This window comes from Asticcacaulis excentricus CB 48, assembly GCF_000175215.2.
GTDB classification, from domain to species: domain Bacteria; phylum Pseudomonadota; class Alphaproteobacteria; order Caulobacterales; family Caulobacteraceae; genus Asticcacaulis; species Asticcacaulis excentricus.
Genome location: NC_014817.1, coordinates 152501 through 383186, shown reverse-complemented (window position 1 = coordinate 383186; position 230686 = coordinate 152501). Strand labels below are relative to the sequence as shown.

Below are 230686 nucleotides of genomic sequence, written 5' to 3'. Positions count from 1 at the left end.
TCATCCAGCGTAACCGACGTTTCGTATTCCCAGTCCGACAGGCCGACCCATTGCGCGGTCGCCTCGTTCAGGCCGACATAGGGGTCTTTGAGCTTGCCCGACGCGATCAGGTCGCTCTGTACCGTGCCCGGCACCGTGGCCGTCATCCAGTTCGCGACTTCGGGATGCGCTGAGCGATTGGGGTCGCCCTCAGCGAGTCGGAAGCGCCAGCCCTCCGTCAGGGTCCGCGTCTCAGGCCCCTTCTGGGTTTCCGCCTGTGCCGGCACGCTAATCAGAGAAAAGGCCACAATCAGGCAGAGACATAAAGCGATCAGCCCGTCTATTCCGGCGGCCACACGCCCCTTCGAAATTACTGTCCGATGCACGAATGCTTCTCCCTTGCTCTGCACAGCCCTCAGGCCACCCGCCGCAACAGGCGTGCAAAATTAATAGCAATTCAAAAAATCAGATCAACTAAAATAAGTTTTTGCAAACGATTTTTATTTTAAAATTCAATTTTGTGACAATAAAAAATGGCCCGCACCTCAATTGAGGGCGGGCCAGTTTGCACCACTAATACATTCAGGATAGTTTAAATACTAATACTAAAATGTGAATACTGAAAATTACATTTTCAGATTCACGCCAACGAAGAAGCGGCGGCCGTTCTTATAGAAAGCGGTCGGCGCGTCTGCGAACGAGCTGAACGAGTAGTACATCTCGTCGAGCAAATTCTGACCGTTGGCATAGACCGACACATTGTCATTGACCTTGTAGCTGGCCGACAGATCGACCTGCTTGTAGGAGTCGGTGAAGTCCTTCGAGTTACGACGACCGATGCCCGTGAAGTATTGCGAGCGGTAGTTGTAGCTCAGGCGTACCTGCCAGGGGCCTTCTTCGTAGTAGGGGATGACGCTGATGGTATCACGCGACAGGTACGGCATGTTGTAGGCCGTCGTGCCGGTGTCGGCATCGGCGAAGGTGTAGTTCGCGATGATACCGAAGCCGTAAGCGATATCCTTTTGCCCTTGCAGCGCGAAGCCGGTGACGGTGGCGTTCTGGGCATTGAAGGGCGAAGAGAAGGAGTAAGTCGCGTTGGCGTTGGTCAGCTTGTTGAAGAAGACCTTCTCCTGCGTGTCGCTGACGACGTAGGAGCTGATCTTGCGGTGGAAGAGTTCCGCCGCCAGAAGGCCCGTCTTATCGAAGTACCATTCGACCGACGCTTCAAAGTTGGTCGATTCATAGGGCTTCAGGTTGGCGTTGCCGCCCCCACCAGTCAGCTGACGGTCGTTCAGTTCTACCGTACCGGCCAGTTGGCTGTAGCGCGGACGGGCGATCACCTGCGCCGCACCGACCTTAATCAGGACATCATCAGCCGCTTCATAAACGACGTTGATGCTCGGCAGCAGCTTGCTTTCCTTCTGGGTCACGCTCTTGGGCGTGTAGGTCGTACCGCCGTCCGTGGTTTCCCAGTAGTTCGACTGATCTTCGGTCGAAACCAGACGCGCACCGACGTTACCGCGCCACTTGTCGTGACGGAAGTTGCCTTGCAGGTAAGCGGCCGCGATGTTTTCCTTCACCGTGAATTCCATGCCGTACTTCGGCCCGTTGTAACGGGTGATGCTGGCATTGATGACGCCGAAGATGCCGTCACGCGTCAGGCCCAGATACTGCATGGCGTTGCCGCTGCCGCCCATGTCGGCCCACAGGCCGTTCGGCGTCAACTCAGAGGCGAAGTCACTGAGGTACAGGGTCTTGTTGGCGTAGTAATCCCAGCCCTCGGCATCCAGCGAGTTCTCGTGCTTGGTCAGCTTGGCGCCGAACAGCACGGTCTCAAAGAAGCCGTCCAGATTGCGACGGAAGTCGATCTGGCCATAGGTTTCCTTGTCCGTAGTGCGGCTGCGCTCCATGCCGCCCATCTGGACGTAGTTGCCGGTCACGCCGTTGATCGTGCTGGTCGAAGACGACGGCGAACGGAAGAACGACTTGGGTGTCGTGGGCGAGGTATCGTAGTTGATGTAGGTGCTGTTGGCCGTGAAACCGAACTGGAAGCCCGAATTCAGGTCGAAGCTGATCATGCGCTCTGGCTCTTTACCGCCGGTCGCCTGCGTCCAGCCGACATTACCGGATACCTTCCAGTCACCGGCATTCCACTTACCAGCCAGATTAACACTGTCCGTCTTGACGACCGTGGTGCGCAGGATGGCGTCATACTGCGTCAGGGTGCCGGTGCCGGCGGCCTTTGCCGGGATATAGGCTCCGGTGATCAGGCCGTTAGCAACGGTGAAATCACGCGCGTTCGAGCTGTTCCATACCGGAACGGCGTACATCGACTGGTTATAGTTGGTGTAGTCGCCTTCGATGTGCAGAGCGGTCAGGTCAAACTGAGTGTCGTCATTGGGCTTCCACTGGATGGCCGTGCTGAGACCAGTGCGCTGACGGGTCTGGTCAAAATAGGCCCAGTTGAAGCAACAAGGCACGTTGGCAGCGGCAAGAGTGTTGTACGACGCCAGGGTCGGCGCGGCGCCATTGATCTTCGGCCCAGTGACCGTGTTACCAGACACCGTGAAGGCGCTGTTGAAGGCACCCGCACCCATATAGCCGAAATATTCGATACCGGCGCGGTGCAGTTGCTGCTTGTCATAGGTGGCCGCAACGAGGATACCAAAGGTCTTGGCTTCGTTATGCCAGCTATACAGAGCCGAACCGCGGACATCGCCCTTTTCTGAGCGGTCATTATAGCTATAGCCGAGCGAGCCGGTGATGGTGCCGGGCTTCAGGTCCAGCGGCTTGCGGGTTTCGAGGATAACCGTACCCCCCAGCGAGCCTTCGTCGATCCATGCTTCAGGGTTCTTGTAGACCTTAAGCTGACCAACGATTTCCGGTGCCATCAGCGAATAGTTGAAGGTACGGCTGGTCGGGTCGTTCGGGTTGCCGCCCCAGTCAGCCGAGGCAATCGAGTGGCCATCGACCAGAATACGGTTCAGCGCCGGGTCCGTGCCGTGGATCGAGACCTTTTCGCCTTCGCCGAAGTTACGGTCAACGCTTACACCCGGAAGATGCGACAGCGATTCCGCGATATTGGTGTCCGGGAACTTGCTGACGTCTTCGGCAGAGATGACATCGACGATGGCGTCGGTCTTCTTCTTGATCGCGGCGGCCTTTTGCAGACTGCCCTTGATACCGACGACGACAACTTCCTGTACGTCACCGCTTTCCTGCGCGTAGGTGGCGCCCGAAAGCATCACCCCGACAAGCGCTGTGCTCATCAAAACAGAGCGTTTCAAACTCATCACTTCGTCCCCTTTAATGGTCCTAAATCCATGGTGGCTCGCACGCCGTTCGCGTCGCTTGTGTGACACGAAAATGGCGTTCGTATAACGAGCGTATGACAACTTTGAACTCTGTCAACGAGAATTCATATATTTGATTTAATTATTGTACGTTTTAGGGACCAAATTTGCCATATAAATAGACCCTTTGGTCCTAAATATCGGACTTTAAAGTTTTTTATTCCATTATTTCAATATTATAAATTATTCTCAATGCCGTAACCATATAGGACCAATAATAGACCTTGATGCAAATTGGCAACATGACCACTAAAATACCAAATTGGCATTGCGCCGTTCCGCAAACTTTGTGACCCTGCCTTTTCATCTTTGAAATACCCCCTCTTCGATCAGGCTCCCCATGCAGGATTTACCACGGAAGCAACCGGGTTTTCGTAAAATTGTCATTGTTGGCGGCGGAACAGCCGGCTGGATGACAGCGGCCCTTCTGGCGAGACTCACCGAAGGCAAGCTAGGGCAAATCCACCTGATCGAGTCGGAAGACATCGGCACCATCGGCGTGGGCGAAGCGACGATCCCGCCGATTCAGGACTTCAACAGGCTTCTGGGGATCGACGAAACGACGTTTCTGCGCGAGACCAAGGCCACCTTCAAGCTGGGGATCGAGTTTCGCAACTGGCACCAGAGGGATGACAGTTATATCCATCCTTTCGGTGTCATCGGAGCGCAGATCGGGCGGGCGGCCTTCCACCACTATTATACAAGGGCAGCTCTGTCCGGCGACACGACGCCCTTCGAAGCCTATTCCCTGGCCAGTGTCGCCGCACGACAAGGGCGTTTCGCCCCTGCGCCGCGCCATGACACCGGTGTACATTCCACACTGGGCTATGCTTATCACTTTGATGCGGGCCTGTTTGCGCAGTTCCTGCGTCGTTATGCCGAAGCGCGCGGCGTCGTGCGTCACGAAGGCCGCATTGCGCAGGTGAATCAGCGCGCCGAAGACGGCTTTATTACCGGTGTGCAGACCGAAATGGGGGACATCCTCGATGGAGACCTTTTCCTTGACTGTTCCGGTATGCACGCGCTTCTGCTGCAAAAGACGCTGGATACGGGCTTTGAGGAGTGGAGCCACTGGCTGCCCGCCAACCGGGCCTGGGCGGTGCCCTGCGCCAATGTCTCAGCCCCCCTGCCCTATACGCGGGCCACGGCCCACAGCGCGGGCTGGCAATGGCGTATCCCATTGCAACACCGCACCGGTAATGGCCATGTTTTCAGCGCCGACTTTATGAGCGAGGACGAGGCGCGACGCATACTTCTCGACAATCTCGATGCCCCGACCCTGGCTGAACCCCGCCTGATTCGTTTCCGCACGGGCCGCGCCAGACAGTTCTGGCACAAGAATGTGGTCGCTATCGGCCTGTCCGGCGGCTTTCTGGAGCCGCTGGAGTCCACCTCCATCCACCTGATCCATTCGGGTCTGATCAAGTTCATGGACCTCTTCCCGGACCCGGACTTCAATCCACTTCTGGCCCAGCAATATAATCAGGCGGTCGGCATGGATTATGACACCATCCGCGATTTCCTGATTGCCCATTACAAGCTGACCAAGCGCGACGATTCCGAATTCTGGCGATACTGCCGCGAGATGAGCATTCCCGCTTCGCTCCAGTACAAGTTGGATCAGTTCAGCGAAAGCGGGCGTGTCATCATGTCCCGCGGAGACTTGTTTCAGATCCCAAGCTGGCTGGCCGTCCTGTTCGGTCAGGGCCTGAGGCCGAAGCGGTATGACCCCTTAGCCGACCTTATCGAACCGCAGGACCTGTCCGCCATACTGCGTCAGATGCAGGGCACCATTACCGATTACGCGAACACCATGCCGCCGCAGGCCCGCTACATTGAAAAGCTGGGTCTTACGATCGTGGCCGGAGAATAAACTTAGATGCCGCTTTCCAAATACCCCACCCTGCTGGCCGAGCCCGCGCTGCGACCCATCCCCACGCCACCCTGCCAACTGGAAGTCTGCGTGGACAGTCCACGCTCGCTATATGCTGCCGTCGAAGGCGGGGCGGCGCGCATTGAACTGTGCAGCGCGCTTAGTCTGGGCGGCCTGACGCCGGGCCCCGGACTGGTCCGCACGGCGCAGGCGCTGGGCCATTCCACCCGCGCCATGATCCGCCCCACCGAAGGCGGCTTTGTCTATGGGCCGGACGATCTCGATGTCATGCGTCGCGATATCGACGCCATGGCCGACCACGGTCTGGAAGGCGTGGTGATGGGCGCGCTCACCGAAGACGGCTATCTGGATGAGGTCTTTCTGGCCCGGCTGTGTGCCCACGCCAAGGGGCTGAAAATGACGCTGCACCGCGCCATCGACCTGACGCCTGATCCGCTTGACGCGCTGGAAACAGCCATCGGGCTGGGCTTCGATACGGTCCTCACCTCCGGCACACAGATGCGCGCTATCGAAGGGCTTGAGACTGTGCGTGCGATGGTTGAGACCTCAGCCGGACGCATCGAGATCATGGCCGGCGGCGGTGTCAACGCCGCGCAGATCGGGCAGATCATCAGTGCCACCGGCGTGCCCTGGGTGCATGGGTCCTGCTCGCGCCTGCAAGAGGTCGGTCCCGCGGAACTGGAACTAGGCCTGTCGAGCGACTCCTACCGCCTCACCGAGGCTTCGCTGGTCCGGGCGATCTGCGACGCCCTGATGACGCAAATCTGAGGCAAGGTTCATGTCAGGATACTTCATCGGAATTGACGGCGGCGGCACGCGCTGCCGCGCGCGGCTGACGACCTCAGATGGCCGCATGCTTGGGCAGGGCCTGTCAGGACCGGCCAATATTCAACTGGGCCTCGACTATAGCTGGGGCAATATCCGCGAAGCCATCGACCGCGCGCTGGATCAGGCGGGGCTTGAGGCGCGTATCTTCCCTGAGTGCCGGCTGGGGCTGGGGCTGGCCGGCGTGGTCACCGAAGCGGATCGGCAGCGGGTCGCCGCCAAAGCCGCAATATTTCATAGCGTCAAGGTCGCCACCGATGCCCATACGGCCTGCCTTGGGGCCTTTGGTGGCCGTGACGGAGCCATCTTTATCGGCGGCACGGGGTCGGTCGGCTATGCCTGGTTGTCGGGTCAGAGCCATCAGGTCGGCGGTTGGGGCTTCGCGCTGGGCGACGAAGGATCGGGGGCCACTCTGGGGCGTCAGGCCCTGCGTCACGCTCTGATGGCCCGCGATGGTCTGATCCAAGGCTCAGCCCTGACCGAGCGCGTTAATCGCTTTTTCTCCAGTGCCGGTATCGACCTGCATGCCTGGTTGGCTGACTCGCGACCGACCAATTTCGGCACCTTTGCGCCAGATGTCGTAGAACTGGCCAAGGCCGGAGACCCTCTGGCGACCGGGATCATCAAGACCGCTGTGCGCTGGCTGGAAACCTATGTGCAGCGTCTGAAGGCACTAGGGGCCCCGCAGGTGTGTCTGCTGGGTGGCGTGGCACCGCATTACATCCCCTACCTGTCGGACTCTGTGATGCCCTTTATTGCCACCGCGCAGGGCGATGCGCTGGACGGCGCGCTTCTGATGTGCGCCGGCGCCAGCAAGGGACAACTCAACCCCTGTAACGACAGCGCCGTTTCGGCATGAGGCTTTACAACAAGCCAGAGCCAGACGGCGGCTTGACTGAGGCGCACAGACTCAAAATTAGCCGAGACTTCCACGGGTATGCCGTTGATCATGGTCAGAAGGTGAATGTCGTTACCAAGGCCGCAGGCGCGCTGTGATCAAAAATGGTACAAAAGATGGCCTTCAGTTACACCTGCCGCAAGCCTTTGCTGAGGCGCTTGAAGTCGATATTCGCCATAGAGGTTTCTACGGCTTTCAGGATGTTTGCGGTGACGCCGTTGCCCGTTGGGGCCTTTGCCTTCAGAGGTTGCAGACGCAACATTGTGGGCAATATATTGCCGTTGAAATTTTAAATGAACTCACTTCCATTTAACCGTTCAGTTCACGCGCAAAATGCCCACTGGTTCTTTTTGAGCAAAAAAAAACGCGACCTCGTTTCCGACGCCGCGTTTAATATCTTAGATTAACAACCGTTGTGAGACGTTCCTAAGCCCTCTTTCAGAAGACTCAGGCGGCGCCGCCACCACGCTTTTCAGCATAGATCAGCAGCGGCTGAGCGCGTTCTTCGACGACCTCAGCATTGATCACCACCTCTTCGACGCCTTGCATGTTGGGCAGTTCGTACATGGTGTCGAGCAGGATGCCTTCGAGGATCGAACGCAGGCCGCGCGCGCCGGTCTTACGGACGATGGCCTTCTTGGCGACGGCAAACAGGGCCTCGTCCGTGAAGGTCAGGGTGACGTTTTCCATCTCGAACAGGCGGGCATACTGCTTGACCAGCGCGTTCTTCGGCTCGGTCAGAATCTTGACCAGCGTCGCCTCGTCGAGGTCTTCCAGCGTCGCCAGAACCGGCAGACGACCGATAAATTCCGGGATCAGACCGAACTTCATCAGGTCATCCGGTTCGACCTGGTGCAGCACTTCGCCCAGACGGCGTTCTTCCGGGTCCTTAACCGTGGCGCCAAAGCCGATGGAGGTGCCCTTGCCACGGCCGGAAATAATCTTTTCCAGACCGGCGAAGGCGCCGCCGCAGATAAACAGGATGTTGGTCGTATCAACTTGCAGGAATTCCTGCTGCGGATGCTTGCGCCCGCCCTGCGGCGGCACGGAGGCGACAGTGCCTTCCATGATCTTGAGCAGGGCCTGCTGCACGCCTTCGCCCGACACGTCGCGGGTGATGGAGGGGTTATCAGACTTGCGCGAAATCTTATCGACTTCGTCGATATATACGATGCCGCGCTGAGCGCGTTCGACATTGTAATCGGCGGCCTGAAGCAGTTTCAGGATGATGTTTTCGACGTCTTCACCCACATAACCGGCTTCGGTCAGGGTGGTGGCGTCGGCCATGGTGAACGGCACGTCGATAATGCGAGCCAGAGTCTGCGCCAGCAGCGTCTTACCCGAACCGGTCGGCCCGATCAGCATGATGTTCGACTTGGCCAGTTCCACGTCATTGCCCTTGGCAGCGTGGTTCAGGCGCTTGTAGTGATTGTGCACGGCGACCGACAGGACCTTCTTGGCCTGCGCCTGACCGATGACATAATCGTCGAGGACTTCGCGAATTTCCTTCGGCGTAGGCACGCCGTCCTTGGACTTCACGAAGGCGATCTTGTGCTCTTCACGAATGATGTCCATGCACAGTTCGACGCATTCATCACAGATGAAAACGGTCGGACCGGCAATGAGTTTGCGCACCTCGTGCTGGCTCTTTCCGCAGAAGGAGCAGTAGAGGGTGCTCTTGCTGTCGCCACTGGCGGCTTTCGTCATAAGCGCTTCTCACCTTCGTTTGCGCCGGCCTTTTTCCCTGTGCGGAGAAAACGCCGAGGCACTATTCAACCGATACTATGCACCTTTGACCCTTAAGAAAAGGTCATTCCGGTACGATTTTGGGCCAGACCCACACCGCTTGGGCCATCTATGCACAGATTAGACCAGCCCTCAACCACCCCCGCACCGCAAGCTATGGTTAAGGGGCTTTTTTGCGAACCCTGTTGCCTATATGGGGAGAGGGAACCGGATTGTCAGCCATGCCCCTCCCCATCCACGCCTTCGATTTTGATGGCACCCTGACCTATAAAGACAGCTTTACCGCCTTTCTAGCGTGGCAATGCGGCCATGCCCAACTGGCGCTCGCCTTTGCACGCCATCCCTACATGCTGACGGACTATCTGCGCACCCGCGACCGGGGGGCGTTGAAATCGCATCTGCTGTACCATCTGATGGGGCCGATGCGCCGGGACGAACTGCAAGCGCGCTTTAGCGCCTTTGCCGAAGCGACGGGGGATCGCCTGTTCCGCCCGGATGCGCTGCATACCTGGGCCAAGGTGGGTCAACACGCCGAAAGAGTTATTGTGACCGCCTCCCCGGAAATGCTGGTGGGGGAATTTGGCAAAAAGCTGGGGGCTGAGCGCACGATCGGCACGCGACTGGGGTTTGACGCTGATGACCGGCTGACGCCGCATCTGGACGGCCCCAACTGCCGCAGCGAAGAAAAGATGCGCCGTCTGCGTGAGGTTTATGGCGAGGCGCTGGGCCTCGAAGCGGCCTATGGAGACACATCGGGCGACCTTGAAATGCTCAAGGCCGCCCGGAGTGGTCACTACAGACTGTTTGTCAAAAAGCCTGTTTAGGCGTTGCTGACCGGATCGGTCCGCTTTTCATAAACGTGGTCGATCAGGCCGAACTCCTTGGCTTCGGCAGCCGTCATATAGCGGTCGCGGTCGAGCGTGCGCTCGATCACGTCATAGGGCTGACCCGTGTGCTTGACGTAGATTTCGTTGAGGAGTTTCTTGGTCTTGCGGATGTCTTCGGCCTGAATTTCGATATCCGAAGCCATACCGCGCGCGCCGCCTGACGGCTGGTGCACCATGATCTTGGAATTGGGCAGCGAGATACGCTGACCGGCTTCACCGGCTTGTAGGATCAGCGAGCCCGCCGAAGCGGCCATGCCCATACACACGGTGGTGACCGGCGACTTGATGTACTGCATGGTGTCATAGATCGCCAGCGCCGAGGTCACCTGACCACCGGGGCTGTTGATATACATCGAGATTTCCTTCTTCGGGTTTTCCGATTCAAGGAACAGCAGCTGGGCGCAGATCGAGGTGGCCATGCCGTCTTCGAACGGGCCGGTGAGGAAGATGATGCGTTCCTTCAGCATCCGCGAATAGATGTCATAGGCGCGCTCACCGCGGCTCGATTGCTCGATGACCGTGGGGATCAGGTAGCTGGTCAGGTTTTCGACTGGATCGCGCATGGAAGTCCCTAAAGCGTTATGGGTTATGAGACCGCATCTAAGGCTGATTTGATTAACCGAAGGTGTGCGCAGTCCCCGTCGCGTTTAAATTGGCAATTTGCCCGCGCGTTTTCAAGTGGAGAAACGCCTAGATCAGGCCTTGGGCTTTTTAGCCGTCTTACAATCGATAACCGCACATACGCGCTTTTTCATATCTTCCTGAAACTCTGGCAGCAAGTCCATGGCAATTTTCGTGGCTTTAGGCATTACCAGAGGCATCTTCTCTAGGATTTTCTTGCCACGCGGGTCTTCATAGAAAGACACCATATATTCCAGCTCTTCCAATGTGTAGACCTCCGCGTATATTTCCGCGGAACGATCCATCATTTTCACCATATAGGCAGAAGTCGCGTCCATTGAGGCCTGCATAAGCTTCTGGGCTTTTTCCTCATCCAATTCAGGATTGTCACGCTTCATTTGCTCGACCATAGCAGGCCCCATAGAGCCAGTGACCTGAGACATCATCTTCTCAAAATCTATCGCCTTGAAATAACGCTTCACCAGCGCGATCTTCTCCGGTGTTGCGGCTTCTTGAGCCATGGCCGAAGGGGCCAGCCCGGCAGCGGCGAAAAACAGTGTGACAGCAATCAGAAAACGGCGCATGGCCTCCCCCCAGAAAAAATGACAGCTCTGCATAACAGATGCGAGCGGCGCGCCCACAAAAAAAGCGCAGGAGAGGCTTCTCCTGCGCTTTTCTTATTCCGGCAATACCGTCGAAACGGGATCAGTCCTCTTCGTCGGCCAGCAGGTCTTCCTTGCTGATCGGCTCCTCGCTCACCTTGGCGATGGCGAAGATGTGATCGACGACCTTTTCTTCATAGATCGGGGCGCGGATCTGAGCAGCGGCGGCGGGGTTCTGACGATAGAACTCGAACACCTGACGCTCCTGACCGGGGAAGTTGCGGGCTTCGCGGGCGATGGCCTGCGCCACTTCCTGCTCAGAGACCTGCACATTGTTCTTCGTACCGATTTCGGCGAGGACCAGACCGAGGCGCACGCGGCGCTCAGCGATCTTCATATATTCGCCCTTCAGTTCGTCTTCCGACTTGGCGGCGTCTTCTTCGGACAGTTGGCCAGCGGCCTTGTCCTGCTCGACCTGCTGCCAGATGCCGGCAAATTCGGCGTCCAGCATCTTCTTCGGCAGTTCGAACGAGTGCTTTTCGTCGAGGATGTCCAGCAGGGCGCGCTTCATCTTGAAGCGGGCGGCCTGAGCGTATTGCTGTTGCAGTTGGCCCTTGAGCAGGTCCTTCAGCGCGTCGAGACCTTCGAGGCCGAGGCCCTTCGCCCACTCATCGTCGGCCACGGCGTCCTTGGGGGCCGAGATTTCGTGCACAGTGGTTTCAAAGGTGGCTGCCTTGCCGGCCAGATTGGCCGCGCCGTAATCGGCCGGGAAGGTCACGTTCAGCACGCGCTCCTCGCCCTTCTTGGCGCCGATCAGTTGCTCTTCGAAGCCCGGAATGAACTGGCCCGAACCGATGACCAGCTCAGCGCCTTCCATCGAGCCGCCTTCGAAGACTTCGCCGTCGATCTTGCCCACGAAGTCGATCTTCAGCTTGTCGCCGTCCGCCGCCTTGGGGGCCTTGCCGCCCTTGGACTCATACGACTTCGTTTGCTTGAGGATGTTTTCGAGTTGCTCGTTCACTTCCTCTTCGGTCGGCTCATAGACCGGACGCTTCAGTTCGAGGGTCGAAGGATCGACCGGCTCGAATTCCGGCATCTGCTCAACCGAGATTTCATAGGCCAGATCGGCCTCACCCTTGATCACGGCGTCGATGTCACCGATCGGGTTCAGTTCCGGCTGGCTGGCCGGTCGCACCTTGTGCTGCTCCAGCGTGGCCTGCGAGGTTTCGTTGAGCTGCTCCTGAAGGACTTCGCTCATCAGTTCCTTGCCATACAGCTTGCGAACGTGCGCCGCGGGCACCTTGCCCGGACGGAAGCCCTTGATTTGCATCTTGGGCGCGATGTCCTTGATCTTGGCGTCCAGCTTGGCGGCCAGGATGTCCTTGGCCACGGTCACTTCATAGACGCGCGACAGACCTTCATTCAGTTTTTCAACGACTTGCATCGATCTATTTTACCTGTTGCGAAGGGCAGCTACCGAACATCGCGTTCGTTCCGCGGTTCGCCGTTAGAGACAAACAACCGCCCGCGCAGACCGCGGGCGGCAAATTCAAAGATGCGCTCTTATGGCATGAGCGGGGATAAGGTCAACGATAAAAGCATTAGAAAGGCGGTCTTTCCCGGCAATCAGACCCGTCAGGCAAAAAGAGCCACCGCGGACGTCAGGAGCTTTAGAAGATACGGAGACAGCACGGACAACAAGCCTAATGTCGCAATTTGTGCAAGCGCGTACACCGATGCCGTTTTCCACGATACGGAAAATACATTCACCGCCAACACGATGATCATGACCGCTGAGGTGAAAAGAAAATGTCTCCAGATCGTCTCAACATCAGACGACCTGTCAAAAAGCCACCAGACAAACGTTATGGGTAGGGCCGCGAGGAACGGAGACATCCACACCAATGACCACGTTCCTACACTCTGCCACCCGTACTCCCTATCTAGAACTGATTGGGAAATAAACCGCCGCATAGCTTATGCCCTGTAGCTTAGGTTTTGGGGGTCTCCGGCTCCGGGTCGCCCAGTTGGCCTTCCCATTTGGCTACCACCGCCGAGGCGACGGTATTGCCCACCACATTGGTTGCTGAGCGGCCCATGTCGAGCAGGTGATCGACCCCCAGCACGATAGCGATCCACGCATCCGGCAGGCCGAAATAGCTGAGCGTCGCCATGATGACGACCAGCGAGGCGCGCGGCACCCCGGCAATGCCCTTTGAGGTGACCAGCAGCAGGAACAGCATCATCACCAGTTGCCCGGTGGTGAAATCGACACCGTGCGCCTGCGCGATAAACAGGGTGGCGAAGGTACAATAAATCATCGAGCCGTCGAGGTTGAACGAATAGCCCAGCGGCAGAACGAAGGAGACAATTTTGCGCGATACGCCGACCTTGGGCAGACCTTCGAGCAGCTTGGGATAGGCGGCTTCGGACGAGGCCGTCGAAAAGGCCAGAAGCGCCGGCTCACGCGACGCCGCCAGAATCTTGAAGATGCGCCCGCCGACGAAGATGAGACCGGCCAGAAGCAGCACAATCCACAACACGCCCAGCGCCGAATAGAAGCCGCCGATAAACTTGGCATAGGTGACCAGGATAGGCAGGCCCTGCTTGGCCACCGTCGCGGCCAGCGAACCGAAGATCGCAAACGGGGCGAACTTCATCACCAGTTCGGTCACCTTGAGCATGATCGACGCGCCCTGCTCAGCCAGACGCATGATGTCGGGCGACTTATCGTCCAGCATGGCGATGGCGGTGCCAACAAACACCGAGAAGACGACGATCTGAAGGATTTCGTTCTTTGCCATGGCGTCGATAATCGACGACGGAATCATGTGGGTGATGAAGGATTCCAGCGTGAAGTTTGAGGTGTTGGGGGCGTTGATGGCGTCCGCTGCGGTCTGCAGGTTCATGCCCGCGCCCGGCTGCAACCATTCGACCATCACAATGCCCAGCAGCAGCGACACGATGGAAGCGGCGATAAACCAGCCCAGCGCCTTCCCGCCGATACGGCCGACGGCGGCCGCATCCTCCATATGGCCGATCCCCGCCACCAGGGTGAACAGGACCAGGGGCGCGATGATCATCTTGATCAGCAGCAGAAAGACCTTGGTTAGCAGGCTATAGATCGAAATGGCCTGTTCGAGTTGCGCCGCATCGAGATATTGGTTGCTGGCCCATCCGGTGGCCACACCCAGCACCATGGCCGCGATAATAAAGAGGGCAAACTTGTTTTTCACGGAGGGCTCCGGTTAAATCAGAACATGGCTTCGTTCAGAATGGATCGAAACCGCGCTCTCAATTTTTTGGTTTAACGCGCTTTTTTATCCGAAAAGTACGTCATACCTTTTTTAAAGCACTTAATTGCACCTGACACTACCCATGTGCGGCGTATTAGCAAGGGGTCCGCTCAACGAATCCTATAACCGCCCAAGAAGCCGGTCCTAAAATCAGGCGCATGAGAACATCGTCAGGATAGCCGCAGGCTTGCTCTCCGATCAGAATCGGCGGCGGATTCGGGCGATGTCAGATGCCGCCCACGCCCTGAAAAGCCGCTATTTCGACCGGCGCAACGCCCTGCTGCGTCAGACGGCCGGGCCTGATCGCACCGCGCAGGGCGAACGGGAATGGCGCACGCTGGAAACCCTCAGCCGCCTCAGCGGCTATGCTGAGGTGATGCAGCCTTTCACCGGGCGTGTCGTCGATGCCGGATGCGGCGACCGCTATCTGGAAAGCGGTGCCGCCGCGCGGGGCTTCGCTTATCAGGGTTACGATATCGACACGCTGAATTTCGAAAGTGACGCGTTTCCGCTGGAGGCGCAAAGCCTTGACCTGTTTTTGTCTCTTGCGGTGATCGAACATTTGCGCGACCCCGGCCTGTTCCTTTCGGAGGCCTTGCGCCTTCTGCGCCCCGGTGGCGCGGTGGTCATTTCCACACCCAATTTCCAGCAGGATTTTCGGAATTTCTATAACGACCCGACCCACGTCAAACCCTATACCCCGCTCAGTCTCGCCTCTGTTCTGAAGCTGGCCGGTTTTGTAGACGTTCAGGTCTATCCGGGATTAAGGTGCAAGCCGGACTGGTACTACCGCGGGAAAAGCCGCTTTTGGAAGGCGCGTTATCTGTTGCCGTTTCGCGGCGATAATCGTCTGGCGCCAGACTGGCTCAGAGGCCGCGCGACCTCCATGTTCGCCATAGGACGAAAGCCGCTGTGAAGATCACCCACCTGAACAATTCGTTCATGATGATCGAAGCGGGCGGCACGCGCCTGCTGTGCGACCCGTGGGCGGGGGTCGCCAATGAAGGCGGCTGGCACAGTTTCCCGGAATATGACCCCGATGCCCTCTATGCTTTCATGCGCACGGCAGACGCCGTCTACATTTCGCACATCCACGCCGATCACTTCGACCCGGCCCTGCTCCGGGCCTCAGGTGTGCTCGATAAGCCCTTTATTATAAAAGATTTCATAAGCAAGACGCTGAAAAATCGCCTTCTCAGGCTGGGGGCCGCACGGGTGATCGAACTGGCCGGTCAGACGCGGTTTGACTTCAACGGTCTGTCGCTGAGCATCGTGCCTCAGATGACCAGCAATAGCGGGGGCCTTGAGGATCAGATTGACTACGATCTCGATACGTCGATTATCGTTCACGGCGACGGCCTGACCCTATTCAATCAGGTTGATAACCCGCTCTCGCTCGATAACTACCGCACGGTGCGCGACTACATAGACCACACCTACGGCACGCTGGACGTCGCGTGCCTGATGACCGGGGCCGCCAGCGGCTATCCACAGCATTTTGTCAATCTTGATCGTCCTTCCGAACAGGCTGCCGTGATCGCCCGTTCCCTCGACAAGTTTTCAGCCATTATCGACGTACTTCAACCGCGCGTTTATATACCAGCTGGCGGCACCTACATCCTGCCGGGACGCTTTGCGCCCCTCAACCGCTGGGTGGCTCAGCCGGACTTTCAGGCCCTGCGCGAGCGGCTTAAGGAGCGCGCACAAGCCTTTGACATCGAGGGCGGTTTTTGTCTGAACCTCAGCGATCTGACGCTCAGTCAGCCCCTTAGCCCCCTGCCCCGAAGCAAGGCCGAAGCCGTTACGGCTCATGCCTCCGATACCTATCCGCACGACGATTTCGACGACCGTGACGTGGATGCGGATGCGCTCGACGCCCTGTTTGCGGAGGCCTATGCCCGCTACAGCGCCCGCATGTCGCAAGGCGGCGTGGTCATCGGTCAGACCGTCACCTTCATCCTGCACGAACGCCTGAGCGTGGATGCCGATGGGTTACCATCGGATGACATTATCGGACGTTTCACCCTGCGCGACCACCGGGCCGAAGGCCATGCCCTGAACATTCATTTGGATCGCAAGCTGTTTATCAAGGGCCTGTCGGGGCGGTCGAACTGGAACCAGCTCCTCAGTCTGGCCCTGTTCGAACGCACACCCAACCTCCACATGCCGACGGTGGATTTCAGCCTGAACTATCTGGTCTGCGCCCCGCCGCCTACCGGATAATCAGCCGAGCGCCAGTTCGATCAACGAATCGACGGTCCTCAGATTGCGGGCCGTCATCTCGGCCTTGAGGAAGCGCGGCAGCTTCTCGGCCACCACCGACTTGCCAAAGCCTTGCGGCGTATAGAGATAAAAGACACCCTTACCCATGTGGAACTGCTCGCCCTGCGTGGCCAGCGCTGCGAGCCCATCTGGGTCATAGGCCTTTATCCCGCCCTTGAGAAACATCAGATGCACTTGTTTGTGGGCACCCTCCCCCTCTGGAACGAAGGTGCAAGCCTGACGCGCGGCGCGGACCTGATCTAGGCTAAGCACGTGGCAGACGGGCGTAAACCCAAAGCGCGCCCCTATGTCAGCGGTGATAAGGTCGGGGAGACTTTCGGCGGCCTTATCGCTTTCAAACACGGCATTACCGCTCTGGATATAGGTGCGTACCTTCGCAAAGCCCTGCGTCTCAAGACTTTCGCGCCAGTTTTTCATTGGCAACCTGTTGGTGCCGCCGACATTCACCCCGCGCAGCAACGCCACATAGATCGTCAAGCCCGGCTCCTTTTGCCTTAAGCCCATGATAAGACGCGGATGGGCGATTAGCCACAGGTTTTTCCGCACACAGATAGCAATTGCATCGCGCCCCCTAGCCAAAGCGAGCAGATATGTCTAAAGGAGACCCAGCGCGGCTATGGCGGAATTGGTAGACGCACCAGGTTTAGGTTCTGGCGCCAAAAGCGTGGGGGTTCGAGTCCCTCTAGCCGCACCACCCTCTCTTTAGACGCAATGTCTGACATTTAAACGCGTACCCATGGAGCGCGTCAGGCCTTAGCGGCGTCGCATATTTGCCACTATATTCCTACTTATTTTATTTTAAATTTGAACACAAACCCTCATTCCGTTTATTAATCTTCACACAAACTCAAATTAAATTACTGATTTATATAACTTAATTTATAACCATAACCGTCATAAATTAGGAAAACTAATCGTCGCCCTTAGAACATATGCCGCTGTTGATCCCTTTAAACGGGTCTATGCCGCACCAAGATATGGCGCAGTTCAAGCCATGATCTGTTCAGGAGTATTCCCAATGTCCATCCGTGCCTCGCATCGCACACTCGCCGCCGCACTGACAGCGACGACGGCCCTTACCTTCGTCTCCGTGCCCGCATTCGCTCAGGACGCCTCGGCGGAAAGCGATGTCACCGAAGTGGTCGTAACCGGCAGCCGCACACAGCCCCGTTCGCGCCTTGACACACTCGCCCCCGTCGATGTGATCCGTAAGGATGCGCTGGATGCGCAAGGCTCGACCGAACTGGCGCAGGCCCTGTCGCGCGTCGCCCCATCCCTCACCTTCCCGCGCCCGGCCGCGGTAGACGGCACCGACAGTGTGCGCCCGGCCTCTCTGCGTGGCCTCAGCCCGGACCAGACGCTGGTCCTGTTGAACGGCAAGCGCCGCCACACCTCGGCGCAGGTCAACACCAATGGCTCTGCCGGTCGCGGCTCGGCCCCGGCTGACCTGAACGCCATCCCGACCTCGGCGCTCAGCACGGTCGAAATTCTGCGCGATGGTGCCTCGGCGCAATACGGCTCGGACGCCATTGCTGGCGTCGTCAATCTGCGTCTGCGCGAAGCCCGTTCGGGCGGCAGCGTGTCGGCCAGTTACGGCCAGTACAATACCGAGGTCGAGGCCGCCCGCTCATCGCGCAAGGAAAACGACGGCCGTACCTATAATGTCGCCGGCTGGGTCGGCCTGCCGCTCGGCGAAGACGGCTTCCTGACCGTATCGGGCGAATACCGTAACCGCGAGGCGACCAACCGCGCCGATACCGATCCGCGCGTCACGCCCAACCGCGTCACCGGTCGCTACGGCGATCCGGAACAGGAAAGCCTCGCCCTGTTCGCCAATGCCGCCAAGCCGCTGCAAAACGGCTGGAAGCTTTATGGCTTCGGCGGGGTTCAGAGCCTCGAGTCCGAAAGCGCGGCCTTCTTCCGTCAAACGGGCAACAGCGGCAATGTCGCGGCCATCTATCCCAACGGCTTCCTACCGCTGATCAATGTCAAGTCGAACAACTATTCCGCGACCTTTGGCACGCGCGGTCAGTGGGGCGACTGGACGTCCGACTATTCGGTCAACTGGGGCCGCAATGAGCTGGAATACAACACGCTCAATTCGGTTAACGCCTCTTACGGCACCGCCTCCAAGACCAGCTTCTATGACGGCAAGGTCATCTATGACCAACTGGTGCTCAATGCAGACATCAGCCGTCAGTTCCCGATTGGCTTCTATAGCCCCCTGACCTTCGCGTTGGGCGTTGAAGGCCGTCACGAAAACTATGAAATCAAGGCTGGGGAACAGCAGTCCTGGGCATTGGGCCCCATCACGTCGGCCACCGCCGGGGCGCAAGGCTTTATTGGGTTCCAGCCGTCGAATGCGGTCGATGTCAACCGCGACAATTTCGGCCTCTATGCCGAACTGAGCGCCACGGTTGTGCCGCAGCTGAGCTTCGACTTTGCCGCCCGCGCCGAAAAATATTCTGACTTTGGCGACAACCTGTCGGGCAAGCTGTCGCTGCGTTATGAACTTACCGATAATCTGGCCCTGCGCGGCTCGGTGTCCACGGGCTTCCGTGCGCCGTCCCTGCAACAGCAGTATTTCACCTCGACGGCGTCGGTCGTGTCGGGCGGCGTAGTGGTTGAAACCGGCACCTTCCCGGCCTCGTCTGCGGTGGCCAAAGCGCTCGGCGCCCCGGCGCTGGAGGCAGAAGAGTCCACCAACTATGCGGCCGGCTTCGTCTATCGCAAGGGCCCGTTCGAGCTGACGCTTGATGCCTACCGCATCAATATTGATAACCGCATCGTCCTGACGGAAAACCTGTCGGGAACGTCGGAAATCACCGCCTTACTGAAGCCCTATGGCGTGACGGCAGCCCGCTTCTTCACCAATGGCGTGGACAGCGAAACGACCGGTATTGATGTGGTGGTCAATTATCGCCTGCCAACCGATCATTATGGGCGCTTCAACTTCAACCTCGCCTGGAACACCGGCAATACCGAAATTACTCGCCTGCCGGGCGCCAATACGGTGTCGAGCCTGCAAAACCCGCCGGTGCTGTTCGCCCGCATCCGTCAGTACATCCTCACCAACTCGACGCCTGAGAACAAGGGCAGCGCCACGGTGGACTGGAAGGGCGGCAAGTGGAGCGTCAATGGCCGCGCCACCTATTATGGCGATGTGATCGACGCGGCGGCGACCTTCCCCAGCGATATCCACACTGGCGAAAAGACCCTGCTCGACCTGTCGGCCAGCTACAAGCTGACCGACAAGACCTCGGTCACCTTCGGCGCGGACAATGTCCTCGACGTCTATCCGGACAAGACCCTCGCTTCGCTGCAAGGATCGCAGGGCGCGCTGGCCTTTACGCGCTTCTCGCCTTTCGGCTTCAACGGGCGCTACCTCTATGCGCGCGTAACGCACAACTGGTAAGCGAAAACCGTCGCCTCTCCAAACCCCGCAGAGCGATCTGCGGGGTTTTTTTCGTGCCTTCCTGCCTAAAAAGAGGGACTTGCGGTCTGATAAGTTCGTGGCATCATCGCGCCATGACCAAACGCCTGATGACCTTCACCCGTATGTTTGTACTGACAGTTGCCGCGGCAGCCCTCACGTCCTGTGGCGGCGGAGGTGGCGGAGGCAGTTCGACGGCGACGGGATCAACCGGCGGCGGAGGCACCGGCGGGGGTGTCACGGGCTGGGTCAGCGGCGTGTTTCAGGCCGCCAGTACCTTCAAAGACAAGTGCGAAACCGTGCGCACTGGTGTCGATATCGAAGGCAACCGCTTCCCGGACAAGGCCGGTACATCGCTGGATGAAAAGAACTGGCTGCGCTCCTGGACACGCGAAACCTATCTTTGGAATACCGAAGTCATTGACACCGATCCCGCGACGGGCGGCACGCGAACGCAGTATTTTGCGGGCCTCAAGACCTTTAACAAAACGACGTCGGGTAAGGATAAGGACAACTTCCATTTCAGCGAGCCGACAACAGAGTACCTGGCGCGCCGCAATGCCGCCGCGACCGCCAGCTACGGCATGGAACTGACGGCCTACTCGACCACGACGCCACGCGATTTCCGTGTTGTCTATACTGAACCGGGCTCGCCCGCCGCGAGTGTGGTGCCGCGCGGCGCGCGCATCCTGACGGTCAACGGCATCGACCTCGTCAATGACAATACGCAGGCCGGCGTCAATGCGCTGAATGCGGGGCTTTTTCCAAGCGCAACGGGCACCTCCACGACCTTCGGGCTGCGCCTGGTCGATGGTTCGACAAAGACCGTCACTCTGACATCGGCCAATGTTAGCCCCAAGCCGGTCAATAAAACGAGCGTGCTGACGGATGGCACGTCGAAGATCGGCTATATCCTGTTCAACACCTTCAGCCCCTATTCCAGCGAAACCGAAATCGTTTCGGCCATGCGCGACATGCAGACCGCCGGGGTCAATGACCTGATCCTCGATCTGCGCTATAATGGCGGTGGTCTGCTGGCCGTGGCGTCGCAGCTCAGCTACATGATAGCCGGCAATGCGCGCACAGCTAACCGCACCTTTGAAACCCTGAAATTCAACGCGGCCGCCGGCAACACCAATCCCGTAACGGGTCAGGCCAATAACCCCATCCCCTTCTATAATCAGGGTCTGGGGTTCACCGTCATGGCGGGGACATCTTTGCCGACGCTTAACCTGTCGCGGGTCTATGTGCTGGCCACCGAAGACACGTGCAGCGCCTCAGAAGCGGTGATCAACGGCCTGCGCGGCGTCGGCGTCGAAGTCGTCCTGATCGGCGGCAAGACCTGCGGCAAACCCTATGGCTTCTACCCACAGGACAATTGCGGAGAGACCTACTACACTATTCAGTTTCAAGGCGTGAACGATCTGGGCTTCGGAGACTATGCCGACGGTTTCGTGCCGAACAACACCTCTTCCACAACGGGAGTCAAACTGCCCGGCTGCGTCGCTAGCGATGATCTGAGCAAGGACCTGGGACTTGCGACCGAAGGGCTGGTCAGCACGGCGCTCAGTTATCGTCGTACCAGTTCGTGTCCGGCCTCGGCCACCGCTTTCGCAGCCGCTAGTTCGGCGGTGCAATCAGCGGGCCCTGTCGGCGGCGGCTCAGGCCCGGCCATCGTACCGCCCAAATGGATTATGGACGTAAACCGCGACATGACCCTGCCGGGGGGGCGCTGATGCGCCGCCTTGTACCTGCCGGTCTGCTGTGCGCGCTGGGGCTGGTGGGCTGTCAGACGATGGCCGCCGGAAAAGCCGTACCGGCCAGTGTCGATTTAAGCGATCCGCAAACCGTCAGCCGCCTCAAGTCTGCCCTGGCCCCGGTCATTGGCCGGGCCCACATCGAGTTCGGCCCCTCTGCCGCCAGTCAACCGACCATGCTAAGCGTCCTGCCGCCGCCTCTGGGGCCGCTGGAAACCCATTCCACCGCCCTGCCCGCGATCTTTGACGTGGTGATAAAGGACGGTAAGTGTCTGGCCGTGCGGCACGACACAGGCGCCGAAACCGAGCTAAAAGATGTCACCTGCCGCCCGGTGCAACATTAATTTATCCCCGTTATTCACAGGCTGTGAATCGGAGTTAAGTGGACAGTCGGCGTTGCGCCGCATAGGGCCAGCGACAGCCCGTCCCCGACCTGCTTAAACAGCCCTATGAACACGAACCTGCTCGACGCCTCCCTGCCCGTTTCGGCCGACACGCCACAGGCCTTGCCCCACAATCTCGAAGCCGAACAGGCGCTGCTCGGAACGCTGATGTTCGACAATGGGGCCTATGAGCGCCTGTATGATGGCCTGAGCGCCCGGCATTTTTACGAGCCATTCCACCAGAAGCTATTTGCCACCATCGAAGAGCAGATCCGCATCGGGCATCTTGCTGAGCCCATCGTGCTGCTCGACAAGTTCAAGACCGATCAGGCCTTCAATGATCTGGGGGGTATTCGCTACCTGGCCGATCTGGTCGATCGTGCCCCGCCTTCGGCAAATGCCTCGGACTATGCGCGCGTCATCTATGATCTGGCGCTGCGCCGCGACCTAATCCGTCTCGGCGGCGAAATCGCCCGCTCGGCTACGCAGGAAGGCAATGGCCGCGAGCAGATCGAGCGCGCTGAAGCTCAACTTTATGAGATGGCCGAAAAGGGCACTTCTTCGACCGGCTTCAAGACCTTCTCCGAAGCCGTGACGGGGGCCATTTCCAATGCCGAAGAAGCCTTCCACCGCGACGGCGGCTTGTCCGGGCTGGCCACCCGCCTGGACGACCTCGACCGGCAAATCGGTGGCCTGCACAAGTCGGACCTGCTGATCCTAGCCGGGCGCCCCTCGATGGGGAAGACGGCCCTGGCCACCAATATCGCCATGAACGTGGCCAAGAAATTCCGCTTCGAGATTCAACCCGACGGCACGCGCAAGACAGTCGATGGCGGCGTGGTCGCGTTCTACTCGCTCGAAATGTCGGCAGATCAGCTCGCGACCCGTCTTCTGGCCGATGCCTCCGGCGTTTCCTCCGACCGTCTCCGCAAGGGGGAAATTGACGCTGTGGAATTCGGACGGCTCAAGGACGCGGCCATGGAGATCGCCTCCTATCCGCTGTATATTGACGATACCGGCGGTCTCAGCCTTGCCAAGTTGACCGCCCGCGCCCGTCGCCTGAAACGCACGGCCGGCCTCGACCTTATCGTGGTTGACTACCTGCAACTGGTCACCACGGGCGACAGCAATATGAACCGCGTGCAGGAAATTTCGACCATCACTATGGGTTTGAAGTCGCTGGCCAAGGAGCTTCAGGTGCCGGTCATCGCCCTGTCGCAGCTCTCGCGTCAAGTCGAAAGCCGCGACGACAAGCGCCCGCAACTGTCGGACCTGCGCGAATCCGGCTCGATCGAACAGGACGCCGACATCGTCATGTTCGTCTATCGCGAAAGCTATTATCTGGGCCGCGCCGAACCCAAGGAAGGTACGCCTGAGCACCTGCAATGGCAGGAAGATATGGACAAGCTGCGCGGCACGGCCGAAGTCATCATCGGCAAGCAGCGTCACGGTCCCATCGGAACGGTACGCCTGTCGTTCGACGAAAACGTAACGCGGTTTGGCAATCTGGCGCGGCAGGACCGGTACAGCACCTACGAGTAGAGTGGGGTAACTAGCCAGCCAATCTGCCGATTTTCTTGCTCTATCGCTTCGCTATCTGAGAGCGGGGCAAAGCTGGCGCGTCAGGGCCGGTGAAGTAGCAAGGCGTAGCGGAGTGTTGATTTTGTCCATAGATGGTCACACAGGTATTTAGGAATCACAGATTTCACAGATTGACGCTTCGGGCCATCTAGCCTTCACCGCTTTGGGCGCCCGATTGAAACGACGCAAACTGTGTAATCTATATAATCTGTGGGTTGAAATTCATGTTACCAGCCACACGCTGAGGCGATCTGTGTGCCTCTGTGGCGAATATTTCCCAGCACGCAAGTTCACAATTTGTTCTGGATTTTTGCAACCGCTCAAGCTATCGGTTGCGCAGCATAAAACCCTTTACGCGAGCGAATCATGTCCAAGGCTCAGGCCGTCTTTGTCTGTCAGTCCTGCGGGATGACCCACACCAAATGGGCGGGTCAGTGTTCGGGGTGCCTGAGCTGGAACACGCTCGTGCAAGAGACCTCTTCCGCACCGCCTGGCAGTCTGAGACCTGAAACCTCGCCTTCGAAAATCTCAAGGCTTTCAAAGCTCAACTTTGAAACTCTTGATGCGCCCGACGAGGCGCCGCAGCGCATGGTGACCGGTATCGAGGAATTCGACCGTGTGTGCGGCGGCGGCATTGTCCCGGGCTCGGCCATCCTGCTGGCTGGCGATCCGGGCGTCGGCAAATCGACCCTGTTGTTGCAGGTCACTGCCCATGCGGCGCTGCGCGGGCTCAAGGTCGCCTATATTTCGGGCGAAGAAGCCGTTGAGCAGGTTCGCGGGCGCGCCTCACGCATGGGGGTCAGCAAGGCCCGTGTCGATCTGGCCGCTGAAACCTCGCTGCGCACCATTCTCGATGCGTTGAAACGCGATACCTACGACCTCGTCATCATCGATTCCATCCAGACCCTGTGGTCGGACGCCATCGACGCCGCACAGGGCTCGGTATCGCAGGTACGGGCCTGCGCCGGGGAACTGGTGAGACTGGCCAAAAAGAACCGCATCGCCATGATCCTTGTCGGGCACGTCACTAAGGAAGGCCAGATCGCCGGGCCGCGCGTCGTCGAACACATGGTCGATGCCGTGTTATCGTTTGAGGGTGAGCGCGGCTATCCGTTCCGCATCCTACGCGGCTCCAAAAACCGTTTCGGGGCCACCGATGAGATCGGCGTGTTTGAAATGGGCGACGGCGGTTTGCGCGAAGTGCCCAACCCCTCGGCCCTGTTTCTCGGCGACAATGACGAGCGCTCATCGGGGTCGGCGGTGTTCGCAGGGATCGAAGGTTCGCGTCCGGTGCTGGTCGAAATTCAGGCGCTCGTGGCCCCGTCGGCATTAGGCACGCCGCGCCGCGCCGTGGTGGGGTGGGACTCCGGACGTCTGGCCATGATACTGGCCGTGCTCGAATCACGCTGCGGCTTGGGCTTCGGCGGCAAGGACGTCTATCTCAATGTCGCCGGCGGGCTGAAGATAAACGAACCCGCCGCCGATCTTGCGGCAGCTATGGCGCTGGTCTCCGCCCTGCTCGATCAACCCCTGCCCAAGGCGTCGGTTATCTTCGGAGAAATCAGCCTGTCGGGCGAGCTGCGCGGCGTATCGCGCATGGAAGCGCGCATGAAGGAGGCCCTTAAACTAGGCTTTTCCAACGCCATTGCCCCCGTCGCGGCTCAGGAAAATGCGCCGTTCGAGGTAAAAACCTACTCGCATCTGGTCAATGCGATGAGCGCCTTCGACCTCAACAGTTAGAGCCTTCGTCGGCTCAGTCGAGGCGACGCATGACTCTAATTTTTTGTAAGGCCTCATGTATTTCCAAAAGGTGGCATCCACTTTTCGGCATGAGGGTTAAAACAGGACTATCGCTTTTTTATAAAAAAGGCCAGAATGGGTAATAATCTCCGGTAACGCCGGTACGGGTTTAAAGCCATTGTGAGGGGACGCACATGCAAGGCTACGATCTGATCTTTCTGGGCATATTACTGTTTTCCTGCCTGTCCGGTTTTACACGCGGCGCGACGCGCGAAATCGTCGGCACAGCGTCCTTCATTCTCGCCATACTGATCGCCATCTGGTTGGCGCCGTGGTTGCAATCGACCTTCCATCTGGGTGAGATGTTCGCGCTGGCGGTGATCATTGTGGTGTTTATCTCTGCTTATTTTGGCATCCGGGCGCTCGGCAATTCACTGTCGGAGAAGGTTAACAAGCAGCAGATGATGGGCTATGCCGACCGCACCCTTGGAGTGGCCTTTGGCGTATTGCGGGCCCTGGCTATTCTGGGCTTTATCCATTTGCTTTTTTCAGTCGTACTGCCTAAAGGAAAGCCCGACTGGTTCACCGAAGCCAAGGTCTATCCTTTGAGCGTACAGTGCGCCAAGGCCATTGTGTCGGTCGCGCCGTCCTGGGCGAAATATGCCGACAGCGTGGCGTCGCCCAACCAATAGGGTGATATGGGACTGCGGGACGTCACCGGGGCTTCCATTTCTCCTTATACCGACTATATGGAGGCAGCTCCTCCCCTGTCTCGCGTCAGGCCGTAACCGGCCACAAAGGTATCGCCATGCTGACCTCGCCCTCGGAACTGTCGGATAGCTTCGTCTCACGCGATCCCGACGACGACAGCCTGCGCCTTGAATGCGGCGTGTTCGGCATCTACGGCATGGAGGACGCTTCGGCAGTCACCGCGCTGGGGTTGCACGCCCTGCAACACCGCGGACAGGAGGCCTGCGGTATCGCCTCGTGCGACGGCCGCCGCTTTTACACCGAACGCTCGCACGGTCTGGTCAGCGACGTATTCACCGATGCCGACCTGATCAAGCGCCTACAAGGCCACGCCTCCATCGGGCATACGCGCTACTCCACCGCCGGCGGATCGCATCTGCGGAACGTGCAGCCCATGTTCGCCGATCTCGATTCGGGCGGCATCGCCATTGCGCACAATGGTAACCTGACCAACTTCATGTTCCTGCGCACGAAGCTGGTTGCTGAAGGCGCGATCTTCCAGTCCACCTCGGACTCAGAAGTCATTTTGCACCTGATCGCGCGCTCGCGCAGCATCAAGATCATCGACCGCTTCATCGACACCCTGCGCGATATCGAAGGCGGCTATGCGCTGGTCGCTATTACGCGCAAGGGCATGATCGGGGCGCGCGACCCGCTGGGCATCCGCCCGCTGGTGATCGGCAAACTGGGCCACGCCTATGTTCTGGCTTCGGAGACCTGCGCGCTGGACATGATCGGCGCGGTTTTCGTGCGCGATGTCGAACACGGCGAAGTGGTGCAAATCGACGAGGACGGTCTAAAATCGTTCAAGCCGTTTGAGCGCAAGGCCGCCCGTCCCTGTCTCTTCGAATACGTCTATTTCGCCCGACCAGATTCTGTAGTGAATGGCAAGTCAATCTACGAAGTGCGCAAGGCGATGGGGCGCCAGCTAGCCATTGAGCACCCCGCCGATGCCGATATCGTCGTGCCGGTACCGGATTCCGGTGTGCCGGCGTCGCTGGGCTTTTCCGAGGAATCAGGCTTGCCGTTCGAACTGGGTATCATCCGCAACCACTATGTCGGACGCACCTTCATCCAGCCGACCCAGAACATCCGTGATCTGGGGGTGCGCAAGAAGCATTCCCCCAACCGCGTCGTACTGGAAGGCAAGAAAGTCATCCTGATTGACGATTCCATTGTGCGCGGCACCACTTCGGTGAAGATTGTTCGGATGGTGCGCGCTGCCGGCGCCAAGGAGGTTCATCTGCGTTCGGCCTCTCCACCCATCCTGTGGCCCGACTATTACGGCATCGACATGCCCGACCGCGCCAAACTATTGGCGGCACAACATTCCATCGAGGAAATGCGTCAGATGCTGGAATGTGATAGCCTCGGCTTCCTCTCGGTCGATGGGCTGTACAAGGCGATGGGCCACGACGGTCGCAACAACGATCAGCCGCAATATACCGACCACTATTTCACCGGCGACTACCCCACCCGTCTGACGGACAAGGAGATCGCCGCCGAAGCCGAAGCCAGCGGTCAGCAATTATCGCTTCTGGCCAATACACACTAAAAAATAAGAAGGACGGGGCGATGACGGATACCCTTTTTCAGGGGCGTATCGCCCTGATCACCGGCGCGTCGCGCGGCATAGGCCGGGCGACCGCGCTGGGCCTGGCGCGATCCGGCGCGCACGTTATCGCCTGTGCCCGCACAACAGGCGCGCTCGAAGATCTGGATGATCAAATCTTTGCCGAAACCGGTCGTCACGCCACCCTGATTCCCTTCGATCTCGCCGACGGGGCGGCACTAGAGCGCATTGGCGGGGCTATCTATGAGCGGTTCAAGAAGCTTGACATCTTCGTCCATGCGGCGGCGACGTTAGGGTCGCTCACCCCCGTTTCCCATTATGAGCCCAAGGACTTCAATCGCGTTATCACTCTGAATCTCAACGCCACCTACCGCTTGATCCGTCAGCTTGAGCCGGTGATGAAGCTGTCGGATGCAGCGCGCGCCATCTTCGTTTCGTCGGGGGCCGCCTCAAACGCTCGCGCCTTCTGGGGAGCCTATGCCGCCTCGAAAGCCGGGATGGAGGCGCTGGTGCGCACCTGGGCCGACGAAATGGAAGTAACCTCTATCCGCTGCGCACTTGTCAATCCGGGGGCTATGCGCACGCGGATGCGCGCCGAGGCGTTTCCAGGTGAAGACCCTGAAACCCTGCCGCGGCCCGAAGAGATCATCCCGCTGATGGTCGAACTGGCGAGCGCCGATCGCGTGCCGGCGCTGGAGACGATCCACTTCCGGGAATGGGCTCATTCCAAAGACGCATAACCCACCAAGATTTTTCTAGAAAAACAAAGGTTTCAGGTTCACTTTTTGCGGGATTTGGGTCAAATAAACTCATGACCCAGGCCTCGCTCACTCCCGACCTCACCTTCCCAAAACCCGGCAGCGGCGCACTTCTCGACGAACTTTCCCAGTACGTCATCGCCGAGCCCTATCCGTTCGTCGTCGATCTGGAAGCGTCGCGCGGTCTTGAGCTGGCAACCGTAGATGGTGACCGCATCACCGACTGGTGCGGTCTCTATGGGTCGCGCCTGATCGGCTATAACCACCCGCGCCTCTATGAGCCCGACTACGTGCGCCGGCTAGTGGTGGCGGCCAATACCAAGATGGCTAATCCGGACTTCCTGACGCGCGAATGTCTCGACTATTACCGCCTGCTGCACGCGCTGCGCCCCAAGTGCATGAGGGGGGAGCGCGTCGAAGTCTATGCGGTCAATTCCGGCGCCGAAGCGGTTGAGAATATGATGAAATATCTTATCAATCTCCACCACAAAAAGATGCAGGCGCAGGGCAAGTCGGTCCTCAACCACCGCTTCATCTATTTTGAACAGGCCTTCCACGGTCGCACCGTCTATGCGCTCAATATCACCAAGCTGTCGAACGACCCCATCGCCACGCGCGACTATCAGGGCTTGATTCAGGGCAATCTTCAGGTTCCCTTCCCCGAATATGACAGCCGTCGCCGTGAAGCCGACAACCAGCGCGAAGTCGATAAGTGCCTGGCGACGCTCGACTATTTGATGTCCACCTATCGCGATGAAATCGCCGGCGTCATTCTTGAGCCGCTTCAGGGGGCGGGCGGCCATCGTCTGGCCCTACCGCGCTTCTATCAGGAGCTCTCGCGCCTGTGCCACCACCACGGCATTGCCTGGGGGCTGGATGAGGTCCAAACCTCCGGCGGACAGACGGGTGAGGTCTTTTCCATCGACCTGTTTGACGTCCCCCACCCGCCGCAGGCCGTGGCCACGGCCAAAAAGTTCGGCAATGGCGTCGTCTACATGCTCAATTCGATGGAAGATATTGGCGTCCTTGACTCGACCTGGGGCGGCACCTTGTCCGATATGGTGCGCTTTTGCGAAGAATGGCAGATCGTCGAGGACGAAGGCCTGCTGCAAAGCGTCGAAAGCAAAGGCGCGCGCCTCTTTGGCGGGCTGAACACACTCGTTGAAAAATATCCCGACACGATAGGCAATGTGCGTGGACTTGGCCTCTATCAGGGGTTCAGCCTACTCTACGCACCGAACAAGGGGCGTCTGATCGACATGGCACTGGAACAGGAGAAGCTGTTGCTGCTTGGGGCGGGCACCGACTCGATCCGCTTCCGCCCGCCGCTGGACGTAACGGAAGCCGAGATCGACGAGCTGATCCGCAAACTGGGTAGATTGTTGGGGCAATTATGAGCGCGCGCCGTTTCCAGTTGGTCGATGTCTTCCATTCCGGGCCGTTCAGCGGCAATCCGGTGGCCGTGGTGCTCGACTCAAAGGGCCTGACGACCGAAGATATGCAACGCATCACGCGCTGGTTCAACCTGTCGGAAACGACCTTCCTGCTACCGCCAGATACGCCCGGCGCCGATTACCGCGTGCGTATCTTTACGCTGGACCGTGAACTGCCATTCGCTGGTCATCCGACGCTGGGCTCAGCCCATGCGTGGCGTCTGGCTGCCGGTTCGGACAAGACCGAGGTGGTTCAGCAATGCGCAGTCGGTCTGGTCCACGTGCGCTTTGACGGCGACCGACCGGCTTTTGCCGCGCCGCCACTGGTACGCAAGGGCCCGGTCGATGCGGCCAAACGGTCCGAAATTATCGAGGTGCTGCGCATCGAACCGAACGACATCGTCAGCGTCGAATGGGCCGACAACGGCCCCGGCTGGGTGCTGGTGGAACTGGCCTCGGCCGACGCCGTGCTCGCCGTCGATCCGTTGCGTTATCTGGATCGCCGCGTTGAAATCGGTCTGGTCGGCGCGCATCCGACGGGTCACGAAACGGCCTTTGAAATCCGTGCCCTGTTCAGCGACGCCACGGGCGGCATTATCGAAGACCCGGTGACGGGCTCTCTCAATGCCTCGGTCGCCCAGTGCCTGCTAGCCGATGGTCGTGCCACCGCGCCCTATGTGGCGGCTCAGGGGACGAGGCTGGGCCGCGCCGGGCGCATCCACGTGTCGCAAGGCGAAAACAATATCTGGATAGGCGGCGAAACCCGCACCCTGTTCAGCGGCACCGGAAGCTTTTGAGGACGCCAGGTTTCAGAGCAAGGCTGACAGCCTGAAAATGCCTATCACTGAAACTTCTGCGATAAAGCCTATGGGCGGAGTAAGAGCTTCTCCCGGCTGACCTGAGTTGGGAAAGCTAACCAGAAACAGGTCATTGTATCCAGATAGTTTTCTGCAACCCAATTCCTGCCGCATGCACAAGTCTAGCGCAGGCACCGGGGGGGGCATTGCGGCAGAGGTTCGATTTGCGTTTGTTAGACACTTAACAGGTCCGTACCCGGGTCAACACTTAGAGATAGGCCTACATCGTCACAAGCGAAGACTATGCGCTCAGGCCGACCATTAGGCACGGACGGATCCTCAAAGTACCCATGAATGGTCGGAAGCCGTCGCCCCTGAAAGGCCTCCCACTTAGCGCTTACCCTTGCCTGCGGGCTTGCTGCGACCACCGGGGGCGGCAGCACCGGGCTTGGTTGAAGGCCCAAGGCTGCGCGAGGTGCGCGCCTTCACCACCACCTTGGGCGTCGCGGGCATGCCCTTGGGCTTTTGCTTGACGCGGTTGGGGTGGGCTGGCTTTTCGCCCGGCTTGACCTTTGGCTTGGCACGGACGCGCGGCGGACCGCTGGTGTCCTTGCTGCCGCCTTCATCGAAGGGATTGACCCCGGCATTGGCCTTGACGCTCAGTCGAATGGGCACGCCCGGCATATCAAAAGATTCACGCAAGCTGTTGATTAGATAGCGTTGATAGTGAGCCGGCATGGCATAGGCGCGGCTGGCGAACAGCACGAAGGTGGGCGGACGCCCCTTGGTCTGCGCCATGTATTTCGGCTTTATGCGCTTACCATCTACAGCGGGGGGTGGGTGACGCTGAATGGCCAGTTTCAGCCAATCATTGAGGTCGCGCGTCTTCACCTTGGCCGACCAGTTGCGATAGGCCTTGAGCACCGCGGGCATCAGGCGATCGAGACCACGCCCGTTCAGCGCCGACAAGGCCACGAACGGGGCCCCGCGCAGTTGCGGCAACATGCGCTCGGCGATCTCGCTCAGTTCGTGCAGGCGCGCCTGCGGCTCTTCGACCGTATCCCATTTGGAGATGACGTAGATCAGAGCCCGGCCTTCACGTTCGACAAGATCGGCGATCTGAAGGTCCTGTGTTTCAAAGGCATTTTCCTGATCCATGACCAGGATCACCACCTCGGCAAAGGTGATGGCGCGGATGGTGTCAGCGGTCGAAAGCTTTTCCAGCTTTTCCTGCACGCGCGCCTTGCGCCGCAGACCCGCCGTATCGACGAGGCGGATCTTTCGCCCTTCATACTCCCAATCGACCGAGATCGAGTCGCGGGTAATACCCGCCTCTGGCCCGGTCAGCAGGCGGTCTTCGCCCAGCAGCCGGTTGATCAGAGTCGATTTACCGGCATTGGGACGCCCGATGATGGCGATGCGGACGGGCTTGGTGTCCTCATCCTCGTCTTCGTCCTCATCGGCAATGAAATCGCCCTCGATCAGTTGGCGGTACTTTTCCAGCGCCTCATAGAGCTCGGAAATCCCCTCACCATGTTCCGCCGACAGGTGCAGCGGCGCGCCGAAGCCCAAAACGTGCGCCTCTTCGGCGCCGGCAAAACCGGCGTGGCCCTCGGCCTTGTTGGCGATCAGGATGACCGGCTTATCCTTGAAGCGCAGGATGTCAGCAAAGATGCGATCGAGTGGCACAACGCCTTCGCGGGCGTCCATGACGAACAGGGCGACGTCGCATTCCTCGATGGCTTTCTCAGTCTGCTGGCGCATCCGCGCTTCCAGCGAGGTGTCAGCGACGTCCTCAAAACCGGCGGTGTCGATGAGGTCGAGATCAATGTCGCCGATGTGGCCCGAAGCGTAGCGGCGGTCGCGCGTCACGCCGGGCTGGTCATCGACAATGGCCAGTTTCTTGCCAGCGAGGCGGTTGAACAGGGTGGATTTGCCGACGTTCGGACGGCCGACAATGGCGATTTTTAAGGTCATGCAGAGGTTATTACAGGAGATACTGTGTAAAAAAAAGAAAAGATGCAGGAGGCTGGCCTCCTGCATCCGAATGTTCCTAGCTTTGGGTTAAATTACTGAACGGCGATCAGCTGCGCCTTGTCGGTCAGGACAAACAGCTTGTCCCCCACCACGATTGGAGCCAGATAGGCCGCATCACCCAGTTTCAGCGTCTCCTTGCGCGTCCCGGTCTTGGGGTCGAAAGCGACCATCTCGCCTTCGGAATTGACCATAATCAGGCGGTTGGAGGCCAGAATCGGGCCAGTCCACACCGGCAGGTTCTTGACCTTCTTTTCACCGCCCATTCCGAAGAAGCTTTTCTTGGTCTTGGCGCGACCCTGATTGAGATCGACTAGCCAGTAGACCTGACCCGAAGCGGCATTGGCGGCCATCAGCTCACTTTGAAGCGTCGACAGATAGACGGCATCGCCGGCCACCCATGGAGCATTGGTGGAGTCGGCGCTGACTGACCAGCGACGCTGACCCGACTTGGCATCCAGCGCCGAGAAGACGCCCGAATGGCTGGCAGCATAGACGAGATTGTTGGCGACCAGTGGGCGACCGGAAATGTCGCGAATTTCCGACAGGGCGTTGGTGCGCGTTGATTGGGCCAGAGTCTGGTTCCACACCTGCTGACCGCTATTGGCATCAATACCGACCAGTTCGCCCGACGAAAACGGCGCGATAAACAGGTTCTCATAGATCGCCGGAGAGGTTGTACGCAGGATGCGTGCCGGTTCGACCAGTGCCTGATAGGTCCAAGCGGGTTCCCCCGTTTCCTTGTTCAGCGCGATCATCTGGTTATCGACGTCACTGAAGACCACCACATTGCCGTTGACGGCCGGCGCGGCGCGCAGCGGGCTGTCGAAGGTTTTGGTCCACAACACCTCACCCGAGGCGGCATCAAGCGCGGCGGCCAGACGGAAGCCGGAGGTCACAAATAGTTTGCCAGCCGAAACGGCCAGACCACCGCCAAAGGCATCCTTGTCGCGGCGGATGTCCGGATTGAGGTTACGCGTCCACACTTCGTTGCCCGAATTCACGTCAAACGCGCGGATACGCGCTTCGCCGTCCATGGCGTAGATCAGCTTGCCATCCGATACTGGCGAGGCGACGACCTGAGCAGTACGTGACGAACCCGCCCCGACGGATTTCGACCAGGCAATTTTGAACTGCTCAGCTGCGGCGGCGTGCTCGACCGTCGTTGTCGGGCCGCTGGCGAAGGGCCAGTCGGCGACCGGTTGCGGCGACGGCAGGTAGAAGTCCTGCCCCGCCAGACGGTCGGACGGCTGCACCTTCTGTTCAAAAGCGACGATAGAGATGCGCTCGCCCTGCGTGGCGACCTCTTTCGGCTCTTCTTTTTTGAGCGGATTGAGGTTTTGGATGGTCGAGCAGCCCGAAAGCCCCGCGCCCAGCACCAGCGCCATAGCCGTGGCGGTCAGGATACGACCGGTATGGTGGGAAGTCTTTGCCGTCATCAGGGCTTTCTCATCAAGGCGAAGTTAGTCGGGTGTGTAGGTTACTGTTGCGGCAGGCTGAGCGGCGCGGCCATCTGCGGCTGCGCCTTCACTTCTGGCAGCTTGATCGCCTGACGCGCCACTTCGGCCCCGCCGGAGTCGATCAGGGCCACCGCCATCTGGGCGCGTTGCTTGAGCGGATCAGAGGCATCCAGCGAGAAGGCCAGCGCCTGAAGGTCGCCGCGCGCCCCCTGAATGTCGCCCTTCTGGATCTTGGCCATCGCCAGCGCTTCCTTGGCCAGAGGCGCGTAGGGACGGCCTTCCTTGGTCAGCGGCGTCAGGCGCTTCTCGACGTCCTCGAACGACGCCTTGTCCATGATGAGGAAGGTGGCCTTTAGCGTGGCCAGATCGGCAATCAGCGGATCAGAAGAGGTCTTCGACGCCTCTTCCAGAAGCTTAACGGCTTCATCGGTCTTGTTGTCCTCGACGGCCAGCCCGGCCAGTTGCGACAAGGCCAGTGCCTTATAGCCCGGCGCACCCGCGTCCACGACCTTCTGGAAATCGGCCTTTGCCGCCGCCTTATCATTCTTGGTCAGGGCTTCCTGAGCGGCCACATAGGCCTCAGACGCCTTGCTCACGCGTGAAGCGTCCCACGACGTATAGCCCCAGAAGCCCAGCGCCCCGATCAGCGCAACAGCCAGTGCACCTCCTACGAAAGGGGCGCTCTTTTTTGCGATGGCGGCCCAACGGTCCTGACGCAGACCTTCTTCGGCTTCCTCGAAAATATCGCTCACGTTTATTCCTTGTCTCAGAACACACTGACGGGACCGCAGCGCGGCGGTCACCGGTAAATCTGGCGCGAACCTAGCCGCAACAGGCCGGATGCGCAATGATCATTAATGACGCCCCATCAGGGTTGTCATTCTACTTCGCAAAATATGTCTCTTGTGGGGCCGGAAAGTCGCGGCTTTTGACATCTTTGGCGTAAGCCGCGGCGGCCTCACTGATGGTTTCGCGCAAGGCCGCATAGCGGCGCACAAATTTGGGGGACCAGTCGAACTGCCCCAGCATGTCATCCACCACCAGTATCTGCCCGTCACAGGCCGCCGAGGCCCCGATGCCAATGGTCGGCGCCTTGACCGCCGCCGTAATCTCTCCGGCCAGATCAGCCGCCACGCCCTCGATCACGATGGCAAAAGCCCCGGCCGCGTCGGTATCGCGGGCTTCCTGAAGGACTTTTTCGCGTTCTTCGGGGGTGCGGCCCTTGGCGCGGAACCCCCCATCGACATTGACCGCCTGCGGGCGCAAGCCAATATGCCCCATGACCGGGATACCGCGCTGCGTCAGATAGGCGATGGTGCGGGCAACGGTCGGCCCGCTTTCGACCTTTACCGCCTGTGCACCGGTTTCTTTCAGCAGGCGAGCCGCATTGGCAAAGGCCACTTCCGGTTCGCCCTCATAGGAACCGAACGGCATATCGACGACAACGAAGGCGCGTCTGGCCCCCCGCATCACCGCCTGACCATGCAAAATCATCATCTCCATCGTCACGCCGATCGTATTGGGCAGTCCATGCACCACCATGCCGACGCTGTCGCCGACCAGCAGGATGTCACAATGATCGTCAAGAATTTCCGCCATCGGCGCGTCATAGGCCGTTAGGCTGACCAGAGGCGTCCCGCCCTTGCGCGCATAGATTTCCGGCGCGGTCAGACGCTTGACGGGGGATGGGGTATGGCTGCTCACCTTGAAGGCACCTTTCGCTCAGCCGGGAGGACCGGCAGGGAGTGGGCCTATATCCCCTCTTCACGCATGTTGACGAGGTACAGGCCGACAATGCTCATACATAGCGAAAAGCTGATCCAAAAAAAGAGGGGCGACTGAGCGAAGGCCAAATAATCGGTGGACTTGCTTAAGGCTAGCGCCACTGCATTGGCGACGTTTTCCAGCAGTTCGCGCCCGAAGCCAAGGCTGGCTTCAAAGGTGGCGTCCGGGGTAGCGGCCGGGCGTGTGGCAGCCTGTGCCGTAGACGACAGGCCGGGCAGACGCACCAGTTGGGTCAGGGCATAGAGGCCACCCAGTAAACCGGCCAGCGCGATAAGGCCCTGCCGCAGCCAGTTTTTGGCACCCAGACGGCGCATTACCCGATCCTGAAACACCGGTTCGTCATCGAAGCGCATCGGCGTCTGGAACAGATGGTAAAGGTCTTCATCCTTCATGACATCACCTCTCGATAACAGCGGGCACGGCCTCAGCCATGTCCATCATCGCCCTCAGTTGCGTCAGTCCGCGCTTTATATGGCTCTTAACCGTCCCCAGCGGCAGGCCTGTCTCGTTAGACACGTCCTGATGGCTGAGCCCGCCGGAAATATTCAGCGTGACGCACAGGCGCTCCGCCGGTTTCAGCCGCGACAAGGCCCCGTCCAGATCACGCGCCGCGCCCTCGTTCTGGCCGGCCTGATGCAGGTCCGGCGCGGACTCATAAGGGGCTACATCATCGACCAGCAGGTATTTCTGTGTTGCCTTAACCTTGCGTAGATAGCGGCGGGCGGCGATCATTTTGAGCCAGTTGAGAAACGGACCATCGGCCCTGTACTCTGTCAGTCGCTCATAGGCCGTGATAAAGGCCTCCTGCGCCATGTCGTCGGCATCGGCGCCTTGCGCCCCCATGCGCCGCAGGTGCGTGCGCAGGGCCGCCGAGTGGCGTCGTACCAGCTCACCGAACGCGTCGGACACGCCCAGCACCGCCTGAGCGATCAGGTCATGATCGCTCAGATGTCGGTAACCGGCAGCGGTGGAAGGGGCGGACATGGCGGGTCGATTCTGAAAGCGTTACGGCTCAGGACTTCTTCTGATTGTTCAGACCGACAATGCCCATGATCAGCAGGGCGACGCCGATAAAGCCCGGAATGGCCGCAATGCCGGACAAGGTCTCAAACGTGTAGTCATTGCCGACATAGTCCATGACCACCAGACCCAGGGCCACGGCCATCAGGATCAGACCGGAGCGAATGTCGTTGACCGGCGTTTTCATCTTGCCAATCGACGCGCCGGACTTTTGCAGGCTGTCCAGATATTCCGGCGGCAGGGGCTGACCCTTTTCAATGGCCATACGGATGGTCTTCTGCACCTCGGCCCGGTCCTTGGCGCGGAAGTACATCACGATGCCGACGATAAAAATAGGCATCAGGATAGAGATGATGGGGATGAGAAGTGCCGCTTCGAAACCGTGCATGTAACGATCTCCCTTGAGAAAGTGTCAGGCGAAAATCCGCCTCTGTAGGATAAGAGGCACGGACAGGGCCATTTGGATGCACAGATAAGTATTAAATAAAATTCATTCGACCGAGAGGCACGCGCTCCTCTGAACTCACGCAAACAAGGCCGCATAGAGCTCAGGCTTGAAGCCGACGGTGATTATACCGTCCTTGTCCAGCACTGGGCGTTTGATCATCGACGGGTTGGATAGAATCAGGCGGATGGCCTTGGCCTCATCAATGTCGGCCTTGTCGGCCTCGGGCAAAGCCTTAAAGGTCGTGCCCGCCTTGTTGAGCAGAACCTGCCAGCCAACCTTCGAAGACCAGTCCTTCAGATGCGCCTCATCTATTCCCGCGACCTTATAGTCGTGAAAGGCATAGGCCTGCCCCTGCCCTTCCAGCCATACCCGCGCCTTCTTCATCGTATCGCAGTTTTTGATGCCGTAGAGGGTCAAGGCCATGAGGGGGACTCCTGTATCTAAGAGATGAGCCCCCTCCCTAAACGGCTTACACTACGTCCTCAAGGCTGAAACGATCGACCTTTTCGTCATAGTCGAAGGCTTCCGCATAGCGGCCCCACTGCACGACCGAACGCAGGGTTTGCTGCGCGAAGGTTTCGGACATGAGGGTTTCCAATTGGTCGCGTACGCGCTGCGCACTCAACGCCGCCTCGCCGCCGGTTTCCAATGCATGGCGGATATAGGTGGCCAGCGGCACATGGGTCAAAAGCTGCTGGCGGAACAGGTGTTTGCGGCCGTCAACATCGGCCTCGACAAAGGCCTGAGCGGCAGGCAGCAGTAAAAGGTCGCCGCCTTCTAGTTCGGCAAAGCGCAGCAGTTGCAGCACTTCGGCGATAGGGAAGAGTTCATCAGCCTCGTACTGAAGCTCAGCCGCCAGGGCCGGCAGGTCCGCCTTGCCGGCATAGGCCGACCCGGCCAGCGCCTCCGTCAAACCGGCCAGAATTGCGGTCGAAACGCGCGGCAGGACCATGGCCATGCCCATGCCCGCAAACAGGCCTTCCTGCACCGGAGCCTTGGGCGTGCGTGTGGTCATGCGGCGGTAGATGTCTTCGATCACCGCACGAAAGGCCGGGTCCAGACGGTCGCGCGGCTGCGGCAGATCGACGGTGATTCCGGCTACCGCCCGCCCCGGATTGGACGAAAAGACAAGGATGCGGTCACACTTCCGCACAGCTTCTTCGATATTGTGCGTCACAATCAGGATCGACTTGAGCGGCGTGCACCCTTCGAACCACAGGTCGAGCAGATCGGTGCGCAGGGTTTCTGCCGTCAGGACCTCCAGCGCCGAAAAGGGCTCATCCATCAGCAGGATATCCGGATCGACGACCAGAGCTCGCGCCAGACCGACGCGCTGACGCATCCCGCCCGACAGCTCCTTCGGGTAGCGCGACACCGACAAGCATGCGTGGTTTTCGGGCAAGGATACTCGCGCGGTCTGTTTTTGGGCTTAGGGAGTTGGGCTGACTTGGGGCGCGGCTATGAGCCAGACGGTAGCCTTCGCCATTCATCTCAAGGATGCTGAAGTGGTGGGTCATGCGGTCTAGGTCATTGGGCCCAAGGGGCAACGTCGGCAGCCGTCTGTTCGTTGTTATCAGAATTGGCAGTGCAAAAGCCGATAAATGAATTAGTGTACGAAATCGGCGCTCGCGTCGTCATTATAGTTATCGCCTTTCAGACCGCCGCATTCGAGGTCGAGCTTCGATCCGCCACTGCCTAGACACGAAAAATGAGTAAAAATAATATATTAGTTGTTGAAGACGATGATGAGTTACGCCAGCAAATGGCTCTCTATCTCGAAGATAATGGGTATAGCGTTATTCGGGCCCCCGACGCTCAAGCGCTTGATCAGATCCTCGCGGAGCAAAATGTGGACGTCATCGTACTCGACCTCGGCCTACCCGGCGAAGGCGGACTTTCGGTCTGCAGGCGTTTAGATGCCCGATTAAGACCCGGCATCCTCGTTGTGAGTGCCGCGGGTGAGGAAACAGATCGCATTATTGGACTTGAACTCGGGGCAGATGACTACCTTCCTAAGCCCTTTAGCCCCCGCGAATTGCTGGCACGGATCAAAGCGATGATCCGGCGGCATAGCGCCCTTAGGCAAGGATCTTCACGAGATGACGGCATCTATCGTTTCGCTGGGTTCACTTATGAAGCGGGGAAAAGGCGGCTGCTAAGCCCCTCCGGCGTGGTTATTGCCCTTACCATGGGAGAATGTCATCTACTGAGCGCACTTCTTGTCTCTGCAGACGGAACCGTGTCTCGTGAACGGCTGCAGGTGGCTGACGACGGAATGGGACGTGCGACAGATATCGTGGTCAGCCGATTACGCAAGAAGTTCGAAAACCACGGCGCTAGCGGGATTATCTTGACCAGTCGCGGAAAGGGCTACCGGCTCGGGTGTCAGGTTACGATCCCATGAAAATTTACCAGTTAAGGCGCTTTCCGCTTCGCGTACAAGTATTAGGCCTGACGCTTCTATCGATCGTTGTGGCGCAAGGTTTAACGCTTCTAGCCGTGTCATTTGCCCCGGTTCTTCCTCCCCCGGAATATCACCAGCAGGAAGTCATAGATGCGCTTTTGGGAAAGCAGGTTGAAACCAACGAGCGGCGCCCTCTCATCAAACGCATTGAACAGAAACTACCCTCTAAGCTCTCTGATCCTTCGCCCCTCGACACAGAATTGGCGCAACGCATAGCCGAAACGGCGGGAATGGCACCCAGTCATTTCAAACTCAAGGTCTATATGGCGCCCCCGGCCATGATCTCTGCGACAACTCCTATGACTGGCCTTCGCGGGCTTCCACCTGGCCCGCCTCCACCCGTGTCTGGCGGGCCGCCGCCCAACGGACCCTTAGAACGGTCAAGGGCGGGTATTTTCACCGAGTTCATCGCTGCGCGAGCGTTGCCGGATGGTCGCTGGGTGATTGTGGAACCGGCGCCGGAAAGAGAGTGGGTCCGGCGTTTGCTCTTCTGGATTTTAGGCGGTTTGATTATCATGGCGCCTCTTGCCTGGGTCTTTTCAAACCGCATAACCGCTCCTATCCAGAAATTTGCAGAAGCCGCAGAGACCTTAGGCAAAAATCCGGCAGCGCCACAGATGACCCTTCAAGGCCCAGCCGAAATTGGTCAGGCTGCTGAGGCATTTAACAGGATGCAGACCCGACTAAATCGATATGTTGGGGATCGTACATCCATGTTTGGAGCCATATCTCATGATTTAAGGACGCCATTGACCAGGATGAGGTTCAAACTCGATAGGCTTGAACCCTCGGCCAGAGACAGCTTGCTCAATGATGTCCGGCATATGGAGCTCATGATATCAGGTGTTTTGTCCTACCTGAAAGATGCCGAAAGTACAGGTCTGCGAGAGCCTCTGGACATGACCTCAGTGATAATGTGCGCGGTCGATGACATCGCGGAGACCGGAGGTAAGATAACCGTCCTAGGGACACCGCCCGTTTGGTCCGTAGAGGGCAATAGCGTTGCACTGAGATCTATGGTGGACAATGTCGTCGAAAACGCCATCAAATATGGTGAGGAAGCCTTCATTAGCATCGAAGTCAGTCAACAAGTTGGGCGTCTGATTGTTGAAGACGCGGGACCAGGCCTGCACGTGGAAGACCTAGAGCGCGTGTTCGACCCATTCTACCGCTGTCACAAAGAGACGGAAGGAACCGGCTTGGGATTGACTGGTGCCCGCACAACCGCCCGAGCACACGGAGGAGACATTAAGCTTTCGGCTGGTCCCAAAGGGCTAAGAGCGGAAGTTACTATCCCATGTATTTAAGATAAGCGATTCTCGCGTTTCACCCCGACTTTGTATCTCCAGAACGCGAAGCCCGATCCAAGGGTTAGGGCCGCCAGCCAAAGCGGCGCCAGACTGAAAACGCCATCAATTGCCGATGCAGTCGCATTTGGAGCTTCCATAAGCCGCTCGGCAACCCAAGCCACCGAGGCAACCGCTGCAAGGGAGGCACCTGTTAGGCGAAACAATCGATATGACCCTGCTTTGGCTAAAAAGATAAAACAGGGTGCGATAAGGCAGATTATAAAAAGCTGCATCGCTTCGATGCCTAAATTGAAAGTTAGAACAGCCGCAGTCTTCTGAACGACGTCGAGACCGATGGAGGCGATTGCGGTTGAAAAAGCCATGCCATGAACCAGGCCAAATATGCCTGCAATCCAAGCATCCTGCCCCTTGAACACAGGGCGCCAGGCATGGGCCGCAGACAGGAGTATTGAGAAGGCGACCAACACCTCAACCGCCTTTTGAGGTGCTGTTAAGACAGAAAATGATCCGAGTATAAGGGTCAACGAGTGGCCAATAGTGAATGCGCTTATGACACGCAAAAGCTTTATAAAACTTGCCTTTGCACCAACATACCCAGCCCACCGCCCCCCCTGCGCCAGAAGAGGTGAAGGGAGAATCAATGCGAGGAGGAAAAGAAGGTGGTCAGTACCCTCAGCGATGTGCCGCAAACCCATCGTGAACACATCTGTAATGCCCGCAAAGCGACTACCCTCGGATCTGTCGAGCCGTATCTTATAAAGCTGCCCCCCCAAGCTTCCAATGATGCGCGGTGACTGAGGTTGGAGCCCCTTAAACCAATCTGCCTCGAGTGAGACGATAGCGGAGTGTGTTGCGATCTCTTTGACAATCACCTCGTACTCGAGGTTCAACGCTTTTGGCGTCTCTCCCGCAGGCGGTATCAGGTCCACCTCTACCACCCAGTCATTTTGTTCCAGAGTGGGGGGCCTGGTCTCTGCTATGTGCAGGGACCAAATGTTACCATCATCGGAATTGGCCTTAATCCGCTCTTCGACATACCTGCGGACTATTGCCGATGTTAAGCCGTTCAAACCATTCCCGATAGGTTCGGGATCTGAAATTTGGCCTGCCTGAACCAATGCAACCGCCAAGCGGTCGCTGGGCAGGAGAAGCCTCAGCCGCCAAGACTTAGGATAAACTCTAACTTCCAGTGAAGACTGCGGCATTGGGTGGGCGTGTGCGGCACCAAACCCCACCCCCCAACACAGGAAAAGGCAGATAAAAGCTCTAGCAATCCAGGATTTCATGGGAATTAGAATGTAAAGTTACCGCCGTAATCGGTGGATCTGTCGCGCCAAATGCTGTGATAATGGTTGGCGCTGAGAACAATTCCGTTTTGCACACTGAGTTCTATCCAAACCCTCGGGCCATCGATCCGAACATAGGACCCTTTGGTGGAAAGGTCAGAATAGGACGCCCAGGCGATGTAAGTACTCGCTAGGGCCGTTTCTGTCGTGTAGGCATCTGACTGCCCAGTACCGTTTGCATCGTCTGAATAGGTCTTGATCGCCGCTTTAACGAGCTCCTTTTGAGCGCTTGTCAGGGAGGAGACCGCAATGCCTTGTTTGGTCGAAGGATAATTGCCATCCTTTTGAGGGCCTACCAAAACGTCATCATAGGCTTGGCTCAGCTTGGCCGTGGCCAATTCCGTACTGCTTAGGCCCGTCAGCATGGCAAGAAGGGCATTGCGCCGTGTCGCCATTGGCGTATGGGTGGTTGTACCACTGGTCCAAGTCACCGGCTCCACGGCTACAAAGTTAGGTGTCAAGCTGACATAGCTGCCATTCACACTGGCTAGAAATGTGTAATGGTGTCCGGTAAACTCCAAAATCCAGGGGCTGGAGTCTGACGGAGTGCCGAGGAAGGACACGTAGTAAAGACCAGAACCATATCCAGAAGCGTAGTTCGCCAAGTAGTCATCCGCAGCCAGAAGCTCGCTCATGGTTGTTTGGCCTGAGCTCGACAATGCGGCATTTAGCATCGCCATTGCGGCGGTCTTTTGAGCAGTGGTCAGGCTTCCTAAAGTGACCCCGTGGCGTGTAGCAAGAGTGGTTGGCAAATTCGACCAATAACCTGTCGCATTCGAAGATGTGAGACTATAACTCACCGATGTAACCTGGCTTGAGCTTAAGGTTGCGAGAAAGTTGTTAGCTAGGCACGTTAGCATTGCCCCCTGCCCCGAGACCGTAGAGCAGTCAGATGTTGTCGCGGTGCTTGATGAAGACGAAGCGCTTGAGCTCGATGAGGAACTCGAAGAGCTCGATGATGTTGTCGCAGTCGCCGTAGTAGTTGAAGAAGAATCCCCGTCACTACCGCAGGCTGATAACAGTGAAATTATAGTGGCTGCGCCGAGCGCAAGAGATTTTCTAGGAAAATACATGTGCAGGTCCGTATGTGGGCTTCACATGTTGGGATATCCAGAATATTTGACCATTTTGTGTGCAAATTCAATGATTTCGTTTCATTTTGAAACATTTGCTCGGCCTCCGCTGTGGTGAAGAGTCTCGACAGCTGGACATCCGCAAAAACCACTGGGGTTGGCGGGATAGGATGATTCACTGGTTGTGTAGCGTCAGTGGAAGAACATCATGGACCCAAAGCAAGGGACCGACGCCGTTGAAAGGCCCACCATCGATCGCCTTGAATTGACTTAACCAGCGGCGAACCCTATCACTAGGAAAAAATCAGACAATTAGGGTGAGGTTTTCCATTCTTCTCGTGCGTCGATGCGATCATCCCCCACTTGATCGCGGTTGAGAGGTCTTAAGAATCTGAAACCAAGGTTTTCCTGGAGTTTATATGTCCGCTTTTTCCAAGACGTTTATGATGGGCACCACTTGTCTGTTTCTGGCGTGTGCATCGGTTGCCACGGCTCAAAACCCGACACCGGCCAAGCCCAAATGGCCGATGAAGACCTGGCTGTTCACGTCCTTTCAAGGCAGCGGCGACGGCCTTCATCTGTCGTCGAGCGACGACGGCAAGGTTTGGGCGGATATGGGTAAAGTCTTCCTGAAGCCCACTGTGGGCAGCAAGCTCATGCGCGATCCACATATTCTGCGTGGTCCGGACGGTATCTTCCGCATGGTCTGGACCACAGGCTGGAAGGACAAGGGCATCGGCTATGCATCTTCCACGGACCTCGTGCACTGGTCAGAACAAAAATTTCTGCCGTTCTTTGAGACGGTTGCGGGAACCAACAATGCGTGGGCACCCGAAACCTTCTATGACGAAGCCACGCGGCAATATGTTATCACCTGGTCCTCGGATGTCGAGGGTCGCTTCCCGGAGACTAAATCCAGCGAGCGGATGAACAACCGCACCTACTACGTCACTACGACCGATTTCGAGACGTTCAGCCAACCCAAGCTGCTGATTGACGCGGGTTTCGATCACATCGACACGACGATCGTCAAAAGCGGACAGCGGTATATTGCCGTCTTCAAAGAAGGCGACAAGCAAGCGACCAAGGCATGGGGGGCGATCCGCTGGGCGGTCGCCGACTCTGCAACTGGTCCGTACAGACTAATGCGCAATGCCTTGGTGTCCGGTCAGCGCGCCGAAGGCCCCACACTAAGCGTGGAAGGCGAAAAAGTCCGGCTCTATGTCGACTACTATGCCGACAAACGTTACGGCGCGTTCGAGACCACGGACTGGGTGAACTGGCGCGACATTTCCGGCGACGTCGCCGTGGCTCAGGGCCAGCGGCACGGAACGGTTTTCAGCGCACCAGCGTGGCTGGCCGAAGATCTGGCAAAGGCCCCCCCCTCCGCGTCGCTGGTCACGCCCGTTCCCGCGCCGCCAGCGATCCTCGAAGGCTACACGGCCGATCCCTCTATCCGCGTATTTGGCGATACCTACTATATCTATCCGACCTCGGACAAACCGAACTGGCAAACAACTGATTTCTCGGTATGGTCGTCGAAAAATCTGTTGGAGTGGAAGAAAGAAGGCCTCATCCTCGACGTGGCCAACGACCTGAAGTGGGGCAAGGTTCAGGCCTGGGCACCCGACGCCATCGAGCGGAACGGCACCTATTATTTCTACTTCTGCGCCGAAGGCAGCATCGGGGTGGCCACGTCCAAATCGCCGAAAGGCCCCTTTGTCGATGCGCTGGGCAAACCGCTTCTGGCCAAAGGTACAGGCATAGAAACCAATACGATCGATCCCTATCCGTTCATCGATGACGACGGTCAGGCCTATCTTTACTATGGCAATGGCCGCCTCGGGAACGTCGTGAAACTGAAACCGGACATGATTACGGTCGACGGGCCGGTCCATACGATCGAACTGAAGGATCACCGCGAAGCGCCGGTCGTCTTCAAGCGCGACGGCAAGTACTATTTCATGTGGTCGATCGACGATGCGCGCAGCCCGAACTATCGCGTCGGATGGGGCGTGGCGGATTCCCCGCTCGGGCCGGTAAAAACGCCAAACGACGGCTTTATCGTCCTTCAGAAAAACGGCCCGGCAGTCGGCACCGCCCATCACAGCGTGGTCAATGTCCCTGGCACGGACCGTTGGTATGTCGCCTATCATCGCCATGCCCTGCCTGAAGGGGGCGGCTATCAACGCCAGACGGTGCTGGCGCGCATGGAGTTTACGTCTGACGGCGCGATTAAGCCGATGGACCCGCTGGTGGTGCCGTTCAAGCCGGGTGACGCAGGTGAACCGGTACGCCCCTTTAATGCCGCCCGCTCGAAATAGAGATCCGTCCATGAAACGCTCAATCGGTCTGGCCACCCTCCTGCTAGTCACCGGCTTTGGCCTTACGACGCCAGTCCTCGCGATCACGAACGGCACCGGCCCGACGGCCACCGGCGTATCGGCTACGGCCACAACCCCGGCCGATCTCGCCCGGACGGTGGCAGAAGCCCTCCGTAATGATCCCGCCTTCGCATCGCCCATCCGGGGCAGCCTGACGCTCTTCGGGTCGGGTGAAGACATCGACGCTCTCAAGGGAGTTGCGGGCGCTCAAGCCGTTTCGATCACCTGGCGCTCGTCCGATCGGACAACGATTTCGGACACAGACAAAACGGTTGGCCGGGACGTCATCCGCAAAGGGGCGGTAAAGCGCGCCAATGTCGACAAAACGGTCCGTTTGACCGCGACCGTCACCGTTGCGGGCGTCAAATCCCTGACCGTGCCCATCGACGTCACGGTTCTCGCCAAGCCCAAAACCCCTCAACTTGACACCGAGGCCTACGTCTTCGCCTACTTCGTGGCCGATAATATCAAAGGCGAGCAGATCTATTTCGCCGTTTCAGATGGCAATAACGCTCTTAAGTGGAAGGATCTGAACAACGCACAGCCGGTTCTGGAATCGACATTCGGCACCAGAGGCCTGCGCGATCCGTTCATCATGCGCTCCGCAGAAGGCGATCGCTTCTTCCTTCTGGCCACCGACCTGTCGGTGGGGCGCTCTGGCTGGAGCAAGGCCACCGATGAAGGCAGCCTCTATCTGGAAATCTGGGAATCCACGGACCTCGTCAACTGGGGCAAACAGCGCCATGTGAAGGTCAGCGCGCCCAATGCCGGCATGACCTGGGCACCCGAAGCCACCTATGATCCTACGATTGATGCCTATGTGGTCTATTGGACCTCTCACATGTTCGAGGACGCGGCACGCACGCGCAAGGACACTAACGGCCCGCAAATTCTGACCTCCATCACCCGCGATTTCCGCACCTTCACCGCGCCGCAACCGTGGTTCAAGGCAGCCGATCTCCCCGATCTCGTGAAGACACAAGGCATGATCGATTCCACCGTCTTAAAAGATGGCGATCACTACTACCGCTTTACCAAGGTGACCGATGCTCAGGGCTGTCCTTCGGCGGATATCATGGCCCAGCGCTCCACATCCCTGAGGGCGACGACCGAATCCGGTGCTTGGGAAGTCGTGGACCGCTGCATCGGACGCAAGGCTGGTACACCTGAGGTCGAAGGACCGAGCGCCTTCATCGCCAATAAGGGCGACACGAGCGGCTTCAAATACTACGTCTGGGTCGATCACTACCGGGGCATCGGCTACATCCCGCTCGGCACCAACTCGCTAGAGACGCCGATCAAATGGGCCTACCCGTCCGATTTCCGTCTGCCGGCGCGCCCCCGTCATGGCTCGGTGCTGGCCATCACCGCCAAAGAGCGGGACGCACTGGTCGCCAAGTGGGGTTCCACCCCCCAAGCGACCGCACCGCAGAACGCCGTGAAGGAGGCCGCCGCGAAGATATCCGACGGCTGGGTCGTGCCACCCGTCGTCGTATCGGGCACGCGCCTTCCCAATCCACTGGGTCACAACGCGCGCTGGCGCATTGACGGCACGGTTCTGGAAGACGGGGTTCCCACCAACACCCAATCAGCGTCGAAGACCGTGGAACTGACCGGGACGGTGTCGCTACCGGACGGCGCATCTTTGGAAAAACGCTTTACTGTGAGGTTGTTGGGCAAAGAGGCGCGCCGTCTCATCTCCTACGCCCGCACGCCGACAGACGCCCGCGACGCCAATCAGCCACTGATCGCACGCAGTGTTCATCTGGCGCTGGGCCATTCTACCGCTGACGCCAAACCGCTAAATGGCAACTATGGCGTCCTGTTCGCTACGGGCGATTACATTGGCGTCGATCGCGTCGAGAACCGCGGCATAGCGAACCCGTCCCTGTTCTATTTCGCCGACGGCAGTCTGGGTGTTATCGGCACCCGTGTCGATATGACCGGCACCGCAGTGCGGCCTTCGACCGCTTTTGTCTTCAAAGCTGATACCAAGTCGCCCGCGGATTTCGCCGAACTGGGGACGATCGACCTTTGCGCCGAAGATGGCGTCATCTCGCCGCGCGCCATGTGGGACTCTGCCTCAAAGCACTATATCGTGTCCTGGAAGACCATGTCGGGTGCGGCGCGGTGGACAACGGTTGAGGATCTGGCCCGCACCGAACTTAGAGGCGCGCCGTTCTTCCCGGAAAATCGAGGTCGCCGCACCCGGATCGTGTCCGACGGCAATGTCGGCGTGATACGGACCGGTGAGGTAGCGACCGGTGACGCTATCCTGACGGCCGATCTCCAGGCTCGCCTTCCTGGTTCTGAGGCTCCGGCCACCTTGCCGGTTGACGCCGAACTGGCACAGGCACTCGAAAATCGCTTCGGCCGGATCGTGAACACTGGGGCACGCGTAGAGGCAAAAACCATCACCGCTGGCGATATTGCCTCTGTCCAATCGACGCGTGTGACCCTAGACTATTCGGATGGTTCCACCGCAACGCGCGCTGTCGAATGGAACCTGGCAGACCTTGAGCGGCTAAAACGCGCACGCTCTGGCACCTATAGGATCCGGGGGACGATCCGGCAGGAGGCTTACCCTCAGATTTTCGCTTATAATCGCGCCGATCCGACGATTTATAAGTACGATCGTGGGGACAAGTCCCAATATCTGTTCATCGCCACCGACGATACCGACAATAAAAACGTCAATTCACCACATCTGCCTTTGCGCGTAGCTGAGACTATTGCGGACCTTGCCGACGCCAATGGCGGGCGAAAACGCGAGGTCGACCTCCTGAATCGGCTTACGCGGGCCGAGCGCACAAAGGAAGGGCGTGTTATTGCCGGTTGCTATTGGGCGCCGGAAATTCATGAGATCGGCGGGCGCCTGAGCATCCTGTTCGCACCATGTTTCAACCCCTATAACGATCAGTCGAACGAAAAAGGGGCGTGGTCCACCGTTGAAGCTCATATCATGCAACTGCGTGAAGGCGGTGATCCCGCCAATCCGGCCGATTGGTCTCAGCCGGCGGCCGTGCGCAAACCAGACGGCACCCCGCTGGGACGGGCGGAATACACTAAGAACATAAGCCTCGATATGTCCTATTTCGAAAGCGGTGGACAAGCCTATTACATCTGGTCACAGCGCTATATCCCTGAGCAGGGAAAACCCGGCGATCCGCTCACATGGATCGCCAAGGTCGATCCGTCCAACCCAACCCGTGTCACTTCGCAACCGCAACCTATCATTGCTCCGAACCTGTCGTTCGAAGAGAACCTGTCCGAAGGGGCCTTTGCCCTCTTCCGAGAGGGCAAGATCCACCTCATTTACTCCAGTTCGGGTGTGAGTCCGACCTATGTGGTCGGTGGGGTCTGGGCAGAGGAAGGGAGCGACCTGACGAATATCGACTCCTGGCACAAATGGAAGGCTCCCCTTCAGAAGAGTCTGCCCATGCCTGCGGGCGTCACGGATTACCTCACCTATGAACAAGGCCCCGGTCACGGCGCTTTTACGCGGGATTCCGACGGCAACCTGCTGTACGTGTATCATAGCTGGGGCAATGGTGTCGGCGGCAACGGTCGTGACACGCGCATGCGTCGTGTTCAGTGGACATCAGATTCACGCCCCGTACTCGATATGAGGTTTGATGAGGAAGTTGCGCCTCAAAACCGCTCTGTAACCCTGCATGTAACGGTTCGTAAGCCATGAAGTGAAGCAGATCCTGTTTCCGACTATGTGGCCGCGCATGGACTATGAACTGACAGATGTAGGGGACACACTTCTGACCCCTGTCACGTCGCTCGTGAGATCGGCGAAGGGCAATCAGGAGACTCTGATCCGGAATAGTGCAAGCCAGGACGATTGAGATTTTAGACTTAGGTCTACTGTGGACCATTAAGCACGAAGCCGCCCGTTTTCGGGCGGCTTCGCTTTACACGACAGGCGGCACTGCGCCATCGCTATGTCGACGCCACAAGGGCTTGGCCGGACTCTTTGACCGGGCTCTTTATTCAGGCAGAACAAGAAGTCGAATATCGAAGTCACCGGTTTCGGTTAGTTGCTTAGGAAAGCGCGTCCTCACCGTTCAAGCTTCGGAGGAGCCCTTTAACCGCATAGTGATCGAGATGCTTAGGTTGGCCTCAGCAGGGTTTCTGCCGCCGTAGCTGCCGGTCACGGGCGAAAGAGCGCCCATATCGTGCCCAACAGCGACCGCAATAAGGCCGTAGTGGCCCATCTGTTCGTTTGTCGGATCGAAAGCCACCCACCCTGCACCGGGCAGATAGATCTCACCCCAGGCGTGTGTAGTGCCCCCCTCCCCCGAGCCCAGCAGACCGAGATCTTCCGGAACCAGATAGCCTGATACGAGCCGGGTTCCAAAACCCAGTGCGGCGGCGGCTTTTGTGAACAACACCGCGAAGTCACGGCAGGACCCCAATCCCAGGGCCAGTGTCTCTTCAGCTGACTGGGTACCCTCCGCGTCGCGCGCCTCATAGGTGACCTGGTTGTGAATGCCAGAGTTTATCGCCTGAAGAAGGGTAAGTGTGTCCACGGACTGACCGTTCAGAAAGCTTCGGGCCCATCGCGTTAGGGAGTCGGAGACACTGTCTGAGCTTATGTGAGTGTCAAGGGCGGCCTTTTCAAAATCGGTGTACTCAAACGGATAGCGTGTTGCCGGGAGGTCAATACGATAGACCGGCCAAGGTACGGCACTGAGTTCCACTTCTGTGGTTGCCTCAACTCGTAGGCTCCTGGCTTTTTTTGATAGAGTGGCAATCGCAACGTCATTGCCAAAGACGTCCTCCGCAAAGAAAAGCTCAGCCTCCGGGGTTACTTTGACGGAATGTGAAATCAATTTGACCTGTCGCCCTTCCCTGGGCCTCAGAAGCAGGCGGTGCTCGTTCAGGTGGACCGCCTCACTATATCGATAGTCAGTCACATGGCTGATTGTGATCCGTTTGGCAGAGACCGGCATCATGGCAAAGGATGTCACGCTAGCGGATCCACCATCCGCGCTTCGGCAGCAAAGGAACAGAACCTCTCGTGGTTTTCGGGGGGGCCTTAACGGGATTGTCCCCGCTGACGTCGTCATCCAGCTCGATCAAACGGCTGACACAGGCGGATACTTCGGCGCCAAGCGCAATCCGCTCGCGCATGGATATCACGGCCGTAAGTTTGTTTTTGGAGATGCGGAGTTGGCGACGGGTCTTATCCAGAATAGCAAGTCGGTCTTTGCGCGGGTCCATGACCGTAGGCCTTTCATCTTGGAAAAAAGAAGCGATAGCGGTGAAGGCACGCGGTATCAGGGACGAGCCAGATGACGACGAAACTCTGTGAGCCCTCGCCGGGAGGCCATAACCGCCCCCATCAGGGCAAGCCCGGTAATCTGGCATTCCGCACCGGTCCACTTTAGCATCGCCAATCGGCCGGCGACGTAATCTGCCGCCAACCTCAGATCCCTTGCGTTACCGGTGGTTTCGACCGGGCCGAATACCATATTGATGATCTGCCGGTGGATTTCGGGCCTGAAGTCCGCTGTGGCGGAGTAAAGCTGGACCAGATACCCCAGAAGCTTCCTGGTCCCATCGAGATCGGCAACGACAGGCGGACGAATGAGAAAGCGCCTGAACTCTTGTGGTTCAGTCCGGGCAAGCGCGCCGGCGACCACAAACAGTGTCGCGGTCAGAGCCCGATTGTCGCTGTGTTTGAGTAAAGGCAGGTGCCGGTCGATAAGCCTGCGAAACGCCAGAACCTCCCCTTTCTCAAGGATCATCCCATTGAGAATGAGAGGTTCAAGCGTGTGAGCCAGGGCCTCTCGGTGCGCCTCTGTGCGGCCGGGCACACACGGCTGGATAAGCACCATATCCACCAGGTCGGCGATCGTGGTCAGATCGTCGTGAAAGGCGAGTGGCATGGAGGTCATTCGTGGTGAACCTGGTGCGATTTAAAGGGACTTGGGCGATCGCTGAGGTCAAAACACTGCGTTTGACCAACAGGGCTCGCCTGAAGGTCTCGAAGTGACTGGTGAACCAGCCATACCCACCAGTCGGCCTCGCTCAACAAGATCGGTTCCTGCTCTGGATTTGCGGCCAGACTGTGGGGAACGGACCGGGTCAGAATGGTGAAGCTGGTCACTTCATGTCCGCCCTGGCGATATTGTCGCCATAGGCCGGCCGCCGCCATCGGCGCACTTGTCGACGAGCGCGCCCGGAGAAGGTGCCGCCCGTCAAATGACGGCAAGGTAAATCCAATGATGGGGACGAGACAATGGTAGTGACGCCACAAGGTCTCGGAGGGGTCTCCACCTGTCACATCGTCGATTGGCGTCCAGCGCCGATTGCTCGTCCAGGTCTTCAACGCCCCATCATGCCATCGGGGCACCAGCCCCCATTGGGCGTCGACGGCCTCAAACCGCTGGAGATCATCGGACATGATAACAATAGGGATGGTTTGCGGGAGCCCCCCTGTACAATAGGCCTGGCGAGGGGGAATTTCAAAATTAAGCGCTTCGGCAAACGTGCTTAGATCGTGATCAGGTTCAAAAAGCACTTCCCCGGTGGCCTGGTCCGGCGCAGATCTTACAGTTCTGTTTTGGGGAACCATCTCTATGCCTCCCGCAACAGACGCCAACTGGCAGCCGCGCCACGCTCGAAGATGACCTGCATTGCGTCCCGCACGCTCAAAACCGCAGCGGCCCGGTTACTATGGCGTTCAATCGGCGCCGAGTCCTTGGAAACCGTCCACACACCAGCGATGTTCGAGACTTCAAAGTATGACGGTGTATTTGCGTTCACCAGCATCTCGCCGACCGTGGGCCAGATCGCGTGCCAGGTCTGTATGCAGGTTGAAATGGGAGCGAGGGGCGGTGCCTGGGGCATGGGGGTCTCCAAAAAAAAACGGGCCCGGCGCTTTGACCGGGCGAAGGTATCGTCAGATGATTTGCAGGTTACTCGCCGAAGATCGGCCACGATCCAGCTGGACCTCATAACTCACCTTCTGCCCGTCAGAGAGTGACCGCAGGCCCGCACTTTCGACTGCCGAGGCATGCACAAACACGTCGATCCCTCCCTCATCAGGCTGAATAAATCCGAAGCCCTTGATAGAGTTGAACCATTTAACTGTCCCGAGAGCCATGGAGGCCTCCTGTCGCATAAAGACGCGCGCCGTCCGACCCAGGCTGGGTCACTCGAAATCAACAATTTTTAGGAAAAGAGGCCGAATGCGGCACAGGTCCGAGCATTATTGCCCTTCAGACAGTCAGTAACACATTCTCTATGTATTTCCTAATTATTTTTTGCGATAATTCGATACGAGATGATATTTTTATTTAAATATTATTTCACTTTTACTTTACATTCTTTCATAAATTGGAATCAATTATTCCGATTAATGCGCCATAATTCATTTTTTATTTTTGCTAATTTCCGGGATTTATTTGAGCTGTGGAGCTGAGGGCGACACAGGCGTTGACGCTGACGGCTTTGACGCCGTCACTCTATACCGCCTGCAAGACGATTACTGTTAAAGGAGAGATCAGTTACCTCAACCCTTAAGCCCGCCCTTCGTCAAAAGCCATTCGAGCTAGATCCGCACGACAATCAGATCGACAAGGTTGGCGCCTAAGGCGGACGGGTGGGCGCGCGACCGGTAGCCGCGGCCTTGCGCGAACTGGTCGAGTTCGCGCGCCTGACGGCTCCAGGTCAAGAGATCGCTATGGCCATCAAACGGACAGCTGTAATCGCCGGGATCCCCCGATCCGATCGCTTCACGTAACGCCTGAAGCGTCACTTCCTTGACACGGGTCAGCATAGTCATGGAGGCCGCCTTTCGGTTTACACTGTGCCACATGTGCAAGGGCGCGGCCACCAGCTTCACCATGAGATAGTCAGGTATTTTAATGGAAATTCGAAGCCACCGGAAAGGCTCAATCCCCTACCCCTTATGACCTCGCACGGACTTGCGGTCTGAGGCGAGGAAGGCCTCCAAGATGTATGGTATGAGTTCCACAACGGGTTCCACGGTTCCGTAGGCTTCCGCGTAACGGTCTGCGTAGGCTTTCAACGCCTCATTGAGCTCAGACCCTAAAACGATGGTGAGTTTCACCGGTGTGCGATCCGGCAGCTTGGGCAGCTTTAAGTCAGCCATTCCGGGTTTCCTTTCAGTGCGTGTTTTCGACGGTCAAGATGTCGGTGAGAATGATCCGAACGGGCCAGCCCGGACGAACCGTGATGGTCGCAGGCGCATCGACCGCCTGTTGAATGATCTTTTGGCCGGCCTCATTGAAGGTTCGTCCCGCGGCCTCCTGAAGGGCGCGGGTCAGGTCGCTCTCGTCCCCGCCCCTGCGGCTATCGGCAAGTGCGAGAATCGTTGATAGGCCGAGGCCCTTCGCCAAGGCACCGGGATGGTAGTCCACGCGGTCTTTCAACCCGACAAACCCCGACTCGTCAGCCGCCAGAGCGTCCTTTAGAGTCGCTACCCGGCCATCGGGCAGCACCAACTTATCCCAACTGACATTGATGCGCTGCTGGCGCGCACCTGTGGCGCGCTCGTATCGACCGATCAGGCGGCTACCCAGGGGAATGACAATGATGCGTCCACTGCGGCTGTCGAAAACCGGTTCTGTGATCTGGGCCAGCACGACACCTGGCAGGTCAGAATTCAGACCCGTGATCAGGGTGGCCGCAATGATCGTACCGGCGGCGACTTTGAGATCAGACCCTTTGCGGACGGTCGCAGTGGGCTTTCCAACCTCAATCGTTGATAATGGAGGGTATGGCTGAGAAACCGAGACGAAGAGACCACCCGTAGGTGTCTCCGCGGCCGCTCCGCCTGCTGCCACCTGCTGAGGGCCCTGAATGCCCGGGACCTCGGCCCCGGGCGGCAGCTCCGCACGTTGCGCTTCCAGCATCGGGCCCCCTAAATCACCGGGCAAGGGCGGCCCGAGTTGGGGCACATCCGCATAGGTCTTCGGCAAACCGCTCAGACTTTCCGTGGGAGGTCGGACCCGCTTTTCGAGGTCGGCGGCTTTCTCCTGCGTTGCACCGGCTCTGATCAGGGGCGGTGACAGACCGATCCAGGCAATAGCGGCCAAAGCCAGCGACCCGGCGGCTCCGACACCGATCATCAGATTGCGCCTGAACCGCACGACGCGCCGAGGCTTAGCCCGAAGCACGAGGGTCTCAGGATGCACCTTTTCCGGGGTTTTGGTATTAGTCATGGCGGCGCCCCTTGGAACGAAGCGCTGGCACATCTGCCCGGCGTAGCCGCACGACGGTTTGGGGCGCTTTCCCGAGTCGCAGCTCAGCCACATCGATCAGGCGGTCCACCACGTAGTATCCAGCCTCAACCCGGAAATTCACGAGTTGGGCCTCGCCGGTCGCAGAAATGAGAAACAGAGGTGGCGCGACCGAGGTGCTCAGTTGCGAGGGAAAAACGATATAGGTCCGTGCCCCATCGTCAAATACCTGGCGGGGTCGCCACGGCGGCTTTGCCCCTTCAATCACATAGTCGAAATTCAGTTTCGCAACATCGAGACCTTGCGGATTTGGATCGACCAGAGGCTTCGGGGTCTTCTCCTCCCTGACGATCGGCGGTGTGGGGTAGCGCCAGGAGACGCCGGCCATATAGGTCGAGGGCGTGCTCTCCAAGTGGATATGATAGGTGCGAACAGAGGTCAGGACGACGAGATTGGTCTTCAAGCCGGAGACATGCGGTTTGATCAGGATATGGCTTCGCTGAGAGGCCCCTTCACCGCTTTTGGTGTCGCCAATGATCCAGCGCACCGTGTCCCCTGCCGAAATCGCCTGTATGGCTTCCCCCGGCTCCAGCATCAGATCCGTCACCCGATCCGGCGCAGCGTACACCCGATAGAGCGCCCCTTCCATGTAGGGATAGGTCTGGATCGCATTGAGGTAGCTTTCAGTCGAGGGCTCACGAAGCGCCGCCTTGTTTGCCGCATCGACACGACCTGCGGGCGGCAGCGTCTCGACGCGAGCCGACGCTTCTGAGGGGGCGACGGTCAATTTGAGCGGCGGCTTTTTAGGCGGGGCCGCTACAGCTATCGTGGCGACAAGGGACAGGGGCGCAAGGCCCCATAGGACAAGCGGCTTCATTGGTTTCTCCTTCAGGGATTGGCTTTGGGGGTGTCGGGGGCGTAATCGCTCGACCAGGCGATACTGGTGACGTACAGGCCGAGCGGGTTCTTGCGCAGAACCTCCTCGCGAGTCGGCGTCTGGACCTTCATGCCGACGATGGCGGTCCACCGACTTGTTCCAATAAGCTGCCCGTTTTCAAAGGCCTGTTCGGTCCACTTCACCTGAAACGAGGACGTTGAGGCTCTGACGACGCTGTTGATGGCAACCGTGACGGATCGCCGCCCCACATGGGCGAACGGATCGTTCAGGCGGGCGTACTCGCTGAGGAAGGTCGCAGCCTCGCCCGTTGCCATATCGTAGGCGTCCAGCCACTGACCCCGCACCAGTACCGGGTCGGTTGGCAGGGATCGGACGAGCGTGATGAAGCGGCCCAGATGCCAGGCGAGTTGCGCATCCGTCGGGTTATAGGTCTTTGTCACCGGCGCCACCGCCCTCACCGCGCCTAGACCATCGACCTCGACGACATAGGGCACGACGCGGCTTTGGGTGGTGCTCCAGATCAGCCCGGCACCGAGACTGAAACTCAAGCCCAGCGCGCCTAAAGCGACGAGGCGCCAGTTGGCGGCTTGCGCCACGGCCGACCCGATGCGGCTATCCCACACCTGTGCGGCCTTTTGATAGGGCGTGACGGGCTCCGGCGTTGTGCCGTAACGCTGAACGGGGCGTTTGAACATGACTTAGTCCTTTTGCGAGAGATTGGGTGAAGCCGACCCGGAGGCCTGATCGCCGGCGAGAATGGCGGCCTGAACCATCTGAATGCGCGCGCGGGTGCGTTGCTCGGCCTGCATCTTTTTGGCCCAAGCGGGCGGAGTCGCCCCATCAGAGGCCGATGCGCCCGTTGCAGAGCCCTGCGCTGTCGAAGATGAGGGCGGCGGCGGCGGTGGCGACGAGGCACCCGCCCCACCCGAACCGCCACCTAGCCTTGAGGCGGCCGAAGACACGGCTTGGAGGCTTCCACCCGCGCCGGCGAGGGCACGTGCCGCCCCACCGATCGCCCCACCCGCCAGCATCCCGGCTCCGGCTGCGGCACCCAGCGTGCCAGCGACCGATCCCGCGCCAAGCTGAGGTGCGCCTGTGACAAGACCGGAGGCTACGGTCGGGCCGAACAGACCGAGGCCCAGAAGGGTCAGCGAGGCCAGCACGAGCGTCATGGCCTGCATGAGGTCAGGCTCTGCACCGTCGAGCGCCGTGATGAAGGTGTCGAAAAAGCCAGAGCCGATGCCGACGATCACGGCCATGACCATGACCTTGATGCCCGACGTCACGACATTACCGAGGACGCGTTCGGCCAGAAAAGCGGTTTTGTTCCACAGGGCGAACGGCACCAGCACAAAGCCCGCTAGTGTCGTGAGTTTGAACTCCAGCACGCAGATGAAGAGTTGGACGGCCAGCAGGAAAAAGGACAGGATGACCAGAAGCCAGGCGACCAGCAGGACGACGATCGTCAGGAGGTTGCCGAAAACCGTATCGAGGCCCAGCAGGTCGGCGATCTGCTCCAGGAGCGGGTGCGCGGCCTCGAAGCCGGTCGCCGCCAGTTTACCCGGCCGCAGGAGGTCGTGGGCGGAAACACCCCCGCCGCCGGCCCTCAGGCCCAGACCGGCAAACGAGTCGTAGATGACCTCGGCCAGAAAACTGAAATGGGTGATGATGAAAGCAAAGGCGCCGACATAGAGGACCTTGCGGATCAGACGGGCGAACAGGTGCGCCTCTTCGTCCATCACCCAGAACAGGGCCGCCAGGGTGACGTCAATAGCGATGAGAGTGGCGGCCAGATGACCGACGTCGCCCTTCAGAAGGCCAAACCCGGAGTCCAGATAGGCGACGAAGGTTTCGAGGAAGGTGTCGATGATATTGAGGTCGGTCATGGTCGTCCCCTTAAGTCCCGCTACTGCCCGGCCTTGCCGGAGCCAAGAAACCGACGGGTGGCGGTCTTGGCTGCAGCTTCGGCCTCCGCCTTTCGCGCGGCGTCCAGCGCTTCCGCGCGGCCCTGGGCGGCCAGCAACGTCTGGATTTGCATCTGCTGCTTGGCGGTCAGGGCGAGAAGCTGGTTCGTGGCTTGCTGCGCCTCGAGAGACCCTTCGGCCCCTTCAGCCACTGAGACGATGCGGTTCAGGGCGGCGGCATCATCGGCTAAGGTCTCAGAGATCTGCGCCTGCACGTTCAGAGTCTGGCTGTAGGCCGCCATGGCGGATTTCCACCGCGTCTCCGCACCGGACAGAAGATCGCTGAACTTCAGGTGACTGCCATAAGCTCCGGGAAACTGACGGGAAAATGCCTGACGGGTTGCGTTAAGATTAAAGGCGATACCCCTGGCCTCCTTCATCAGCGCGTCAATGGCGGCGATGTTCTTATTGAGACCGGCCAGGGCACTGACGTCGAACCGTTTGAGGTTCTTCGCCATATTCTGGAGCATCACCGCTTCGTTTTGCAGGCTGAGGATCTGGTTGTTGATCTGCTGCAGGGCGCGGGTCGCCTGAAGGACGCTCTGGACGTAGTTGCTGGGATCATAGACCACCACCTGCGCCTGCACGGCCGGCACCAGAACCGTCATCGATCCGATCGAAAGTAAGCTCAGAGAAAGAACCAACAAAGCACTCTTTTTCATGATGAATATCTCCCTTATCTGATGTTTAGGAATGGGCCCGACCAGCCCCGACTGACGGGGGATCAGTGACCAACAGTAGGTCCGCTACCCAAGGCAGACCGCGCGCGGCGAGGTAGCGAGCGGCGAAGGTGTCTGACGGTCCTTTGGCCAGGACGGCCTCGATCAGGCGCTGGTCGTCCGGACTTGAGGCGGCGCAGACGGCGAGCGCCAGCGGCCCCAGACGCAGTTCAAACAGGCGGTTGCCGCGCCGGGACTGGAGATAGTAGTGGCGCTTCGGCGTTGCCTGCGCGATGAGGCTGATCTGCCGGTCGTTCAGACCGAGCCGCTGATAGGCGGCGCGGCTCTGGGGCTCGACCGCCCGCTCATTGGGCAGGAACAGACGTTGCGGGCAGGACTCGATCAGCACCGGTGCTATGGGGCTATCCACCACATCCGCCAGGCTCTGGGTGGCGAACAGGACGCTGACATTCTTCTTACGCAGCACCTTAAGCCACTCCCGGATGCGGTCGGCGAACAGGGGGTGGTCAAGGAAGACCCAGGCTTCATCAAGAATCATCAGGGTCGGTCGCCCGTCGAACCGGGCTTCAAGACGGTGGAAGAGATAGGTCAGGACGGGCGCGACCAACTGGCGGTCGTTCATCAGCCCTTCCATTTCAAACCCATGTACCGCTGTCAGTGCCAGGGTTTCGCGGTCGGCATCGAGGATGTGCCCAAAGGGGCCCTCGAGCGTGAAAGGCCGTAACGCCACCTTGATATCGTTGAAGGACAAAACCGCGCACAGACCCGTCAGTGTGCGCTGTTCGATGGGTGCGCCGGCGAGCGCTTCCAGTGCCGCCCAAAGCGCATCGCGCCCATCGAGGGAGAGATCGAACCCTTGCTGGTCGAGCAAGGCCGACAGCCAATCCAGCGCCCAGGTTCGTTCGGACAGATCATCGATATGGCGCAGGGGCTGAAAGGCCACCTCCCCTTCCCGGCCTATGGCGTGATGGCCGCCATTCAGCGCAAGGATGGCCGCCCGGGCTGAGCCGCCCTTGTCGAAGACGAAAACCTGCGCGTCGGCGTAGCGCGGGAAAGAAAGGGCCATAAAGGCGAGCAAAACGGACTTGCCAGCGCCGGTTGGTCCAAGGACGAGCATATGGCCGACATCGCCGACGTGGGTCGAAAACCGGAACGGTGTCGATCCCGTACTGACCGCATGAAACAGCGGCGGCCCGTTGAGATGGGCATTGCGCTCCGGCCCCGCCCAGAGGGTTGAGATGGGGGCCAGATGGCTGAGGTTCAGCGTGTGGACGAGTGGCTGGCGCACATTCGCGTAGAGATGCCCCGGCAGGCTGCCGAGCCAGGCTTCCACGGCATTGGGGCTTTCGGCGATGGCGGTGAAGCCCAGCCCATTGATGACACGCTCAATCTGGCGCAGGCGTTCATCGGCGCTCGCCCGATCCGGCCCCGTCACCGTCAGCGTGGTGGTGAGATAGCCGAAGCCCACATGATCGCCGCCTATGGCCTGCAAGGCCAGATCGACATCGGTCACTTTCGTGTCGGCATCGGTGTCTGTCAGCGGGGAGGCTTCTTTGTAGAGCACTTCGCGCATGAGGGACGCGACCGATTTGCGCTTGGCAAACCACTGCTTGCGCAGTTTCGTCAGGGTTTTGACGGCTTCGGGCTTATCGAGCGCGATAAATCGCGTACACCAGCGATACTCGAGATCAAGCGCATTGAGCGCGTCCAGCAAAGCCGGGCGCGTATGGTTGGGGAAGCCGAGGATCGTCAGGGTCCGCAGATTCTGATCCCCCAATCTGGGCTCCAGACCGCCCGACAAGGGCGTGTCGGCCAGTATGGCATCGAGATAGACGGGCACGTCGGGCACAGCGACACGATGATCTTTTGTGGAGACGCAGCCGTGCAGATAGGTCAGCGTCTCTGCGTCATCGAGCGCCCGGATGTGGGGGAGTACCGAGCCGAGCAGATCAAAGAGCGCGTCTGTGCGGTCGATGAACCTGCGCAAGGCGTCGTGCCAGTCGCGAGCGGACCCCTTATCTTCGCGCTCGACAAAGGCTTCGCCCATACTCTCGACCTGATCCGCCGGGGGCATAAAGACGACCGTCAGATGGTAGCGCGACTCGAAGTGTCGCCCGTCTTCGCCCGCAAAGGTCGCCCGGCGCTCCTCATCGATGAGGCGGGCCAGACCGGTTTCGGCACCCACATCCGGATAGGCGTGGGCGCGACCGCGCCGGGCCTCGAAGACAACCGCCCAGCCCGAGCCCAATCGCCGCAAGACGTTGTTGAGGCGCGCGGATAGCGCCACCAGTTCTGCAGGCGTGGCGCTCTCAACGTCAGGCCCCTCATAGCGGGCGGTGCGCTGGAAGCTGCCATCCTTGTTGAGGACGACGCCCGGGGCCACAAGGACAGCCCACGGGAGATGGTCGGCCAGCCGGTCGGCGGTCTGGCGATACTGGCGCAGGTTCAGCATGAAAAATAGCCCTTCAGGCGCAGATGGCGCAGGGTAACGGTGACGCAGTGCGGATCGTGTTTGGCGGCGAAGACCGCGAGAGTGTGGCCTGTTACCCAAAGGACAAGGGCTGGAAGCCACATGTGAAGGCCCAGGCCCAGCGCCGCGGCGAGTGTGCCGTTGAGCAGGGCCAGACCCCGCGGCGCCCCACCCAGAAGCAGGGGCTGGGTGAGCGCCTGATGCAGAGGCACCTCGTAGCCTTCGACCGCCGTGTCCATCAGATCAGCGCCCCGCCGCCAAAGGAAAAGAACGTCAGGAAGAAGCTCGACGCCGCAAAGGCGATCGAGAGGCCAAACACGATCTGGATCAGTTTACGCAGGCCCCCACTCGTCTCACCGAAGGCGAGCGCCAGACCCGTGACGACAATCGCCAGAACGGCGATGATCTTAGCCACCGGCCCCTGCACGCTCTCGAGGATCTGCTGGAGCGGTTCCTCCCACGGCATGCCGGAACCGGCCGCCAGTGCGCCTGAGGTCGAGACGGCGAGCGCCAGTCCCAATGCCAGAGGGAGGGCATACCGCGCACGCTCCACATTCAAAAAAGGCATATGCATCAGATATCTCCATGTTGAGGTTGAAGTCACATCTTCGCCGCTTCGAGCGGTCGAAGTCGGTAATCGCCCTCGGCGGTCAGGCCATCGACGGCCATCACGGCCTCGACCCGACGCGGCGTCCGGGTGAATGGGTTGTGGTTCTGGATGAAGACGACGACATCGACGGCGTCGGCGATCAGGCGGCGGGGCACGTAGACGACCGCTTCCTGAATGAGTTGTTCCAGCCGATAGAGCGCGCCGATGGCCGAATTGGCATGAAGGGTGGCGATGCCACCGGGATGACCGGTGTTCCAGGCTTTGAGAAGTTCCAGCGCTTCGCCGCCGCGCACTTCGCCGACGATGATACGGTCAGGTCGCAGCCGGAGCGTCGAACGTACCAGATCGCTTAAGGCGGCCACGCCGGCGCGAGTGCGAAGGGCGACAACATCGCGCGCGGCGCATTGCAGTTCACGAGTGTCTTCAATCAGGACGACGCGGTCATTCAGCGCCGCCACCTCGGCCAGTAAGGCGTTGGCGAAGGTGGTCTTGCCCGATGAGGTGCCACCCGCAATGAGGATGTTGCGGCGATCCTGAACGGCTGACCGCAAAAGCCGCGCCTGCACAGCGGACAGCATGCCGTCGCTGAGATAGTCGCCCAGCGTAAATACGCGCGACGCAGGCTTGCGAATGGCGAAACAGGCGCTTTCTACGACGGGCGGCAAGAGACCTTCGAAACGTTCGCCGCGGCGGTCGGGCAACACAGTCGGGAGTTCTGCCGAGACGATCGGCGCCTCGGCGTGCACCTCCAGCGCCACATGACTGGCGACGAGGCGCACGATACGCTCACGGTCAGATGGTGGCACCACGACATCGGTGGCCATCCGCCCCTCGCCTGCCCGATCAAGCCAGAGCGAGCCGTCCGGATTGACGAGGATTTCGATCACGGCGGGATCAGCGAGGGCCGCGTTGATCGCGTCCCCGAAGGCGGTACGCAGCATATCGCGCAGACGGCGCGCCGAGACGGACGATGTCATGACGGGGTCTCCTGTGAGGGCGTGATGTCCGAGCGGCCTTGCGCCAGCTTGCGCCCGACCTGTTCGACGAAGGCGTCGAAGCGTTCGCGGCCCCGCGCCCGCGCGGCGGGATCGGGATCGGGGAGATGGCCGTCACGCTGGAAGCTCAGGCGCACAAACAAGGCGAGGCTTTCCAGGATGATCTTCTGGTCGCGCTCCAGGCGGTCGAGTTGACGGCTCAGCCGATTGAGGCGCGCCGAAAAACGCTCATCAAGTTCATTGACGCCTCTGTGTTCGACCCAGGCGAGGGTGGCCGCCTCCAGCACGGCCGACTTGGTCCGACCGGGCGCATTGGCCAGGGTGTCGAGTTTGCGGCTTGCCTCAACATTGAGATAGAACTGGTGACGGATGCGGCGCGCCTTCATGGGTCCACTCCGAACTCGCGGTCCACACCGATACCGGCGGCCTGCTGTATGGGGGTCAGGGCCTGGAGACGGTTTAGGGAGCGCGTGTCGGCCGCCAGATCGCTTTCGTCTTCTGTCGCAGGCTCAGGCCCCTCGTCGCGGCTCGGGTTGGCCGTATTGGCTTCATCGCCGAGGCCTGGACTGTGTTGGCGCTGCAACCCGCCCTCGTCATCGGTCTCTTCGGTCTTTGTTTCCAATGCGGCGGCGAGTTGTCGGCAGGTCGCCCGTATGCGACCCTCCCAGTCATCGGGGCGCGCGGCCGGACGATCGACATAACCGCCCTCCCTCAACGCCGGCGGTGGCAGGCGACGGCGCAGGAAATTCGCGTCCTCGAAATAGCGCAGTTTTCTGGCGCGGATGGGGGACAGGCCTGACACCAGCACCAGTTCGTCCTGCGCCGGCAGTTGCATCACCTCGCCCGGCGTCAGGAGCTGTCGGGCGGTCTCCTGCCGGGACACCATGACGTGGGCGAGCCAGGGCGACAGCCGATGGCCAGCGTAGTTGCGCTGCGCCCGCAACTCTGTGGCCGTGCCCAGAGCGTCAGATATCCGCTTGGCTGTGCGCTCATCATTGGTCGAAAACGCGACACGCACGTGGCAGTTATCGAGGATCGAATTGCTTTCGCCGTAGGCCTTGCTCCTTCCTGCTGGACTATAAGGGACCGGTAGATACCGATCTCGCCGGTTTCATTCAGTGGGTCGATGGAGAGATCGCCAAACTGAAAGGCGTTCCGCCTCTCCCTCCCGGCGATCCAAATACGCCCTATTTCCCCGACGACACCGATCTGGCGACCTTACCTCTAGCCGCCCTGGAAGCCGAGATGTCGCGCCTCGAAAAGCTCGTTAGCGCCGACAAGGAAACGCAGCGGCAATATAGTGCCCTGTCCACTCGCATCGCGACCGAAACCGCTGCATGGCAGACACTGACCGAAAAGCTCACCGACGCCAAGGGCGCACGCGAGCGTGCCGTAGCGCTTCAGACCGAGCGGGAAGCTGCCTACGGCCGAGCTATTGATGCTCTGGTAGCCGAGCAACAGGTGCTCGGTGCCCTTTATCAGCCCCTCATGCATCGCCTGGCCGCTGCCTCCGGAACCCTGAAGAAGCTTTCCTTCTCGGTCGCCCGCGTGGCCAATGTGGGGCAATGGGCCTCGGAAGCCGAAGATGGGCTGATCGACCTGAGGAAGGCCGGCGTCTTCAAAGGCAAGGGAACTTTGCTGCAAAAGGCCAACGAAACGCTGAAACGCGCTTGGGAGACCGGCGGGTCCACTGAAGTCGTTACCGCAATGGCGGAGTTTCGGCGGCTTTATCAAAAAGAGCTATTGGACCATTCTCCGGTCCCACATACGGATCAGGCGGAGTTTCGCGCATGGTCGAAGCGCTTCGCCCAGTGGCTTTTCAGCACGGACCACATCACCATTCGATACGGCATCGAATATGATGGCGTAGACATCCGCAAGCTGTCTCCAGGCACGCGGGGGATCGTCCTCCTCCTGCTCTATCTAGCCCTCGACGATCATGACAATCGTCCGCTGATAATCGATCAGCCGGAGGAAAATCTCGATCCAAAATCCGTGTTCGAGGAGTTGGTCAGCCTGTTCATCGCGGCCAAGGCACATCGGCAGGTCATCATGGTGACCCACAACGCAAACCTCGTGATCAACACCGACGCCGATCAGATCATCGTCGCGGAATCCGGGCCGCATCCTCATGGTGCTTTGCCCCCGATCACCTATCACTTTGGTGGCCTCGAGAATGGTGGCATCAGAAAGACGGTGTGCGATATACTCGAAGGCGGCGAAGGTGCCTTCCAAGAGCGCGCCCGCAGACTGCGGGTCAGGCTGGAACGATGACTTCGACAGATTCCACCGTCAAAAAATGGCTCAAGCTTCAGGCGGGAGGATATCCGAGCTTTCCCGTTCAAATTAAATCTACACTCCACGGTCCGGCGAACCATAGCAATGTCCGCTTTTGCACGCTTAGGGATGAGGTCAATGTCGCATTAGGGCCAGCGGCATCAAGCAATCCGCCACTGTTCTTACAGAGCGTCAGTCGGTGGACCTGACCGGCCTGGCTTTGCGCAACCTGACATCAGGCGTGACCACTTTCATCTTCTTTGACCGGCTCATTTCTTTGCGAGTCTCAAGCCAGGTTTCCACCTCGCTTAAATCCCAGACCGGTGATCGGGAGGTCAGGTAGAAGCGTTGCGGAAACTCGCCCTTACGCTCCATGTCATAAATCGTGCTGTCACTAAGCGGGACGATCTGTTTCAGTTCGTCCCGCCGGATTGCCCTTCGAATAGATCGCTGTTCCAAATAAGTCACCATTAAGCCCTTTCGTTTATGTATTTTTTCTATTCCCCAACTCGCTGCAACCCCTGAGGGGTTCAATGAGTGCGCACGGGTAATTAACGGCATCTCACGACTACAGACTGGGGTCAGGCACGTCCCATTCGACGGCGGGCGGCACGAGGACAGGCATGTATTTACGCCCCTCGATCCACGCATCGATCGTGTTCGCCCACTCCTGAAGCATATGACGGCGCTGCCGTTCGTACTCGGCTTTATTATAGGTGCCGCGTGAGGTACGGTTGTCCTCATGTGTGAGAGCCTTTTCGATCCAGTCCTTATTGAAGCCCAGTTCATTCAGCAGGGTGGATCCCGTTCGTCGTAGATCGTGGACGGTAAAAGGCTCCAGTGGTAGCCCCTCCCCTTTCGCCCGCTCGACGACGGCAGCGGTTATTCGGTTGAAGGTGGCATTCGACATCGGTTGATCAGCCTCGTACCGAGACGGAAGCAGGTAGGGCGAATTACCGGCACAGGTTTTCAGGGCAACCAAGATGTCCAGGGACTGTTGCGACAGATAGACATTGTGGTCGCGGTTCTTTTTCATTCGCTCCTTGGGAATGCTCCATACCGCATTCTCGAAATCCACCTCATCCCAGGTCGCAAAGCGTAACTCACTCTTGCGCACCATTGTGAGCAGTAGAAACTTCATCCCAAGACGGATAGTTGGCAAGGTAGCGATATGCTCAAGCTGGCCGAACAGAACCCGTATCTCTTTTGGTGATAAGGCCCGATCTCTGGGAACGAAGGTTGCAATTGTGGATGCACTGACTTCATCGGCGGGGTTAGCGACTTTTTCGCCGCGCGCGATTGCAAACATGTAGACCAGCCGAACAATCTCCCGTGCGTGAATGGCAGTTGCCGGCGCGCCCCGCGCCTTGACCTTTTCCAGCATCACGCGCAGGTCGGGGGGAAGGATTTCGGACATAAGGCGCCGATCAAAGACCGGTAGGATGTCGCGCTCATACACTGAACGACGCATGGCCCTCGTGCTATCGGCCATCCGATGTTCCGCGAACCATTTTTCGGCCCACTCGGAAAAGCTCTTCGCGGCCTTTCCGCGCTGTTTCTCCCGTTGCTTTTCGAGCGCTGGCGACAGCCCCTCTGCGATAGCACGCTTAGCGTCTATCAGCTTCTCACGAGCCCGTGCCAGTGAAAGGCCTGCGCCCCCGTAGCGCCCCAGGGTCAGGGTCTCTCTTCGCCCATTCAAACGGTAGTCCAGCCGGAACGTGATCGACCCCGTCGGCTGGACGATAACGTACATACTGCAGATTCCGGGATGATCGCGCCCAGCATTCCGATTTGATCCCGCCCATGATTCCGAGATGATGCCGCCCACCATTCCGAGATTATCCCGCCCAGTTGCGCGGTGATCTCGGGGCTCTCTTTCAGTGTTTAGATCGCTCCTTTTCAGGAGGGATCGATGCCGACGAAGAGGTTAGCCATGCGCCGGGTGCGCGAGATTTTGAGACTGACATTTGACGCAGGATTGGGCGGCCGCGAAGTGGCGCGTCGTATCGGCATAGCGCCATCGACGCTCCGGGAGATGTTGAAGCGCTATGCCAAGTCCGGAATGCCGTGGCCTCTGCCCATGGACCTGTCCGATCCGGGGCTGGAGCGTCGGCTTTACGGTGAAGGTGGCAGGAAGCAGGGTCATCGGCGTCTGCCTGAACCAGACTGGGCAACGCTGAACCGGGAGCTGAAGAAGAAGCACGTCACGCTTCAGATCCTCTGGGACGAATATATCGCCGCCAACCCCGACGGCTATGGTTATAGCCGGTTCTGCGACCTTTACCGGCACTGGGAAAGCCGTCTTCCGGTGACAATGCGGCAGACGCATCGAGGCGGCGACAAGCTATTCGTCGACTATGCCGGTGACAAGGTGCCGGTGATCATCGACCGCCGCACGGGCAAGACGCAGGACGCACATCTCTTTGTCGCCGTCATCGGCGGCTCGAGCTTGAGTTTTGCACTGGCGACCTGGACGGAGAAGCTTCCGGACTGGATCGAGGGCCACGTCCAAGCCCTGGCCTTCTTAGGCGGCGTGCCGGCCCTGATCGTGCCGGACAATCCCAAGGTCGCCGTCATCAAGGCTTGTTTCTACGATCCGCAAATCAACCGCACCTACGCCGATCTGGCCGCCCACTACGGCGCGGCGATCTTGCCGGCCCGACCGCGCCGGCCGCGCGACAAGGCCAAGGTCGAAGCCCTGGTGCGGATCGTTGAGCGTTGGTTGTTGGGCAAGCTGCGGAACCAACGGTTCTATAGCCTGGCCGACGTTAATGCTGCGATCGGCGACATGCTGACCGGGCTGAATGAAAAACGGATCTTGCGCCACCAGAACCGGACACGGCGTCAGTTGTTCGACGAGATCGATGCACCGCGGCTAAAGCCGTTGCCCGCAGAAGCCTATGTCTTGGCGGAATGGAAAGTGCGCAAGGTCGGTCTCGACTATCACGTCGACTTCGATGGCCACTTTTACTCCGTCCCGTACCGCCATGCCCGCGCGGACGTTGAGCTACGCGCCACAGCGCGTACGATCGAGATATTCTTGAAAGGCGAGCGGATCGCCGCGCACATGCGCGGATCCGCCAACGGCAAACACACTACCTTGCCTGAACACATGCCCTCCAGTCACCGTCGATACGCCGGCTGGACCATCGAGCGGATCCAGAAGGAGGCCGCCGGGATCGGTCCCGGTACTGAGGTCTTCTGCACGAGGGTGCTTGAGAGCCGCACCCACCCCGAACAGGGCTTCAGGACCTGCCTCGGCGTCATCAGGATGGCGAAGCGCTACGGCGCCGACCGCCTGGAAAACGCTTGTCTGCGCGCGCTTGAGATCGGCGCCATGAACTACGGCTCAGTCAAATCTATCCTCGACAACCATCTCGACGGGCAGCCGGCACCGCGGCGCCGGCGTAGCGATGATGATCAAACCCTTGATCTGCTGCACACCAATATCCGCGGTTCAACCTACTACCACTGAAAGGAGATACCGACTTGCTGACGCATCCTACCTTCGACCAGCTCAATGCGATGGGGCTCTACGGCATGGCCAAGGCATTCCACGATATGGCCGCCAATCCCGACGCCGACAGTCTTGGCCACGCCGAATGGCTGGCCATGCTGCTCGACCGCGAACTGGCTTTACGACATGACAGGCGCCTCAGCGCGCGACTGCGCTACGCCAAGCTTCGCCACCAGGCCGCGCCGGAAGACATCGACTACCGCGCCGAGCGCGGCCTGGACCGCCGCCAGATCAACGAACTGCTGACCGGCAAATGGATCGACAACTTCGAAAACCTGATCCTTGAAGGACCGACTGGCGTCGGCAAGAGTTGGCTCGCCTGCGCCCTCGGACACAAGGCCTGCAGGGACAACCGCTCCGTTCTCTACGTACGCGCGCCCAAGCTCTTCGACGAACTGGCGTTAGCCCATGGCGATGGATCCTTCGCCAGGCGCCTGAAATCCCTGGGCGCCGTCGAACTGCTTATCCTGGACGACTGGGGGCTCGAACCTCTGGATGCCCAAGCCCGGCACGATCTGCTCGAAATCCTCGAAGATCGATACGGCCGCCGGTCAACCCTAGTCACCAGCCAACTGCCTGTCGCTGAATGGCATAACCTTATCAGCCACGCCACCTACGCCGACGCCATACTCGATAGGCTGGTCCATAACGCCCATCGCATCGACATCAAAGGCGACTCGATGCGCCGCATCAAGACTACCAAACCTACTTGACCAAGACGGCAACTCATAGCCATTACTGAATGACTGAAAGTGCGCCCAAGGTGGGCGCCATCAGATCAGAATGCTGGGCGCCATCATCCTGGAATGAGTGGGCGGCATCATCGGAATCCGCAGTACATACCGTCACGGTCGGCAACTTTATAGATTTTATCCCTTGGTTTCAAACTCTTAAGCGCAGCGTCTGTTAGCATACCCTCGCCTCCAAAGCGGTAATATTTTAACAAACGAGACAAAAAATACCGTCACCCCGAAATCGCACTTTCGGAAGTCGTTTTCTCTCGTTCTTTCAGTGAGTTAGGGCAAAAAAAATACCGTCAGAGCCCTTAGCACCCTGACGGTATATTCAATTCTCGGCGGTATCAAGCTGACGGTATACCCTCGCCTACGCCGTCATACTATTCGCGTGCGCCTCAAAGGCTATCGATAGCTCCAGACATTTTATTATTTAAATACAAGAGATTACAGCGTATTTAAGGGTATGGCAGGGTGCGAAAAAGGGATCGTTTTTATTCCCACTCGATCGTGCCGGGGGGCTTTGACGTCACGTCGTAAACGACGCGATTCACCCCCCTCACCTCATTGACGATGCGGGTGGCGCAGCGGCCCAGCACCGGCCACGGGAACTCATAGAAGTCCGCCGTCATGCCGTCCGAAGAGGTCACCGCGCGCAGGGCCAGCACGTCCTCATAGGTGCGCGCATCGCCCATTACGCCTACGGTTTTCACCGGCAGCAGCACGGCAAAGGCCTGCCAGATATCGTTGTAGAGGCCGGCCTTGCGGATTTCATCGAGATAGATGGCGTCGGCGTCCTGAAGCGTCCTGACCTTTTCCGGCGTCACTTCGCCGGGGATGCGGATAGCCAGACCCGGTCCGGGGAACGGGTGGCGGCCAACAAAGGCTTCGCTGAGGCCCAGTTCGCGGCCCAGAGCGCGCACCTCGTCCTTGAACAGTTCGCGTAAGGGTTCGACCAGCTTCAGCTTCATATAGTCGGGCAGACCGCCGACATTGTGGTGGCTCTTGATGACGGTCGAAGGCCCGCCGTGCGGCGAGACGCTTTCGACCACGTCGGGATAAAGCGTGCCCTGAGCGAGGAATTCCGCGCCGTCGATTTTGGCGGCCTCTTCGTCGAAGACCTCGATAAACAGGCGGCCGATGGTCTTGCGCTTCTGTTCCGGGTCGGACAGGCCCTTGAGCGCGCCCAGAAACTTGTCCTGTGCCTGCACATGGATCAGCGGGATGTTGTAGTGATCGCGGAACAGCGACACCACCTGCTCGCCTTCGTTCTTGCGCAGCAGGCCCGTATCGACAAACACACAAGTCAGTTGCTCGCCGATGGCTTCGTGGATCAGCACGGCGGCGACCGACGAGTCCACCCCACCCGACAGACCGCAGATGACGCGACCTGACCCGACCTGAGCCCGGATCTTTTCGATCATCTCCTGACGGAAGGCGGCCATGGTCCAGTCGCCCTTAAGTCCCGCGACCTCAAACAGGAAGTTGCGGATCATCTGAGTGCCGCGCACCGTGTGCACCACTTCGGGGTGGAACTGCACGGCGTAAAAACGGCGGGCCTCATCGGCAATGGCCGCGAAGGGCGCGCCTTCGGAGACGGCAATGACCTTGAAGCGTTCGGGGATGGCGGTAACGCGGTCGCCGTGGCTCATCCACACGATCTCCTTGTCGCCCGGCTTGCCCAGTCCGCGGAACAGCGGCGTGTCGGCGGCGATTTCGATTTCGGCGCGGCCAAATTCGCGGTCATGCCCGCTTTCGACCTTCCCCCCCAGAAGGTCGCACATCAGTTGCTCGCCATAGCAAATGCCGAATACCGGGAGGCCCATATCAAACAGGGCTTTATCAACGGTCGGACCGGCTTCGACGACGCTGTGCGGCGACCCGGACAGGATGACCGCATTGGGGGCCACACTTTTGATCGCCTCAGCGGCCTTGGTGAAGGGGTGGATTTCGCAATAGACGCCGCATTCGCGCACGCGCCGCGCGATGAGCTGGGTCACTTGCGATCCGAAATCAATAATCAGGACTTTTTCGTGATGCGACATGCGTCGGTCTTTCTTTGGGTTTTGGAACCACAGATTACACGGACTACACAGATTAAGAGTCGGACGAAAATTCTTTGCATTCTCGGCGCGAAGCGTCCAATCTGTGTGATCTGTGTAATCTGTGGTTACCGACCTTTCTTACGGCTTGCGCCGGTATAGCGAAACAAAGAACCCGTCCGTGTGACTGGTTCCGGGGCTGAGGCGCAGGCGATGTCCCTGCGCAATATTTTTCAATGTCTCTGCGCCTTCGGGCGTAACTGCGGCGCTGTCCAGCGCTTCGGCGACCGGCCGTGGTGTAAACCACGGGTGGTCGGCTTCGAAGCGGTCGGCGGTCATCTCGTTTTCGTCCGGCAGGATCGAGCAGGTGGCATAGGCCAAAAGCCCGCCCGGCTTCACCAGACGCGAGGCGCGGTGCAGGATGGCGCTTTGCAATTCATGCAGGCGCGCCACCTCTTGCTCTTGCAGCTTGTGCGCGGTTTCGGGCCGGCGACGCCAAACGCCTGAACCAGAACACGGCGCATCGACCAGCACCAGATCCGCCTGTGCCTCAAGGTCTTCCATACCCTCGCCGTCCGGGCCGAGCTGGCGCAATTCCGCCTCCAGACCGGCGCGGGTCAGGCGCGGCTTTATATTGTTGAGGCGCGTCTTTTCGACGTCCGAGGCGATCAAACGGCCCTCACCCTGCATGGCTTGCAACAGAGCCAAAGTCTTGCCGCCGCCCCCGGCGCAATAATCGACCACCGTCATGCCGGGCATAGCCCCGGCGAGAAAACCCGCCAGTTGAGAGCCTTCATCCTGAATTTCGATCGTACCCTGCCGGAAGGCTGGCAGCGCGCGCACATTCGGCGGCGGATCGGCGGGCAGACGCACGCCAAAAGCGGAAAACGGCGTCGGTTCAGGCCTATAGCCCAGCATTTCCAGCCCGGCGATCAGCGGCGCGCGGTCGCCATTGACGCGCAGGTCGATGGGCGCTCGCGGCAGCATCAGGGCCTCGGCCTCTTTTAGCCAGTCGTCGCCATAGACGCTTTTAAGACGCTCAACGACGAAAGCCGGCAAACCGGATTCCAGCCATTCGGGCGCTTCACCATCCCCAGCCTCCAGTCGCTTGCGTTCCGCAACTGACAGTTTTGGCGGGGCATAGCCTTCGCCGGTATAGAGGTCGTCGATCTCGGAAAGGCTTACGCCGTCAAGGAAGTGCAGCGCCCCCAGCACCAGCGCACGGCCCGCCGAAGAATCCATTGCAAAAGACAAGCGTTCGCGCGCACGCAGACACTGATAGACCTTATCGGCAATGGCGCGGCGGTCCTTTGACCCGGCATAGCGGTTATTGCGGCCCCAGTCCTTCAGCACCTCTTCGGCCGGACGGCGCGTCTTGCTCAGAAGGTCGAGAATATCGGAAGCGGCTTGCAGACGGGCGGCGGGGGTCACTCTTTATCCTTACGCAAAACAGGTCCAGACGCACATGCCGATACCCACCAGCGAGAGCAGGTAAAAGGCACTGCGCAGCTTGGTGCCCAGGGCATAGGCCGGAAAATAGGCGACACGCGCCAGCAGATAGATATGGGCCCCCAGCCGCGAAATGTCGTTCGACTTACCCGCAAAAGCCAAGGCAATAACGATTACCGCGAAAAACGGGAAGGTCTCCAGATAGTTCTGATAGGCGCGACGCATCCGCCCAGCGGCGGGACCAATATCAAACGCTTCGTCGCGCGGACTGGCGTTCCATTGGAAATAACCCGGTTTGAAGGCGGGCGCGACGGCAGCGATAAGGGTCTGAGCCACGCCCCACAGGGCGGCAAAGACCAGAACCTGTAATTCCACCGTCATGCCCGCACTCCCTTACTGGCGATAGTTGGGGGCTTCGCGCGTGATCATCACGTCGTGGACGTGGCTTTCGCGCAGGCCCGCATTCGTGATGCGCACAAACTTCGCCCGCTTCTGGAACTCTTCGATGGTCGGGGCGCCGACATAGCCCATCGAGGCGCGCAGGCCGCCCACCAACTGATGGATGACCGGCGCGATAGGGCCCTTGTACGGCACCTGACCCTCGATGCCTTCCGGCACCAGCTTCATCGAATCCTGCACGTCCTTCTGGAAATAGCGGTCGGCCGAGCCGCGGGCCATGGCCCCGACACTGCCCATGCCGCGATAGGACTTATAGGAGCGGCCCTGATATAGGATGATCTCGCCCGGCGCTTCTTCGGTGCCCGCGAACATCGACCCCAGCATGGCCGTCGAAGCCCCGGCGGCAATGGCCTTGGCCAGATCGCCCGACAGCTTGATACCACCATCGGCGATGATGGGCACGCCCGTGTCTCTGGCGGCGCGCACGCAGTCGGCCACAGCGGTCAATTGCGGCACGCCGACACCGGCAACCATGCGCGTGGTGCAGATCGAGCCCGGCCCGATCCCCACCTTTACGCCATCGGCCCCGGCATCGATCAGGGCGCGCGTCGCCTCATAGGTGGCGACGTTACCCGCAACGATCTGAACGTGGTTGTATTCGCGCTTAAGGCGCTCAACCGCCTGCCCGACCAGCGACGAGTGGCCATGCGCCGTGTCGATGACCAGCACGTCCACCCCGGCGTCGATCAGGAATTGCGAGCGCTCATAGCCCGCATCGCCGACGGTTGAGGCGGCCCCGACCAGCAGGCGACCGGACTCGTCCTTGGCCGCTGTGGGATAGGCCTGCGCCTTTTCCATATCCTTGACGGTGATCAGGCCGACGGCGCGATAGGCGTCATCGACGACGATGATGCGCTCAATGCGGTGCAGCGCCATCAACTCACGCGCCTTGTTCTGATTGACGCCCTCGGTCACAGTGATCAGGGCGTCGCGCGTCATCAGATCGGCTGCGGTCTTTGAGCCGTCGGTTTCGAAGCGGATGTCGCGGTTGGTCAGTATGCCGACCAGCTTATTGGTGTCACGCTCGACCACCGGGAAGCCCGAAATATGGCGCCGCGCGATGATGTCACGCACTTCGCTGAGCGTCGTTTCGGGATGGATAGTCACCGGATTGATGACCATGCCCGACTCGTAACGCTTCACTTCGCGGATTTCCTCGGCCTGACGCTCATTCGACAGGTTGCGGTGGATGATCCCCAGACCCCCGGCCTGCGCCATAGCCACAGCCAGACGTGCCTCAGTCACGGTGTCCATCGCCGATGAGACCAGCGGGATGTTGAGTTTGATGGTGCGGGTGAAGCGGGTCTTCGTATCGACCTGAGTGGGCACCACGTCCGAGGGACCGGGCTCCAGCAAAACGTCGTCGAAGGTTAGGCCTTCGCGTATATCCATAAGGGACTCTCCATTTTGCGGGTTGGGCTTAAGCGAAACGCCGCGCCGCGTAAAGAGGGGGCGCGTCACTTTTGGGGAAATATTGTTTCAGACGCGCGTATCAACACGGCAAACCTTTGCTTAACCGTGTTTGTTGGCGGCCTGTTCAGCCTTTACGGTTAAGCTATCCACAGCGGTCCACTTGTCTGCCCGCCCCTATCTGTCTGCCTCGTCTGAAAGACACCCCCATGAGCCAGTTGAAAATCCGCACCGAGTATTGCATCGCCTGCTGGCTGGTGGAACTGTCCTATGGGCTGACCGCTTTCTTCCGTCAGGCGCGATTTAAGACGATGATGCGAGCCCACCGCCTGAAGCTGAAGCTGGCGGTTTAATTCCTGTTTCTTGTATCTGTCACAGAGGCGGATTAGCCTGCGGAGACTTCCGGAGGTACTGATGAAGCGTCTGTCGATCATTGCGGCCCTTGCCCTGTCCGCCAGTTTGAGCGGCTGCGCCCTGCTCCCCGCCGCCTCACCGGCGCGGGTCGATTTCGTCGTCATCAATGACACGCCCTATGACGATACAGACCGCGCCATGCTGGCTCAGGCGATACCGGCAGTGAAAGCGCAAACGCCTCCCTTTATCCTGCACGTCGGCGATACGCAGTCGGGCGGCGAAGTCTGCGGCCCGCCGGATGCGGCCTTTGCCCGCCTGCTGTCTGATCTCAAGCCCATTCCGGTCTTTTACACGCCCGGCGATAACGAATGGACCGACTGCGACCGTAAGGATGATCCGGCGACAGGGCACAAATTCTCCGAATTGCAAAGGCTGGAGGGCCTGCGTCAGCGCTTCTTTGCCACGCCGCCGGTCAGCGACGGTAAGTGGCACTATGCGCAACAGGCGGACATGCCGGAAAATGCCCGCTTCGATTACGGGCGTTTCGTTGTGGTGACGTTGAATGTGGTCGGTACCAATAATGGCCGTGATCTGGTCATGGGCGACGATTTAAGTGTGGCGGCCAGCGCTGCCGATGCGCGCGACACTCGCAATATCATTTGGCTGAAAGCCGCCTTTACCCATGCCCGCAAACGCGGTGCCGCCGCGGTCATCGTCGCCACGCAGGCCGATATGTTCAATCAAAAGGCTGAGGCGCGCTTTGTCCCCTGTCACGACGTGGTCGCCGACGACAAGCGCCTGTGCGACGGCTTCCTGCCGGTGCGGGTGGCCCTGATCCGTGAAAGCCGCGCCTTCGGCAAGCCGGTCTTTCTGATCCACGGTGACACCTCGCCCTTTACCCTGACGCAGGGCGACCTGCCCGGCGACAGCCCGTCGGACAAGGCCGGCAATCTGTGGCGGCTGAACGCGGCGGGCGATGCCGGATCGGACAAGGACAAAAGCTGGGGCGTGCGCGATGTGACCACGGTTAGCATCGACCTATCTAGGGCGCAGCCCCTCACCTCACGCGGCCTGCTGACCGGCGAAGTACCGGGCCGTGCGACGCCGGGCCCGGACGCGGATTGAGTTATTTGCGTTTTTTCAGACGCTTGGCATTGGCCACGGCACGGCTATGCACCGGTTTCAGGCCATGCTCGGTAAGCGCCGCCGCCTTGCCGGACAGATCGGCAGCGTGATTAACGCCGCGCATCACGCTGTCGGCCAGCCGCGCCTGATGCGTCAGGGCCTCTGCCGCTGAACGGCTGGTGGCCAGCGCGGTCAGGCTGTGGCCCATGTCCATCATGTTGTGAAAGGCCTGTGTGCTGACCTCTTGGTTGAGGCGCATCCAGTACTGGCTCATCGCCATCAGCGATTCGGTTCCGGCTTCGAGCTTTTCCTGCCCCATCAGGGTGAATTCGCGCTGATCCTCCGCACTGGGGATAGCGTCGGCATTGGCCATGCGGTTGACGCGGTGGGTGATGACCTCCGCCGAAGCCATCAGCATTTCCGAACTTTTGAGCGCCAGAGACGTCCAGGCAAAGAACGGATTAAGCGGTAATCTGGTCATTCGTTTCCTTGTGGTACGCTTACTGATCAGCCGGTTCGGCCGTGGTTATATTTCGGTACAGAGATAACACAGGAACACGAAAACCATAATAGTTTATGCGGTAGCGAGCGGGCCGGTTCAGCTTGCCCTGAAGATCGGAAGAGTCGAACTTCAGATAGTGGAGACTGTCCGTATTGCGAAAGGTGCCGGAGGAAGTGAAGACCAGATAGACGTCTCTGCCGCCTTCACGTTTCGTAGTCGTGCCGGTGACTTCGACCACCGCTTGCCCGTGGCTCCAGTACGGTATCGTCGCCCAGCCCAGCACCGCCACGGTCAGAACCGCCAGAACGGTCAGAGCTATCGTCTTCAATCGTCTCATCGTGCGCCCTCTTCTGCCCGGCATTTCGGGCGGGGCGGGCTAAAGAGGCAATATGGTTCCTACCCTTTGAACCCCTACCCTTTGAACCCTTGCGCCACGATGTAGATTTCTGACGAATCCGCCCGGCTCGACTTCGGCTTGAAGTGCTTCACATCGCGGAAGGCGAGTTTCAGCTTGAGCAGCAGATGCTCCGTCTCACCGCCCTGAAAGGCCTTGGCGACGAACGCTCCGCCGGGCTTGAGATTGTCCAGCGCGAAATCCGACGCCAGTTCCAGAAGCCCCATGATCTTGAGGTGGTCGGTCTGACGGTGGCCGACCGTATTGTGCGCCAGATCGGACAGCACCACGTCCGGCTTATCGCCCATCATCTCCATCAGCCGCGCCGGAATGGCTGGATCGGTGAAGTCGGCTTCGATCATGTCGGCGCCGGGAATGGGATCGACGGGCAGCAGGTCCACCCCCACCACGTGCGCCGCGCCGCGCGACTGGGCCATCTGCACCCAGCCGCCCGGTGCGCAGCCGAGATCGACCACGCGCGCACCGCGCTTGAGGATGTGAAAGCGGTCGTCGATTTCCTGTAGCTTAAAGGCGGCGCGCGAGCGCCAGCCCTCGGCCTTGGCCTTCTGCACAAAGGGGTCGTTCAGTTGCCGCTCCAGCCATTTGGCAGAAGACTGCGTGCGCTGCTTTGCGGTTTTGACCGCCGTGTGGCCCTTGGCGCGACCGGACAGGTTGCCGCCTGCGGGCGGCTTGACCATGCGGCGGCGCGGTTCTTCGGGGGTGTCGTTACTCATGGGGTGTCTATAACGGGTTTTGTCGCACACGGAAAATCATTTTGCCTTTATGGCCGGGCCTGTACGGTCGGCCGCAAAAGGAGCCCCTCATGCGCCTGACGCCCCTGCTCGTCCCTGTTCTGATCGCCGCGGCCTTAGGGGCCTGCAAGCCCGTGGCCGTCAGCGAAGAGGATCAGTCCTACGCCACCGCCGAATCCGTGGCCGCTGTCGATGCCTCCGAAGCGCCTCTGGCCTATGCCGAACCGACGCTGAACCCCAAAAGCGCCTCAACCGCCACCTGTCTGGAAGAAAAAGGCCAACTCGAAGCCGAGAAGCTGGTGCAGCGCTGCCGCGCCGTCAGCCCGGCCACGCACCCGCCCTGCAACGTCCAGAACCCTTGCCCGATGATCGAAGATGAGATCAAACGATCCTGCGCACTTTACGGGCCGGACGAGCAAAAGCCGGCGGAATGCACCGGATAGGATTTGTCAAAGCCCGACGAATAGCCTATTTCAGCCGCAAACCTCAATTGGAGCCCCCATGTCCGAAGATCTGGAAAACACCCTCATCCTGACGCTGGAAAGCGGTGACGTGCGTATCAAGCTGCGCCCCGACCTCGCCCCCAATCACGTCGCCCGCATCAAGGAACTGTGCCGTCAGGGTTTCTATGACGGTATCGTCTTCCACCGCGTCATTCCGGGCTTCATGGCTCAGGGCGGCGACCCGGAAGGTCAGGGCTATGGCGGTTCGGGCAAGAAGCTGAAGGCCGAGTTTTCGCGTGAGCCGCACGTGCGCGGCGTCTGCTCGATGGCGCGTTCGCAAAACCCCGACTCGGCCGACAGCCAGTTCTTCATCTGCTTTGCCGATGCCCGCTTCCTCGATGGCCAATACACCGTCTGGGGTGAAGTGACAGAAGGCATGGAACACGTCGATGCCCTGCCCAAGGGAGAGCCGCCGCGCGCGCCGGGCAAGATCGTCAGCTTCAAGGTCGCCGCTGACGCCGCCTGAGGCGTGTCGGTTACCCTGTAAAGCCCACCGGTCGGACACCTGTCCGGCCGGTTTTTTGTTTACGAACAAGGTGACGCTAAGTTAACACAGGACATAACAACCACGGAGCCATCTCCCATGCCCCCGCGCTCCCGCCTGAATTTCTCACAGAACGACGAACAGAAACGCATCACTATTCGCTATATCGGTGATCTGGACGGTCAGGAGATCGTCAACGGCATCGCGCGTTATCTCGAAACCGTGGGCGAGGTCTGGCTTTACGACATCATTATCGACATGCGCCGCTTTGAGGGTTTCGTGCCGTTTGAGGAACTGGGGCGGCTGGCGCGCGAATGGGCCACCATTGCACACGGTCGAGATATGGGGCGTAAGGTGGCCATCATCAGTCAGGACCCGCTGGTTCTGGCGCGTGCCAAGGCCTATCCCGCCACCTTCCCCACCCGCGTCATCCGTATCTTTGCCGAGATGATCGACGGTGAAAACTGGATCGAAGGCAAGGAGACCCCCGCCGCTGCCCAAGACACGCCGCGCGCGTCTTGATTTGAGCGCTCTTGCTTTTTGGGTCGCAATCGCCTTTTAAGCAGGCATGAAGGTTTCCGATTTCGATTTTGACCTACCTGAGGATCGCATCGCACTTCGTCCTGTCACCCCGCGCGAGGCCGCCCGCCTGCTGCGCGTCGATGGTGTTGTGCGCGAAGACTGGCGCGTCGGTGATCTGCCGTCGCTTCTGAAGGCCGGTGACCTGCTGGTTATCAATAATACGCGCGTCCTGCCGACCCAACTCAAAGGCACCCGTGTGCGCGAGGGCCAGACGGTGGCGTTCGAGGCCACCCTGATCAAGTCGCTGGATGGCCAGCGTTGGCAAGCCTTTCTGAAACCCGGCCGCCGCATCCGCGAAGGCGACACCCTGCGTTTCGACGACCTCAGCGCCCGTGTCCTGTCAAAAGACGAAGACGGCGTCTATGTCTTGCGCTTCGAGCAGGCGGCGTCTGAGGTATTGAACGGTCTGCACCGACTGGGTGGGATGCCGCTGCCGCCCTATATCCGCTCCAAACGTCCGGAGGATGAGCAGGACAAAAGCGACTATCAGACGGTCTTTGCCCGTGACGAAGGCTCCGTCGCCGCCCCGACCGCCGGGCTGCATTTCACGCCGGAACTGCTGCAAGCGTTGCGGGACAAGGGGGTGCTGTTCGAAGAAGTCACCCTGCACGTTGGTGCCGGGACCTTCCTGCCGGTTAAGGTGGAAGACACCAAAGACCACAGGATGCACGCCGAATTCGGCGTCGTGTCAGCCGACTCGGCTGCCCGCATCAATGCTGCCCGCGTTGCCGGAGGCCGCATCATCGCCATCGGCACCACCGCCCTGCGCCTGATCGAAAGCGCCTGCGACGCCGATGGCCGCATCCATCCGTTCAGCGGCGACACCGACATCTTCATCACGCCGGGCGTGCCGGTGCGCTCCGCCGATATGCTGTGGACCAATTTCCATCTGCCGAAATCGACCCTGTTCATGCTGGTCTGTGCCTTCGCCGGCACCGAAGCTATGAAGGCGGCCTATGCACACGCCATCAACAGCGGGTATCGCTTCTTTTCGTATGGCGATGCGAGCTTGTTGACGAATAAATCAAGATAAGATGACGCAGGGGCCGCAGGCCCCTGCACCCCAATACTTGGAGCAAGCAGACTATCCGTTGTGCTCGGAATATGTGATGGGGTGCAGGGGTCTGCGACTCCTGCATCTTTAAGGACTTTTCGCCTTAAACCACGGCACCAGGCGCGTGATCGCGTCCTCGACCTCATCCGCCGAAACGGCAAAGCTGAAGCGGATAAAGCGGTGCCCTTCGACCGGATCGAAGTCGATGCCGGGCGCGGTGCAGACGCCTGTATCATTAAGCAGCGCCTTGCAGAAGGACAGGCTGTCATCGGTCAGATGCCCAATATCGGCATAGATATAGAAGGCCCCGTCGGGCGGTGCGATGCGGCTCAGACCCAGTTGCGGCAAGGCATCGAGCAGCAGACGGCGATTGCGACGATAGGTTTGGACATGCCCATCCAGTTCCGCGCGGCTGTCGAGCGCGATTAGCCCGGCGTGCTGGCTGAGCGAGGGCGCGGTCAGAAACAGGTTGCCGACATAGGCGCGTGCAGCGGCGACATGGCTTTCGGGGGCTAAGCACCAGCCAAGCCGCCAGCCGACCATGCTGAAATATTTGGAAAAACTGCTGACCACCCAGGCGTCTGGCGCGTGTTCGAGCAACGACCGCGCCGGGGCTTCATAGGTCAGGCCGTGATAGATTTCGTCCGACAGGATGCGGATACCGCGCGATCGGCACACCTCCGCTATGGCCTTGAGTTCGTCAGGCGCTATGACCGTGCCGGTGGGGTTGGCCGGGCTGGCGATAATCACGCCATCCGGAGCCGGATCGAGCGTGCTCAGCGCCTCGGCGGTCAGTTGAAAGCGCACTTCCGGCCCACAAGGGATTTCGATCGGCACCATGTTCAGCGCCTTCAGCACATTGCGATAGGCCACATAGCCGGGCCGCGCGAGCGCGATACGCGCCCCCGGTTTAAAGCCCGCACTGAGCGCCAGCACCAGAGCGGGGGACGCCCCGCAGGTCAGAATAAAGCGCTCCGGATCGACACTGACGCCGTAGCTGCCGAGATAATGCTTCGCCAGCCGCGCCTTCAAGGGCGTGCTTTCCCAATAGCCCATGCCGTCGCTGTCGAGAATACGATGCGCGGCCTCAATCGCGGCTTTCGGCGCGCCGGTTGAGGGCTGTCCGAACTCCATATGGATGATGGAGCGCCCCTGATCCTTGAGGGCGTGGGCCAGCCGGCTGATCTCTATGGCGTAGAAGGGGGCGATATCTGCGGTCATACCCGCTTATAACGCAGGATACGGTGTGCGCCAGATTGCCGCTTCAAGAAAAGCAAGATACCCCTTTGACTATGATCGAAACCCCTCGCCTGATCCTCCGTCCGCACGTCCTTGACGACTATAACGGCCTGTGTGCCATGTTCGGCGACCCGGACTTTTACCGCCTCTCAGGCCTCACGCCGCAGTCGCCGGAAGAGGTGTGGCACCGCCTGCTGCGCTACATGGGGCACTGGACGGCCTTTGGCTGGGGCCTGTTCGCCGCCATCGAAAAGGATACAGGGCGGTTTGTAGGGGATACGGGTCTGGCCGACTTCCACCGCGGTCTGGGGCCCAATTTCGACCTGTCGCCCGAAGCCGCTTGGGCCATTACGCCCGCCTGTCAGGGCCGGGGCTATGCTCTGGAGGCCGTGCGGGCCGCCCACGACTGGTTTGACGCCACACACCCGCAACGCACCGTGTGCATTATCGACCCGTCCAATACGCCGTCGCAAAAGGTGGCAGCCGCATTGGGGTACCAAGCCTTTGGCGACGCAACCTATAAGGGTCACAAAGTCACCCAATTCGAGCGACATCCGTGACCTCAAACAGATAGGGATGTCATGACGATTGGCATGGGGATTTTGTGGGGCGGGTTGATCGGTGCGCCTCCGCTTGCTTATCTGATCCATCGCTTCTGGCGGCATAAACGCCACAAACTCCTGCCAGTCTCCTTCGCTGTTTTGCCCGTGGTCGCCCTAGCTTGGGCCGTGGGTTTGCGCTTCACCTCTCCCCTCGTCAATATGACCGCCTTGGCGCTGGCCTACGCAGCCTACGCCTTTCTTGCGTGGGAAGGCTGGGGCATAGGCGACAGTCGCATCGGATTTCGTATGATCATAAAATTCGTGACCGCCCTGCCGATTGTATTCGGATATTTTATGGCCACGTTTGGCTTTCCTTTGCTCTTATTCATATCGTTCGGTTTGGATGACGGTAATAAGCACACTGAAATTTTGGAACCGGGTATTGGGTGTGAAATTCGCACACAGTCAGGTGGACCCTCATGGGGTACTACGGTCGTCTCCGTGCACCGCGAACTGACGCCGTTTTTGCGTTGGGAACGCGCTCATCAGCGCCTTTCTGAGGAAGAGGCTGTATACAGACGCGCGTCTGATCTGTGCAGAGACGCCTACACCAAATGGCGCAACAGTTGAGTTTTCAATATCGTGCTGTTGGGGGAATCCGCTTTGCACAATATTGGCGAAAAGGTCCGGATTTCGTGTAGTCGGGCGGGGAATATAGCCTGCTGTAGTCACCCCGCTCCAGCGGGCGTGACGTCACCGGATTTCGATTGACAGCACGCACTACCAAAAATGCGCCCCTGAGCCCCTCTACCAACATACCGGACTTAGGGAACCGTGCCTGCGCCCATCCTAAATACTCAGAGGTCACCTTTTGTAATGGGGCTTCAATACGGAACATATCCGTTTCAATCGCTAAACTCTGAAGATCATCGGGATCAATAACAGGCCCGTTTACGTCACTCCATAAGCGGATCCCTCTCGCTTCGACACTCAAATCGCCATTGTCCTCACAGGTCAAAGACAGCTCCTCATAAGGGTAACTGCCGCTATCAACGTCATAGAGAACCAAAACACCTTCATTTGCACGGTCGTAGCGCCATTCCAGTTTTTCTTTGGCGTGGGCAATGGGGGCGAGAAGAACAAAGCTCACGCCTGCGACCCATAGATGTATCTTCATCACTCCCTCCCTTGTCGTATCAGAAGGTGTAACTTCGACAGCCAACTTGCAACCGCTTTGACTTAGAGATTGAGGGCGTCTAATACCCCGCCCATGTCCGCATTCCCTTTTGAAATCTCCGCTTCCGATGGTCAGGCCCGCACCGGCGTGCTGAAAACGCCGCGTGGCGACATCCCGACCCCTATCTTCATGCCCGTAGGCACCGCCGCTACGGTCAAGGCCCTGACGCTCGACATGGTGCGTCAGAGCCACGCCAAAATCATCCTCGGCAACACCTATCACCTGATGCTACGCCCGTCGGCCGAGCGTGTTAAGCGGCTGGGCGGCCTGCACAAATTCATGGGCTGGGACGGCCCCATCCTCACCGATTCCGGCGGCTTTCAGGTGATGAGCCTGTCGCAAATCTCCAAAGTCACCGAAGAGGCCGTGACCTTTCAGAGCCATATCGATGGCTCAAAGCACGTCCTGTCCCCGGAACGCTCGATGGAGATTCAGGCCGACCTGCTGGGCTCTGACATCGTCATGCAACTCGATGAGTGCGTTTCATGGCCCGCCGACGAAGCGCGCGCGCAAAACGCGCTGCAACTGTCGGCGCGCTGGGGCCTGCGATCGAAACAGGCGTTTGGGCAGCGCGACACGCAGGCCCTGTTCGGCATTCAGCAGGGCTCGACCTTTGAGAGCCTACGCCGCGAATCGACCGACCGTCTGCTGGAGATCGGCTTTGACGGCTATGCCATCGGCGGTCTGGCTGTTGGTGAAGGTCATGAGGCCATGTGCGACACGCTGGAATACTGCGCGCCGCTCCTGCCGTGGAACCGTCCGCGCTACCTCATGGGAGTAGGCAAGCCGATTGATCTGGTCGAAGGCGTGGCGCGTGGCGTCGATATGTTCGACTGCGTCCTGCCAACGCGCTCTGGTCGCCACGGTCAGGTGTGGACATGGGAAGGTCCGATCAACATCAAAAACGCTCGCTTTGCCGAGGACGACACTCCGCTGGATGCCGCCAGCGACTGTCCGGCCAGCCGCGACTATTCCAAGGCCTATCTGCACCACCTGTTCAAGGCGGAGGAAATCCTGGGGCAGGTGCTATTAAGCTGGCACAACATTGCCTTCTTTCAGGCCCTGATGATCCGCATGCGCGACGCTATCGCGGCAGGTGAGTTTCAGGCCTTCCGTACGTGGTTCCACGAAACGCATCTGAAAACGTCCGCCTAAACCATTGTGTTAACATTATGATTTCGTATTCGCCTCACCTCGCGCTGGGGACGTGCTACGCCACCTTGGCCGCCGCCTCAATGGCGGCGGTCGAAATCATCCCGCTTTAACGCTAATGGGCGCTTTAAGATCGCAGTGTAATTATTTGCGCTTGTTAATTTTTCGCAATGTCGGTGCCGCGGCCGGGTTCGGATCGACCACTTCTTCCACCGTCACACGGGCCTGCTTAGGGACAAACCACGACGGCGCTGCCGGCGGGGAACAGTTCTTGTTCATGCCGACACCTTTCAGATAGGCCCGGCGGACATTACCCGCGGCAATGGCGCGGTCCATCGACTTCTGGTGTTTTTCGGCACCCGTCATCTTGCGGATCAGGCCGCGCATAGGCAACACGTCGGTGGCCGCTGAACGCACAGCCGTCAGGGTCGCATCCGACGCCATCTTGCCACCGCGTGAAGTCATGGTGCCTTCCGGGGGCGGAGGCTCATCAAAATCCGGCCCCAGCGCCTGATCCAATAGGGCCACCTCGCCCGCGATGGATTCGCAATTCTCCAAATTGGCGAGATCGTACGTATTTTTAGACGCCCGCATCAAAACCGGGGGGATTTCCTTGCGTTTCAGGTTGAGATCGACCAACGGCGCGGTGATGGCGTCTCCGAAACCGTCACCCACATCCGAAGCGCTCTTGCGCATGGTTTGACTAAAAGTCGGATCATTTTTCGTCTTGGGATCGTTGGCCTCAACAGGATGAGATGCGACGATCTGCACCTTGTCAGGCTTGCTCGCGCAGGCGCTAAGGGGGCCGAAGAGGCACGCGATTCCGCCAAAAGCCGAAGCGATACGCCACATCTTCATTCTGAATGTCCCTCCGCGCACCCTGCTGTACGCCATTTATCTACAACACAACACATAAAACTTGAACCTTGCGCTTGCGCAAACAAAAACTCCCCACTATGAAGACCGCACCCAAACGACTTCGGTCGTAAGGTACGTCTTGATGAGCCCGTAGCTCAGCCGGCTAGAGCATCTGACTTTTAATCAGAGGGTCCTGGGTTCGAGTCCCAGCGGGCTCACCAATTCTTCCAGAATTGGTGAGCTTTTTTTATGTCAGTTTCATTCGCCATCATAAAGAAACCATCATGAACGCGGGCTAAACGCGGTTTTCAGCCGTGCGAACAACGCCACCCTATCCATAACGAAACGATTTCAGCACGGCAAAATTACGGCAGTCCCTTACAGGTCTGGGCATGACGCCTTACTGACCAGTGCAGCTTAATTGGCGAGACGCGATTTCAGGAGATAGCGGCCGTTTTCGAAACGTTCAAAAATAAGGTCCGTCTGCGGGTGGCGTAGCGGCATTCCCGTTTCATCCGGGCAAAGGTTGCCCTCGGACGCATAGGCAACATAGCAGATGTCGCCATTTTCAGCGAGCAGGTGATAAAAGGGCTGATCCTTCTCCGGACGCACCGCTTCGGGGATGGCCATAAGCCATTCTTCGGTATCAGAAAACTGTGGATCAATATCGAAGACCACGCCGCGAAAGTCGAACAGGACGTGGCGGACCAGCTGACCGATGCCGAAACGCGCTGCACGATCCCCGCCGCCCGTTACATAAGCGCCGTTAACGGAACCAGAGACAGAATCGGTAATCATCAGCGCCTCCCCTCGGTTGCGGTATTGTCCACCCGTCTGGTGTACCGCGACTCGACACCTGCGCCTCCCCCCTTCCCCCTTTGGTTGTCGGAATCGCAGGCAATTCATGCGGCGCGTGGGTCGTTGCAGAATTACCCGTCCGCGACGTGACGAAATTAACACAAAAGCGCTTTGCACGGAGGAAAATGCGGTCTAGGCTCAGAGCAACTTGACGCGGCCAAAGGCCCAAGCGTCCCACATACTGATCAAGCGGGGTATGAGCCACCATGAGTGAGGCTCCCTCAAAAAGCGGTACGCCCCGCAGGCGTGGACCGCGCCGCGCCCGCAGAGGCAGCGGCCAAAGCGCGGCCTCGACCGTTAAGGCGGCGCCCACGTCACCCGCGCGAGCCCAACCGCAACAAGATAGGCCGCCCCAGCGTCTGGTGGCGATGGACCCATCTCCGCTCTATGCCGCGCTTGATCTCGGAACCAATAATTGCCGCTTGATGATCGCCGCTTGGCACAACGGTCAGTTCCGCATCGTTGAGGCCTTTTCTCGCATCGTGCGACTGGGCGAAGGCCTGAGCCAGACGGGCAATCTGTCCGATCGCGCCATGGAACGTGCGCTAGCGGCGCTTAAGCTGTGCGCCGAAAAGATCGGGCGGCGGCCTGTGGTACGCACGCGCGCCGTCGCCACACAGGCCTGCCGCATTGCGCAAAACGGTCCCGACTTCATACGCCGCGTTGAAAGGGAAACAGGTCTCAAGCTGACGATCATCACGCCGGAAGAAGAAGCGCGTCTGTCGGTTGTCGGCTGCGCCTCGTTGCTGGAAGGCGACGCCAGAGCCGCTATTGTGATGGATGTCGGCGGTGGATCGACCGAGATTTCTTGGCTGCCTCTGGGGGAAGCAACGGAGCCAACCGGCACGAACGCGGCGCGAGGCCTGACGGCGCGGGGGAAAACACCGCGGCCGCAATACTGGATCTCCATTCCTAAAGGCGTGGTCAACTTAGCCGAACGCTTCCCAGAGCCGGCCAATGGTGACAAACAGGTATGGTTTGCGCAGATGGTCGAGGATGTGCGTCAATCCCTGATCGACTTCAAAGCCCCGGAACCCCTGCGCCCCTGGTTTGAGGCGCAGCAGGCGTATATTGTCGGTACTTCCGGGGCCATTACCTCCCTTGCCGGGATGCATCTTAAGCTGGACCGTTATGACCGCTCAAAGGTCGATGGTCTGTGGATGACGCATGATCAGTGCCGCACAGTCATCGACCGTCTGCTGGGGCTGGGACAAAGAGGACGCGAGCAGGAACCCTGTATCGGTAAGGATCGCGCAGATCTGGTGCTGGCCGGGGCCGCCATTTTGGAAGCCGTGCAAAGCCTTTGGCCGTGTGACCGTCTGCGCGTCGCCGATCGTGGCCTGCGCGAAGGTCTGCTGCTTTCGATGGTCAGAAAGCGGCCGCGTCGTCGCCGGACGCGCCGAGATAAATCTACCTGACACCTACGACCTTGTGCGTTTGAACGCTCATGCGCCATTGAGGATGGGCCAGACAGTAGTCGATCACCGCCTGCGTATGAGCGGCGCGCATGGCCGGATTCTGATCCAGCGGGTCTTTCGGTTGCAGATAGAAGCGCTCAAAGTCCATACGGGCAAACTCCGCCGGATCGACGCGATCCTGCGGCCAGACCAGTTTCAACTCTTGCCCGGACGTCTGATGCAGACGGTTTTCGCCCTTGGGCGAGATGCACAACCAGTCGATGCCAATGGGTGCGCGCAGCGTACCGTTCGATTCTACCGCGATGAAATAGCCCGCGGACTTCACCGCCGCGATCAGAGGTGCATCCAGTTGCAGCAGCGGTTCCCCGCCGGTGAAGACGACCGATTTGTGCGCGGGGTCAATCTGACCCCAATGCGCATCCAGCGCAGCCACCGCCGCTTCGGGCGTGTCGAACTTGCCGCCACCCTCGCCATCGGTGCCGACAAAATCCGTGTCGCAGAAGGTGCAGGCTGCCGTCGCCCGGTCCTGTTCGCGCCCACTCCATAGGTTGCAACCGGCAAAGCGCGCAAACACCGCTACGCGACCCGCCTGCCCGCCCTCGCCCTGAAGAGTCAGAAATATCTCTTTGAAACTATAAACCATCAGCGGTTCCGCCACTGCTCGAAACCGCGCGCCCGTAGTTCGCACGCCGGGCAGGTGCCGCAGCCATAGCCCCATTCATGGCGTTGACCGCGCTCCCCCATATAGCAGGTGTGGGTGTCTTCGAGCACCAGATCAACCAGCGCATCTCCGCCTAACTGATGCGTCAAAGCCCAGGTCTCGGCCTTGGTCAGAAACATCAGTGGCGCGTCGATCCTGTAGGGCCGTTCTATGCCGAGATTGAGGACAGTTTGCATGGCCTCCAGCGTGTCCTTACGGCAGTCGGGATAGCCGGAAAAATCTGTCTCGCACATTCCGCCGACCAGATGGTCTATGCCGCGACGGTCGGCTACGGCCGCAGCATAGACAAAGAAAACCAGGTTGCGCCCCGGAACAAAAGAGTTGGGCAGGCCGCGTTCACCCATGCGGATTTCCTGCTCGCGCGTCAGCGACGATTCCGCCACGCGCCCAAAGCCTTTGAGATCAACCACATGGTCGTCACCCAGACGCGTGCGCGCCAGTTCAAACACCTCGGGAAAGCGTTCCAGCACGCGGGCGCGCGTCGTCATTTCAATGGCGTGGCGCTGGCCATAGTCGAAGCCGATGGTTTCCACCCGCTCGAAATGGGTCAGAGCCCAAGCGAGGCAGGCGGTCGAATCCTGCCCGCCGGAAAACAGCACCAGAGCCGAACATTCGGCGGGTACGGTTTCAAGATCGGACGGGGTCATGGGTACTCTCTGGGTAATGGAAACAAAGGTTTCTCCTGTAAAGAAACCGTTTCAGCGAATTTGCAAGTGGAAACTATCGCCTTTAAGGCGCGCAATAGTTTTGACGCAAAGGTCAAAATGCGTCACAATGTAACCAAAGGGCCCATGCCTCAGATAATAAGGCCATCTTGTAGCGTACTTATAGGTGGCAAGTCGGATCGGAACTTCCCAGCAACCCATTGAATAATAAAATATAGAGAGGCGAAGCAATGCCAATTGCGCCTTTTCGTGAAGGTTTCGATCTTCTGGTGGACAATATCCCCTATATGAAGGCGCTGGGCGCCCGCTACGCCGGACGCAGCGAAGAAGGCATCCGCTTACGCCTGCCCTATGCGCAGTCCCTGATCGGTGATCCGGAAACGGGGGTCATCGCCGGCGGTGCCGTAACGGCACTGCTTGACCACGCCTGCGGGATGGCGGTCTGGGATGAGCTGAATGAATACAAACCTATAGCCACGATGGATTTGCGCATCGACTATATGCGCCCGGCGCAGCCCAGCCGTGATCTGTTTATCCTGGCCAAATGCTACAAGCTGACGCGCAGCGTAGGTTTTGTGCGTGGCTTTGCCTATGACGACAGCCTGAACGACCCAGTTGCCGCGGCGCAAGCCGCCTTCATCATCTCGCACCCCTGCCTCAAAAACCGCGAGGCCCATGCATGATTGCCGACCTTATGCTCAGCGGTCCGGAAGAGTTGTTCAACCGCATACCTTTCGCGCAATTTCTCAACCTGCGCATGGAAATGGCAGGCAATGAACTGACCACCATCCTGCCGTTCGCGCCGCACCTGATCGGCAATCCGCTGCTACCCGCTCTGCATGGCGGCACGATCGGGGCGTTTCTGGAACTGACCGCCACGGCGCAGTTGTCGGTGTTTGAAACGTTCGAGCAGATCCCCAAGCCGGTCAATGTCAGCGTGCAGTATCTGCGCTCCGGCAAGCCCATCGACACCTTTGCCCGAGCGCGCATAAACCGGGTCGGTCGCACCATAGCCAACGTCGAGGCCTGGGCGTGGCAGGAACTGCGCGAACAGCCCATCGCCACGCTTCAGGCGCACTTTCTGATTTGCTAAATCCTGCTTGCCACAATCAATAGATGTTTCCACTCCTCCCACCCTATTCAGGTGTTTCGGTGGGGAGCCCGTTGCCGGAGGAAACAAGACGCCCATAAGAGCCACGACGCGTGGCTCGTCAGCGAATCGACAGCATTTTCCGCGATGACGGGCGCCGGCATGTGTGGATCGCCAGGCTCTTGCTGTTTACCGCTGCTGATGCTGTGGGGCAGTGTCTATGATCACGTCATCAGCGCTTTGATGGCGAACGGCTTTTTTGGGTGTGCTGATTATCCTGAGATGGAAATCCTCACATCCGGGGCCAGTGATCGCCGGGGCTGTCAAAGGCTATTGGTGATGTTTTGGGTCGCGCTCGCAACATCGCGCAATAAATAGGACTATATTCACAAAATAAGTTGATTTTCCTGCCTGTGGATTTATTTCCTTCCATCTCACAGGAAGCCCGGCATGTCCCTCTCGCACGCACAAATCTGGAACGCCATAGACCGTTTGGCGCGAAACCTCGGCACGTCACCGTCTGGACTGGCGCGACTGGCCGGTCTTGACCCTACGGCGTTTAACAAGTCGAAACGTCAATCGACCGAAGACCCGCCGCGGCCGCGCTGGCCTTCGACCGAAAGTCTGGCTAAAGTGCTGGACGCGACGGGCCAAAGCTTTCCCGACTTTGCCGCTTTGACTGAGCCGCGTCCGGTCCCGAAGGGTGTGCCTTTGATCGGGTTTGCGCAGGCCGGCAATGACGGCCTGTTTGACGATGCAGGATTTCCGGTTGGTCAGGGCTGGGACGAGATCGGCCTGCCGGCGGGCGAAGGTCTCTATGCGCTTGAGATTTCAGGTGATTCTATGCTGCCGCTTTACCGCGACGGCGACCGAATTATTGTTGATCCGCTGCGTCAGAACCTGCGGCGCGGCGACCGAGTGGTGGTGAAGACGAGCGAAGGCGAAGTCATGGCCAAGGAACTGGTGCGGCTGACTGAGAAGCAGGTTGAGCTGCGTTCGCTTAATCCGGACTTTTCCAATCGGGTGCTGGAGCGGTCGCAGGTGACGTGGCTGGCGCGGATTGTGTGGGCCAGTCAGTGACGGGAAGTTTTGGGGTTTGGGGCCTGCGGCCCCAAGTCTTCTACGCTCAAAGAAAAGGCCTATCGGCAAACCGATAGGCCTTTTCTTTGAGTATAAAGGTTTGTGGGGTCACGGACCCCACGCCCCATAACCCTCCTTGTCACGACTTCCCTGCGTGATCCCCATACTCCCATTCATAGGGCACGCCCGTCTCGCCCAGCACGAACTTTACCAGTGCCGCAAATCGCGCTTCCGCCCGCACATCGTTCGACAGGATAACCACGCAGCGCTTTGATTTTTCAACACAAACCCACGTATTAGCCGTAATGTCATTATGCCCGCCCTTGTAAAAGCCGTGCCCCTGCGGTCCGTCAAACACCACCACGCCCAGCCCCGCATAGAGGTCGGCCCGCTGCTGATCCGCCGGTAATTCGGGCTGAAAGGGCGGAAACTGCGTCCGCGTCGTGATCTTCAACTGCCGTTTGGTGATTTCCGCCCGCGCCGCCGGGCTCAGCCCCTCGCCACGCACAAAGGCCGCCGCAAATCGGGCAAAGTCACTGATCGTCGTATCCATAGACCCGGCTACCCGCACCTTTGACCGCTCATCGTGCACCTCGACCTCGCCCTTGTCGTTCCAGCCATCGGCCAGATTGCCCGCAAAGTCCGACCGCCAGATCAGGCTACTACGCGTCATGCCCAACCCTTTGAAGATACGGTCGGTTTCGTCGCGCAGACTGAGGCCCAACCCCATTTCCATAGCAAATTGCAGCGTCAGCAGACCATCTCCCGAATAGGCGTAACGCGCCCCCGGATCGAAATGGAATTTCAGCTTCTCATCCGGTTCCAGAAAATAGAAGTTGGCAAAGCCGCTCGAATGGGTCAGCACAATCCGCGGCGTCAGCTTGCGCCAGCGCTCATCCAGCGCCGACCAGTCGCTGTAACGATTAATAATGTCAGGCGACGCATAGCTCGGCAAAGGCTGCGGCAGCATGTCTGCCAAAGGCGTATCCAGCGTCAGGCGCCCCTGATCGACCTGCTGCATGACCGTATAGGCAAACACGGCCTTAGTCAGCGAGGCGCCATACATCACGGTTTGCGGGGTCAGCGGCTCGCCTTTGGGGTTGCGCACACCATAGGCCTGCACATAGCCCACCTTCCCGTTGTCGATCACCGCGATGGCCAGGCCTTTGGCTCCGGTGTCCTTCAGGACCCGCTGCACCTCGGCATCAATGGCCACGGGCTTGGGCAGGCCCTGCGCCACGGCCAGAGAGGGAAACACCGCCAACGCCGCACCGATAAGCCACGCACGCATGAACACCTCCCGTTGGTTGATGACAGGGAGAGTGACACGCATGGGGCAAAAGGAAAGCCCCTCCGTTTCCGAAGAGGCTGTCTTTTATACCAGTTCGCCCCTGATACCCTGATCGAGCAGGTCCAGCGTGCGGGCAATGCCGAAAATAGCGACAAACGAGCCGAAGCGCGGGCCCTGGGATTGCCCCAGCAGCACCTCATAGAGCGCCTGAAACCACGCGCGTAAGGGCTCGAATTCATGCGTCTTTCCGACTTCGAAGACGATGTTCTGGATCGCCTCGGCATCGCGCGTTTCGGGATCGAGCGCCGCCAGACGGTCACGCAGGTCGATCAGCGCCGCCTTTTCCTTGGCATCGGGCAGACGGAAGGTTTTGGAGGGTTTGACGAAGTCCTCAAAATAGTTGAGCGCATAGCCGGCCAGACGGTCGAGCACCGGCTCCGTTTCGGGCGTCGCCCCCGGAATATAGCCGCGCAGGAAGCCCCACAGGGTTTCCTTATCCGAGGCATTGGCCGCAGAAACGAGATTGAGCATCAGGCCAAAGGTCACCGGCGGCGACTTCGTGCCCGTTTCGCCGCGCAGGACGAACCAGACGGGGTTCTCGATCTGCCTGGCCTCTTCCTGCTTTGGGAAGGCGTCAAGTTGCTGGAAGAACTCATCCGTGGCGCGCGGAATGACATCGAAGTAAAGCTTCTTGGCCGATTTCGGCGACTGGAACATGTAATAGGCCAGCGATTCCGGCGCGCCATAGCGCAGCCAGTCTTCCATGGTCAGGCCGTTGCCCTTCGACTTCGATATCTTCTGGCCCTGCTCATCGAGGAAGAGTTCGTAGTTGAAACCTTCCGGCGGCGTGCCGCCCAGCACCTTACACACCTGTGACGACACCTTGACCGAGTCAATCAGATCCTTACCGGCCATTTCGTAATCAACGCCCAAAGCGGCCCAGCGCATGGCCCAGTCCGGCTTCCACTGCATCTTGACGTGGCCACCGGTAACCGGCACCTCAAACTTTTGGCCGTTTTCTTCAAACACGATCGTGCCCTTGGCCACGTTGCGCTCAAGCGTCGCCACCTGAAGCACATGGCCGGTGACCGGCGAAATCGGCAGAAACGGCGAATAGGTGATACGACGATCCGGCCCCAGCGTCGGAAGCATAATCTTCTGAATATCGTCAAAGCGCTCCAGCGCCGTCAGAAGCGTGACGTCAAACTCGCCCGCCTTATAGGCATCCGTGGCTGACTTGAATTCATAGTCAAACCCAAACGAATCGAGAAAGGCCCGCAGACGCGCATTGTTGTGCGCGCCGAACGAGTCGTGCGTCCCGAACGGGTCACGTACCACGGTCAGCGGCTTGTACAGGTCTTCGCGCAGGATATCCGGATTGGGGATGCCCTCCGGCACCTTACGTAGGCCGTCCATGTCGTCCGAAAACGAGATCAGACGCGACGCCCAGTGCCCGCCGGTTAGGGCCGTAAAGGCCTGACGCACCATGGTGGTGCGCGCGACTTCGCCGAAGGTGCCGATATGCGGCAGACCCGACGGCCCGTAGCCGGTTTCAAAGATCACCGGACGATGAAGCGCCTCAAAGGTCTTCAGCGCCTCATCGGTCTTACCCGCCGTGATTAGCTCGTGCGCCCGTTTCTGCTCCGACTGATCCTTCAGACGCACTTTCAGCACGCGCGCAATCAGGGCGCGGGCTTGCTCGAAGGGCCAAGCACGGCCCTGTTGCGCGAGGAGGGTCAGTTCGGAAGACACGTTGAAAAACACCTTTCGGGGCAAACAAAAGCAGAGCCGTGGCTTTAAAGCGCGGGACGGCAGGCGTCAAATGAAACCGCTGCGCGGCCCATTGGCACGAAGATGTGAAACAGGCACCTCTTGACGTTTGGGGCAAGTTAGATGTACGTTTACGTAAACGTCAATTATAACGACCTTACACAGGGGGTCACCATGGACATGCGTACCTACACCATTCGCCAGCTTTCCAAAGAATTCGGCGTCACCGCCCGCGCCTTGCGCTTTTATGAGGATAAGGGCCTCATCAGCCCGGAACGCAAGGGCCAGACACGCATCTATTCGGCGCGCGACCGGGCGCGGTTGAAGATCATCCTGCGCGGCAAGCGCATGGGCTTTTCGCTGATCGAAATCCACGAAGTGCTTGATCTGTATAACCGCGAAGACCGTGGCGTGAAGCAGATGCGCGCCACCGTGGCTAAATACCACGATCAGATTGAGAACCTGAAACGCCAGCGCGAAGACATCGATCAGGCCATAAAGGACATGGTGGAAGGCTGCGCGTGGATGGAAGGCGAGATCGCCAAACATGAAGCGGTACAGGCCTCTCACGTCGAGGACGACCGAAAAAGCGCCTGATAATCAGAGCGCTGACGCCGACATTTAAGACACCTGAACAAAGCTTATCACAACGCCAAGGAGTACCTCCATGCCGTATAAGGCCCCCGTGCGCGACTATCAGTTCCTGCTCAACGACGTGCTGAACATTGCCCAGTATTCAAATTTGAAGGGTTTTCAGGACGCCTCACCCGACGTCGTTCAGGCTATTCTGGAAGAAGGTGCAAAGTTCACGGAAGAGGTGGTCGCGCCGCTGAACGCGCCGGGTGACAAGGAGGGCTGCGTCCTTCATCCGGACCATAGCGTTACGGCGCCGAAGGGGTATAAGGAAGCCTATCTTCAGATGGTTGAGGCCGGTTGGCCGGCTCTGGGGGGCGACCCCGAATACGGCGGCCAGGGCCTGCCGCACGTCGTGGCCACGGCCTATTCGGAAATGCTCACCGGTGCCTCCTCTGCGTTTGCCATGTACCCCGGCCTAACTGACGGCGCAGTGGCCGCTCTCAGCGTAGGCGGCACGGACGAATTGAAGGCCCTGTACCTGCCCAAGCTGATTGCCGGGGAATGGTCGGGGACGATGAACCTGACCGAGCCACATTGCGGAACGGACCTTGGACTGCTGCGCAGCAAGGCGGTGCCGGACAGCGACGGCACCTATAAGATTTCCGGTCAGAAGATCTGGATTTCGGCGGGTGAGCACGACTTTACGGGCAATATCTGTCACCTCGTTCTGGCGCGTATCGAAGGGGCCCCGGCGGGCGTCAAGGGTATTTCGCTGTTCCTCGTGCCCAAATTCATTCCGGATGCGAACGGAAATCCGGGAGAACGCAACAGCCTCCACTGCGCCGGCCTTGAGCACAAGATGGGGATTCACGGCAATTCCACCTGCGTCATGATCTATGAAGACGCCAAGGGCTGGCTGCTCGGCAACGCCCACGAAGGGCTGAAGATCATGTTCTACATGATGAACAATGCCCGCCTCGGCGTCGGTCTTCAGGGCCTCGCCATCGGTCACGCCAGCCATGTGGCCGCCGTCGAATTCGCCAAGGACCGCCTGCAAGGGCGCGCCCTCACCGGCCCCAAATCGCCGGACAAGCCCGCCGACTCTATCCTCGTCCACCCCGATGTGCGCCGTATGCTGCTCGAAAGCCGCGCCCTGCTCGAAGGCGGCCGGGGCTTCCTCACCTGGGTCGCGCTTCAGGCCGATCTGGCCAAATATGCCGAAGACGAGGCCACCCGCGAAAAGGCCAATGATTTCCTCAGCCTGCTGACGCCGGTTGTGAAGGCCTATCTGACCGAAAAGGGCCTCAAGGTCACGCAGGACTCGATGCAGGTGCACGGGGGTTCGGGCTTCACCGAACACTTCCCGGCCTCGCAATATATGCGCGATATCCGCATCACGCTGATCTACGAAGGCACTAACGGCGTGCAGGCGCTCGACCTCGTCGGTCGCAAGCTGCCGTCCAAGGGCGGTCGCGCCGTGATGGCCTATTTCGCCGAAATCGACGCCTATGTCGCCGAACACGAAGCTGGCAGCGCCGCCACCTTCGTCAAGGGCCTGAAAGACACCAAGGCGCGCCTGATGGACGGCACCATGTGGCTGATGCAAAACGGCATGGGCAATCCGGACGCCGCCGCCGCGGGTTCACTTGACTATCTGTGCCTGTTCGGTCTGACCGCGCTGGCCTATAGCTGGGCCCAGCAGGCCGCCGCCGCTCAGGCCGCCATCGACGCGGGTTCGACCGATCCCTTCTATACTGACAAGCTGAAGGTCGGACGCGTCTTCCTTGAGCGCATCCTGCCCGAAGCCGAAGCGCATCTGCAAAAGATGAAGGCTGGATCGGAAGCCCTGTTCGCACTGGAAGACGACAGCTTCTAAGATGCGGGGTCGCAGACCCCGCACCCCATCACTTAGAGCATTCGTCGGCTAAGTTGAGCCGCCGAATGGCTCTAAGTTTTTGTTTGGTCGCGCAATTTTTCCGAAAAGTGGTGTCCACTTTATCGGATTTCGCTCTAGCGCAAAAGAAAAGGCCGGAGTTTTACGCTCCGGCCCTTAAACGTGTTCCCAGCTAGGGGTTTGGGGCCTGCGGCCCCAAAACCTTAAAGCCAATGGGCTTTACAGCTGTTCCAGAACATAGTCCGCCGACGAGACCTTGAACTCGCCCGGCGCTTCGATGAACAGCTTTTCGACCACGCCGTCATTGACGATCATGGCGTAGCGTTGCGAGCGCTTGCCCATGCCGAAACCTTCGGCGTCAAGAACCAGACCGACCTTTTCGGCGAACTCGCCATTGCCGTCGCCCAGCATCAGCACTTCGCCGGCAAGGCCCTGATCCTTGGCCCAGGCCTTCATCACGAATCCATCATTGACGCTGGTGCAGGCAACCACGTCGATATTCTTAAACGCGAAGGCCTTGGCCTGATCGCGGAAGCCCGGCAGGTGGCGCGCCGAGCAGGTGGGGGTAAAGGCGCCCGGCACGGCAAACAGCACGACGCGTTTACCGGCAAACACTTCGGAGGTGGTCAGCGGCTTGAGGCCGTCTTCGGCCGGGGAAGAGAATTTCACTTCGGGCAGCTTGTCACCGGGTTGAATCGTCATGGCTAAATCTCCGTTGAATGGCCCGCCGCTTATAGGCCCGTCCCAGACCATAGACCAGAGCACCCGGACGGTCTTTATAAGGTTTTTTCTTGCCAGAGACGGCTTGCGTGCCCATCTTTGCGGCATGAGCAAAACCAGCCCGGCCTCTTCAAATCCCCCTGCCCCGCCTGAGCCCACATCGCTTGAGCCTACGTCACTACAGGGTCGCCTGCTGGTGGCCATGCCCAGCCTTGATGACCCCAATTTCGACCACAGCGTCATCTATATGTGTCAGCACGATCCGGAATCGGCGATGGGGATTGTGCTGAATCAGCCCATAGGTGGCCTGACCTTCCCGCGCATGATGGAGGAACTGGGTATCGACATTACCGACAACCGCCACGTCGCCACCCCCATCTATAATGGTGGCCCGGTGCAGAACGAGCGCGGCTTCGTGTTGCATAGCCTCGACTACTTTATTGATGAGGTAACCCTGCCGCTCGATATCGATCCAGAAGCGCTGGAACTGCGCGACGGGATCGGCCTGACCGTTTCGCGCGACATTCTGGTCGATCTGGCGCGCGGAGCGGGTCCGTCACGGGTGCTGATCGCGCTGGGCTATGCCGGATGGGGGCCGGGGCAATTAGAGGCCGAAATTCGTGACAATGCGTGGCTGGTCGCCCCGTGTCAGGCCGATCTGCTGTTCTCACATGATGCCTCAGCTTTGTGGAGCAAAACCTTAAAGTTACTGGGCATTTCACCGGAACACCTCAGCCTCAATGCCGGACGGGCCTGACAACCTCAGCAGCTCAACTTTCATAGGCCCGACTTTCACAGGCCTGTCATCGAGACACTCTATGGACATGAACGCCCTTTCCGGATGAGTGTGCCATGCCCCTGCCCGTCGATACCGCCCGCCGCCGCTTCGCCTTCGGAGCCATTGCCGGCACCGGGGCCGTTCTGGGCGGAGTCATCGGGCTCAGGCCCTCTTTGGCCGCCACCAAGCCGACGGAGCACAAGATGCCCCTGATCATCGCCCACCGCGGCGCCAGCGGCTATCGCCCCGAACACACGCTCGAAGCCTATAATCTCGCCATCCACATGGGCGCTGACTATATCGAACCCGATGTGGTGGCGACCAAGGACGGCGTGCTGATCTGCCGTCATGAGCCTATGCTGTCCGGCACGACCGATGTGGCGCAACGCCCGGAATTTGCGGCCCGCAAGCGGACCCTTACCGTGGACGGGATGAGCATCACCGACTTTTTCGCCAGCGACTTTACCCTCGCCGAGATCAAGACCCTGCGCGCCCGTCAGGCCTTTGCCGATCGCGACCAGAGCTATAACGGCCGCTTTGAGGTGCCGACGCTGCAAGAGGTAATCGGTCTGGTGAGAAATCACTTCAAGACGACGGGTAAGAGCGTGGGTTTATATATCGAAACCAAGCATCCGACCCTGCACCGCGTCGCCGGTCTGCCGCTGGAAGAGCGACTCATCGAGGCCCTGAGCCGGGGCGATATGAACAAAGCCCACTCCGCCGTCTTCCTGCAATCCTTCGAAGCCGACAGCCTCAAGCGCCTAAAGGCCCTGTCGCCCCTGCCGCGCGTGCAACTGGTCGATGGCGGGGATGTCAATTTCGCCACGGGTGACGTCGGCGCATCGGTGCCCTTCGACTGGGCCGCCGCCGGGCGCAAGGGCGTCTATGCCGACATGCTGACGCCCGAAGGTCTGGCCGACGTGCGCACCTATGCCGATGTCATTGCGCCGTGGAAGCGTTACCTGCTCAGGGCCGTGGCCACGGGGCCGGTGACGGAAAAGACCAGCGAGGCCGACTGCCGCATCGACGAAAACCGCGTTCTGATCGACGCCGCGCACAAGGCGGGACTTAAGGTTCACACTTGGACCCTGCGCAATGACCGCCTGCCCACCGCCTATAAGTGCGATGCGCAGGCCGAATTCAAACAACTGTTTGCCATGGGTATCGACGGACTGTTTACAGACTTCGCCGATACGGGCGTCGCCGCCCGCAAGGCGTTTCTCGATCATTATAATGAATGATCCAGATTTTTTTGTTTAGCCCCTCGCCGGGCGATAGCTCCGACACCCTGGCCATCGCCTCAATGGCGGCTTGAGCGGAATGATTAGAAATCATTCCGCTGGGTTAAGCCAAAGTCGCTTCAAGACGTTTTTGCAGATCACTTTTCAACGCTGGTCCCAGAATGGCCGTCGCCACGCCCGCGTGCAGCGTGCGTTCGCCGACGCGGCGCAGGTCATCCAGCGTCACCGCCTCCAGCCGCGTAACCTGCTCGCTGAGCGTAAAGGCGCGGTCATAGGTCAGGACCTGCCCGCCTAGTGTGTTGGCGCGTTGCGCGGCATTTTCGTCGTTCAGATAAAGCGAGGTGGTGTATTGCGCTTTGGCGCGCTCCAGCTCGGACTCCAGCGGTTTGTCGATCAGGCCGCGCATGACGCTGACGATCAGCTCGCTGAGGTCCGCCGCATCTTTGGGCGCGCAGCCAGCATAGATGCCAAGCATCCCGGTATCGCGGAACTGCGTCGTCCAGGCGTCGATGGAATAGGCCAGACCGCGGTCTTCGCGCGCTTCCTGAAACAGGCGGGACGCCATGCCGCCGCCCAGAATTTCGCCGAACAGCTTGAGCGCAAACAGGTCGTCGTTAAAGCGGTTGACGCCTTCAAAGGCCAGCGTCAGATGCGTCTGCTCGACCTTGCGCACATGGCGGATGTGGCGCGGCACAAAACGCGCCGCTGTGTCCGCCTCGCGCGCCGGTCGAGCCGGCACTTCCATATGGGCCTCGACGGCAGCCTGTACGCCCGCCGCTTCGACGCCACCCGACACACACAGGACGATATCTGCCGGATTATACAGGCCCTCGATATAGGCGCGCAGCGTGTCCGACCGCGCCGGGGCGAGACTTTGTGGCGTGCCGAGGATGGGGCGCGACAGACTATGATCGCCGAAGCAGGCCTCTTGCAGCAGGTCAAACACGTGGTCGTCGGGCGCATCGAAGGCCTCGGAGATCTCCTGTTCGATGACCTTTTTTTCGCGCTCCAGTTCTTCGGCCTCCAGCGCCGGACGGAACATCAGGTCGCCGACCACCTCGACAGCCAGAGGCAGCAGTTCGGCCATGCCGCGCACCTCAAAACGGGTGTGCTCATAGCCCGTGGAGGCGTTGATGGTGCCGCCGCGATGTTCGATGACTTCGGCCAGTTCGCGCGCGCTGCGCCCGCCAGCACCCTTGAAGACCATATGCTCGCTGAGGTGGGCCCAGCCCGACTGATGCGGCGCTTCGTAGCGCGCTCCGCCGTGGATAATGGCCGTCAGGGCGAAGGTGTGCAGGCCGGGGATAGGGTCGTGGACCACCCGCAGGCCGTTGCTCAGGGTGGCGACTGAGGCGTTACCCACGCCAAGAGGGGTGAAACTCATGATCTGCCTTTACGCATTTCGGCCCTTCGGCGCGAATACAGAAGCGCTATATAGACACCGATCAGCGCCACCGCCAGCCCATACCAAGTGAGCGCGTATTCCAGATGGCGATTGGACAGATTGGCGGCGGCATCTACGGGCGTCAGGTCGGGGGCTACGGGCTGGGTCGCCGCTACGAAATAGTCCCGGCGCAGGGTGACGCTCCAGCGCTTCGAGAGGTCCGGCACCGAGCGCGAGTACCAATCATCGGCCTTGGGATTGTTCGGCGGTACAAAAGCGTTGGGCGTTTCAAAGCGCCGCAACCGCCCGGTCAGGGTGATGGTAGCGACGGCGTCGGCGAGCGGTTTTTGCGCCGTAAAGCCGAGATCTGCGAGAATGACGCCCTGCCCGGTTGGGCAATGGGTCAGGACGTGGAACCCCGCTACGCCATCGGATACGCCGTACATATAGACAAGATCGCGCGAATCACTGCGGCAATCGAGCGTCACCTGCCGCCAGACGTGATCGCCGGGTTGAGATAGGAGGCCGTCCAGCGCCACCGGGGCTATGGCCCGCGTCCGCGCCAGATCGGTCAGCAACTGCGTCTTCCAGTGCAGGCGCTGCATCTGCCAGGTGCCAAGCCCCAACAGGATCAGCAGGGCCACACCCACGGCTATGCTCAAACCGACGGGCAGTCGCTTCATTTAAAGCGGTCCTTGTCACTGACGCGGTTTTTGAGCTGCGACGCCACCATCAGGCCCTTAAGCGGCGGCATCAGGCCCAGACTGAGGAAAAGCGCCATAGGCAGCCAGATGATCATATGTAGCCACAGGGGCCAATCTTGGCTCAGAGCCGTGATCATAAATCCGAAACAGACGATGAAGCCGACGATCAGAATGACAAAGACGACGGGACCGTCTCCGGTATCCGCCGCCTGAAAGTCCATGTGACACTGACTGCATTCCGGGGCGATCTTGAGGAAACCCTTAAAGAGTTTCCCCTGACCGCAGACGGGGCAGTGGCCCCGCGCCGCCGCGAGGAAATTGACCTCGCGGCTATCGGAACCGGCCATGCTTACGCTCCGAAGATGACGTAGATGAAGGCGAACAGGAACAGCCACACCACGTCAACGAAGTGCCAGTACCAGGCCGCCGCTTCGAAGCCGAAGTGCTTTTGCGGCGTGAAACCACCGCGCATCAGGCGGATCAGGCAGATTAGCAGGAAGATGGTGCCGATCAGGACGTGGAACCCGTGGAAACCCGTGGCCATAAAGAAGGCCGAACCGTAAAGACCGGCATTGGCGGCTTCTTCGTTGAAGAACAGGTGATGGTGGACAATGTGATAATATTCGAAGGCCTGCACGCTGGTGAAGATGGCCCCCAGAATGACGGTCAGGAACAGCCCCCACTTGGCGCCTTTACGATCGCCTTCCTGAAGCGCGTGGTGCGCCCAGGTGACGGTCGTGCCAGACAGGAGCAGAAGAAGCGTGTTGAGCAGCGGCAATTGCCAGGCCGAAACGGCCTCAACGCCGGCCGGCATCCAGCCATTCGGATCGGTGCTGCCCGCCGAAGCCCACGCCGTGCGGACCTCTTCGATGGCCGAGGCCACACCAGCGCGGTGTTCGTGGAACAGGGCCATTTCGAAGAAGACCCAGAACCACGCCACGAAGAACATCACTTCCGAGGCAATGAACATGATCATGCCGTAACGCAGGCCGATCTGCACAACCGGTGTATGGTCACCAGCGCGCGATTCCTTGATCACATCGGCCCACCAGCCCCACATGACGTAAAGGACGCCCAGCAGGCCACCGGCAAAGACCACCGGGGTCTTTTCGATGCCGAACAACCCCTTCATCCAGATCACCAGACCGATGAACATGACCACGGCGAACAGCGAGCCGAGCAGCGGCCACGGGCTGGGGTTGATAATGTGATAATCGTGTTTGACGGCGTCGTTAGACATAGTCGGCAACTCACCTCGATGCGCCGTGTCCCCCTGTATCGGACACTGACGGTTCCGTTATATGATTAGACCTTGAGTCTTAGGGCAAATCGGCTGTGAACACAATCCGGCCACTCTGTTTTTATGAGCCTGTGTCCCCGCAGCAAAGAAACTCAAATACGCTTTACAAGATATTGAACCGTTTTATTTTTTCGTCTCTTTAGACGGAAAGAAGGTATAGGACAGGGTGACGTCCTTGGTGTTCTTTGCGTCAATGTCTTCCAGCATCTTCGGATCGACATAATAGACGACCGGGAAGGTGCGCTCCTCACCCGGCTGTAAGGTCTGATCCGTAAAGCAGAAGCACTGCAATTTCATGAAGTAGCCGCCCATGGCTTCGGGGAGCACATTATAGCTGGCGCGACCGGTGAGCGGGACATCGGCATCATTGCGCACGGTGAAATAGATCATGTTGGTCTTGCCAAGCAGCGTGTTCTGCACTGGGTGCTCGACCTTGAAGCTCCACGGGATGTTGTTGGCATTGGTGTCGAAATAGACGCGAATCTTGCGGTCCAGAACCACCGAAGATTCGGCCTCTGCGCGCTGCGTCGTGCCATCAAAGCCCGTCACCTGACAAAACAGGCGATAAAGGGGCACCGAGGCATAGGCCAGACCGAACATACCGATCAGCCCGGCTAGACACCACGCGGCAACCTTCTGATTGCGGGTCAGTTTTTTCATCCGCCGTGCGCCGCCTGTACGCCTTGCGTCATACGGATGATCGAAACCAGAAACACCAGCACCACAAAGGCCAGGAGGCCCAGCCCAATGGCGATATTGCGCCGCTTCTGGGCGGCCAGATAGGCCCTCTTGTCATCTTCGGGGGTGGTCAGAACGTCCTTGTCAACCATTGGCTCAGGCTCCCATGAAGGCGTGATGGATCAACAGGGCGGCGAAAAGCGCCGTCAGGTAGAGGATGGAAAAGGCAAACAGGTTCCGCGCCGCCAGCGCTTCCTTCTTGACGTCATAGAGCGAATTTTCGCCGCCTTCGGGGTGGTCCCCCGCCCGGGACAGGAACAGACGCACGGCCAGAAAGATGAAAAAGGCACCGCCAAGAACCGACACAGCGGCGTAGATCATCCCGCCCATGCTGAACGCAACGGGCAAGCAGGCCATCGGAGCCATGATCAGGCTGTAGATCAGGATTTGCAGGCGGGTCGATTTGGCGCCTTTGGCCACAGGCATCATCGGGATACCGGCCTTGGCATAGTCCTCGGCGGTATAGAGAGCCAGCGCCCAGCTATGAGGCGGTGTCCACAGGAAGATGATGGCGAACAGCAGCCACGCTTCAAGCGGCGCGTGACCCGTGGCGGCGGCCCAACCGATCACCGGCGGAAAGGCCCCGGCTGCGCCCCCGATAACGATATTCTGCGGCGTGCGGCGCTTCAAAACAATCGTATAAAAAACAACGTAGTAAAGGATCGTGAGGGCCAGAAGACCGGCGGCCACCACATTGATGGCAAGCCACATCATGGCCACGGACAGGAAGGCCAGCACCCCACCAAAGGCCATGGCGTCGGATTTGCTGACGCGGCCTGACGCCACGGGGCGCCCGCGGGTGCGGCGCATCAGGGCATCGGTTTCGCCTTCAATGGCCATGTTCAGCGCGCCCGCTGCCCCAGCCCCCAGCGCAATACAAAGCACTGCGATAAAGGCCAGAAACGGGTCTATCTTTTGCGGCGCAACGACCAGCCCCGTCAGACCGGTGAACACCACCAGGGACATCACGCGCGGTTTCAGCAACTGAAAATAGTCCGCCGGCAAGCCGCGTAGAGCCTTCTCCCCGTAGGCAGGATGGCTCAGTTCGGGTGTCGGCGTTTCGCTTGTCACAGGCTTAGGGGTCACGGGCTCTGGGATCACGGGCTCAGGGGTCACTGTGGGTACTCGTAAAATAAAGGGGATGACGACCTACGGCCCTCATCCCCCCATACTGTAAGCCTACCGCCCATTCGGGCGAAGCACTTAATGATGGCCGTCTTCGTCCTTGATCACCGGCAGTTCAGAGAACTGGTGGTAGGGCGGCGGAGACGACAGGGTCCATTCGAGCGTGGTCGCGCCCTCACCCCACGGATTGGCCTCGGCCTTACGGCGACGGATGACCGATTCGAGGATCATGATCAGGAAGACCACAACGCCAATGGCAGTGATGATATAACCGATCGTTGAAATCTTATTCCAGTAGGCGAAGCCTTCCGGATAATCGACGTAACGACGCGGCATGCCCTGAAGGCCTAGGAAGTGCTGCGGGAAGAAGATGACATTCACGCCGACGAACATCAGCCAGAAGTGAATCTGACCAAGAAGCTCGTTGTACTTTATGCCAAACATCTTCTCATACCAGTAGTAGAAACCGCAAAAGATGGCAAACACAGCCCCCAGCGACAGCGCGTAATGGAAGTGCGCCACGACGTAGTAGGTGTCGTGCAGGCTATAGTCGATACCTGCGTTGGAGAGAACCACACCTGTCACGCCACCGACGGTGAACAGGAAGATGAAGCCGATGGCCCACAGCATGGGCACCTTAAAGTCCAGCGAACCGCCCCACATGGTGGCAATCCACGAGAAGATTTTCACGCCTGTCGGAACGGCGATGACCATGGTCGCCATCACGAAGTAGGCGCGCAGGTTGAAGCCCATGCCGACCGTGTACATGTGGTGGGCCCACACGATAAAGCCGACGAAGCCGATGGCCACCATGGCGTAGGCCATGGCGAGATAGCCGAACACGGGCTTTTTCGAGAAGGTCGAAACCACGTGGCTGATGATACCGAAGCCCGGCAGGATGAGGATGTACACTTCTGGGTGGCCGAAGAACCAGAACAGGTGCTGGTACATAACCGGATCACCACCGCCCGCCGGATCGAAGAAGGCGGTGCCGAAGTTACGGTCGGTCAGCAGCATTGTGATGGCACCGGCGAAGACCGGCAGCGACAGCAGCAGCAGGAAGGCGGTGACCAGCACCGACCAAGCAAACAGCGGCATACGGTGCAGCGTCATGCCCGGCGCGCGCATGTTAAAGATGGTGGTGATGAAGTTGATCGCCCCCAGGATCGACGACGCACCCGACAGGTGGAAGGAGAAGATGATCAGGTCGAAGGCCGCACCGGGGCTGCCCTTATTGGCCGACATTGGCGGATACATGGTCCAGCCACCGCCGAAGCCGTGCTCCGACGCGCCGCCCGGTCCGCCCGGCACGAAGATCGACACCATCAGCAGAATGAAGGAGGCCACCAATAGCCAGAAGGAGATGTTGTTGAGGCGCGGGAAAGCCATATCCGGCGCACCGATCATAATCGGCACAAACCAGTTGCCAAAGCCGCCAATCATGGCCGGCATGACCATGAAGAAGATCATCAGAACGGCGTGGGCGGTCACGACCGAGTTATAGCCGTGCTTGCCTTCGAAGACATTGAGCTGATCAAGCAGCGAACCCTGAACGAAGACCTGAAGGCCAGGTTCATAAAGCTCCCAGCGTATCAGGCCCGACAGTGCGCCGCCCAGAAGACCGGCGAAAATAGCGAAGATCAGGTAGAGCGTGCCGATGTCCTTGTGGTTGGTGGACAGGAACCAGCGCGCGAAGAAGCCGGGTTTGTGGTCGTGATCATCGTGATGATGATCGTGAACGACAGAAGCATTCGATGCCATGACGAGCGTCTCTCTTACCTGAATTATTGAACGGCGGGAGCTGCGGCCGAGGCCGCTGCGTCCGCTTCTGCCGGGGCTGCAGCCGAAGCCGTCGCCGATGCGTCTGCCGAAGCGGCAGCGTTGGCCGCCGCCTGTTGGGCTGCCGCTGCGGCCGCCGCTTCTTCGGCGGCAATCATGGCCTTGGTCTTGCCACCCGCCTTGATGATGTAGGCGTCAAATTCCTTTTCGCTGACCACGCGGATAGCGATCGGCATGTAGGCGTGATCGACGCCGCAAAGTTCTGAACACTGGCCATAATAAATGCCGGGCTTTTCGGCCTTGAACCAGGTCGAGTTCAGACGACCGGGAATGGCGTCGGTCTTCAGACCGAAGGCCGGCAGAGCGAAGGAGTGGATGACGTCATAGCCGGTGACCTGCACCTGAACGACCTTGTTGACCGGCACGATCAGCTCATTATCGACGCCGAGCAGGAAGGGTACCTTGGCAGCGTGCGCAGTCTTCAGTTCGCGGGCTTCAGGCAGCAAGCGCGATTCGACGCCTTCGACCCCCAGCTCCGGATAGTCATAAGCCCAGTACCACTGATAGCCCGTAGCCTTCACCACGACATCCGGGGTCGGCATGTCGTTGTATTTGCGCAGCAGCGAGAAGGAGAAGAAGGCGATAAAGACGAGGATGAGGACCGGGATCACCGTCCAAAGAATCTCAATGGCCGTATTGTGCGAAAAGCTGGCCGGCTTCGGGTTGGCGCGCTTGTTGTAGCGCAGCACGATCCAGATCAGCAGTGCCAGCACAAACACGACAATCACCGTGATGATCGGCAGCAAGATGACGTCGTGGAACCATATGGCGTCGTGTTTCAGCGGGGCGGCGCCCGGCTGAAGACCGAGCGACTTGTCGGTCGGTTGCCCCAGTTTTTCCTGAGCCCAGACGGCTCCGGCCCCCAATGCTCCTGCAAGGGCAGTCATCACGGCGGCGGTCCCTGCCATCAGCCTTCGGATGCGCATTCCTTCAATCCCTAACTGTGGGTGCCCGGCGCGCCTGCCTTCTCGTGAGCAGGAGTTTCCGCGCAGTCCCGTTTAATCCTCGGTCTTCGGGCGTGACAATGGGTCCCAATGGGACACATGGTCTCACCCCGTTCTTCCCCATTAATGCCATATTTGCAAAATGCAAAGGCCTAAAAGCAAGGCAAGACCACTGTCTTCAAAGACAGTTGCGTTCTGGTACGGCTCAGGGGCGAATATGGCTTTTGCACAGGCCGCACCTGCGCGCTTTTGTCGCGCCCCGGTATCGTTCGAGGCGGGTCCGCGCGAATCTCTGGTTCAGACTCTCTGTTCAAGCGCCACGCGGCGGCCTACATAGGGGGCAGTGTTTCATTTGGTATATGCTTATGTCAGCCTCCCCCCTCGCCGTCTCCTTGCCCGACTCGCTGCGTGATCTCGACCTTTCCACCTGTCAGACCATTCTGGAAGACGCCCTGAACGGGGCCGACGATGGGGAAATCTATTTCGAAACGCGGGAAAGCGAATCACTGGTCTTTGACGACGGGCGGCTGAAACATTCGACCTATGGTGCCGATCAGGGCTTCGGCCTGCGCGTCGTGGCCGGAGAAACGGTCGGTTTTGCCAATGCGGCCGAACTGTCGGTCGCGGCCGTGCGGCGCGCCGCCTCCGCCGCCGTGCTGGCCAAGCAGGGTCGGGCTGTCAGTCTGAGCCTATCCACGCCCCCGGCACGCTCAAACAGCCATCATTATGGTGAGCACGACCCCATCGGATCTATGCCGTTCGCCGACAAGATCGCTCTGCTCGAAGCCATTAATGACTACGCACGCAGCCGGCATTCGGGCGTGGTGCAGGTCTCAGCCTCGGTTGCCGCCGATCAGCGCCATATCACCATCCTGCGCGCAGGCGGTGAGGTTTATCACGACTACCGCCCGCTGGTGCGCCTGTCGGTGGGTATCTCGGTTGAAAAGGACGGACACCGCGAAAGCGCCTCAGCCGGCGGCGGCGGGCGTATCGCGCTCGATCTGCTCAGCGATCCGAAATACTGGCGGGCGCAGGTTGATGAAGCCCTGCGACAGGCCCTTATCAGCCTTGAGGCCAAACCGGCCCCGACAGGGGAGATGGATATTGTGCTTGGGCCCGGCTGGCCCGGCGTACTGTTGCATGAGGCGGTGGGCCACGGCCTTGAGGGCGATTTCAACCGCAAGGGCACCTCGGCCTTTTCCGGCAAGATGTGCCAACAGGTCGCCGCCAAGCGCGTCACCGTGGTCGATGACGGCACGATCGTCGACGCGCGCGGCTCACTGAATATGGATGACGAAGGCACACCGACCCACGCCACGACCCTGATCGAAGACGGCATTCTGGTCGGTTACATGCACGACCGGCTGTCGGCGCGTCAGATGGGCGTGGCCCCGACCGGCAATGGCCGGCGTCAGTCCTATGCCCATCCGCCCCTTCCCCGTATGACCAACACCTTCATGAAGGGCGGTCAGGACACACTGTCCGACATGATCGCCTCGACCAAACGCGGCCTTTATGCGGTCAATTTCGGCGGCGGCCAAGTCGATATCACCAACGGCAAGTTTGTGTTTCAATGCACCGAAGCCTATTTGATCGAAGATGGTAAGGTGACCGCGCCCGTCAAGGGCGCGTCGCTGATCGGTGACGGCCCGGCGGTGATGCGTCAGGTCGAGATGATCGGCGACGACTTCAAGTTCGACCCCGGTGTCGGCACCTGCGGCAAGGCGGGCCAGAGCCTACCCGTCGGGATAGGCCAGCCCAGCCTGAAGATCGGCGGCCTGACAGTGGGCGGGACCTCCGCGTAACCGAAGTTTATAAGCTTTTGTTAAGGCTAGTTTATCCGTCTTTTCGCACTCGCGAACTTGTCATTTCGACCGTATGGCGTCATATTGCCAAACGAAGGTGCTGGTGTGGCACTGTTCAGTTGCTCCAGACAGAGGTGATCGGGCGTTATGCGGCTGTTGTGGCTGACATCGGTATGTGCACTTGCCTTACTGCCCGGACAAGCCCTGGCGGGAGGCGAAACCATTGCCCCATCAGCCCGTTACACAGCTTCGGACTTTGTGGGTAAGCCGGTGCAATCGGCCGCAGACGCCCTGAAATACATCCCCAACTTCATCGTAACGGGCTCAGGCGGCTCGTCCAATGTACTGATCGACGGTCAGCGCCCGTCTGACACTAACGACGCCCTGGCCCGCCTGCCGTTCAATCAGATCGAACGCTTCGAACGCATTGCCCCCGGCAGTGCAAGTTATGACATGCAGGGCCACAGCGAGCTGATCAACATCGTGCGCAAGTCGATGTCGAAGCCCGTCGTGACCCTTCAGTCTTCGGCAAACATCTATCCGGACGGTAAGGTAAAGCCACAGGTTGGCGTAACATGGCAGAAGAACCAGAACGGCCGCAATCTGGAGGCTGGGGTAAATCTGTATCAGAACCACGACGAGGGCACCGGCCACGGCGACAAGTACACCACCTATGCAGACGGCACGATCCGGCATCAGGCACTTAATTCGAAAGGTCAAAGCGAAGGCGCAGAGGTGCGCGGCAGCTGGGCGGGTCCGGCCAGCGGGGGGCGACTCGACGTCAACGGGACGGTCCGTTACAACCGGTCTGGCTTTGACGCCATCTATGAGAACGGCGTTACTGAATACGAGCAGCGCAAGAACGAAAACCTGACGCAGGAAGTGGCCGGGCGCTACGAAAGGAGCGTCAGCAAGAAGTTCAAGTTAAACCTCAACCTGTGGGGCAAGCGGAACGTCAGCGACAGCCGCACCGACCATCAGAAGCCCGATCAGCTCTCCACCTATACTGAGGACAAAGAAACCAGCGAAGGTTCGCTGTCGGCGCAGGCGACCTGGCACTATTCCAAAGCCCTGATGCTTCAGGCTGGTGGGGAGCGCCGCTTCAACACATTCGACGCGCAGGGCCTGTCGATCGGCTCGTGGCTGAGCGACGAAGAGCGCCCCGATCCAAGTCGCACCCGCGGTGAGGAACAGCGCGGATCGCTCTATATTTCAAGCAACTGGCGGCCCAACGAGACCCTGACTATCGACAGCGGGCTAGCGATCGAAAGCATGACCTTCCGCCATCGCGGCGTATATGCGGCCGAGCGGAGCTACGAATACCCCAAACCGCGCCTTAGCCTGCAGTGGAAGCCCGATCAGGTGCTTCAGGTGCGCCTTAGCCGCGCGCGCGAAGTCGGCTATATGGGCTACTGGGACTTTGTGTCGATTGCCAACTGGCAGTATGAGCGCCCGGATCAGTTGCTCTATCCGCTCAACCTCGTCCCCTATCGCCAATGGTCGAACGAGCTCAGCGTCGATTACCGCTTCTGGGAAAAAGGACAATTGGCGCTAAGCTATGAGCTGAACGACATCGACGATGCGGTCGAGCGCGTTCCCCTCTACACCCAGAATGGCGGGATCGAGGACATTGTCGGCAATGTCGGCGACGGGGCCAATCAGCAGATTTCAACGCGCCTCAGCGTGCCAGTGGATAATTATCTCGAAAACGGCATGATCCGGCTGAACGCCACCTGGTACGACTCCGAGATCACCGACCCCGTGACGGGCCGCAAGCGGCGAATCTCCGGTCAAACGCCGCGCTCCCTGTCCCTGAGCTTCAATCAGGACCGTCCGGGCATGTCCTGGGGCTGGTCGGTGGATAGCGGCTGGGACAACACCAGTTGGCGCGCAAAGGAAGTCAGCCACTCCGAAGGCTCCCACTGGGTCAGCCTCTATGCCGAATTCAAGCCCTCGCCCAAGCTGTCGGTACGCACGGAATTGCAGAATCTTGGCGCACGCACCACGCGCTATGACGTGACGCGCTATGAGGGCCTGCGTTCGGGTAATGTGTTGTCCTATGAGGAATCGACGCAGCGAAACTCGGAACCAAAGCTCTATTTGCGCATCAGGAACGAACTTTAACCCCGGCGAAATTCAAAACATAAAACCACGGCGGTGCGCACCGCCGGGGTTTTTCTTGTCTGGAACGGGAGGATCACCCCGCGCCTGGGCTCAGGTCTAGTGACCCGCCTTCGGCGCGTCATCCGTAGTGTCGGACGCCCCGTGCGCCCAGCCCTTCAGCACGAAGGACAGACCAAACAGAATGCCGCCAAGGATAATACCCGCCCAGCCGATGGTGTTGAAGGTTTTGAGCGACGCCTGAAGCGCGGCGCTGGGATCGAGGACCTGACCGCCGACTGTCTCGGTCGAGGCATAGGTGGCAACAAAGGCGGCCAGATATTGCGCGCCCGACGTACCGAGGAACCAGATGGCCATCATGGTCGAAACCAGCACGGTCGGCGACAGCTTGGTCTGTTGCGACAGGCCGACCGGCGACACGGCCAACTCCCCCCAGGTGTGGAACATATAGGTCAGGAACAGGCAGAAGAGCGGCACGCGGAAATCCGCCCCGGCCAGAGGCGTTGACCACACAAGCACGAAGAAGCCCAGACCCGCCATGACCAGACCGAAAGCGAACTTCTTGACCGGATCGGGGTCCTTGCCGCGCTTGGCGAGGAAGGTGAAAATGCCGGCAAAGATCGGCGCGAACACCAAAATGAAGAAGGGGTTGAAGCTCTGGGTATTCGACGCATTGAAACCCATGTCGATCCAGAAGGCCCCTTCGGGCACGCCGCCCATGGTCTTCACCTGCCCCGGCGTCGCCAGCAACAGGGTCCCCAAACGGATGGGCTCGGCGATCAGGTCTAGCGTCGTGTTGCGCTCGGCAAACAGGCTGAGCGACGAACCGGCCTGCTCAAACAGGGTCCAGAAGACGACCGACGACAGGGTCAGGACCATGGCTAGCCCCAGACGGAAGTTTTCAACCCGGCTGAACTTAGTGGCCATCTGGGTAAAGACATAGCCGAGGATCAGTACCGTCGCCACGCCCAGCGCGTAACCGACAATATTGTTGCGCTGAATAACGAAATAGATCAGGGGCACGGCGGCAAAGCCCAGCAGATAGACCAGATTTTCCTTCGAGATAACGCCCGCGACCTTCTGTTTTAGGGCGGCCGGGTTCGGGGCTTCGCCTTTGCCCTCCAGCAGTTTCTTGCCGAAGATGAAGCACAAAAGGCCTATCAGCATACCGACGCCTGCCAGACCGAAACCGGCCCACCAGCCGACACGCTCGCCCAGATAGCCGCACAGGATGGCGGCCCAGAACGAGCCCATATTGATGCCGAAATAGTAGAGCTGGAAGCCCGAATCCCGACGCGGGTCCTTTTCACGGTACAGTTGCCCAACCAGAGAGGAGATGTTCGGCTTGAGGAAGCCGACGCCCATGGCGATCAGAGCAATCGACAGGAAGAAAGCGTGTTCGGCCCACGGAGTCTCCGTGGCCTTACTCTTGGTGAAGCTGCCCTTTGCGAGGGTTTCCGGCAGGGGGGCACCCGCCGGCAGGCCTTTGATCTGATAACCGCCATCGGGGGTGGCCCCGACCTCATAACTGGCATTCCCTACCTCCAGACGGGGCGCGTCGCCCGAATTGGTGGTGCGCACCTCAAAGCCATAGGTCTGGCCCTGATAGTGGAGGAATTCCTGTGTGGGCTTACCCTCAAAGGCCATGCCGAAGTGGCCAAGCACCAACAATATGCCCCCGAAAACGATCGCCTTGCGCGTACCGATCAGCCGATCCGCCACCAGACCGCCGATGAGCGGCAGGAGATAGACTAGGGTCGTATATGAGCCGTACTGCGAACTGGCCTTGTCGTCCGGAAACAGGAAATGGCGCGTCAGATAATAAATAAGCAGCGCCCGCATCCCGTAATAGGAAAAGCGCTCCCACATCTCCGCGAAGAAACAAACGATCAGCCCACGCGGATGGTGGCGCATCTGCACAATGACCGGAATGGCCGTCAGCAGGGTGACCAGAATCCCTGCGGCAATAACGATATTGATCATGTCAACTTGCCCCGTAAGGCCTGCGCCGGGGCACCATTCGGGCCGCAATCGGACAGCAGACAGTGAATTTGCGGCGATAGGAGCAGCAAATGCACCGGTTGGCAAGCGCACTTCCGTTTCAGGAGAAACGGTATACGGTTTTAGTAGGCTTCTTCTGTGTACAATTTACGAAGGTCGCCCGCCCATATCCCGTGATATTTTTCGATGAGGCGTTCGGCCGGGGTGATGCCGCTTTCCGCAATCTCGAACAGTTCGCTGAGATAGCCGGTTTCATCGACCAGACCGCCAGACAGGCGCTGACGCCGCTTCAGCCCTTCACGCGCAATTTTCAGGGTATCAAACGCCCAGTCCTTCACCGGACGCCCGGCGATCTCGCCCTTTAAGCCGGTTTTGGCCGCCATACCGCGTAGGGTGTCGTGGTCTTCGATGCGCCAGCCCTTGACCAGATCCCAGGCGGCCTCCAGCGCCACCTGATCATAGAGGAGCCCCGCCCAAAGGGCCGGCAGGGCGCAGATGCGGGACCACGGGCCACCATCGGCCCCGCGCATTTCGAGGTACTTTTTGAGGCGCACTTCCGGGAACAGCGTCGTCAGGTGGTCGGCCCAGTCGTCGATCGTCGGACGTTCGCCCGGCAGGGCAGGCAGCTTACCGTCCATAAAGTCACGGAACGACTGCCCCGACGCGTCGATATAGCCGCCATTGAGCGCGCCTTTACGCTTGACGAAATACATAGGCACATCAAGGGCGTATTGGGCATATTTTTCATAGCCGAAGCCGTCGTCGAAGACGAAACCGAGCATCCCTGTGCGGTCGGCATCGGTATCGGTCCACACATTGGCGCGCGCCGACAAAAAGCCGTTGAGCTTGCCTTCCGTGAAGGGAGAATTGGCGAACAAAGCCGTCGCAATGGGTTGCAGGGCCAGAGAGGTGCGGAATTTCAGTACCATGTCGTCTTCAGACGAAAAATCGAGATTGGCCTGAATGGTCGAGGTGCGCAGCATCATATCGAGGCCGAGCGTGCCGACCTTCGGCATATAAGCGCGCATGATATTATAGCGGCCCTTGGGCATGACCGGCGTTTCGGCCCGCGTCCACAGAGGCGAAAAACCGACGCCCAGGAAGCCCAGCCTCAATTCGGAGGCCACGGCCTTGACTTCTTCGAGGTGCTGGCCCGTTTCGCTGCAAATCTCGTGGATAGTCGAAAGCGGCGCGCCCGACAGTTCAAATTGCCCGCCGGGTTCTAAGGACACAGATGCGCCATCGCGTTCCAGTGCGATCAGGTGTTCGCCCTCATAGACGCCGCTCCAGCCAAATCGCATCAGGCCTTTCAGCAGGGCCTCAATGCCATCCGGGCCCGCATATTCCGGACGACGCAAGTCACTCAGGTGGAAGACGAACTTCTCGTGCTCGGCTCCAATGCGCCAGCGCTCAGACGGCTTTTCGCCCGACGCAAAATATTCGGTAAGCTGCGAAAACGATTGAATGGGTTCCGAAATCTTGACCACGCGCCCCATCCCTAAAGTAACAGGCTCAATTGCAATTCACGGCTATATGGGCGTTAGGGCCCAGCGGCACAAGCGAATAAGTCTAAACTATTTCCAGTCGCCCCTTACGGCCTGATACAGGGTCAGGGCGGAGATGGCCGCCGTGTCAGCGCGCAGGATGCGTGGCCCCAGATTGACGGCCACAGTGTTCGGCTGGACGCTCAGCGTCTGACGCTCCACCGCATCGAACCCGCCTTCCGGCCCGATCAGGATAGATACCGCCCCCTCGCCCAGCCCACTCAGTGCCTCCAGCATGGGCGAGATGGTGCGTTCCCCCGTTTCGTGGGTGGAGTCCTCATCGCCATAGATGAGGGTTTCCGATGCGGCTTTCAGATACACCTCCAGCTTTACGGGGGCCAGAACCTGCGGCACGTCGAGGCGCTCGGTCTGTTCCGCCGCCTCTTGCGCTATCAGTTGCAACCGCGCGAGATTGGTGTGGTCGGCATTGGTGCGGCGGGTGATCAATAGTTGAATTTCACCTACACCCAGCTCGGTCGCTTTCTCGATGATGGTTTCTAGCCGCCCACGTTTCACGAGCGCAATCAACAGCTTCGGGGCGTTACCTGCGGCTGGTTGCGGGCGCGCCTGCGCGATCAGCTCGACATGGACGTGCTTTTTGCTCACGGCCTGCAAACGGCCGCGCCATTCGCCGTCGCGGCCATTGAAAACGCTGATCTCATCGCCGTCACCCAGCCGCATCACGGCAGCGACATAGCGCGCTTGATCGGGATTGAGCGGGAAGATCAGCCCTTCGGCAAAGGGCGGCGTGGTTTCGGCGATAAACAGTCGGATCATGAGGCTGTCATACTGCCTCAGGTCCCCGCCGCCAAGCGACGAATAATCTTGTCCTTCGGCATTCCTCAGGGCAGGATGGTGAATGACCGGGGGTTTGGGCATGGATGTCATCGTCAATTTTATCGCGGCCTATATCGACGCCGCCTGGCTCGATTACGTGCTGATTATCGGCGGGCTGGGCCTGCTGTTTGTCGGCGGTGAAAGCCTGATCCGGGGCGCGGTCAGCCTCGCTCTGAACCTGCGACTGTCGCGTCTGGTGATCGGCCTGACCGTTGTCGGCATGGGCACATCGGCCCCGGAACTGATGGTGTCGGTGCAGTCGGCACTCAAAGGCTCGCCAGATCTGGCGGTGGGCAATGTGGTCGGCTCCAACATCGCCAATATCTTGCTGATTATGGGCGTTGGCGCCCTGCTTTCGCCGATGGCTGCGAACGGGTTAGGCTTGAAACGTGACGCCCTGATCATGTTTGCTGTCACGGTGGGTCTTCTGTGGCTGGGTCTTCAGGGGAGCATCACACGCGACCACGGCTGGATAATGCTGGCCCTGCTCGCCGCCTATCTGGTGGGCGTCTATATCTGGGAAAAGGTCATAACAGGCAAGGATACGGCTCCAGCGGAGACTTCGACCGAAAGGGCGGGTTCGCCCCTTGTGGCGCTTGTCTGGGTAGCCTTGGGGTTGCTGATGCTGGTCAGCGGTGCCGATGCGCTGGTGCGCGGGGCCGAAAACGTCGCCCGCGGATTCGGCATTTCGGAGGCCGTGATCGGCCTGACTCTGGTGGCGGTCGGCACGTCACTCCCCGAACTGACCGTGACGATTATCGCCGCTTTTCGTCGTCAGGGTGAGGTCAGCCTCGGCAATCTGATCGGCAGCAACATCTTTAATATACTGGGCATTTTAGGTGTAACGGCCTGCATTACCCCCTTGCGCATAGCGCCTCAGATGGCACAGATAGACATGCCGGTCGCCTTGGGCGTCGCCGCTCTGGTCCTGCTGATCATCCTGCTCGCCCAAAAGGTCGGGCGACTGAGCGGCCTTTTGTTCCTCGGCCTCTATGCCGCCTATATGACGTGGCTATTTGTGGGCCCCCAGAGCCTGACCTAAGCGCGCCGCGATAAAGGCGTCGATGGCGTCGGTATAAGGACCGGGGACGCCGACCATCTTGTTGATTTCGCCGTGGCTCTTGTCTTCCTTCTGCACCGGGGCCGGCTTGCCCAGTTTGCGCAGAGCCCGGCCGAAGGTGTCGGCCTGATCGCAGGGCCGGTCCTTGCGCTGGGTCGAACAGACCATCATCAGGGGTACGGCCTGCGGCGTCAGACGCTCCAGCGGCGAGGCCTGCGCCCAGCGCTTCGGATCGCTGCCAAAGGCGTTGGTATAGAGCGGCAGCACGCGCTTTTGCGTCATCGTGGCCCGCAGGTCGAGCGTCGCCGAGTCCAGCACCACTGTCCCGGCCCACAGTCGCCCGCCCCTGCTCGTTACCACCGAGGGATCGGCAGACGTCAGGGCCACCAGTTGCGCCCCGGCGCTGTGCCCCATCAGGATCAGACGCGAGGCATCCCCGCCCCAGGTGGCGGCATTCTTTTGAACATAGGCCAACGCCGCCGCCACGTCCTCGGCCTGCGCATAGGCATCTGCCTGCGGCAACAGGCGATAGTTGACGCTGACGACGATGTAACCCTGGGGCAGCCAGTGCTTGACCTTGTTCTCGACCACGCCGCTATTGGCCTTATCGCCCGTCCGCCAGCCACCTCCATGCACCATGACGATCATCGGCGCGTTGCGGGCATTGACTGGACTGTAGACATCCATCGCCTGCAAAGGGTCCGCCCCGTAACTGACGGTCTGCTTTTGGGTTCCGGGCAGGACGGCCTTATACACACGCGCCCCCTCTTCCGCTGACTCACCGTCCTGAAGCCGCTCCATATAGCGCGCTTTCAAACGCTCGCGTAGCGGCCCCTCCGCATGGGCCGGCACAGACGCCAGCATCAGAAGGCTCAGCAGGACAGGGGTCAGGCGCATGGCAAATCTCCGTTATCTCAGGGCTGATACGCCCGGTGCGCGCCGGACCCTGCGGCAGTAGCGAAATTTCCGCTTCGTGTTAGGCTGGCAAAAAAAGGAAACACCATGAAGACAATGCCCGCCCTTATCGCCGCCCTCACCTTGTCCGCCTGCGCCACACCGCCGCCAGCATCTGCGCCGTCGCTGGACGGGTTTTACGACGCGGTTCACCATTGGCAGAACAAGAACGGCAAGTCCTATGCCCGCTATGCTGAGGACAATGTAACGGCCATCGCCGACAATCTGCTCCTGCTGCAACGGGATAATGGCGGCTGGATCGAGAACCGCGACCCGGCACGCATCCTGTCCGAAGTGGAAAAGGCGGCGGCGCTGAAGGAAAAGAGCGACCCGGCCTTTAGCTTCGACAATCGCAACATCTATACGCAGGTCGAGTATCTGATGGCGGCCTATGAACGGACACGGAGATCAGACTACCGTACCGCCGCCTTGCGCGGTCTTGACCTGATCCTGTCTCAGCAGATCAAAAGCTGCGGCGGCTGGCCCCACACCGTGCCAGCCAGGAGCAGCTTTCATGACAAGATCACCATGGCCGATGAGGTGACATCGGGCAATCTGCGCCTGCTGCGTCGCATCAGCACAGGTGAATATCCCTTTGACTCTGTGAGCAAAGATATACGCAGGAAGGCCGCATCGGCGGTAGCCGCTGGCGACGCCTGCCTGCTCAGGCTGCAAATCCGTCAGAACGGGCAGCTCACCGGCTGGGCCGGTCAGTACGATCCCGTGAGCTTGCAGCCTGTCAAAGGGCGCAGCTTTGAACTGGTGTCGATTGTCTCTCAGGAAAGCGTGGAAAATACCCGCTATCTGATGTCCATTCCAAACCCCTCGCCTGAGGTGATTGCTGCGGTCGATGGGGCCGTGGCATGGATGAAGCGTTCGGCCATTACCGGCAAGCGGCTGGAGACCTTTGCCCTGCCCGCCCCGGTCAAGTACGACTATCACACGGCGACCACCGATAACCGGCTGGTGGATGATCCCTCGGCGCCGCCTCTGTGGGCGCGATTCTATGATATCAGCGACAATTCGGTGATCCTGGCCAACCGCGACGGCGTGCGGGTCGCCACCTATGCCGACATCCACCCGGAACGCCGCTCAGGCTATGGCTGGTATGGTCAGTGGCCAAACGAATTGATCACCGAATTGTATCCGATGTGGTCAAAGTGCCATTGCCGTATCGAGACTATCCCACTTACGCCGGAACAGAAGAAAACGTTGGAGAAAATTGCCAAGGACATGAAGTCGAGAAACCCAAACTAACGGGTGCAGGGGCCGTGCCCCTGCCTACTTCTTTTCGGCCAAAATATCGTCCAGATAGGCCTTCTTGCCGTCGATGCGCTCAAGGCGCGGATAACGCAGGCCGCCCTTGTAGTCTATCGTCACCGTCTTATAGGTCTTGCCCCGCTTGATCAGCAGCTCGACCGGCTTGCCGTTTGGCTTGGCGGCGTCGGCAATGGCGGTTTTGATACCATCGGCTTCATAGGCGGTGCCGTTGACGGCGACCACGCTCATCCCCTGCCCCAGTCCGGCCTTGAACGCCGGGCTGTCCCAGAAGACGCTGCCGATATCGCCCGTCGCCGTCAGTGACAGCCCCAGCGAATAGCTGAGGTCCGTGGTCTTCAGCTTCTTTTCGCGCGCCTTGAACCAGTCGGTCGGCGTGGCGCTATAGGTCAGCTTGTACCCCCCGCGCTCCAGCCCGTCGAGGAAGGTGCCCTTTGAGGTTTCGTTGACGCGCGTTTTGAGGAAGGTGTCCCAGTCATAGGCATAGACGCTGTTTAGCGCGGCCACCACATCCTTGAACTCATAGGTTTCCGGCGTCCACGACCCGTCCTTGATGCCGAAGAACAGACCCGCAAAATCATCCAGCGACTTCTTGTTGTTGGTCTTTTCGCGGATCAGCGTATCGGCGTCCAGCCAGATCAGCAGTCCCACGCTGTAATAGTCTTCGTTGCGCTGCTGGCTCAGCCAGTTCTTGGGCTGACGCGCAGACAGGATCGGGTCATTGGTGGTATCGAGCACCGGACGCCACTGTGAACCGGAGAAGTTGTCGTACTGCGCGGCGATCAACGCGATGGCCTGCTTCGCCTGCTCCGGCGTGTAGAGGCCCGACCGCGCCGACAGAATATAGCCCCAGAACTGCGTCTGACCTTCATACACCCACAGCAGGCTGTTGCGCATGGGGGTGTGGAAATCCGGATTATAGAGGTCGGCGCCGCGGCGGAACTTGCCGTCCCACGAATGGGTAAATTCGTGCGGCAGCAGGTCACGCCCGACATAGTTGCCGGCCCATCCAGTGAAATAGTCTGAGTCATGGCCGTTTTCCGACGACCGATGATGTTCAAGGCCAATATCGCCCAGTTCGTCCGACAGATGGACCAAGAAGTCATAATGGTCGTAATGCTGCGATTTAAAGACCTTGACCGCCTGCGCCACCATCTTCTTATGGATGGCGATCTGCTCATCCGTGGCGGCCAGATCCCCCGGCTTATCGGCAAAGACATTCAGGCGTACCGGCACCTTGGGATCGACGCTGAGGTCGATGGTCTTCTTGTATTTCCCGGCAAACATCGGTGAGTCGATGAAATGCTCATAAGGCAGGGGCTTAAAGGTGACCGTACCGTCGGCGTTTTTCGAAGCGGTATCCAGCGCCACGGCATAGTCCCAGCCTTCGGGCAGTTTCAGCGTCAGTTCAACGGGAATGCGGCTCACGGCATAACCCGCCGGATACATGGACAGGTTTTCCCATTGAAGGTTGGCCATCACGTCGGTGACCACCACGCGCCCCGCCGCCGTGGTCATAGGCGTCAGAAAGTCGAACTCGGCCACGACCTCCTTCGCACCGGCTGGCACGGTCAGGTGAAAGGCCGTTACTTCGACCGGATCACGCAGCCAGCTCAGGCTCTTACCACCCGCCGAAAACCGCACATTGGCGATCTTGTCCGCTTGCGGGCGCGGGGCGTGCTTGCCAGGCAGCCAGCGCGGCATGACCAGGATCAGCTCACCGGCCTTTGACACAGGGATGACCTGACGCACGCGCATGACCCGCTGCTGCGTATCGGTGGCATCGACATAGACCTTCAGCGTGCCGGGATAATCGACCTGCGCCGACACCGGCAAAGGCGGCGGCAGGGGCGCAGACACCTGAGCCGAAACCGGAACCGAAAACAGAGCCGCTGCCAAAACCGCCGCGCTGACCATCATGCCTTTTTTCATTGACGCCACCTTTTTCATGTCGTGGTGACATTAAAGAGGCCCGACGCGCCCTGTAAAGTCATAATTGTTTCAAACGAAAGCTTGCCTGAGTAAGAGACGTTTGCGACAAAGATAACAGGTACAGGGAAGCCGGTATGGGGGGTATTGGATATGTGGCCATTCGGCAATAACACTCTGCTCGATGCCGACACAACCGCCTGGCAGTTAGGCAATTTCGAATGGCTGCTGAAGGTCCTGCCCGCCAACAATGACTTCGCCGCTACAAGACTAATTCTGCCGCGTCCCGGCTTTTTTGACAGTCACGGTCTAAAAGGGGATGACCTTGCCCAAAGCCTTTTCGATCAAGTCAAAGCCTATTGCGGCATGGTTGATTGGCCTGTCGAACTCATAAGCGAAGGGACAGCCCCTAAGCGCAGCCGTGATCTGATTCAGGTTCCAGACCGCAATCTTGGCTTTTCAGGCACCTTTGCTACCGATGGCAATGCCGCGATTATCACCTACGATCCCACCTTACTCGACACGCCACACGACTTCATCACGACCATGGCGCACGAGTTGGCGCACTACCTTCTTGCCGCCGTGCCGGATGAACGGGTCTGCGACGATGCGCATGAAGAACATCTTACCGATCTGACGGCGGTATTTCTGGGCTTCGGTGTCTTTCTGGCCAATAGCGCCTTTAACTTTGAGCAATGGCGAGATGAAGGACTCGGTGCATCACAAGGCTGGAGCTACAAACGTAGCGGCTACCTGTCGGAGACCGAATTGGTTTTCGCCACGGCCTTGTTTCTGACCCTACACGGTAAAGACACTGCGGAAGCTGAGGCCTCTCTCAAACCCCATCTGGCAAAACAATTGCGTCAGGCCATGAAAGAACTCGGTAGATCTGACCTTAATAATCTGCGGGTTCTGACAAGGTTTCAATAAACGCGCCACCCGTCAGGGTTTTGTGCACCGGGCATTTGGCGGCGATGTCGTGCAGTCTTTGCCGCTGCTCGTCGCTGAGCTGCTCGCCAAGAATCGTCACCGACTTACGGAAGATGTCGGCCTTGCCCGACACGTGACCGGCAACCCTTTCATGGGTCAGTTCAACGCGCACGTCCTGTAAGGGCCAGTTCTTCTGTCTGGCGTACCAGCGCACCGTCATGGCCGTGCATTCGCCCAGCGCTGCCGTCAGATAGTCATAGGGCGATGGGGCGAGGTTCAGCCCGCCTTGTGATTCAGGTTCGTCACCGCTGAGGCGATGGCCGCTGACCTCAATAGAGACGCTGAAATCGGAGATATGGGTCTCTTCAACCCGTGCAGAAATCAGCTCAGACATCATTCGACCGGCAGCGGAATGAATTCGATCTCGTCGCCTGGCACCTTGGGGAAACGTCCTTCGCGCCAGTCGGCCTTGGCCTGCTCGATGCGCTCTTTGCGCGATGAGACAAAATTCCAGTAGATGTGACGCTCGGTAAAGGGCTCCCCGCCGATCAGGGCCAGTTGCGCCTCCGTGTCGGTCGTGACGCTGACCGTCGCGCCGCTGTTGAGGATGACCATGTGCGAAGCCTCAACCGGCGTGCCATTGACCGTCGCGCGGCCCGACACGACGTAAAGGCCCCGCTCAGCGACATGATCGGGCAAGACCAGCGCCTGCCCGGCGCTTAGGCGCGCCTCCAGGTACAGCGTCTCGGCATAGGTCTTGACCGGCGACGTCACACCATAGGCCGTGCCCATCATCACCCGCACCGGCACGCCTTCGACCGTCACGGACGGAATCTCTTCGGCGTCATAGTGGAAAAAGGCCGCCTCGATCTCTTCGTCGGCTTCCGGCAGGGCGTGCCACAGCTGCAGACCGTGCAACTGCCGCGTGGTGTCTATGCCTTCCAATGGCTCGCGTTCGGAATGGACGATGCCCCTGCCCGCCACCATCAGATTGATGGCCCCCGGCGTGATGACCTGATCCGAGCCCAGCGAGTCGCGGTGATGGATATGGCCCTCGAACAGATAGGTTACGGTGGCCAGATTGATGTGCGGGTGCGGCCGGACATTGGTGCCCTTTCCCGGCTCGAACACCGCCGGCCCCATATGATCAAAGAAGATCCACGGCCCGACCATGCGGTGTTTGGCGAACGGCAGGATGCGCTTGACGGTAAAGCCGCCAAGATCCTTTTCGCGCGGCGGAATAAGAAGTGCGATGGCGTCGGTCATAAAGGCCCCCGGTTGCAGCGGATATGGCCAAGGGTCTACGCCGTTTCCCCGCACGGGTCATGCAAAATCGTGTTGCCGCCTACTCCGCCTGAAAATCGACTGTGGTCGCTGTCAGGCCCGATGACACGAGCCTCAGATGCCCGCGACCCGGCTCCCCTGTGGATTGCACGATCACCTGCGCCCAGCCGTTGAACAGGCGGCGCTGCCACGGGGCTGCTGGGGTCGTGACCCGCAGACTGCCCCAGCGCGAGCCGCCCACCGACTGATCATACAGGGCCTGCACGCCACCGGCGGGCATCGTCATGACGTAGCTCAGGCTATTTCGGTCCTTGAGTTGTGAAGCGTCAAGCCGGATGACCTGTGCGCCATCAACCGTCTGCGCCGTTACCGCCTGACCGTTGACATAGAGGTGCTGATCCGGGGCCAGTTGACCGACAAAGAGCACGGCCTGTTCGCCCGTGTTTATCGCGGGGCGGGCAAATTCACCCCTCAGCACAAGGCCCTTGGTCAGAGGCGGCTGAGCCTCCGGGGGCAACCACTGCGAGGGATCACGCCAGTTGGCGGTGTCGGCCGTCTCGGCGACCGGCCGCGATGTGTCGGTCAGATCGTCTATGGCCAGACTGCGCCAGTTCGACAGGCTTACATAGCGATGGCGCTCAGCCGGACGGTCCACTTCGTGAGACCCCGGATCGCCGTTGCCCATGCCGATCAGGCGAAACGGCCCCGACACCTCAAAATCTATGCGGTTATCCGCCGTGGGCACAGGACGCCCCTTTTTGTCGCTCACCTGAACCCAGACTACCGAAATATCGCTGCCGTCGGCTTTCAGCGCCGTCTTATAGGGCCGCGCGACCACCGCCGCCGGTGCGGCCGTGGTGCTGACGTTTTGTACGGCGACCTGTCGACCCTTCTGATAAGCCCTGGCCGTCAGGATGCCAGGCGCATAGGGCACGCGCCATTTGAGGTGCGAATAGCGCGGCATCGGCTGGCGCCCCAGCGACTTGCCATTTAGGAACAGCTCGACCGCATCGCCATTGCTATAGACGCGGACATCGATCGGCTGACCTTCGTGCCCGGCCCAGTTCCAGTGCGGCAGGATGTGTACCATCGGCTGATCCGTCCACACTGATTTCAGATAATAGGCCGTGTCCTTAAGCACACCCGTCGTATCCACCATGCCGAATTGCGACGAAATGGCGGGCCAGCCAAACGGTGTGGTCTCCCCGCGATAATCGAAGCCCGTCCACACAAACATGCCCGACATCCACGGACGCGCCATGACCCGGTTCCAGCCTTCTTCGATACTGAGGCTACTGCCCGGCCGGCCCTGACGGTCATAGGCATTGAGGTGCACCCTTGCCGGGTCGTCGAAATAGATGCCGCGCGTGGTCAGGGTCGAGCCTTCCTCGGTCATAATGGCTGGCTTTTCCGGATGTTGCGCGTGGAAGCCATCGACATCGTGCTGAGCGCCATAGTTGAACCCTATGACATCTGCGCCGACCGAAGTGCCCTTGCCCGAACCGCTGGTGGCCACCGTGGTGCGCCGCGTCGGATCGAGCCGCTTGACGAAATCCTGCATTTCGAGCGCCAGATGCGTGCCGATGTCCTTCCATTCCAACGCCCACTCCTCATTGCCCACCGACCACAGAATGACGCTGGGGTGGTTGCGGTCGCGACGGATCAGGCGTTCGAGCTGGTGCGTGATTTCCGGGCTGGTCCCCATCATGCGGTGTTCGTCGATGACCAGCATCCCCAGACGGTCGGCTTCATCGAGAAGCTCCGGCGTCGGCGGGTGGTGCGAGGCGCGGTAGGCATTGACGCCAAAGGATTTGAGCTGCTTCAGCCGCCAGGTTTGCAGGCCGTCTGGCAAGGCAACACCGACGCCGGCATGGTCCTGATGGTTATTGGTGCCCTGAAGTTTGACGGCCTTGCCATTGAGAAAAAAGCCCTTGTCCGGATCAAAAGTGACGGTGCGCACCCCAAATCGGGTGTCGTAGCGGTCCACGACCTGCCCGTCGCGCAACAGGCTTGTGCGCAGGGTATAGAGATACGGGTCTTCCAGCGACCACAGATGCGCCGCGCCCAGCGTCAGGTTGGCGGCAAACACACCCTCCGATACGGCGTTCAGCGACCGGTCGGCCTGCGTCGTTTCGGCCACGACCTGCCCGCGGGCGTCCACCACCTCATGACGGATCGCAAACCCCTGTGCGGTTTTGAAGGCATTCTGCACCGTGAGGTCGATGTCGAGGCGGGCATTCGATCCCTCCACGGTCGATCGGACGAAGGTGCCCCACTGCGCCACGTGCAGCGGATCGGTTTTGGTCAGCCAGACATGGCGGTAAATGCCCGCCCCTTCGTAGTACCAGCCCTCTTCGACCGTCGCGTCAGCCCGTACCGCGATCAGGTTTTCGCCGCCGAAATTGACGTAATCGGTGATGTCGTAACGAAACCCTGAATAGCCGCTGGGTTCGGTGCCGAGGTAATGCCCGTTGATCCACACCACGCTGTTGCGATAAACGCCGTCGAATTCCAGCGAAATGCGGCGCCCCTTGTCCGAAGCCGGAATCGTGAGGGTTTTACGATACCAGCCGACGCTGTTTTCCGGAAACGGGTGTCCGATGGCCTTGGAGCCGTGGTTGGCATTGCCGCGTTGGTCAAAGGGCAGTTCGACCGCCCAGTCGTGCGGCAGATCGACCTTGCGCCAACTGACATCACTGAATTCCGGATTGGCCGGGCCGTCGCCATAACCCGCCTTGGCGAAGAAAAAAGGCCGCAGACCATAGCCAAAGTCGCGCTGTGCCTCATCGGCATGGCCGTAGGCAAAACGCCAGTCCTTATCGATATTAAGACGCTCGCGCGGAGTCTGGGCCATTGCGGGCAGGACCAGCCCCCAGACGAACAAAAGGGCCGCAACCCACGCCCCAATACGAATGCTGCCCTCTGCCGCCTTGCGCATGTCCCATCCCTGAGTGTGTTATATCGGTTAGGGTGTGCTATTATATTATAATAGGCTGCGCTTCAATAGGGGCTACATGGCTGCCCTCGCGGCGCAGCAAGCATTGTTTCAGCTCGCCCTTGCACGAGCCGCAGGCGGTGCCGGCACGCGTCGCTTCACCGATCGCTTCGACCGTCGCCGCGCCATCGTCTATGCAGGCCATGATGGCGTTTTCGCCCACACTGTTGCAGGCGCAGATAGTGCGGCCCTTGTCCGAAACGCCCGGCATCCGGCCGATCAGCAGCGCCGCCCGCTGTGGCGCGCTCAGTTCCGCCTCCCCGAAACAATCGAGCAGCCAGTCGCGGGGCGGCAGATTCTTATGGATGGGCGCTATGAACAACACCCGCGTCAGGCGGCCATTTTCGATACGCACCTGACGCCGGATGCCGGTGGCCGGATCCTCAAGCGTCGCCGTGGCGTCAAAGTCCGCGCTGTCCGGCGTGCCCGTACCCGCGATTTCATAGCCCTCTGCATGGGCATAGGCGGTACGCCGCCAGACCGTATCAGGCGCGAATACCGGCGGCGCGCCGTCGAAATCACGCGGCACCATCAGAAAACCGTGCCAGAGCTCCCCGAAAGCGCGGACCTGCGCCGGGGTGTGTTTGAACTCCGGCTGCCCGGATAAGGGATCGACAGCCGGATTGATCAGCCCGTTAGAGCGACCATAGGGCGCAAACTGCTGTGTCCAGTGCATCGGGGCGTGCAGATTGCCGACGCGCACATCGTCGGTCACCCGCGCTTTATAAATGGCCTCGCCCTGCACCGTCGTCACGACCACCAATCGTCCGTCGCGTATCCCCAACCGCCGCGCATCCTTCGGGTGGATGTCCAGCGTCGGCTCGGTGATATGGCGGTTCAGTTCCGGCGCCAGCGCCGTGCGCGTCATCGTATGCCAGTGGTCACGCACACGGCAAGAATTGAAACTGAACGGAAAGTCAGGCGTCGGTTGCTGCGCCGGGCCGCGCACCACCGGCGGCACCAGCCGCGCCCGACCGTTCGGCGTGTTGAAGCACCCATCGGCAAACAGGCGCGTCGCCGGCAGACCATCGGCCGGAAACGGCCAGCGCACCGGCATCAGCGCGTTGTATTGCGCCCTAGTCATCCCGACCAACCCGCCCAAATCGAGAAAACGCTGCCCGTTATTCTCAAACGCCGTCAGCCCGGCGTGCTCGGCAAACACCTCATGCGGCCCGGCCCAGTCAAAGGCCTGCGCCCAGTCCGGGTTCATCCGCCGCGCGACCTCGGCAATGATGGCCCAGTCCGCACGCACGTCGCCCGGCAGCCGGGTCAGATTGCGCTGCCGGGAGATGACGCGCTCGGAATTGGTCACCGTGCCGTCCTTTTCGCCCCAGGCCGCTGCCGGGAGCTGGATATGGGCCATATCCATCGTATCGGTGCGCGCCATAACGTCAGACACGACCACCAGTTCGCACTTCGACAGGGCTTCGTGGATGCGGTTGGCGTCCGGCATCGACACCATAGGGTTGGTGGCCATGATCCAGATGGCCTTGATTTTGCCCGTGCGGACGGCCTCAAACATATCGACGGCTTTCAGGCCGGGTTTGGGCGCAAGGGTCGGTGAGCCCCAGTAGCGTTGCACCAGGGCCTTCGACGCGTCATCGAAATCCATATGCGCCGCCAGCATATTGGCCAGCCCGCCCACTTCGCGCCCACCCATGGCATTGGGTTGCCCCGTTATCGAAAACGGCGCGGCCCCCGACTTGCCGATCTTGCCCGACAGCAGGTGGGCATTGATCAGGCTAAGCCCCTTGTGCACGCCCTGCGACGACTGGTTGGAGCCCATGGAAAACAGGCTCACCACCTTGTCCGTTTGCAGAAAGGCGTCATAAAAGGTCTTCAGATCGACAGACGAGATACCGCAATCTGCGGCCACGGCTTCTAGGCTCTGGTCGTCGGTACTGAGCGCGGCCATCAGGCGCGAAAAGCCGTGCGTATGCTGATCCACAAAGTCATGATCAAGCGCATCGCGCGCGATCAGATGCGCGCACAAACCGTTCCAAAGGCGTACATCCGTCTGTGGCCGGATCATCAGGTGCAGGTTGGCCGCCTTTGCCGTGTCGGTGCGGCGCGGGTCAATACAGACGCGGAACTGATCCGGACGCGCTTCGATGCGACGATAGAGGACCGGGTGCGTCCAGGCCGCATTGTGGCCGCTGAAGACCAGCAGGTCGGCCTCGCTCAGGTCGTCATAGACCCCCGGCACCAGATCGGCCCCGAAGGCCAGCTTGTGGGCGGCCACCGCCGAACTCATGCACAGGCGCGAATTGGTGTCGATATTGGCCGTGCCGATATAGCCCTTGGCCAGCTTGTTGACCGCGTAATAGTCCTCGGTCAACAACTGGCCGGAGACGTAAAAGGCCACGGCATCCGGCCCGTGTTCGGCGATGATGTCACGGAAACGCCCGGCCACCTCGGTAAGCGCCGCCTCCCACGTCGTCTCGGCAAAGCCCTGTGGCGTGCGACGGCGCGGGCTGAGCAGACGCCCCTCCAGCCCGAAGGTGTTGCCCAGTGCCGTGCCCTTGGAACAGAGCCGCCCCTGATTGGCCGGATGCGCCCCATCGCCCCGGACGGTCATCTGACGGCCATCGAGCGTCGCTTCAACGCCGCAACCGACGCCGCAATAGGGACAGGTGGAAGATTGGGTGGTGGTCATAAGGAACGTTTCTAAAGAGCCCCCCTCCGGCGCTGCGCGCCACCTCCCCCAGCAAGCTGGGGGCGTATAAAGATGAGCGTTCTTTTATGCCTCCCCGCTCGCGGGGAAAGGGGTTCAGAGCGTATTTCGTTCAGTCTAAATCGAACTAACACTCTATGTTTTTGGTTCAACGCGCTTTTTATCTAACGCAGTCCCAGAAAAATCCGGGCGTTTTCGATCTTCAGCGGCACGGTGGGCGTGCAAGCCTTCCCCGCATCGGCTCCGACGGCCTCGCCCGTTTCGAGGCTGAACGACCAGTTGTGCAGCGGACAGGCGATATGACGTCCATGCACGATGCCTTCGGACAGAGGACCGCCCTTGTGCGGGCATTTGTCCATCACGGCGTAGTAGTCATTATCTACGGTACGAAAGACGGCGATGGCCCCCTTGTCCGTCTCGACCCGCCGGGCCCCCTGATACGGCACATCCGCCGCCGCCCCGACATCCAGCCACGTCAGAGGTGGGGTTTGCAAAGCCAGATCGCCGCTCATCGCGCCATCTCCTTCTTTTCACTGCGCAGGTCCGCCAGCGGTGAAAACACCTTGGCCGGTTCGGACTGAGGGGCGTGCTCCGCCCACGGATCAACCTGAAACACGGCCTGAGACTCCAGAAAACGCGCCATCAGAGCCTTACGGGCCTCCTCATCGAACAGTTTCGTCTTGATCGCCTCAAGGCCGACACGCTCGATCCACGGCGCGGTGCGCTCCAGATACCAGGCGTCCTCACGGTAGAACTGCACAAAGGCCATGGAATACTCGCGGGCCTCGGCCTCGGTCGCCACCTTGCACAACAGGTCCGTGCCGCGCAGGTGGATGCCGCCATTGCCACCCACGTGCAGCTCATAGCCGGAATCGACGCAGATAACGCCAAAGTCCTTGATCGTCGCTTCGGCGCAGTTGCGCGGGCAGCCTGAGACCGCCATCTTGAACTTGTGCGGCATCCAGGAGCCCCAGGTGTCCTGCTCCAGCCGGATGCCCAGACCCGTCGAATCCTGCGTCCCGAAGCGGCACCATTCCGACCCCACACAGGTTTTCACCGTGCGCAGCGCCTTGGCATAGGCGTGGCCCGAGACCATACCGGCGGCATTGAGATCGGCCCAGACGGCGGGCAGGTCCTCTTTTTTGACGCCGAAAATATCGAGGCGCTGACCGCCCGTTACCTTCACCATGGGCAGGTTGAACTTATCGACGACATCGGCAATGGCGCGCAGCTCTTTGGCCGAGGTGACGCCCCCCCACATGCGCGGCACGACGGAATAGGTGCCATCCTTCTGAATATTGGCGTGGTTGCGCTCATTGACGAAGCGCGAGCGCGGATCGTCCTGATACTCACGCGGCCAAGCGCACAGGAGGTAGTAGTTGAGCGCGGGCCGACACGAGGAACAGCCATCCGGCGTCTCCCATTTCAGGGCCTGCATGACGTCTGGGATGGTCTTCAGCGCCCGCTCGACAATCGCCTGACGCACGAACGCGTGGCCATGAGACGTGCATTTACACATCGGCTTGGGGCCGGTCTGCGCCTTGAAGGCATCGCCCAGAGTGACCTTGAGCAACTGCTCAACAATGCCGGTGCACGAGCCGCACGAGGCCGACGCCTTGGTGCAGCCGCGCACCTTATCCAGCGTGTCCGCGCCGCCACTGATGGCCGCTGCCACTGTACCCTTGCTCACGCCGTTGCAGCCGCACACTTCCGTGTCGTCGGGCCATGCCGCAACGGCGGCGTTAGGGTCCACGCCGGCCAGCGCCTCCGTCACCGCCTGACCGAAGATCAGGGTGTCGCGTATCTCACCGATGCTTTCGCCCTTTTTGATCAGGTCGAAATACCAGGCGCCATCGGCCGCCTCACCAAACAGCACCGCACCCACAAGCTGGTCATTCTTGATGACGATGCGCTTATAGACGCCACGCGCCGGGTCACGGAACACGATGTCTTCGCAGCCGTCGCCGCCGTTGAACTGCCCGGCCGAATAGAGATCGACGCCGGAGACCTTCAGCCGCGTCGCCAGTTCCGAACCCAGATAGGCCGCCTGCGGGTTCTTACCGGTCAGCACATCGGCCAGCGTGCGGCACATGTCCCAGATTGGCGCCACAAGGCCGTAACACTGCCCGCGGTGCTGTACGCATTCGCCAACCGCAAAGATGAAGGGGTCACTGGTGCGCATCTGGTCATCGACCACGATGCCGCGCTCGACCGCCAGACCGGCCGATTTGGCGGGTTCCACGTGCGGGCGGATACCCACCGCCATGACCAGCAGCGAAGCCGGAATCACCCGCCCGTCCTTGAGTTTCAGCCCTTCCACGTGGGTTTCGCCCAGTATCGCCTCGGACTGCGCATTCAGCACGGCCGACACGCCGCGTTCGGCCAGCGCCTTTTCCAGCAACCGCCCGGCCGCCTCATCGAGCTGACGCTCCATCAGCACATCGACCAGATGGATCACCGTAGCCTTCATGCCGCGTTTGGCGAGACCATAGGCGGCCTCTAACCCCAGAAGCCCGCCGCCGATTACCACCGCCTCGCCGCCTGCCTCCGCCGCCTTCTGCATCAGATCGACGTCGTGCAGGTCGCGGAAACCCACGACGCCCGATAAATCCGCGCCCGGCAGAGGCAGACGGATCGGGTCGGAACCGGTCGCCAGGATCAGATAGTCGTAACCGATCGTCTGACCATCGTGCAGCACCACCTGCTTCGCGTCGCGGTCAATGCCCTGCACCCAGCAACCAAAGTGCGTCTTCACGCCATTCAGGTCGTACCAGTCCTGCGAATGGGTGACGATCTGTTCGAACGTCTTTTCGCCCGCCAGCACCGGCGAGAGCTGGATGCGGTCATAGGTGGCGCAGGCTTCGGCACCGATGATCGAAATGTCGAACATACGCCCAGAATCAGTAGAATTGGCGCGTTTGAGGATTTCTTCGACGATACGGCTGCCGGCCATGCCCGCGCCGATGACGACGATCCGGGGTTTGGCCACAGGCTCAGAATGAAAGGCCATGGGGTTGCTCCAATGCGAGCGCGTGGGAATTGAGCCAAAAAAAATCCCGCACCCCTTTGACGCCAAAGCGTTTCAGGAGTGCGGGACATCTTTGTCCGATGAAGGCTCAGACGCGCCGTCGTTGGCGCTTCTGAGCAAATGTCGTGGATCGACCTTGATCCGTAGGTTTATTGGGCCACAGGACGCGCGCCCTGTCAATTGGCGATTTTTGCGCCTGCGAGATTGGGATTTTCGCTACGAAAAGCCTACGCGCGTCTGACCCTGAACACGCCCCCGTCAAACAGGGTATTGGGTGGCATCAGGACCGGATCGGGCGCGGCAGGCAGCATCCAGGGCGCATCGGCCCCGCCCTCGTCCTTCTCATCTTCGAACGGCAGGGACAGGCCCAGCGGGGCCGCCGCCTGCCGCCACAGGTCCGGTCGATAGACGCGCCGCGCGATGGCGTCGAAATCGTGGATCCCCTCCGTCAGACCCCAGCGCACAAACTGTCCGATGAACCATTTGGCGTGGCTGATCCACGGGAAGGTCGCCGTCTGCGGATCAAGAATCAAACCCGCTCCGCCGGGGGCCAGAGCCGCCTGAATGGCCTCTAGCGGTGCGCGCACATAGGCCTCACGACTGAGGATCAGGGCCAGTTCATCGGCATGAGACGGGTCCATCGCCCACTGCCCGGCCCGCAACAGGGCGCGGGTCAGGGCCACGGCCGCCTCAGGATGCTCTTCGGCCCAGACGCCGCGCAGAGCCAGCACCTTTTCGGGCTTCAGCGTCCAGAAGGCGGGGTCCGAGAACAGCACCACGCCGTTTCCGTTCAGCTCCGCCATCTGTGGCCACGGGGAGCCGGAGCAAAAGCCGTCAATCACCCCGTCGCGCAGGTGATCGGCCATGCGTGACGGCGGCAGCACCACCCACTGCACCTGCCGGTCGGGGTCAATCCCCCCCGCCGCCAGCCAATGGCGCAGCACGAAATGGTGCGGCGAATAGTTGAACGGAATGGCCAGTGTCACCTTGCCTTCGCTGACGGCGCGCCGGTGCTGGATCACCAGCCGCAGAGCGCGCGCCGACTCCAGAAGGGTTGAGGCGCCCAGCCCTTCGAACACCTCTTTCAGCTTAGAGGAGATGACCACCGAATTGCCATTGGCCCCTAGGGCCATGGGTGCGATGATGTGCCCGATTGCAGGCCCGAGCCACAGCCCGCGCGCCAGCGGCAACGTCGCCAGCACATGTGCGGCATCCAGCAACCCATAGGACAGCTTGTCCCGAATATTCGACCAGTTGGCTTCGCGGCTGAGCGAAACATCCAGCCCTTCGGCGCTGTAAAAGCCCAGCGCTTCGGCCAGAACGACCAGAGCGGCGTCGTTGAGCGGGCTGAAACCGATACGTACACTCAGCATCCGTCGTCCCTCTTCTTGAGCAGGTCAGAAATGGCGAGGATGTCCTCGGCGATGGCCGCGATGGGGCGGCCTGAGTCCATGGCGTGCTTGCGCATCAGGCGATAGGCCTCCTCTTCGCCGATCCCGCGTGAGGTCATCAGCACCCCCTTGGCGCGGTCAATGGTCTTGCGCGCCGCCAGATCGGCCCGCGCTTTCGACAGGTCATGGCGCAGGGTCTGCATCAGGTTAAATCGATGCGCCGCCACCGACAGGATGGAGGCGACGCGATTGGGCGCATAGCCGTCCACCACGTAGGCCGCCACGCCGGCCTCCAGCGCCTGCGCCGTCGTATTGGCATCCGAGCGATCAACAAACATGGCCACAGGGCGCGGCGCGTGTTCATGGGCGATCTGAAGCGCATCCAACGTGTCGCGATCTGGGCTTTCGCAGGCGATAATGACCATGTCCGGATTGATTTCGCTGAGGCGCGCCAGCTCAAAGCGCGGCCAGATGTGCAGGGTCGCACCGTGCAGGCTGTCGTCCAGCCGCAAGCCCTCGGCCACAAGGGCCGCACGCGCGTCGTCGGGATCGATGATCAGCACATTCACGGGGAGTTATCCGGCAGGGAGAGGGTATCGCGTACGCCCCACCGCGCTGCGGGGCGTCGACTCTGCTCTTACGGCTAATGCCAACCTGCCGCCGGGCGCAAGCAAAAAATTTTGACCTTTCCCGCAACGCAAAATCGCGCCTTGACAGGGTCTGCCCGAGTGACTTAGCCTTTGGGTTGCGATTGGGGAACTGGCCAACGGCGGTCAGCCTCCGGAACGAACCGGACCGTCGTCTTCACCCGAAAAAGTCTCCCCATTGCCGCGGCGGTCGTCGATCTGCCCGGATCGACGCTGCAGGTTTATCCATGATTTCCAAAGACTTCCTCAAAGCCGGACATGCGCCTACGCTGGTCTCGGCCTTTCTCTATTTCGACATGAGCTTCATGGTCTGGGTGCTGCTGGGCGCACTTGGCGTGCAGATCGCCAGCGATCTGGGCCTCACCCCAGGGCAAAAGGGCTTCATGGTCGCCGTGCCCATCCTGACCGGGGCTTTGCTGCGGCTGGTGGCGGGCGTGATGGTCGATCGTATCGGCCCTAAGACCACGGGCGCGATCGCTCAGGCCATTGTCATTGGCGGGCTGCTGGCGGCCTATCTGCTGAAAATCGATTCCTATGCCGGTGTGCTGATGCTGGCCGGCGTGCTGGGCGTCGCCGGTGCGTCGTTTGCGGTCGCCCTGCCTCTGGCATCGCGCTGGTATCCGCCGCAGTATCAGGGCGTGGCACTGGGCATTGCCGGTGCAGGCAATTCCGGCACGGTGTTCGCCTCGCTGTTTGCGCCGTCGCTGGCCAAGGCCTTTGGCTGGAGCACCGTCTTCGGTCTGGCGGCCCTCCCCCTGATTGCGGCTTTTATTTTCTACCTGCTGTTTGCAAAAGACGCCCCCAATCCGCCCGCGCCCAAGCGTCTGGATCAGTATTTTGGCGTCCTCAAACAACAGGACGCCTGGTGGTTCCTGTTGTTCTACGGCGTGTCCTTTGGCGGCTTTGTGGGCCTCAGTTCCTCGCTCAACATCTATTTCAACACGGAATACGGCCTCGATCCGGTCAAGGCCGGCTTTTTCACCGCGGCCTGCGTCTTTGCCGGTTCGCTGTTCCGTCCAGTGGGAGGCAGCGTTGCCGACCGCATCGGCGGCATCCGTACGCTGTCGATAATGTACGTGGTCGCGGCCATCGCTCTCATCATCATCAGCTTCCGCCTGCCGACCGAATTCACCGCGCTGTTGTTCCTGATCGTCGGTATGGGCGCGCTGGGCATGGCCAATGGCGCGGTCTTTCAGTTGGTGCCGCAGCGCTTTCGCGCTGAAATCGGCGTGATGACCGGCCTTGTCGGCATGTTTGGCGGGATCGGCGGCTTCTATCTGGCCACCAGTCTGGGCCTGTCTAAACAGACGCTGGGCTCTTACCAGCCCGGCCTGATCGGCTTTGCGGCGCTGGCCCTGATCGCGTTTAGCGGCCTGACCCTGATCAAGCGCCGCTGGCGCACAACCTGGGGCGGGGCGCTGGAGAATGTGCGGATATAGAGTGGGATGATTCCAGTAGAAATCATTCCGTTCTAAGGGCACGCGCCTGGCATAAAATCAACACTGTCGAGGATAAGATCCGGGCGTGGTGACCGAAGCTGCACGTCGTGAGACCCGGCACCGAATGTGAGGGGCACAGAGGCCGCCAGGCGATTATTCAGCACACCCTGCTGCCACGCCTTGTCCTGCGGTCCGCGGGCGTAGGTCAAAGGCGTGGTTACTCCCTCGGTTGTGAGATCAAGCGACCATGCCGACGCCCCATCGGTCGGGAAGATCGGCAGGATATGGGTACTGACGCACCACGTCCCGGCCGTGGGTATATCGGCGCGGAGGCTGACGACCGCATCCGCCCTCAACGCGCGCAGGCTCCCCTCACCGCGCCCAAGGCCTTCGATCCGACGCCAGCCCTTGGCCACACCGCCTTCGGCCTCAAGGCGGATCACCCCGTCATCGGCCAGCCGATAGACGGGAAGCTCCCCCGACTGCCCCAAGGTTGCCGCCGGCATAACGGGCGGCGACAGACGGAATGAGGTCCACAGGTTATCCGCAGGCTCCTCAGCAATAATGCCCCTCCATTTACCGCTGTTATAGCGGGCCGACAGCGCCTTAATCTGCGCGTCGAAATCCCGTGCACGGCCGGCATAGAGCCCGCCCAGACGCGGATTGCGCTCATATTCCGCCGCATAGGCTTCCAGTGCGAAAAACCGCCGGTTGGCTAGAGCCGAAGCCTTCAGCGGATATTCAACCAGTTGAAACAGACCCGGATCGTCCACTTTCAGCGCCTCGACATCATTCATCAGGTTTTCAAAGGCACTGACGCGCTCAAACACCTGCCGCGGCGACAGACCGGAGCGGCGCACCTTTTCACCCGGTAGATTATATTGCAGGTGTTCCGGGCGGCGCTCGAAATTGAGCCGGTAATAGCGATCCCACAAGTCACCGATCGCTTCGGCCTTTTGCGGGCCAAAGGTTTCACCCGCCAGTCGCGTCAGATACTGCTTCTGGCTAAGAGCGCGCACACCCTTCACATCCCAGGCCAGATCGAAAAAGTGGGTCAGATTGACCTCTGCCGGTTTGATGTCGCCGGCATTGACGACCCACAGACGGTCCGCGCCGTTGTCGTAGGCCCGCGTCATCTCTTCGGTCACCAGCGCCGGTGGCGTGGTCGAAAGCCACAGATAGGAGAGCGGGGCCCCCAGATAAGACAGGTGATAATAGACGCCCGATCGCCCCGATCGCTTTTGTTCTGACGAATTGGGGAAGTAGCGGATATAGCCGAAATTGTCGTCGGGCCAGACCAGCGTTACGTCCTCCGGCAGAGCAATCCCGGCGCGATAGATTTCCAGAACTTCCTTATAGGGCACAAAGACTTGCGGCACCGTTTTCGGATCACCGACTGTATCTTTCAACAGTTGACGCTGATCAGACAGGATGCGGTTAAGCAGTGCCTGCTTCTGCGCGGTGGTCGAAGCCCCGACAATGCCTGAGTCGTGGATGCCCCGCATCCCCAGTGTGTAGAGATTCTCGTAGCGGCCATTGGTTTTAAGACGCGCTTCCCAGTAGGCACGAACCCCCTGCGGATTGATCGCGTAGTTGAACCGCTCCCCCGGCTCCTTCCATTCGCCGACATTGTTACGCAGCATGGGCTCGGCGTGGGAGGAACCCATAACGATGCCATACCGTTCTGCCAGCGCGGCGTTTTGCGGGTCGGCATTGAACGGGGCCGACACCTTGTGCATGGCGGGCCACAGGGTGTTGGCCTTCAGGCGCAGCAAAAGCTGAAAGACTTTTTCGTAGGATTTTGCGCCGATATTGCCGGTTTCCGGATCAAAGGTCTGCGCCGCCCATGGGAAGAGGCCCCAGTCTTCATCATTGATGAAAAGACCGCGATAAGCCACAGAAGGTTTTGAGAAATACGGCTTAGGTACGGAGACTAACAGGCCTTTTTTAACCGACTTAATATCGGCCCACCATACCCATGGCGACACCCCCAGAGTACGCGACAAGTCATAGACGCCGAAGGCTGCACCTCTCCTGTCGGACCCCACAATGATCAGGGCGCGCTCGACGCCCGACGCGGGCTTTGGCACCACTGCCGTCAGTGAGCATTCCCAGCAGTCTTTCAGCCGTCTGACATCCAGTTTGCCAGCCTTGATCAGCGCATCAATACCGGCATGGTGGCCGGGCGTCCCGACCCAGACCTGCGTTCGGCCCGAGGGCGCCACCGTGACCGCCTGCGCATCCCCCCCCAACCGTGCGATATCGTCGGCCAGATCACGTGCGGCGATGCCCACCAACTCAGCATCGCGGGCGTCATAAACAATGGCGGCACCGTTCAGGTCCAGCGACTGCGATGTGGCGGCGGGTGATACGACCACCTGTGCCCCAACCGGGGAGGCCACACAGGCCATCAGCCCTATCACCCAACCCCTCACGGCTGCTTGTCCTGATAGTAGGTGGCTAAGACATCAAAGGCCTCTTTACGCACACCGGTTTCCGAGAGCAGTCCTTTACGATTCCAGCCGTCCTGATAGATCGGGTGCTCGCGGCGGGGCGATTGAAAGTCCTTTAAAATCCACGGCGACATACCGTTGAGGGTCGGCATTCTGTCGGCCATTTTCAGGGTCTGGCGATAGTATTCCGCCTGATAATCCTCGGAAAACTTATGCGTCGCGGTCGGATCGCGATAGCCCGCCAGTGCATCAGCCCCAAATTCCGACAGGATCAGCGGGCGGTCAGCCGGTACATTCCATTGCAGACCCGGCACGGCCGAGAGCGGATCATCGCCATACCAACCGGCATAGGTATTGACCGCCAGCACATCCAGCTTATCGACCAGCGGGTCAGCCAGATAGATTTCATTACCCTTACGCTCGACCAGCAAAGCGGCGCTGATCAGGCGCGTCGGGTCAAGCGCGCGCGCATTATCGGCCATGGCGGCGTGGAATTGGGTGCGCGGCGCTGACACCGGGGTTTCGTTCCCTACGCTCCACAAGATGACCGATGCCCGGTTGCGATCGCGGAATACCGTCTCCGCCTGCATTCTCAGCGCCTTTTGCAACACCGCCGGATTTTCCCAATCGACCGTCCAGTACACCGGGATTTCGCTCCATACCAAAAGCCCCATTTCATCTGCCAGCCGCAGGGTTATCTCCGAATGCGGATAGTGTGACAGGCGTACATAATTACCATGCAGACCGTATTTGATCTCGGACAACAGGGCGCGTGAAGCCGCTTCAGTCATGTTGCGTGCCGGATGGCTGCCGAATTCTTCCTCGTGCAGCGAAACACCTTTGAGAAAAACAGGCTTACCATTCAACAGTATCTGGCAGCCTTTAACTGCAACTGTGCGAAAGCCAATTCGGTCCCTCAGCCTGTCATCAACGGTTGAGAAAGTCACCTCATAGAGGGCGGGTGTATCCGGTGACCACAGTTTCAGGCCACGCGGCGCTTTCAGATCAAAAACCGCCAGCCCTTTGGCATCAGTGGTCGCAGACATCGTAGTTTTAAGACCTGCAATGCTCACCGTAACGACTTGCCCAGCGGCGCGGGGACCGTTCAGTTGCGCCACACCTTTCAAACGCCTCTCCGGCGTCAAGGTAAGGGTGGCGTCATCAATGAAGGTTTCAGGTGTATAGATCAGCTTTACCGGTCGCGTAATGCCTCCAAAAAGGTCCCAGTCCGTAATCGCCGTCGGGATGGACTGAGCGTCATGGGTAGAATCCACACCCACGCTCAGGCGGTTTTCACCGGCGCGCAATGCGTGCGTGACCTCGATAACGAACGGCGTGAATCCGCCTTCGTGGCGGCCCATTTCTTTGCCGTTGAGATAGATATTGGCCTTGTAGTTGACCGCCTCGAACCGCAGAAAAACGCGTTTGCCATCAAAGACTTTGGGCGTAAACTTGCGTTGGAACCAGATAAGCCCATTATAATAACGCAGTTCGGGTTCGGCGGCGTTCCACGCGCCGGGTATCGCCATCTGCGGACCACGATCAAGATCAAACTCAAAAAAGGTCGCCCCACCCCTTGCCTCTTCGGCAGCCACATCCACATCGCGGTAACGCTGCATACGCGACTTGGCCACCCAACCATTGATGTCAGTCAGCCCCGTGCGATAGAGGTCCTTGGAATAGGTCCATGTGCCTGACAGATCCTGAACCTCGCGATTCGCCGCCCCTGTCAAAAGGTAGGCCGGCCGCAGCTCCTGCGCTGCCGCCGGTAGGGCTAACACGGCCAAAAACGCCACAATGGTGAAAACCCAGCGCATGACTACTCTCCCTCCTGCAATCCTTATCAGACCTAACGATTTTATTGGTAAGACCTTTTAGCGCTCCAAGCGCTCAGTTTCAATCAGATTCAATCCCGATCAAGCTGCGATTTTGCCAACCGGCACGGCTGATCATGCTATGGCGGCGGTCACCGTGATTTCTCCAGCTTAAGTGGTTCATAGAACATCGCATCGCCAGACCGGATCGGCACATCATCAAGGGACGTTACTCGACCGATACTCAGACCTGAGGTTGTTAAAGAATAAAGGCTGGACGGCTTCGAGCCTAAAGCTAGAAACTTCGGGACTGCGAGTTTCACCGGGCCGGAAGAATCGCCTTTGTACCCAAGCGATTTCAGTCCTGTCGTGTTCGACAGTTTGTTCTTCGGGGCGCCCTGCCCGCTAGGACCGATCCCGTCCCGCAATCTGGCCCCTACCGGAACCTTGGCGGCTGGAAGCTGACTGACTGAAACCCCGCCGGTAGCGCAGATTCGGTTTTTCCTGCCACCGTGGTCATTACTGGCGGACCGCCGCCGCAACTACGCATGCGCGCAACGGTGATACTCTCTACGATATGGGCACAGAAAACGAGAGTGACAATGTTTCCTATTGAGGTCAGAGCACCTTGGCAGGACTCAGATTAGAAGGGCTGACACTTCTCCGCTCCCGTTTGCATTTAGACGCACCCTGAAAAGCGAGACCGTTACCGAACCAAAATTAGAAGATCTCGCCGTAGACTTGGCCACCGCTAAGTATCACCACCTCATGACCACTCTTGCGGATGGCATTGCCCGGTGCTCCACCTACACGGGCCTGGCTTTGCCCAGGCATTGCGGCATTGCCGCCCGTACCGCCTGCAATGCCGCGATTTCCGCCGCCACCGCCGCCACCCGGCGAACCAGCGCGGCCTAGAGCGCCCGCTTCAAAATAACCGGTGTCCGATGCTCGCGCGCTACCACCAAGGCCCGGATCTCCGTTGGGAAAACCACCGCCTCCACCGCTACCGCCTAGCCCTGCTGCCGCCTCGGCTCCTGCACCGCCACCCCCGCCGCCTTTGATCGCTCCCCCTTTCAAGACCACGACCGTCATTGGAGAGTCGGCTACGACAGCGTCACCTCCACGCCCCCCATCCGTAGGGACCGGGTCGCCGCCGTCACCACCCCGTCCACCACCGCCATAGACGTGACCGCGCACAAGTAACCATATCTCAGCCGTTTCAGGCCACAGTCCACTAACCAAAGCAGGGCCTCCATCGCGGCGCCCTTTATTGCCACCCGCAGCTCCCATGATCACCGTTCCGGCAGGCACTTCGAAAATGAAATCTGCCCTCGACCCACCATCATAACCCGCCTTATTGGCCATTTCCCTCAGGCTACCTGTAGTGGTCACGGTGATGACCTTCGGATTGAAGTCAGCCTTGGTGTCAGGCACCTCATCCTGTGACTTTACCTGCGCCAACGTAGGGCCACCAGGCACACCAAGTGCGAGTAAAAGCGCCATCAGCGCAAACTTCAAAACGCGAGATTTCACCGTTTTCTCTTCCCATAAACCCCTCTGTCGCACGCCAGAAAAGCACAAACCCTAACTGCGTGACAGATTCAGGCGTTGATGACCCAACGTCTCTCGTACCCTTGGTCCTATTCCAGCGGCACGCAGATCGGCGAGGCCGGAACCTTTGTATCTGCCGCCTCAACCAGAACCGCCTTTGGATACAGAGCTTCCCATTCCTGAACAGCTACGGCGGCATTGGTCTTGCCGTCCGTAGACGCATCGAACACTGCCTTCAGACAACGCGTACTGACGGTGTCGAAAGACGCCTCGGTCCATGCGCCTGTCACGGCCTGCGGATAGCTGGCGGTGATCACTTTCCAGTCCTTATCGGCATCTGACCAGTATTCGAGGTGCCACGCCTTGGGCGGGGCTACGCCTATACCAGAACCGGCAGGCTGATCGGCCCAGAAATAAAGCCGTGTCCCGTTGACCTTTAGCGGCTGCTCCCACTGATAGACCACCCACTGCTGTTTTGGATTGTTCGGCGACCATGTCCCCCAGGTGTCCGGTGGCAGCGGCGCTTGGCGTACCTTGCCGTCATTAAGTGCGCGAATCCAGTATTGCACGGGCACCGGCGAATTGGACGCGACAACGCGTGCCGCCGGGGCCAGATTACGCTGAGGCTGAGGGACGGGTGCCGCCGCACGGGTCTGTTCGACCTTTTCAATAAGTGGCGGGTTTACGCTGTCGTCCCACGACAATTCATCGACGGCGACCGAGCGACGGAAATGCCCGCCACCTTTGGCATCCGCCGTATGATAGGCGACGTACCACTTGCCCTTGAACTCGGAAATGCCCGGATGGGAGGTCGTCGAAGACACCGGATCGAGCAAAACCCCGCGATAGGTCCAGGGCCCCAAAGGCGAGGTCGCTGTGCCATAGGCGATACAGGCATAATAGACCGCCTCAGTACATTCTGAGTCCGGGCCCGCCGTGTTCCCGGCATAGGCCATGTAATAGACGCCCTTGCGCTTGAAAATCCACGGCGCTTCAAAAAAGCCTTTCAGGCCGGTGACATCCACAGGCGTCCCCTTGAATGTCACCATATCACGTTCCAGTTCGACCCCTTTCAAGCGGCCAAACGTCCCCCAATACATATAAATTCGACCATCGTCGTCGATCAGCACCGTCGGATCGATATTCTGGATATCGTTTTTCACCGGATAAGACTGCGACACGACCGGCCCGGATGGGTGGGCATCGACCCAAGGCCCGGTGGGACTGTCGGACACGGCCACACCTATGGCAAAACCATCCTTGTTGGTTGAGCCTTCCTGCATCACCGGCGCATAGAAATAGAAGCGCTTATCCGGCCCCTGCACGATCTGCGCGGCATAGGCGCGGCCGGGTGTCGCCCATTTGAACACCTCATCCGGTTTTAGGAAATGTGGATAGTGGGTCCATCGGCCTGACTTGGGATCATCGGTGACCAGCATCTGCCATTCGGGCATGACGAAGTCATTCACCCCCGACTCCGCCGTGTCGCGCCCGGTGAGTATGTAGAACTTACCATTGGCCACCAGAGTCGCCGGATCGGTCGTGTAGTCCTGACCATCCGACAGTATGGGGTTGCTGGCGGAGGTCACTTGGCGTGCTTCAAGCGCTGAATTGGCCATTACCGGGCCACCAAGACCCAGTAAAGTTCCCAGGAGACTGGCCCTAGAGAACCAAGCCTTCGACAGGGTCGTTATGCGAACAAGGTGCACAGGGGCCTCGCTTAATTGTCAGACATAACATCAATTTATACAGTATACCAAATTTGTTGCAAGCGATGTTTATGCTCCGAGAGGACTTGCTGCCTGATGCCGTATAGAGCCCATCCCGTTCCTTCTTGCGCCGCATCATTGCATATTGTATACGGTATATATTCTTACGCAAGCAGTTGGAGTAAACAATGAAAGTCGATTGGCGCGGCGTATTCCCGGCGGTCACCACACAATTCAAAGAAGACCTATCCATTGACGTGGCCGAAAGCCAGCGCGTAATCGATGATCTGATCAAGGACGGCGTGACCGGTATCATCGCGCTCGGCACCTGCGGCGAGAACAATTCGCTGGAGCCGGATGAAAAGCGCACGCTGCTCTCCGCTATCGTCGAAGTCGTCAACGGCCGCGTGCCCGTCGTCGTCGGCACCTCCGAACTCACCACGCCGCGCGCCGTCGCCTTTGCCCGTGACGCCGAAAAAATCGGCGCCAACGGCCTGATGCTGCTGCCGGCAATGGTCTATGTGCCGAAGACGAATGAGCTGGTTGAGCACTTCACGCAAGTGGCCAATGCCACCGGCTTGCCGATCATGCTCTACAACAACCCAACCGCCTACCGCGTCAATATCGGCAATGATGCGCTCGAAGCCCTGCGTCCGGTGAAAAACATCGTGGCGATCAAGGAATCCGCCGCCGATACACGCCGCTTCACCGACGTCTTTAACGCCTTCGGCAGCCGATATTCCATCTTCGCCGGCCTCGACGATGTGGCCTATGAAGGCCTGCTGCTGGGCGCTCAGGGCTGGGTGTCAGGCCTGACCTCGGCCTTCCCGCATGAATCCGTCATGCTGGTCAAGGCGCTCGAAGCCGGTGACACCAAGACAGCGCTGGAAATCTACCGCTGGTTCCTGCCGCTGCTGCACCTCGATGCCGAACACGACCTGGTTCAGTCGATCAAACTCGCCGAACAGATCATGGGCCGCGGCTCCGAGCGCGTGCGGATGCCGCGTATGCCGCTGATCGGGGAGCGTCGCGCACAGATCATCAAAATGGTCGAAGAGGCCGCCGCATCCCGCCCATCGCTGAGCATCAACAAGGCGGCGTAAGCCCCCATCTCCAGACAACTCACTGCCCTCTTTACCCCTACTCCCTTCAACAAGGCGTGGGGGTTTTGGCTTGTGTGGCTCCTGACAGAGCGCAAAAGAAAAAGCGCCCACCGCGGATTGATACGCGGTGGACGCTTAAAGGTGGGCGGTTCTGAACGCGGGAGGGGGGGTACAAACGTGCCAAACCGCCGTTGGTAAGCCGGGCCCGGAGCCATGACCGCCGGAGAACGTCATCATTCCGATCCCGGATCATCCAAACCACTCTCCCGCGGAAGTGTCAAGTATATATTATACGATTTAACCTTTATTTGTCCGTTTTATTTGATTTGCCACGTTTTACCGGACTTAAGATAACCGCCGCCCCGCCTGACGGGGCCAGAGTCAACGACAGAGCTTGGGTGCGGTCGGTTTTGGCCTCAGACGTCACCAGTTGCGTCGGCGTAGCGCCATCCTGCCACAGGCGCGCCTGATGGGTCCCCTCTTTGAGGAAATCGAGCGGCAGGCGGACCGTGCGCCCCTCTTCATTGGTCATGGCCCCGATGTACCAGTTCTCCCCCTTGCGACGAGCCGTGACGATGAATTGACCGATATCGCCCTGAAGAACGCGGGTTTCGTCCCAGCTCACCGGCACTTTCTGGATAAAATCCACCCCGTCTTCCCAGCTTCCGTCAGTCTTTTTATAAGCCTGGGGCGCATCCGACACCATGACCAGAGGGCTGTCATAGACGACATACATCGCCACGCCATGACCACGGGTCGTTTGGGTCTGAGGGCGGTTTTCGTGGATCACAAAGGTCTGCGGCGTGCGGTTGGCAAAGCCGCCCGGCGTATAGTCAATCGGGCCCAAAATCATGCGGGTGAACGGCAGGGTGACATTGTGGGTGGCCGTAATGCGAGTTGTCCACTTGTTGTATTCCGCGCCCAAAACGCCTTCCTGGGTGATATAGTTTGGATAGGTCCTCACGAGCCCGTTAGGGGCATAGGCCCCGTGCAGATCGACCAAAAGCTTGTGCTGAGCGGCCTTGGACAAAACGCGGTGGAAGTAATCGACAATCTGCTGATCCGAACGGTCCATAAAGTCGATCTTGACGCCTGCAATACCCCATCGCTCATAGGTGCTAAAGGCTTCATCCAACTGCCAGTCGAGTTGCTGCCACTGCAACCAGATCATCACGCCGATCCCGTTCGCCTTGGCGTATTTGAGGATGGCGGGCATATCGACGGCCGCAATCGGCTTGGTGACATCCGATCCCGGTTTCGGACGGGTCGAAGACCCCGTGTACCACCCTTCGTCGATCAGGATGTAGCCAAGACCCATGCTTTTGGCAAAGTCGATATAGGCCTTATAGGTTTCGGTATTGATGCCGGGATTGGCGACTGGCGCATTAAAACCGTTCCACCAGTCCCACGCACTTTTGCCGCCCTTAATCCAGCTTGTGTCCGCAATCTTCGACGATGCCCCCAGCATGGCCACAAGGTTTGAGGCCACCAGATCACGCGGGCTGTCGCCCAGCATAACCACGCGCCAGGGCGTCTTAAACTCCTCAGAGGCGGCTGAAATCCTGGCCACATAGGGCTTGATCATATCGGCATCAAGGCGCGGAGGCAGTTGCACCGCCACCCCCAGACCACTGTCGCCCTTGCGCGTATAATAACTGGCCGGATAGTGGGTTACGTCCGACTCGGCCAGAGCAAAGGTCGTCTCGCCAGAGCCCGTCTTACAGACCAGCGGCGAATCGAACAGATTATGCTCACGAATCACTGACGCCTTGACCGGGTCGAACTCGCCTTCGTGGGCGTTGTGATACTTACCGAGGTTCAGTCCCCAGCAGTCGTAATCTGCCGGAAAGGCAAACTCGGTGCGCTCCCCATAGATACCCACCTCGCCATATTCGGCCTGTGTAGGCAGGACATAGCGTACCGCCGCTCCGGTATCATAAGCGCGCACCACCACATCCAGTCGGCGCGGACCATTGGCCTCACGCAGGCTAAGCGTCAGTTCACGGTAGTGGTCGGAGGCCGTCGCGGCCTTACCGGCAACGATCGAATAGACCTGATTGACTTCACGGGTGCGACTTTCGACGACAACAAAGCCCTGACTGCCGAACCCCTGAAGGTCGGTGCGCAGCCCCAACGCCGACGGAGCAATTATGGTCTCGCCCTTGAAGGCCAGGCTCCAGCTAGGCAGCCCGTTTGTCGATTTGTCGAGGGTAATCTTCACCTGCTCATCGGGAGAGACCGCCTCGTAGGTTTCGGCCCCGGCAGAGATCGCGAAAGCCGTTGCCGTCGAAGAGAGCAGAAGAAGCAGAGAACGACGCACGTGAGACCCCTAACCGTGTGGACGAAATGAGAGAAAGAATATACCGTATACGAAAAAGCCTTGTAAAGCCACGAACGGAGTCTTGTTATGCGCAAACTATTTTTAGGTCTATCTGTGGTGTTCACCCTGTTACTGCCCGTGTCTCAGGCTCTGGCGAAACCGCCAGAGGGCGGCTGGGTTTTCGACAGCTCACCCAACTATCCGGATTTTACGCGTGTCATCATCAAAGAGACAGGCGGTAAGCTGACGGGGGTGATCACCTCCCGCTGGTATGGCGACCTGCCTATGCAGGATCTGCGTGCCGAAGGCGATACGCTCGTCTTCAAAATCAACAACGGTAATCCGCGCGTGACCCCGACCGGCATCGTCATCAAGGCCGAGGGCATCTCGATCCGCATGACCGGCAACCTGTGGTATCAGAGCTTCAACCTCACCGCACACAAGGGCTCAAAGCGTGAACTAAAGGCCCTTGATTTCCAGGTCTATCCCCTGCCCCCTTACCGCGTCGTTCCTCAGAAGGCGCTGGCCCCTACCCCGCCCATGGGATGGAATTCGTGGAACCGGTTCAATACGGAGATCGACGATAAGACCGTGCGCGAAATCGCTGACGCACTGGTCAGCAGCGGCCTGAGGGATGCCGGTTATGTCTACGTTAATATTGATGACGGCTGGCAGGGGATGCGCGATGCCGATGGCGTGCTAATGCCCAATGCCAAGTTCCCCGACATGAAAGCTCTTGCCGACTACGTCCATTCCAGGGGGCTGAAGATCGGCATCTATTCCTCACAGGGACCGAAGACCTGCGGGGGCTATGAGGGATCGTACGGCCATGTCGAACAGGACGCGCGCACCTTTGCCAACTGGGGTATGGATTATCTAAAATACGATCTCTGCTCTGGCGAGGCCTTTTACTATACCAAAGAAGCCGTCTACGCCTCCTATCAGCAGATGGGCGAGGCGCTGGCGGCGACCGGCCGCGATATTGTCTTCAGCCTGTGCCAGTACGGGCGTTTCGATGTCGGATCATGGGGGCGTGACGTCGGTGGCCACCTGTGGCGCACCACAGGCGATATTGAGGACAATTACGCACGCATGGCGTGGATCGGCTTTGATGCCAACGGCAAGCCCAACCACACCGGTCCGAATGGCTGGAACGATCCGGACATGCTCGAAGTCGGCAATGGCGGCATGACAACGGATGAATACAAGACCCATATGTCGCTGTGGGCCCTCATGGCTGCGCCGCTGCTGTTGGGCAATGACGTACGCAGCATGACCCCCGAAACCGCGGCTATTCTGAGCAACCGTGATGTCATCGCCATCGATCAGGACATAGCCGGTGTGCAGGGGCTGCCGGTGAAAAAGGACGCTACCCACGAAATCTGGACCAAAAAACTGAGTGACGGCGCCACCGCCGTCGGCCTGTTCAACCACTCTGACAGGCCGATCACCCTGTCGGGTGAATGGGCGCAGATAGGACTTGGCGGCGCGTCCGAAGTGCGTGACTTGTGGACGCACACCAATACCCGTTCAGACAAAGCTTACAGCTACACCCTCCCCGCTCACGGTGTGGTCATGCTCAAGGTGCGGTAGTCCACACCGCACCCCGACCCCACATCATCCGTGTGGGCCGGGGTGGGTAGCATCTACTTGACCTCGATCAGGTACTGGTAGAAATAGCCGGTCAACCGGTTCCAGTAGTAGGGCTGGTTCACATTGTGCGGTGTGTTGGACAGGATGACCAGATCGTGCGGCTTGCCCGCCGCGGTCAGAGCCGCCGACAGACGCAAGGTGGCGGCCACCGGCACGTTGTCATCAATGTCGCCATGAATCAGCATCAGATGCCCTTTAAGATTACCCGCCACCGAGATATTGGAGTTCTTCTCCCACGTGGCGTCGTCGGCATTGCCCATGGTGGTTTCCGGCCACCACGCCTTGTCCAGCCTCAGATCGTGATTGCCAGATGACGCCACGCCGACCTTATAAAAGTCAGGACGTCTGAGAACGAACCGCGCCGTGTCATAGCCACCGGCCGAACCGCCATAGACACCGACGCGGTCCAGGTCGAAGTACAGGTACTTCGCCTTCATGGCCTTCAGGACGCGGATATGGTCGTCAAGGCCAACCTCACCCAGATTCTGCCAGGCGGGCATACGGAAGGCCTTGCCGCGCTGAGAGGTCCCCTTACCGTCGATAATGACGACAATCGCCCCGAACTGCGCCAGCGCCGCCAGATTTGTGGGGACATTGCCGCCATAGGTTTCGGCAAAGCGGTGCGTCGTTGGCCCCGTATAGACGTTCTCGATTACGGGATAGGATTTCGACGGATCGAAATGGGCCGGGCGATAGATGGTGCCATAAAGCTTCGTCTTGCCGTCTTCCGCCGTCGTTTCAAACACTTCGGGCAGGGTGAAGCCCGCGGCCAGCAGAGCGGAATGGTCGGCGCGCCCCAGTTCAAGCACGATCACACCGTCCGACGCGCGGCGCAGGACGGTGCGCGGTGGTTCTGAGGGGGTGGACATGCGATCGATGATCCACTCTCCGTCTTCGGAGACGGTTGTGTCGTGATCCAGCGGTTCCGGTGTCAGATTGACGATCTTCCCGTCGAGCATAACCTTGTACAGGCTGCGGAAATAGGGGTTTACGCCGGTTTCCCGACCGATACCTGTGATCAGGATCGGCCCGCCCTTGGCCACATGCGCAATCCCGGTGACTTCCCAGTCACCCTTTGTCAGGGCCTTCCCACCGGAAGGATTCTCACCGTCCTGCAGGAAATAAAGCTGCGCCCAGTTGCTGCGCTCGGAAATAATCAGATAACCGCCCAGTTCGGGGGCCGCACGCATAGACGTAGACGTCACATAGACATTTGGCGACAAGGCCTCGTGCAAGCGGAGCTGTGATTTACCCGTGACGGGATCCGCCTCAAAAAGTTCGACTTCGCCATAGCCGCGCGCCTGCCATTCATAGACAATCCTCCCGGCCTCGTTAAACCACAGGTTCGGGTCCCCCGGCCAGAGCAAGGACTGCGCGGGTAAGTCCGGCAGGGTGAGCGCCGGCTTGCCCTCAAGAGCGGCTGAGATATCGACGACCACAGGATGAACCTGCGGCACCTCTGCGGCCCCGGCATTCGGATAGACATAGGCGAAGGTGCGCGGGAAACGACTCCCCGGCGGGTTGGGCTGAACCGCGTGCCAGATATAGCTGCCGTTGCGATCAAGACGATAGGTCAGAAGGCGTCTGGAATCGCCCGACCACTGCACAGACACCCGCATGTCGGGCGTCTCAGAATTGGCGGCCACCATGTCACCCAGTTGCGGGTAGTTCTGGCCATACCGGCGGTCATACACACCATCCGTGGTCAGGGCCGTTTCGCGGCCCGTCGCCACCTCGACCAGCCACAGATTGTAGTTACGTGAAACGACCCGGTACTTGCCATCAGGTGAAAGGACGCCGGTCTCTGTCGGCAGGCGTTCCACAGGGTAAAGCTTACCTGAAGCCCGCTCATAGCGCCATTCGCGAGCGCCCGCATAAAAGGACAGGATGTCTTTGTCCCTGTCATATTGCGTGGGCGCAACCTCGATGCCGCCGTCAGTCTTTAGACCCTGCGCCGCCAGAAGGGCTGTCAACGTGGTCTCAGTAGCCAGTTCGCTGACACCCGACGTTTTCAGATCCACGCGCAGAATGCGGCCCGCGCCTTTTGCGCCGGTGCGATAAATCACACCCTGACCGTCGGCGGTAAATTTGGCGCGCAGATCGAGGTCCGTGATCAGTGCGCGGACATTGGCCGCTGAAAACCGCTCGGCTTGAACGCGCACGGCGGCGGGGACACCAAAGACCTCACTGACGGCGGCTGGCCCCGCAAGGGTGGGTAGCGTCTGAGCAATGGCCGCAACCGGCAAGGCGAGAGCGCAAAGCGCCGTAACCGACACAAAGGCGGTCAGGCGCGAAGAACGCAAAGACATGAGTAATTCCTTAGACCATAGAAGTCATTCGACGATCGAAACGGTAACGGTTAGTTCGCCGGCATTATCAGCAAAAATATCGTCGTTCAGACCAAACTGAAGCCTTTCAGCGTTGGCCGGCACGGTTACCTCGAAGGCCTCACCTACCGCAAACGGCCGGGCAATCAGATGACCTTTGGCGTCGGTAAACACCCCGATCAACTCATTGAGGTGTACGGGGTAAGCCGCGGGATCAATGAACCGCGCCGGAAAGATGGACCCCGAACCGCCCACCTGATCGGTCGCAATAAAAGATTCCTGACCGGCCGGGCCAAACTGGGGGCCACCGGGAATGGTCGAAGTGCCGCCTGTTGCGGTGATCCTCAGGGTTTGTCCGACCGCAAACTTCAGGGGTTTTATTTCGACCGGCTTGGTGCCGTCATTGCGACCGAAAGGTATGTTTGGGTTTGTTTTCTGGCTCCAGGGCATGGACGTACCCGGCACCTTAACGGTGACCGGCTCGGCGGCCTTTGCGACCGGACAGGAGATAAGTGCACACCCAGTGATCAGACTTGCTAACCGCTTCATGGTTTGTACCCATTCCCCTTTTTGTTCCGTAAGGCAGCCCACCGATACCTCCTGCCGACACGAGGAAGCCATGAAACGGAGATTATGTCAAATACGTTATACGATATACCGAGCGATTGACAGTAATGTATCAGAAGGCTCATAGTGGGCGGGTTCGACTGCATCGGAAATAAAGCATGAACGTCAAAGGCATGTACAGGCTGGTCATTGTAGGCGGCGGAACCGCCGGCTGGATGGCCGCCGCGGCCCTGCGCCGCAGTTTCTCCGCCCTGCCCTACACGGTGACGCTGATCGAGTCGGACGAAATTGGAACGGTTGGCGTGGGCGAAGCGACGATCCCGCCCATGATCCAGTTCAATGACATGTTGGGCCTGGACGAAAACGCCTTCCTGAAGGCGGTCAACGGCACATTCAAACTGGGCATTCGCTTCAAAGACTGGTCGGCACCGGGTAGTGACTATTTCCACCCGTTTGGCGTCTATGGCGTTGATATGGGTGGTCTGAACTTCAACCACTACTGGATGCGCTACCAAAAGGCCGGCGGCTCTGCTGATTTTGGCTTGTTCAATCCTCAGACTCTGGCGGCGCGCGCCAACCGCTTCGGGCGCATGAAGGAGATCAACCCCAACGTCCCGGCCGTCAACTACGCCTTCCACTTTGACGCTTCACTCTATGCGCGCTATCTGCGTGATGTCTGCGTGCAACGGGGGGTGGTACGCAAAGAAGGCCGTATAACCGAGGTGCAGCAGGATCCGGACAACGGCGATGTCACCGCCGTTGTTCTGGCCAGCGGTGAGCGTATTGAGGGCGACCTGTTCATCGACTGCTCCGGCTTCCGCGGCCTGTTGATCGAACAGACACTCAAAAGCGGTTATGAAGACTGGTCCAAATGGCTGCCGTGTAACCGCGCCGTGGCCGTTCCGTGCGATAAGGTCGATCCGCTGACGCCCTACACGACATCCACGGCGCGCGAAGCCGGCTGGCAGTGGCGCATCCCCCTGCAGCATCGCACCGGCAATGGCTATGTCTTCTGCGACAGCTATCTGAGCGAAGAAACGGCCTCGGACCTGCTGATGCAACGCCTTGACGGCCAAGCCCAGGCAGAGCCGCGCGTGATCCGCTTCCAGACAGGCCACCGGAAGCAAATGTGGAACCACAACGTTATCGCCATGGGACTGGCATCAGGCTTTCTTGAGCCGCTGGAATCGACCTCCATTTGGCTGGTTCAGGAAGCCATAGCGACACTCCAGCTTTATTTCCCCAGAGGCGGCATCACCGATACGGCCCGCGCCTGCTTCAATCGGGCCATGCTGGACGCCTATACCAATGTGAAGGACTTCCTGATCGCTCACTATAAGGTCACAACGCGCGAAGACACGCCCTTCTGGTCCTATTGCAAGCATATGGACATCCCCGACAGCCTGCAATTCCGCCTCGACAGCTTCAGGGAAAATAATCAGCCGCTCGTGCGCCCTCAAGACCTCTTCAAGGAAGCCAGCTGGTTTGCCGTGCTCGCCGGGCAGGGCCTGATGCCGCAGTCTTATCACCCCGGCGCTGACGTGATGCCCGATGACGAATTTCGCTGGCGAATACAGAAGGTTCGTGAAGGTACGACCGGTCTGGTCAACATGATGCCCGGACACGAAGCCTATATCGCAAAGACCTGCGCGTCCCCTCACTTCGTCAGCGCGTAAAGATTTTAACCCCAATCTTAGGCGTAACGAAAAATCCCCACTGCTTCCAGTGGGGATTTTCTTTGCGATCAACCCGGGGATCGAAGCGGGTCAGGATCAGTAGCGGAAACGGGCACCGATCTGAATAGTCCGTGCCTGAACACGCAGCCCCATCGGGACAAGGTTGTCTTCACCCCAGTACCGCTTCGTATTGTTTTCAAGCAAGTTGGTGCCTTCAACACTGAGCGTCAATTGGCGGATGGGCGTCCATGTGAGAGACGCATCGAGGCGTGACGTTGGATCGACATAAAGCGAGTAACGCCCCTGATCGTAATCAAGCACCGCGCTGTCACGGTACTTATCACGATAGTTATAAGCGATACGTGCACCTAATTGCGGCGTTTCATAGTAAAGCGCAACATTGTAGGTGTATTTGGAGTTGCCCACAGCGTTGTAGTCGCCGAGCCCCGTATCATTAAGGTAAGGATAGAGAATCTCTGCCTTGTCGTTGTAGGTGGCATTCAAGCTGGCCCCGAAGTTCGCCCACTTTCCCGGTAAAAAGTCGAAGAAACCCTGAGCCGCGAATTCATACCCCTGGAATTCACCCGGACCCGCGTTCACCGGCCGGTCCACCGTCCAAAGCCCCTCATAACCTGGGACCGGCACATTCACCTCATGCACCCAAGTGATGAAGCCATCAGGTTTCTTAAGGTAGGTGGCCAGTGACACTAGGCCAGAGCGTCCAAAATAGTATTCAAGTGACGCGTCATAGCTGGTTTCGTGGTTTGGCAAAAGAGCCGCATTACCCCCCCATCCACACCGGCAATCATTGTTGAGAGACACCCAAGACGTCGCTTCTCCGAAACCGGGCCGCTGGACATTCTCGGTATAGGCCAAGCGCAACTGTAGCTTAGGCGTGAAATGAATGACGGCTGTCGCACTGGGTAGCGCATCCGAGTAGTCAATGGGGGCAACGACAGGCTTAGCGGTCGGTGAGTTTCGCGTGGTGCTGCTTCCCCAAGTGTGTGTGTTGCGGACCCCAATCACTCCGTCGACTGGAATACTGGCGATATTGAATCCATAGGTGAATTGCGCATACACGGCTGCTGTTTTTTCAGTCGCTTCAAATGAACCGAACCCGGTTTCCGTCGTCACAACAGAGTCGCCCCAGCCGCCAGAGCCCCCTGAGTATGACACCTTGTTCGGATCTGTGGCATAGGCCCGGATGGCATCGAAATTGTCAATGATGCTGTTAAGATTCAGGCGATACCAGGTAGGAGAGTCGAAGCCGGGCACCTTGATGGAGACAGCGTCCAGTACACTACCGCTTGGAAAGTTTGCGAGCTTGACAGCTTTAGCGCCTGAGAAGCCTGCATAGCGATAGCCGTAAGCGTTGCTGGTTGAACGATCACTGTGCCGCAGGCCAAACTGAACGCTTCGCAATAACTTGTCATCGCTGGCCCGGTAGGTCGCGTTAGCCTGCCAGACGACCTCTTCGCTCTCCTCAAAGTTCTTGCCGTTCTCAAACTCACGCATATAGTAACTGCTTGCATCCGCAAGGTTAACACCCGTGTATTCAACATACGGCGCACCTTCGACCGTTTTATCCGAGTCCATGTCTACAAAGAACGAAGTGGCATCAGTGAAGCGAATGGTTTGACGGTACCACTGCATATCTCTGCGATTGTCGTCCTTGTACACACTCGCGTTCAGGCTCCAGCGATCTGTGTTATAATTGACTTCGAAATTGAGACGACGATTTTCGTTGGTGATGGCCTGATCATTTGCCCACGGACCGATTGGCAGATCAGTGCCCGAAAACGTTGCTGACTTAAGCGAACGACCGTCCGGCATGAGTGTGATATTGGATATCTTCACATTGGCAATGTCCTTCAGGCGTGCCTCCAGAACATCCATCTGACGATGCTCTTCCGAGTCAAAGCCGGATGCTTCAACGAGGAAGCTGAGCTTGTCGTTTACCTTCCACTGCAAGGCTGCGTTGTAAGAGGGACGCTCGACAAATCCGCGTTCAACGCCGTAGCGCATCTTATAAACGCCTACGATAGTCTTCTTATCCGCAGGCAGGGCCGCAAGCTCGGCGCCCCAGAATTCACGTGGCGTTTCATTTTCGATATACTGCTCGCCATAGTTGTTTTTCTGGTGCGAAAAATTTAACAGAAACCCGAACTCACCGGCATCCGTCAAAAAACGATTTGCGACCAAAGCGCTGTAATACGGACTCTCGGTGTCCCCGACATTACTGTAAACACGGCGGGCACTGCCGGCAAAGGTCCAGCCTTTCGGCAGATCAAGGGGACGACGTAGATCAACATTCACCGTTCCGGCAATGCCGCCTTCTACCTGATCCGCCGTTCGCGTTTTGTAGACCTGTACGGATTTCAAAAGCTCTGCTGGAATGTCATTCAGCGATGCAGCACGCCCTGTCCCGGAAGACGTAGCATTTCCGTTCAGGGTTGTCTGAATGTCTGTCATGCCTCGGATAGCGACACTGCCGCCTTCACCACGCTCACGGGTAATCTGGACGCCGGTCACCCGCGAAATAGCCTCGACAACGTTGTTATCCGGGAGCTTGCCGACATCCTCCGCGTCGATCGCTTCAAGGATCTGCCCCGCTTTTCGCTTCTTTTGTGCGGCGGATTGCAAGCTCTTGCGCAAGCCCTTGACGATAACGACGGTTTCCTTGTCATCATCAGCCTGAGGGGTTGTCGGTTTGTCATTTGCGCTCTGCGCCAAAGCTGGCGTGCAGTACATAACCACAGCCAGCCCGGTTGCGGCTAGCATCCACTTTTTTGTGTTGAACGGGTGCATCTTCGTAAATCCTAACCACACGACGCGGTCCCCTGACAGCGCGTCTCGGTGGAGAGAATTGGGCACGAAAAATCGCATCCGTCAAAAATATTTTATACGATATACCCCCGTTCGATGACGATTTTATAAAAACAGACAATTCCTGTGCCTTTTCGGCCACAACCGCCCTATTGGATCAAATAGGAGAGAACTTCCGTCAAGCGGAGATTTTATCAAAATAAATCATATGTTTGAGATTTCAGCATTCGGCTCAAACAATGTGAAATCAAGTCCGCGCCTGCGTAATAGGCGTCTGAAGGCTTGTTTTATGTCCGATTATTCGATATTTTGTATACCATATACCCACAGGCCTGTGCTTCGGTAGATCGGCCTCACGACTCTTTTATCCAACGCTCGCGGCATTTTGAAGTGAAACCACCTGCCCCAGGACGCAGACATGACCTTAAAGATCGCCTTTACCCGTCGCGACACGCTGACAAGCACAGCGGCCCTTTTGGCGGGTATATCAGTATCCGGCAGGGCTGGGGCCAACGACACATACGATAGTGTGACGTCTTTGCCCTTGAGCGATGTCCGGCTGCTGCCCTCCCCTTTCAAAACAGCAGTAGACGTCAATGAAGCCTATCTGCTGAGCGTCAATCCCGACCGACTTTTGCATAATTATCGCAAATTTGCGGGTCTGACGCCCAAGGCTGAGCTTTACGGCGGCTGGGAGCGCGACACGATTGCCGGCCACAGTCTCGGACATTACCTCTCAGCCATTTCCCTGATGCATGCGCAGACAGGCAATGCCGCACTTAAGCTTCGCGCCGCCTATATTATTGACGAATTGGCCCTCGTTCAGGGTGCCCACGGCGACGGCTATGTCGCGGGTTTCACCCGCAAGCGCAAGGACGGCCGCGTTGTTGATGGCAAGGAGATCTTCCCGGAACTCATGGCTGGCGACATCCGCTCGGCTGGCTTTGATCTGAACGGCTGCTGGGTGCCTCTCTATAACTGGCACAAGCTCTATAGTGGTCTCTTCGATGCTCAGACCTTCTGCGGATATGACAAGGCGCTTACCGTAGCGGTCGGGCTTGGTGTTTACATAGACAAGGTCTTCCGTGCGCTGACCGATGATCAGGTTCAGACCGTGCTTAACTGCGAATTTGGCGGATTGAACGACTCCTTCGCCGAACTTTACCGGCGCACAGAAAACCCGCGCTGGCTAGCACTGGCACAGCGCCTTCACCATAAGCGCATCATCGATCCGCTCACCGCCGGTGAAGACAAACTGGCCAATAACCACGCCAATACGCAGGTTCCCAAGCTGCTGGGCGAAGCGACCCTCTTCGAGGTCACGGGCAACGAAAACAACCGCAAGGCCGCCAGCTTTTTCTGGGAACGGGTCGTCAATCACCACTCCTATGTGATCGGCGGCAATGCCGATCGGGAGTACTTTTTCGAACCCGATACCATCTCCAAACACATCACCGAAGCGACCTGCGAGCATTGCAATACCTACAACATGCTCAAGCTGACGCGGCATCTTTACGGCTGGGAACCGGATGCGCGCTATTTCGACTATTTTGAACGCGCGCACTTCAACCATGTGCTGGCCCAACAGAATCCGAAGACGGGCATGTTCAGCTACATGACGCCTCTGTTCACCGGTGCGGCGCGCGGATTCTCGGATCCGGTCGATAACTGGACCTGTTGCCACGGCTCAGGGATGGAAAGCCACGCCAAACACGGTGAATCTATCTTTTGGCAATCGAGCGATACCCTCTTCGTCAATCTTTACATCCCCGCCACCGCCCGCTGGGCGACCAAGGGCGCGCACCTTCGACTCGACACCGGTTATCCTTATGACGGAAACATCGTTTTCAGCCTTTCCAGCCTTCGCCGACCGACGAAGTTCAAACTGGCCCTGCGTGTCCCCGCCTGGGCGAAGCGCGCCGATCTGACGCTGAATAACAAACCCGTCAAGGCTACGAGGGATGGCGGCTATCTGGTCATTGATCGGGCCTGGGCGGTGGGGGACACGGTCAGGCTTTCCCTGCCACTGGATTTGCGTTTCGAAGCCACCCGCGACGATGGAAAGGTGGTGGCCGTGCTGCGTGGGCCGCTGGTGCTGGCGGCGGACCTGGGCGGCGTCGACGACGATTACAAGGCGGTGGAGCCCGCGTTAGTAGGTGACGATCTGCTGGCGGGATTCAAGCCCGTCGCTTTAGAAAAAGCACACTTTCGCACCAAGGGCGTTGGCCGCCCTGCGGAAATGACGTTTGTGCCCTTTTATGCCCAGTATGAGCGACGCAGCGGTGTTTATTTCAAGGGCTTCAGCGAGGCTCAGTGGAAGGACGAAGAGGCGGCCTTCCTCGCCGACCAGGAACGCCAGCGTGATCTGGCCGCGCGCTCTGTGGACGTCATGCACCTCGGTGAAATGCAGCCCGAACGCGACCACAATCTCGAGTCTGACGTCTCATGGCCCGGCACCTATCGCGGACGCAATGGACGCGATGCGCGACAGGGTGGATTCATACAGTTCACGATGAAGGTGCGCAAAACGCCGGGCCTGGATGCCGGTCCGCTACAGCTGCAAGCGACCTACTGGGGGAGCGACAAGCGCGCTTTCGATGTGCTGATCGACGGTCAAAAGGCGGTCAGCGTCGCGCATACAGAAGCCCCGAGACCCGGTGCGTTCTTTGATGAGGTCTACGACATTCCCGAAGACCTCACCAAGGGCAAAGAGGCCGTAACCGTTCGTCTCCAACCCACAAATGGCCGCTCGACCGGCATGATTTTCGGCCTTCGCTTCTTCACCGCCAGATAGAGACACCCATGCGCGCTTTGATCTCCGCGACCGCTTTGTTGGCCGCCTCTGCCCTTTTCCCCGGCGCCCAAGCCAAGGCAGCCTGCATTCCCGGCAGCTTCGCGATTGTATCAGGCACGCCTGAAGAAGCGCCCGTGCAGTATGAGACCGAGCACTACGCCTTTAGATGGAAAGAGGGCTCAGTCAATAAAACAGATGCCGTGTTCGCCGGGGAGACGCTCGAATACATCTGGAAGTTCTACATGGACGGGACCAAGTTTGCCGTCCCGTACTGTGATACCGACAAAAAGCACAAGGCCAATATCAATCTCGACCCGAGCTTTGCGCTTTCCGGCGGACCAACAGGGGAGCGTGATATGGGCATGTGGATCCACCCTCTGTCGCTCAAAGATAATTGGGGTCTCGCACACGAATTTGCCCACGGGCTACAGGGTTCGTCGCGTGGCTTCCGGGACTCTGTCTATTCGGGCTGGTTGTGGGAAAACCACGCCAATTGGATGACGCATCAACTTCCTGTTTTCCGGGATAACGTCCATTGCTCAGAGATGCTGGTTAACTTCCCTCACCTCTATTATGGCTCGACCCGCGATCGCTACTGTAGCTGGCAGTTTCTTGAGTACCTGAAGAATGAGTTCGGTTATGAGGCGGTCAATCGCCTCTGGTCTGACGCGCTGAAACCGGGTCAGGCAGGCTACGAGCAGGAGGACCCTTTCGTTGTACTGATGCGCACTCAGGGCTGGAGCCTTAGCCAACTCAATGATGTGTTTGGCAACTGGGCGCTGCATAATGTCAACTGGGACTACATCAATCCAGACGGCAGTGATCAAGGCCAAATCTATCGTAAGGCCTACGGTTCCTATGAACAGCGCGACGGTCAACGCTTCCTGCGAGTCACCCAGCTTGATGCCATCGACACCCAAAAGCGGCAATTTGCGGTACCCTTCGAATGGGCACCCCAACGCTGGGGCTATAACATTGTCAGGTTGTTTCCGGATAACGGCGCAACGACGGTAACGGTTACTTTTCGGGGCATCGTTCAGACGAAGCCGGCAAACACCCTTCCTGGTCTCGAAAATGAACCTTCGACACTGGCTGAACCGGGGTCCAACTGGCGTTGGGGGGTAGTGGCGATCAGCCAGGATGGCCAATCGCGCATAAGCCCTGTAGTTGACGGGGCAGATGGTGACATGATCTTCCCCGTCAAGGCGACAGATAAGGCTTTATATCTGGTCGTGATGGGGGCCCCCGACGTCTATCAGAAAATTCAGTGGGATCAGCCTTGGCACTCCATTTACCGTTATCCTTGGATGGCGAGCTTCGAAGGGGCCATGCCGGAGGGATTTCAGCCGGGCGCTCAAGCACCTACCTTAAAAGGGCACCGGCACCCTAATGGTGGTGGTTGGGTCGCCGATGGCGCGCAGGTCGCAGCGAGTGCCTATGTGGGGCCTCAGGCCCGTGTATTGAGCGGTAAGGTGCTGGATCATGCGCGCATCGAAGATCATGCTGTTGTGAATGGGGGCGAGGTATCCGGTGAAGCCATCGTCGGCGCGCTTAGCCTTATCTCGAATGGCGTTAAAGTCACGGACAAGGCCCTCGTCAAAACCAGTTTTATGGGCATCGGGCAGTTTGAGCCGGGGGCGGTGATCAGGGGGACAGTAAAGCTATATGGCGACGTCGAGCTGCGCGGAGGGCCAACCCTAACGCACGGGGCCTACAGCGGATTCGTGGATGCCAGCAGTCTACAATCGCCTCAAAAAGGCGGAAATCTCGACGAGATTCCGCAGGAGATCACCAAAAGAAGTGAAGTGAAGTGGCGACCCTAGTGAGGATTTACATTTATTGATACCTAGCGCTTCGTCTGCCCACCAGGCGTCAGGTTAATCGAACCCTCACGCCTCATCGCAGCCGTTTGATAGGCTCTATCAGTGCGAAAGAAATGTTCGCCACACAGCACAACGCGTCTGATAGTCTTGTTCGCCAGATACAGGCTCTACGTAAGGCGAAGGGGATGTCTCAATCGGAGTTGGGAAACCTTGTAGGCATCCCCCAGAGTTAAATTTACAGACTGGAAAGCTGTGACGTCGATCTGCAACTGTCCACGCTCATCGAAATAGCGCGTGCCCTTGATATGGAGATTGTACTTAGACCCCGGCAGGCGCCTCCCAGTGCTGAAGAAGAGGCATTGCCCGGTGACGCCGATCTTCGCGTAAATCTCACGAACGCAGAGATGTGACCCCGCGTCTGGCTCAACACACACCGACCCATTTCGAGGGAATGGATATACACCACAGAGGTTCGCCCTTTGAGAGGGAACCTTTCTCTGGGTAGCACAATGTTAGACCACCAATAGCTCGCTCCTCCGCGGACCTACCTAAACCACCACGGCAAGTATCTGAACTTCAACCCTGATCGTTTATCCAGACTTGAGATTGCAGACCAGTAAAGCGTTGGCGGGGTCCGACCTCAGCTACTTCTGACTTTGTGCCCGGCGCGTAGTCGATATCGCCAGCGCCCATTTCGCTGGCCTGGCCACCGATGCGGTTCATCCGTGCATAGTTGGGGATGGCCAGCATGGGCGAGCCATCGGCCCATTTTCCGGTCAATGCCACCACGCCACCTAGCAGGTCTGCGCGCCATTCCGCCTTGATCGGTGCCTTGCTAAGAGGTTGGGTTATGCTTTTCTGGTCGGCGAGTTCAACGTTGTAGACTAAAGGCCCGTAGCCGAGGGCCACCTTGCCCCGATCGGCTTCGATCTTCGGATCGGCGTGGATTCGCTGCGGTTCCATTGGGATTTCGAAGGCGATGGTGTCCCCCGCCCGCCACTCACGCGTCACGACCGCATAGCCATTGATGATCTCCGGCGAATAGGCTTTGCCATTGACGGTGAAGCGTTTCAGGCCGCTGATTTCCGGGGTCGCGGTATAGAGCGCGCTGGTCTGGCGGTTGGGCACGCGCACATGGACCGTAAAGGTCTTGGTTTCCTTGGGATTGACGGTGATCGAGACCGCGCCATTCCAGGGATAGTCGGTCTTTTGCACCATCTCGACGTCGGTCCCGGCCACCTTTTCGACGGTAATCGTTGAGCCGATGAACATATTAACGTAGAGGCCGGCCTTATCCTTCAAGTAGGTCCAGGTCGGGATCATCAACAGGGTACGCGGGATGTTGGCGACACAGCACGGGCACACGTGCCAAAGCGTGCGCTCGGTATTGACGAGGGGGTTGGTGTAACAGAAGCTGCGCCCTTCGAGATCCGTCGAACCCAGAAGCGCATTGTACATGGTCTGCTCATAAAGATCGGCATACCTGGCGTCGTGGTAGCTGAGGTTCATTTTGTACTGGAAGAAGATCAGCCCGCAACTTGAGCAGGATTCACAGTAGGCGCCATTGCGAAGCGAGTAGTCAGGTCCGAAGCCCTCAGAGGTCTCGCCAGAGCCGATTCCGCCGGTGACGTAGTATTTGCGATTGACCATGTTGTCCCACAGCGAGGCCACAGCGCTCTGGTAGTCGCGGTCGCCGGTCTCTGCGGCTATATCGGCCATTCCCGAATAAAAGTAGACGGCGCGCACGGCATGGCCGACGGCCTCATACTGCTGCACCGGAGGGAGATGGCTCTGGTCGTACTCCTGCCCTCCGCGGCGCGATTCCAGCAAAAATTTAGCCAGCGCGATATAGGCGTCACCCCGGCCGTTCCCTTCCTCGTCATTGACGAAGCGACCGAAGCGGACAAGAGCCTGCTCCATCTCCTGATGACCATCGAACCATTCCTTCTTGCCCGGCCCGATATTGGCCACCCAGCAATCGGCCAGTTTCTTGGCGGCGTTATAAAGGCGCAGATCCTGGCCATTGGTCAGGGTGTAGTGATTGATGGCGGATTCGATGAAATAGCCGGCGATATAACCCTCGTGATTGCTCCGCTGTTCGGGCGACCAGCGCTCCGGCCATTCTGATTTTGGGGCCAGGGTCTTGGCGGTTTGAAGATAGCCGTCTGGCTCCTGCGCCGCGAGGATAATCGGAATCCACCGCTCCAGCGTCTCACGCATCTTATCCTGTGCCGTGATAATGTCTTTATCACCCTGCGGATCGACCATCAGGGCAATGCAGATGGCCTCTACCGTTTCCAGCACCCACGCATTGGAAAATACATAGCCTTTGTGCGGACCATGCCGCTCGCCGCGATTGGCCTTGCCCGCCTCGATGAAGTTGTCGATACCCCCATTGCCGATGGTCAGATCAGTGCGTTCGCAATAGTCGATGACGTGCGGAATCCAGTTAACAATCAGGGTCTTGGCGCGCGTATTCCACAGCGGGCTGTCGATGATGTAGCGTTTGGTATAGACGACATCGAGCCGCTGCGGCGGCGGCGCGGCTTGAGCATGGAGCTTAAGCGTCGAGCGGCTGACCTTGCCTCCGGTATGGGCTTCCAGTTCCAGTACATAGTCGCCGAGCGCCGAAACCTGCGCCGTGGTGACCGGGGCCTTGGGATCGGCGAAGGTGACTTCTCCCGGCCCGGACACCTTGCGCCAAAGAATGCCGGCGTCGGCCGTAGAAGTTAGCCACTCGGCCTTGCCACGCAGATAGGTCTTACCTCCCATGACCACCGTGCGGTCAATACCGGCCGCCACGGCCGGTGCGAACAACGGCACAGCCCCCGAACTCATGACCTTCCATTCCAGAATGCCGGTTGACAGCTTACCGTCCGAAACGATTTCCAGACGCAGTTTATCGGTCGTCACCGCATCGAAGGTGCTGATATTGAGGGTATCTTTCTTCGTACCCAAGCCTTGTGTGTTTTTCACCGGCGTGAAGGTTGTGCCATTCCAATAGAGAATGCGACAGGCTTTCGGCGCGCCAACGCCTTGGCCATCCACCCACCAGTACACCTCGATACTGTTGGTCGTAACCGGCTCGCTCCAGTCGTACTGCACCCATTCCGTGCCCGTCTTTGGCCAGTTGCCATACATGCCGGCTTCGGCATCGGCGGAGTTGTTAGGAGTGTTGCCGTCATTCAGCGCCGATACCCGGGTATCGCCGGAATGATAAGAGGTCGAAGCGGTCGCCACTTTAGCCAGATTGACCGGCGCGTCCGCCGCATGGCTAGGTGTTGTCAGCGACGCGATGCCGGCAAACAGCGATATACCTGCGGCTCCAGCGAAAAAAGACCGCCGTGTGAGGGCAGCGCAAGGACAATCCGATCCGCATTGATCGGAATGATTGCCTTCGATAAATTTTCTGTGCATCGGAAAGCCACGGCCTGAGTGAATGATTTGGTATACAGTGTATACTCAGACAATTTAAATTGACAAGCCATTTTCTTGGCACCCCAAAGCGGTCGATACCGCCGGACCTTAAGAAAATGACTGCAGCCTCCTGATAACCTCAAACCTCTTCCCCATCCCAATACGGGTCGACCGGGACCGCTGACGCGGCCCCGGCCTTCCCCTACTCCGCCGCAGCGGGCAGGTGAGGCGTTGGCTCCGACAGCGGCAAGGCCAGCGGCTCCTGCGCCGTCTCTTGCGGTGGTGCGGGGGTCCGCAAGCAGGCGGGCAGCCACCCCGTGCCCTGCACCAGTTGCTCGGCGGCTTCGGCCATTTCCGGCTTTTTCAGCTTGTGAAGGCGGCTAGCCGCGTCATCACCTACGGCTTCACGCACCGCCGCTAAGATTTGCCCCTTGATCACACGGCTGAAATAGCTGCGCGCCGTGGGGGTCCAGTGGTCGGTCATGTTCAGCCGCAGATCGCGCGCCATCATGAGCGAAGCCACAAAGGGGGCGGCAGGCATAACCACGGATGGTATTGTCCGAGTTCTCACTGCGCCTGCCGCTGCACCAGTTGAAAAATCCAACCCATTCCTCCAACGTCGCGATGACCTTAGAAAACCTCAAGTACATCAAGCGATATAAAGATCGGCACGGAAAGCTACGGTATTACTTCCGCAAACGCGGCGTGCCGTCAGTAACGCTTCCGGGCACGCCGCTTAGCCGCGAGTTTATGGAGACGTATTTCAAAGTCGCAGCTCTGCCTTCGAGGTCCCCTGGTCCGGAAAAGAAAAAGGCTCCGAAGCGGGACAAGACAGGGTCTCTCGAATGGGCCTTAACCCGTTGGTACGGATCTTCGAAATTTCGGTCTTTGGAGCCACGGCCCCGCCTCCACTACAGACAAATGATGGAACGCGAATTGGCGGATTGTCTCGATCTGCCAGTCACCGAGGTCGAGCCAATCGTCGTGCAGAGCTGGATCGATGACATGAGCGACCAGCCAGGTGCGGCCAAGTCGTTTCTGAAGCGGCTAAAAACCTTTTTCCAGTTTTGCGCGGCTCCCACCTCTAAAATTCTCACAAGCAACCCGGCGCAGTTCGTCGAAGGTCCCAGTTATGAGAAAAAGGGTTTCACGGCGTGGGATGAGGCCGATGCGGCGGCCTTCGAAGCATACTGGCCCTTAAACGGCAAGCAGCGTCTGGCTTACGCATTGATGTCGTATCTGGGGCAGCGCGTCTCCGACGCCGCTGTCCTGGGAGCGGCTCATGAGATACCAGGCGGCATGATCCGGGTCGTTCAGGCCAAGATACGCGCCGGCAAAAAGCGGGTGACCGTCGATATCCCGATTCATCCTGAACTCCGGCGTACGATTGCTTCCAACAAGGCCAGCGCTAAAACCCCTTACCCGCAGGCAGACTACGGTACGGGCTACAGCATCAAAGGGCTCGGCAACTACATGAGCGAATGGGCCAAGGAGGCCGGACTGTCTGAGGGTAAATCATCCCATGGCCTTCGCAAACTGGCGGGCTCACGCCTGGCCGAGGCCGGGTGCTCCGAGAAAGAAATAATGGCGGTCTTAGGCCTATCGTCGATCAAAGAAGCCGCACTTTACACCGCAGCAGCGAACCAGAAAAAGATGGCGAAAGAGGCTATGAAGAAAGTCCGCACACGCGAGGCTCAGACGAAAAAGTGTCTAACCCAAGTGTCTAACTCACTGCGGAGACCAAAAAAGATTGTAAAAACAACATCTTTTGGGGAAATTGGTAGGCGCGGAGGGACTCGAACCCCCAACCAGACCGTTATGAGCGGTCGGCTCTAACCATTGAGCTACACGCCCTTACCAAAGGCAGGGGTTGCGTGCCTAACACGCTCCCGCCCGGATTTAAAGCCCTCTGCCGGTATTTTCAACAGTAGACGCGGCAGCAACAAGGCTAACGCCAGATCATCAGTTCGGTTCATGCGTCATTCACACGCGCACATGGATTATTGACACACAGGCGGGGCATTCTCCGCCCAGTGACGGTAATGTGAGGGTCATGAAGACCCATGCTGAGCTGCCAGACCGATTTTGAAAGAAGAGAGACACCTATGCAACGGATGTTCGCGGTTTCCGCCGCTGCCCTCGCCCTGATGACTGCCGCCGCGCCGGTGATGGCCCAAACCCCTGATTCGCCCAGGGCTGAGCACATGGCCCATCACCAGATGGGCACCCTGCTCACTCTGTCGGAAACGGCCGAGGTGCGCTCGACACCGGACGTGGCCTTCATCACCTTTGGCGTGGTCACCGAGGCCAAGACCGCCGATGAGGCCATGAAGCTCAATGCCCAGAAGATGAACAGCGTCTTCGCCGCCGTAAAGGCGCAAGGCATTGCCGATAAACATGTCCAGACGACCGGCCTCAGCCTCAACGCCGTCTATGACTACCCTCAAAACGGCGGCACGCCGACCTTACGCGGCTATCAGGCCAGCAATCGCATCAGCGTGCGCGTCGAAGAGGTCAAGAAGCTGGGTAGCGCCATTGACGCGGTGGTCAAGGCCGGTATCAACCAGATCGACGGCATCTCCTTCGGTCTGAAAGACCCGTCGGCCGCCGAGGACAAGGCGCGCATCGAAGCAACCAAGACGCTCATGGCGCGTGCCGAGCTTTATGCCAAATCGCTGGGCAAGACAGTGAAGCGGATCAAGTCGCTGAACGAAAATGCCGCCATGTCCGCGCCGCCGCCCATGCCGATGGTCCGCGCCATGGCTATGAAGGCCGAATCCGATACGGCCATAGCCGCGGGTGAGGTTTCGACCGCGATGACGCTCAATGCCGAGTTTGTGCTGGAATAGGCCTTACTCTGAACGCATGACAAATCTCCCCGGTGAGTGATAGGTTACCTGTCATACCCACCGGGGGGGATTTTTTTATGTGGCGTTTTCTGTTGTCAACCAAAGGACGTACCGCGCGCCTTCCCTATGCGCTATTTATGGTATCGTCGTCGCTGGCTGTGTTTGCAGCCTATTCTTTCCTGTTACCGATAATAATGAATATCGGCATTTCTATAGCCAGCCCGGTTCTTAGCGTTTTCGGGCTGTTGGCATTCGTGTTGATATGGCCCATCTACGCACTGTCGGTACGCAGGTTGAAAGACTTGAATGGGCCTACCTGGCCCGCCCTGTTCTTTTTGTTGCCTTTCCTCACTTCGCTTCTTTTTGTGCTGTCGCCTTGGATAGTGCCTGTTTTTCCGGAAAACAGTGCAGGCGTTAACCCTGAATACGAATCTCTCACACGGACGCTGCGCCAAATTTCAGATGCTGTGGGCTGGCTAAACAGAGCCCTTATCCTGCTCCTCTGCCTCATCCCCGGCACCAAAGGGCCCAACCGTTACGGCCCGCCACCGGGACAAAAGGCCGCGCCCGACCTCAGCGTCTTCGAATAGGCTTGCCGCGAGCGCCCCTTTGGGCGAAAAGGCAGCATGAGCCAGCCCTACGCCTCCACCGTCACGCCTTTGTTCACCACCGAAATCTACCGCGCCGACCTGTCGGACATGCCGGATTTCGCGGTCTATCTGGAGGAGATCGACGACACCTGCCGCGCCTTTGCCGATGAGGACGAGGCCGGGCAAAACTGGTCGCAGCAAAAGGGCTATCTCGGCTACACCTCCTATGGGTCGCTGAACAACCTGCCCCTGCTGGCCAGCGCCTTTGAAGACCTCAAGGCGCATACTGACGCCCACGCCGCGCGCTTTGTCGAAATTCTGGAATACGACCTGCCCGCCGGCGCGCTGAAGCTCGACAATATGTGGATCAATATTCTGGAGCCCATGGGGCACCATTCGAACCATATCCACCCGCACAGCCTGATTTCGGGCACCTTTTACGTCAGCGTGCCCGACGGGGCCAGCGCGCTCAAATTCGAAGACCCGCGCCTGACCAGCTTTATGAATTCGCCGCCGCGCAAAGAGGGGGCCAAACGCGAACATCAGCCCTTCGTCTATGAGGCGCCCAAGCCCGGCACGATCCTGATGTGGGAAAGCTGGCTGCGCCACGAAGTGCCGATCAACCTGTCTGAAGATATCCGCATAAGCATCAGTTTTAACTACAGTTGGTGAGATTATGAGCGCTCCGGTACAGACGGCATTGGTGGGCTATGGCTATGCCGGAAAGACCTTCCATGCACCGCTGATCCGGGCGGCAACGGGTCTTGAGCTGACCACCGTCGTGTCGTCGCGTCCCGCTGAGGTCCATGCCGATCTGCCGGGTGTGACGGTCTGCGATTTTGAGACCGCCTTGGCCGATCCGGTGATCGAGCTGATGGTCGTGGCCACGCCCAATGATCTGCACGCCCCACAAGCCATCGCCGCACTCAAAGCGGGCAAGCATGTTGTCATCGACAAGCCCTTTGCCCTCACCACCGCAGAGGCCGAGGCCGTGATTGCGGCGGCCAAAGCCGCCAACCGGCTGGCGACCGTCTTTCACAACCGCCGCTGGGACGGCGATTTTCTGACGGTGAAGCACCTGATTGAGACGGGGGCCCTGGGCGAGATCAGCCTGTTTATCTCGCGCTTTGACCGCTTTCGTCCGGCCTTGCGCAATCGCTGGCGTGAACAGGCCCTGCCGGGGTCCGGCCTGTGGTACGATCTGGGGGCGCATCTGGTCGATCAGGCCATCTGCCTGTTTGGCACGCCCGACGCCATTACGCTCGATCTGGCGCAACAGCGCGAAGGCTCTGTGGTCGATGACTATTTCCACGCCACCCTGTTCTACGGCGCGCGCCGTGTGCGCTTGCAGGCCAGCGCCCTGACGCCCGCGCCGGGACCGCGCTTTGAAATCCACGGGCGGTTGGGCAGCTACGTCAAATACGGCCTCGATACGCAGGAAGAGGGCCTAAAGGCCGGGCAGCCGGTCGGCGGCGAGGGCTGGGGCACGGACCGCGACGGTGTGCTGACGCCGGTGTCAGGTGCCGATCCCCTGCCCCCGCTGGCGCAGCCAACATTACCGGGACGCTATCCGGCCTTTTATAAGGGCATGGCGCAGGCCATACACGGCACCGGCCCCCTGCCTGTCCCCGCCGAAGAGGCGCTCAGCGTCATGCGTCTGCTCGATCTGGGTCGCCGGAGCGCCGAAACGGGCCGCACCTTAGCTTTATAAAAAACCGCTCCGGTGGGGTCACCGGAGCGGCAGTGTGTATCCGGGCCGCAGCAGAGGCCCGGATGTCTTCCAAATTTAGAAGCGCTTGCGCACGGTGACGAAGGCCTGACGCGGCGCGCCCGGCAGCAGGGTCATGGTCGTACCGGCGGTGTCGCGGTTGACAAAGCCGCCCGAACCGACCGTCGAGATGTAGTTTTCGTTGGTCAGGTTGGTGACGTTCAGTTGCACGTCGATATCGGCCGGGAAGCGGTAGCCGAGCGTAGCGTCCACGGTGGTGAAGCCTTCGACCTTACCGCCGATGTTTTCGTAGGTGTAATACCGGTCGCCCGTGTACTTGGCACCCGCCGTAGCGAACAGCATACCGTTGTCGTAGCTCAGGTCGGCGCTCAGCATGTGCTTCGGCGTATTGACGACGGTTTTATCCTTCGTCTGATAGGTGACGCCATTGCTGGTGTAGTTATCGGCGTACTTCGAGTCGTTATAGCTGTAGGACGACGACAGACGCAGGTTGTCGGTGAAGCGCCAGGTGCCGCCCAGCTCGACGCCGTTGGTCTTGACCGAACCGACGTTCGACAGGACCGAGGCGTTGCCGAGGATCGAAGCGCCCTGCTGGATGGCCAGCAGACGGTCCGAGAAATCGACGTGATAGATGGCCGCGACGCCGCGAAAGTTGCTGAGGTTCAGGCGCAGACCGCCTTCAAACGTCTTCGAGCTTTCCGGCTTCAGCTTCTGGCTGACGAAGTTGACGATGGCCTGCGACTGCGAGCCAAAGGGGCCCGACGTCGCCGCCGACACGTAGGCGGCCATGTTTTCCGAGTAGGAGCCGAACAGTTCGACTTCCGGCAGGGCCTTGAAGACGATACCGGCCTGCGGCAGGAAGCTGTCGTCCGACTTGATCTTGCCCGACAGAGCGCTGCCCGTGACGGTCGAGACCGAATTTTCGACCTTCATCGCCTTGATGCCGTAATTCAGCTTCAGACGCTCGCTGAGGATCCACACGTCCTGCACGTAGCCGACCGTGGTCTTGGTGTTGAACTTGTATTCCCACGAAGTCTTGAAGGGGTTCGACTGGAAGCCCAGCGAGTCGCGCGACGGGGCGTTCAGGGTTTCGCCATAGAAGCGGCGGGCCTGATTGAAGTCATTGTCTTCGATCCACAGACCGGCGGTCACCTGATGCGCGCCCAAGTCGAAGTTCACCGCGCCGAAGGCACCCTTGCGGTCGATGTCGTATTCCGTGGTGCGGATCGACAGCGGCGCATTATTGGTGGTCGCGCTGGCCACGCCATAATTCGGCGAAATGGTGTAGGGGGTGACCCACAGGCCCTGACCCTTGTTGGTGTGGTTATAGATGGTGCCCGACACCTTGATCATGTCGTTGATCGGAGTTTCGTAGCTGAGCGCCATCAGGTCGTCATCGCGCACGCCCGCGCCGTAGTAGTAGGCGTCGTCCGGGTTGGCCACGCCATAGGCGGCGTAGGGGTTGACGCCCTTGCCGGTCCAGTAGCCCGAATTGGGGTCAAGCTGCCCCGAAGCGTAGAGGGCCGGATTGTTGAGGGTGGTTGCGACGCCGATGGCGGCGGCATAGTTCGGCTGGAAGTTATCCCAGTCGCGGCCCAGACGTCCGATCATTTCGAACGACATGTCCTGATAGTCCTGCTCGCGGCGTTCGGAGTGGTTGATGAAGCCGGTCAGCTCGCCTTCGCCCAGCGGCAGCACGGCCTTGGCGCTGATCTGCTGCTGCTTCTGCTCGCCGCCGCCCTTCCACTTGTCAGACTTCTGATCGGCCACTGACACAAAGGCGCGCAGGCCACCGAGGTTATCGAGCGTGCCGGTTTCGAAACGGCCATAGAGGCGGTGCATCGAGTCCGAACCGACCGTGCCAGCCAGTTCACCGCCCATGTCTTGCGCCGGATCGCGCGAGAAGAATTGCAGCGTGCCGCCGAGGTTGGAGGTCGAGGCGGTCGAGAGCGCACCGGCGCCCTGCATCAGGTCCACGCGGGCCACGTCTTCGGAGATGATGGCGCGCGAAATGTGCAGGCCGTTGTGGTTGCCGTAGGACATGTCGCCCAGCGGCACGCCATCCAGCGTGAAGCCAAGCTGGTTCTGGTTGAAGCCGCGCAGCGTGATGCGCGTGGACCATTCATAGGCCCCGAAGGCGTCGGCCGACTGGAAGGACACGCCCGGCAGCTTGTCGATGGCCTTCAGCGGCGAGGTGCCGGCGGCTTCGAGCGACAGTTCGCTGCCCTTCAGCGTCTGAAGCTGACGGCTCTGACCCTGACCATAGACGATGACTTCGGTGATTGCTTCGGCCGGAGCCGCGACGGCCTCCGCCTTGGGCGCTTCCGCGGCCAGAACCGGCGCGGCAGCAAACAGAAGGGCCAGGGCGGTCCCGGCTTGCAGATAGGCTTTCATACTCAAATCCCCAATGGGCATCCACACGACGCCACTGAGGAAGGCTGCTACGCGGCCATGATGACACACGCTTAAACAAACGGCGACACAGCCATGTCAGCCGTGTCGCCGTTTTGTGACGGGGATTTTTCGCAACAGTGGGAAATGAGGCTAAGGGTGTGGTGGCGATTTAATCTTCGCGATCTTACTCCTCCCCATTTTCTGGGGAGGTGCCGAATTTACGAGAAGGAGGGGTATCTTGACGGGTAAGTGTACCCCACCGTCTGCTCGCTACGCCCGCATCCACCTCCCCACAGGTGGAGAGGAGAAAGCAGCCGCGTTAACTCTTAAATCGTCGCCATAGCTTAGCCCGGGAACCACTTGCGCGTCTTGGAATAGGCCAGATAGCCGATATTGGCCCCCAGACGGAAACCAACGCCGGCGCGGATCGGGGCCACGATGGTGTCGTCGGACTGCTGATAATTGACGCCGAGGCCACCGATAAAATAGGCCGAGCCATCGACGCCGGGGAAGCGCTGATAGATTTTCTCAACGTCATAAAGGCCATAGACCAGCGAGAAGACGCGCGAAGCGTTGCCGCCGGTATCAAAGCCAACCGACGGGCCGCGCCAGAAGATTTTCTGCGGGCTGGGCAAGGCCTTCATATGGACCAGACCCTTGCCATAGCGCAGGCCGACGGCGATAGCCCCGGAGACTTCCTCACCGGCGATATAGGCCGTCGGGCGGTCGCCATAGTCGGAGAAGATTTTTTCAATGGCTCCGCCCAGTGCTTCGACCGTCACCCCGAGGAAGTCGGAGCCGGCGCGCAGGATTTCATCGCGCTGATAGCCTTCGGCCGTGCGGCTCGGAGACGCCGAGGCGGATGACGTGGCTCCGGTCTGGGCCAGGGCCTGAAGCGGCGAAGCGATCAGCGGGGTGGCGGCCGTAGCGGCGGCTCCCATCAGAAAATGGCGGCGTTCCATGACGCAAGAGACTCCGTCGAAAATAAGCGTAAGGCTTTTATTAACCCTGAAGGGGTGACCAAATCCTTACCGGGGGCTTCAGTCAGGGTTCATCTATCCCCCTATTGCATGTCTGAAATAGGGCTGCCTCCCGCGCATGTGAGGCTCAATCATCCCAGCCCTGACGGCACTTCTTCTTGCCGGACACCATATCGCGCAGGCCCGGATAGGCCCCGCGCCCTTCGCGGTACTTCTGCCATTCGCGTTCGCGCGCCGCCAGACAGAGTTGCGTCGGGCGGGTTTCCGGCGGTTTGAGCGGCAACACGACCTCTCTGGATGCGCTGACGGGGCAGTCCTTGTCCATTGGTCGGCCCTCATTGCGTTGCTGGATGCAGAATTGCCGCTTGTTCAGAGCGCGCGTCGTTGCGGCCCGACCCGCGTCGCCGCCTTCGGCATAGGCGCGCGGTGTGACACCGGTGCCGGTTTCGGTCGTTGAAGGCGGTGTGGATGGCTTTTCAATGAGGGATGGCGGCGTCTGAGTCTGCGGCACAGGCGTGCGCGGCACTGGCGGTGTGGGGGCGGGTAACGAACGGTGGGGCGTGGGTTCGGCGGGCGTCGGGGCGGGTGCGGCCTCGGCTTGCGGTTCTGGCCGGGTAATAACCGGCATAGGCCACAGCTCGATTTCCACAGGTGGTGATTCCGGCACGGCCCTCACAGGCGTCAGCCACACCACCAGTAAACCCGCCAGCGCGTGCAGGGCCAAAGCCACCGCTACTGCCCAGCCCCACCGTTCCGCGCGGTTACGCACCCTGCCCTGCCCGTCTGCCATACCCGCATTGACCATGCCGTCGTGTCGGGATTACGGCGTCGGTGGGGCGGCAATGCGCGCTTTTACGACAAGGTGTCCATGTGGCCCGCCAAAAAAGGCGTAAACTCTCCCTGTTGTGTCGAAAGGAGGTGAGCCAAGATGCGCGCCTTTAAGATCAACCCGGACGACCTGATGGACAAGATATTCCCGATGGTCATTGCCCGGGCTATGCTGGCGGCCTTTGTCGCGGCCGTTTTCTCCGCCTTCTGAACATTTCCGGCTATCAGGCCTGCAACGAGGCCCCATCCCACGCTTTCAGCGTGCGTTTCTTCACCTGTGCGCGCCACACCTGGTCGATATTGGCTTTCACCCAGTCCATATCGACGCGGGCGGGGCGCGCCAGTATGAGCGGCCACGGCCGATGATGGTCCGTGGTGAAAAACGTGTCGGGATCGACCTCCAGCAGAAAGTCGCGCTCCTCAAACGACACCTTGAACACCGGCGCATCGTGGGTCGGATTCCAGAAGAGGATCACCTTGCCATTAACCTTGAACGACCGAGCGTCCCAGGACGTCGTTTCTTCGGTGTCCGGATAGGCCAGAACAATCTCTTTCACCCGTTCAAACGTCAGCATACCGCCCTCCTGCTTGTCTGATCACGAAGCTTAACAGGTTTTGGCGCGATTGCTTACCGGATGTGATGGAACTGCGACATATCGACCCCTAACCTTTTTCGCACTCGCAACATATATAGCCGTCGTTAACACAAGGAGAGTATCAGATGACCCTTATCAAGTTGAGCGACACGTTCGGTATGGTTGGCAACCTGTTGTTTGCCGGTATCCTGCCTATGGCAGCCCTGATTGCAGCGGCCAGCCTGCTGTAAATCTTTCTACGAAAACTACGAAAAAAGGCGGCCCGACACGAAAAATGTCAGACCGCTTTTTTCGTGTCTCATCCCTGACGTACGACCCACGCCTTCATCGCCGCCGGCCCCGCCTCGCCCAAAGCCCCTGTATACTGACGCGAGGCGTCAATCGGCGCCTGCATATCCGCCCCATACCGCTCGATCAGCCAGGCCTCATGTTCCGCCTGCCGCTCGGCCGACGGCCAGCTATAGAGGGTCTGCGGGCTCAGCGCCTCGCTAGCCAGCGCCTGAAGAGTGGCGTCGATCACCCCGATCAGCCCCTTAAAGCGCTCCAGCTCGGCCTCCAGCCGCGCGCGGTGCGCCTTCAGGGCCGCTGTCAAGTCGAAATCGCGGCGATGTCTTCGAGACTCAGACCCATTTCACGGTACAGCAGGATCTGTTTCAGGCGCAGCCATTGGGGTCGCTCGTAAGAGCGATAGCCATTATCGCCGACATAGGCGGGTTTCAGCAGGCCGATCTCGTCGTAATGGTGCAAGGTACGCACCGAGACACGGGCCAGATCGGAAAATTGTTTGACGGTATAGGCGCTCACGGTCACTCCTTATCAGGTGTGTAAAGGCTTTGGGCCCTCACGCAGGGTGAGGGTCAAGCGCCCGGCGCATTGACACACCGATCAGGCCGGTGATGATGGCCATACAATCTACAAAAACCGCTACAGGAGCGAAACATGACCGCCATTGACCGCCGCGCCCTGCTGGGGGGGATCGCCGCCGGTGCCGGGCTTGTCAGCCTGCCGGCTTCCGCGGCGGCCATGTCTTTCGGCGCGTGGGTCGGCGCCTGGGCCTCGGCGCAGATGGTCCCCAATCCCGACACCACCCTGCCGCCGGAAATCGCCTCGGATGTGACCATCCGTCAGATCGTGCGCCTTACGCAAGGCGGGCGGCAATTCAGGGTGCGCCTGTCCAATGTCTTCGGCACCAAGCCGCTGAAGATCGGCGCGGCCCATGCGGCGATTTCGGCGGATCAGATGACCTCGCGCATCGACCCGGCCACTGCGCGCGGCCTGACCTTCGGTGGCCGCACCGCCATCACCATTCCCGCAGGAGCGGAGTATGTGTCCGATCCCGTGATCATGATCGTTAAGCCCTTCACCGACCTGACCCTGTCGCTGTACCTGCCCGAAGCCGCCTCGCCTCAGACCAGCCATCCCGGCGCGCGCATGGTCTCCTACTTCGCCAAGGGGAACCGTGTGGTGGAGGCGTCTTTGGACGGTGCGAGGACCATGGAGCGCTGGTTCCATGTTTCGGGCATCGATGTGTGGACCGGACAGGGCGCGGCGTCGATTGTGGCCTTAGGCGACTCCATCACCGACGGCTATGGCGTCAAGCCGGGCATGAATGCGCGCTGGACCGACCAGCTAGCGCGGCGGCTTCAAGCCGATGCGCGCACGCGACACCTTTCGGTGCTCAATGCCGGGATTGGTGGCGGGCGCATCCTCAATGACGGCTCAGGGCCCAATGCTATGGCGCGGTTTGAGCGCGATGTGCTGAGCCAGACGGGGGTGAAGTTTCTGGTCATCCTGGAAGGGGTCAACGACCTCGGCACCCTGACCAAAGACGCCCCGGTTAGCGCTGCCGCTCACGCGCAACTCGTCGAAGACATGATCAACGCCTATCAGCAGATGATCCGCCGGGCGCGGGAACGCGGCATCAAAGTCATCGGCGCGACCATCCTGCCCTTTATGGGTTTTTCGCTCTATCACCCCGACGCGCAGAACGAGGCCGACCGTCAGGCGGTCAATCGCTGGATACGCACCTCAGGGGCGTTTGATGCGGTGATTGACTTCGACCGGATCATGGCCGATCCGGCGGACCCGACGCGCCTTAAACCCGACTACGATTCCGGCGACCATATCCACCCGTCGATCGCGGGCTATAAGGTGATGGGCGATGCGGTGGATTTGAAGCTGTTCCAATAGTCAGCCGGTATGATATGTTCATACCAGAGGTGCATCATGTCCGCTGTTCAAAAACTCACGATCAGCCTGCCGGTTGAACAATCGGCTTATATTGATGCTCAGGTCGAGGCGGGGGCTTACGCATCGGCCAGTGAAGTGGTGCGCGCCGGGCTAAGGGCGTTAGAAGAACGCGACAAAGCCGTCCAGCGCTGGTTGGAACGTGAGGTCGGCCCCGCTTACGACGCCATTATGGCCGATCCTTCACGGGGAATACCGATTGATAAGGCATTTGCTGAGATCAGACGCCGCAAGGGATTGCTGCCGTGACGCCCAAGGCGGTGATATTCACCCCCGAAGCTCTGCAAGATATTTCTGACATTTACGACTGGATTTCGTCGCAGGGCGGTGCCGCCATTGCCGCAAGCTATCTTACACGACTGGAAAGCTATTGCCTGTGTTTCGATCTGCTTCCCGAACGGGGGAGCCTGCGCCACGACCTTCGCAAAGGCCTGCGGGTTACCAGTTTTGAAAGGCGAATCACCTTAACCTCCGTAGTCACACAAACCGAGGTGATATTCGTGCGATTGTTCCGCAGGGGGCGCGATTGGGAAGCTTTGGTAAGGACTGAAACAGACTGAGAGGCCGTTCCCCTGCCCTCTTCCCCCGTCTTGCGGTTCATGCTATCGCCCCCGCATGACCGAACTGTCCCAAATTCGTAACTTTTCCATCGTCGCCCATATCGACCATGGCAAGTCCACCCTGTCCGATCGCCTGATTCAGTTCACTGGCGGCCTCACCGCGCGTGAGATGAAGGAGCAGGTTCTCGACAATATGGAGATCGAGCGCGAGCGCGGCATCACCATCAAGGCGCAGACCGTGCGCCTGAATTACAAGGCCAAGGACGGCAAGTCTTACGTCCTGAACCTGATGGACACGCCGGGCCACGTCGATTTCGCCTATGAGGTGTCGCGGTCGCTGGCGGCCTGCGAAGGCTCGATTCTGGTGGTCGATGCGTCGCAGGGGGTTGAGGCCCAGACGCTCGCCAATGTCTATCAGGCCATCGACAATAATCACGAAATCGTCCCCGTCCTGAACAAGGTCGATCTTCCCGCCGCCGAGCCGGAGCGCGTGCGCGCCCAGATCGAAGACGTGATCGGCATTGACGCCTCTGAGGCCGTGCTGGCTTCGGCCAAGTCGGGCATCGGTATCGAGGACGTGCTGGAGGCGATTGTCAGCAAACTGCCCGCGCCCAAGGGTGACCCTACGGCCCCGCTGAAAGCGCTGCTGGTCGATGCCTGGTACGACCCCTATCTGGGCGTCGTCGTGCTGGTGCGCGTGTTCGACGGCTTCCTCAAGCCGGGTCAGCAGATCAAGCTGATGAACGCCGGCGCGACGTACAAGATCGACAAGCTGGGCGTGTTTCAACCCAAGGCCACCGATGTTGAGGCGCTGGGCCCCGGCGAGGTTGGCTTCTTCACGGCGCAGATCAAGGAAGTGCAGGACGCCGCCGTCGGTGATACGATCACTGATGAGCGCAAGCCGACCTCACAGGCCCTGACGGGCTTCAAGGAAGTGCAGCCGGTCGTCTTCTGCGGCATCTTCCCCGTCGATGCGGCGGATTTCGAAGACCTGCGCTCGGCCATGGGCAAGCTTCGCCTGAACGACGCCAGCTTCTCCTATGAGATGGAGACGTCTGCGGCGCTGGGCTTTGGTTTCCGTTGTGGTTTCCTGGGCCTGTTGCACCTTGAAATCATTCAGGAACGCCTGAGCCGCGAGTTCAATCTCGACCTGATCGCGACTGCGCCGAGCGTGGTCTATAAGATCTATATGAACAATGGCGACGTGATCGACCTGCACAATCCCGCCGACATGCCGGACCCGGTGAAGATCGACCATATCGAGGAACCGTGGATCAAGGCGACCATCTTCACGCCTGACGACTATCTGGGCGCAGTAATCAAGCTGTGTCAGGACCGTCGCGGCATCCAGACCGACCTCTCCTACGTCGGGTCGCGCGCCATGGCCGTCTATGAGTTGCCGCTGAACGAGGTGGTGTTCGACTTCTACGACCGTCTTAAGTCGATCTCGAAGGGCTATGCCTCGTTCGACTATACGATTGAGGAATACCGCGAAGGCGACCTGGTGAAAATGTCGATCCTCGTCAATGCCGAGCCGGTAGACGCCCTGTCCATGCTGGTGCACCGCGACCGCGCCGAACAGCGCGGCCGGGGCATGTGCGAAAAGATGAAGGACCTCATCCCGCAGCACCTGTTCGTCATCCCCATCCAGGCGGCCATCGGAGGGCGCATCATCGCGCGCGAAACCGTGCGCGCCCTGCGCAAGGACGTGACCGCCAAGTGTTACGGCGGCGACGCCACGCGCAAGAAGAAGCTGCTGGAGAAGCAGAAAGAGGGCAAGAAGAAGATGCGACAGTTCGGCAAGGTCGAAATCCCGCAGGAGGCCTTCATCGCCGCGCTCAAGATGGACAATGACTGATGAAAAAAAAAGCCCGGATCGCTCCGGGCTTTTTTGATTATAACTCCAGCGGGGTCACTTTGAGCAGTGACGGCGGGCTATACTGTCCCTGATAGGTCACCTCGCATGTGCGGGTGCTGGCTATGCTGTTGCCATAAACCACCTGCGCCGTACCGCCGTGCCCCAGAGCGATCTTCTGTTCCGTCATGTGGACGTGTACGAAGGGCGCATTGACCAGCCCTTTGCAGGCCTTCGCCCCGGTGAAGCGATGCGTACCGCCCAGCGATTTGATCAGCAGGTCGTTATCAATGACCTCAACGACCCCGGTAAAGGACTGTGGCGGGATGATCGTGACGGTTTCGGTCACTGACGAGATTTCCGCCACAGCGCTGCCCGCCAGCGACAAAGCCGCCACAACCGCGCTTAAAACAAGACTCCAAGACATAAGTCCCCCCTATCAATTTAACGATCTGTGCGTTGATACTTCTGCTTGCGCAGCGTCTTGACCTCTTCGGCGCTGACCGGTGTCACCGACTGCACGAAGCATGGCGTCTTAAAGCCGCCCCCGCCGCTCTGGCGCACCGAAAGCTGCACATCCAGCGGATCACAAACCTGCACCGAGCCACGATATTCGAACACCAAAATATCATAGGGCGTCAGCCGGCAGCCCTCGACCTTGATCAGCACCCCGCCCCGGCCGGCGCCTTCCGCCAGTATCGTCTCCTGATCGAGAACGGTCGTGTCGATCCCCGGCCCGTTCACGCAGCGCGGCGGGGCCTTTTTGCCGTCCGCGGCCTGCGAACTCACGGGTAGGACGCCCATGGCCAGCAACCCGCCGGCAACACCCATCACGGCGAACAGGGCCTTTCCATTCAGACGTCGCATCTGTCTCTCCTTAGCCAATCCCTTCGGCCGGGTAAATTCGGCTGACCCTTCCGAACATTCAAACCTACTTAACCAGAACGCTGTAATTTTAGTATCAGCGTAACATCAACCAGCGTACCCATGACCCCCAGCGTTCCCATCATCGAAGACAGCCTGACTCAGGCGCAACTGATCGGACACATGTTCGAGCGCGCGGGTTTTGCCCCCGGTCTGGCCACCAATCGCCCCAATGCCCTTCAGGAACTGGCTCGGCAGACCTGGGCCCTTTTGGTAATCGACGTCTTCATAGCCGATGAAAACTCGCTCGATCACATTGATGACTATCGTCACGCCGCGCCAAACACCCGATTGCCGTCATGACCGCCATTCGCAAGGGGGCACCGCTGGCCGCCAGTCATTCGCTCAATGCCGCCCGTCGCGCCAAGGTGGACTTTATCTTGCCCAAACCCTTCCGGTTTGAAGACATCCGACAAGTCTGCGAGGACGTGATCCACCGGCGGGACACCCCCAACCCCGGTGAGATCCTGTATCTTTAGTACTTTTTGGCCTCTTCCTTCGTCAACGGCGTGATGGATTCGATCAGACAGCGGACCGGTGCCTCATCAAAACGCGAATAGAGAATCTTGACGTCGCGCCGGTCGCAAATCTGCGTGCCGCCTAAAAATTCAAAGCCGATCTTGTCCAGATCGTCGAGGTTCTGACAAGGCGCCGAGAGCTTCAGCAGGGCCGAACGCCCGAAACTGTCCTCGATTAGGAGCGTCGTCTTATCGACCACCATTTTGCGGTTCAGGTGGCTGGCGTCAAGGCACCGCGCCTTGCCCTCCGGTTTGGGCGCGTCTTCGGGAGCGGCAGAGGCCAGGCTCAAGGCCCCCAGTCCGCCGGTCACCACAACGATCACGGCCGCCAGTTTCATCATGTCTTTCATCTCTACACCCTCTTACGTCCCTTCTCTGTCCCTGTTTTCCGCCGTCTTCGGCGTGACGCCTTCGATACGGTCGGCCTCTTCCTTGGTAATGGCTTTGACGTCGGTGATGTGGCAGCGCGCCAGACGGCCCGACCCCGGCTCAGAATAGAGAACCTCCGCATCAAAGCCGCCGCACACATTAAGCGCCCCGGCGCGCGTCCGGATACCAATACGAAAGGCGTCCTCAATGCCCATACAGGCGCCGCTCAGTTCCAGTTTGTAATTCTGGCGGCCATAGGTTTCGACGATCATGGTGCGCGAATCGACAGGGTTAAAGCGGTCGATATCGTCGCTGCGGAAACATTTGCGCATTTCCTTTTGCGCCACTGTCGTAGCCACACGCTCACGGTCCGGCTGAGCGGAGGCCGAAGATTGCGCTTGCGCCGGAAGCAGGCTGAGAGTCGTCAGCCCGGCGGCCGCGAGAGCTGCCACAGTCATCAGAGTCTTCATCGCATTACTCCTTCGCCAAACCGCACGCGACGGTCCATTATCTCCAATGAGGCGAGCGGAATCGGGCCATTTAATGACTATGAACAGCCTGTAATCTTTCCGGGCGCAACCGATGCGCGGATGCCACAGTCAGCGGCGACGGCACCCCCAGCGCCTGCGCCACCGCCGCCATGCCAAGCAACGGCCCCAGACACAGGCCACGCGCCCCTAATCCGCTCAGGGCCGTAACGCCAGACCCCACCTCCCCCATCACCGGCAGGTGGTCGCGGGTGGTGACACGCACCGCGGCACGCGACTCTGTGCCTCCCGCGGCCCTGTCCGCCGCTTCGGGGAGGACGGCGCGCAGCGTGTCGAGATTGTGGGCGCGATCATCGTCACGCGCTTCAACACCACGATCGCCACGAATATGGGTAGAACCGAACACAAAACCTTCGGGCATCGGCACGTAATAGCCCCCCCAGGCCTGTGGCTGCGTGTTCGGTGGCGGCGCCATGGCGGTTTCGATCTGCCCGCGCACGGGACGCAGATCGAGCGCCTCGGCCCACGGGAGATCGAAGATCCCGTCGCCACAGGCCAGGAACACCCGGTCAAATTCGTGGACAGCGCGGTCAGTGACGATATATACCGGCGCGCCGGTCTCCACGCGCACAACGGTTTCTGTCAGCACGACAGCGTCTCCCAGAAGCACCTTGACGACCTCCGGCGGTCGCACCGAAAGGGCGCGAGCCATCCTGAGACCTTCCGCATTGACCTGCATGTCATCCGGCGCAAAGTCAGACTGGGCGGCGACCTTAGCAAAGCGTGCTTCGTCGCGCGCGTCGCCGCAACTTTGTTGCACGCCCCGCGCCAACACGGCTGCGTGGCACAGGTGTGCATAGAGGTCCGTGGCAGCATACAGCGCATCGGCAAACAGGGCGCTGATCGCTCCGCCCCCGGCATCCAGCCGCGGCGTGACCAGTCCCGCCGGATTGCCCGACGCCTGCGGGCCAATATCGAAAACGGTGGCTTGATAGCCATAGTGGCGAAGGGCGTGGACTATGGAAGCCCCGGCAATGCCCCCGCCGATCACGGCGATGCGCTCAGGCGTTGCAGGTACTTCTACCGCGCCGGGGAAAACCGCCTCCAGCCGCTCGCGCTTGCGGCCAAAGCCGGGGTGTTTCGACACCTCAAAGCCGGCGGCCTGAAGCCCGCGCCGTACAAAGCCCGCCACAGTGAAGGTGGCCAGACGCGCGCCCGGTGCGCTATGCGCAGCCACCGCGCTCAGCACATCATCGGCCCACATGTCGGGATTCTGCGCCGGGGAAAATCCATCGAGAAACCACGCATCAGCCTGCCCGTCCCACTGGCGAAGCGCGTCACGCACATCCATCAGGGCCAGCGTCAGGGTCACGCCCCATTCGGGGAATGTCATCAGGTGAAAGCCGCGCCGTTGCGGGGGCCAGCGCGTGATGATCGCCTCAGCAATAGGCGACAGCTCCGGCCAGCTGGCGAGCGCGCGGGCGGCGGCTTCACGCGGCATCAGATAGGCTTCGACGGAAAAGAGGTGCAAATGCCCACCAGCCGGGCGGTGGCTGGCCCAAAGCTGCATCAGGGCGGCGATATTAAGCCCTGTGCCAAACCCCAGTTCCGCCACCGTGAAATGGCGACGTCCGGCCCAGCCGTCAGGCAGGCGGCAGCCGTTCAAGAACACCGCCCGCGTCTCCGACAGACCGTCCTGCAAGGAATAGTAGATATCATCGAAACGCGCCGAACGTGGGTTACCGTCATCGGCAAAATAAAGCTGGGGGTCGTCAGTCATCGGGCTCACGCACAAAAAAGAAGAGGTCGTTCCCGGGAACGACCTCTTCCAAACTCTTGTCTAATCCAGCGCCGTGAGGCGCAGGGGATTAGTGAGCAGCAGCCGGAGCTTCAGCAGCCGGAGCTTCGACGGCGGCCGGCGAAGCGGCTTCCGAAGCTTCGACAGTGGCCGAGGCGTCAGCCGAAGCGTCAGCCGGAGCGGATTCTTCGGTGGCGGCGGGCTCTTCAGCCGGCTTCGAGCAAGCGGCAACCGACAGAGCGGCGACGGCGGCGGCGGCGAGCAGGGCCTTGCGGACGATTTCAGAGGTCATGGATCCAGATCCTTAGATTCTAACGTTAGAGCGCCTAGCAACTGCGCCCGACTCCTTCATACGCAAAACCGCTGAGTCTCGCAAGAGGTGTTTTCACAAATATGTGATCACCTCTCGCAACAAAGCCGCCATTCTCCCCCAAAATACGCCTGAGGGGAGAATTGCGGCTTTTTCCGGGGCCCTCTTTGCCCCTGTTAAGGTGAAGCTACTCGTTCGGGATGTTATTGAGTGCTTCTTCCATTTCCGCGAAGGACGGCTGCGCGCCTGACGGGATGTTGCCGCGACCGATTTCCACCGAAATCTGCGCAGCATTGCCGTGCAGGTGCGCCACCAGCACCGCCTGGATGATTTTATAGAAGGCCGCCTCTTCTTCGACCACACCATTCATGCGCGTCGCGAAGGGCCCGACCAGACCATAGGCCAACATAACGCCCAGAAATGTCCCGACCAGTGCGCCGCCGATCATACCGCCCAGAACTTCCGGCGGCTCGGTGATGGCGCCCATGGTCTTGATAACCCCCAGAACGGCGATAACGATACCCAGCGCCGGCAGAGCGTCGGCGACGCTCTGCATGGCGTGGGCGGGGTGCATGGCTTCGTGATGGTGCTTTTCGAGCTGCTTTTCCATCGCGTCCTCGACCTGATGCGGGTCTTCGAGGTTCATCGTCATCATGCGCAGCGTGTCGCAGATAAAGTCGATGGCAAAATGGTCCTTCATGATCTTGGGGTAGCGGGAAAAGATCGAGGACTCCTGAGGCTTTTCGATATGACTTTCCAACGCGATAACGCCCTTGGCCTTCATCGTCTTGGTTAACTGGAACAACAACGACAACAGATCGCGGTAATCTGAGGGCTTCCATTTGGCCCCGCCGAACACCTTGCCCATGCCGCCGCCCATCCCCTTGATGGTGTGCAGGTCGTTGGAGATCAGCACAGAGGCGACCGCCGCCCCGCCAATCCCCATCATTTCATAGGCCAGCGAGTGCAGTATCGGCGCCATCGAGCCGCCCGACAGCAGGTAGCTGCCAAAGACACAGGCAAACAGGACGACAATACCGATTATCTGAAACATGCAGGCGGGGTCCGGAGAACTTCGTGATTCTCCCGACCTTACCCCGCCAAATCTTAAGAGGCGGTTTCCGGTTAACGACTGGGGTTAATGAAAGCCGACCCTATTGCACCACAAAAAGCTTAACCAACTTGTTCATATCCATATGGCTGACGAAACCCATAGAGGCTACCTGCACATCGGGATGCGTCATCAGGTCCTTCATGCCGCGCTCACCCACGCCGGAAAAGGCCTCACCGAAAGCGGCCTCAATTACATTTTTATTGCCTGTCTTATAGATTGCGCGGATTTCAGCCCCGCACTGATCGACCATCAGCCGCGTCATCATGCTCCCGACGTCACGGTCAAGGGCGATACGTTCGTCCTGGGAAATGGTCGCGTAGCGCGAGACGTCTGGGTGCCGTGCCATGATGAAAAAGACGTAGCGCAGGATCAGGCGTTCGTCTTCCGCCGTCACTGCCCCGGCAATACAGGTCTTGAGCGCAGCCGCCGGGGCATCACCCTGAGCGGGTGTGGCGCTCTGGGCGTGCGCCTGAGCCCCCAAACTCACTGCGGCCATTACCGCAAGGCTGATAAGCCCCTTTTTGACTCTCACCCGCATACGATGCCCCCTCCTCGTTGTTTTTCAGAGCGGGCATCCTAACCCGGCCCCGGACCCTCGTCCATAGGCTGACCGGGCTCACCGGCGGGGCAACAGGTCATCGAGCGCCACCGTTTCCGGCTTGGCCGCCGCCTCGGGCGTAACCGTCGGCAGGGAGGCGGTGTCACCGCCAGCGGTTTCGACAGCCTCTGTGGCCACCTGAGACGCGTCGAAACACGTATCCGTGCATTCTATGACGCCCGGCACGGCGCGCGGCCGGGTAGCCTCTACCGGAGCCGCAGTATCGCTGGCGTCCGGCGACACGTAGACCATGTCCGCCGCCGCCGAGGTTTTAGAGCTCACAGAAGAGGGGTGTTCGGGAGAGGGTAAGGCCTCAGTCGCGGGCCAGACACCAGCGCGGGTAAGCGTTGCCATCACCGTCGGGCGGACATCCAGCACATCGCGCTCTACGGATTCCGTAGCAGGGAAAATGGCGTGCGGGTCCCGGCGATCATCGACCTGCGTCAGCATGGTGCCATCGAAAGTGGCGATACGCGCGGCAACCGCCCCGCTACCCACCGTCAGCACCACCCCCGCCGTCCAAAGACTGAGGCACAGCACGCGACGGGCCCGCAAAGCGGCATCAGCCGCGAAGATGGCGCTCATCTCCGCCTCCCGCTGATCCGTGTCGTCTTGCGGTGTTGGATGTTCTTCACGAAGCCCACCACCGCCACGACGGCCAGACCGACACTGATCAGACCGCTGAGGCCGGGCGCAACGCGCCGTGCATAGGGCGTATTGATCAGGCCCGCCGCCGCCATCAGTTTTGCCGAAGGGGCGCGACCCGTCAGGGTCTGAACAATGGGAAGAAGGCTCAGCACCTTGGTGGCGGCAGGGACGATACGGTGGGTCATCTTATCCTCGGCAGAACAGCTTTCTCTGCGTACCCTACGCCCAACCGCATAAGGATGAAGGCGCGGTCACAGGTGCGCCCCGTCAAAAACACCTCAAGACGTATTACGTTATTGGTTCGGCGCCACCCGAGCCTTCGCCACCTGCTCGAAAGCGTAACCGGCACTCAGTAACTTTGCGTCCGACCACTGCGTACCGATAAACGACATCCCCAACGGCAGGCCCTGCACCTGCCCCATCGGCACGGTCAGGTGCGGATAACCTGACATGGCGGGCCACTGACTGGCCGACGGTCCGGAAAACTGATCGCCATTGACCTCATCCGACAGCCACGGCAGGCCATAGGTCGGCGCGACCAGCAACGCCACGCCATAGGCGCTAAGAAGCCCGTCTATATGGCTGCGCGCAAAGCTTTTCGCACGGGTGGCGGCAGCCTTATAGGCCGGATCGTCTAGTCCATTGGTTTTTTCTGCGGCCTCGAAGAACTCCTGCCCGAAGAAAGGCATTTCGCGGACGACCTCAGTTTTGTTGAAGGCGATGACGTCCGACAGGGTGCGCGTTTTGACCGTCGATGGCGTGGTGGCCAGATAGGCGTTGAGATCGGCCTTCAGCTCGGTCTGAAGCACATTAAGTTCAGCCGCATCCAGCCCCTCGATCGAGGAGTCGGTAATATCGACCAGCACAGCGCCCGCGGCTTCCAGGTGTTTGAGCGCGGCGTTAAAGGCGGTTTCGACCTTGCCCGGCCCGCCGGTGCGGTCGCGCAGCACGCCAATACGCACCCCTTTCAGAGCATCGGGCGACAGGCCCGCCGCATAATCCACCTTGCGGGCATCGGCTTCCTGAGTCACCGGATCGGCCGGGTCGCTGCCAGCCATGGCCGACAGCATCAGAGCCACGTCGCGCACGCTACGCCCCATCGGTCCCGGAATATCCTGACTGTGCGAGATGGGCACAACATGGGTGCGTGAAATCAGCCCCATGGAAGGTTTCAGTCCTACCAGTCCATTCATGGCGGACGGACAGACGACCGAACCATCGGTTTCCGTCCCGACGGCCAGAGCGGCGAAGCTCCACGCCACTGCCGTACCGCTGCCCGAAGAGGAGCCACAGGCTGAACGGCGCGCATCATAGGCATTACCGGTCAGGCCGCCGACGGCGCTCCAGCCACTCATCGAACGGGTCGAGCGGATATTGGCCCATTCCGACAGGTTGGTCTTGCCGAGAATGACCGCCCCGGCGGCCCGCAGCCGCGCCACCACCGGCGCGTCACGCCCGGTCACATTGTCTTTAAGCGCCAGAGACCCCGCCGTGGTCGGTATCGCGTCCCTGGTTTCGACATTGTCCTTGATCAGAACCGGGATGCCGTGCAGGGGCCCTCGCACCTTGCCCGCCTTACGCTCTGCATCGAGCGCGCGGGCTTCGGCCAGCGCATCGGGATTGAGCGCGATCACGGCATTGAGTTGACGCGATTTGTCAAAGGCTTCGATCCGACGGATGGAGGCCCTAGTGATGGCCTCTGCAGATAGCTCGCCGCGCGCCATAGCCGACTGAAGCTGATCCACGGAGGCTTCGCGCACCGGATCGGGTTTGGGTGCCGCCTGAACCGCCCCCCCCAGACCGACCGCTATGCTCAACAGGAATACCAGACGCTTCATAACCCAATGCCCTCCAGCCTTTAGCTGAGAGAGGTTACACGTGAGACCGTATCTTGCAAGACATTGCAGACTCAGTAGCCGTGCAAGCGCTCAACCGTCGGCGGCAATTGGCCTGTCATCCGCCAGAGGCGCAGGTTTTCCGCCACCACCTGCGCAGCCGTGTTCACATTGGTTGGAGCGGAGATGTGCGGCAGGACCGTCACCTGCGGATGGTTCCACAGGGGCGACGCGGCCTCCAAAGGTTCAGACTCAAACACATCGAGCACGGCGTGCGACAGGGTGTGGTCCAGCGCCTGCAACAGCGCGTCGATATCCAGCGCCGCGCCGCGTCCGAAATTGATCAGCGCCGCCCCCGGCGGCAGCCATCCCAGGGTTTCGGTGTTCAGAATCCTCCGCGTATCCGGCGTCGAAGGCAGGAGGCTGATCACTATATCGGCCCGCGACATCACGGATTTGAGCCCGTCCATGCCCGTAAACACCTCAAAATCGGCAGTTTTCAGCGTACGGCTCCAGCCGAGAACGCGAAACCCCGCCTCCCGCAACCGCGCCACCGCCGTCCGCCCCATATGGCCCAGCCCCAGTACTCCGACCGTCATCTCGGAAGGCGCACGGTAGGGCCGCTGATGCCACTGGCGCGCCGCCTGCTGACGCGCGTAGGCCGGCATGTCGCGCTGAAGGTAGAGCGTCCAAGCCAATACCGCCTCTCCCATCACGCGGCTCAGTTCCGGATCGACCAGCCGCACAATAGGCAGGTCCGCCGGCAGCTCGGCCACCAGCCGCTCGACCCCGGCCCAGACGCTATGCACCCATTTCAGGCGCGGGAGGGTATGCAATAGCGCCGGGTCGGGATTTGCCACCACCGCCACCTCCACCGCCTGCGGATCGGCGTCACTCAACGGCACGACGGGCGTGTCCGGCAGGGCCGCAGACAGGGCGGCAATCCATACCCGCGCTTCGGCATCGCAGACGCGACCCGTAAAGACGATGGGCGAAGTGACAACGGATGACATGGGGCTTCTCCTTGCGTTTTGGATAGGCAGGGTCGCGTCGGGCGTCAACCGCCCTTTCCCGATCGCCTCGCCCAGCCTACATAGAGGCGATGCAACGCCCCCTCACCCCGTCCGAAATCGCCGCCCTGCCCGAGGGACTGGTCGCCGCCGTGCCGGTCGAGGCCGTGCGGCTGATCGGGCGGGCGCATCCTCTGTCGTGGCTGTCTCAGACGGTCGGACGCGGGCCGCTGATCGTGGTGCGCGGACGCAGGATTTTTTGGCCCGACCTGCCCACCGACCTTTCGGCCCGTCCGGAGGTTCTGGCCCTGCTGGCGCACGAGCTGACGCACGTGTGGCAGTACGCCAACGGCCTGACCGTGTGGCGCTATCTGTGGCGCGAACGCGGGTGCTATCGCTATCGCCTTACCGCCGGTAAAGCCTTCACAGACTACGGCTATGAGCAGCAGGCGGCCATGGTCGAGGACTGGGTGCGCGGCCTCAACGGCCTGCCACCGCGCTGGGGGCACCCTGCCGAAGTGCAGCCCCTGACGGACTCTTTGCCGTTTTCTTGACAAACCCGTGTTTCCCCCACAGTGACAGGTCATGGCCGAACCCAAGACCCAGCCCACCGATGCGGACCCCGTGGCCTTTCTGGACGCGAAAGCGCCGGAAAAGATGCGCGCCGACGCCCAAACCCTGCTTCGCCTGTTTGCCGAAGTAACGGGCGAACCCCCGGTCGTGTGGGGGACGTCCCTGATCGGCTTTGGCCGCTACACCTATCTCAGCGGCAACACGACGGTGCAATGGCCGCTCAGCGCCTTTGCCGTGCGCAGCGCCGCCCTGACCCTCTACGTGCTGGCCAGCGCTTCGGAACAGGCCGATCACCTCGCCCGCCTCGGAAAGCATACCACCGGCGGTGGCTGCCTCTATATCAAGCGCCTAAGCGAGGTGGATGTGGACGTGCTGCGTGAGATTATTGCTACCGCATTCGGGCTGATGACGGCGCGCCACCTCTCGTCCTGATGCCTTTCTGATCTCTTCATCCTCGGTTCAGCCTTAATTTTGTAAAAGGCATAGGCTAGAACGAGGGAAAGAACAGAAAGATGGACCTGCCTATGTTTGTCAAAGTCGCCAAGCCTGCCCTGCTGGCTGCTGCCTTGTGCCTGACGCCGGCCGCCGCCGGGCTGATCCCCCTGAGCGCCGTGGCGCAGCAGACCCAGCGCGAAATCTCTGCGGATCAGGCCTTTCCCTTTCTGTCGAAATTCCTCGCCCTGCCGACCTCGGAGCGCGATGAGATCACCGTCGCCTATATTCTGAAGATCAAGGGCGGTACGCAAGGCGCCAGTATCGTGCTCAGGCACAATGGCCAGAGCCAGAAGCTTAACATCGACGGTGACGGGCGCATCACGCCCCTGCCGACGCTGGCGCAGTTGCGCGGCGGGGCTACGGTGGTGGTGAATGGGCCGGAAAAGGGTGTGTCGATGCGCGTGCGCGTCTATGCCACCGAAACCCCGGCCAAAACCATGACAGTCGCGCCGCTGGCCACGGCGGTGACGCAGAGCAACAGCGTGATGCGCAAGGTCGGCGGTGTGCTGGCCTTAACGCAACCCAAGCTCGACCGGCTGTATTTTGTCGGCTCCGGCAATGCGCGCGTGACGATGGCCGATGGCAGCCAGAAGGTGCTGCCGAAATCCGCCGTTGACGATGCCTATCCGGCTGGCACCCCCTATCTGGTGCCCACGGACTACACCGGCGCGGTCAGCGTCAGCTTTGATGCCACGCCCTCGCGGATAGGCATTGACGACCGCGCCAAATAGATTTTCAGATAGCCGTGATTTTGCCGCGATCCCGAACCACAGTTCGGGATCGTCTTATTTGCAGGGTGGTTCATGACTGTTTTCAATCGACGGGGATTCGTGGGATCGGCGGCGGCGCTGACGGTCGTGGGTGCCTCAGCGGCGCGGGCCGAAACCAAGGACGTGCCGTGCACGGACATCTTCCCGTTTCTGCTCAACTACCTGAACCTGCCGACCGCCGAGCGCACGCATTTTCGACTGGCTTACAAGCTGGCCGTGACTGGGGCCAAGCTGTCGGATATCCGGCTAGTGCTTAAGCATAATGGCGAGACGCCGCTCAACGTGGCCGCAGACAACACCCTGACACCCCTGCCCCCTGTCGCGGCGCTGAAAGCCAAGGCCCCGGTGACCGTCACGCGTCCAGATGGAAGCAAGATCGGCCTGACCCTGCTGATCGCCGCCGCCTTGCCGCCTGCGGCCGCCTACGCCGCCCCTGATCTCAGGAAGGCCGTCGAGCAGGCACGCGCTGGGGCTAAAAAGGCCGCCGGTGTGATGAGCCTTGCGGTGCCCAATCTTGACCGTATCGTCTTTGTGGGGGCCGCGGGCGGCCAGGCCATCGGCGCCGATGGCAAGGGCGTGGCCCTGCCGAAGACTAAGGACGGGCATCCGGTGTTTCAACCTGCAGCGCAAGGTGTGGCGGCGCGCGTCACGCTGGACAAGGCCCCCACGCTGCTCAGGATCGACGCCAAGCCGAAATAGGGACGGGCTCCTGTTTTAGCCGCGCGTCTGGCGGATCAGCATGTAGTTGCCCAGCAGACCCGCGGCGAAGGCCGACACGGCGCACAGCGGCAAGCAGATCAGCACCACCCAAGTGGGATGCGGGATGAAGCTCATATGGATCATGTAGCTAGCCACCAGAAGCACGCCGGTTATCCACGCAGGAAAGCCCCCAACCCTAGCCATACGCACGGCCAAATAGCCGCCACCGAAGGTGCCCAGCGCCCAAGAGATGATCTTGATGATATAGGCATCCGCCGGCACCGTATCGAGCAGCTTGGCGATATCTTCGGGGCTGGCCATATCGAAGGTCGGCGGCGGCGGGAACATGTAATTGCCGACCTGACGCAGGATGGTATCAAGCACCATCCCGAACAGAAGACCCGTCAGCACCGCCAGCGTGATATTGAGCACGCTGCGCGTCTTGTCCTCGTCCCACACGGTAAACCACGTGACAAGCCGGTCCGTTACCGATGCCTTGGCCATTTCTGCCTCCCTGACTGGCGGAGAAAATGACAAGGCGCATGGCTTTGGTCAATGTCTTTATCAAGACACTGTTACGACAGGCTTGGAAATAGTTATACCGTTCAAGGCAGGGGCAGCGGGCGCGAATTGCCATTTTCATCGATGGCAACAAAGGTGAAGTCGGCATCGGTCACCTTGATACGCACGTCGGAGTCGCGTGAACGCCGCCACGCCTGAACGTGGATCTTCATCGAGGTACGCCCGGTCGAGATCAGTTCTGCATAGACCGAGACTTCGTCGCCCACGCGCACCGGCGTATGAAAGGTCATACCTTCGACCGCTATGGTGGCGGCACGGCCCACAGCGCGGCGCGCGGCGACGTTTCCGGCGGCCAGGTCCATCTGGGACATCAGCCAGCCCCCGAAAATGTCGCCCGCCGGATTGGTGTCCGCCGGCATGGCGATGGTGCGAATGGCAATCAGCGCCTCGTTCGGCTGCGTGTCTTTCTGGTGTTTCATCGACTTACCCCACATGCCACTATTCATTGCCGCAGGCTCGCCCTTTTGCAATGCAAAAAGAAAAATCAAAAAGCGCCGAAGCTGAGGCTTCGACGCTTTCTAGAGATCGGATCGTGTCCGTAAGGCTTACTTCGAGCGGCCCGTGGTCGCACCGCCTTCGCGTTGCAGACGCTTGCGAGCCAGCTTGCGGGCGCGGCGCACGGCTTCGGCCTGCTGGCGAGCGCGCTTTTCAGAGGGCTTTTCGTAGTGGACGTGACGCTTCATTTCGCGGAAGGAGCCTTCACGTTGCATCTTCTTCTTCAGAGCCTTCAGGGCCTGATCGACGTTGTTGTCGCGGACAAAGATCTGTACCAGAGGTATCTCTCCATTCTGTCTGTTCCGTCGGGCCGTAAAGCCTTGTGACGGACCGCCTCGCCCTTTTGAAGTTCGGGCCGTAAAAGGGCGGAGGGTGAAAACAAGCTGCCCGCAAACCGTGGTCTGCGGGCGTGTGGGCGAAGCCATTACATCATGCCCGCGCCCAATTCAAGCCGCACCGCCTTTGAAAAACGCCGGATTAAACATTTTATCAGGTTGTTGCCTATTGACGCAGGCGCGATTTGGTCTTGGCGCGGGGCGGGCTTGGGCCTATTCTGCGGCCATGTCCGAAAATGCCCTTACCGAATTGGAACAGTCGCTGGCCATGACCTGTGCGGCCCTGATGCCCGATCTGGGCCTGACCCGCGTCACTGTGCGCGTCGCCGGGACGCGAATCGGCCTCAGCCCCGCTGAAGTCGAGCTGATCTGCCCCAACGGGCCGTCGGACATCGCCGCGATACTCTGGCGTCAGGGGGATGCGGCGCTTGCGGGTGATGAAATTGACGCGCAACTGTCTGCTATGAAGGTGCGTGAACGCATTGGCTTCCTGCTCAACCGCCGCATCGACGCCGCCTGCGGGGATGAACGCGCCACGCATCGCCTGATCGGGCACCTGTGCCTACCGCAGCATCTAGGGCTGTACCGCCGCCTGTTGTGGGGGTCGGCTGACCTTGTGTGGCGCAAAGCGGGCGATAAGGCTTTGGACGAAAACCACTATTCCAAACGCGCCATCGTATCCGGCATTCTGGCCACGGGCCTTATGACGCGCCTGACGCAAGGGGCTGAGGCCCAGCACGAACAGATCGCGCGCAATATCGAGCAGGTGATGGCGTTTGAAAAATTCAAGGCCAAGCTGCCTTTGAAGCCCGAAGACGCACTGCTTGGGGCCGTGTCATTTCTGGGCAAACTGCGCTTTGGGGTAGCGGCTTAAGACTTAGCCACTAAAAACACGAAAATCCCAAAAAGATGCGACTCAATTCTCTCCCGAAGGGCATCCTGCAGGGGTGAGCGAAAGAAGCGCCCGGCACTGCGCGCCGTGTGTACAGCCTGTGTGTTTTCGTGCTTTTCGTGGCTAAGATACCTAAAGCATCGCCTTCAAGCGGTTGATATGGCCCATCTTACGGCCCGGACGCGGATCATCCTTGCCGTAGACATAGAGCCGTGAGTCCGGCTCCTGCGACAGAGCTTCCCAGGCCAGCACATCCGGCCCCAAAAGATTGGTCATTTCGACCTGAAAACGGGCCGTCGTATCGCCCAGCGGCCAGCCAGCCACGGCGCGGATATGCTGCTCGAACTGATCACACAGGCAGCCGTCCTGCGTCCAATGGCCGGTATTGTGCACGCGCGGCGCGATCTCGTTGAGGATCAGTTCGTCGCCTTCGAGCACAAACAGCTCGACGCCCAGAACGCCTACATAATCAAGGCCTTCCAGCACTTTCTTCGCGATTGTCTCAGCGCGTATTTTCAATGTGTCCGACACCACCGCCGGGGCCAGGGTCGTTGAAAGGATGCCGCTGACGTGGTGGTTTTCCCCGACCGGATAGGTCTTCACCGTACCGTCATAACCGCGTGCCGCAATCACCGAGACTTCGCGCAGAAAATCGGCCTTCGCCTCCAGAATCGCCGGGCGGCCATTGAGACTGTCGAAGGCGACTTTCGCCTCCTCGGCGGCGCGAATCCACACCTGCCCCTTGCCGTCATAGCCTTCGCGGCGCGTCTTCAGAAGCGCTGGCAAGCCATTGGCCGCAATCGCCTTTCCGAGGTCATCCAGGCTGTTGATCTCATAAAAATCGACGGTGTTTATGCCGACACTGCGGGCAAAGCGCTTTTCGAGGATACGGTCCTGTGTGATGCCCAGCGCCCGCGCATTGGGGGTGACCTTCGCGCCTTTGGACACCAGATAGTCGAGCGAAGCGACGGGCACGTTTTCAAACTCAAACGTAATCACGTCCGACGCCGCGGCAAAGCGGTCGAGCGCCGTTTCATCCGTATATCGCGCCACCTTGGACACCGCTGAGACGCTGGCCGCCGGCGATTCGGCGTCGGGCCCATAGACCACCACCTTGAAGCCCAACCGTGACGCCGCCTGCGACAGCATACGCCCCAGCTGACCATCGCCCAAAATCCCGATTTTTGACCCCAAAGGCAGCGGTTTCAAAGACTTAATCCTCAACGCTATCGGGCACGCCGTCGGTCTGCCCCTGACGCAGGGCCTCGACGCGCGTCGCGAGTTCGGGATCGGACAGGGCCAGAATCTGTGCCGCCAGAAGCCCGGCATTCTTCGCACCCGCTTCCCCGACCGCCAGCGTACCAACGGGCACACCGCCCGGCATCTGCACGATCGACAGCAGCGAATCGAGGCCTTTCAGCCCGTCACGCACCGGCACCGGCACGCCCAGCACCGGCAGCGGCGTCAGCGACGCCGTCATGCCCGGCAGATGGGCCGCCCCACCGGCACCGGCGATAATGACTTGAAAACCCTCAGCCTTGGCGGATTTGGCGAATTCGACCATGCGCTCCGGCGTGCGGTGGGCGGAGACGACGCGGGCCTCATAGGTCACGCCAAGCCCGTCCAGCGCCTCGGCGGCCTTTTTCATCACCGGCCAGTCCGAGCGCGAGCCCATAATGATGGCGACTCTGGGTTTCGACGCGGTCATGCCCACCTCCGAAAGCTGAAAGGCCGCGAACTATAGGATTAGGCCCCGGCCTGCAAGAGGCGTCTGTGCAAATAGCACTCGCTTCGCGTCCCAAACGCCGCTAATCTTGGACCCATGACCGCCTTGCCGCCCTCAGCCTCTGCCGACCCCGAGTCCTCCGCCTTGCCCGCGGGCGGATTAACGGCTTCGATGCAGGCCCTGTTGCAAAGCCAGTTTGGCGGCGTCCCCCGCCCCGTCGCAACACCCGCCCCGACACCTCCAGCACCGGAGCCCCAGACGGGGGATGAGTGGCCACTGGCGGCGCGTACCCTGATCGACAGCCTGATCCGCGAAAACATCCGTCTGAAGGCCGATATCAAGGCCCTGACCGAGCAGGTGGCGCTGGCTGAGCACCACGCCGATCACGATGTGCTGACGCCGACGCTTAACCGCCGCGCCTTCCTGCGGGATCTGGGTCGCGCCATGGGCGACGGTCGCCGCTATGGCGATCCGGCCTGCCTGATCTATCTCGATTTGGATGGTTTCAAGGCCATCAACGACACCTACGGCCACGCCGCCGGTGACAAGGCGCTGATCCACATTGCCGAACGGCTCAACGCCAATGTGCGCGAAGGCGACTCGGTCGGGCGGCTGGGCGGCGACGAATTCGCCATCCTGCTTCGTCACGCCGACGTCTCCGTCGCCCGGACAAAGGCGCAGAAACTTGAAGCTGAACTGAATATCACCGCTTTTGAATATCAGGGCCAGTACCTGCACGTCGGCGGTTCATTCGGTGTGCGCGCTTACGAAGGGCAGGCCTCGGCCGAAGAATGGATCGCCGAAGCCGACGCTGCGATGTTTCTGGTCAAGAAATCGAGCCGATGAGCGCCCCGCGAAAAGGGGAGTAGCGGCTTTTGGATACGGGAGCGCGACTTAAGATGAGCCACATCGCCGGTGTCACCCTCGTCGTGCCGGACTATGATGAGGCCATCACCCATTACTGCACCGGACTAGGCTTTGACCTGATCGAGGATACCGACCTGGGCGGTGGCAAGCGCTGGGTGCTGATTGCCCCAAAGGGTTCGAGCGAGACGCGCCTGCTGCTGGGCAAGGCGTCGAACGAGGGTCAGCGCGCCGCCATAGGCAATCAGGCCGGCGGACGCGTCTTCCTTATCCTGTTCACCGACGATTTTGCCCGCGACCATGAGCGCTTCGGCGCGGCGGGCGCAGTCTTTACCGAAACCCCGCGCCACGAAACCTATGGCACGGTGGCCGTGTTCCGCGATAAATTCGGCAACCTTTGGGACCTGCTGGAGCCGAAATAGAAGCTGGCGATCGTGATGCAATTGCACTTCGATACAAGAGCCGCTCATGAGGTTCACCATAGCACCCGTAACCGTACAGACCCGCGTCGAGCCCGACATTAAAATACGCGCCGGTGACGTCCTTGAAAAGATGGGGCTGACAGTGTCGGGCGCCGTGCGGATTCTGCTAACCCGCATAGCCCATGATAGCGCCCTGCCCGCCGGCCTGACAGTTGACACCTCCGCCTATGAGGCCTGGTTTAAGGTCAAGGTTCACGAGGCCCTGAACGACCGCGCCCCAAGATATCGCGAGAGGAGGTCGAAGCGCATTTGGCCGTCCATCATGCCAAGGTTCATCAAAACGTGTTAAGGCTGACTATGCGCCGGCAATGGTCGCGTCTCGCTATCAGGAGCGCGACGCGATGTTCACTATATCGAAGCCGAAAGCTCTTCGCCAGCCATAGGGGTTGGCAGCGCCATCGCCGATCAGGCCGCGCAACTGATTGAGTTTCAGCTTGGCGATCGGACAGGACGGGTTATGGGCACGCGCTTAGGCGTCGTCACAGACTTGTCGTATATTCTCGTTCACAAGGTCAGCGATCTCACGGGAAGAATTCTGCGCGTACTGCAAGTTGCGCGACAATGGCCTCTATGAAATGCTGAACAACTGCTTGTGCTGTTCGATGGCATAGGCGTCAGTCATACCGGCAATATAGTCGCAGACCACGCGGGCGCGCTGGGTTTCGGTATCCTTGGTGCACACCCGCCCGTACCAGTTGGGCGGGAGCACCTCCGGCTCCTCCATATAGAGGCGGAACAGGTCGTTCAGCACGCGCCGCGCCTGTGAGCGGTGACGATTGACCGTATAGTGTTTGTACATGCGCGCATAGAGGAAGGCCCGTAGCCGCGACAAGTCCTCATTCACCGTGCGCGAAAAGGCCACCATTTGGCGCCCGGCGCGGCGCACATCCTCGGCCGTTTCCATGCCGTCCTCTTTCAACCGCCGCTCGGTCTCCAGACAAACATCGCGGATCATGAAGCCAATCACGCGGCGAATAGCCTCCAGCCGCAGCAACCTCTGGTCGATCAGCGGCCAGTCCTTTTCCACCTCGGCAATCGCCGGTCCGATGAGCGGGATGTCGCGCAGATCGGCCAGCGTGAACAGCCCAGCCCGCAAACCATCATCAACATCGTGATTATTATAGGCAATGTCGTCGGCGATCGCCGCAATCTGCGCCTCGAGCGACGCATAGGTTTCCGGGCGCAAGTCCCAGAAATCGCTGAAGTCGGCCACTGCCTTCCAGGCCGGCTTGCCCAGCTTGTGCGCCACGGGGCCGTTGTGCTTGATCACCCCTTCCAGCGTCTCCCAGGCCAGATTGAGCCCCTCAAATGCCGGGTAGCGGTGCTCAAGTCGCGTCACGATACGGAAGGTCTGCACATTGTGATCGAAGCCGCCCCACGGCTCCATCATCTTGTGCAACTCGTCCTCGCCCGCATGACCGAACGGCGAATGACCCAGATCGTGCGACAGGGCGATGGTTTCGGCCAGGTCCTGATCGGCCCCCAGCGTATGGGCCAAAGACCGGGCCACCTGCGACACCTCGATCGAATGCGTCAGCCGCGTGCGGAAATAGTCGCCCTTATCGGCAACAAAGACCTGCGTCTTGCCCTTTAGGCGCCGGAAGGCCGTGCAGTGAATCACCCGGTCACGATCCCGCGCGAAGGGCGTGCGCGTCAGGCTGTCCGGCTCGCTGTACAACCGCCCGCGGGAGCGGCTGTGGTTTTCGCTATAGGGCGCAAGCGTCAGGATCAGCGGATCGTGCACGGGCAGGGTCTTTCGCAGTGAAACTTAAGCCCTAAATCCCTCTCCGCGCACTAATTTGCAATGCAAATTCACGACAAAAAGTCGCTCAAAGCGCGCGTTTCGCCTCATTCTGAGTAAAATACGCTCTAACCCCCTAAAACTCGCGCCCGCCCCGCGCTATATTGAGCCCATGAACCCGATTACGCTTTCCGCCAGCGCCGCGCGCCACCTCAACCGCCTGTCCGCCGATGCCGGACACCCGATCCTGTTGCGCGTCGCCGTCGAAGGTGGCGGCTGCTCCGGCTTCCAGTACCAGCTCGATCTAGTCGAAGCGCCCGAAGTCGGCGATACGGTCGTCGCCTATGACGGCGCTCAGGCCCTCATCGACGAAGTCTCCGCCCCCCTACTCGCCGGATCGATCATCGACTACGTCGAGGAACTGGTCGGCGCGCAGTTCAAAATCCTCAACCCGCAGGCCAAATCCTCCTGCGGCTGCGGCGTCAGCTTCTCGATCTGATTTTTGCCCCCTGTTTCCGGCGGTTGATGTGGAGGTCCTGCACGGCGACCGGCTCCCTCGCCCGTATGAAATGGGCGAAACGAGCGGTACATTGCTCAAGGCGCTCAAAGCCTTCAGCCGTGAAGACCCCAACCTGTCGTGGCTCGATCTGTTCCCTCTGGATAAGGGGGGAAGGACTCACCACAAACCTCGTTGCGTTGGAAGCGCCCCTTCGAAGGGCCGAAAGGCTTTGAACCACAGATTTCACAGATTGGCGCTGCGCGCCCGTGCGTGACGCAGACAAACATAATACGTGAAATCTGTGGTTCCTGAGCTGTCCTGACGATTTCACCTTCGCGATTTTCCTCCTCCCCATATAACGGAGAGGTGCCGAGTTTACGACGCGGAAGGGTATCTTACAGACGATTATGCCCCTTCGTCAGCCTAGCTTCGTTCTCTGACACCCCCCACTTCGTAGGGAGGATAAGCTGTATTAACTCTTAACTCGTAACCACGGCCAGACCCGAAGGGCGTAAATCTTGCGTGGCAAACGGTGCGTTCGACAATTCAGCCGCCGACCCGTGCCACAAGCCCAGTTCGAGCTTTTTGTGTTCTTGGTGGCTAAAACCTTCACCGCCCCACACGCCATCCACGGAATCGCTCGCCCACATCAGGGGGCCAGGGTCAACTGCCCGCGAAGCCTTACCGCGCCTCCCCGACGACGCACTCTGCCGCGACCCAGACGCGTGCGATATTGGCTTTTGAGGCCGTATAAACGATTTTTTGCAGCACATCGGCGTCGCTATCGAGGTCGTCCATCAGGCGGATGGTCCCGCTTGCGGCCTGCGGATCAATCAGTTGCGCATCGAAATAGCGGCCGGGCTCAAAGCTGCCGACGGGCAGGTCCAGGGCTTCGCCCCCGCCTTTGGTCGCCAGGTAGAAGGCGGTGCGCCAGTCGATCTGGCTGTCGCGGATACCGCGATTTTCCCAGTGCAGGCGCGCATCGACGCCGTCGTGCAGGGCGCGCGATGAGGCCACGGCCCAGCGCATATTGTCATAGATCGAGGATGAAGGTCCGCCGGAAATATCGGTGCCGAGCCCGACGCGCACGCCCTTTTCCAGCGCGCGTTTGAGGGGGAAGACGGCGTTGGAGAAGTAGTAATTGGACAGCGGGCAATGGGCGACGCCGGCACCGCGTTCATGGATCGTCTGCATATTGGCGTCGGAGATGAAGTTGGCGTGGGCCAGCACGGTGTGGCGCGTCAGCAAGCCGAAACGGTCCAGACTGTCGGTATCTTCGCGGCCGTGGCGGTCGAGGACGTAGTTGTGTTCCCAGTCGCTTTCGGAGCAGTGGGTCTGAACGTGGCAGCCGCAGCGACGGGCGATGTCACCCAGCCCTTCCAGCGCCGCATCGGTACACGAAGCGATAAAGCGCGGCGTGACCACCGGCTTGATACGGTCGCTATTGAGGCTTCGCACGTGGTCGATAAAGGCTTGGGTGCCGCGCAGGGCCGCGTCGGTGGATTCGACGTAAAAGTCCGGGCATTGCTCCGGATTGTCCATCGCCACCTTGCCGATCAGGGCGCGCTGACCCTTTGTCAGGCAGATGTCTGCCAAAAGGCGCGTGGCGTCCTGATGCTGGGTGGCGAAATACAGCGCCGTGGTGGTGCCGTTCGACAGCAGGTCGTCAACCAGCCCTTCGTAAGCGCGGCGGGCGAATGACAGGTCGGTATAGCGCGCTTCCAGCGGGAAGGTATGTGTTTGCAGCCAGACCTCCAGCGGCACGTCCAGCGCCTTGCCCAGTTGCGGCCACTGCGGGGCATGGATGTGCAGGTCGCAAAAGCCCGGTAGCGCGTAGGTGCCCTTAGGGAGGGTTTCCAGCCGGGCGGCGGCCCGGTCTTCGGCGAGGGCGGCGGCATAGGTCGGCGCGTGGGGGCGCAGGACCTCAAGGATGCGGCCCTCAGTGTCGCAGCGGATCAGGGTGTCGCGCAGGACCTCCATGCCGCCGCAGACCGGGGCGTGGAAGAAGGTGCCTTTGAAAGAACGGGTGGTGGTCATTTTTCTTTCCTCCTCCCCTGTTTACGGGGGAGGTGTCGGCGAAGCCGACGGAGGGGACATTCTTTGCTTGAGCGCCCCACCCACCGCTTCGCGGTCCTCCCTCCCCGCTAAGCCCAAGGGCTTGAAAGGAGGGATGTTCTTAACCGGCATACGCCTCAATCTCATCGAGATGCCGGAACACCTCCGCATCGCCGAGAAAAGACCCCAGAAACGAGTTGCGCGCCAGGGTGATCAGGTCGTCGCGATCGACCAGCCCCGACGCCGCCACGGCGCGGTAATTGTCGTTCACATAACCGCCGAAATAGGCCGGATCGTCGGAATTGAGCGTGGCGCGCAGGCCTTTGTTCAGCATGGTGCGGATGGGGTGCTGCGCCATATCCGTCACCACACACAGTTTGAGGTTCGACAGCGGACAGACGGTCAGCGTCATGCCGAGGCGCGCCAGCCGCGAGGTCAGGTGCGCGTCTTCCAAGGAGCGGTTGCCGTGGTCGATGCGGTCCACCTTAAGGATATCCAGCGCTTCGTGGACGTATTCAGGCGGCCCCTCCTCGCCGGCGTGGGCGACTTTTTTGAGGCCCAGGGCGCCTGCGGCGTCAAACACACGGGTAAACTTCGAAGGCGGGTGGCCGACTTCGGACGAGTCGAGCCCCACCCCGGTCAGGCGGTCGAGAAACGGCTCGGCGGCCTTTAAGGTCGCAAAGGCAGCATCCTCATCCAGATGACGCAGGAAGCACAGGATCAGTTTGGAGGTCAGGCCGTATTCAGCTTCGGCCGCCTTCATGCCCGAGGTTAGGCCGTCCATAACCACCGACATCGGGATACCGCGGTCAGTATGGGTTTGCGGATCGAAGAAGATTTCCGCATGACGCACGCTATCGGCGTGGGCGCGGTCGAAATAGGCCTTGGCGAGGTCGTGGAAGTCTTGTTCCGTGCGCAGCACATCGGCCCCCTGATAGTAGATATCGAGGAAGTCCTGAAGGTTGGAAAATTCGTAAGCCGCGCGCACCTCTTCGACCGATTTGAACGGCAGGGCGATCCGGTTGCGTTGCGCCAGCGCGAACATCAGCTCCGGCTCCAGCGAGCCCTCGATATGCAGGTGCAGTTCGGCCTTAGGCAGACCGGCGATAAAGGCGTCAAGCGACGGGAAGGGTTTGGGCATGACGGGTATCCTCGGTCAGGGTGCGGGTCTTATCTGTAATCTGAAGCAACTGCGCGGCGACGGCAACTGCGATGACTTCGGGGGCCTTGCCCGTAATGCCGGGCAGGCCGATGGGGCAGGTGATACGCGCGATCTGCGCTTCGGCAAAGCCGTCCTTGCGCAAACGGCTGAAGAAGCGCGCGCTTTTGGTGGCCGAGCCGATCAGGCCGATAAAGCGGGCTTGCGAGCGCAGCGCCGCCTTGGTCAGTTCGTAATCGAGCGCGTGGTCGTGTGTGAGGATCAGGGTCAGGCCGGTCCCCGCCTCGGCTTCGGCGCACAGGCTGTGGGCGTCACGGATATAGACGCCCTGCGGCACATCGGTACGTTCGTCGCACCAGCGGAGTTGAAACGGCAGGCCCTCCACCACCCGCGCAATGGCGATGCCGACATGGCCCGCACCAAACATCAGCATTGGCGTCAAGGGTTGACCCAGACGCTCGATCAGGTGGCCCCCAGCCATCGGCACTGGCCCGCGAGGCGACAGGTTGGGCGCGTCTCCGCTCAGGCGACGGCGGACCCCATCGGCGTGCAGATCACTGCGCAGAGTAAAGGTGTCAAGGCCGCGCACGGCCTCCAGCCAACCCGTCATCGCCGGATCGAGGTGTTCGATCATCACCCGCACGCGGCCGCCGCAGCATTGCCCCAGCAGCACCCCCAGCGGGTAGTCCTGAATGCGCCAGGTGCCGGGTTTATGTTTCAGCGCCAGCCGTGCCTGATCAATGCATTGAAACTCCAGATTACCGCCGCCAATCGTGCCGTAGATGGCCTTTGCCGTGACCAGCATCCGCGTCCCGGCCTCGCGCGGCGTTGAGCCCTCGACGGCCAGCAGCGAGATCATCGCCAGTGGTTCTTTGCCCAACAGATCAAGGGCTTTGGCGACCCAGTTCACAGTGTCCCCCCATTGAGGGCTTTCAGGATGCGTTCGGGCGTCGCCGGGGCATCGAGCGTCGGGCACGGATCGCCGGTCGCCGCCGCTACGGCATAGGTCAGGGCCGAAAACACGCTGTTGGCCAGCATGAAGGGCGGCTCGCCTACGGCCTTGGAACGGTGAATGGTCGGCTCGCGGTTTTCGCCCGCACGCCACAGGTGAATGTTCATCACAGCGGGCCGGTCGGAGGCGCAGGGGATCTTATAGGTCGAAGGGGCGTGCGTCAGAAGCCGCCCCCTAGCGTCATAGACCAACTCCTCAAAGGTCAGCCAGCCCTGCCCCTGCACATAGGCGCCCTCAATCTGCCCCAGATCGAGCGCCGGATTGATCGAGCGCCCGACATCGTGCAGGATATCGGCGCGCAGCACCTTATGCTCACCGGTAAAGGTGTCGATGACCACCTCTGACACCGCCGCGCCATAGGCGAAGTAGAGGAAGGGCCGCCCGGTGTGCGTCTTGCGGTCGTAATGGATTTTCGGCGTGGCGTAAAACCCCGTTGCTGATAAGGAAATACGGTTGAAATGCGCCAGCCGGCAGACCTCGGCAAAGCCAAGCACCTCCTGGCCCGCGCGCACCACACCGCCTTCAAAGACCACACTGTCCGCCGCCACGCCGTTGCGCGTGGCCATCAGTTCGGCCAGCCGCTCGCGGATGGTCGTGGCTGCGTTCCACGCCGCCCAGCCGTTGAGGTCCGTCCCTGATGAGGCCGCCGTAGCCGAGGTATTGGGCACCTTATCCGTGCGCGTTGACGTGATGCGGATGCGCTCCAGCCGCAGCCCGAAGACATCGGCGACGATCTGCGCCACCTTGGTATTCAGCCCCTGCCCCATCTCGGTGCCGCCGTGATTGAGCGCAATCGAGCCATCGACATAGGCGTGGACCAAGGCCCCGGCCTGATTGAGGTGGCTGGTGGTAAAGGAAATGCCGAACTTGACCGGCGTGCAGGCAATGCCGCGCCGCAGATAGGGGTGGGACGCATTGAAGGCGTCGATTTCGGCCTTGCGCGCCTCATAATCGGCGGAGACCTTCAACGCCTCAACGAGGCGATCAGCGACGAAATCTGTCACCGCCATCTCATAAGGCGTTAGGTTGCGCTCAGGGCCATAGAAGTTGACCTGCCGCACGCTCAGCGGATCACGCCCCAGATGCAGGGCGATGGCGTCCATCACCCGCTCGATGGCCAGCATCCCCTGCGGCCCGCCAAAGCCGCGAAAGGCGGTATTGGAAACGGTATGGGTCCGGTAGCGATGCGAGACGATCTCAACATGTTCAAGGAAGTAGCAGTTATCGGCGTGGAACATGGCCCGGTCATTGATCGCCGGCGACAGGTCGGTCGAACAGCCGCAGCGCGAGGCCAGTTCCAGCCGCAGGGCCCGGATGCGCCCCTCGCCATCAAAGGCCACGTCGTAGTCAGCGGTGAAATCGTGCCGCTTGCCCGTGATCTGCATATCCTCGTCGCGGTCGGCGCGATACTTGGCCGGGCGACCGGTCTTGGCCGCCACCAAAGCCGCCGCCGCGGCAAACAGCGAAGCCTGCGTCTCCTTGCCGCCAAAGCCGCCGCCCATGCGCCGCACCTCCACCGTCACATCGGCGGAGGTGACGCCCAACAGATGCGCCACCAGATGCTGCACCTCGGACGGATGCTGCGTCGAACACAAAAGGTGCACCCCGCCCTGCTCCATGGGCGTGGCGACGCTGATCTGCCCTTCGAGGTAGAAATGATCCTGCCCGCCGATCTCCAGCGCGCCCTGAATCCGATGCGGCGCGGTCTTAAGCTCTGCCATATCGCCGCGCCGCATCACCTGCGACGCTTCGATTAGACTGTGGGCGGCCTTAGCCTCGGCAATGGTCAGGAGAGCCGGCAAGGGCTCGTAGTCGATGCGCCCCCGCTTCGCCGCCACACGCGCCGCCTTGGCAGAGGTGGCGGCGACCAGAAACACCGGCTGCCCCATAAACACCACCTCGTCGGCGGCCAGCAGGCGGTCGTCTTTGGCCACCGGCGCAACATTGTTGTCGCCGGGAATGTCGGCGGCGGTGAAGACGGCGACCACGCCGGGCGCGGCGCGCACGGCGCTGAGGTCAAGGCTCAATATCTTCGCGTGGGCGTGCGGGGCGCGGCCAAAGGCCAGATGCAGCATCCCCGCCGGTTCGGCCACGTCATCGGCATAGAGGGCGGTGCCGCTGACGTGCAAAGGCGCGCTGTCGTGGGCCAGAGACGTATGGACTTTTGGGGTGTGACTTTGGGGAGGGGGACCGTGCTCAGCCATGCGCCACCCCCTGCACATCTCCGCCCTGGCCTTGAATCTCAAGCCATAGTTTTTTTAGAATATTACCAGCAACGGTTAATCTATAGTCCGAAGACCCGCGCACATCGCTAAGCGGCGTGAAATCCGACCGCAGGGCCTCGGCGGCCATTGCCATACGCTCCGGCGTCAGAGGGTGTCCGGTCAGGACAGCCTCGGCGTGCCCGGCCCGTTTGGGGGTGCCCGCCATGCCACCAAAGGCCAGCCGTGCCGCCTGTACCACCGCCCCGTCAAAGCGCAAATGCACGGCGGCGCAGACCGCCGAAATATCGGAATCAAAGCGCTTCGACAGCTTGACGATACGTACCACATCGCCGGCTTTCGGTGTGGGCACAAAGGCGCTTTCGACAAACTCACCGGGCTGACGGTCCTGCTTGCCATAGTCGAGGAAATAGGCCTCCAGCGGCAGGGTGCGGCGCGCCTCACCCCGGCGCAGGGTCAGTTCAGCCCCCAGCGCGATCAGGGCGGGCGGCATGTCGCCAATAGGCGAGCCGTTGGCAATATTGCCGCCGATGGTGCCGGCATTGCGCACCTGCACCGCGCCGATACGGCGGATCAGTTCGCCCAGATCGGACGACAGGGCCGCCAGCGCCGCACGCGCCTCAGAATAGCGCACCCCGGCCCCCAGCCGAACGCCCTGCGGCGTGACCTCGATATCGCGCATCAGGTGGCCGACAAAGGCAACCTGTGGCAGGACGCGGTGCTGCTTGCTGACCCACAGGCCGACATCGGTGGCCCCGGCAATCAGCCGCATATCGGGATTTTCGATAAGGATTTCCGACAGGTCGTCGGTGTCGCGCGGCACATAAGCCCGACGCGTCAGCCCGGCCAGCGGGTCTTCGTAGCTGAGGACCAGCAGGGTGTCGCGGCGGAGTTCACGCAGCGCCTCACGGATGTGCGCATCGTCAAACGGCAGCGACGCCACCTGTTCGGCGGCCTTGAGGATCGGGCCATAACCCGTGCAGCGGCACAGGTTTCCGGCCAGGACCTCTGCCGCATCGGCCCCCGCCGTACCACACGCCCCCATCGACCGCCCGACCAGCGACATCACAATACCCGGCGTGCAAAAACCGCACTGAGAACCATGCAAATCTACCATTGCCGACTGCACCGGATGCGCGCCTTTCAGGCTTTCGACCGTCATCAGCGCCTTGCCGTCCAGCATGGGCAAGAACAGGATGCAGGCATTCACCGCGCGCCAGTTTAGGCGCTCGCCTTCCAATTCCCCCACCAGCACCGTACAAGCCCCGCAGTCGCCTTCGGCACAGCCTTCCTTGCTGCCCGTGCGCCGCGCCGCATAGCGCAGCCAGTCGAGCACGCTTTGCGTTGGATCGATGCCGGACAGGGTGACAATCTCACCGTCGAGATAGAAGCGGAGTTTATCAGGCATGTTTAACTCCTCTCCTGAGCAGCGGGTGAGGTGGCAGTGAGCGCAGCGAAACTGACGGAGGGGGCGAACAAAGCGCCGCTTGTTCCCTCCGTCTCGACGCGCTCCGCTGGCTCGACACCTCCCCCGTACGCTGCGCTACAGGGGAGACGGTTGGGTATGGCATCCCCATCAGCTCCCCCTGTAGGTCGAATAGCCATAGGGACTGACCAGCAGCGGCACGTGGTAATGCCCCAACCCGTCCATGCCGAAGTCGACGCCCACCCGGTCGAGAAACGGCGGTTCGGCCAGCGTCACGCCCTTACCCCGGAAATAGTCGGCCACATCGAACTCCAGCCGGTACAGCCCCGCACTCAGGCTCAGCTCGCGCAGTTCCGGGCAGCGGCCATCGGCGTCGGTCGTGCCGGCAAACAGCACTTCGCGACCACTGAGGAGGTGCAGCCCAACCCCCTGGGCCGGGGTGCCGTGGGCCGTATCGAGGACGTGGGTCGAAAGGCTCATGAGCCGCTCCATTCGCCGACAAATTCCGGCTCATCATAGGCAAAATAGGCGTCGAGACAGGCCGTCTTCTGATCAAGGAACAACTGATCGGCCACGGCGCTGGCGAGCTTCGGCAGGGCGTATTTCAGTCCCGACAGGGCCGAAGCCGACAGGCCGAAATTGATCAGGGCCGAATAGTTGAAGGCAAACAGGCCATGCAGTTTCGCCTGCCAGTCGGGGTCGCGCCCCGTGAAGGTGAAGCCTGCGCCCAGATAGGGATGCGCGTCAAGCAGCGGGTTTCGGATCGCCTCCGGGGCCGCATAGACATCGGCCCAGCGCGCAATCCCCGGCTCCAGCCGCCGCAGTTCCGGCCGCAGGGCTGGATCGGTGACCAGACCGGTCGAGATGACCAGAAAGTCGAAACCGTGCTCGCCTTTGGGCGTGGTCAACACTGCCTGACCGCCCTCTTCGCGCACCGCTTGCCAGGGCGAACCCGTGTGCAGGCGGAAGCCCGTAAAGGCCGCCGCCCGGTTGAAGGTGTCATTCGTAGGCGGTTGATTGAATTTGAAAAAGTGCGACATAGCGGCGTATTTTTCGCCATCACTGAGCGCGGCAAAGCGCGGGATGAAGCCCGCGGCCTCCATATGCCGGATGGGGTTGATGCGCGGCAGGGCCTCACGCCGCACAAAGACGTGCGCTTCGGCGGCCCCGGCATCGAGCAGATGATGGGCATTGTCAAAAGCCGAGGCCCCGCCCCCCAATATACCGATGCGCTTGCCTTTCAGCGCCGCCACGTCGATGGGCTCAGAGGTATGGGCGTAGAGATGCCGCGGCAGGCCCCTGATCATCTGCGGCGTATGCCAGCCGCCGCCGCCCTGAATCCCGGTGGCCAGAATGACCTTACGCGCCAGATAGGGACCGTCCGAAGCGTGCACGCGGAAGAGGCCTTCTATGGGCTCGATATCGCTGACCCGCACGCCATTTTTGACCGGCAGGTCCAGCACGCTGCGATACCAGCGCAAATAGGCCATCCAGTCGCCACGGGGAATCTTGTCAAGGCGCGTCCAACCTTCGGCTCCATGCTGCGCCTCCCAGAAGGCACGGAAGGTCAGGGAGGGGATGCCCATATCTATCGAGGTGATGCCCTTGGGCGTGCGCAGGGTCATCATGCGGGCATAGGTTTCCCACGGCCCTTCAAAGCCTTGGGCGTTCTCATCAAGGATCAGCAAGTTGTGGATGCGCTCGCGCTTCAGCGCGAAGGCCGCGCTGAGGCCCGACTGACCCCCGCCGACAATAATGACGTCGTGAACCGGACCCTCTGAGTGCGTCGCTGGGCTCAGCCAGTCGTTGCCGGGATAACAGAGCGCCTCAAGGTCGTGCCGGACGCGGGCATTATGGGCTTCGAGGCTCATGCGCCCTCCACATCTTTGAGGCGCAGCCAGACGATCTTATCCACCTCGGACAGGGCCGTGGTAAACTCTGTCTGCGGGTCGTGGCTCAGGCGCGACTCCATCGCCGCGAGAATAGCCGCCTTACCCCCGGCCAGCCGCACACAGATGATGAAAGGGAAACCAAACCGCGCCTCATAGGCGGTGTTCAGTTCATGAAACCGCGCAAATTCCGCCTCCGTCAGGGCATTGAGCCCCACCGATGCCTGTTCTGAAGCCGACTCCTTCGTCAGACCGGCCTTCACCTGCGCCTTGTCGGCCAGCTTGGGGTGGGCGCGCAGCAGGGCCAGTTGCGCCTCCGGTCCGACGTGCGCCACCACCTTCATCAACCCGGCGTGCAGGGCCGCCAAATCTTTGAACGGTCGCATCGTCTCGGCCTGCGCCACGATCCACGGGCTGTGCTCGAACAACAGGCCAAAGCGTTCAATAAAGGCCCGGCGGTCCAGACGGTTGAAATCACTCATGACGTCGCCCCCTCGATCGACACATGCGCCGACACCACCTTCCAGCCGTCGGCAAAACGCACCCAAGCCTGCGATTGGCGGCCTCTTTTATCGGAATTGTCGCGGAAAAATTCAGCATGGGCGGTGGCGAAGGCGGCGCCATAGACGGTGATCTCGACCCGGCCCAGTTTACGCTGTGGCGAGCCGCCCCGGCCTTTGCGAAATTCGCGGATGGCTTCGATGCCATACAGCACCTCACCCACGCCGAAGCGGATGGTTTCGGCTGCCTCACGGAACAGGCGGTCCATGGCCGGAATATCGTCGGCCATCAACGCCGCCTCATAGGCGTAGAAGGCCTCGGTCACCTCTTTCAGGAGAACGGGATCATTAAGCCGCATGGGGATACACTTTCAGCCAGTGACGGGCGATGTCGATACGGCGCGCCACCCACACCTTGTCGTGGCTCAGCACATGGTCGAGGAAGCGCGCCACGGCAGCGGCCCGCGCCGGCTTACCGGCAATGCGCCCATGCAGGCCAATCGACATCATACGGCCTCCCTCAAGGTACAAGTGATCGAAGGTGTCGCGCAGGTAGCGATAGAAGGGTTCAGCGTCGGCAAAGCCGTTATAGGCCACGAACTTCATATCGTTGACGTCCAGCGTATAGGGCACGATCAGTTGGGCGGTTCCATCGTTTTTCAGGCCAAACCGCGTGTCGTAATAGGGCAGATCGTCGGCGTAGGAATCGGCGTCATAGACAAAGCCGCCCTCCTCGACGACCAGCCGCGCCGTGTGGGGCGAGGTGCGCCCCTGATACCAGCCCAAAGGCCGCGCCCCGGTCAGTTGGGTGTGAAGCTCTATGGCTTTGTGGATATGGTCGCGCTCAACGTCCTCCGGCACGGTCTGATAGTCGATCCAGCGATAGCCGTGGCTGGCGATCTCCCAGTCGGCGGTCAGCATGGCTTCAACCGCCGCCGGGTTCATCTGCATCGCGGTGGCCACGCCATAGACGGTGACCGGGGCCTTGCGCTCAGTGAATATGCGGTGCAGCCGCCAGAAACCCGCGCGCGCCCCGTATTCATAGAGGCTTTCCATGGCCATGGCCCGCGCCCCGATATGGCTTTGGGCACCGACCATTTCGGACAGGAAGGCCTCAGACCCCCTGTCGCCATTAAGGACCGAGTTTTCGCCACCCTCTTCATAATTGATGACGAACTGTACGGCGATGCGCGCGCCGTCCGGCCACTGCGCGTCGGGCGGTGTCTGGCCATAGCCGATCAGGTCACGCGGGGTCATCCCCACACCTCCCGTGCGGCCGGGACTGCGGCCCCCAGATTGACCGCCACCCCTTCGGCGACCAGACAGGCCTCCAGCGCCGCCAGGGTGGTCAGCACTTTGGACTTCATGGCGTTATACCCCATGGCCCCGATGCGCCAGATCTGCCCCTGTAAGGGACCAAAAGCCGTGCCGATCTCGATTTCAAAGTCTTCGCGCATCCGCTGACGCACGCGCTCGCCATCAAGGCCTTTGGGGATGTAGACGCCCGTCACATTGGTCATGCGGTAGCGGTCGTCGCCATAGACGCTCAGGCCCATGGCGCGCAGCCCGGCGGTCATGGCCGCCCCGGCCTTGGCGTGGCGCTCAAAGCGCGCCTCAAGCCCTTCCTGAAGCGCAACGCGGGCGCATTCGCGCGCCCCGTAAAGCATGGTGGTGGCTTCGGTATGGTGGTTCAACCGCTTCTCTGACCAGTAGTCCATGATCATGGCCAGATCGAAATAGTTGGAGCCGATACGTGGGCGATGTCCGTCCTCGGCATCGGCGGCGCGGATGCCTTTTTCGGTGTGGCGGCGCGAAAAGATGAACTCCGCCGCGCGGTCGGAAATCGTCATGGGGGCAGAGCCCGACGGCCCGCCGAGACATTTCTGCAAGCCGGCGGTGACGATATCTACGCCCCAGCCGTCGGTCTCAATCGGCATTCCGCCCAGCGTCGCCGTAGCATCAACATAGGAAAAGGCCCCGATCTCACGGCACAGATCGCCCAGCCCGTCCAGCGGCTGCGCCATAGTCGTAGACGTGTCGCCGTGTACGCAGGCGATGACATCCGGTCGGAATTCGAGCGCCTTGGCCCGGATAGCATCCATCGGCACCACTTCACCCCAAGGGGCATCGACAACCTCATAATCTGCGCCCAACCGCTCGCAAATCTCGGTCAGCAGCAGGCCGAAGCGCCCTGATCTCACGATCAGCACATGCGTGCGACCGGCGTCGATCAGCGACACCAGCGCCGCCTCAATCGCCGCCCGCGCCGTTCCGTCGATCAGGAACGTCCAGCGGTTCTGCGTGCGGAAGAGCTGGCGATAGAGCGCCATGGTCTCGTTCATATAGGCGGTCATTTCGGGATCGAACTGCCCCAAAAGGTCCGCCGACATAGCGCGCAGCACACGCGGGTGGGCATTGACCGGCCCCGGCCCCATCAGCAGGCGTTGCGGCGGATTGATCTCACCGAAAAAGTCGGTCATGCGGAGGCTTCTCCCAGTTTGAGTACGAGGCCGAGCAAGGCCTGAAACGCCGCTTCGGCGTCGGCCGCATCGACAGCTTCCAATGGATTGTGGCTTATTCCGTCCTTGCAGCGAATAAACAGCATGGCGGTGGGGATCGCACCCGCAAAAGCCATGGCGTCATGGCCGGCACCGGACACCAGACGGCGCGGGGTGTGACCGGCTTCACGCACGGCTTGCGATAATAAATCCATCATTGACGGGTCGCACGGCGCGGCGGGCAGGTCGTGGATCAGGTGGTGCTCCACCGTCACGCTGCGCGCAGCGGCAATGGCGTCGATACGGCTGAGGATGGTCTCGGCGGCGGCATTGCGCGGGGCCTCTTCGCCCGCCCGCACGTCAATAGTGAAGACCACCTCACTCGGCACCACATTAGGGGCATTGGGCGCAACATTGAAACGCCCGACCGTGGCCACTAGATCATCCGGACCGGCGCGGCCTACAGTTTCGACCGCCAGCGCCATTTCCGCTGCGGCGGTGAGCGCATCCTTGCGCAGGGCCATGCTGTTGGTCCCGGCGTGACCGGCGACGCCCGTGACCGTCACCGCATAGCGCCGCTGACAGGCAATGGCGGTGACCACGCCCAGAGCCAGCCCTTCGGCCTCCAGCACCGGCCCCTGCTCGATATGGACTTCGACATAGCCGATCAGCTCAGACGGCTCGCGGCGCGCCTCTGTAAACCGCTTGATGTCCAGCCCGAAATCGCTGAGCGCCTTGGCTAAGGTGATGCCGTCGCGGTCGGCGACATCGAGTTGTGTCCGCGCCATCTGCCCGCACACGACGCGCGAACACAGCATAGAGGCCGGAAAGCGCGACCCCTCCTCGTCACCAAAAGCGTAGATGTCGATGGCGAAAGGCAGGTGCTTTTTTTGCGCGTGCAGCGCAGCCACGACCTCAATCCCCAGCATGACGCCCAGCGGCCCGTCATAGGCCCCGGCATCGCGCACCGAGTCGATGTGCGAGGCAAGGATGAGGCTCTTCGCCCCTCCACTGATTCCAGGGGAGGTACCCGCCGACCGGCGGGGGGTGGAGTTAACATCGGAGTCGGCCCCCACACCGGCATCTCCCGCTGCGCGCATCGTGCGCCCCCCCTCCCCAGCAAGCTGGGGAGGTATATTGGCGGCCTCGTACCGCCCGATCAAATTGCCGGCCGCGTCAAGGCGCACGGTCAGGCCCGACGCCTCCATCCACTCGCGCAGTTGCGAAAGCGTCGCGCGGTGCGCCTCGCTGAGGTAAGGGCGGAACAGGCTGTCCGCCGCCTCGCTGAACGGCGGGCGTCTGAGGGCGTCGCAACGGGCGACGGCGCGGTATCCGCCGGCCTCTACCATGCCGCCACCCCGCCATCGGAACGCGGGTCAGCGGCCCCTTCGATACGCCCGTCGGCATGACGCACCAGCGCCCCGGCGTGGCCCATCATAGAGGTGAAATCGGCTACGATTTCCGTTTGGTGTCCGGCTTTTTTCAGATTTTGTATCAACTCTATCTCAAACCGGCCTTCGAGCTTCAGCGACACGCTCTCCTTGCCCCAGGTCTTGCCCAGAAGCCAGCGCGGTGCGGTGATGGCGGCTTGTAAGGGCACACCGGCATTATACCGGCTGAAAACAGCGGCTTGCGTCTGCGGCTGCCCCTCGCCGCCCATCGTGCCATAGCTCATCACCCGCCCGTCGTCGAAAACCGCCAGCGCCGGATTAAGCGTATGGAACGGCTTTCGCCCCGGTTTCAGGGCATTCCAGCCGCTTTGGGTCAGCCGGAACGACGCCCCGCGGTTCTGCCAGATGATGCCTGTTTCCGGCAGTACGAGGCCTGAACCGAACTCGAAATAGGTGCTCTGAATGGCGCTGACGGCGCGACCTTCTGCATCGATGGCCCCAAACCACACCGTGTCGCCCTGTTGCGGGACATGGGGCCATGGCAGGGCCTGCGTGCGGTCGATTGTCGCCGTCAGCGCGTCGAGCGCCGCCGCGTCCGACAGCAGGGCCTGTGCGTCGAAATCCATATAGGCCTGGTCGCCAATATGCTGATCACGCAGCAGAAAGGCCTGTTTGGTCGCTTCGATCAGCCCGTGCAGATGGTCGAAATGGTCGTGCCCCTCGACCCCCAGTCGGTCGTACAGGGCCAGTATCAGCAGGGACGCAAAGCCCTGAGTTGGCGGTGTCATGTTGTAAAGCCGCGCACCACGGACGCGCGTCGTCAACGGCACAGGCGTCATGGCCCGGTGCAGGCGCAAATCCTCGCCAGAGACCGGCGACCCGGCACGCGCGAAATCGGCCGCGATGGCGCACGCCAGATCGCCTTCATAGAAATCACGCAATCCCTTGACCGCCAGCACTTTCAGCGTGGTGGCCAGAGCCGGTTGCGTGAAAATCGCGCCTTCTTTCAATGGTTGATTATGGGGGCGAAACACCGCGCCGTAGCCGTACTGATCCTTGAGCTCGGCGTCCTTGGCGGCAGCGATGTCGGCCCCGCCTTTGGTGACCACAACGCCCGTTTCGGCGTAATGGATGGCCGCCTCCAGCAGGGCCTCCAGCGGCAAGGGATCGGCCACGCGTCGCAGCAAGGCCTCCCAGCCGGACACCGTGCCCGCTACCGTATTGGCCGCCAGAGGGCCGCGCCAGGGCACGCTGGCATGACCCTTATAGAGGTCGAGCGTGGCCGTTTGCGCCGCTGCGCCGCAGGCGCTGATACCGTGGACGGACCCGTCGGGTTCACGCACGATCCAGAAGCTGTCGCCGCCGATCGAGTTCATGTGCGGATAGACGACGGCCAGCGCTGCCGCCGTTGCCACCGCCGCCTCGATGGCCGTGCCGCCGCGTTTGAGGATATCCAGCCCCGCCTGTGCCGCCAGATGATGCGGGGCCGTGACCATGCCCTTGAGTGATGCCGCCGTGTGGATCATGCGCGGCCTCCCGGTGCCGTAAAGCCCAGCACGCCCGCGTCCTCCAGCTGGTGCATCAGGCCAAACACCGCCCCTTCGAGGCCCGGTCGCATGATAATTTGCAGGCCGATGGGCAGGCCGTGGGTTTTTAACGGCGCGGCAATCACCGGCACGCCGGCCAGCGAAATGGCCTGCGCATAGATCCCAAGATGGGCGCGCGCCGGGGCGGGTTTACCGTCAATCAGGATAGTCCCCGCCTCAATCAGCGGGGCCGGACAGGGCGTGGCCGGAGCGATCAGAACATCAAACTGATCAAACAGTTGATAGAAAATTCTGCGATAATGATCCCGATAGCGCAGCGCCTTATCCAGCACGGCGGCGGGCAGCATAGCTCCGGCGATCAGCCGGTCGCGCACCGCCGGATCATAGTCCTGCGCCCGCGCGCGCAGCGTGTCCAGATGCAGCGCCCCACCGAGCGCCGCCGTCATCACAAAACCCGCTGATCGCCCGGCCTCGGCCTGCGGCAAGTCGGCGATGGCGCGGCTCCCCAGATACGTCATCACGGTATCGACGGCATTGACCGCCTCCGGGGCGGCATTGCGCGCAAAAAAGCCATCCAGACGGGCAACGCGCAACGGTTCACTCCCACCGGTTAGCGTCTCACCGGCAAGCACTTCATACAGGCGGCGCAGGTCACGGCTGCCGCGTGCAAAGGGCCCCACCGTATCGAGCGCTTCGACAAACGGAAACACGCCGTTCAGCGGCACCGCCCCTTGAGCCGGGCGCATCCCCCACACGCCGCACAGCGAGGCGGGCACGCGCACTGAGCCATTGGTGTCCGAGCCCAAACTCAGCGGCACAAACCCCGCCGCCACCGCCGCCGCTGAGCCGCCAGACGAGCCCCCGGCCAGTCGCGCCGGATCGTGGGGGTTCTGTGTAGTGCCAAAATGGGCATTGACAGTGGCAAAGCCGTAGGCGAATTCGTCCATATTCAGCGTGCCGATCAGGATCGCGCCGGCAGCCTTCAGGCGGCGCACGACCTCGGCATCCTCGCTGGCCGCTGGCGCGCCGAGGTGCAGTCTGGCCCCGGCCGTCGTCACCTGCCCCGCCACGTCGAACAGGTCCTTGACGGCGAAAGGCACCCCGGCCAGAGGCCCCGAAATCTCGCCGCGATCAACGGCCTGCGCGGCGGCAATGGCCTCTGAAGCGAGGACGCGGGTAAAGGCACAGAAGGGATCACTCAGCGCCGCTTCGACTGCCTGACGCACCACCGCCTCCGCCGTGATCTCACGACGGGCGATGGCGTGGGCCAGATCGAGCGCGCTGCGGGTGTCGCTCATGCCTCGGCGTCCTGAAAAGCAGTCTCAATGATGGCGGCGTGCTGATGCAGAAGCCGCAGATTAGCGCTCACCGCCGCCTGACTGTCCTCACTGAGGCACAGGCCCAGGAAGGCCGCTGCCCCTTCGCTCAACCGGTCAAAATCCTCCGGTTCCATCACTGCCTCCGTGTTGCCAGATATGAACTTAAACGTTTCACCAAGCCTGACAAGCCCCTTTTCGCACCTGCAACAATCCTCCGTATGCGGTGCGCTTACAAGACCTCATTGGCAAAGCGCAGGGCCAGAAAATCGACCAGCGCCCGCACCCGCGCCGTGCGCGACCGCCCCGGCGGCATAACGGCACACAAAGGCACGGTGGTATTATACTCCGGCAGGATGGGCACCACCTGTCCCGACGCAATAGCCTCGCTGCTGATAAAGGCCGGCAGGCGCGCCACGCCCAGACCCGCCACTGCCGCGCTGAGCAGCATGTCGCCATTATCTGAGCGCAGGCGCACCGGGATACGCACCATGCGCTCCTCACCATTGACCACGAAGCGCCAGACGTCGCCGGGGGCGACATTGGTGTAGAGCAGGCAATCAAGCTGCCCCAGATCATCGGGCGTCTGCGGCATGCCCTTCTGGCTCAGATAATCGGGGCTGGCAACGATCATGCCGTTGATATGGCCGATGCGCCGCGCGATCAGCGTCGAGTCGGTCAGCTCGCCAATACGGATCACCACATCAAAACCGCCGCCCAGCACATCGACGCGGCGGTCATCGAAGCTGACATCCAACTCGATACGCGGGTTGCGCACGGCAAATTCAGTCAGAACCGGCGCCAGGTGGGAAACCCCAAAGCTCAGCGGGGCCGACAGGCGAATAGGCCCGGCGACCTCCAGCATGGCGTCATTGACCGCCTCCTGCGCCGCCTCAAGCTGAGCCATGGCTTCGCGCGCCTTGGCGTAATAGAGCGCCCCGACATCGGTGGTCTGGGTGCCGCGTGCCGTGCGCGTCAGTAGCCGCGCCTTCAGCTGGTCTTCGAGGTGCGCGACGCGACGCGAGACGATGGACTTGGCCACCCCCAGCCGGTCAGCCGCCCGCGCAAAAGAGCCAGTTTCCACCACCAGAAAGAAGGCGTGCAGGTCGTCGAGATCGACTCCGGGGGTCATGGGTATCCTCCTACTTCATACTCCCCCAGTTTACTGAGGGAGGCGGATGCGAAACGCACGGTTTCGCAGACGGTGGGGGGCTTCAGGCGCCAAACCTTCTGCCCGCGCCCGCTTGCAGAACCCCCGCCACCGCGTCTCGCCTGATGTCGCTGCGCGCATCACGCTCGTGCGGTTCCGGCACCGGCCGCCCGGCTCCCCACCAGAGGTGGGGAAGTATAAGAAAAGAGCGTTGCTCTGAGCGAAACACCGAGGTTCATTTTTACAGGCTTCTGACAACGCATAAACCCGGCTATAGGTCTCGTCAACACGGGAGCCGCTCGCTCCCCCGTTTGGAAAGACACCACCATGACCACACACCGCAGCGTTACCCGTCTTGTGCGCGGCCTGCCCGCCACCGATGGCGCGGGCGTCAAGCTGACTCGCGTTCTGGGCACGCAGGCCTTGCCGGAGGTCGATCCCTTCCTGATGCTGGATGAGTTCCGCTCAGACGACCCGCAGGCCTATATTGCCGGTTTCCCTAACCATCCGCACCGCGGTTTTGAGACCATCACCTACATGCTGGCCGGGCGGATGCGCCACAAGGATTCCAAAGGCAATGAGGGGCTTCTGGGCCCCGGAGACGTACAGTGGATGACCACGGCGCGCGGGCTGGTCCACTCCGAAATGCCGGAGCAGGAAGATGGCCTGATGCAGGGCTTTCAACTGTGGCTGAACCTGCCCGCCAGGGAAAAGATGCTGGACCCGCAATATAAGGATGTGCCTGCGAACACCATCCCGGTGGTCCGCCATTCCGATGCCTGGGTAAAGCTGCTGGCCGGAACCTATCAGGGCCAGACCGGCCCGATCCAGTCGCCGACGACGAAGCCCTTTATTGCCGATGTGTCGCTCGACGGCGGGGCCGCCCTCACCCTGCCCGTGCCCGCAGGTCATGCCGGTTTCGCCTACGTCTTCGATGGCGACGCCCTGATCACTGGTCAGAGCGTGACGCGCGGTCAGGCGGCGGTGTTGAGCGATGGGGCGGAACTGCCGCTCACCGGCGGCCTTGGCGGGGCCCGCGTGCTGGTCGTGCTGGGCCAGCCGCTGAAGGAGCCCATCGCCCGCCACGGTCCGTTCGTCATGAACACGCCGCAGGAAATCTATCAGGCCTTTGCCGACTATCAGGCCGGGCGGTTTTAGTCTGCCCCTCGCCGGATGCAGGCTCTGCTATCTCTGAACTTCTCTCACCTGACCCCTCTCCTCTTGACGGGTCAGGCCCTGCCCCAATATAGAATCGTATCTGTTACGGTTATCTTTTATGCAAGGAGTCTACCATGTCCAAGGTTCTCATCGTCAATTCCTCGATCAAGGGCGAAGGCTCGATCTCGCGCCAGCTGGTCGAAACCTATAAGGATAGCCTGCTGAAGGCCGACGCCAAGACGCAGTTCATCGAACTCGACCTCGGCCTCAACCCGCTGCCAGTGCTCAGCGCATCGAACATCAACGGCTTCTTCGGCAATATCGGCGAAAGCGCCGAAGCCTCGGCCCTGGCCGAGACCGTAGAAGCGCGTGTGTCGGAGCTTGAAGCCGCTGACATCCTCGTCCTCGGCGCGCCGATGTACAATTTCGGCATGTCGGCCCTGCTGAAGACGTGGTTTGACTACGTGCTGCGCGCTGGTCGCACCTTCCGCTACACCGAGTCCGGCCCGGAAGGTCTGGTCAACGGCAAGAAGGCCGTGGTCATCGAAACCCGCGATGGCAAGTATTCCGAAGGCCCCGCCTCGATCATGGACTTTCAGGAAGGCCATATCCGCACGCTGCTGGGCTTTATCGGCATCACCGACGTGACCTTTATCCGCTCGGAAGCCATGGCCTTTGGTCCGGACATCAAGGCCGCAGCGATTGAAAACGCCGCCAAGGCCCTGAGCGAACTGGCCGCGGCATAATTTGCCCGCACCCCACAACGACAGCCGGCTGAGCGATCAGCCGGCTTTTCTTATGGTCATCATGCCGACCGACGCGGCTAAAAACCACGCCTTGCAACAGAATGCGACACGTCGAACGCGGCGTGACGGTGCTTAACTCTGAGAGTTCCATCCACCTTCAGAAGAGGCTCTCACATGCCCGGTTTCAATGCGCGTAAATCCCTGCCCACAGCTCTGGTCGCGGGCACGTTCGCCCTCGGTCTGTTCGCCTTGGCCCAAAGCCCGGCCAGTCTGGCCGACGGCCCGCGCGGGGTCTGCGACAACCGAGACATTAGCACCGCCATTCAGTCCCTGCTGGGGCGTCCCACGAACTCCAGCGGCGATTCCGGCGAGTGCAATCCGCAGCGTTATGGCACCACCTGGTCCAATACGGCGGCGCTACGTCAGAAAATCCGCGAGGAGTTTTTCACCGGTCGCCACGCGCAGGCCGTTCTGGATCGCGAACGCTGCTTCGGTGCTCAGGGCTCGATGTGCGGCGGCATGATTGTCGGTCTGGGCGAAGATGCGCGTGTCGGGCGCCGCACCAATCCCGATGGCACCTACCGCATCTGGGTCTCCGTCGGCAGCATCAATCACGACAACTGCTGTCTTGCCAATCCGAATGGCAAGATGTGCGGCGGCAATCCCGACGCCAGCAATATCAACAGCAATGGCAACGGCAAGTGCGTGGCGGAATGGGATAAGGCGTGGTGGAACGCCATGGATGGCCGATCGTGGTCGGCCACCTTCGATCCGCGTCAGGTGCCCAATCTGGAGCTGGTAACCAATCCGCGCCGCGCCTACGCGCAGAACGGTACGGCGCTGGTGCCGTTTGAAACCGTGGCCACCCGCAACCTGAAAGCCCCCGCCGGTCAGGCGCTCGATGTCGGCGACGAAGAATTCTGCACCAGCGGCCGCGCGGAACAAAAAAGCTTCGGCCCCAAACGCTGGATCGAGTGTAAGTAAAGAGTACGCGCGCTTCCTACTGACAGGGGGAGGCGCGCTATCCCGCTATGGGCAGAGTCACGACTCGGTCTTCCGGAAAGGTGTCGCCGTTCGGCGTCACCTCGCCTTCGTCCCTCAGCTTGGCCACGAAGTCGTTGCGCCACCACACCACGTCCTCGGCCATCACGCCGCGCATCAGGTCTTCGTGGCGCTGCTTACGTTCCTTGAGCGGCATATGCACAGCCTCGGCAATGGCTTCTGCCATGGCCTGACGGTCGAATGGATTAACGATCAGCGCCGCCTGCATCTGCGCCGCGGCCCCGGCAAATTCCGACAGGATGAGCACGCCCGGATCGCGTTCGTCCTGCGCCGCCACAAACTCCTTGGCCACCAGATTCATGCCGTCGCGCAACGGCGTCACCAGCCCGACGTGCGATGCGCGGTAAATCCCCGCCAACTCATCCCGGCGATAGGCGCGGTTGACATAGCGCACGGGCACCCAGTCGATGGTGGCGTGTTCGCCATTGATACGCCCGGACAGGCTGTCAAGCCGCGCGCGCAGTTCCTGATAGGTGTTGACCTCCTCGCGCGTCGCCGTGGCGATCTGCATCAGGAAGACCTCGCCCTCCATGCGCGGATGGTTATTGAGGAACTGCTCATAGGCCAGAAAGCGCTCTTCAAGCCCCTTGGAATAGTCGAGCCGATCGACACCGGTGATCATCTTGCGCCCGGCCTGCGAATTGCGCATCAAATTGTAGAAGGCCAACGCCTTGTCCGACGTGGCCGCCGCCGTGAAGTCCTCGCTATCGATGCCGATGGGGAAGGCCCCGGCGCGGATCGTCTTGCCAAAGGCGCGCAGGCGGCCATCGGGCAGCATCTCGCCCTCGGCGGCGTGGACCACATATTCCTGAAAGGCATTGAGGCTGTCTTCGGTCTGAAAGCCGAGCAGGTCATAATCGAACAGGGTTTCCACCAGTTCCCTATGCTTGGGCAGGGTCTGAAACACGCGCATGGCCGGCCACGGAATGTGCAGGAAGAAGCCGATGCGGTTGTTCACCCCGTGCTTACGCAGCATCGAGGCCAGAGGCAGCAGGTGATAGTCCTGCACCCACAACAGGTCCTCTTTTTCAACCAGCGGAAACAGGGTATCGGCAAAGCGCTGATTGACGCGCAGATAGCCCTCGTCAAAGCTGCGCTCAAAGGCCACGAGGTCGGTGCGGTAATGGAACAGCGGCCACAAAGTACGGTTGGCGTAGCCGTTATAATATTCCTGCACGTCCTGCGCCTCCAGGTCGGTCAGGGCCACGGTGACACCGCCGATTTTCTGGATCGACAGGTGGCCGGTAAAGGCCTCGGTCGTCTGCCCGGACCAGCCGAACCAGATGCCGTTTTCTTCGCGCAAGGCCGCCGATAGGGCCATGGCCAGCCCGCCCTGCGTGCCGACACTGGCGTCACTCGGCGGGTTGACGCGGTTGGACACAACGATCAGTCGCCCCATGACTTCTACTCCTTACCTGACATCGCGCCACGGGCGGCTGAGCAGCCCGGCGCAGTTGATTATTCCAACCAGCGAATAGGTCTGAGGATAGTTGCCCCACAGCTGACCGTCGTCGTAGGCCGTATCCTCGGACAGCAGACCGGCTGCTGTCCGCCGTTTCAGCATCCCTTCAAACAGGGTGCGCGCCTCATCGCTGCGGCCCGCATGGTGGAGGGCCTCGATCAGCCAGAAAGTGCAGAAGTTGAACGCCGTTTCCGGTTCACCGAAATCATCGGGCACGGCGTAGCGAAGCATATGCTCGCCGCGCCGCAACCCCGCCTCGACCGCCGCCAGCGTCGCCAGATGGCGCGGATCGTCGGGGGTGATAAAGCGCAGGTCGATCATCTGAAGCAGGCTGGCGTCCAGTTGCGCGTGGTCGAAACAGGCGCTGAAACTGCCGCCTTCGCCGCAGAAGGCGCGGGATTCGATGGCGGCGCGAATGGTGCGGGCGTGGCCGCGCCAGACCTCGGCGCGGTGGGTCAGCCCCAGCGCCAAAGCCGCGTTTTCCAGCCGGTCGCAGGCCGCCCAGCACATCAGGGCCGAATAGGTATGGATGTTGGACAGGGTACGGTATTCCCATAGGCCGGCATCTGGCTTGTCAAACACCTCCAAAGCCCGCTCGCCCATGCGCTCCAGCGCGCGGAAATCGCTCTCGGTCCCCGGTTGCAGCAGGCGCTGATCGAAGAAGGCATGCACTGACGACAGGACGATCTGCCCATAGACGTCGTGCTGACGCTGGATATAGGCCAGATTGCCAACGCGCACCGGCCCCATGCCGCCATAACCAGCCAAGGCCGTCGCCTCCGTTTCCGGCAGTTCCGGTCCGAAGCCGATGCCATAGACGGGCTGGATTGGGCCCTCGCCTGCTTGATCGACGATATTGCGCAAATATTTCAGGTAGTTTTCGAGGATATCGACCGCCCCCAGCCGCGTCAGGGCCTGCACCACATAATAGGCGTCGCGGATCCAGCAATAGCGGTAATCCCAGTTACGCCCCGAATCCGGTGCTTCGGGGATGGAGGTGGTCATGGCCGCCACAATGGCGCCCGTTTCCTCATAGACGCACAGTTTGAGCGCGATGGCCGCGCGGATCGTCGCCTCCTGCCACTCCAGCGGCAGGGAAAGCGTGCGCACCCAGCGCTTCCAGTAGGCGTCGGTCTGCTCGTACATGTCGCGCACCCCTTGCAGGATGCCGGTCGAAAACGGCTCATCCGGCCCTAGGAAGAAGGCCAGCGCCTCCTCGACGCGGAAGGTGCGCTCGTTGAGCAGGTGCGACACAGGGCAGTTGGTCGTCAGGCGCAGATCGGTGTCGATGCCCATAAAGCGGATATGGTTGGAACCGAAGGAATGTGGTGCGCGTTCCGTGCCATAGTCGCGCATGGGCCGCAGCCGCACCCGAATACGCGGCGCGCCGCTGAGCGGTCTAAGCAGGCGGCAGAAGGCCACGGGCCGATACTGCCGCTCATGGTGGCGAAAGCGCGGGCAGAAGTCGAGAATCTCAAGCTGCGCGCCCTTCTCATCGGTCAGGACCGTGCGCAAGACGGCACTGTTGCGTTCATAGGCCTGTTCGGCGCGCGCCAGACCGATCAGGTCGATGGCCCATACGCCCTGCGCTTTGGCCTCGGTCGCCGCCACACCGCTCAGCAGGTTGCTGAACACCGGATCGCCGTCAAAGCGCGGAATGCAGGCCCAAACCCAGTTGCCGCGGTCGTCGATCAGGGCCGAGACCGTGCCATTGCCGATCAGCCCCAGATCGAGCGTATGGCTGAGCGGCCCGCTACGCGGAGCGGAAATTGTCGCCGTAACCGGCACGAGGGACGACTGATCAGGCATGATGCGTCACCCCCGTTTCCAGCCAGTCGAGCACGGCCTGCACATTGGGCAGGCGGAAGGCGGCGGCACTGTCCCTCGGCTCACCTACCAATATGCCGAAGCCCCCCAGTTGCGCGGCCGCCCGAAAGGCGTGTTCGTCGGTCAGGTCGTCGCCGACAAACACAGGCGTAAACCCTTCAAACGGCGGCTCATTCATGAAGGCACGCAGGGCATCGCCCTTGTCCGGGCCCGGCGCGCGCAGTTCCACCACACGGTCCCCTGGTTGCAGCACCAGAGGCGAATTCTGCGCGATATTGGCGGTGATGGTGCGCACCATGCTTTCCGCCTGCGGGTTGAGGCGATAGTGCACGCCGATCGACTGCCCTTTCGCCTCGATCAACACGCCGGATTTCTGCTCCGCCAGCGCCCCCAGCACCAGCAGCGCCTGCTCCAGCGCGTGGCGCACCGGCTCGGTCAGGCTCTGATCACGGCGCTCGCCTTCCGCATCGCGACGCTCCAGCCCATGCACACCCGCCACAGCCCGCACCGTAATGCCGGTAATATAGTCAATCTCAGCAATCGGCCGCCCCGACAGAATGGCCAGCCGCCCGGTCAGCACCCGTCGCGCCCGGCTCAGCAGGTCCGTCCGCCTGGGTTCCGGGCCGACATCCTCCGGGCGCGGGCGGATATGCGCCAAAGTGCCGTCAATATCGAGGAACAGCGCGGTCGTCCGCGAGTCCAGCCGCTCAGGTAATATCATACGTCAAACCGTCAATGTGATGGCTTTGCACAGCTAAGCCTAAGGCCGCGGAATCGGGCCGGTCAGCGAGGCGCAAAAGGTCGAGAAGGGCGCCGCAGGTCAGGCGTTCTAAATGGCCGTACGGTCCATAAGGATGCCATTATTAAAAGTCGCTTCGATATCTGGCCGATGAAGCCGAACCGTAAGCATCTGACCACCTTACGTTTTTTCTGTTCACGCAGCGGTCAAAAGGACGTCAAGCGCGCGTTACCGCCATTCAATCGGTTGCGCACGGGGTCAACACGGTTGATTTCACCCAAGGTCGTGCTAATTGTAGGACATAATAAGAGGCCGGGGAGGCAGTGCCACCTGCCAACGTCCCTACCCCGCCCGACACATCACCCCAATGAGGTAAGCCCATGTTAAAATCTCTCACCGCTCTGGCGCTGACGGCCGCTGTCGGCTGTTCGGTTACAGCCGCCTTCGCAGCTCCGGCCAAAATCGACGCTACACTGAAACCCGATCAGCCGGGGCTGGAAATCCCCCGCCACATCTACGGTCAGTTCTCCGAACACCTCGGCCTCGGTGTCTATGAAGGCATTTGGGTGGGCAAGGACTCCCCCATCCCCAATACGCGAGGCATCCGCAACGACGTGGTTGCGGCGCTGAAGGCTATCAAGATGCCGAACGTTCGCTGGCCCGGCGGTTGCTTTGCCGATGAATACCACTGGCGCGACGGAATCGGCGATCCGGCCAAACGCCCGGTACGCAAGAATAACTGGTGGGGCGGCACGCCGGAAACCAATCAGTTCGGCACGCACGAATTCTTTGATTTTGTCGAACAGACGGGCTCGGAAGCCTATCTGGCGGTAAATGTCGGCTCGTCCAACCCGACCGAAATGCGCGAATGGATAGAGTACATGACCTCACCCGGTGAGGACGATCTGGCCAAGGAGCGCCGCGCCAATGGTCGTGACAAGCCGTTCAAGGTGCCCTTCATCGGCATCGGCAACGAAAGCTGGGGCTGCGGCGGCGAAATGCGCCCGGAATACTATGCCGACGTCTATCGCCGCTTCTCGGCCTTCTTCCATAAGGGCGCTGATAATCCGGCCGTGCGCGTCGCTTCGGGCTCCAACGCCGACGACGTGAACTGGACCGACGTGGTGGTCGGCAGCGCCGGCAAGCGCATGGACGCCATTTCCCTGCACTATTACACCCTGCCGACCGCCAACTGGTCGAAGAAGGGTCCGGCGACCAACTTCCCCGTCGATCAGTGGTATTCGACCTTCTATCAGACCTCGCGCATGGATAAGATCATCAGCGATCATACCGCGGCGATGGACAAGCATGATCCGAAAAAGCGCATCGCCCTCTATGTCGATGAATGGGGCACCTGGTACGACGTCGAACCGGGCACCAATCCCGGCCACCTCTATCAGCAGAACACCCTGCGCGACGGCATTGTGGCGGCCTATAATTTCAACATCTTCCACCGTCATACCGACCGCGTGAAGATGACCAATATCGCCCAGACCATCAACGTCCTTCAGGCCATGATCCTGACCGACAAGGAAAAGATGGCCCTGACGCCGACCTATTACGCCTACAAGATGTACGTGCCGTTCCAGGACGCCACGGTCATCCCGCTCGACGTGACCGCCCCGAACCTGCAAGGCAAGGACGGCAAGGGCGTGCTTCAGGACTATCCGGCCTTCAACGTCACCGCCGCCAAGGCCAAGGATGGCAAGACCTATATCGGCGTGGCCAATACCAACCTGACCGAAGGCTATGTGCTGAACGTCAATCTCGGCACGCTGAAGGCCAAATCTGTGTCGGGCGACGTGCTGACTTCGGACAAGATGGACGCCCACAATGTACCTGGCCAACCGGAAGTGATCTCTCTGGCCCCCTTCAAAGGCGGCAAGATCAAGAACGGCACGCTGGAACTGACCATCCCGGCCAAGTCGGTCGTGGTAGTGAAGCTGGACTAAGCGCTTCTATCTGAAACGCTTTATGCCCCCTGCGTCTTCGGACGCAGGGGGTTTTTCATTTTTTTTGCAGCGTCATCAGTTTAAATTTGATTTATAAATTTACAGGCGACGGGAAGCGCGAAAGGGTACGTATTAATAGTACAAAAAGGAGAAACGCCATGCCCCACCTGAATCGCCGCCTGTTGATGAGCGCCACCGCCGGACTGGGCTTGGCCCTCAGTCACAAGGTCAAAGCACAGTCTGCGCCGCCGGAACAGCCCTCACCGGACCTGAGCCTTTGGTACGAACGGCCGGCTGATGAATGGGTAAAGGCATTGCCAGTGGGCAATGGCCGTTTGGGCGGGATGGTTTTCGGGGGCGTGGCGTTTGAGCGCATTCAGCTTAATGAGGACACCTTTTTCGCGGGCTCTCCTTATACGCCTACCAATCCTCGCAGCCGAGACGGCCTGCCACAGGTGCAGAGCCTGATTTTTGAGGGGAAGTATGCAGAGGCTGAAAGGCTGGCGAACGAAACTCTGATCAGCCAACCCGCAAAGCAAATGGCCTATCAGCCGGTCGGTGACCTGATCCTATTGTTTCCGGGCCTCGATAACACATCAAAATATGTGCGCCGTCTCGATCTGAGCGAAGGAGTGGCGGTTACCGAGTTCAATGCCGGGTCCAACCGTCATCGTCGCGAAGTGTTTGTCTCGGCTGTCGATCAGGTGATGGTCGTAAGGTTGTCCTCGGAAAAGGGCAAGGCGATTACCGTCGATCTCAGCCTTTCGACGCCGCAAAAGGCCGAAATCGACACGATTGACGGCGACACCCTCATCATCAAGGGGGTCAGCCCGACCCAGCAAGGCATTGAAGGCAAACTGCCTTTTGAGCTGCGTGCCAAGGTTATCGCCCCCACAGGCACCCTCACCTCCCGCGAAGGCGGTGTCTATATCAGCGGGGCTCAAGACGCTGTTGTGCTGATCTCGGCGGCCACCGGCTATGTCCGGTATGATGACATCTCAGGTGACCCCTCGGTCCTCAATGCGGGGCGGATCGCCATAGCAGCGGCCAAGGGCTACGCCGCATTGAAAGCCGATCACCTGAAAGACTATAAAGCGCTGTTCGATCGCGTGAGCCTCAGCCTTGGTGAAGGTCCAAACGCGCGCTTGCCGACCGATCAGCGCATCGCCCGCTATGGTGAAGGCAAAGACCCCGGCTTGGCGGCGCTCTATCTGCAATATGGTCGCTACCTGCTGGTGTCGTCCTCCAGAGGCTCGCGCCAGCCGGCCAATCTGCAAGGCATCTGGAACGACAAACTCAATCCATCATGGCAATCAAAATGGACGCTGAACATCAATACGCAGATGAACTACTGGCCGGCGGAGATGTGCAATCTGACGGAAACCATTGATCCTCTGGTGTGTCTGGTCGAGGACCTCGCCGAAACCGGCGCGAAACTGGCAAAGGACATGTACGGTGCCCCCGGCTGGGTCGCTTTCAACAACACCGACGTCTGGCGGGTGGCCTCGCCGCCCGACGGTGCGGTGTGGGCACTATGGCCAATGGGCGGTGCATGGCTCCTGCAAAACCTGTGGGAGCCCTGGCTTTATAATGGCGACGAGGCCTATCTACGGCGCATCTATCCGCTGATGAAGGGGGCGAGCGAATTTTATCAGGCCACCCTGCTGAAAGATCCACGCTCAGATTACATGGTCACCAACCCATCCAATTCCCCGGAAAACAGACATCCCTTTGGTTCCTCCGTGTGTGCCGGGCCGGCCATGGATAATCAGTTGCTGCGCGACCTGTTTGCCCACACCGCCGAGGCGGCAAAGGTACTCAAGACTGACGCCGCTTTTGCCAGGGCCTGCCTCGCCATGCGCTCAAAATTGCCGCCCGAAAAGATCGGAAAAGCCGGACAACTTCAGGAATGGCAGGAAGACTGGGACATGCAGGCCCCAGATATTCATCACCGCCACGTCTCGCACCTATACGCTTTGCACCCCTCTGACCAGATTACGGTCGAAGATACGCCGGAACTGGCGCAAGCTGCCCGCAAATCTCTGGAAATCCGCGGCGATGATGCGACCGGCTGGGGGATCGGCTGGCGCATCAATCTCTGGGCGCGATTAAAAGATGGCGACCACGCCCACGATGTTATCAAGCTGCTGCTGCATCCGCGTCGCTCGTATCCGAACCTGTTTGATGCCCACCCCCCGTTTCAGATTGATGGAAATTTTGGTGGCGCAGCGGGCATTGCTGAGATGCTTATACAAAGCCACCGCGGCCGGATCGAATTGCTGCCGGCCCTCCCCTCGGTCTGGCCGACCGGCGCCTTCAAAGGCCTCAAGGCCCGAGGCGGATTTGAGCTTGATATTGAATGGCAGGATAGACGGCTAACTCAGGTGGTGGTTCGCTCCGCCCGAGGCGGTAAAACTCAACTCCGCTGGGGCGACAGGCTCCTACCTGTCACCGTCAAATCAGGACAATCCGTTATACTTCAGGCGGACCCGGTAAAGGGCGGCGGACTTTTCGGGCCACGGACCTGATTCAGAAGGTATTTTGCCTTCCACGTCCTCCGGCGCAGGGGTTCTATCTGGTCCAACGGAGCCCCTCGCCTGCGCTAGTACTCACTCGGTTACAAGACGCAGGACCGCCGTCTTCAGGGTTCGAAAAGGTATGCCCCTAATCCACCCGGCACGATTGACGCACCGCGCTTTAACGTGGCCTATCCTTTCGTGTGCCTTCGGCGCCTCGCGCCCTTCCAGGTCGCGCCGGACGCAGGTGTCTCCTACCGGCGGAGTGCCCCATAAACAAACAGCCTCCCACTCAGGGGAGGCTGTTTGTTTATGGCGCACCCGGCGCGATTCGAACGCACGACCTTTGCCTTCGGAGGGCAACGCTCTATCCAGCTGAGCTACGGGTGCCCTTTGGGGCATACGGCCTGTCGGGGCCTTGGACAGGGCGGACCCTAAGCTAAACCGCTTAGGCGCTCAATCCTAAAAACGCAGTCACACACGACTTTTCAAAGTCACGCCCACTGAGCTTTGGACAATAAAAAAAGACCGAACGCTGAGCGATACGGCCTTTTTTGATATTTAATTATGAAGAAGGGTTAGGACTTGTGTTTGATAGACCTGGCGGCGACCTACTCTCCCGCGCCTTAAGACGAAGTACCATTGGCCCAGGCAGGCTTAACGACCGAGTTCGGAATGGGATCGGGTGGGGACCGGCCGGCATAGCCACCAGGTCAATCGAACACAAGTTAAGGAAGACATTGTTTGAAGAACGAGCACTGTACGGTGCGTTTATTTGAGGGAACGATCAAGCCGATCGGATTATTAGTACTGGTTAGCTTCACTCCTCACGGAGCTTCCACACCCAGCCTATCAACGTGGTAGTCTTCCACGATCCTCAGCGAGACCTTGTTTTGAGGTTAGTTTCCCGCTTAGATGCTTTCAGCGGTTATCTATTCCATACTTAGCTACCCTGCTGCGCGGCTGGCGCCACGACAGGTCCACCAGAGGTATGTCCATCCCGGTCCTCTCGTACTAGGGACAGATCCTCTCAAGTCTCGAACACCCACGGCAGATAGGGACCAAACTGTCTCACGACGTTCTGAACCCAGCTCACGTACCACTTTAAATGGCGAACAGCCATACCCTTGGGACCTGCTCCAGCCCCAGGATGTGATGAGCCGACATCGAGGTGCCAAACTTTGCCGTCGATATGGACTCTTGGGCAAAATCAGCCTGTTATCCCTAGAGTACCTTTTATCCGTTGAGCGATGGCCCTTCCACGCAGGACCACCGGATCACTATGGCCGACTTTCGTCTCTGCTCGACTTGTCAGTCTCGCAGTCAGGCGGGCTTATGCCATTGCACTCAGCGAACGATTTCCGACCGTTCTGAGCCCACCATCGCGCGCCTCCGTTACACTTTGGGAGGCGACCGCCCCAGTCAAACTACCCACCACGCCATGTCCCGGACCCGGATAGACGGGCCGCGGTTAGACGCCAACAGCAATAAGGGTGGTATTTCAAGGATGGCTCCACAGAGACTGGCGCCCCTGCTTCATAGCCTCCCACCTATCCTACACATGTTGCTGCTAACGCCAAGGCGAAGCTATAGTAAAGGTTCATAGGGTCTTTCCGTCTGACCGCGGGAACCCCGCATCTTCACGGGGAATTCAATTTCGCTGAGCCTATGCTGGAGACAGTGGGGAAGTCGTTACGCCATTCGTGCAGGTCGGAACTTACCCGACAAGGAATTTCGCTACCTTAGGACCGTTATAGTTACGGCCGCCGTTTACCGGGGCTTCAATTCGGAGCTTGCACCCCTCCTTTTAACCTTCCGGCACCGGGCAGGCGTCAGACCCTATACGTCGCTTTACAGCTTCGCAGAGCCCTGTGTTTTTGATAAACAGTCGCTACCCCCTGGCTTGTGCCACTCAGTCCTGCTTGCGCAAGGTGAGTCACGCTTATCCCGAAGTTACGCGTGTAATTTGCCGAGTTCCTTCAGCATAGTTCTCTCAAGCGCCTTGGTATGCTCTACCTGACCACCTGTGTCGGTTTCGGGTACAGTCTATGTATGAGTTATTTCCAGGGACAGCTTCGCTGCACGTACAATCCAATAAGCACGTACAACTTACACCATCCGTCACTTCATACTGGCTCCGGAATATTCACCGGATTCCCATCGACTACGCCTTTCGGCCTCGCCTTAGGGGCTGGCTAACCCTGCGCAGATTAGCTTTACGCAGGAACCCTTGGTCTTTCGGCGAGAGTGTCTCTCACACTCTTTATCGCTACTCATGTCAGCATTCTCACTTCCGATACCTCCAGCCAACCTCACGATTGACCTTCTCAGGCTTACGGAACGCTCCGCTACCGCTCACTTACGTGAACCCATATCTTCGGCGTATGGCTTGAGCCCCGTTACATTTTCCGCGCAGGATCGCTTGATCAGTGAGCTGTTACGCTTTCTTTAAAGGATGGCTGCTTCTAAGCCAACCTCCTGATTGTCAATGCAATCCCACATCGTTTCCCACTTAGCCATAACTTGGGGGCCTTAGATGATGGTTAGGGTTGTTTCCCTTTTCACGACGGACGTTAGCACCCGCCGTGTGTCTGCCGGACAGTTCTCTTGGGTATTCGGAGTTTGGTTAGAATTGGTACAGCTCGCGCCGCCCGCATCCATCCAGTGCTCTACCCCCCAAGGAATACATCCGACGCTCTACCTAAATAGATTTCGCGGAGAACCAGCTATGTCCAGGTTTGATTGGCCTTTCACCCCTATCCACAAGTCATCCGAGTCTTTTTCAACAGACACCGGTTCGGACCTCCAGTACGTGTTACCGTACCTTCATCCTGCTCATGGATAGATCACCTGGTTTCGGGTCGTCATGCGACGAACTTAACGCTCTATTCAAACTCGCTTTCGCTACGCCTACACCTATCGGCTTAAGCTTGCTCGGCACATGAAGTCGCTGACCCATTATACAAAAGGTACGCCGTCACCCCGCTTGGGGGCTCCGACTGCTTGTAGGCTTCCAATTTCAGGTTCTGTTTCACTCCCCTTGTCGGGGTGCTTTTCACCTTTCCCTCACGGTACTTGTTCACTATCGGTCGCAGAGGAGTACTTAGGCTTGGAGGGTGGTCCCCCCATATTCAGACAGGATTTCACGTGTCCCGCCCTACTC

The 230686-nt window shown here is 60.0% G+C and carries 208 protein-coding genes, 4 tRNA genes, 2 rRNA genes and 2 pseudogenes (2 of these 216 cut by a window edge); 80 read left to right on the top strand and 136 right to left on the bottom strand.

The genetic code is table 11. The annotated features are described in order from the left end of the window. A protein-coding gene (locus ASTEX_RS13470) for a beta-mannosidase (RefSeq protein ID WP_013480186.1) crosses the window boundary here: on the bottom strand, window positions 1-365 show its start. 2317 nt of this gene lie to the left of the window's left edge; 365 of the gene's 2682 nt are visible here — the first part of the coding sequence; its start codon is at window positions 363-365; its stop codon lies beyond the left edge, outside the window. A 240-nt stretch (window positions 366-605) separates the two neighbouring features. Then, the gene (locus ASTEX_RS13465; RefSeq protein WP_013480185.1) at window positions 606-3272 is read right to left on the bottom strand and encodes a TonB-dependent receptor; all 2667 of its coding nucleotides are present in this window, start codon (window positions 3270-3272) and stop codon (window positions 606-608) included. A 400-nt stretch (window positions 3273-3672) separates the two neighbouring features. Between ASTEX_RS13465 and ASTEX_RS13460 the strand changes: the two genes are divergently transcribed. The 3 genes from ASTEX_RS13460 to ASTEX_RS13450 are packed head-to-tail and all read left to right on the top strand — an operon-like array spanning window position 3673 to window position 6910. Beyond that, entirely contained in the window at window positions 3673-5205 is a 1533-nt protein-coding gene (locus ASTEX_RS13460) for a tryptophan halogenase family protein (RefSeq protein ID WP_013480184.1), read from the top strand. 6 nt (window positions 5206-5211) lie between these two features. Next, the gene (locus ASTEX_RS13455; protein ID WP_013480183.1) at window positions 5212-5994 is read left to right on the top strand and encodes a copper homeostasis protein CutC; all 783 of its coding nucleotides are present in this window, start codon (window positions 5212-5214) and stop codon (window positions 5992-5994) included. Between the two features lie 10 nt (window positions 5995-6004). Then, window positions 6005-6910 (top strand): glucosamine kinase nucleotide-binding domain-containing protein, encoded by a 906-nt coding sequence (locus ASTEX_RS13450; RefSeq protein WP_013480182.1) that lies wholly within the window; start codon window positions 6005-6007, stop codon window positions 6908-6910. A 166-nt stretch (window positions 6911-7076) separates the two neighbouring features. On the opposite strand, the gene ASTEX_RS20975 is transcribed toward ASTEX_RS13450, so the two are convergent. Both ASTEX_RS20975 and clpX read right to left on the bottom strand, forming a co-directional pair. Next, window positions 7077-7211, bottom strand: coding sequence for a hypothetical protein (locus tag ASTEX_RS20975; RefSeq protein WP_280959873.1), 135 nt, complete (start codon window positions 7209-7211; stop codon window positions 7077-7079). A 185-nt stretch (window positions 7212-7396) separates the two neighbouring features. Then, window positions 7397-8656, bottom strand: a complete 1260-nt coding sequence (gene clpX / locus ASTEX_RS13445) for an ATP-dependent Clp protease ATP-binding subunit ClpX (RefSeq protein WP_013480180.1) — start codon at window positions 8654-8656, stop codon at window positions 7397-7399. A 260-nt stretch (window positions 8657-8916) separates the two neighbouring features. Between clpX and ASTEX_RS13440 the strand changes: the two genes are divergently transcribed. Then, the gene (locus ASTEX_RS13440; protein WP_013480179.1) at window positions 8917-9519 is read left to right on the top strand and encodes an HAD-IB family hydrolase; all 603 of its coding nucleotides are present in this window, start codon (window positions 8917-8919) and stop codon (window positions 9517-9519) included. Here the strand turns inward: ASTEX_RS13440 and ASTEX_RS13435 are convergent. The 3 genes from ASTEX_RS13435 to tig form a co-directional block, all read right to left on the bottom strand. Then, window positions 9516-10145: an ATP-dependent Clp protease proteolytic subunit gene (locus ASTEX_RS13435; protein ID WP_013480178.1), complete on the bottom strand. Its 630-nt coding sequence runs from the start codon at window positions 10143-10145 to the stop codon at window positions 9516-9518. The genes ASTEX_RS13440 and ASTEX_RS13435 overlap by 4 nt on opposite strands. A gap of 132 nt (window positions 10146-10277) precedes the next feature. After that, on the bottom strand, window positions 10278-10787 hold the full coding sequence (locus ASTEX_RS13430) for a DUF2059 domain-containing protein (RefSeq protein ID WP_013480177.1): 510 nt from the start codon (window positions 10785-10787) through the stop codon (window positions 10278-10280). Between the two features lie 121 nt (window positions 10788-10908). After that, entirely contained in the window at window positions 10909-12249 is a 1341-nt protein-coding gene (gene tig, locus ASTEX_RS13425; protein WP_013480176.1) for a trigger factor, read from the bottom strand. A 126-nt stretch (window positions 12250-12375) separates the two neighbouring features. Between tig and ASTEX_RS13420 the strand changes: the two genes are divergently transcribed. After that, window positions 12376-12795: a hypothetical protein gene (locus tag ASTEX_RS13420; protein WP_041659372.1), complete on the top strand. Its 420-nt coding sequence runs from the start codon at window positions 12376-12378 to the stop codon at window positions 12793-12795. A 1-nt stretch (window position 12796) separates the two neighbouring features. Here ASTEX_RS13420 and ASTEX_RS13415 read toward each other — a convergent pair whose 3' ends face one another. Then, window positions 12797-14041 (bottom strand): dicarboxylate/amino acid:cation symporter, encoded by a 1245-nt coding sequence (locus ASTEX_RS13415; protein WP_013480175.1) that lies wholly within the window; start codon window positions 14039-14041, stop codon window positions 12797-12799. Window positions 14042-14324: 283 nt separating this feature from the next. Between ASTEX_RS13415 and ASTEX_RS13410 the strand changes: the two genes are divergently transcribed. Continuing rightward, complete coding sequence (locus tag ASTEX_RS13410; RefSeq protein ID WP_013480174.1) at window positions 14325-15017, top strand: class I SAM-dependent methyltransferase; 693 nt, start codon at window positions 14325-14327, stop codon at window positions 15015-15017. Beyond that, a complete protein-coding gene (locus ASTEX_RS13405) occupies window positions 15014-16324 on the top strand; it encodes an MBL fold metallo-hydrolase (RefSeq protein WP_013480173.1) in 1311 nt (436 codons plus the stop codon). Before ASTEX_RS13410 ends, ASTEX_RS13405 begins: the two co-directional genes overlap by 4 nt. On the opposite strand, the gene ASTEX_RS13400 is transcribed toward ASTEX_RS13405, so the two are convergent. Beyond that, window positions 16325-16861 (bottom strand): DUF1697 domain-containing protein, encoded by a 537-nt coding sequence (locus ASTEX_RS13400; protein WP_013480172.1) that lies wholly within the window; start codon window positions 16859-16861, stop codon window positions 16325-16327. A gap of 133 nt (window positions 16862-16994) precedes the next feature. Between ASTEX_RS13400 and ASTEX_RS13395 the strand changes: the two genes are divergently transcribed. The 11 genes from ASTEX_RS13395 (at window position 16995) to ASTEX_RS13345 (ending at window position 30589) form a co-directional block, all read left to right on the top strand. Then, window positions 16995-17078 (top strand) — tRNA-Leu (locus tag ASTEX_RS13395). 324 nt (window positions 17079-17402) lie between these two features. After that, on the top strand, window positions 17403-19799 hold the full coding sequence (locus tag ASTEX_RS13390; RefSeq protein WP_013480171.1) for a TonB-dependent receptor plug domain-containing protein: 2397 nt from the start codon (window positions 17403-17405) through the stop codon (window positions 19797-19799). Between the two features lie 113 nt (window positions 19800-19912). Next, entirely contained in the window at window positions 19913-21553 is a 1641-nt protein-coding gene (locus ASTEX_RS13385; protein WP_013480170.1) for a S41 family peptidase, read from the top strand. Then, window positions 21553-21918 (top strand): hypothetical protein, encoded by a 366-nt coding sequence (locus ASTEX_RS13380; RefSeq protein WP_013480169.1) that lies wholly within the window; start codon window positions 21553-21555, stop codon window positions 21916-21918. Before ASTEX_RS13385 ends, ASTEX_RS13380 begins: the two co-directional genes overlap by 1 nt. Before the next feature lie 105 nt (window positions 21919-22023). Further along, the gene (locus ASTEX_RS13375) at window positions 22024-23499 is read left to right on the top strand and encodes a replicative DNA helicase (protein ID WP_013480168.1); all 1476 of its coding nucleotides are present in this window, start codon (window positions 22024-22026) and stop codon (window positions 23497-23499) included. 405 nt (window positions 23500-23904) lie between these two features. Then, window positions 23905-25278, top strand: coding sequence for a DNA repair protein RadA (radA, locus tag ASTEX_RS13370; RefSeq protein WP_013480167.1), 1374 nt, complete (start codon window positions 23905-23907; stop codon window positions 25276-25278). A 194-nt stretch (window positions 25279-25472) separates the two neighbouring features. Next, window positions 25473-25970: a CvpA family protein gene (locus tag ASTEX_RS13365; protein ID WP_013480166.1), complete on the top strand. Its 498-nt coding sequence runs from the start codon at window positions 25473-25475 to the stop codon at window positions 25968-25970. Window positions 25971-26086: 116 nt separating this feature from the next. Next, window positions 26087-27583: an amidophosphoribosyltransferase gene (gene purF, locus ASTEX_RS13360; protein ID WP_013480165.1), complete on the top strand. Its 1497-nt coding sequence runs from the start codon at window positions 26087-26089 to the stop codon at window positions 27581-27583. Between the two features lie 20 nt (window positions 27584-27603). Next, window positions 27604-28341: an SDR family NAD(P)-dependent oxidoreductase gene (locus tag ASTEX_RS13355; protein WP_013480164.1), complete on the top strand. Its 738-nt coding sequence runs from the start codon at window positions 27604-27606 to the stop codon at window positions 28339-28341. Between the two features lie 71 nt (window positions 28342-28412). Continuing rightward, the gene (locus tag ASTEX_RS13350; protein ID WP_013480163.1) at window positions 28413-29756 is read left to right on the top strand and encodes an aminotransferase class III-fold pyridoxal phosphate-dependent enzyme; all 1344 of its coding nucleotides are present in this window, start codon (window positions 28413-28415) and stop codon (window positions 29754-29756) included. Continuing rightward, on the top strand, window positions 29753-30589 hold the full coding sequence (locus ASTEX_RS13345; RefSeq protein WP_013480162.1) for a PhzF family phenazine biosynthesis protein: 837 nt from the start codon (window positions 29753-29755) through the stop codon (window positions 30587-30589). Before ASTEX_RS13350 ends, ASTEX_RS13345 begins: the two co-directional genes overlap by 4 nt. A gap of 390 nt (window positions 30590-30979) precedes the next feature. Here the strand turns inward: ASTEX_RS13345 and der are convergent, their stop codons facing one another. The 9 genes from der to ASTEX_RS13300 form a co-directional block, all read right to left on the bottom strand. Then, window positions 30980-32566 (bottom strand): ribosome biogenesis GTPase Der, encoded by a 1587-nt coding sequence (gene der, locus ASTEX_RS13340; protein ID WP_041659520.1) that lies wholly within the window; start codon window positions 32564-32566, stop codon window positions 30980-30982. A 92-nt stretch (window positions 32567-32658) separates the two neighbouring features. After that, complete coding sequence (locus ASTEX_RS13335; protein ID WP_013480160.1) at window positions 32659-34062, bottom strand: outer membrane protein assembly factor BamB family protein; 1404 nt, start codon at window positions 34060-34062, stop codon at window positions 32659-32661. A 41-nt stretch (window positions 34063-34103) separates the two neighbouring features. After that, entirely contained in the window at window positions 34104-34835 is a 732-nt protein-coding gene (locus ASTEX_RS13330; RefSeq protein ID WP_013480159.1) for a tetratricopeptide repeat protein, read from the bottom strand. A gap of 130 nt (window positions 34836-34965) precedes the next feature. Continuing rightward, a complete protein-coding gene (panB, locus tag ASTEX_RS13325; RefSeq protein ID WP_013480158.1) occupies window positions 34966-35787 on the bottom strand; it encodes a 3-methyl-2-oxobutanoate hydroxymethyltransferase in 822 nt (273 codons plus the stop codon). A gap of 47 nt (window positions 35788-35834) precedes the next feature. Next, window positions 35835-36260, bottom strand: coding sequence for a hypothetical protein (locus tag ASTEX_RS13320; RefSeq protein WP_013480157.1), 426 nt, complete (start codon window positions 36258-36260; stop codon window positions 35835-35837). A gap of 4 nt (window positions 36261-36264) precedes the next feature. Next, window positions 36265-36852 (bottom strand): RNA polymerase sigma factor, encoded by a 588-nt coding sequence (locus ASTEX_RS13315; RefSeq protein WP_013480156.1) that lies wholly within the window; start codon window positions 36850-36852, stop codon window positions 36265-36267. 28 nt (window positions 36853-36880) lie between these two features. Beyond that, window positions 36881-37276 carry a DUF6249 domain-containing protein gene (locus ASTEX_RS13310; protein WP_013480155.1) on the bottom strand — a complete coding sequence of 132 codons (396 nt, stop codon included), beginning with the start codon at window positions 37274-37276 and terminating at the stop codon, window positions 36881-36883. A gap of 135 nt (window positions 37277-37411) precedes the next feature. Next, window positions 37412-37759 (bottom strand): ArsC family reductase, encoded by a 348-nt coding sequence (locus tag ASTEX_RS13305; protein ID WP_013480154.1) that lies wholly within the window; start codon window positions 37757-37759, stop codon window positions 37412-37414. 46 nt (window positions 37760-37805) lie between these two features. Continuing rightward, a complete protein-coding gene (locus ASTEX_RS13300; protein ID WP_245532568.1) occupies window positions 37806-38738 on the bottom strand; it encodes an ABC transporter ATP-binding protein in 933 nt (310 codons plus the stop codon). Window positions 38739-39044: 306 nt separating this feature from the next. Between ASTEX_RS13300 and ASTEX_RS13295 the strand changes: the two genes are divergently transcribed. Together ASTEX_RS13295 and ASTEX_RS13290 are read left to right on the top strand one after the other, a co-directional pair. Then, complete coding sequence (locus tag ASTEX_RS13295; RefSeq protein ID WP_013480153.1) at window positions 39045-39740, top strand: response regulator; 696 nt, start codon at window positions 39045-39047, stop codon at window positions 39738-39740. Continuing rightward, window positions 39737-41107, top strand: coding sequence for a HAMP domain-containing sensor histidine kinase (locus ASTEX_RS13290; protein ID WP_013480152.1), 1371 nt, complete (start codon window positions 39737-39739; stop codon window positions 41105-41107). The genes ASTEX_RS13295 and ASTEX_RS13290 overlap by 4 nt, the downstream gene beginning before the upstream one ends. Here ASTEX_RS13290 and ASTEX_RS13285 read toward each other — a convergent pair. After that, complete coding sequence (locus ASTEX_RS13285) at window positions 41104-42039, bottom strand: HupE/UreJ family protein (RefSeq protein ID WP_168148154.1); 936 nt, start codon at window positions 42037-42039, stop codon at window positions 41104-41106. The two genes, ASTEX_RS13290 and ASTEX_RS13285, sit on opposite strands and share 4 nt — an antisense overlap. A 362-nt stretch (window positions 42040-42401) precedes the next feature. Continuing rightward, a complete protein-coding gene (locus ASTEX_RS13280; protein ID WP_013480150.1) occupies window positions 42402-43316 on the bottom strand; it encodes a DUF3500 domain-containing protein in 915 nt (304 codons plus the stop codon). Window positions 43317-43359: 43 nt separating this feature from the next. Between ASTEX_RS13280 and ASTEX_RS20560 the strand changes: the two genes are divergently transcribed. From ASTEX_RS20560 to ASTEX_RS13270, 3 genes are all read left to right on the top strand, one after another. Beyond that, complete coding sequence (locus ASTEX_RS20560; protein ID WP_168148152.1) at window positions 43360-43647, top strand: hypothetical protein; 288 nt, start codon at window positions 43360-43362, stop codon at window positions 43645-43647. 301 nt (window positions 43648-43948) lie between these two features. Further along, the gene (locus tag ASTEX_RS13275) at window positions 43949-45853 is read left to right on the top strand and encodes a glycoside hydrolase family 43 protein (RefSeq protein WP_013480149.1); all 1905 of its coding nucleotides are present in this window, start codon (window positions 43949-43951) and stop codon (window positions 45851-45853) included. Between the two features lie 10 nt (window positions 45854-45863). Next, complete coding sequence (locus tag ASTEX_RS13270; RefSeq protein WP_013480148.1) at window positions 45864-49610, top strand: family 43 glycosylhydrolase; 3747 nt, start codon at window positions 45864-45866, stop codon at window positions 49608-49610. Window positions 49611-49986: 376 nt separating this feature from the next. Here the strand turns inward: ASTEX_RS13270 and ASTEX_RS13265 are convergent, their stop codons facing one another. The 19 genes and pseudogenes from ASTEX_RS13265 to ASTEX_RS20865 form a co-directional block, all read right to left on the bottom strand. Then, window positions 49987-50892: a transglutaminase family protein gene (locus ASTEX_RS13265; protein WP_049781727.1), complete on the bottom strand. Its 906-nt coding sequence runs from the start codon at window positions 50890-50892 to the stop codon at window positions 49987-49989. Between the two features lies 1 nt (window position 50893). Continuing rightward, entirely contained in the window at window positions 50894-51145 is a 252-nt protein-coding gene (locus tag ASTEX_RS20555; protein ID WP_013480146.1) for a hypothetical protein, read from the bottom strand. A 56-nt stretch (window positions 51146-51201) separates the two neighbouring features. After that, entirely contained in the window at window positions 51202-51813 is a 612-nt protein-coding gene (locus ASTEX_RS13255; protein ID WP_144004740.1) for a hypothetical protein, read from the bottom strand. A 5-nt stretch (window positions 51814-51818) separates the two neighbouring features. Continuing rightward, the gene (locus ASTEX_RS13250) at window positions 51819-52502 is read right to left on the bottom strand and encodes an SOS response-associated peptidase family protein (RefSeq protein WP_013480144.1); all 684 of its coding nucleotides are present in this window, start codon (window positions 52500-52502) and stop codon (window positions 51819-51821) included. A 2-nt stretch (window positions 52503-52504) separates the two neighbouring features. Then, window positions 52505-52777 carry a hypothetical protein gene (locus ASTEX_RS13245; RefSeq protein ID WP_013480143.1) on the bottom strand — a complete coding sequence of 91 codons (273 nt, stop codon included), beginning with the start codon at window positions 52775-52777 and terminating at the stop codon, window positions 52505-52507. A 52-nt stretch (window positions 52778-52829) separates the two neighbouring features. Further along, entirely contained in the window at window positions 52830-53033 is a 204-nt protein-coding gene (locus ASTEX_RS13240; RefSeq protein ID WP_013480142.1) for a cold-shock protein, read from the bottom strand. A 447-nt stretch (window positions 53034-53480) separates the two neighbouring features. Next, entirely contained in the window at window positions 53481-53714 is a 234-nt protein-coding gene (locus ASTEX_RS13235) for a hypothetical protein (protein ID WP_245532567.1), read from the bottom strand. A gap of 117 nt (window positions 53715-53831) precedes the next feature. Then, complete coding sequence (locus ASTEX_RS13230) at window positions 53832-54044, bottom strand: DUF2274 domain-containing protein (protein WP_013480140.1); 213 nt, start codon at window positions 54042-54044, stop codon at window positions 53832-53834. A 13-nt stretch (window positions 54045-54057) separates the two neighbouring features. Then, window positions 54058-55116, bottom strand: coding sequence for a TraB/TrbI/VirB10 family type IV secretion system protein (locus ASTEX_RS13225; protein ID WP_013480139.1), 1059 nt, complete (start codon window positions 55114-55116; stop codon window positions 54058-54060). Then, window positions 55109-56011, bottom strand: a complete 903-nt coding sequence (gene trbG / locus ASTEX_RS13220; protein ID WP_013480138.1) for a P-type conjugative transfer protein TrbG — start codon at window positions 56009-56011, stop codon at window positions 55109-55111. Before trbG ends, ASTEX_RS13225 begins: the two co-directional genes overlap by 8 nt. 11 nt (window positions 56012-56022) lie before the next feature. Further along, entirely contained in the window at window positions 56023-56727 is a 705-nt protein-coding gene (gene trbF, locus ASTEX_RS13215) for a conjugal transfer protein TrbF (RefSeq protein ID WP_013480137.1), read from the bottom strand. A gap of 3 nt (window positions 56728-56730) precedes the next feature. After that, window positions 56731-57918, bottom strand: coding sequence for a P-type conjugative transfer protein TrbL (gene trbL, locus ASTEX_RS13210; protein WP_013480136.1), 1188 nt, complete (start codon window positions 57916-57918; stop codon window positions 56731-56733). Between the two features lie 20 nt (window positions 57919-57938). Next, on the bottom strand, window positions 57939-58658 hold the full coding sequence (gene trbJ / locus ASTEX_RS13205; protein WP_013480135.1) for a P-type conjugative transfer protein TrbJ: 720 nt from the start codon (window positions 58656-58658) through the stop codon (window positions 57939-57941). 25 nt (window positions 58659-58683) lie between these two features. Next, window positions 58684-61128, bottom strand: a complete 2445-nt coding sequence (trbE, locus tag ASTEX_RS13200) for a conjugal transfer protein TrbE (RefSeq protein WP_013480134.1) — start codon at window positions 61126-61128, stop codon at window positions 58684-58686. Further along, window positions 61122-61385, bottom strand: coding sequence for a VirB3 family type IV secretion system protein (locus ASTEX_RS13195; RefSeq protein WP_013480133.1), 264 nt, complete (start codon window positions 61383-61385; stop codon window positions 61122-61124). Before ASTEX_RS13195 ends, trbE begins: the two co-directional genes overlap by 7 nt. Further along, window positions 61385-61720, bottom strand: coding sequence for a TrbC/VirB2 family type IV secretion system protein (locus ASTEX_RS13190; protein WP_013480132.1), 336 nt, complete (start codon window positions 61718-61720; stop codon window positions 61385-61387). Before ASTEX_RS13190 ends, ASTEX_RS13195 begins: the two co-directional genes overlap by 1 nt. 26 nt (window positions 61721-61746) lie before the next feature. Next, complete coding sequence (gene trbB / locus ASTEX_RS13185) at window positions 61747-62733, bottom strand: P-type conjugative transfer ATPase TrbB (RefSeq protein ID WP_013480131.1); 987 nt, start codon at window positions 62731-62733, stop codon at window positions 61747-61749. Beyond that, window positions 62730-63137 carry a hypothetical protein gene (locus tag ASTEX_RS13180; RefSeq protein ID WP_013480130.1) on the bottom strand — a complete coding sequence of 136 codons (408 nt, stop codon included), beginning with the start codon at window positions 63135-63137 and terminating at the stop codon, window positions 62730-62732. The genes trbB and ASTEX_RS13180 overlap by 4 nt, the downstream gene beginning before the upstream one ends. Then, window positions 63134-63814, bottom strand: a pseudogene (locus tag ASTEX_RS20865) (type IV secretory system conjugative DNA transfer family protein); the annotation flags it as partial. The pseudogene ASTEX_RS20865 and the gene ASTEX_RS13180, both read right to left, overlap by 4 nt. Window positions 63815-63996: 182 nt before the next feature. Between ASTEX_RS20865 and ASTEX_RS13170 the strand changes: the two are divergent. After that, on the top strand, window positions 63997-65025 hold the full coding sequence (locus ASTEX_RS13170) for an AAA family ATPase (RefSeq protein ID WP_218918631.1): 1029 nt from the start codon (window positions 63997-63999) through the stop codon (window positions 65023-65025). 195 nt (window positions 65026-65220) lie between these two features. Here the strand turns inward: ASTEX_RS13170 and ASTEX_RS13165 are convergent, their stop codons facing one another. Further along, window positions 65221-65589: a helix-turn-helix transcriptional regulator gene (locus ASTEX_RS13165; protein ID WP_245532566.1), complete on the bottom strand. Its 369-nt coding sequence runs from the start codon at window positions 65587-65589 to the stop codon at window positions 65221-65223. Between the two features lie 7 nt (window positions 65590-65596). Continuing rightward, window positions 65597-66781, bottom strand: a complete 1185-nt coding sequence (locus tag ASTEX_RS13160; protein WP_013480128.1) for a tyrosine-type recombinase/integrase — start codon at window positions 66779-66781, stop codon at window positions 65597-65599. A 180-nt stretch (window positions 66782-66961) separates the two neighbouring features. On the opposite strand from ASTEX_RS13160, the gene istA reads away from it, so the two are divergent. Both istA and istB read left to right on the top strand, forming a co-directional pair. Then, window positions 66962-68503 (top strand): IS21 family transposase, encoded by a 1542-nt coding sequence (istA, locus tag ASTEX_RS13155; protein WP_083805625.1) that lies wholly within the window; start codon window positions 66962-66964, stop codon window positions 68501-68503. A gap of 14 nt (window positions 68504-68517) precedes the next feature. Further along, on the top strand, window positions 68518-69258 hold the full coding sequence (istB, locus tag ASTEX_RS13150; RefSeq protein WP_013480126.1) for an IS21-like element helper ATPase IstB: 741 nt from the start codon (window positions 68518-68520) through the stop codon (window positions 69256-69258). A gap of 515 nt (window positions 69259-69773) precedes the next feature. Here istB and guaA read toward each other — a convergent pair. The 4 genes from guaA to guaB form a co-directional block, all read right to left on the bottom strand. Further along, window positions 69774-71324, bottom strand: a complete 1551-nt coding sequence (gene guaA, locus ASTEX_RS13145) for a glutamine-hydrolyzing GMP synthase (protein ID WP_013480125.1) — start codon at window positions 71322-71324, stop codon at window positions 69774-69776. A 138-nt stretch (window positions 71325-71462) separates the two neighbouring features. Beyond that, window positions 71463-72752 carry an RsmB/NOP family class I SAM-dependent RNA methyltransferase gene (locus tag ASTEX_RS13140; protein ID WP_013480124.1) on the bottom strand — a complete coding sequence of 430 codons (1290 nt, stop codon included), beginning with the start codon at window positions 72750-72752 and terminating at the stop codon, window positions 71463-71465. Between the two features lie 9 nt (window positions 72753-72761). Next, window positions 72762-73151: an MAPEG family protein gene (locus tag ASTEX_RS13135; protein ID WP_013480123.1), complete on the bottom strand. Its 390-nt coding sequence runs from the start codon at window positions 73149-73151 to the stop codon at window positions 72762-72764. Between the two features lie 12 nt (window positions 73152-73163). Continuing rightward, the gene (guaB, locus tag ASTEX_RS13130) at window positions 73164-74621 is read right to left on the bottom strand and encodes an IMP dehydrogenase (RefSeq protein WP_013480122.1); all 1458 of its coding nucleotides are present in this window, start codon (window positions 74619-74621) and stop codon (window positions 73164-73166) included. Window positions 74622-74848: 227 nt separating this feature from the next. Here guaB and ASTEX_RS20550 point away from each other — a divergent pair, with 227 nt between their 5' ends. Next, complete coding sequence (locus ASTEX_RS20550) at window positions 74849-74992, top strand: hypothetical protein (protein WP_013480121.1); 144 nt, start codon at window positions 74849-74851, stop codon at window positions 74990-74992. 61 nt (window positions 74993-75053) lie between these two features. Continuing rightward, a complete protein-coding gene (locus ASTEX_RS13125) occupies window positions 75054-76118 on the top strand; it encodes a metallophosphoesterase (protein ID WP_013480120.1) in 1065 nt (354 codons plus the stop codon). Window position 76119: 1 nt separating this feature from the next. Here the strand turns inward: ASTEX_RS13125 and ASTEX_RS13120 are convergent, their stop codons facing one another. The 3 genes from ASTEX_RS13120 to ASTEX_RS13110 all read right to left on the bottom strand — a co-directional run bounded on the left by ASTEX_RS13120 (window position 76120) and on the right by ASTEX_RS13110 (window position 77748). Then, complete coding sequence (locus ASTEX_RS13120) at window positions 76120-76599, bottom strand: polyhydroxyalkanoate granule-associated phasin (protein WP_013480119.1); 480 nt, start codon at window positions 76597-76599, stop codon at window positions 76120-76122. Between the two features lie 19 nt (window positions 76600-76618). Next, window positions 76619-76957 (bottom strand): DUF1523 family protein, encoded by a 339-nt coding sequence (locus ASTEX_RS13115; RefSeq protein WP_013480118.1) that lies wholly within the window; start codon window positions 76955-76957, stop codon window positions 76619-76621. A 74-nt stretch (window positions 76958-77031) separates the two neighbouring features. Then, complete coding sequence (locus tag ASTEX_RS13110) at window positions 77032-77748, bottom strand: RlmE family RNA methyltransferase (protein WP_013480117.1); 717 nt, start codon at window positions 77746-77748, stop codon at window positions 77032-77034. Between the two features lie 89 nt (window positions 77749-77837). Between ASTEX_RS13110 and ASTEX_RS13105 the strand changes: the two genes are divergently transcribed. From ASTEX_RS13105 to queA, 4 genes are all read left to right on the top strand, one after another. Next, entirely contained in the window at window positions 77838-78209 is a 372-nt protein-coding gene (locus ASTEX_RS13105) for a hypothetical protein (RefSeq protein ID WP_013480116.1), read from the top strand. Window positions 78210-78267: 58 nt separating this feature from the next. Continuing rightward, window positions 78268-78735 carry a peptidylprolyl isomerase gene (locus ASTEX_RS13100; protein WP_013480115.1) on the top strand — a complete coding sequence of 156 codons (468 nt, stop codon included), beginning with the start codon at window positions 78268-78270 and terminating at the stop codon, window positions 78733-78735. A 117-nt stretch (window positions 78736-78852) separates the two neighbouring features. After that, window positions 78853-79275: an STAS/SEC14 domain-containing protein gene (locus ASTEX_RS13095; protein ID WP_013480114.1), complete on the top strand. Its 423-nt coding sequence runs from the start codon at window positions 78853-78855 to the stop codon at window positions 79273-79275. 46 nt (window positions 79276-79321) lie between these two features. Continuing rightward, window positions 79322-80368 (top strand): tRNA preQ1(34) S-adenosylmethionine ribosyltransferase-isomerase QueA, encoded by a 1047-nt coding sequence (gene queA, locus ASTEX_RS13090; protein ID WP_013480113.1) that lies wholly within the window; start codon window positions 79322-79324, stop codon window positions 80366-80368. A 108-nt stretch (window positions 80369-80476) separates the two neighbouring features. On the opposite strand, the gene ASTEX_RS13085 is transcribed toward queA, so the two are convergent. Continuing rightward, on the bottom strand, window positions 80477-81610 hold the full coding sequence (locus ASTEX_RS13085; protein ID WP_013480112.1) for a pyridoxal phosphate-dependent aminotransferase: 1134 nt from the start codon (window positions 81608-81610) through the stop codon (window positions 80477-80479). A gap of 71 nt (window positions 81611-81681) precedes the next feature. Between ASTEX_RS13085 and ASTEX_RS13080 the strand changes: the two genes are divergently transcribed. Together ASTEX_RS13080 and ASTEX_RS13075 are read left to right on the top strand one after the other, a co-directional pair. Next, the gene (locus ASTEX_RS13080) at window positions 81682-82188 is read left to right on the top strand and encodes a GNAT family N-acetyltransferase (RefSeq protein ID WP_013480111.1); all 507 of its coding nucleotides are present in this window, start codon (window positions 81682-81684) and stop codon (window positions 82186-82188) included. A 21-nt stretch (window positions 82189-82209) separates the two neighbouring features. Further along, a complete protein-coding gene (locus ASTEX_RS13075; protein WP_013480110.1) occupies window positions 82210-82800 on the top strand; it encodes a hypothetical protein in 591 nt (196 codons plus the stop codon). 4 nt (window positions 82801-82804) lie between these two features. Here the strand turns inward: ASTEX_RS13075 and ASTEX_RS13070 are convergent, their stop codons facing one another. Beyond that, window positions 82805-83347: a hypothetical protein gene (locus tag ASTEX_RS13070; RefSeq protein WP_013480109.1), complete on the bottom strand. Its 543-nt coding sequence runs from the start codon at window positions 83345-83347 to the stop codon at window positions 82805-82807. 93 nt (window positions 83348-83440) lie between these two features. Between ASTEX_RS13070 and tgt the strand changes: the two genes are divergently transcribed. Next, entirely contained in the window at window positions 83441-84562 is a 1122-nt protein-coding gene (gene tgt / locus ASTEX_RS13065) for a tRNA guanosine(34) transglycosylase Tgt (protein WP_013480108.1), read from the top strand. 141 nt (window positions 84563-84703) lie between these two features. Here the strand turns inward: tgt and ASTEX_RS13060 are convergent, their stop codons facing one another. After that, window positions 84704-85417, bottom strand: coding sequence for a hypothetical protein (locus ASTEX_RS13060; protein ID WP_013480107.1), 714 nt, complete (start codon window positions 85415-85417; stop codon window positions 84704-84706). 144 nt (window positions 85418-85561) lie between these two features. Between ASTEX_RS13060 and ASTEX_RS13055 the strand changes: the two genes are divergently transcribed. Next, window positions 85562-85638 (top strand) — tRNA-Lys (locus ASTEX_RS13055). Between the two features lie 196 nt (window positions 85639-85834). Here the strand turns inward: ASTEX_RS13055 and hspQ are convergent. Beyond that, window positions 85835-86215 (bottom strand): heat shock protein HspQ, encoded by a 381-nt coding sequence (hspQ, locus tag ASTEX_RS13050; RefSeq protein ID WP_013480106.1) that lies wholly within the window; start codon window positions 86213-86215, stop codon window positions 85835-85837. Window positions 86216-86643: 428 nt separating this feature from the next. Between hspQ and ASTEX_RS13045 the strand changes: the two genes are divergently transcribed. Beyond that, window positions 86644-87693 carry a Ppx/GppA phosphatase family protein gene (locus ASTEX_RS13045; RefSeq protein WP_144004739.1) on the top strand — a complete coding sequence of 350 codons (1050 nt, stop codon included), beginning with the start codon at window positions 86644-86646 and terminating at the stop codon, window positions 87691-87693. Here ASTEX_RS13045 and queE read toward each other — a convergent pair. Both queE and queC read right to left on the bottom strand, forming a co-directional pair. Continuing rightward, window positions 87686-88336: a 7-carboxy-7-deazaguanine synthase gene (gene queE, locus ASTEX_RS13040; protein ID WP_013480104.1), complete on the bottom strand. Its 651-nt coding sequence runs from the start codon at window positions 88334-88336 to the stop codon at window positions 87686-87688. The genes ASTEX_RS13045 and queE overlap by 8 nt on opposite strands. Further along, window positions 88336-89061 carry a 7-cyano-7-deazaguanine synthase QueC gene (gene queC / locus ASTEX_RS13035; protein ID WP_013480103.1) on the bottom strand — a complete coding sequence of 242 codons (726 nt, stop codon included), beginning with the start codon at window positions 89059-89061 and terminating at the stop codon, window positions 88336-88338. The genes queE and queC overlap by 1 nt, the downstream gene beginning before the upstream one ends. Before the next feature lie 248 nt (window positions 89062-89309). On the opposite strand from queC, the gene ASTEX_RS13030 reads away from it, so the two are divergent. The 3 genes from ASTEX_RS13030 to ASTEX_RS13020 all read left to right on the top strand — a co-directional run bounded on the left by ASTEX_RS13030 (window position 89310) and on the right by ASTEX_RS13020 (window position 91249). After that, on the top strand, window positions 89310-89762 hold the full coding sequence (locus ASTEX_RS13030) for a PaaI family thioesterase (protein WP_013480102.1): 453 nt from the start codon (window positions 89310-89312) through the stop codon (window positions 89760-89762). Beyond that, window positions 89759-90172 carry a PaaI family thioesterase gene (locus ASTEX_RS13025; RefSeq protein WP_013480101.1) on the top strand — a complete coding sequence of 138 codons (414 nt, stop codon included), beginning with the start codon at window positions 89759-89761 and terminating at the stop codon, window positions 90170-90172. Before ASTEX_RS13030 ends, ASTEX_RS13025 begins: the two co-directional genes overlap by 4 nt. Window positions 90173-90619: 447 nt before the next feature. Continuing rightward, window positions 90620-91249, top strand: a complete 630-nt coding sequence (locus ASTEX_RS13020) for a S24 family peptidase (protein WP_013480100.1) — start codon at window positions 90620-90622, stop codon at window positions 91247-91249. A 139-nt stretch (window positions 91250-91388) separates the two neighbouring features. Here the strand turns inward: ASTEX_RS13020 and ASTEX_RS13015 are convergent, their stop codons facing one another. Both ASTEX_RS13015 and ASTEX_RS13010 read right to left on the bottom strand, forming a co-directional pair. Beyond that, on the bottom strand, window positions 91389-92540 hold the full coding sequence (locus ASTEX_RS13015) for a serine hydrolase domain-containing protein (protein WP_013480099.1): 1152 nt from the start codon (window positions 92538-92540) through the stop codon (window positions 91389-91391). A gap of 84 nt (window positions 92541-92624) precedes the next feature. Beyond that, window positions 92625-94292: a lysine--tRNA ligase gene (locus tag ASTEX_RS13010; protein ID WP_013480098.1), complete on the bottom strand. Its 1668-nt coding sequence runs from the start codon at window positions 94290-94292 to the stop codon at window positions 92625-92627. 192 nt (window positions 94293-94484) lie between these two features. Between ASTEX_RS13010 and ASTEX_RS13005 the strand changes: the two genes are divergently transcribed. Further along, the gene (locus ASTEX_RS13005; protein WP_041659501.1) at window positions 94485-94907 is read left to right on the top strand and encodes a MerR family transcriptional regulator; all 423 of its coding nucleotides are present in this window, start codon (window positions 94485-94487) and stop codon (window positions 94905-94907) included. Window positions 94908-94977: 70 nt separating this feature from the next. Beyond that, window positions 94978-96762: an acyl-CoA dehydrogenase C-terminal domain-containing protein gene (locus tag ASTEX_RS13000; protein ID WP_013480096.1), complete on the top strand. Its 1785-nt coding sequence runs from the start codon at window positions 94978-94980 to the stop codon at window positions 96760-96762. A gap of 237 nt (window positions 96763-96999) precedes the next feature. Here the strand turns inward: ASTEX_RS13000 and ASTEX_RS12995 are convergent, their stop codons facing one another. Continuing rightward, window positions 97000-97482: a peroxiredoxin gene (locus tag ASTEX_RS12995; protein ID WP_013480095.1), complete on the bottom strand. Its 483-nt coding sequence runs from the start codon at window positions 97480-97482 to the stop codon at window positions 97000-97002. 220 nt (window positions 97483-97702) lie between these two features. Between ASTEX_RS12995 and ASTEX_RS12990 the strand changes: the two genes are divergently transcribed. Further along, window positions 97703-98257 carry a YqgE/AlgH family protein gene (locus ASTEX_RS12990; protein ID WP_041659368.1) on the top strand — a complete coding sequence of 185 codons (555 nt, stop codon included), beginning with the start codon at window positions 97703-97705 and terminating at the stop codon, window positions 98255-98257. Window positions 98258-98352: 95 nt separating this feature from the next. After that, the gene (locus tag ASTEX_RS12985) at window positions 98353-99519 is read left to right on the top strand and encodes a glycerophosphodiester phosphodiesterase (RefSeq protein WP_013480093.1); all 1167 of its coding nucleotides are present in this window, start codon (window positions 98353-98355) and stop codon (window positions 99517-99519) included. 103 nt (window positions 99520-99622) lie between these two features. Here the strand turns inward: ASTEX_RS12985 and ASTEX_RS12980 are convergent, their stop codons facing one another. From ASTEX_RS12980 to coxB, 9 genes are all read right to left on the bottom strand, one after another. Beyond that, on the bottom strand, window positions 99623-100903 hold the full coding sequence (locus ASTEX_RS12980) for a M16 family metallopeptidase (protein ID WP_013480092.1): 1281 nt from the start codon (window positions 100901-100903) through the stop codon (window positions 99623-99625). After that, window positions 100900-101586: an SURF1 family protein gene (locus ASTEX_RS12975; RefSeq protein ID WP_013480091.1), complete on the bottom strand. Its 687-nt coding sequence runs from the start codon at window positions 101584-101586 to the stop codon at window positions 100900-100902. Before ASTEX_RS12975 ends, ASTEX_RS12980 begins: the two co-directional genes overlap by 4 nt. Continuing rightward, entirely contained in the window at window positions 101583-101954 is a 372-nt protein-coding gene (locus ASTEX_RS12970; protein WP_013480090.1) for a DUF983 domain-containing protein, read from the bottom strand. The genes ASTEX_RS12975 and ASTEX_RS12970 overlap by 4 nt, the downstream gene beginning before the upstream one ends. A 2-nt stretch (window positions 101955-101956) precedes the next feature. Further along, on the bottom strand, window positions 101957-102847 hold the full coding sequence (locus ASTEX_RS12965) for a cytochrome c oxidase subunit 3 (protein WP_013480089.1): 891 nt from the start codon (window positions 102845-102847) through the stop codon (window positions 101957-101959). A 183-nt stretch (window positions 102848-103030) separates the two neighbouring features. Further along, entirely contained in the window at window positions 103031-103567 is a 537-nt protein-coding gene (locus tag ASTEX_RS12960) for a cytochrome c oxidase assembly protein (RefSeq protein WP_013480088.1), read from the bottom strand. After that, window positions 103564-103737 (bottom strand): hypothetical protein, encoded by a 174-nt coding sequence (locus ASTEX_RS20545; protein ID WP_013480087.1) that lies wholly within the window; start codon window positions 103735-103737, stop codon window positions 103564-103566. The genes ASTEX_RS12960 and ASTEX_RS20545 overlap by 4 nt, the downstream gene beginning before the upstream one ends. A gap of 4 nt (window positions 103738-103741) precedes the next feature. Further along, entirely contained in the window at window positions 103742-104731 is a 990-nt protein-coding gene (gene cyoE, locus ASTEX_RS12955) for a heme o synthase (RefSeq protein WP_425359007.1), read from the bottom strand. Between the two features lie 117 nt (window positions 104732-104848). Next, on the bottom strand, window positions 104849-106531 hold the full coding sequence (ctaD, locus tag ASTEX_RS12950) for a cytochrome c oxidase subunit I (protein WP_013480085.1): 1683 nt from the start codon (window positions 106529-106531) through the stop codon (window positions 104849-104851). A 23-nt stretch (window positions 106532-106554) separates the two neighbouring features. Beyond that, entirely contained in the window at window positions 106555-107535 is a 981-nt protein-coding gene (gene coxB, locus ASTEX_RS12945; protein WP_013480084.1) for a cytochrome c oxidase subunit II, read from the bottom strand. 377 nt (window positions 107536-107912) lie between these two features. Between coxB and tldD the strand changes: the two genes are divergently transcribed. Both tldD and ASTEX_RS12935 read left to right on the top strand, forming a co-directional pair. Next, the gene (gene tldD, locus ASTEX_RS12940; RefSeq protein WP_013480083.1) at window positions 107913-109358 is read left to right on the top strand and encodes a metalloprotease TldD; all 1446 of its coding nucleotides are present in this window, start codon (window positions 107913-107915) and stop codon (window positions 109356-109358) included. A gap of 147 nt (window positions 109359-109505) precedes the next feature. After that, window positions 109506-111482: a TonB-dependent receptor plug domain-containing protein gene (locus tag ASTEX_RS12935; RefSeq protein ID WP_013480082.1), complete on the top strand. Its 1977-nt coding sequence runs from the start codon at window positions 109506-109508 to the stop codon at window positions 111480-111482. A gap of 96 nt (window positions 111483-111578) precedes the next feature. On the opposite strand, the gene ASTEX_RS12930 is transcribed toward ASTEX_RS12935, so the two are convergent. The 3 genes from ASTEX_RS12930 to ASTEX_RS12920 form a co-directional block, all read right to left on the bottom strand. Further along, the gene (locus ASTEX_RS12930; protein WP_013480081.1) at window positions 111579-113462 is read right to left on the bottom strand and encodes a peptide MFS transporter; all 1884 of its coding nucleotides are present in this window, start codon (window positions 113460-113462) and stop codon (window positions 111579-111581) included. A 140-nt stretch (window positions 113463-113602) separates the two neighbouring features. Then, entirely contained in the window at window positions 113603-114976 is a 1374-nt protein-coding gene (locus ASTEX_RS12925) for a glutamate--cysteine ligase (protein ID WP_013480080.1), read from the bottom strand. A 78-nt stretch (window positions 114977-115054) separates the two neighbouring features. Beyond that, the gene (locus ASTEX_RS12920) at window positions 115055-115801 is read right to left on the bottom strand and encodes a 16S rRNA (uracil(1498)-N(3))-methyltransferase (RefSeq protein WP_013480079.1); all 747 of its coding nucleotides are present in this window, start codon (window positions 115799-115801) and stop codon (window positions 115055-115057) included. A gap of 82 nt (window positions 115802-115883) precedes the next feature. Here ASTEX_RS12920 and ASTEX_RS12915 point away from each other — a divergent pair, with 82 nt between their 5' ends. Next, the gene (locus ASTEX_RS12915; RefSeq protein ID WP_013480078.1) at window positions 115884-116903 is read left to right on the top strand and encodes a calcium/sodium antiporter; all 1020 of its coding nucleotides are present in this window, start codon (window positions 115884-115886) and stop codon (window positions 116901-116903) included. Here the strand turns inward: ASTEX_RS12915 and ASTEX_RS12910 are convergent. Further along, the gene (locus tag ASTEX_RS12910) at window positions 116874-117818 is read right to left on the bottom strand and encodes an alpha/beta hydrolase (RefSeq protein WP_013480077.1); all 945 of its coding nucleotides are present in this window, start codon (window positions 117816-117818) and stop codon (window positions 116874-116876) included. The genes ASTEX_RS12915 and ASTEX_RS12910 overlap by 30 nt on opposite strands. A 105-nt stretch (window positions 117819-117923) precedes the next feature. On the opposite strand from ASTEX_RS12910, the gene pelA reads away from it, so the two are divergent. Next, window positions 117924-119132 carry a pectate lyase gene (gene pelA / locus ASTEX_RS12905; RefSeq protein WP_013480076.1) on the top strand — a complete coding sequence of 403 codons (1209 nt, stop codon included), beginning with the start codon at window positions 117924-117926 and terminating at the stop codon, window positions 119130-119132. 24 nt (window positions 119133-119156) lie between these two features. On the opposite strand, the gene ASTEX_RS12900 is transcribed toward pelA, so the two are convergent. Then, window positions 119157-121085 carry a M61 family metallopeptidase gene (locus ASTEX_RS12900; protein WP_013480075.1) on the bottom strand — a complete coding sequence of 643 codons (1929 nt, stop codon included), beginning with the start codon at window positions 121083-121085 and terminating at the stop codon, window positions 119157-119159. A gap of 150 nt (window positions 121086-121235) precedes the next feature. On the opposite strand from ASTEX_RS12900, the gene ASTEX_RS19430 reads away from it, so the two are divergent. Continuing rightward, window positions 121236-122012 (top strand): hypothetical protein, encoded by a 777-nt coding sequence (locus tag ASTEX_RS19430; RefSeq protein ID WP_013480074.1) that lies wholly within the window; start codon window positions 121236-121238, stop codon window positions 122010-122012. Here ASTEX_RS19430 and ASTEX_RS12890 read toward each other — a convergent pair. The 8 genes from ASTEX_RS12890 to ASTEX_RS12850 all read right to left on the bottom strand — a co-directional run bounded on the left by ASTEX_RS12890 (window position 121978) and on the right by ASTEX_RS12850 (window position 133953). Beyond that, window positions 121978-122406, bottom strand: a complete 429-nt coding sequence (locus tag ASTEX_RS12890) for an OsmC family protein (RefSeq protein ID WP_218918630.1) — start codon at window positions 122404-122406, stop codon at window positions 121978-121980. The genes ASTEX_RS19430 and ASTEX_RS12890 overlap by 35 nt on opposite strands. Beyond that, a complete protein-coding gene (locus ASTEX_RS12885; RefSeq protein WP_013480072.1) occupies window positions 122406-123278 on the bottom strand; it encodes a pirin family protein in 873 nt (290 codons plus the stop codon). Before ASTEX_RS12885 ends, ASTEX_RS12890 begins: the two co-directional genes overlap by 1 nt. 79 nt (window positions 123279-123357) lie before the next feature. Continuing rightward, window positions 123358-126234, bottom strand: a complete 2877-nt coding sequence (gene galA, locus ASTEX_RS12880) for a beta-galactosidase GalA (RefSeq protein ID WP_013480071.1) — start codon at window positions 126232-126234, stop codon at window positions 123358-123360. A gap of 40 nt (window positions 126235-126274) precedes the next feature. Further along, the gene (locus ASTEX_RS12875; RefSeq protein WP_013480070.1) at window positions 126275-128947 is read right to left on the bottom strand and encodes a nitrate reductase; all 2673 of its coding nucleotides are present in this window, start codon (window positions 128945-128947) and stop codon (window positions 126275-126277) included. 182 nt (window positions 128948-129129) lie between these two features. After that, window positions 129130-129477, bottom strand: coding sequence for a nitrite reductase small subunit NirD (gene nirD / locus ASTEX_RS12870; RefSeq protein ID WP_013480069.1), 348 nt, complete (start codon window positions 129475-129477; stop codon window positions 129130-129132). Next, window positions 129474-131975, bottom strand: a complete 2502-nt coding sequence (gene nirB / locus ASTEX_RS12865) for a nitrite reductase large subunit NirB (RefSeq protein WP_013480068.1) — start codon at window positions 131973-131975, stop codon at window positions 129474-129476. The genes nirD and nirB overlap by 4 nt, the downstream gene beginning before the upstream one ends. A gap of 245 nt (window positions 131976-132220) precedes the next feature. Further along, a complete protein-coding gene (locus ASTEX_RS12855) occupies window positions 132221-133366 on the bottom strand; it encodes an ABC transporter substrate-binding protein (protein WP_013480067.1) in 1146 nt (381 codons plus the stop codon). Then, window positions 133360-133953 (bottom strand): ANTAR domain-containing response regulator, encoded by a 594-nt coding sequence (locus ASTEX_RS12850; protein ID WP_013480066.1) that lies wholly within the window; start codon window positions 133951-133953, stop codon window positions 133360-133362. The genes ASTEX_RS12855 and ASTEX_RS12850 overlap by 7 nt, the downstream gene beginning before the upstream one ends. Before the next feature lie 305 nt (window positions 133954-134258). Here ASTEX_RS12850 and ASTEX_RS12845 point away from each other — a divergent pair, with 305 nt between their 5' ends. After that, window positions 134259-135470, top strand: coding sequence for a nitrate/nitrite transporter (locus ASTEX_RS12845; RefSeq protein WP_013480065.1), 1212 nt, complete (start codon window positions 134259-134261; stop codon window positions 135468-135470). A gap of 32 nt (window positions 135471-135502) precedes the next feature. Here ASTEX_RS12845 and ASTEX_RS12840 read toward each other — a convergent pair whose 3' ends face one another. The 4 genes from ASTEX_RS12840 to ASTEX_RS12825 form a co-directional block, all read right to left on the bottom strand. Beyond that, a complete protein-coding gene (locus ASTEX_RS12840) occupies window positions 135503-137905 on the bottom strand; it encodes a glycosyl hydrolase 115 family protein (RefSeq protein ID WP_144004738.1) in 2403 nt (800 codons plus the stop codon). Then, window positions 137902-139740 (bottom strand): glycoside hydrolase family 2 protein, encoded by a 1839-nt coding sequence (locus ASTEX_RS12835; protein WP_013480063.1) that lies wholly within the window; start codon window positions 139738-139740, stop codon window positions 137902-137904. The genes ASTEX_RS12840 and ASTEX_RS12835 overlap by 4 nt, the downstream gene beginning before the upstream one ends. 717 nt (window positions 139741-140457) lie before the next feature. Then, entirely contained in the window at window positions 140458-141270 is an 813-nt protein-coding gene (locus ASTEX_RS12830) for a hypothetical protein (RefSeq protein ID WP_013480062.1), read from the bottom strand. Between the two features lie 107 nt (window positions 141271-141377). Further along, complete coding sequence (locus ASTEX_RS12825; RefSeq protein WP_245532564.1) at window positions 141378-142877, bottom strand: family 43 glycosylhydrolase; 1500 nt, start codon at window positions 142875-142877, stop codon at window positions 141378-141380. 308 nt (window positions 142878-143185) lie between these two features. Between ASTEX_RS12825 and ASTEX_RS12820 the strand changes: the two genes are divergently transcribed. After that, entirely contained in the window at window positions 143186-144100 is a 915-nt protein-coding gene (locus ASTEX_RS12820) for a dihydrodipicolinate synthase family protein (RefSeq protein WP_013480060.1), read from the top strand. Window positions 144101-144404: 304 nt separating this feature from the next. Here ASTEX_RS12820 and ASTEX_RS12815 read toward each other — a convergent pair whose 3' ends face one another. Beyond that, a complete protein-coding gene (locus ASTEX_RS12815) occupies window positions 144405-146420 on the bottom strand; it encodes a glycoside hydrolase family 97 protein (RefSeq protein ID WP_013480059.1) in 2016 nt (671 codons plus the stop codon). Between the two features lie 87 nt (window positions 146421-146507). On the opposite strand from ASTEX_RS12815, the gene ASTEX_RS12810 reads away from it, so the two are divergent. Then, window positions 146508-148013: a glycoside hydrolase family 27 protein gene (locus ASTEX_RS12810; RefSeq protein WP_013480058.1), complete on the top strand. Its 1506-nt coding sequence runs from the start codon at window positions 146508-146510 to the stop codon at window positions 148011-148013. 53 nt (window positions 148014-148066) lie between these two features. Here the strand turns inward: ASTEX_RS12810 and ASTEX_RS12805 are convergent, their stop codons facing one another. Together ASTEX_RS12805 and ASTEX_RS12800 are read right to left on the bottom strand one after the other, a co-directional pair. Next, window positions 148067-150382, bottom strand: a complete 2316-nt coding sequence (locus tag ASTEX_RS12805) for a S9 family peptidase (protein ID WP_013480057.1) — start codon at window positions 150380-150382, stop codon at window positions 148067-148069. Between the two features lie 24 nt (window positions 150383-150406). Then, window positions 150407-150949: a hypothetical protein gene (locus tag ASTEX_RS12800; RefSeq protein WP_041659366.1), complete on the bottom strand. Its 543-nt coding sequence runs from the start codon at window positions 150947-150949 to the stop codon at window positions 150407-150409. 176 nt (window positions 150950-151125) lie between these two features. On the opposite strand from ASTEX_RS12800, the gene ASTEX_RS12795 reads away from it, so the two are divergent. After that, window positions 151126-152643 (top strand): tryptophan halogenase family protein, encoded by a 1518-nt coding sequence (locus ASTEX_RS12795; protein ID WP_013480055.1) that lies wholly within the window; start codon window positions 151126-151128, stop codon window positions 152641-152643. Window positions 152644-152739: 96 nt separating this feature from the next. Here ASTEX_RS12795 and ASTEX_RS12790 read toward each other — a convergent pair whose 3' ends face one another. Next, window positions 152740-155451, bottom strand: a complete 2712-nt coding sequence (locus ASTEX_RS12790; protein WP_013480054.1) for a TonB-dependent receptor — start codon at window positions 155449-155451, stop codon at window positions 152740-152742. A gap of 436 nt (window positions 155452-155887) precedes the next feature. Here ASTEX_RS12790 and ASTEX_RS12785 point away from each other — a divergent pair, with 436 nt between their 5' ends. Continuing rightward, window positions 155888-158263, top strand: coding sequence for a glycoside hydrolase family 127 protein (locus ASTEX_RS12785; RefSeq protein WP_013480053.1), 2376 nt, complete (start codon window positions 155888-155890; stop codon window positions 158261-158263). A gap of 8 nt (window positions 158264-158271) precedes the next feature. Continuing rightward, the gene (locus ASTEX_RS12780) at window positions 158272-160086 is read left to right on the top strand and encodes an Svx/AvrXca family virulence/avirulence protein (protein ID WP_013480052.1); all 1815 of its coding nucleotides are present in this window, start codon (window positions 158272-158274) and stop codon (window positions 160084-160086) included. 576 nt (window positions 160087-160662) lie between these two features. On the opposite strand, the gene ASTEX_RS12775 is transcribed toward ASTEX_RS12780, so the two are convergent. Both ASTEX_RS12775 and ASTEX_RS12770 read right to left on the bottom strand, forming a co-directional pair. Continuing rightward, window positions 160663-163503, bottom strand: coding sequence for a beta-L-arabinofuranosidase domain-containing protein (locus ASTEX_RS12775; RefSeq protein WP_013480051.1), 2841 nt, complete (start codon window positions 163501-163503; stop codon window positions 160663-160665). Window positions 163504-163705: 202 nt separating this feature from the next. Further along, entirely contained in the window at window positions 163706-164050 is a 345-nt protein-coding gene (locus ASTEX_RS12770) for a hypothetical protein (RefSeq protein ID WP_144004737.1), read from the bottom strand. A gap of 2 nt (window positions 164051-164052) precedes the next feature. Between ASTEX_RS12770 and ASTEX_RS21135 the strand changes: the two are divergent. Continuing rightward, a pseudogene (locus tag ASTEX_RS21135) lies at window positions 164053-165090 on the top strand (site-specific integrase); the annotation flags it as partial. A 191-nt stretch (window positions 165091-165281) separates the two neighbouring features. Here ASTEX_RS21135 and ASTEX_RS12765 read toward each other — a convergent pair. Further along, window positions 165282-165357: transfer RNA gene (locus tag ASTEX_RS12765), tRNA-Ile, on the bottom strand. A gap of 251 nt (window positions 165358-165608) precedes the next feature. On the opposite strand from ASTEX_RS12765, the gene ASTEX_RS12760 reads away from it, so the two are divergent. The 4 genes from ASTEX_RS12760 (at window position 165609) to ASTEX_RS12745 (ending at window position 168653) form a co-directional block, all read left to right on the top strand. Then, the gene (locus ASTEX_RS12760) at window positions 165609-166352 is read left to right on the top strand and encodes an SIMPL domain-containing protein (protein WP_013480050.1); all 744 of its coding nucleotides are present in this window, start codon (window positions 165609-165611) and stop codon (window positions 166350-166352) included. A 77-nt stretch (window positions 166353-166429) separates the two neighbouring features. Then, window positions 166430-166942, top strand: coding sequence for a DUF805 domain-containing protein (locus ASTEX_RS12755; RefSeq protein WP_013480049.1), 513 nt, complete (start codon window positions 166430-166432; stop codon window positions 166940-166942). 36 nt (window positions 166943-166978) lie between these two features. After that, window positions 166979-167614: a TIGR02466 family protein gene (locus ASTEX_RS12750; RefSeq protein ID WP_013480048.1), complete on the top strand. Its 636-nt coding sequence runs from the start codon at window positions 166979-166981 to the stop codon at window positions 167612-167614. A gap of 4 nt (window positions 167615-167618) precedes the next feature. After that, window positions 167619-168653 carry an oxidoreductase gene (locus ASTEX_RS12745; RefSeq protein ID WP_013480047.1) on the top strand — a complete coding sequence of 345 codons (1035 nt, stop codon included), beginning with the start codon at window positions 167619-167621 and terminating at the stop codon, window positions 168651-168653. Window positions 168654-168728: 75 nt separating this feature from the next. Here the strand turns inward: ASTEX_RS12745 and ASTEX_RS12740 are convergent, their stop codons facing one another. The 6 genes from ASTEX_RS12740 to ASTEX_RS20345 form a co-directional block, all read right to left on the bottom strand. Continuing rightward, on the bottom strand, window positions 168729-171065 hold the full coding sequence (locus ASTEX_RS12740) for a TonB-dependent receptor (protein ID WP_013480046.1): 2337 nt from the start codon (window positions 171063-171065) through the stop codon (window positions 168729-168731). A gap of 344 nt (window positions 171066-171409) precedes the next feature. Further along, complete coding sequence (locus ASTEX_RS12735) at window positions 171410-172027, bottom strand: DUF1134 domain-containing protein (protein WP_013480045.1); 618 nt, start codon at window positions 172025-172027, stop codon at window positions 171410-171412. Window positions 172028-172172: 145 nt separating this feature from the next. Then, window positions 172173-172814, bottom strand: coding sequence for a hypothetical protein (locus ASTEX_RS12730; RefSeq protein ID WP_144004736.1), 642 nt, complete (start codon window positions 172812-172814; stop codon window positions 172173-172175). A 283-nt stretch (window positions 172815-173097) separates the two neighbouring features. Then, window positions 173098-173448 (bottom strand): MmcQ/YjbR family DNA-binding protein, encoded by a 351-nt coding sequence (locus ASTEX_RS12725; protein ID WP_013480042.1) that lies wholly within the window; start codon window positions 173446-173448, stop codon window positions 173098-173100. A 319-nt stretch (window positions 173449-173767) separates the two neighbouring features. After that, on the bottom strand, window positions 173768-174061 hold the full coding sequence (locus ASTEX_RS20350; protein ID WP_049781725.1) for a hypothetical protein: 294 nt from the start codon (window positions 174059-174061) through the stop codon (window positions 173768-173770). Beyond that, the gene (locus ASTEX_RS20345) at window positions 174058-174273 is read right to left on the bottom strand and encodes a MerR family transcriptional regulator (RefSeq protein ID WP_049781724.1); all 216 of its coding nucleotides are present in this window, start codon (window positions 174271-174273) and stop codon (window positions 174058-174060) included. The genes ASTEX_RS20350 and ASTEX_RS20345 overlap by 4 nt, the downstream gene beginning before the upstream one ends. Window positions 174274-174408: 135 nt before the next feature. Here ASTEX_RS20345 and ASTEX_RS12715 point away from each other — a divergent pair, with 135 nt between their 5' ends. Genes ASTEX_RS12715 through lepA form a run of 4 tightly spaced genes read left to right on the top strand, consistent with a single transcriptional unit; the run spans window position 174409 to window position 178134 of the window. After that, window positions 174409-175659, top strand: coding sequence for an SGNH/GDSL hydrolase family protein (locus tag ASTEX_RS12715; RefSeq protein ID WP_013480040.1), 1251 nt, complete (start codon window positions 174409-174411; stop codon window positions 175657-175659). A 36-nt stretch (window positions 175660-175695) separates the two neighbouring features. After that, complete coding sequence (locus tag ASTEX_RS20970) at window positions 175696-175965, top strand: type II toxin-antitoxin system ParD family antitoxin (RefSeq protein ID WP_013480039.1); 270 nt, start codon at window positions 175696-175698, stop codon at window positions 175963-175965. Then, window positions 175962-176276 (top strand): type II toxin-antitoxin system RelE/ParE family toxin, encoded by a 315-nt coding sequence (locus ASTEX_RS12705; protein WP_013480038.1) that lies wholly within the window; start codon window positions 175962-175964, stop codon window positions 176274-176276. Before ASTEX_RS20970 ends, ASTEX_RS12705 begins: the two co-directional genes overlap by 4 nt. A 55-nt stretch (window positions 176277-176331) precedes the next feature. Next, the gene (gene lepA, locus ASTEX_RS12700) at window positions 176332-178134 is read left to right on the top strand and encodes a translation elongation factor 4 (protein WP_013480037.1); all 1803 of its coding nucleotides are present in this window, start codon (window positions 176332-176334) and stop codon (window positions 178132-178134) included. Window positions 178135-178171: 37 nt separating this feature from the next. Here lepA and ASTEX_RS12695 read toward each other — a convergent pair whose 3' ends face one another. Then, window positions 178172-178558, bottom strand: coding sequence for a hypothetical protein (locus ASTEX_RS12695; protein ID WP_013480036.1), 387 nt, complete (start codon window positions 178556-178558; stop codon window positions 178172-178174). Between the two features lie 17 nt (window positions 178559-178575). Continuing rightward, window positions 178576-178998 carry a hypothetical protein gene (locus ASTEX_RS12690; protein ID WP_013480035.1) on the bottom strand — a complete coding sequence of 141 codons (423 nt, stop codon included), beginning with the start codon at window positions 178996-178998 and terminating at the stop codon, window positions 178576-178578. A 120-nt stretch (window positions 178999-179118) separates the two neighbouring features. Here ASTEX_RS12690 and ASTEX_RS12685 point away from each other — a divergent pair, with 120 nt between their 5' ends. Together ASTEX_RS12685 and ASTEX_RS12680 are read left to right on the top strand one after the other, a co-directional pair. Then, on the top strand, window positions 179119-179358 hold the full coding sequence (locus ASTEX_RS12685; RefSeq protein ID WP_041659361.1) for a response regulator: 240 nt from the start codon (window positions 179119-179121) through the stop codon (window positions 179356-179358). Beyond that, on the top strand, window positions 179355-179534 hold the full coding sequence (locus ASTEX_RS12680; protein ID WP_041659360.1) for a hypothetical protein: 180 nt from the start codon (window positions 179355-179357) through the stop codon (window positions 179532-179534). The genes ASTEX_RS12685 and ASTEX_RS12680 overlap by 4 nt, the downstream gene beginning before the upstream one ends. On the opposite strand, the gene ASTEX_RS12675 is transcribed toward ASTEX_RS12680, so the two are convergent. The 10 genes from ASTEX_RS12675 to ASTEX_RS12630 all read right to left on the bottom strand — a co-directional run bounded on the left by ASTEX_RS12675 (window position 179531) and on the right by ASTEX_RS12630 (window position 187746). Beyond that, window positions 179531-179914 carry a DUF6491 family protein gene (locus tag ASTEX_RS12675; protein WP_168148151.1) on the bottom strand — a complete coding sequence of 128 codons (384 nt, stop codon included), beginning with the start codon at window positions 179912-179914 and terminating at the stop codon, window positions 179531-179533. The two genes, ASTEX_RS12680 and ASTEX_RS12675, sit on opposite strands and share 4 nt — an antisense overlap. A gap of 21 nt (window positions 179915-179935) precedes the next feature. Continuing rightward, window positions 179936-180412 (bottom strand): DUF6491 family protein, encoded by a 477-nt coding sequence (locus ASTEX_RS19415; protein ID WP_013480033.1) that lies wholly within the window; start codon window positions 180410-180412, stop codon window positions 179936-179938. A 70-nt stretch (window positions 180413-180482) separates the two neighbouring features. Continuing rightward, entirely contained in the window at window positions 180483-182210 is a 1728-nt protein-coding gene (mnmC2, locus tag ASTEX_RS12665; protein WP_013480032.1) for a tRNA (5-methylaminomethyl-2-thiouridine)(34)-methyltransferase MnmC2, read from the bottom strand. Between the two features lie 88 nt (window positions 182211-182298). Continuing rightward, window positions 182299-182520 carry a hypothetical protein gene (locus tag ASTEX_RS12660; protein WP_013480031.1) on the bottom strand — a complete coding sequence of 74 codons (222 nt, stop codon included), beginning with the start codon at window positions 182518-182520 and terminating at the stop codon, window positions 182299-182301. A gap of 205 nt (window positions 182521-182725) precedes the next feature. Beyond that, entirely contained in the window at window positions 182726-183592 is an 867-nt protein-coding gene (motA, locus tag ASTEX_RS12655; protein WP_013480030.1) for a flagellar motor stator protein MotA, read from the bottom strand. Between the two features lie 100 nt (window positions 183593-183692). Next, complete coding sequence (locus ASTEX_RS12650) at window positions 183693-184190, bottom strand: hypothetical protein (RefSeq protein WP_013480029.1); 498 nt, start codon at window positions 184188-184190, stop codon at window positions 183693-183695. Window positions 184191-184268: 78 nt separating this feature from the next. Further along, window positions 184269-184835, bottom strand: a complete 567-nt coding sequence (locus ASTEX_RS12645) for a hypothetical protein (protein ID WP_013480028.1) — start codon at window positions 184833-184835, stop codon at window positions 184269-184271. Next, window positions 184832-185083, bottom strand: coding sequence for a hypothetical protein (locus tag ASTEX_RS12640; protein WP_013480027.1), 252 nt, complete (start codon window positions 185081-185083; stop codon window positions 184832-184834). The genes ASTEX_RS12645 and ASTEX_RS12640 overlap by 4 nt, the downstream gene beginning before the upstream one ends. 108 nt (window positions 185084-185191) lie before the next feature. Then, complete coding sequence (locus ASTEX_RS12635) at window positions 185192-186736, bottom strand: amidase (protein WP_013480026.1); 1545 nt, start codon at window positions 186734-186736, stop codon at window positions 185192-185194. Window positions 186737-186807: 71 nt separating this feature from the next. Then, entirely contained in the window at window positions 186808-187746 is a 939-nt protein-coding gene (locus tag ASTEX_RS12630) for a 2-hydroxyacid dehydrogenase (protein WP_013480025.1), read from the bottom strand. A gap of 89 nt (window positions 187747-187835) precedes the next feature. Here ASTEX_RS12630 and ASTEX_RS12625 point away from each other — a divergent pair, with 89 nt between their 5' ends. The 4 genes from ASTEX_RS12625 to ASTEX_RS12610 all read left to right on the top strand — a co-directional run bounded on the left by ASTEX_RS12625 (window position 187836) and on the right by ASTEX_RS12610 (window position 190280). Next, entirely contained in the window at window positions 187836-188297 is a 462-nt protein-coding gene (locus ASTEX_RS12625; protein WP_013480024.1) for a hypothetical protein, read from the top strand. A 31-nt stretch (window positions 188298-188328) separates the two neighbouring features. Then, on the top strand, window positions 188329-188748 hold the full coding sequence (locus tag ASTEX_RS12620; protein WP_013480023.1) for a DUF1801 domain-containing protein: 420 nt from the start codon (window positions 188329-188331) through the stop codon (window positions 188746-188748). Between the two features lie 80 nt (window positions 188749-188828). Next, window positions 188829-189542 (top strand): hypothetical protein, encoded by a 714-nt coding sequence (locus ASTEX_RS12615; RefSeq protein ID WP_049781722.1) that lies wholly within the window; start codon window positions 188829-188831, stop codon window positions 189540-189542. A gap of 72 nt (window positions 189543-189614) precedes the next feature. Next, window positions 189615-190280 carry a hypothetical protein gene (locus ASTEX_RS12610; RefSeq protein WP_013480021.1) on the top strand — a complete coding sequence of 222 codons (666 nt, stop codon included), beginning with the start codon at window positions 189615-189617 and terminating at the stop codon, window positions 190278-190280. A 15-nt stretch (window positions 190281-190295) separates the two neighbouring features. Here ASTEX_RS12610 and ASTEX_RS12605 read toward each other — a convergent pair whose 3' ends face one another. The 3 genes from ASTEX_RS12605 to rpsU form a co-directional block, all read right to left on the bottom strand. After that, window positions 190296-190784 (bottom strand): hypothetical protein, encoded by a 489-nt coding sequence (locus ASTEX_RS12605; protein WP_013480020.1) that lies wholly within the window; start codon window positions 190782-190784, stop codon window positions 190296-190298. 101 nt (window positions 190785-190885) lie between these two features. After that, on the bottom strand, window positions 190886-191281 hold the full coding sequence (locus ASTEX_RS12600; protein WP_041659479.1) for an acyl-CoA thioesterase: 396 nt from the start codon (window positions 191279-191281) through the stop codon (window positions 190886-190888). A gap of 126 nt (window positions 191282-191407) precedes the next feature. Next, on the bottom strand, window positions 191408-191641 hold the full coding sequence (rpsU, locus tag ASTEX_RS20340; RefSeq protein ID WP_041659477.1) for a 30S ribosomal protein S21: 234 nt from the start codon (window positions 191639-191641) through the stop codon (window positions 191408-191410). 277 nt (window positions 191642-191918) lie between these two features. On the opposite strand from rpsU, the gene ASTEX_RS12590 reads away from it, so the two are divergent. Then, a complete protein-coding gene (locus ASTEX_RS12590; protein ID WP_144004735.1) occupies window positions 191919-192566 on the top strand; it encodes a COQ9 family protein in 648 nt (215 codons plus the stop codon). 150 nt (window positions 192567-192716) lie between these two features. Here ASTEX_RS12590 and ASTEX_RS12585 read toward each other — a convergent pair whose 3' ends face one another. Together ASTEX_RS12585 and purE are read right to left on the bottom strand one after the other, a co-directional pair. Next, the gene (locus ASTEX_RS12585) at window positions 192717-193793 is read right to left on the bottom strand and encodes a 5-(carboxyamino)imidazole ribonucleotide synthase (RefSeq protein WP_013480016.1); all 1077 of its coding nucleotides are present in this window, start codon (window positions 193791-193793) and stop codon (window positions 192717-192719) included. A 4-nt stretch (window positions 193794-193797) separates the two neighbouring features. Next, complete coding sequence (gene purE, locus ASTEX_RS12580; protein ID WP_013480015.1) at window positions 193798-194292, bottom strand: 5-(carboxyamino)imidazole ribonucleotide mutase; 495 nt, start codon at window positions 194290-194292, stop codon at window positions 193798-193800. A 114-nt stretch (window positions 194293-194406) separates the two neighbouring features. On the opposite strand from purE, the gene ASTEX_RS12575 reads away from it, so the two are divergent. Genes ASTEX_RS12575 through ASTEX_RS12565 form a run of 3 tightly spaced genes read left to right on the top strand, consistent with a single transcriptional unit; the run spans window position 194407 to window position 195945 of the window. Then, the gene (locus ASTEX_RS12575; protein ID WP_013480014.1) at window positions 194407-195156 is read left to right on the top strand and encodes a GGDEF domain-containing protein; all 750 of its coding nucleotides are present in this window, start codon (window positions 194407-194409) and stop codon (window positions 195154-195156) included. A gap of 53 nt (window positions 195157-195209) precedes the next feature. After that, entirely contained in the window at window positions 195210-195596 is a 387-nt protein-coding gene (locus tag ASTEX_RS12570) for a VOC family protein (RefSeq protein WP_041659356.1), read from the top strand. 46 nt (window positions 195597-195642) lie between these two features. Next, window positions 195643-195945 carry a type II toxin-antitoxin system RelB/DinJ family antitoxin gene (locus ASTEX_RS12565; protein WP_065757508.1) on the top strand — a complete coding sequence of 101 codons (303 nt, stop codon included), beginning with the start codon at window positions 195643-195645 and terminating at the stop codon, window positions 195943-195945. Between the two features lie 279 nt (window positions 195946-196224). Here ASTEX_RS12565 and ASTEX_RS12560 read toward each other — a convergent pair whose 3' ends face one another. Next, a complete protein-coding gene (locus ASTEX_RS12560; RefSeq protein ID WP_013480012.1) occupies window positions 196225-197400 on the bottom strand; it encodes a deoxyguanosinetriphosphate triphosphohydrolase in 1176 nt (391 codons plus the stop codon). Between the two features lie 169 nt (window positions 197401-197569). On the opposite strand from ASTEX_RS12560, the gene ASTEX_RS12555 reads away from it, so the two are divergent. After that, window positions 197570-197896 carry a HesB/IscA family protein gene (locus ASTEX_RS12555; RefSeq protein WP_013480011.1) on the top strand — a complete coding sequence of 109 codons (327 nt, stop codon included), beginning with the start codon at window positions 197570-197572 and terminating at the stop codon, window positions 197894-197896. A gap of 681 nt (window positions 197897-198577) precedes the next feature. Here the strand turns inward: ASTEX_RS12555 and guaD are convergent. From guaD to ASTEX_RS12480, 16 genes are all read right to left on the bottom strand, one after another. Next, window positions 198578-199933, bottom strand: a complete 1356-nt coding sequence (guaD, locus tag ASTEX_RS12550) for a guanine deaminase (RefSeq protein WP_013480010.1) — start codon at window positions 199931-199933, stop codon at window positions 198578-198580. A gap of 139 nt (window positions 199934-200072) precedes the next feature. Then, window positions 200073-201092, bottom strand: coding sequence for an adenosine deaminase (locus ASTEX_RS12545; RefSeq protein ID WP_013480009.1), 1020 nt, complete (start codon window positions 201090-201092; stop codon window positions 200073-200075). After that, complete coding sequence (gene xdhC, locus ASTEX_RS12540; RefSeq protein ID WP_013480008.1) at window positions 201067-202020, bottom strand: xanthine dehydrogenase accessory protein XdhC; 954 nt, start codon at window positions 202018-202020, stop codon at window positions 201067-201069. Before xdhC ends, ASTEX_RS12545 begins: the two co-directional genes overlap by 26 nt. Continuing rightward, window positions 202017-204326: a xanthine dehydrogenase molybdopterin binding subunit gene (xdhB, locus tag ASTEX_RS12535; RefSeq protein WP_013480007.1), complete on the bottom strand. Its 2310-nt coding sequence runs from the start codon at window positions 204324-204326 to the stop codon at window positions 202017-202019. The genes xdhC and xdhB overlap by 4 nt, the downstream gene beginning before the upstream one ends. Next, window positions 204319-205752, bottom strand: a complete 1434-nt coding sequence (gene xdhA / locus ASTEX_RS12530) for a xanthine dehydrogenase small subunit (protein ID WP_013480006.1) — start codon at window positions 205750-205752, stop codon at window positions 204319-204321. The genes xdhB and xdhA overlap by 8 nt, the downstream gene beginning before the upstream one ends. Window positions 205753-205920: 168 nt before the next feature. After that, window positions 205921-206250: a hydroxyisourate hydrolase gene (gene uraH / locus ASTEX_RS12525; protein WP_013480005.1), complete on the bottom strand. Its 330-nt coding sequence runs from the start codon at window positions 206248-206250 to the stop codon at window positions 205921-205923. Further along, entirely contained in the window at window positions 206247-207641 is a 1395-nt protein-coding gene (locus tag ASTEX_RS12520; protein ID WP_013480004.1) for an NAD(P)-binding domain-containing protein, read from the bottom strand. Before ASTEX_RS12520 ends, uraH begins: the two co-directional genes overlap by 4 nt. Next, window positions 207638-208141, bottom strand: coding sequence for a 2-oxo-4-hydroxy-4-carboxy-5-ureidoimidazoline decarboxylase (gene uraD, locus ASTEX_RS12515; protein ID WP_013480003.1), 504 nt, complete (start codon window positions 208139-208141; stop codon window positions 207638-207640). The genes ASTEX_RS12520 and uraD overlap by 4 nt, the downstream gene beginning before the upstream one ends. Further along, complete coding sequence (gene hpxZ / locus ASTEX_RS12510; protein ID WP_013480002.1) at window positions 208138-208518, bottom strand: oxalurate catabolism protein HpxZ; 381 nt, start codon at window positions 208516-208518, stop codon at window positions 208138-208140. Before hpxZ ends, uraD begins: the two co-directional genes overlap by 4 nt. Further along, window positions 208508-209416: an allantoinase PuuE gene (puuE, locus tag ASTEX_RS12505; protein WP_013480001.1), complete on the bottom strand. Its 909-nt coding sequence runs from the start codon at window positions 209414-209416 to the stop codon at window positions 208508-208510. Before puuE ends, hpxZ begins: the two co-directional genes overlap by 11 nt. Beyond that, on the bottom strand, window positions 209413-210639 hold the full coding sequence (locus ASTEX_RS12500; RefSeq protein ID WP_013480000.1) for a pyridoxal-phosphate-dependent aminotransferase family protein: 1227 nt from the start codon (window positions 210637-210639) through the stop codon (window positions 209413-209415). Before ASTEX_RS12500 ends, puuE begins: the two co-directional genes overlap by 4 nt. Then, window positions 210636-212006: an allantoate amidohydrolase gene (locus ASTEX_RS12495; protein WP_013479999.1), complete on the bottom strand. Its 1371-nt coding sequence runs from the start codon at window positions 212004-212006 to the stop codon at window positions 210636-210638. Before ASTEX_RS12495 ends, ASTEX_RS12500 begins: the two co-directional genes overlap by 4 nt. Then, window positions 212000-213574 carry a gamma-glutamyltransferase family protein gene (locus tag ASTEX_RS12490; RefSeq protein ID WP_013479998.1) on the bottom strand — a complete coding sequence of 525 codons (1575 nt, stop codon included), beginning with the start codon at window positions 213572-213574 and terminating at the stop codon, window positions 212000-212002. The genes ASTEX_RS12495 and ASTEX_RS12490 overlap by 7 nt, the downstream gene beginning before the upstream one ends. Beyond that, window positions 213571-214893, bottom strand: coding sequence for an AtzE family amidohydrolase (locus ASTEX_RS12485; protein WP_013479997.1), 1323 nt, complete (start codon window positions 214891-214893; stop codon window positions 213571-213573). Before ASTEX_RS12485 ends, ASTEX_RS12490 begins: the two co-directional genes overlap by 4 nt. Continuing rightward, a complete protein-coding gene (locus ASTEX_RS20540) occupies window positions 214890-215048 on the bottom strand; it encodes a hypothetical protein (RefSeq protein WP_013479996.1) in 159 nt (52 codons plus the stop codon). Before ASTEX_RS20540 ends, ASTEX_RS12485 begins: the two co-directional genes overlap by 4 nt. A gap of 95 nt (window positions 215049-215143) precedes the next feature. After that, window positions 215144-216043, bottom strand: coding sequence for a LysR family transcriptional regulator (locus ASTEX_RS12480; RefSeq protein WP_013479995.1), 900 nt, complete (start codon window positions 216041-216043; stop codon window positions 215144-215146). A gap of 345 nt (window positions 216044-216388) precedes the next feature. On the opposite strand from ASTEX_RS12480, the gene ASTEX_RS12475 reads away from it, so the two are divergent. From ASTEX_RS12475 to ASTEX_RS12465, 3 genes are all read left to right on the top strand, one after another. Beyond that, window positions 216389-217219, top strand: coding sequence for a pirin family protein (locus ASTEX_RS12475; protein ID WP_013479994.1), 831 nt, complete (start codon window positions 216389-216391; stop codon window positions 217217-217219). A 134-nt stretch (window positions 217220-217353) separates the two neighbouring features. After that, window positions 217354-217965: an FMN-dependent NADH-azoreductase gene (locus ASTEX_RS12470; RefSeq protein WP_013479993.1), complete on the top strand. Its 612-nt coding sequence runs from the start codon at window positions 217354-217356 to the stop codon at window positions 217963-217965. 174 nt (window positions 217966-218139) lie between these two features. Then, window positions 218140-218949 (top strand): hypothetical protein, encoded by an 810-nt coding sequence (locus ASTEX_RS12465; protein WP_013479992.1) that lies wholly within the window; start codon window positions 218140-218142, stop codon window positions 218947-218949. Between the two features lie 37 nt (window positions 218950-218986). On the opposite strand, the gene otsA is transcribed toward ASTEX_RS12465, so the two are convergent. Genes otsA through otsB form a run of 3 tightly spaced genes read right to left on the bottom strand, consistent with a single transcriptional unit; the run spans window position 218987 to window position 223037 of the window. Next, window positions 218987-220426: an alpha,alpha-trehalose-phosphate synthase (UDP-forming) gene (gene otsA, locus ASTEX_RS12460; RefSeq protein WP_013479991.1), complete on the bottom strand. Its 1440-nt coding sequence runs from the start codon at window positions 220424-220426 to the stop codon at window positions 218987-218989. A gap of 12 nt (window positions 220427-220438) precedes the next feature. Then, window positions 220439-222298 (bottom strand): glycoside hydrolase family 15 protein, encoded by a 1860-nt coding sequence (locus tag ASTEX_RS12455; protein ID WP_013479990.1) that lies wholly within the window; start codon window positions 222296-222298, stop codon window positions 220439-220441. Then, window positions 222291-223037 (bottom strand): trehalose-phosphatase, encoded by a 747-nt coding sequence (otsB, locus tag ASTEX_RS12450; RefSeq protein ID WP_013479989.1) that lies wholly within the window; start codon window positions 223035-223037, stop codon window positions 222291-222293. The genes ASTEX_RS12455 and otsB overlap by 8 nt, the downstream gene beginning before the upstream one ends. Before the next feature lie 398 nt (window positions 223038-223435). Here otsB and ASTEX_RS12445 point away from each other — a divergent pair, with 398 nt between their 5' ends. Both ASTEX_RS12445 and ASTEX_RS12440 read left to right on the top strand, forming a co-directional pair. Continuing rightward, window positions 223436-225007, top strand: coding sequence for an alpha-N-arabinofuranosidase (locus ASTEX_RS12445; protein WP_013479988.1), 1572 nt, complete (start codon window positions 223436-223438; stop codon window positions 225005-225007). A gap of 158 nt (window positions 225008-225165) precedes the next feature. Beyond that, window positions 225166-227535, top strand: a complete 2370-nt coding sequence (locus tag ASTEX_RS12440) for a glycoside hydrolase family 95 protein (RefSeq protein ID WP_013479987.1) — start codon at window positions 225166-225168, stop codon at window positions 227533-227535. A 301-nt stretch (window positions 227536-227836) separates the two neighbouring features. Here ASTEX_RS12440 and ASTEX_RS12435 read toward each other — a convergent pair. From ASTEX_RS12435 to ASTEX_RS12425, 3 genes are all read right to left on the bottom strand, one after another. Further along, window positions 227837-227913: transfer RNA gene (locus ASTEX_RS12435), tRNA-Arg, on the bottom strand. A gap of 208 nt (window positions 227914-228121) precedes the next feature. Beyond that, window positions 228122-228236, bottom strand: a 5S ribosomal RNA gene (rrf, locus tag ASTEX_RS12430). A 70-nt stretch (window positions 228237-228306) separates the two neighbouring features. After that, window positions 228307-230686, bottom strand: a 23S ribosomal RNA gene (locus ASTEX_RS12425); it runs 398 nt beyond the window's last position.

Coding starts and splice junctions, on each gene's coding strand:
- ASTEX_RS12735 (WP_013480045.1), bottom strand. CDS start 172,027: ATGGAACGCCGCCATTTTCTGATGGGAGCCGCCGCTACGGCCGCCACC.
- ASTEX_RS13170 (WP_218918631.1), top strand. CDS start 63,997: ATGTCGCGCCTCGAAAAGCTCGTTAGCGCCGACAAGGAAACGCAGCGG.
- xdhB (WP_013480007.1), bottom strand. CDS start 204,326: ATGGCTGAGCACGGTCCCCCTCCCCAAAGTCACACCCCAAAAGTCCAT.
- ASTEX_RS13440 (WP_013480179.1), top strand. CDS start 8,917: ATGCCCCTCCCCATCCACGCCTTCGATTTTGATGGCACCCTGACCTAT.
- ASTEX_RS12725 (WP_013480042.1), bottom strand. CDS start 173,448: ATGCTGACGTTTGAACGGGTGAAAGAGATTGTTCTGGCCTATCCGGAC.
- ASTEX_RS13025 (WP_013480101.1), top strand. CDS start 89,759: ATGATTGCCGACCTTATGCTCAGCGGTCCGGAAGAGTTGTTCAACCGC.
- ASTEX_RS12900 (WP_013480075.1), bottom strand. CDS start 121,085: ATGAAAAAAGGCATGATGGTCAGCGCGGCGGTTTTGGCAGCGGCTCTG.
- ASTEX_RS12715 (WP_013480040.1), top strand. CDS start 174,409: ATGACCGCCATTGACCGCCGCGCCCTGCTGGGGGGGATCGCCGCCGGT.
- otsA (WP_013479991.1), bottom strand. CDS start 220,426: ATGGGGCGACTGATCGTTGTGTCCAACCGCGTCAACCCGCCGAGTGAC.
- ASTEX_RS13190 (WP_013480132.1), bottom strand. CDS start 61,720: ATGCATATGCCTTTTTTGAATGTGGAGCGTGCGCGGTATGCCCTCCCT.
- ASTEX_RS13085 (WP_013480112.1), bottom strand. CDS start 81,610: ATGACCGCAGATATCGCCCCCTTCTACGCCATAGAGATCAGCCGGCTG.
- ASTEX_RS12805 (WP_013480057.1), bottom strand. CDS start 150,382: ATGTCTTTGCGTTCTTCGCGCCTGACCGCCTTTGTGTCGGTTACGGCG.
- ASTEX_RS13465 (WP_013480185.1), bottom strand. CDS start 3,272: ATGAGTTTGAAACGCTCTGTTTTGATGAGCACAGCGCTTGTCGGGGTG.
- nirD (WP_013480069.1), bottom strand. CDS start 129,477: ATGAGCGGCGATCTGGCTTTGCAAACCCCACCTCTGACGTGGCTGGAT.
- ASTEX_RS12650 (WP_013480029.1), bottom strand. CDS start 184,190: ATGCGGGTGAGAGTCAAAAAGGGGCTTATCAGCCTTGCGGTAATGGCC.
- ASTEX_RS12875 (WP_013480070.1), bottom strand. CDS start 128,947: ATGACCACCACCCAATCTTCCACCTGTCCCTATTGCGGCGTCGGTTGC.
- ASTEX_RS12855 (WP_013480067.1), bottom strand. CDS start 133,366: ATGCTGAGTGTACGTATCGGTTTCAGCCCGCTCAACGACGCCGCTCTG.
- ASTEX_RS12690 (WP_013480035.1), bottom strand. CDS start 178,998: ATGCGACGTCTGAATGGAAAGGCCCTGTTCGCCGTGATGGGTGTTGCC.
- ASTEX_RS13355 (WP_013480164.1), top strand. CDS start 27,604: ATGACGGATACCCTTTTTCAGGGGCGTATCGCCCTGATCACCGGCGCG.
- ASTEX_RS12495 (WP_013479999.1), bottom strand. CDS start 212,006: ATGGTAGAGGCCGGCGGATACCGCGCCGTCGCCCGTTGCGACGCCCTC.
- tig (WP_013480176.1), bottom strand. CDS start 12,249: ATGCAAGTCGTTGAAAAACTGAATGAAGGTCTGTCGCGCGTCTATGAA.
- ASTEX_RS12820 (WP_013480060.1), top strand. CDS start 143,186: ATGAAAGTCGATTGGCGCGGCGTATTCCCGGCGGTCACCACACAATTC.
- ASTEX_RS12675 (WP_168148151.1), bottom strand. CDS start 179,914: ATGATGAAACTGGCGGCCGTGATCGTTGTGGTGACCGGCGGACTGGGG.
- istA (WP_083805625.1), top strand. CDS start 66,962: ATGCGCCGGGTGCGCGAGATTTTGAGACTGACATTTGACGCAGGATTG.
- ASTEX_RS12995 (WP_013480095.1), bottom strand. CDS start 97,482: ATGACGATTCAACCCGGTGACAAGCTGCCCGAAGTGAAATTCTCTTCC.
- ASTEX_RS12440 (WP_013479987.1), top strand. CDS start 225,166: ATGCCCCACCTGAATCGCCGCCTGTTGATGAGCGCCACCGCCGGACTG.
- ASTEX_RS13020 (WP_013480100.1), top strand. CDS start 90,620: ATGTCCCTCTCGCACGCACAAATCTGGAACGCCATAGACCGTTTGGCG.
- ASTEX_RS13080 (WP_013480111.1), top strand. CDS start 81,682: ATGATCGAAACCCCTCGCCTGATCCTCCGTCCGCACGTCCTTGACGAC.
- ASTEX_RS12695 (WP_013480036.1), bottom strand. CDS start 178,558: ATGTCTTGGAGTCTTGTTTTAAGCGCGGTTGTGGCGGCTTTGTCGCTG.
- ASTEX_RS12920 (WP_013480079.1), bottom strand. CDS start 115,801: ATGATCCGACTGTTTATCGCCGAAACCACGCCGCCCTTTGCCGAAGGG.
- puuE (WP_013480001.1), bottom strand. CDS start 209,416: ATGACCCCGCGTGACCTGATCGGCTATGGCCAGACACCGCCCGACGCG.
- ASTEX_RS12615 (WP_049781722.1), top strand. CDS start 188,829: ATGGACCTGCCTATGTTTGTCAAAGTCGCCAAGCCTGCCCTGCTGGCT.
- ASTEX_RS12790 (WP_013480054.1), bottom strand. CDS start 155,451: ATGCACCCGTTCAACACAAAAAAGTGGATGCTAGCCGCAACCGGGCTG.
- ASTEX_RS13235 (WP_245532567.1), bottom strand. CDS start 53,714: ATGACTATGCTGACCCGTGTCAAGGAAGTGACGCTTCAGGCGTTACGT.
- ASTEX_RS12970 (WP_013480090.1), bottom strand. CDS start 101,954: ATGGCCGGTTCCGATAGCCGCGAGGTCAATTTCCTCGCGGCGGCGCGG.
- ASTEX_RS12935 (WP_013480082.1), top strand. CDS start 109,506: ATGCGGCTGTTGTGGCTGACATCGGTATGTGCACTTGCCTTACTGCCC.
- clpX (WP_013480180.1), bottom strand. CDS start 8,656: ATGACGAAAGCCGCCAGTGGCGACAGCAAGAGCACCCTCTACTGCTCC.
- ASTEX_RS12800 (WP_041659366.1), bottom strand. CDS start 150,949: ATGAAGCGGTTAGCAAGTCTGATCACTGGGTGTGCACTTATCTCCTGT.
- ASTEX_RS13350 (WP_013480163.1), top strand. CDS start 28,413: ATGACCCAGGCCTCGCTCACTCCCGACCTCACCTTCCCAAAACCCGGC.
- ASTEX_RS12565 (WP_065757508.1), top strand. CDS start 195,643: ATGAGGTTCACCATAGCACCCGTAACCGTACAGACCCGCGTCGAGCCC.
- ASTEX_RS13435 (WP_013480178.1), bottom strand. CDS start 10,145: ATGCGCGATCCAGTCGAAAACCTGACCAGCTACCTGATCCCCACGGTC.
- ASTEX_RS12575 (WP_013480014.1), top strand. CDS start 194,407: ATGACCGCCTTGCCGCCCTCAGCCTCTGCCGACCCCGAGTCCTCCGCC.
- guaB (WP_013480122.1), bottom strand. CDS start 74,621: ATGGATATACGCGAAGGCCTAACCTTCGACGACGTTTTGCTGGAGCCC.
- ASTEX_RS12925 (WP_013480080.1), bottom strand. CDS start 114,976: ATGGGGCGCGTGGTCAAGATTTCGGAACCCATTCAATCGTTTTCGCAG.
- ASTEX_RS20970 (WP_013480039.1), top strand. CDS start 175,696: ATGTCCGCTGTTCAAAAACTCACGATCAGCCTGCCGGTTGAACAATCG.
- ASTEX_RS13375 (WP_013480168.1), top strand. CDS start 22,024: ATGAACACGAACCTGCTCGACGCCTCCCTGCCCGTTTCGGCCGACACG.
- ASTEX_RS12965 (WP_013480089.1), bottom strand. CDS start 102,847: ATGTCTAACGACGCCGTCAAACACGATTATCACATTATCAACCCCAGC.
- ASTEX_RS13410 (WP_013480174.1), top strand. CDS start 14,325: ATGTCAGATGCCGCCCACGCCCTGAAAAGCCGCTATTTCGACCGGCGC.
- ASTEX_RS13105 (WP_013480116.1), top strand. CDS start 77,838: ATGCGCCTGACGCCCCTGCTCGTCCCTGTTCTGATCGCCGCGGCCTTA.
- xdhA (WP_013480006.1), bottom strand. CDS start 205,752: ATGCCTGATAAACTCCGCTTCTATCTCGACGGTGAGATTGTCACCCTG.
- ASTEX_RS13070 (WP_013480109.1), bottom strand. CDS start 83,347: ATGAAGATACATCTATGGGTCGCAGGCGTGAGCTTTGTTCTTCTCGCC.
- ASTEX_RS12885 (WP_013480072.1), bottom strand. CDS start 123,278: ATGACCGACGCCATCGCACTTCTTATTCCGCCGCGCGAAAAGGATCTT.
- lepA (WP_013480037.1), top strand. CDS start 176,332: ATGACCGAACTGTCCCAAATTCGTAACTTTTCCATCGTCGCCCATATC.
- ASTEX_RS12745 (WP_013480047.1), top strand. CDS start 167,619: ATGAGCGCTCCGGTACAGACGGCATTGGTGGGCTATGGCTATGCCGGA.
- ASTEX_RS13250 (WP_013480144.1), bottom strand. CDS start 52,502: ATGGTTCCCCAAAACAGAACTGTAAGATCTGCGCCGGACCAGGCCACC.
- motA (WP_013480030.1), bottom strand. CDS start 183,592: ATGTTTCAGATAATCGGTATTGTCGTCCTGTTTGCCTGTGTCTTTGGC.
- trbE (WP_013480134.1), bottom strand. CDS start 61,128: ATGCTGAACCTGCGCCAGTATCGCCAGACCGCCGACCGGCTGGCCGAC.
- ASTEX_RS13275 (WP_013480149.1), top strand. CDS start 43,949: ATGTCCGCTTTTTCCAAGACGTTTATGATGGGCACCACTTGTCTGTTT.
- ASTEX_RS13315 (WP_013480156.1), bottom strand. CDS start 36,852: ATGTCCGCCCCTTCCACCGCTGCCGGTTACCGACATCTGAGCGATCAT.
- ASTEX_RS13450 (WP_013480182.1), top strand. CDS start 6,005: ATGTCAGGATACTTCATCGGAATTGACGGCGGCGGCACGCGCTGCCGC.
- radA (WP_013480167.1), top strand. CDS start 23,905: ATGTCCAAGGCTCAGGCCGTCTTTGTCTGTCAGTCCTGCGGGATGACC.
- ASTEX_RS13120 (WP_013480119.1), bottom strand. CDS start 76,599: ATGACCAGATTACCGCTTAATCCGTTCTTTGCCTGGACGTCTCTGGCG.
- ASTEX_RS12645 (WP_013480028.1), bottom strand. CDS start 184,835: ATGAGCGCCATCTTCGCGGCTGATGCCGCTTTGCGGGCCCGTCGCGTG.
- ASTEX_RS13310 (WP_013480155.1), bottom strand. CDS start 37,276: ATGCACGGTTTCGAAGCGGCACTTCTCATCCCCATCATCTCTATCCTG.
- ASTEX_RS12915 (WP_013480078.1), top strand. CDS start 115,884: ATGACCGGGGGTTTGGGCATGGATGTCATCGTCAATTTTATCGCGGCC.
- ASTEX_RS13320 (WP_013480157.1), bottom strand. CDS start 36,260: ATGAAGGATGAAGACCTTTACCATCTGTTCCAGACGCCGATGCGCTTC.
- ASTEX_RS13390 (WP_013480171.1), top strand. CDS start 17,403: ATGTCCATCCGTGCCTCGCATCGCACACTCGCCGCCGCACTGACAGCG.
- uraD (WP_013480003.1), bottom strand. CDS start 208,141: ATGAGTGATTTCAACCGTCTGGACCGCCGGGCCTTTATTGAACGCTTT.
- ASTEX_RS12760 (WP_013480050.1), top strand. CDS start 165,609: ATGCAACGGATGTTCGCGGTTTCCGCCGCTGCCCTCGCCCTGATGACT.
- ASTEX_RS13095 (WP_013480114.1), top strand. CDS start 78,853: ATGCCCCCGCGCTCCCGCCTGAATTTCTCACAGAACGACGAACAGAAA.
- ASTEX_RS13270 (WP_013480148.1), top strand. CDS start 45,864: ATGAAACGCTCAATCGGTCTGGCCACCCTCCTGCTAGTCACCGGCTTT.
- ASTEX_RS13460 (WP_013480184.1), top strand. CDS start 3,673: ATGCAGGATTTACCACGGAAGCAACCGGGTTTTCGTAAAATTGTCATT.
- ASTEX_RS12485 (WP_013479997.1), bottom strand. CDS start 214,893: ATGAGCGACACCCGCAGCGCGCTCGATCTGGCCCACGCCATCGCCCGT.
- ASTEX_RS13420 (WP_041659372.1), top strand. CDS start 12,376: ATGAGCGGGGATAAGGTCAACGATAAAAGCATTAGAAAGGCGGTCTTT.
- ASTEX_RS12810 (WP_013480058.1), top strand. CDS start 146,508: ATGCGCAAACTATTTTTAGGTCTATCTGTGGTGTTCACCCTGTTACTG.
- ASTEX_RS12465 (WP_013479992.1), top strand. CDS start 218,140: ATGCCCGGTTTCAATGCGCGTAAATCCCTGCCCACAGCTCTGGTCGCG.
- purE (WP_013480015.1), bottom strand. CDS start 194,292: ATGACCGCGTCGAAACCCAGAGTCGCCATCATTATGGGCTCGCGCTCG.
- ASTEX_RS13000 (WP_013480096.1), top strand. CDS start 94,978: ATGCCGTATAAGGCCCCCGTGCGCGACTATCAGTTCCTGCTCAACGAC.
- ASTEX_RS13115 (WP_013480118.1), bottom strand. CDS start 76,957: ATGAGACGATTGAAGACGATAGCTCTGACCGTTCTGGCGGTTCTGACC.
- tgt (WP_013480108.1), top strand. CDS start 83,441: ATGTCCGCATTCCCTTTTGAAATCTCCGCTTCCGATGGTCAGGCCCGC.
- ctaD (WP_013480085.1), bottom strand. CDS start 106,531: ATGGCATCGAATGCTTCTGTCGTTCACGATCATCATCACGATGATCAC.
- ASTEX_RS13335 (WP_013480160.1), bottom strand. CDS start 34,062: ATGACGGCAAAGACTTCCCACCATACCGGTCGTATCCTGACCGCCACG.
- ASTEX_RS13240 (WP_013480142.1), bottom strand. CDS start 53,033: ATGGCTCTCGGGACAGTTAAATGGTTCAACTCTATCAAGGGCTTCGGA.
- ASTEX_RS13255 (WP_144004740.1), bottom strand. CDS start 51,813: ATGCCACTCGCCTTTCACGACGATCTGACCACGATCGCCGACCTGGTG.
- ASTEX_RS13030 (WP_013480102.1), top strand. CDS start 89,310: ATGCCAATTGCGCCTTTTCGTGAAGGTTTCGATCTTCTGGTGGACAAT.
- ASTEX_RS13180 (WP_013480130.1), bottom strand. CDS start 63,137: ATGAAGGCGCGCCGCATCCGTCACCAGTTCTATCTCAATGTTGAGGCA.
- ASTEX_RS12600 (WP_041659479.1), bottom strand. CDS start 191,281: ATGAAACACCAGAAAGACACGCAGCCGAACGAGGCGCTGATTGCCATT.
- ASTEX_RS13430 (WP_013480177.1), bottom strand. CDS start 10,787: ATGCGCCGTTTTCTGATTGCTGTCACACTGTTTTTCGCCGCTGCCGGG.
- ASTEX_RS12755 (WP_013480049.1), top strand. CDS start 166,430: ATGTGGCGTTTTCTGTTGTCAACCAAAGGACGTACCGCGCGCCTTCCC.
- ASTEX_RS12555 (WP_013480011.1), top strand. CDS start 197,570: ATGAACCCGATTACGCTTTCCGCCAGCGCCGCGCGCCACCTCAACCGC.
- pelA (WP_013480076.1), top strand. CDS start 117,924: ATGAAGACAATGCCCGCCCTTATCGCCGCCCTCACCTTGTCCGCCTGC.
- ASTEX_RS12890 (WP_218918630.1), bottom strand. CDS start 122,406: ATGTCTGAGCTGATTTCTGCACGGGTTGAAGAGACCCATATCTCCGAT.
- ASTEX_RS12630 (WP_013480025.1), bottom strand. CDS start 187,746: ATGTCATCCGTTGTCACTTCGCCCATCGTCTTTACGGGTCGCGTCTGC.
- ASTEX_RS19430 (WP_013480074.1), top strand. CDS start 121,236: ATGTGGCCATTCGGCAATAACACTCTGCTCGATGCCGACACAACCGCC.
- ASTEX_RS12750 (WP_013480048.1), top strand. CDS start 166,979: ATGAGCCAGCCCTACGCCTCCACCGTCACGCCTTTGTTCACCACCGAA.
- ASTEX_RS12445 (WP_013479988.1), top strand. CDS start 223,436: ATGTTAAAATCTCTCACCGCTCTGGCGCTGACGGCCGCTGTCGGCTGT.
- ASTEX_RS12795 (WP_013480055.1), top strand. CDS start 151,126: ATGAACGTCAAAGGCATGTACAGGCTGGTCATTGTAGGCGGCGGAACC.
- mnmC2 (WP_013480032.1), bottom strand. CDS start 182,210: ATGACTGACGACCCCCAGCTTTATTTTGCCGATGACGGTAACCCACGT.
- ASTEX_RS20545 (WP_013480087.1), bottom strand. CDS start 103,737: ATGGTTGACAAGGACGTTCTGACCACCCCCGAAGATGACAAGAGGGCC.
- ASTEX_RS12775 (WP_013480051.1), bottom strand. CDS start 163,503: ATGCACAGAAAATTTATCGAAGGCAATCATTCCGATCAATGCGGATCG.
- ASTEX_RS12835 (WP_013480063.1), bottom strand. CDS start 139,740: ATGCGCTGGGTTTTCACCATTGTGGCGTTTTTGGCCGTGTTAGCCCTA.
- ASTEX_RS12610 (WP_013480021.1), top strand. CDS start 189,615: ATGACTGTTTTCAATCGACGGGGATTCGTGGGATCGGCGGCGGCGCTG.
- purF (WP_013480165.1), top strand. CDS start 26,087: ATGCTGACCTCGCCCTCGGAACTGTCGGATAGCTTCGTCTCACGCGAT.
- ASTEX_RS13290 (WP_013480152.1), top strand. CDS start 39,737: ATGAAAATTTACCAGTTAAGGCGCTTTCCGCTTCGCGTACAAGTATTA.
- ASTEX_RS12910 (WP_013480077.1), bottom strand. CDS start 117,818: ATGCGCCTGACCCCTGTCCTGCTGAGCCTTCTGATGCTGGCGTCTGTG.
- der (WP_041659520.1), bottom strand. CDS start 32,566: ATGACCTTAAAAATCGCCATTGTCGGCCGTCCGAACGTCGGCAAATCC.
- ASTEX_RS12635 (WP_013480026.1), bottom strand. CDS start 186,736: ATGAAGCGTCTGGTATTCCTGTTGAGCATAGCGGTCGGTCTGGGGGGG.
- ASTEX_RS13160 (WP_013480128.1), bottom strand. CDS start 66,781: ATGTACGTTATCGTCCAGCCGACGGGGTCGATCACGTTCCGGCTGGAC.
- ASTEX_RS13230 (WP_013480140.1), bottom strand. CDS start 54,044: ATGGCTGACTTAAAGCTGCCCAAGCTGCCGGATCGCACACCGGTGAAA.
- ASTEX_RS13225 (WP_013480139.1), bottom strand. CDS start 55,116: ATGACTAATACCAAAACCCCGGAAAAGGTGCATCCTGAGACCCTCGTG.
- ASTEX_RS13100 (WP_013480115.1), top strand. CDS start 78,268: ATGTCCGAAGATCTGGAAAACACCCTCATCCTGACGCTGGAAAGCGGT.
- ASTEX_RS20540 (WP_013479996.1), bottom strand. CDS start 215,048: ATGGAACCGGAGGATTTTGACCGGTTGAGCGAAGGGGCAGCGGCCTTC.
- ASTEX_RS12845 (WP_013480065.1), top strand. CDS start 134,259: ATGATTTCCAAAGACTTCCTCAAAGCCGGACATGCGCCTACGCTGGTC.
- ASTEX_RS12620 (WP_013480023.1), top strand. CDS start 188,329: ATGGCCGAACCCAAGACCCAGCCCACCGATGCGGACCCCGTGGCCTTT.
- otsB (WP_013479989.1), bottom strand. CDS start 223,037: ATGATATTACCTGAGCGGCTGGACTCGCGGACGACCGCGCTGTTCCTC.
- ASTEX_RS13045 (WP_144004739.1), top strand. CDS start 86,644: ATGGACCCATCTCCGCTCTATGCCGCGCTTGATCTCGGAACCAATAAT.
- queA (WP_013480113.1), top strand. CDS start 79,322: ATGAAGGTTTCCGATTTCGATTTTGACCTACCTGAGGATCGCATCGCA.
- ASTEX_RS12740 (WP_013480046.1), bottom strand. CDS start 171,065: ATGAAAGCCTATCTGCAAGCCGGGACCGCCCTGGCCCTTCTGTTTGCT.
- ASTEX_RS13125 (WP_013480120.1), top strand. CDS start 75,054: ATGAAGCGTCTGTCGATCATTGCGGCCCTTGCCCTGTCCGCCAGTTTG.
- ASTEX_RS13365 (WP_013480166.1), top strand. CDS start 25,473: ATGCAAGGCTACGATCTGATCTTTCTGGGCATATTACTGTTTTCCTGC.
- ASTEX_RS12605 (WP_013480020.1), bottom strand. CDS start 190,784: ATGGCCAAGGCATCGGTAACGGACCGGCTTGTCACGTGGTTTACCGTG.
- ASTEX_RS12985 (WP_013480093.1), top strand. CDS start 98,353: ATGCCCCTGCCCGTCGATACCGCCCGCCGCCGCTTCGCCTTCGGAGCC.
- trbL (WP_013480136.1), bottom strand. CDS start 57,918: ATGACCGACCTCAATATCATCGACACCTTCCTCGAAACCTTCGTCGCC.
- tldD (WP_013480083.1), top strand. CDS start 107,913: ATGCTTATGTCAGCCTCCCCCCTCGCCGTCTCCTTGCCCGACTCGCTG.
- ASTEX_RS13245 (WP_013480143.1), bottom strand. CDS start 52,777: ATGCCCCAGGCACCGCCCCTCGCTCCCATTTCAACCTGCATACAGACC.
- trbF (WP_013480137.1), bottom strand. CDS start 56,727: ATGTTCAAACGCCCCGTTCAGCGTTACGGCACAACGCCGGAGCCCGTC.
- ASTEX_RS20550 (WP_013480121.1), top strand. CDS start 74,849: ATGAGCCAGTTGAAAATCCGCACCGAGTATTGCATCGCCTGCTGGCTG.
- ASTEX_RS12625 (WP_013480024.1), top strand. CDS start 187,836: ATGCAACGCCCCCTCACCCCGTCCGAAATCGCCGCCCTGCCCGAGGGA.
- trbB (WP_013480131.1), bottom strand. CDS start 62,733: ATGACATCGTCCGTCTCGGCGCGCCGTCTGCGCGATATGCTGCGTACC.
- galA (WP_013480071.1), bottom strand. CDS start 126,234: ATGCGCAAGGCGGCAGAGGGCAGCATTCGTATTGGGGCGTGGGTTGCG.
- ASTEX_RS13110 (WP_013480117.1), bottom strand. CDS start 77,748: ATGAGTAACGACACCCCCGAAGAACCGCGCCGCCGCATGGTCAAGCCG.
- ASTEX_RS12685 (WP_041659361.1), top strand. CDS start 179,119: ATGACCCCCAGCGTTCCCATCATCGAAGACAGCCTGACTCAGGCGCAA.
- ASTEX_RS13345 (WP_013480162.1), top strand. CDS start 29,753: ATGAGCGCGCGCCGTTTCCAGTTGGTCGATGTCTTCCATTCCGGGCCG.
- ASTEX_RS12960 (WP_013480088.1), bottom strand. CDS start 103,567: ATGAAAAAACTGACCCGCAATCAGAAGGTTGCCGCGTGGTGTCTAGCC.
- guaD (WP_013480010.1), bottom strand. CDS start 199,933: ATGACCACCACCCGTTCTTTCAAAGGCACCTTCTTCCACGCCCCGGTC.
- ASTEX_RS13380 (WP_013480169.1), top strand. CDS start 21,553: ATGCGCCGCCTTGTACCTGCCGGTCTGCTGTGCGCGCTGGGGCTGGTG.
- trbJ (WP_013480135.1), bottom strand. CDS start 58,658: ATGAAAAAGAGTGCTTTGTTGGTTCTTTCTCTGAGCTTACTTTCGATC.
- nirB (WP_013480068.1), bottom strand. CDS start 131,975: ATGGCCTTTCATTCTGAGCCTGTGGCCAAACCCCGGATCGTCGTCATC.
- queE (WP_013480104.1), bottom strand. CDS start 88,336: ATGGTTTATAGTTTCAAAGAGATATTTCTGACTCTTCAGGGCGAGGGC.
- ASTEX_RS13005 (WP_041659501.1), top strand. CDS start 94,485: ATGGACATGCGTACCTACACCATTCGCCAGCTTTCCAAAGAATTCGGC.
- ASTEX_RS12930 (WP_013480081.1), bottom strand. CDS start 113,462: ATGATCAATATCGTTATTGCCGCAGGGATTCTGGTCACCCTGCTGACG.
- ASTEX_RS12520 (WP_013480004.1), bottom strand. CDS start 207,641: ATGAGCCTCGAAGCCCATAATGCCCGCGTCCGGCACGACCTTGAGGCG.
- queC (WP_013480103.1), bottom strand. CDS start 89,061: ATGACCCCGTCCGATCTTGAAACCGTACCCGCCGAATGTTCGGCTCTG.
- ASTEX_RS13305 (WP_013480154.1), bottom strand. CDS start 37,759: ATGGCCTTGACCCTCTACGGCATCAAAAACTGCGATACGATGAAGAAG.
- uraH (WP_013480005.1), bottom strand. CDS start 206,250: ATGAGCCTTTCGACCCACGTCCTCGATACGGCCCACGGCACCCCGGCC.
- ASTEX_RS12975 (WP_013480091.1), bottom strand. CDS start 101,586: ATGAAGCGACTGCCCGTCGGTTTGAGCATAGCCGTGGGTGTGGCCCTG.
- ASTEX_RS12980 (WP_013480092.1), bottom strand. CDS start 100,903: ATGAGTTTCACCCCTCTTGGCGTGGGTAACGCCTCAGTCGCCACCCTG.
- ASTEX_RS12590 (WP_144004735.1), top strand. CDS start 191,919: ATGTCCGAAAATGCCCTTACCGAATTGGAACAGTCGCTGGCCATGACC.
- ASTEX_RS13195 (WP_013480133.1), bottom strand. CDS start 61,385: ATGGACACGGCGGTCGAAGGCTACGAGGTGCCTCTGCATCAGGCGCTC.
- ASTEX_RS12455 (WP_013479990.1), bottom strand. CDS start 222,298: ATGCCTGATCAGTCGTCCCTCGTGCCGGTTACGGCGACAATTTCCGCT.
- guaA (WP_013480125.1), bottom strand. CDS start 71,324: ATGTCGCATCACGAAAAAGTCCTGATTATTGATTTCGGATCGCAAGTG.
- ASTEX_RS13165 (WP_245532566.1), bottom strand. CDS start 65,589: ATGCCGTTAATTACCCGTGCGCACTCATTGAACCCCTCAGGGGTTGCA.
- ASTEX_RS12990 (WP_041659368.1), top strand. CDS start 97,703: ATGCCCAGCCTTGATGACCCCAATTTCGACCACAGCGTCATCTATATG.
- ASTEX_RS12780 (WP_013480052.1), top strand. CDS start 158,272: ATGCGCGCTTTGATCTCCGCGACCGCTTTGTTGGCCGCCTCTGCCCTT.
- ASTEX_RS12545 (WP_013480009.1), bottom strand. CDS start 201,092: ATGCCCAAACCCTTCCCGTCGCTTGACGCCTTTATCGCCGGTCTGCCT.
- ASTEX_RS19415 (WP_013480033.1), bottom strand. CDS start 180,412: ATGAAGACTCTGATGACTGTGGCAGCTCTCGCGGCCGCCGGGCTGACG.
- ASTEX_RS12490 (WP_013479998.1), bottom strand. CDS start 213,574: ATGATCCACACGGCGGCATCACTCAAGGGCATGGTCACGGCCCCGCAT.
- ASTEX_RS12480 (WP_013479995.1), bottom strand. CDS start 216,043: ATGACCCCCGGAGTCGATCTCGACGACCTGCACGCCTTCTTTCTGGTG.
- ASTEX_RS13385 (WP_013480170.1), top strand. CDS start 19,913: ATGACCAAACGCCTGATGACCTTCACCCGTATGTTTGTACTGACAGTT.
- ASTEX_RS13295 (WP_013480153.1), top strand. CDS start 39,045: ATGAGTAAAAATAATATATTAGTTGTTGAAGACGATGATGAGTTACGC.
- hspQ (WP_013480106.1), bottom strand. CDS start 86,215: ATGATTACCGATTCTGTCTCTGGTTCCGTTAACGGCGCTTATGTAACG.
- ASTEX_RS12500 (WP_013480000.1), bottom strand. CDS start 210,639: ATGACCGACTTTTTCGGTGAGATCAATCCGCCGCAACGCCTGCTGATG.
- ASTEX_RS13280 (WP_013480150.1), bottom strand. CDS start 43,316: ATGCTAACGTGCCTAGCTAACAACTTTCTCGCAACCTTAAGCTCAAGC.
- trbG (WP_013480138.1), bottom strand. CDS start 56,011: ATGAAGCCGCTTGTCCTATGGGGCCTTGCGCCCCTGTCCCTTGTCGCC.
- ASTEX_RS12475 (WP_013479994.1), top strand. CDS start 216,389: ATGACCACACACCGCAGCGTTACCCGTCTTGTGCGCGGCCTGCCCGCC.
- ASTEX_RS13455 (WP_013480183.1), top strand. CDS start 5,212: ATGCCGCTTTCCAAATACCCCACCCTGCTGGCCGAGCCCGCGCTGCGA.
- coxB (WP_013480084.1), bottom strand. CDS start 107,535: ATGCGCATCCGAAGGCTGATGGCAGGGACCGCCGCCGTGATGACTGCC.
- ASTEX_RS12785 (WP_013480053.1), top strand. CDS start 155,888: ATGACCTTAAAGATCGCCTTTACCCGTCGCGACACGCTGACAAGCACA.
- ASTEX_RS13075 (WP_013480110.1), top strand. CDS start 82,210: ATGACGATTGGCATGGGGATTTTGTGGGGCGGGTTGATCGGTGCGCCT.
- ASTEX_RS12680 (WP_041659360.1), top strand. CDS start 179,355: ATGACCGCCATTCGCAAGGGGGCACCGCTGGCCGCCAGTCATTCGCTC.
- ASTEX_RS13060 (WP_013480107.1), bottom strand. CDS start 85,417: ATGAAGATGTGGCGTATCGCTTCGGCTTTTGGCGGAATCGCGTGCCTC.
- ASTEX_RS12470 (WP_013479993.1), top strand. CDS start 217,354: ATGTCCAAGGTTCTCATCGTCAATTCCTCGATCAAGGGCGAAGGCTCG.
- ASTEX_RS20555 (WP_013480146.1), bottom strand. CDS start 51,145: ATGGACCCGCGCAAAGACCGACTTGCTATTCTGGATAAGACCCGTCGC.
- ASTEX_RS20975 (WP_280959873.1), bottom strand. CDS start 7,211: ATGTTGCGTCTGCAACCTCTGAAGGCAAAGGCCCCAACGGGCAACGGC.
- ASTEX_RS12570 (WP_041659356.1), top strand. CDS start 195,210: ATGAGCCACATCGCCGGTGTCACCCTCGTCGTGCCGGACTATGATGAG.
- ASTEX_RS12660 (WP_013480031.1), bottom strand. CDS start 182,520: ATGACCTCTGAAATCGTCCGCAAGGCCCTGCTCGCCGCCGCCGCCGTC.
- hpxZ (WP_013480002.1), bottom strand. CDS start 208,518: ATGCGGCTTAATGATCCCGTTCTCCTGAAAGAGGTGACCGAGGCCTTC.
- ASTEX_RS13015 (WP_013480099.1), bottom strand. CDS start 92,540: ATGCGTGCGTGGCTTATCGGTGCGGCGTTGGCGGTGTTTCCCTCTCTG.
- ASTEX_RS12640 (WP_013480027.1), bottom strand. CDS start 185,083: ATGACCCACCGTATCGTCCCTGCCGCCACCAAGGTGCTGAGCCTTCTT.
- ASTEX_RS13135 (WP_013480123.1), bottom strand. CDS start 73,151: ATGACGGTGGAATTACAGGTTCTGGTCTTTGCCGCCCTGTGGGGCGTG.